This window comes from Zooshikella ganghwensis, assembly GCF_018263875.1.
In the GTDB taxonomy this organism is placed as follows: Bacteria; Pseudomonadota; Gammaproteobacteria; order Pseudomonadales; family Zooshikellaceae; genus Zooshikella; species Zooshikella ganghwensis.
The window spans coordinates 519,042-749,727 of sequence record NZ_JAEVHG010000001.1 but is presented as its reverse complement, the minus strand read 5'-3'; the positions used below and the strand labels follow the sequence as shown (position 1 = coordinate 749,727).

200 protein-coding genes, 11 tRNA genes and 1 other RNA gene (2 of these 212 only partly in view) are annotated in these 230,686 nt (G+C 40.8%); 88 read left to right on the top strand and 124 right to left on the bottom strand.

Features of this window, described 5'->3' with window-relative positions:
• Nucleotides 1-792, bottom strand: partial view of an alpha/beta fold hydrolase gene (locus KHS79_RS03340; protein WP_212716594.1) — the 5' end (the start) only. It extends 1,020 nt beyond the left edge of the window; only the first 792 of its 1,812 coding nucleotides appear in the window; the start codon lies at nucleotides 790-792; its stop codon lies off the left edge, out of view.
• A gap of 285 nt (nucleotides 793-1,077) precedes the next feature.
• Between KHS79_RS03340 and KHS79_RS03335 the strand changes: the two genes are divergently transcribed.
• Nucleotides 1,078-1,437 carry a phasin family protein gene (locus KHS79_RS03335; RefSeq protein ID WP_212716592.1) on the top strand — a complete coding sequence of 120 codons (360 nt, stop codon included), beginning with the start codon at nucleotides 1,078-1,080 and terminating at the stop codon, nucleotides 1,435-1,437.
• A gap of 100 nt (nucleotides 1,438-1,537) precedes the next feature.
• Here KHS79_RS03335 and KHS79_RS03330 read toward each other — a convergent pair whose 3' ends face one another.
• Nucleotides 1,538-2,440 (bottom strand): TIGR01777 family oxidoreductase, encoded by a 903-nt coding sequence (locus tag KHS79_RS03330; protein WP_212716590.1) that lies wholly within the window; start codon nucleotides 2,438-2,440, stop codon nucleotides 1,538-1,540.
• 311 nt (nucleotides 2,441-2,751) lie between these two features.
• On the opposite strand from KHS79_RS03330, the gene phrB reads away from it, so the two are divergent.
• From phrB to KHS79_RS03315, 3 genes are read left to right on the top strand one after another with little or no spacing between them, the layout of a single operon-like run.
• Complete coding sequence (phrB, locus tag KHS79_RS03325) at nucleotides 2,752-4,176, top strand: deoxyribodipyrimidine photo-lyase (RefSeq protein ID WP_212716588.1); 1,425 nt, start codon at nucleotides 2,752-2,754, stop codon at nucleotides 4,174-4,176.
• Nucleotides 4,173-4,607 (top strand): nuclear transport factor 2 family protein, encoded by a 435-nt coding sequence (locus KHS79_RS03320; protein WP_094786675.1) that lies wholly within the window; start codon nucleotides 4,173-4,175, stop codon nucleotides 4,605-4,607. Before phrB ends, KHS79_RS03320 begins: the two co-directional genes overlap by 4 nt.
• Entirely contained in the window at nucleotides 4,604-5,122 is a 519-nt protein-coding gene (locus KHS79_RS03315; protein ID WP_212716586.1) for a DUF2878 domain-containing protein, read from the top strand. Before KHS79_RS03320 ends, KHS79_RS03315 begins: the two co-directional genes overlap by 4 nt.
• Nucleotides 5,123-5,191: 69 nt before the next feature.
• Here the strand turns inward: KHS79_RS03315 and KHS79_RS03310 are convergent, their stop codons facing one another.
• Complete coding sequence (locus tag KHS79_RS03310) at nucleotides 5,192-5,653, bottom strand: PAS domain-containing protein (RefSeq protein WP_027707787.1); 462 nt, start codon at nucleotides 5,651-5,653, stop codon at nucleotides 5,192-5,194.
• A 220-nt stretch (nucleotides 5,654-5,873) separates the two neighbouring features.
• On the opposite strand from KHS79_RS03310, the gene KHS79_RS03305 reads away from it, so the two are divergent.
• Nucleotides 5,874-6,842, top strand: coding sequence for a YbgA family protein (locus KHS79_RS03305; protein ID WP_212716584.1), 969 nt, complete (start codon nucleotides 5,874-5,876; stop codon nucleotides 6,840-6,842).
• A gap of 121 nt (nucleotides 6,843-6,963) precedes the next feature.
• Nucleotides 6,964-7,890 (top strand): MerR family transcriptional regulator, encoded by a 927-nt coding sequence (locus KHS79_RS03300; protein ID WP_212716582.1) that lies wholly within the window; start codon nucleotides 6,964-6,966, stop codon nucleotides 7,888-7,890.
• Between the two features lie 218 nt (nucleotides 7,891-8,108).
• Here the strand turns inward: KHS79_RS03300 and KHS79_RS03295 are convergent, their stop codons facing one another.
• Nucleotides 8,109-8,864: an SDR family NAD(P)-dependent oxidoreductase gene (locus tag KHS79_RS03295; RefSeq protein ID WP_212716580.1), complete on the bottom strand. Its 756-nt coding sequence runs from the start codon at nucleotides 8,862-8,864 to the stop codon at nucleotides 8,109-8,111.
• A 172-nt stretch (nucleotides 8,865-9,036) separates the two neighbouring features.
• Between KHS79_RS03295 and KHS79_RS03290 the strand changes: the two genes are divergently transcribed.
• The 3 genes from KHS79_RS03290 to KHS79_RS03280 are packed head-to-tail and all read left to right on the top strand — an operon-like array spanning nucleotide 9,037 to nucleotide 12,327.
• On the top strand, nucleotides 9,037-10,335 hold the full coding sequence (locus tag KHS79_RS03290; protein WP_212716579.1) for an NAD(P)/FAD-dependent oxidoreductase: 1,299 nt from the start codon (nucleotides 9,037-9,039) through the stop codon (nucleotides 10,333-10,335).
• Nucleotides 10,332-11,108 carry a DUF1365 domain-containing protein gene (locus KHS79_RS03285; protein ID WP_212716577.1) on the top strand — a complete coding sequence of 259 codons (777 nt, stop codon included), beginning with the start codon at nucleotides 10,332-10,334 and terminating at the stop codon, nucleotides 11,106-11,108. The genes KHS79_RS03290 and KHS79_RS03285 overlap by 4 nt, the downstream gene beginning before the upstream one ends.
• Nucleotides 11,101-12,327, top strand: coding sequence for an SAM-dependent methyltransferase (locus KHS79_RS03280; protein WP_212716572.1), 1,227 nt, complete (start codon nucleotides 11,101-11,103; stop codon nucleotides 12,325-12,327). Before KHS79_RS03285 ends, KHS79_RS03280 begins: the two co-directional genes overlap by 8 nt.
• 194 nt (nucleotides 12,328-12,521) lie before the next feature.
• Here the strand turns inward: KHS79_RS03280 and KHS79_RS03275 are convergent.
• The 7 genes from KHS79_RS03275 to gltX form a co-directional block, all read right to left on the bottom strand.
• A tRNA-Glu gene (locus KHS79_RS03275) sits at nucleotides 12,522-12,597 on the bottom strand.
• 24 nt (nucleotides 12,598-12,621) lie between these two features.
• Nucleotides 12,622-12,697: transfer RNA gene (locus tag KHS79_RS03270), tRNA-Gly, on the bottom strand.
• Nucleotides 12,698-12,703: 6 nt separating this feature from the next.
• Nucleotides 12,704-12,779: transfer RNA gene (locus tag KHS79_RS03265), tRNA-Glu, on the bottom strand.
• 24 nt (nucleotides 12,780-12,803) lie between these two features.
• Nucleotides 12,804-12,879, bottom strand: a tRNA-Gly gene (locus tag KHS79_RS03260).
• Nucleotides 12,880-12,886: 7 nt separating this feature from the next.
• A tRNA-Glu gene (locus KHS79_RS03255) sits at nucleotides 12,887-12,962 on the bottom strand.
• A 15-nt stretch (nucleotides 12,963-12,977) separates the two neighbouring features.
• Nucleotides 12,978-13,053 (bottom strand) — tRNA-Ala (locus KHS79_RS03250).
• A 350-nt stretch (nucleotides 13,054-13,403) separates the two neighbouring features.
• Entirely contained in the window at nucleotides 13,404-14,915 is a 1,512-nt protein-coding gene (gene gltX, locus KHS79_RS03245) for a glutamate--tRNA ligase (protein WP_212716570.1), read from the bottom strand.
• Between the two features lie 782 nt (nucleotides 14,916-15,697).
• Here gltX and KHS79_RS03240 point away from each other — a divergent pair.
• The 3 genes from KHS79_RS03240 (at nucleotide 15,698) to KHS79_RS03230 (ending at nucleotide 22,280) form a co-directional block, all read left to right on the top strand.
• The gene (locus KHS79_RS03240; RefSeq protein ID WP_212716568.1) at nucleotides 15,698-19,243 is read left to right on the top strand and encodes an indolepyruvate ferredoxin oxidoreductase family protein; all 3,546 of its coding nucleotides are present in this window, start codon (nucleotides 15,698-15,700) and stop codon (nucleotides 19,241-19,243) included.
• 86 nt (nucleotides 19,244-19,329) lie between these two features.
• Nucleotides 19,330-20,412 (top strand): Glu/Leu/Phe/Val dehydrogenase dimerization domain-containing protein, encoded by a 1,083-nt coding sequence (locus KHS79_RS03235; protein ID WP_212716566.1) that lies wholly within the window; start codon nucleotides 19,330-19,332, stop codon nucleotides 20,410-20,412.
• An 83-nt stretch (nucleotides 20,413-20,495) separates the two neighbouring features.
• Nucleotides 20,496-22,280 (top strand): M20/M25/M40 family metallo-hydrolase, encoded by a 1,785-nt coding sequence (locus KHS79_RS03230; RefSeq protein ID WP_212716564.1) that lies wholly within the window; start codon nucleotides 20,496-20,498, stop codon nucleotides 22,278-22,280.
• Nucleotides 22,281-22,699: 419 nt separating this feature from the next.
• Here KHS79_RS03230 and mepA read toward each other — a convergent pair whose 3' ends face one another.
• The 3 genes from mepA to KHS79_RS03215 all read right to left on the bottom strand — a co-directional run bounded on the left by mepA (nucleotide 22,700) and on the right by KHS79_RS03215 (nucleotide 25,530).
• Nucleotides 22,700-23,623 carry a penicillin-insensitive murein endopeptidase gene (mepA, locus tag KHS79_RS03225; protein WP_165773325.1) on the bottom strand — a complete coding sequence of 308 codons (924 nt, stop codon included), beginning with the start codon at nucleotides 23,621-23,623 and terminating at the stop codon, nucleotides 22,700-22,702.
• A 108-nt stretch (nucleotides 23,624-23,731) separates the two neighbouring features.
• The gene (locus tag KHS79_RS03220; RefSeq protein WP_212716562.1) at nucleotides 23,732-24,868 is read right to left on the bottom strand and encodes an acyltransferase family protein; all 1,137 of its coding nucleotides are present in this window, start codon (nucleotides 24,866-24,868) and stop codon (nucleotides 23,732-23,734) included.
• A gap of 200 nt (nucleotides 24,869-25,068) precedes the next feature.
• A complete protein-coding gene (locus KHS79_RS03215) occupies nucleotides 25,069-25,530 on the bottom strand; it encodes a GNAT family N-acetyltransferase (RefSeq protein ID WP_157365409.1) in 462 nt (153 codons plus the stop codon).
• Nucleotides 25,531-25,863: 333 nt separating this feature from the next.
• On the opposite strand from KHS79_RS03215, the gene KHS79_RS03210 reads away from it, so the two are divergent.
• Nucleotides 25,864-26,436 carry a hypothetical protein gene (locus KHS79_RS03210; RefSeq protein ID WP_212716560.1) on the top strand — a complete coding sequence of 191 codons (573 nt, stop codon included), beginning with the start codon at nucleotides 25,864-25,866 and terminating at the stop codon, nucleotides 26,434-26,436.
• A gap of 343 nt (nucleotides 26,437-26,779) precedes the next feature.
• On the opposite strand, the gene KHS79_RS03205 is transcribed toward KHS79_RS03210, so the two are convergent.
• On the bottom strand, nucleotides 26,780-28,033 hold the full coding sequence (locus KHS79_RS03205) for a hypothetical protein (RefSeq protein WP_212716558.1): 1,254 nt from the start codon (nucleotides 28,031-28,033) through the stop codon (nucleotides 26,780-26,782).
• A 609-nt stretch (nucleotides 28,034-28,642) separates the two neighbouring features.
• Between KHS79_RS03205 and KHS79_RS03200 the strand changes: the two genes are divergently transcribed.
• Together KHS79_RS03200 and ggt are read left to right on the top strand one after the other, a co-directional pair.
• Nucleotides 28,643-28,888 (top strand): GrxA family glutaredoxin, encoded by a 246-nt coding sequence (locus KHS79_RS03200; protein WP_094786659.1) that lies wholly within the window; start codon nucleotides 28,643-28,645, stop codon nucleotides 28,886-28,888.
• Nucleotides 28,889-29,529: 641 nt separating this feature from the next.
• A complete protein-coding gene (ggt, locus tag KHS79_RS03195) occupies nucleotides 29,530-31,302 on the top strand; it encodes a gamma-glutamyltransferase (protein WP_233468170.1) in 1,773 nt (590 codons plus the stop codon).
• A gap of 121 nt (nucleotides 31,303-31,423) precedes the next feature.
• Here the strand turns inward: ggt and KHS79_RS03190 are convergent, their stop codons facing one another.
• Both KHS79_RS03190 and KHS79_RS03185 read right to left on the bottom strand, forming a co-directional pair.
• Entirely contained in the window at nucleotides 31,424-32,581 is a 1,158-nt protein-coding gene (locus KHS79_RS03190) for a hypothetical protein (protein ID WP_212716556.1), read from the bottom strand.
• 536 nt (nucleotides 32,582-33,117) lie between these two features.
• A complete protein-coding gene (locus tag KHS79_RS03185; protein ID WP_212716554.1) occupies nucleotides 33,118-33,600 on the bottom strand; it encodes a cupin domain-containing protein in 483 nt (160 codons plus the stop codon).
• Nucleotides 33,601-34,160: 560 nt separating this feature from the next.
• Between KHS79_RS03185 and KHS79_RS03180 the strand changes: the two genes are divergently transcribed.
• Nucleotides 34,161-34,964: a hypothetical protein gene (locus KHS79_RS03180; RefSeq protein ID WP_212716552.1), complete on the top strand. Its 804-nt coding sequence runs from the start codon at nucleotides 34,161-34,163 to the stop codon at nucleotides 34,962-34,964.
• A gap of 192 nt (nucleotides 34,965-35,156) precedes the next feature.
• On the opposite strand, the gene KHS79_RS03175 is transcribed toward KHS79_RS03180, so the two are convergent.
• On the bottom strand, nucleotides 35,157-36,050 hold the full coding sequence (locus tag KHS79_RS03175) for a LysR family transcriptional regulator (RefSeq protein WP_212716550.1): 894 nt from the start codon (nucleotides 36,048-36,050) through the stop codon (nucleotides 35,157-35,159).
• Nucleotides 36,051-36,611: 561 nt separating this feature from the next.
• On the opposite strand from KHS79_RS03175, the gene katG reads away from it, so the two are divergent.
• Nucleotides 36,612-38,798: a catalase/peroxidase HPI gene (katG, locus tag KHS79_RS03170; protein WP_212716548.1), complete on the top strand. Its 2,187-nt coding sequence runs from the start codon at nucleotides 36,612-36,614 to the stop codon at nucleotides 38,796-38,798.
• 142 nt (nucleotides 38,799-38,940) lie between these two features.
• Here the strand turns inward: katG and KHS79_RS03165 are convergent, their stop codons facing one another.
• Entirely contained in the window at nucleotides 38,941-39,804 is an 864-nt protein-coding gene (locus tag KHS79_RS03165) for a LysR family transcriptional regulator (RefSeq protein ID WP_212716546.1), read from the bottom strand.
• Nucleotides 39,805-39,902: 98 nt separating this feature from the next.
• Here KHS79_RS03165 and KHS79_RS03160 point away from each other — a divergent pair, with 98 nt between their 5' ends.
• The gene (locus tag KHS79_RS03160; protein WP_212716544.1) at nucleotides 39,903-40,127 is read left to right on the top strand and encodes a hypothetical protein; all 225 of its coding nucleotides are present in this window, start codon (nucleotides 39,903-39,905) and stop codon (nucleotides 40,125-40,127) included.
• Between the two features lie 404 nt (nucleotides 40,128-40,531).
• Here the strand turns inward: KHS79_RS03160 and KHS79_RS03155 are convergent, their stop codons facing one another.
• From KHS79_RS03155 to KHS79_RS03120, 8 genes are all read right to left on the bottom strand, one after another.
• Entirely contained in the window at nucleotides 40,532-41,425 is an 894-nt protein-coding gene (locus KHS79_RS03155; protein ID WP_212716542.1) for a hypothetical protein, read from the bottom strand.
• A gap of 393 nt (nucleotides 41,426-41,818) precedes the next feature.
• The gene (locus tag KHS79_RS03150) at nucleotides 41,819-42,229 is read right to left on the bottom strand and encodes a hypothetical protein (RefSeq protein ID WP_212716540.1); all 411 of its coding nucleotides are present in this window, start codon (nucleotides 42,227-42,229) and stop codon (nucleotides 41,819-41,821) included.
• A gap of 156 nt (nucleotides 42,230-42,385) precedes the next feature.
• Nucleotides 42,386-42,979: a hypothetical protein gene (locus tag KHS79_RS03145; protein ID WP_212716538.1), complete on the bottom strand. Its 594-nt coding sequence runs from the start codon at nucleotides 42,977-42,979 to the stop codon at nucleotides 42,386-42,388.
• Between the two features lie 15 nt (nucleotides 42,980-42,994).
• Nucleotides 42,995-43,546, bottom strand: a complete 552-nt coding sequence (locus tag KHS79_RS03140) for a hypothetical protein (RefSeq protein ID WP_212716535.1) — start codon at nucleotides 43,544-43,546, stop codon at nucleotides 42,995-42,997.
• 85 nt (nucleotides 43,547-43,631) lie between these two features.
• Nucleotides 43,632-44,858, bottom strand: coding sequence for a leucine-rich repeat domain-containing protein (locus KHS79_RS03135; RefSeq protein ID WP_212716534.1), 1,227 nt, complete (start codon nucleotides 44,856-44,858; stop codon nucleotides 43,632-43,634).
• A gap of 3 nt (nucleotides 44,859-44,861) precedes the next feature.
• The gene (locus KHS79_RS03130; RefSeq protein WP_212716532.1) at nucleotides 44,862-48,737 is read right to left on the bottom strand and encodes a mS35 family ribosomal protein; all 3,876 of its coding nucleotides are present in this window, start codon (nucleotides 48,735-48,737) and stop codon (nucleotides 44,862-44,864) included.
• Between the two features lie 29 nt (nucleotides 48,738-48,766).
• A complete protein-coding gene (locus KHS79_RS03125; RefSeq protein WP_212716530.1) occupies nucleotides 48,767-50,350 on the bottom strand; it encodes a hypothetical protein in 1,584 nt (527 codons plus the stop codon).
• Between the two features lie 236 nt (nucleotides 50,351-50,586).
• The gene (locus KHS79_RS03120) at nucleotides 50,587-51,651 is read right to left on the bottom strand and encodes a hypothetical protein (RefSeq protein WP_212716528.1); all 1,065 of its coding nucleotides are present in this window, start codon (nucleotides 51,649-51,651) and stop codon (nucleotides 50,587-50,589) included.
• A 588-nt stretch (nucleotides 51,652-52,239) separates the two neighbouring features.
• On the opposite strand from KHS79_RS03120, the gene KHS79_RS03115 reads away from it, so the two are divergent.
• Nucleotides 52,240-52,737, top strand: a complete 498-nt coding sequence (locus tag KHS79_RS03115) for a YbaK/EbsC family protein (RefSeq protein WP_212716526.1) — start codon at nucleotides 52,240-52,242, stop codon at nucleotides 52,735-52,737.
• A 78-nt stretch (nucleotides 52,738-52,815) separates the two neighbouring features.
• Here the strand turns inward: KHS79_RS03115 and KHS79_RS03110 are convergent, their stop codons facing one another.
• From KHS79_RS03110 to KHS79_RS03100, 3 genes are read right to left on the bottom strand one after another with little or no spacing between them, the layout of a single operon-like run.
• Nucleotides 52,816-53,319, bottom strand: coding sequence for a GDYXXLXY domain-containing protein (locus tag KHS79_RS03110; RefSeq protein WP_212716524.1), 504 nt, complete (start codon nucleotides 53,317-53,319; stop codon nucleotides 52,816-52,818).
• Nucleotides 53,316-54,374, bottom strand: a complete 1,059-nt coding sequence (locus KHS79_RS03105; protein ID WP_165773324.1) for a DUF4401 domain-containing protein — start codon at nucleotides 54,372-54,374, stop codon at nucleotides 53,316-53,318. The genes KHS79_RS03110 and KHS79_RS03105 overlap by 4 nt, the downstream gene beginning before the upstream one ends.
• Nucleotides 54,371-55,429, bottom strand: coding sequence for a DUF2157 domain-containing protein (locus tag KHS79_RS03100; protein ID WP_212716522.1), 1,059 nt, complete (start codon nucleotides 55,427-55,429; stop codon nucleotides 54,371-54,373). Before KHS79_RS03100 ends, KHS79_RS03105 begins: the two co-directional genes overlap by 4 nt.
• Nucleotides 55,430-55,896: 467 nt before the next feature.
• On the opposite strand from KHS79_RS03100, the gene KHS79_RS03095 reads away from it, so the two are divergent.
• Both KHS79_RS03095 and KHS79_RS03090 read left to right on the top strand, forming a co-directional pair.
• Entirely contained in the window at nucleotides 55,897-56,553 is a 657-nt protein-coding gene (locus KHS79_RS03095) for a substrate-binding periplasmic protein (RefSeq protein WP_212716520.1), read from the top strand.
• A gap of 344 nt (nucleotides 56,554-56,897) precedes the next feature.
• Nucleotides 56,898-58,430 (top strand): methyl-accepting chemotaxis protein, encoded by a 1,533-nt coding sequence (locus KHS79_RS03090; RefSeq protein ID WP_212716519.1) that lies wholly within the window; start codon nucleotides 56,898-56,900, stop codon nucleotides 58,428-58,430.
• A gap of 94 nt (nucleotides 58,431-58,524) precedes the next feature.
• Here KHS79_RS03090 and KHS79_RS03085 read toward each other — a convergent pair whose 3' ends face one another.
• Nucleotides 58,525-63,081: a transporter substrate-binding domain-containing protein gene (locus KHS79_RS03085; RefSeq protein WP_212716517.1), complete on the bottom strand. Its 4,557-nt coding sequence runs from the start codon at nucleotides 63,079-63,081 to the stop codon at nucleotides 58,525-58,527.
• 136 nt (nucleotides 63,082-63,217) lie between these two features.
• Entirely contained in the window at nucleotides 63,218-64,945 is a 1,728-nt protein-coding gene (gene aceK, locus KHS79_RS03080) for a bifunctional isocitrate dehydrogenase kinase/phosphatase (protein WP_212716515.1), read from the bottom strand.
• Between the two features lie 287 nt (nucleotides 64,946-65,232).
• Here aceK and KHS79_RS03075 point away from each other — a divergent pair, with 287 nt between their 5' ends.
• The gene (locus KHS79_RS03075; RefSeq protein WP_212716513.1) at nucleotides 65,233-67,356 is read left to right on the top strand and encodes a methyl-accepting chemotaxis protein; all 2,124 of its coding nucleotides are present in this window, start codon (nucleotides 65,233-65,235) and stop codon (nucleotides 67,354-67,356) included.
• 233 nt (nucleotides 67,357-67,589) lie between these two features.
• Here the strand turns inward: KHS79_RS03075 and KHS79_RS03070 are convergent, their stop codons facing one another.
• A complete protein-coding gene (locus KHS79_RS03070) occupies nucleotides 67,590-67,799 on the bottom strand; it encodes a cell division protein ZapB (protein ID WP_027706714.1) in 210 nt (69 codons plus the stop codon).
• 345 nt (nucleotides 67,800-68,144) lie between these two features.
• Here KHS79_RS03070 and KHS79_RS03065 point away from each other — a divergent pair, with 345 nt between their 5' ends.
• The 4 genes from KHS79_RS03065 to KHS79_RS03050 all read left to right on the top strand — a co-directional run bounded on the left by KHS79_RS03065 (nucleotide 68,145) and on the right by KHS79_RS03050 (nucleotide 72,246).
• Complete coding sequence (locus KHS79_RS03065; protein WP_233468169.1) at nucleotides 68,145-68,690, top strand: elongation factor P hydroxylase; 546 nt, start codon at nucleotides 68,145-68,147, stop codon at nucleotides 68,688-68,690.
• A gap of 249 nt (nucleotides 68,691-68,939) precedes the next feature.
• On the top strand, nucleotides 68,940-70,325 hold the full coding sequence (locus KHS79_RS03060) for an MATE family efflux transporter (RefSeq protein WP_212716509.1): 1,386 nt from the start codon (nucleotides 68,940-68,942) through the stop codon (nucleotides 70,323-70,325).
• Nucleotides 70,325-71,416, top strand: coding sequence for a DUF3080 family protein (locus KHS79_RS03055; RefSeq protein WP_212716507.1), 1,092 nt, complete (start codon nucleotides 70,325-70,327; stop codon nucleotides 71,414-71,416). The genes KHS79_RS03060 and KHS79_RS03055 overlap by 1 nt, the downstream gene beginning before the upstream one ends.
• 134 nt (nucleotides 71,417-71,550) lie before the next feature.
• On the top strand, nucleotides 71,551-72,246 hold the full coding sequence (locus KHS79_RS03050; protein WP_027706717.1) for a hypothetical protein: 696 nt from the start codon (nucleotides 71,551-71,553) through the stop codon (nucleotides 72,244-72,246).
• A 106-nt stretch (nucleotides 72,247-72,352) separates the two neighbouring features.
• Here the strand turns inward: KHS79_RS03050 and tusA are convergent, their stop codons facing one another.
• A complete protein-coding gene (gene tusA, locus KHS79_RS03045) occupies nucleotides 72,353-72,598 on the bottom strand; it encodes a sulfurtransferase TusA (protein ID WP_212716505.1) in 246 nt (81 codons plus the stop codon).
• Nucleotides 72,599-72,723: 125 nt separating this feature from the next.
• The gene (locus KHS79_RS03040; RefSeq protein WP_027706719.1) at nucleotides 72,724-73,620 is read right to left on the bottom strand and encodes a hypothetical protein; all 897 of its coding nucleotides are present in this window, start codon (nucleotides 73,618-73,620) and stop codon (nucleotides 72,724-72,726) included.
• 282 nt (nucleotides 73,621-73,902) lie between these two features.
• On the opposite strand from KHS79_RS03040, the gene KHS79_RS03035 reads away from it, so the two are divergent.
• Complete coding sequence (locus KHS79_RS03035; RefSeq protein WP_084611068.1) at nucleotides 73,903-74,229, top strand: antibiotic biosynthesis monooxygenase family protein; 327 nt, start codon at nucleotides 73,903-73,905, stop codon at nucleotides 74,227-74,229.
• Nucleotides 74,230-74,292: 63 nt separating this feature from the next.
• Here KHS79_RS03035 and rlmM read toward each other — a convergent pair whose 3' ends face one another.
• Nucleotides 74,293-75,384 (bottom strand): 23S rRNA (cytidine(2498)-2'-O)-methyltransferase RlmM, encoded by a 1,092-nt coding sequence (gene rlmM / locus KHS79_RS03030; protein ID WP_027706720.1) that lies wholly within the window; start codon nucleotides 75,382-75,384, stop codon nucleotides 74,293-74,295.
• A 146-nt stretch (nucleotides 75,385-75,530) separates the two neighbouring features.
• The gene (locus tag KHS79_RS03025; RefSeq protein ID WP_212716503.1) at nucleotides 75,531-76,172 is read right to left on the bottom strand and encodes an alpha/beta family hydrolase; all 642 of its coding nucleotides are present in this window, start codon (nucleotides 76,170-76,172) and stop codon (nucleotides 75,531-75,533) included.
• Between the two features lie 745 nt (nucleotides 76,173-76,917).
• On the opposite strand from KHS79_RS03025, the gene ccoN reads away from it, so the two are divergent.
• From ccoN to KHS79_RS02955, 14 genes are all read left to right on the top strand, one after another.
• Entirely contained in the window at nucleotides 76,918-78,345 is a 1,428-nt protein-coding gene (gene ccoN, locus KHS79_RS03020) for a cytochrome-c oxidase, cbb3-type subunit I (RefSeq protein ID WP_027706722.1), read from the top strand.
• 15 nt (nucleotides 78,346-78,360) lie between these two features.
• Nucleotides 78,361-79,068, top strand: coding sequence for a cytochrome-c oxidase, cbb3-type subunit II (ccoO, locus tag KHS79_RS03015; protein ID WP_094786638.1), 708 nt, complete (start codon nucleotides 78,361-78,363; stop codon nucleotides 79,066-79,068).
• On the top strand, nucleotides 79,068-79,253 hold the full coding sequence (locus KHS79_RS03010) for a cbb3-type cytochrome oxidase subunit 3 (RefSeq protein WP_233468168.1): 186 nt from the start codon (nucleotides 79,068-79,070) through the stop codon (nucleotides 79,251-79,253). The genes ccoO and KHS79_RS03010 overlap by 1 nt, the downstream gene beginning before the upstream one ends.
• The gene (ccoP, locus tag KHS79_RS03005) at nucleotides 79,246-80,232 is read left to right on the top strand and encodes a cytochrome-c oxidase, cbb3-type subunit III (protein ID WP_212716501.1); all 987 of its coding nucleotides are present in this window, start codon (nucleotides 79,246-79,248) and stop codon (nucleotides 80,230-80,232) included. Before KHS79_RS03010 ends, ccoP begins: the two co-directional genes overlap by 8 nt.
• A gap of 117 nt (nucleotides 80,233-80,349) precedes the next feature.
• Nucleotides 80,350-81,759 (top strand): cytochrome c oxidase accessory protein CcoG, encoded by a 1,410-nt coding sequence (gene ccoG / locus KHS79_RS03000; protein WP_212716499.1) that lies wholly within the window; start codon nucleotides 80,350-80,352, stop codon nucleotides 81,757-81,759.
• An 11-nt stretch (nucleotides 81,760-81,770) separates the two neighbouring features.
• Complete coding sequence (locus tag KHS79_RS02995) at nucleotides 81,771-82,331, top strand: FixH family protein (RefSeq protein WP_212716497.1); 561 nt, start codon at nucleotides 81,771-81,773, stop codon at nucleotides 82,329-82,331.
• A gap of 15 nt (nucleotides 82,332-82,346) precedes the next feature.
• The gene (locus KHS79_RS02990) at nucleotides 82,347-84,878 is read left to right on the top strand and encodes a heavy metal translocating P-type ATPase (protein ID WP_212716494.1); all 2,532 of its coding nucleotides are present in this window, start codon (nucleotides 82,347-82,349) and stop codon (nucleotides 84,876-84,878) included.
• 19 nt (nucleotides 84,879-84,897) lie between these two features.
• Nucleotides 84,898-85,095 carry a cbb3-type cytochrome oxidase assembly protein CcoS gene (gene ccoS, locus KHS79_RS02985; RefSeq protein ID WP_094786633.1) on the top strand — a complete coding sequence of 66 codons (198 nt, stop codon included), beginning with the start codon at nucleotides 84,898-84,900 and terminating at the stop codon, nucleotides 85,093-85,095.
• Nucleotides 85,088-85,816, top strand: a complete 729-nt coding sequence (locus KHS79_RS02980) for a sulfite exporter TauE/SafE family protein (RefSeq protein ID WP_094786632.1) — start codon at nucleotides 85,088-85,090, stop codon at nucleotides 85,814-85,816. The genes ccoS and KHS79_RS02980 overlap by 8 nt, the downstream gene beginning before the upstream one ends.
• Before the next feature lie 110 nt (nucleotides 85,817-85,926).
• Nucleotides 85,927-87,309, top strand: a complete 1,383-nt coding sequence (gene hemN / locus KHS79_RS02975; protein WP_212716490.1) for an oxygen-independent coproporphyrinogen III oxidase — start codon at nucleotides 85,927-85,929, stop codon at nucleotides 87,307-87,309.
• Between the two features lie 115 nt (nucleotides 87,310-87,424).
• On the top strand, nucleotides 87,425-88,186 hold the full coding sequence (gene fnr / locus KHS79_RS02970; RefSeq protein ID WP_027706728.1) for a fumarate/nitrate reduction transcriptional regulator Fnr: 762 nt from the start codon (nucleotides 87,425-87,427) through the stop codon (nucleotides 88,184-88,186).
• Nucleotides 88,187-88,206: 20 nt separating this feature from the next.
• Complete coding sequence (locus tag KHS79_RS02965) at nucleotides 88,207-88,740, top strand: adenine phosphoribosyltransferase (protein WP_094786630.1); 534 nt, start codon at nucleotides 88,207-88,209, stop codon at nucleotides 88,738-88,740.
• A gap of 455 nt (nucleotides 88,741-89,195) precedes the next feature.
• Nucleotides 89,196-89,690, top strand: a complete 495-nt coding sequence (locus KHS79_RS02960; protein WP_027706730.1) for a hypothetical protein — start codon at nucleotides 89,196-89,198, stop codon at nucleotides 89,688-89,690.
• Between the two features lie 22 nt (nucleotides 89,691-89,712).
• Entirely contained in the window at nucleotides 89,713-90,891 is a 1,179-nt protein-coding gene (locus KHS79_RS02955) for a glycerate kinase family protein (RefSeq protein ID WP_212716488.1), read from the top strand.
• 57 nt (nucleotides 90,892-90,948) lie between these two features.
• On the opposite strand, the gene KHS79_RS02950 is transcribed toward KHS79_RS02955, so the two are convergent.
• Nucleotides 90,949-91,284 carry a TraR/DksA family transcriptional regulator gene (locus KHS79_RS02950; RefSeq protein WP_038289659.1) on the bottom strand — a complete coding sequence of 112 codons (336 nt, stop codon included), beginning with the start codon at nucleotides 91,282-91,284 and terminating at the stop codon, nucleotides 90,949-90,951.
• 154 nt (nucleotides 91,285-91,438) lie between these two features.
• Between KHS79_RS02950 and ttcA the strand changes: the two genes are divergently transcribed.
• Nucleotides 91,439-92,356, top strand: a complete 918-nt coding sequence (gene ttcA, locus KHS79_RS02945; RefSeq protein ID WP_212716485.1) for a tRNA 2-thiocytidine(32) synthetase TtcA — start codon at nucleotides 91,439-91,441, stop codon at nucleotides 92,354-92,356.
• 31 nt (nucleotides 92,357-92,387) lie between these two features.
• On the opposite strand, the gene KHS79_RS02940 is transcribed toward ttcA, so the two are convergent.
• Entirely contained in the window at nucleotides 92,388-93,254 is an 867-nt protein-coding gene (locus KHS79_RS02940) for a DUF547 domain-containing protein (protein ID WP_233468167.1), read from the bottom strand.
• A gap of 360 nt (nucleotides 93,255-93,614) precedes the next feature.
• Between KHS79_RS02940 and KHS79_RS02935 the strand changes: the two genes are divergently transcribed.
• The 4 genes from KHS79_RS02935 to KHS79_RS02920 all read left to right on the top strand — a co-directional run bounded on the left by KHS79_RS02935 (nucleotide 93,615) and on the right by KHS79_RS02920 (nucleotide 97,082).
• Entirely contained in the window at nucleotides 93,615-94,223 is a 609-nt protein-coding gene (locus KHS79_RS02935; RefSeq protein WP_027706735.1) for a Yip1 family protein, read from the top strand.
• 140 nt (nucleotides 94,224-94,363) lie between these two features.
• A complete protein-coding gene (locus KHS79_RS02930) occupies nucleotides 94,364-94,867 on the top strand; it encodes a SprT family zinc-dependent metalloprotease (RefSeq protein ID WP_212716482.1) in 504 nt (167 codons plus the stop codon).
• Complete coding sequence (locus tag KHS79_RS02925; protein WP_212716480.1) at nucleotides 94,860-96,398, top strand: cryptochrome/photolyase family protein; 1,539 nt, start codon at nucleotides 94,860-94,862, stop codon at nucleotides 96,396-96,398. The genes KHS79_RS02930 and KHS79_RS02925 overlap by 8 nt, the downstream gene beginning before the upstream one ends.
• Before the next feature lie 75 nt (nucleotides 96,399-96,473).
• On the top strand, nucleotides 96,474-97,082 hold the full coding sequence (locus tag KHS79_RS02920; protein WP_212716477.1) for a YecA/YgfB family protein: 609 nt from the start codon (nucleotides 96,474-96,476) through the stop codon (nucleotides 97,080-97,082).
• Between the two features lie 106 nt (nucleotides 97,083-97,188).
• On the opposite strand, the gene KHS79_RS02915 is transcribed toward KHS79_RS02920, so the two are convergent.
• The gene (locus KHS79_RS02915) at nucleotides 97,189-98,565 is read right to left on the bottom strand and encodes a substrate-binding domain-containing protein (RefSeq protein ID WP_212716475.1); all 1,377 of its coding nucleotides are present in this window, start codon (nucleotides 98,563-98,565) and stop codon (nucleotides 97,189-97,191) included.
• Between the two features lie 257 nt (nucleotides 98,566-98,822).
• Here KHS79_RS02915 and KHS79_RS02910 point away from each other — a divergent pair, with 257 nt between their 5' ends.
• From KHS79_RS02910 to KHS79_RS02900, 3 genes are all read left to right on the top strand, one after another.
• Nucleotides 98,823-99,374, top strand: coding sequence for a hypothetical protein (locus KHS79_RS02910; protein ID WP_212716472.1), 552 nt, complete (start codon nucleotides 98,823-98,825; stop codon nucleotides 99,372-99,374).
• Between the two features lie 153 nt (nucleotides 99,375-99,527).
• Complete coding sequence (locus KHS79_RS02905; RefSeq protein WP_212716470.1) at nucleotides 99,528-100,124, top strand: peptidylprolyl isomerase; 597 nt, start codon at nucleotides 99,528-99,530, stop codon at nucleotides 100,122-100,124.
• Between the two features lie 219 nt (nucleotides 100,125-100,343).
• Nucleotides 100,344-101,081: a substrate-binding periplasmic protein gene (locus KHS79_RS02900; protein WP_212716467.1), complete on the top strand. Its 738-nt coding sequence runs from the start codon at nucleotides 100,344-100,346 to the stop codon at nucleotides 101,079-101,081.
• A 295-nt stretch (nucleotides 101,082-101,376) separates the two neighbouring features.
• Here the strand turns inward: KHS79_RS02900 and ffs are convergent.
• Nucleotides 101,377-101,473: signal recognition particle sRNA small type (gene ffs / locus KHS79_RS02895), an RNA gene on the bottom strand.
• A gap of 220 nt (nucleotides 101,474-101,693) precedes the next feature.
• On the opposite strand from ffs, the gene KHS79_RS02890 reads away from it, so the two are divergent.
• Together KHS79_RS02890 and KHS79_RS02885 are read left to right on the top strand one after the other, a co-directional pair.
• A complete protein-coding gene (locus KHS79_RS02890; protein WP_212716465.1) occupies nucleotides 101,694-102,566 on the top strand; it encodes a patatin-like phospholipase family protein in 873 nt (290 codons plus the stop codon).
• 244 nt (nucleotides 102,567-102,810) lie between these two features.
• Entirely contained in the window at nucleotides 102,811-103,416 is a 606-nt protein-coding gene (locus KHS79_RS02885) for a motility-associated ABC transporter substrate-binding family protein (protein WP_212716463.1), read from the top strand.
• Nucleotides 103,417-103,753: 337 nt separating this feature from the next.
• Here KHS79_RS02885 and KHS79_RS02880 read toward each other — a convergent pair whose 3' ends face one another.
• A complete protein-coding gene (locus KHS79_RS02880) occupies nucleotides 103,754-105,109 on the bottom strand; it encodes a DegQ family serine endoprotease (RefSeq protein WP_212716460.1) in 1,356 nt (451 codons plus the stop codon).
• 634 nt (nucleotides 105,110-105,743) lie between these two features.
• On the opposite strand from KHS79_RS02880, the gene KHS79_RS02875 reads away from it, so the two are divergent.
• The 4 genes from KHS79_RS02875 (at nucleotide 105,744) to KHS79_RS02860 (ending at nucleotide 109,250) form a co-directional block, all read left to right on the top strand.
• Nucleotides 105,744-106,193, top strand: coding sequence for a hypothetical protein (locus KHS79_RS02875; protein ID WP_038289661.1), 450 nt, complete (start codon nucleotides 105,744-105,746; stop codon nucleotides 106,191-106,193).
• The gene (locus tag KHS79_RS26225) at nucleotides 106,186-107,052 is read left to right on the top strand and encodes a lytic transglycosylase domain-containing protein (RefSeq protein ID WP_325167553.1); all 867 of its coding nucleotides are present in this window, start codon (nucleotides 106,186-106,188) and stop codon (nucleotides 107,050-107,052) included. The genes KHS79_RS02875 and KHS79_RS26225 overlap by 8 nt, the downstream gene beginning before the upstream one ends.
• Before the next feature lie 401 nt (nucleotides 107,053-107,453).
• Complete coding sequence (locus KHS79_RS02865) at nucleotides 107,454-108,269, top strand: substrate-binding periplasmic protein (protein ID WP_212716458.1); 816 nt, start codon at nucleotides 107,454-107,456, stop codon at nucleotides 108,267-108,269.
• Nucleotides 108,270-108,812: 543 nt separating this feature from the next.
• Nucleotides 108,813-109,250, top strand: coding sequence for a hypothetical protein (locus KHS79_RS02860; RefSeq protein WP_094786616.1), 438 nt, complete (start codon nucleotides 108,813-108,815; stop codon nucleotides 109,248-109,250).
• 68 nt (nucleotides 109,251-109,318) lie between these two features.
• Here the strand turns inward: KHS79_RS02860 and torS are convergent, their stop codons facing one another.
• Entirely contained in the window at nucleotides 109,319-112,258 is a 2,940-nt protein-coding gene (torS, locus tag KHS79_RS02855; protein WP_212716456.1) for a TMAO reductase system sensor histidine kinase/response regulator TorS, read from the bottom strand.
• A gap of 256 nt (nucleotides 112,259-112,514) precedes the next feature.
• Entirely contained in the window at nucleotides 112,515-113,252 is a 738-nt protein-coding gene (gene torR / locus KHS79_RS02850) for a two-component system response regulator TorR (RefSeq protein ID WP_094786614.1), read from the bottom strand.
• Nucleotides 113,253-113,999: 747 nt separating this feature from the next.
• Here torR and KHS79_RS02845 point away from each other — a divergent pair.
• The 3 genes from KHS79_RS02845 to KHS79_RS02835 all read left to right on the top strand — a co-directional run bounded on the left by KHS79_RS02845 (nucleotide 114,000) and on the right by KHS79_RS02835 (nucleotide 117,184).
• Nucleotides 114,000-114,572 (top strand): lysophospholipid acyltransferase family protein, encoded by a 573-nt coding sequence (locus KHS79_RS02845; RefSeq protein WP_027706748.1) that lies wholly within the window; start codon nucleotides 114,000-114,002, stop codon nucleotides 114,570-114,572.
• Between the two features lie 99 nt (nucleotides 114,573-114,671).
• On the top strand, nucleotides 114,672-116,159 hold the full coding sequence (locus KHS79_RS02840) for a glutamate--cysteine ligase (protein WP_212716454.1): 1,488 nt from the start codon (nucleotides 114,672-114,674) through the stop codon (nucleotides 116,157-116,159).
• Complete coding sequence (locus KHS79_RS02835) at nucleotides 116,150-117,184, top strand: M14 family metallopeptidase (protein WP_212716452.1); 1,035 nt, start codon at nucleotides 116,150-116,152, stop codon at nucleotides 117,182-117,184. The genes KHS79_RS02840 and KHS79_RS02835 overlap by 10 nt, the downstream gene beginning before the upstream one ends.
• A gap of 37 nt (nucleotides 117,185-117,221) precedes the next feature.
• Here the strand turns inward: KHS79_RS02835 and KHS79_RS02830 are convergent, their stop codons facing one another.
• From KHS79_RS02830 to KHS79_RS02760, 15 genes are all read right to left on the bottom strand, one after another.
• The gene (locus KHS79_RS02830; protein ID WP_212716449.1) at nucleotides 117,222-117,983 is read right to left on the bottom strand and encodes a class I SAM-dependent methyltransferase; all 762 of its coding nucleotides are present in this window, start codon (nucleotides 117,981-117,983) and stop codon (nucleotides 117,222-117,224) included.
• Between the two features lie 61 nt (nucleotides 117,984-118,044).
• The gene (locus KHS79_RS02825; protein WP_212716446.1) at nucleotides 118,045-119,121 is read right to left on the bottom strand and encodes a DegT/DnrJ/EryC1/StrS family aminotransferase; all 1,077 of its coding nucleotides are present in this window, start codon (nucleotides 119,119-119,121) and stop codon (nucleotides 118,045-118,047) included.
• A 126-nt stretch (nucleotides 119,122-119,247) separates the two neighbouring features.
• Nucleotides 119,248-120,486: a flagellar hook-associated protein FlgL gene (gene flgL / locus KHS79_RS02820; RefSeq protein WP_212716444.1), complete on the bottom strand. Its 1,239-nt coding sequence runs from the start codon at nucleotides 120,484-120,486 to the stop codon at nucleotides 119,248-119,250.
• Nucleotides 120,487-120,542: 56 nt separating this feature from the next.
• Nucleotides 120,543-123,305 (bottom strand): flagellar hook-associated protein FlgK, encoded by a 2,763-nt coding sequence (gene flgK / locus KHS79_RS02815; RefSeq protein WP_212716442.1) that lies wholly within the window; start codon nucleotides 123,303-123,305, stop codon nucleotides 120,543-120,545.
• Nucleotides 123,306-123,339: 34 nt separating this feature from the next.
• Nucleotides 123,340-124,371: a flagellar assembly peptidoglycan hydrolase FlgJ gene (gene flgJ / locus KHS79_RS02810; protein ID WP_212716439.1), complete on the bottom strand. Its 1,032-nt coding sequence runs from the start codon at nucleotides 124,369-124,371 to the stop codon at nucleotides 123,340-123,342.
• 14 nt (nucleotides 124,372-124,385) lie between these two features.
• A complete protein-coding gene (locus KHS79_RS02805) occupies nucleotides 124,386-125,489 on the bottom strand; it encodes a flagellar basal body P-ring protein FlgI (RefSeq protein ID WP_027706756.1) in 1,104 nt (367 codons plus the stop codon).
• A gap of 38 nt (nucleotides 125,490-125,527) precedes the next feature.
• Complete coding sequence (gene flgH / locus KHS79_RS02800) at nucleotides 125,528-126,223, bottom strand: flagellar basal body L-ring protein FlgH (protein ID WP_094786605.1); 696 nt, start codon at nucleotides 126,221-126,223, stop codon at nucleotides 125,528-125,530.
• Nucleotides 126,224-126,243: 20 nt separating this feature from the next.
• Nucleotides 126,244-127,029: a flagellar basal-body rod protein FlgG gene (gene flgG / locus KHS79_RS02795; protein WP_212716437.1), complete on the bottom strand. Its 786-nt coding sequence runs from the start codon at nucleotides 127,027-127,029 to the stop codon at nucleotides 126,244-126,246.
• A 43-nt stretch (nucleotides 127,030-127,072) separates the two neighbouring features.
• Nucleotides 127,073-127,813 (bottom strand): flagellar basal-body rod protein FlgF, encoded by a 741-nt coding sequence (gene flgF / locus KHS79_RS02790; protein ID WP_212716435.1) that lies wholly within the window; start codon nucleotides 127,811-127,813, stop codon nucleotides 127,073-127,075.
• A 220-nt stretch (nucleotides 127,814-128,033) separates the two neighbouring features.
• Nucleotides 128,034-130,031, bottom strand: coding sequence for a flagellar hook protein FlgE (locus KHS79_RS02785; RefSeq protein WP_212716433.1), 1,998 nt, complete (start codon nucleotides 130,029-130,031; stop codon nucleotides 128,034-128,036).
• A 307-nt stretch (nucleotides 130,032-130,338) separates the two neighbouring features.
• On the bottom strand, nucleotides 130,339-131,022 hold the full coding sequence (locus KHS79_RS02780) for a flagellar hook assembly protein FlgD (protein ID WP_094786602.1): 684 nt from the start codon (nucleotides 131,020-131,022) through the stop codon (nucleotides 130,339-130,341).
• Between the two features lie 48 nt (nucleotides 131,023-131,070).
• Complete coding sequence (gene flgC, locus KHS79_RS02775) at nucleotides 131,071-131,532, bottom strand: flagellar basal body rod protein FlgC (RefSeq protein ID WP_027706762.1); 462 nt, start codon at nucleotides 131,530-131,532, stop codon at nucleotides 131,071-131,073.
• Between the two features lie 2 nt (nucleotides 131,533-131,534).
• Nucleotides 131,535-131,945: a flagellar basal body rod protein FlgB gene (gene flgB, locus KHS79_RS02770; RefSeq protein WP_212716431.1), complete on the bottom strand. Its 411-nt coding sequence runs from the start codon at nucleotides 131,943-131,945 to the stop codon at nucleotides 131,535-131,537.
• 160 nt (nucleotides 131,946-132,105) lie between these two features.
• Complete coding sequence (locus tag KHS79_RS02765) at nucleotides 132,106-133,167, bottom strand: CheR family methyltransferase (protein WP_094786601.1); 1,062 nt, start codon at nucleotides 133,165-133,167, stop codon at nucleotides 132,106-132,108.
• Between the two features lie 32 nt (nucleotides 133,168-133,199).
• Nucleotides 133,200-134,129, bottom strand: coding sequence for a chemotaxis protein CheV (locus KHS79_RS02760; protein WP_094786600.1), 930 nt, complete (start codon nucleotides 134,127-134,129; stop codon nucleotides 133,200-133,202).
• A 114-nt stretch (nucleotides 134,130-134,243) separates the two neighbouring features.
• Here KHS79_RS02760 and flgA point away from each other — a divergent pair, with 114 nt between their 5' ends.
• The 4 genes from flgA to KHS79_RS02740 all read left to right on the top strand — a co-directional run bounded on the left by flgA (nucleotide 134,244) and on the right by KHS79_RS02740 (nucleotide 136,967).
• A complete protein-coding gene (gene flgA / locus KHS79_RS02755) occupies nucleotides 134,244-134,978 on the top strand; it encodes a flagellar basal body P-ring formation chaperone FlgA (protein ID WP_212716429.1) in 735 nt (244 codons plus the stop codon).
• A gap of 89 nt (nucleotides 134,979-135,067) precedes the next feature.
• Complete coding sequence (flgM, locus tag KHS79_RS02750; protein ID WP_094786598.1) at nucleotides 135,068-135,403, top strand: flagellar biosynthesis anti-sigma factor FlgM; 336 nt, start codon at nucleotides 135,068-135,070, stop codon at nucleotides 135,401-135,403.
• A gap of 34 nt (nucleotides 135,404-135,437) precedes the next feature.
• Complete coding sequence (locus tag KHS79_RS02745; RefSeq protein WP_212716427.1) at nucleotides 135,438-135,929, top strand: flagella synthesis protein FlgN; 492 nt, start codon at nucleotides 135,438-135,440, stop codon at nucleotides 135,927-135,929.
• A gap of 273 nt (nucleotides 135,930-136,202) precedes the next feature.
• Nucleotides 136,203-136,967 carry a flagellar brake protein gene (locus KHS79_RS02740; protein ID WP_212716425.1) on the top strand — a complete coding sequence of 255 codons (765 nt, stop codon included), beginning with the start codon at nucleotides 136,203-136,205 and terminating at the stop codon, nucleotides 136,965-136,967.
• On the opposite strand, the gene KHS79_RS02735 is transcribed toward KHS79_RS02740, so the two are convergent.
• The 4 genes from KHS79_RS02735 to KHS79_RS02720 form a co-directional block, all read right to left on the bottom strand.
• On the bottom strand, nucleotides 136,933-137,550 hold the full coding sequence (locus KHS79_RS02735; protein ID WP_212716422.1) for a TIGR04282 family arsenosugar biosynthesis glycosyltransferase: 618 nt from the start codon (nucleotides 137,548-137,550) through the stop codon (nucleotides 136,933-136,935). The two genes, KHS79_RS02740 and KHS79_RS02735, sit on opposite strands and share 35 nt — an antisense overlap.
• A gap of 8 nt (nucleotides 137,551-137,558) precedes the next feature.
• Entirely contained in the window at nucleotides 137,559-138,305 is a 747-nt protein-coding gene (locus KHS79_RS02730) for a TIGR04283 family arsenosugar biosynthesis glycosyltransferase (protein ID WP_325167555.1), read from the bottom strand.
• A gap of 238 nt (nucleotides 138,306-138,543) precedes the next feature.
• Nucleotides 138,544-138,617, bottom strand: a tRNA-Arg gene (locus tag KHS79_RS02725).
• A 133-nt stretch (nucleotides 138,618-138,750) separates the two neighbouring features.
• The gene (locus KHS79_RS02720) at nucleotides 138,751-139,623 is read right to left on the bottom strand and encodes a M23 family metallopeptidase (RefSeq protein WP_233468166.1); all 873 of its coding nucleotides are present in this window, start codon (nucleotides 139,621-139,623) and stop codon (nucleotides 138,751-138,753) included.
• A gap of 288 nt (nucleotides 139,624-139,911) precedes the next feature.
• On the opposite strand from KHS79_RS02720, the gene KHS79_RS02715 reads away from it, so the two are divergent.
• The gene (locus KHS79_RS02715) at nucleotides 139,912-140,406 is read left to right on the top strand and encodes a MarR family winged helix-turn-helix transcriptional regulator (protein ID WP_212716418.1); all 495 of its coding nucleotides are present in this window, start codon (nucleotides 139,912-139,914) and stop codon (nucleotides 140,404-140,406) included.
• A 67-nt stretch (nucleotides 140,407-140,473) separates the two neighbouring features.
• On the top strand, nucleotides 140,474-141,427 hold the full coding sequence (locus KHS79_RS02710) for an SEL1-like repeat protein (RefSeq protein WP_212716416.1): 954 nt from the start codon (nucleotides 140,474-140,476) through the stop codon (nucleotides 141,425-141,427).
• A 41-nt stretch (nucleotides 141,428-141,468) separates the two neighbouring features.
• On the opposite strand, the gene KHS79_RS02705 is transcribed toward KHS79_RS02710, so the two are convergent.
• From KHS79_RS02705 to KHS79_RS02685, 5 genes are all read right to left on the bottom strand, one after another.
• On the bottom strand, nucleotides 141,469-142,083 hold the full coding sequence (locus tag KHS79_RS02705; RefSeq protein ID WP_212716413.1) for a CDP-alcohol phosphatidyltransferase family protein: 615 nt from the start codon (nucleotides 142,081-142,083) through the stop codon (nucleotides 141,469-141,471).
• On the bottom strand, nucleotides 142,077-142,733 hold the full coding sequence (locus KHS79_RS02700) for an ATP-binding cassette domain-containing protein (RefSeq protein WP_212716411.1): 657 nt from the start codon (nucleotides 142,731-142,733) through the stop codon (nucleotides 142,077-142,079). Before KHS79_RS02700 ends, KHS79_RS02705 begins: the two co-directional genes overlap by 7 nt.
• 12 nt (nucleotides 142,734-142,745) lie before the next feature.
• The gene (locus tag KHS79_RS02695) at nucleotides 142,746-144,416 is read right to left on the bottom strand and encodes an ABC transporter permease (protein ID WP_212716409.1); all 1,671 of its coding nucleotides are present in this window, start codon (nucleotides 144,414-144,416) and stop codon (nucleotides 142,746-142,748) included.
• 13 nt (nucleotides 144,417-144,429) lie between these two features.
• Complete coding sequence (locus KHS79_RS02690; RefSeq protein ID WP_212716407.1) at nucleotides 144,430-145,647, bottom strand: ABC transporter substrate-binding protein; 1,218 nt, start codon at nucleotides 145,645-145,647, stop codon at nucleotides 144,430-144,432.
• A gap of 246 nt (nucleotides 145,648-145,893) precedes the next feature.
• Nucleotides 145,894-147,450: a BCCT family transporter gene (locus KHS79_RS02685; RefSeq protein ID WP_325167556.1), complete on the bottom strand. Its 1,557-nt coding sequence runs from the start codon at nucleotides 147,448-147,450 to the stop codon at nucleotides 145,894-145,896.
• A 579-nt stretch (nucleotides 147,451-148,029) separates the two neighbouring features.
• Between KHS79_RS02685 and KHS79_RS02680 the strand changes: the two genes are divergently transcribed.
• The 3 genes from KHS79_RS02680 to KHS79_RS02670 are packed head-to-tail and all read left to right on the top strand — an operon-like array spanning nucleotide 148,030 to nucleotide 152,474.
• Nucleotides 148,030-148,713, top strand: a complete 684-nt coding sequence (locus KHS79_RS02680; RefSeq protein ID WP_212716405.1) for an ABC transporter ATP-binding protein — start codon at nucleotides 148,030-148,032, stop codon at nucleotides 148,711-148,713.
• Nucleotides 148,710-151,247 carry an FtsX-like permease family protein gene (locus KHS79_RS25785; protein ID WP_212716403.1) on the top strand — a complete coding sequence of 846 codons (2,538 nt, stop codon included), beginning with the start codon at nucleotides 148,710-148,712 and terminating at the stop codon, nucleotides 151,245-151,247. Before KHS79_RS02680 ends, KHS79_RS25785 begins: the two co-directional genes overlap by 4 nt.
• A 3-nt stretch (nucleotides 151,248-151,250) precedes the next feature.
• Complete coding sequence (locus KHS79_RS02670) at nucleotides 151,251-152,474, top strand: lipocalin-like domain-containing protein (protein ID WP_212716400.1); 1,224 nt, start codon at nucleotides 151,251-151,253, stop codon at nucleotides 152,472-152,474.
• On the opposite strand, the gene KHS79_RS02665 is transcribed toward KHS79_RS02670, so the two are convergent.
• Nucleotides 152,475-152,969 carry a DUF2244 domain-containing protein gene (locus KHS79_RS02665; protein WP_212716398.1) on the bottom strand — a complete coding sequence of 165 codons (495 nt, stop codon included), beginning with the start codon at nucleotides 152,967-152,969 and terminating at the stop codon, nucleotides 152,475-152,477. It lies immediately after the preceding gene.
• Between the two features lie 196 nt (nucleotides 152,970-153,165).
• Between KHS79_RS02665 and KHS79_RS02660 the strand changes: the two genes are divergently transcribed.
• Nucleotides 153,166-153,861, top strand: a complete 696-nt coding sequence (locus tag KHS79_RS02660; protein ID WP_212716396.1) for an OmpA family protein — start codon at nucleotides 153,166-153,168, stop codon at nucleotides 153,859-153,861.
• A 66-nt stretch (nucleotides 153,862-153,927) separates the two neighbouring features.
• On the opposite strand, the gene KHS79_RS02655 is transcribed toward KHS79_RS02660, so the two are convergent.
• Nucleotides 153,928-154,248 carry a hypothetical protein gene (locus KHS79_RS02655; protein ID WP_027710465.1) on the bottom strand — a complete coding sequence of 107 codons (321 nt, stop codon included), beginning with the start codon at nucleotides 154,246-154,248 and terminating at the stop codon, nucleotides 153,928-153,930.
• A gap of 523 nt (nucleotides 154,249-154,771) precedes the next feature.
• Nucleotides 154,772-155,344, bottom strand: a complete 573-nt coding sequence (locus tag KHS79_RS02650) for a DJ-1 family glyoxalase III (protein ID WP_212716394.1) — start codon at nucleotides 155,342-155,344, stop codon at nucleotides 154,772-154,774.
• Nucleotides 155,345-155,532: 188 nt separating this feature from the next.
• Between KHS79_RS02650 and KHS79_RS02645 the strand changes: the two genes are divergently transcribed.
• Both KHS79_RS02645 and rimO read left to right on the top strand, forming a co-directional pair.
• Complete coding sequence (locus KHS79_RS02645; RefSeq protein WP_212716392.1) at nucleotides 155,533-156,453, top strand: DMT family transporter; 921 nt, start codon at nucleotides 155,533-155,535, stop codon at nucleotides 156,451-156,453.
• A 67-nt stretch (nucleotides 156,454-156,520) separates the two neighbouring features.
• Nucleotides 156,521-157,840 carry a 30S ribosomal protein S12 methylthiotransferase RimO gene (gene rimO / locus KHS79_RS02640; RefSeq protein WP_094786580.1) on the top strand — a complete coding sequence of 440 codons (1,320 nt, stop codon included), beginning with the start codon at nucleotides 156,521-156,523 and terminating at the stop codon, nucleotides 157,838-157,840.
• 108 nt (nucleotides 157,841-157,948) lie between these two features.
• Here the strand turns inward: rimO and KHS79_RS02635 are convergent, their stop codons facing one another.
• From KHS79_RS02635 to mtnA, 34 genes are all read right to left on the bottom strand, one after another.
• Nucleotides 157,949-159,763: a polysaccharide biosynthesis protein gene (locus tag KHS79_RS02635; protein ID WP_212716390.1), complete on the bottom strand. Its 1,815-nt coding sequence runs from the start codon at nucleotides 159,761-159,763 to the stop codon at nucleotides 157,949-157,951.
• A gap of 215 nt (nucleotides 159,764-159,978) precedes the next feature.
• Nucleotides 159,979-161,157, bottom strand: coding sequence for a DegT/DnrJ/EryC1/StrS family aminotransferase (locus KHS79_RS02630; protein ID WP_212716388.1), 1,179 nt, complete (start codon nucleotides 161,155-161,157; stop codon nucleotides 159,979-159,981).
• 12 nt (nucleotides 161,158-161,169) lie between these two features.
• A complete protein-coding gene (locus KHS79_RS02625; RefSeq protein WP_212716386.1) occupies nucleotides 161,170-161,796 on the bottom strand; it encodes an acetyltransferase in 627 nt (208 codons plus the stop codon).
• Nucleotides 161,796-162,422, bottom strand: a complete 627-nt coding sequence (locus tag KHS79_RS02620) for a sugar transferase (protein WP_233468165.1) — start codon at nucleotides 162,420-162,422, stop codon at nucleotides 161,796-161,798. The genes KHS79_RS02625 and KHS79_RS02620 overlap by 1 nt, the downstream gene beginning before the upstream one ends.
• Complete coding sequence (locus KHS79_RS02615; protein ID WP_212716384.1) at nucleotides 162,386-163,606, bottom strand: glycosyltransferase family 4 protein; 1,221 nt, start codon at nucleotides 163,604-163,606, stop codon at nucleotides 162,386-162,388. Before KHS79_RS02615 ends, KHS79_RS02620 begins: the two co-directional genes overlap by 37 nt.
• A gap of 1 nt (nucleotide 163,607) precedes the next feature.
• Nucleotides 163,608-165,440 (bottom strand): alginate lyase family protein, encoded by a 1,833-nt coding sequence (locus tag KHS79_RS02610; protein WP_212716382.1) that lies wholly within the window; start codon nucleotides 165,438-165,440, stop codon nucleotides 163,608-163,610.
• Between the two features lies 1 nt (nucleotide 165,441).
• Nucleotides 165,442-167,577, bottom strand: coding sequence for a bi-domain-containing oxidoreductase (locus tag KHS79_RS02605; protein WP_212716380.1), 2,136 nt, complete (start codon nucleotides 167,575-167,577; stop codon nucleotides 165,442-165,444).
• Nucleotides 167,578-167,584: 7 nt separating this feature from the next.
• On the bottom strand, nucleotides 167,585-168,706 hold the full coding sequence (locus tag KHS79_RS02600) for a hypothetical protein (protein WP_212716378.1): 1,122 nt from the start codon (nucleotides 168,704-168,706) through the stop codon (nucleotides 167,585-167,587).
• Entirely contained in the window at nucleotides 168,678-169,973 is a 1,296-nt protein-coding gene (locus KHS79_RS02595) for a lipopolysaccharide biosynthesis protein (protein ID WP_212716376.1), read from the bottom strand. The genes KHS79_RS02600 and KHS79_RS02595 overlap by 29 nt, the downstream gene beginning before the upstream one ends.
• Complete coding sequence (locus tag KHS79_RS02590; protein ID WP_212716374.1) at nucleotides 169,970-171,028, bottom strand: glycosyltransferase; 1,059 nt, start codon at nucleotides 171,026-171,028, stop codon at nucleotides 169,970-169,972. Before KHS79_RS02590 ends, KHS79_RS02595 begins: the two co-directional genes overlap by 4 nt.
• Before the next feature lie 7 nt (nucleotides 171,029-171,035).
• Entirely contained in the window at nucleotides 171,036-172,184 is a 1,149-nt protein-coding gene (locus KHS79_RS02585; RefSeq protein ID WP_212716372.1) for an N-acetyl sugar amidotransferase, read from the bottom strand.
• A 15-nt stretch (nucleotides 172,185-172,199) separates the two neighbouring features.
• Complete coding sequence (locus KHS79_RS02580; protein ID WP_212716370.1) at nucleotides 172,200-172,961, bottom strand: AglZ/HisF2 family acetamidino modification protein; 762 nt, start codon at nucleotides 172,959-172,961, stop codon at nucleotides 172,200-172,202.
• 3 nt (nucleotides 172,962-172,964) lie between these two features.
• A complete protein-coding gene (hisH, locus tag KHS79_RS02575; RefSeq protein ID WP_212716368.1) occupies nucleotides 172,965-173,573 on the bottom strand; it encodes an imidazole glycerol phosphate synthase subunit HisH in 609 nt (202 codons plus the stop codon).
• 13 nt (nucleotides 173,574-173,586) lie between these two features.
• Nucleotides 173,587-174,090: an acyltransferase gene (locus KHS79_RS02570; protein ID WP_027708819.1), complete on the bottom strand. Its 504-nt coding sequence runs from the start codon at nucleotides 174,088-174,090 to the stop codon at nucleotides 173,587-173,589.
• A gap of 1 nt (nucleotide 174,091) precedes the next feature.
• A complete protein-coding gene (locus KHS79_RS02565; protein ID WP_212716366.1) occupies nucleotides 174,092-175,177 on the bottom strand; it encodes a DegT/DnrJ/EryC1/StrS family aminotransferase in 1,086 nt (361 codons plus the stop codon).
• Complete coding sequence (locus KHS79_RS02560) at nucleotides 175,174-176,205, bottom strand: acyltransferase family protein (RefSeq protein WP_212716364.1); 1,032 nt, start codon at nucleotides 176,203-176,205, stop codon at nucleotides 175,174-175,176. The genes KHS79_RS02565 and KHS79_RS02560 overlap by 4 nt, the downstream gene beginning before the upstream one ends.
• A complete protein-coding gene (locus tag KHS79_RS02555; protein ID WP_212716362.1) occupies nucleotides 176,180-177,157 on the bottom strand; it encodes a GDP-mannose 4,6-dehydratase in 978 nt (325 codons plus the stop codon). Before KHS79_RS02555 ends, KHS79_RS02560 begins: the two co-directional genes overlap by 26 nt.
• Nucleotides 177,150-178,097: a Gfo/Idh/MocA family protein gene (locus KHS79_RS02550; protein WP_212716359.1), complete on the bottom strand. Its 948-nt coding sequence runs from the start codon at nucleotides 178,095-178,097 to the stop codon at nucleotides 177,150-177,152. The genes KHS79_RS02555 and KHS79_RS02550 overlap by 8 nt, the downstream gene beginning before the upstream one ends.
• Before the next feature lie 12 nt (nucleotides 178,098-178,109).
• Nucleotides 178,110-178,616, bottom strand: coding sequence for an acyltransferase (locus KHS79_RS02545; RefSeq protein ID WP_211233651.1), 507 nt, complete (start codon nucleotides 178,614-178,616; stop codon nucleotides 178,110-178,112).
• On the bottom strand, nucleotides 178,606-179,769 hold the full coding sequence (locus KHS79_RS02540) for a DegT/DnrJ/EryC1/StrS family aminotransferase (protein ID WP_212716357.1): 1,164 nt from the start codon (nucleotides 179,767-179,769) through the stop codon (nucleotides 178,606-178,608). The genes KHS79_RS02545 and KHS79_RS02540 overlap by 11 nt, the downstream gene beginning before the upstream one ends.
• A gap of 88 nt (nucleotides 179,770-179,857) precedes the next feature.
• Complete coding sequence (locus KHS79_RS02535) at nucleotides 179,858-180,907, bottom strand: Wzz/FepE/Etk N-terminal domain-containing protein (protein ID WP_212716356.1); 1,050 nt, start codon at nucleotides 180,905-180,907, stop codon at nucleotides 179,858-179,860.
• A gap of 101 nt (nucleotides 180,908-181,008) precedes the next feature.
• Nucleotides 181,009-181,488 carry a transcription termination/antitermination NusG family protein gene (locus KHS79_RS02530; protein ID WP_212716354.1) on the bottom strand — a complete coding sequence of 160 codons (480 nt, stop codon included), beginning with the start codon at nucleotides 181,486-181,488 and terminating at the stop codon, nucleotides 181,009-181,011.
• A gap of 17 nt (nucleotides 181,489-181,505) precedes the next feature.
• Nucleotides 181,506-182,198, bottom strand: a complete 693-nt coding sequence (gene pyrF, locus KHS79_RS02525) for an orotidine-5'-phosphate decarboxylase (protein ID WP_233468164.1) — start codon at nucleotides 182,196-182,198, stop codon at nucleotides 181,506-181,508.
• 241 nt (nucleotides 182,199-182,439) lie between these two features.
• Nucleotides 182,440-183,621: a lipopolysaccharide assembly protein LapB gene (gene lapB, locus KHS79_RS02520; RefSeq protein ID WP_094786522.1), complete on the bottom strand. Its 1,182-nt coding sequence runs from the start codon at nucleotides 183,619-183,621 to the stop codon at nucleotides 182,440-182,442.
• Between the two features lie 11 nt (nucleotides 183,622-183,632).
• On the bottom strand, nucleotides 183,633-183,941 hold the full coding sequence (locus KHS79_RS02515; RefSeq protein WP_027706474.1) for a LapA family protein: 309 nt from the start codon (nucleotides 183,939-183,941) through the stop codon (nucleotides 183,633-183,635).
• 116 nt (nucleotides 183,942-184,057) lie between these two features.
• Nucleotides 184,058-184,354 carry an integration host factor subunit beta gene (gene ihfB / locus KHS79_RS02510; RefSeq protein WP_027706475.1) on the bottom strand — a complete coding sequence of 99 codons (297 nt, stop codon included), beginning with the start codon at nucleotides 184,352-184,354 and terminating at the stop codon, nucleotides 184,058-184,060.
• 236 nt (nucleotides 184,355-184,590) lie between these two features.
• The gene (gene rpsA, locus KHS79_RS02505) at nucleotides 184,591-186,270 is read right to left on the bottom strand and encodes a 30S ribosomal protein S1 (RefSeq protein ID WP_212716350.1); all 1,680 of its coding nucleotides are present in this window, start codon (nucleotides 186,268-186,270) and stop codon (nucleotides 184,591-184,593) included.
• 171 nt (nucleotides 186,271-186,441) lie between these two features.
• On the bottom strand, nucleotides 186,442-187,125 hold the full coding sequence (gene cmk, locus KHS79_RS02500; RefSeq protein ID WP_094786521.1) for a (d)CMP kinase: 684 nt from the start codon (nucleotides 187,123-187,125) through the stop codon (nucleotides 186,442-186,444).
• Nucleotides 187,125-189,377 carry a bifunctional prephenate dehydrogenase/3-phosphoshikimate 1-carboxyvinyltransferase gene (locus KHS79_RS02495; protein ID WP_233468163.1) on the bottom strand — a complete coding sequence of 751 codons (2,253 nt, stop codon included), beginning with the start codon at nucleotides 189,375-189,377 and terminating at the stop codon, nucleotides 187,125-187,127. The genes cmk and KHS79_RS02495 overlap by 1 nt, the downstream gene beginning before the upstream one ends.
• 81 nt (nucleotides 189,378-189,458) lie before the next feature.
• Nucleotides 189,459-190,562 carry a histidinol-phosphate transaminase gene (hisC, locus tag KHS79_RS02490; protein WP_212716348.1) on the bottom strand — a complete coding sequence of 368 codons (1,104 nt, stop codon included), beginning with the start codon at nucleotides 190,560-190,562 and terminating at the stop codon, nucleotides 189,459-189,461.
• 38 nt (nucleotides 190,563-190,600) lie between these two features.
• Nucleotides 190,601-191,689 (bottom strand): prephenate dehydratase, encoded by a 1,089-nt coding sequence (pheA, locus tag KHS79_RS02485; RefSeq protein ID WP_027706480.1) that lies wholly within the window; start codon nucleotides 191,687-191,689, stop codon nucleotides 190,601-190,603.
• A gap of 8 nt (nucleotides 191,690-191,697) precedes the next feature.
• Nucleotides 191,698-192,786: a 3-phosphoserine/phosphohydroxythreonine transaminase gene (gene serC, locus KHS79_RS02480; protein ID WP_212716346.1), complete on the bottom strand. Its 1,089-nt coding sequence runs from the start codon at nucleotides 192,784-192,786 to the stop codon at nucleotides 191,698-191,700.
• A 137-nt stretch (nucleotides 192,787-192,923) separates the two neighbouring features.
• Nucleotides 192,924-195,605 carry a DNA gyrase subunit A gene (gene gyrA / locus KHS79_RS02475; RefSeq protein ID WP_027706482.1) on the bottom strand — a complete coding sequence of 894 codons (2,682 nt, stop codon included), beginning with the start codon at nucleotides 195,603-195,605 and terminating at the stop codon, nucleotides 192,924-192,926.
• A gap of 606 nt (nucleotides 195,606-196,211) precedes the next feature.
• On the bottom strand, nucleotides 196,212-197,279 hold the full coding sequence (gene mtnA, locus KHS79_RS02470; RefSeq protein ID WP_212716344.1) for an S-methyl-5-thioribose-1-phosphate isomerase: 1,068 nt from the start codon (nucleotides 197,277-197,279) through the stop codon (nucleotides 196,212-196,214).
• A 345-nt stretch (nucleotides 197,280-197,624) separates the two neighbouring features.
• Between mtnA and KHS79_RS02465 the strand changes: the two genes are divergently transcribed.
• From KHS79_RS02465 to KHS79_RS02445, 5 genes are all read left to right on the top strand, one after another.
• Nucleotides 197,625-198,953 (top strand): TRZ/ATZ family hydrolase, encoded by a 1,329-nt coding sequence (locus KHS79_RS02465; protein WP_212716343.1) that lies wholly within the window; start codon nucleotides 197,625-197,627, stop codon nucleotides 198,951-198,953.
• A gap of 41 nt (nucleotides 198,954-198,994) precedes the next feature.
• A complete protein-coding gene (gene ubiG, locus KHS79_RS02460; RefSeq protein ID WP_212716340.1) occupies nucleotides 198,995-199,750 on the top strand; it encodes a bifunctional 2-polyprenyl-6-hydroxyphenol methylase/3-demethylubiquinol 3-O-methyltransferase UbiG in 756 nt (251 codons plus the stop codon).
• A gap of 8 nt (nucleotides 199,751-199,758) precedes the next feature.
• Nucleotides 199,759-200,439, top strand: a complete 681-nt coding sequence (locus KHS79_RS02455; protein ID WP_212716338.1) for an HAD-IA family hydrolase — start codon at nucleotides 199,759-199,761, stop codon at nucleotides 200,437-200,439.
• A gap of 28 nt (nucleotides 200,440-200,467) precedes the next feature.
• The gene (locus tag KHS79_RS02450) at nucleotides 200,468-201,208 is read left to right on the top strand and encodes a YciK family oxidoreductase (protein WP_094789360.1); all 741 of its coding nucleotides are present in this window, start codon (nucleotides 200,468-200,470) and stop codon (nucleotides 201,206-201,208) included.
• 397 nt (nucleotides 201,209-201,605) lie between these two features.
• The gene (locus KHS79_RS02445; protein ID WP_094786515.1) at nucleotides 201,606-202,553 is read left to right on the top strand and encodes a GGDEF domain-containing protein; all 948 of its coding nucleotides are present in this window, start codon (nucleotides 201,606-201,608) and stop codon (nucleotides 202,551-202,553) included.
• Between the two features lie 9 nt (nucleotides 202,554-202,562).
• Here KHS79_RS02445 and rluB read toward each other — a convergent pair whose 3' ends face one another.
• The 5 genes from rluB to KHS79_RS02420 all read right to left on the bottom strand — a co-directional run bounded on the left by rluB (nucleotide 202,563) and on the right by KHS79_RS02420 (nucleotide 207,373).
• On the bottom strand, nucleotides 202,563-203,402 hold the full coding sequence (gene rluB / locus KHS79_RS02440; RefSeq protein ID WP_407704209.1) for a 23S rRNA pseudouridine(2605) synthase RluB: 840 nt from the start codon (nucleotides 203,400-203,402) through the stop codon (nucleotides 202,563-202,565).
• A gap of 113 nt (nucleotides 203,403-203,515) precedes the next feature.
• Nucleotides 203,516-204,514 (bottom strand): SMC-Scp complex subunit ScpB, encoded by a 999-nt coding sequence (scpB, locus tag KHS79_RS02435; RefSeq protein ID WP_212716333.1) that lies wholly within the window; start codon nucleotides 204,512-204,514, stop codon nucleotides 203,516-203,518.
• Nucleotides 204,511-205,410, bottom strand: a complete 900-nt coding sequence (locus KHS79_RS02430) for a segregation and condensation protein A (RefSeq protein ID WP_084611053.1) — start codon at nucleotides 205,408-205,410, stop codon at nucleotides 204,511-204,513. Before KHS79_RS02430 ends, scpB begins: the two co-directional genes overlap by 4 nt.
• Before the next feature lie 439 nt (nucleotides 205,411-205,849).
• Nucleotides 205,850-206,476: an L-threonylcarbamoyladenylate synthase gene (locus KHS79_RS02425; RefSeq protein ID WP_027706490.1), complete on the bottom strand. Its 627-nt coding sequence runs from the start codon at nucleotides 206,474-206,476 to the stop codon at nucleotides 205,850-205,852.
• Nucleotides 206,477-206,500: 24 nt separating this feature from the next.
• Nucleotides 206,501-207,373, bottom strand: a complete 873-nt coding sequence (locus KHS79_RS02420; RefSeq protein WP_094786513.1) for a PHP domain-containing protein — start codon at nucleotides 207,371-207,373, stop codon at nucleotides 206,501-206,503.
• A gap of 283 nt (nucleotides 207,374-207,656) precedes the next feature.
• On the opposite strand from KHS79_RS02420, the gene KHS79_RS02415 reads away from it, so the two are divergent.
• From KHS79_RS02415 to KHS79_RS02405, 3 genes are all read left to right on the top strand, one after another.
• Nucleotides 207,657-208,253 carry a septation protein A gene (locus tag KHS79_RS02415; protein ID WP_027706492.1) on the top strand — a complete coding sequence of 199 codons (597 nt, stop codon included), beginning with the start codon at nucleotides 207,657-207,659 and terminating at the stop codon, nucleotides 208,251-208,253.
• Between the two features lie 8 nt (nucleotides 208,254-208,261).
• The gene (locus tag KHS79_RS02410) at nucleotides 208,262-208,561 is read left to right on the top strand and encodes a YciI family protein (RefSeq protein ID WP_027706493.1); all 300 of its coding nucleotides are present in this window, start codon (nucleotides 208,262-208,264) and stop codon (nucleotides 208,559-208,561) included.
• A 282-nt stretch (nucleotides 208,562-208,843) separates the two neighbouring features.
• Nucleotides 208,844-209,518 (top strand): TIGR04211 family SH3 domain-containing protein, encoded by a 675-nt coding sequence (locus tag KHS79_RS02405; protein ID WP_212716322.1) that lies wholly within the window; start codon nucleotides 208,844-208,846, stop codon nucleotides 209,516-209,518.
• On the opposite strand, the gene KHS79_RS02400 is transcribed toward KHS79_RS02405, so the two are convergent.
• Nucleotides 209,515-209,793 carry a SelT/SelW/SelH family protein gene (locus tag KHS79_RS02400; protein ID WP_212716320.1) on the bottom strand — a complete coding sequence of 93 codons (279 nt, stop codon included), beginning with the start codon at nucleotides 209,791-209,793 and terminating at the stop codon, nucleotides 209,515-209,517. The genes KHS79_RS02405 and KHS79_RS02400 overlap by 4 nt on opposite strands.
• Before the next feature lie 185 nt (nucleotides 209,794-209,978).
• Between KHS79_RS02400 and KHS79_RS02395 the strand changes: the two genes are divergently transcribed.
• Entirely contained in the window at nucleotides 209,979-210,620 is a 642-nt protein-coding gene (locus tag KHS79_RS02395; RefSeq protein WP_027706496.1) for an O-methyltransferase, read from the top strand.
• Here the strand turns inward: KHS79_RS02395 and KHS79_RS02390 are convergent.
• The 5 genes from KHS79_RS02390 to KHS79_RS02370 form a co-directional block, all read right to left on the bottom strand.
• On the bottom strand, nucleotides 210,617-211,267 hold the full coding sequence (locus KHS79_RS02390; protein ID WP_051310615.1) for an ion channel: 651 nt from the start codon (nucleotides 211,265-211,267) through the stop codon (nucleotides 210,617-210,619). The two genes, KHS79_RS02395 and KHS79_RS02390, sit on opposite strands and share 4 nt — an antisense overlap.
• A 35-nt stretch (nucleotides 211,268-211,302) precedes the next feature.
• Entirely contained in the window at nucleotides 211,303-212,367 is a 1,065-nt protein-coding gene (locus tag KHS79_RS02385) for a DUF2804 domain-containing protein (protein WP_094786509.1), read from the bottom strand.
• Nucleotides 212,364-212,804, bottom strand: a complete 441-nt coding sequence (locus KHS79_RS02380) for an acyl-CoA thioesterase (protein WP_212716318.1) — start codon at nucleotides 212,802-212,804, stop codon at nucleotides 212,364-212,366. Before KHS79_RS02380 ends, KHS79_RS02385 begins: the two co-directional genes overlap by 4 nt.
• 187 nt (nucleotides 212,805-212,991) lie before the next feature.
• Complete coding sequence (locus KHS79_RS02375) at nucleotides 212,992-213,447, bottom strand: hypothetical protein (protein WP_212716316.1); 456 nt, start codon at nucleotides 213,445-213,447, stop codon at nucleotides 212,992-212,994.
• Nucleotides 213,448-213,759: a BolA family protein gene (locus KHS79_RS02370; protein ID WP_212716314.1), complete on the bottom strand. Its 312-nt coding sequence runs from the start codon at nucleotides 213,757-213,759 to the stop codon at nucleotides 213,448-213,450. It abuts the gene before it with no gap.
• An 861-nt stretch (nucleotides 213,760-214,620) separates the two neighbouring features.
• Here KHS79_RS02370 and KHS79_RS02365 point away from each other — a divergent pair.
• Nucleotides 214,621-214,914 carry a YebG family protein gene (locus KHS79_RS02365; RefSeq protein ID WP_027706500.1) on the top strand — a complete coding sequence of 98 codons (294 nt, stop codon included), beginning with the start codon at nucleotides 214,621-214,623 and terminating at the stop codon, nucleotides 214,912-214,914.
• 136 nt (nucleotides 214,915-215,050) lie between these two features.
• Entirely contained in the window at nucleotides 215,051-217,933 is a 2,883-nt protein-coding gene (rapA, locus tag KHS79_RS02360; RefSeq protein WP_212716312.1) for an RNA polymerase-associated protein RapA, read from the top strand.
• A 157-nt stretch (nucleotides 217,934-218,090) separates the two neighbouring features.
• Here the strand turns inward: rapA and lpxL are convergent, their stop codons facing one another.
• A complete protein-coding gene (gene lpxL / locus KHS79_RS02355) occupies nucleotides 218,091-219,005 on the bottom strand; it encodes an LpxL/LpxP family Kdo(2)-lipid IV(A) lauroyl/palmitoleoyl acyltransferase (protein ID WP_212716310.1) in 915 nt (304 codons plus the stop codon).
• Between the two features lie 224 nt (nucleotides 219,006-219,229).
• Here lpxL and minC point away from each other — a divergent pair, with 224 nt between their 5' ends.
• From minC to minE, 3 genes are read left to right on the top strand one after another with little or no spacing between them, the layout of a single operon-like run.
• Nucleotides 219,230-219,970 (top strand): septum site-determining protein MinC, encoded by a 741-nt coding sequence (gene minC / locus KHS79_RS02350; protein WP_051310622.1) that lies wholly within the window; start codon nucleotides 219,230-219,232, stop codon nucleotides 219,968-219,970.
• A gap of 54 nt (nucleotides 219,971-220,024) precedes the next feature.
• Nucleotides 220,025-220,834 (top strand): septum site-determining protein MinD, encoded by an 810-nt coding sequence (gene minD / locus KHS79_RS02345; protein ID WP_027706503.1) that lies wholly within the window; start codon nucleotides 220,025-220,027, stop codon nucleotides 220,832-220,834.
• A 6-nt stretch (nucleotides 220,835-220,840) separates the two neighbouring features.
• Nucleotides 220,841-221,110, top strand: a complete 270-nt coding sequence (gene minE / locus KHS79_RS02340; protein WP_027706504.1) for a cell division topological specificity factor MinE — start codon at nucleotides 220,841-220,843, stop codon at nucleotides 221,108-221,110.
• Nucleotides 221,111-221,274: 164 nt separating this feature from the next.
• Here minE and KHS79_RS02335 read toward each other — a convergent pair whose 3' ends face one another.
• Nucleotides 221,275-222,426, bottom strand: coding sequence for a tRNA-queuosine alpha-mannosyltransferase domain-containing protein (locus KHS79_RS02335; RefSeq protein ID WP_212716308.1), 1,152 nt, complete (start codon nucleotides 222,424-222,426; stop codon nucleotides 221,275-221,277).
• A 55-nt stretch (nucleotides 222,427-222,481) separates the two neighbouring features.
• Here KHS79_RS02335 and KHS79_RS02330 point away from each other — a divergent pair, with 55 nt between their 5' ends.
• From KHS79_RS02330 to KHS79_RS02320, 3 genes are all read left to right on the top strand, one after another.
• On the top strand, nucleotides 222,482-223,798 hold the full coding sequence (locus KHS79_RS02330) for a M18 family aminopeptidase (RefSeq protein WP_212716306.1): 1,317 nt from the start codon (nucleotides 222,482-222,484) through the stop codon (nucleotides 223,796-223,798).
• 213 nt (nucleotides 223,799-224,011) lie between these two features.
• The gene (locus KHS79_RS02325; RefSeq protein ID WP_157365338.1) at nucleotides 224,012-224,188 is read left to right on the top strand and encodes a hypothetical protein; all 177 of its coding nucleotides are present in this window, start codon (nucleotides 224,012-224,014) and stop codon (nucleotides 224,186-224,188) included.
• A 420-nt stretch (nucleotides 224,189-224,608) separates the two neighbouring features.
• Nucleotides 224,609-226,729: a carboxy terminal-processing peptidase gene (locus KHS79_RS02320; protein ID WP_212716304.1), complete on the top strand. Its 2,121-nt coding sequence runs from the start codon at nucleotides 224,609-224,611 to the stop codon at nucleotides 226,727-226,729.
• A gap of 289 nt (nucleotides 226,730-227,018) precedes the next feature.
• On the opposite strand, the gene KHS79_RS02315 is transcribed toward KHS79_RS02320, so the two are convergent.
• The 4 genes from KHS79_RS02315 to KHS79_RS02300 form a co-directional block, all read right to left on the bottom strand.
• Nucleotides 227,019-227,095 (bottom strand) — tRNA-Asp (locus KHS79_RS02315).
• A gap of 15 nt (nucleotides 227,096-227,110) precedes the next feature.
• Nucleotides 227,111-227,186: transfer RNA gene (locus tag KHS79_RS02310), tRNA-Val, on the bottom strand.
• A 614-nt stretch (nucleotides 227,187-227,800) separates the two neighbouring features.
• Nucleotides 227,801-227,877 (bottom strand) — tRNA-Asp (locus KHS79_RS02305).
• A 15-nt stretch (nucleotides 227,878-227,892) separates the two neighbouring features.
• Nucleotides 227,893-227,968: transfer RNA gene (locus tag KHS79_RS02300), tRNA-Val, on the bottom strand.
• A gap of 292 nt (nucleotides 227,969-228,260) precedes the next feature.
• On the opposite strand from KHS79_RS02300, the gene rdgC reads away from it, so the two are divergent.
• Nucleotides 228,261-229,172 carry a recombination-associated protein RdgC gene (gene rdgC, locus KHS79_RS02295; protein ID WP_027706508.1) on the top strand — a complete coding sequence of 304 codons (912 nt, stop codon included), beginning with the start codon at nucleotides 228,261-228,263 and terminating at the stop codon, nucleotides 229,170-229,172.
• Between the two features lie 24 nt (nucleotides 229,173-229,196).
• On the opposite strand, the gene KHS79_RS02290 is transcribed toward rdgC, so the two are convergent.
• Nucleotides 229,197-230,051 carry a tetratricopeptide repeat protein gene (locus KHS79_RS02290; RefSeq protein ID WP_212716301.1) on the bottom strand — a complete coding sequence of 285 codons (855 nt, stop codon included), beginning with the start codon at nucleotides 230,049-230,051 and terminating at the stop codon, nucleotides 229,197-229,199.
• A 405-nt stretch (nucleotides 230,052-230,456) separates the two neighbouring features.
• A protein-coding gene (gene purC / locus KHS79_RS02285; RefSeq protein WP_027706510.1) for a phosphoribosylaminoimidazolesuccinocarboxamide synthase crosses the window boundary here: on the bottom strand, nucleotides 230,457-230,686 show its final stretch. 487 nt of this gene lie beyond the right edge of the window; the window shows 230 of its 717 coding nt (coding positions 488-717); the start codon falls outside the window, past its right edge; the stop codon is at nucleotides 230,457-230,459.

Below are 230,686 nucleotides of genomic sequence, written 5' to 3'. Positions count from 1 at the left end.
AAATAGTGGCCGTTGCCATACCTCAGTCGTTGTAGGTTGATACTGCAACAACTCCAATAACTCATTGCGAAAAACTACAGCACCAGGTGAAACAGCAATATTTTCCCCCACACAGAATGCTTTCATATTGACCTGAGAAGGTAAGCCTCCATTGTGCAGCCAGTCATGCACAAAATGTCGTGCACCTTGCACTAAACTCACTCCAGAGGTTTCAACACAGCGCTTAAGGGCTTCAGGGTTTAGTAAGGTATTTGTTGGGGAACATGCCTCTGTAAGAATCGATAATATAAACGTCGCTCGGCGCCGATCACACTCAGTTAAATCGCTTTCCTCAATCCATTCATGAAGGCGGTGATGCCAGGCAAAATAGCCTTGCATTAAACGGCGGAAAAAAATACTGTCATACCAGGCCGCATCTTGAAATCGATGGTCACGTGCATCTGGCCGCAAACTGGAATTACCCAATAAGACCTGTAGCCAATCCCCACCTAAGCGTAATGTTTGCTGAAAAATACTCCGAGGATTGGACAAAGCTTGCTTTAGCATAACTGACAGGGTATCAAACACATCTTTGCTATGAATCCCAATGATTGGATTGGGGCCAGCCATATTTTCATAATCAATATAGCTTTCTTGGTCCGCCTCATGATGGGCCAGAGTATTTTTTAACTGTCGTCGGAAACGTTTTGCAGCCTGGGAGTCATCATGCTCCAAATGGTCAATTGCCTGTGATAAATCTGCAATTTTTTGTGAAATATTTTCAGAAATATTTTTAGCGGCTTGAGCATCCATGTCAGTTCATGTCCTATTTTACAGCCTTGCCTACGAAAAACGTCTGACTCTTCCGTCTTGCCAAGTTATCACCTACAAAGCAGGCTTATTTGTTATCCCAGCCAGACTATTGTGAGAATACGGCGATTGCAATTTAATGAAAGCGAATCCCTGAATTTAAAATTTGCTTGTCGATAGTATAAATGTTGACTATGTTTTCCACTAAGAACACTACACATCCTGTGTCGTATTCAGCGTAACATACCCCACTTATTCCCTACAACTGTGCAAGGTTAGGCATCACTTATGGCAAACCATAAAACTCCACAGTTTAAATTAACGCTTCTCCCGCAACGGTTATGGTTAGCAGGGCTTGGATCCTTAGTGTTATTTGGTAAAGCCGTTAATGAAGGGATAAGATTATTCCATTATTTAGCTGATCAAGGCGAAATTATCGAGCGCCGGGAACGAGATCGGCTGGACCGGCTCACTCATAGTTTTAAAAAGCAGACCGTCGATAAAGTAGCAACGCTTGTGGAAAACAATCTAAATAGCAGTTCTCAAACTGAGTTTGACAAACTTAAACATGAACTTAACCTGCTAAGAAATACATTAGACACACTTAGAACACCTCAGTCACCAACAGGATCTCGTAAAGCCTCCTAGTTTATATTCAAGGATGAACTTTCAATTCAAGCATAATTAAATCCTTTTAATCGTTTAAAACTGATTATTCTACGCTCAATGAATGGTGTTGTGAGATTGCTCAATGCTGCGCCAATAAGTGGGATAATGTACTCGCAATATCTGGGTACTTAAATGTAAACCCTTCTTCTAACAGCCTTTTAGGAAGAACGCGTTGACCCTGTAATAACATTGCAGATGCTTCTCGCCCCAGCAAAAGTTCAAGCGCAGTGGCGGGAACCCGACAAAATGCAGGACGGTGAAGTACTTTACCTAACTGCATCGCAAACTCGGCGTTACTCACTGACTGTGGTGCAGTAGCATTGATCACACCACAAATATTTGGATTCTGTAGCAACCAGTCAATACATGCCAACATATCATCGTAATGAATCCATGAGAAAATTTGCTTGCCTGTACCAATCGGTCCCCCTAGGCCCAATTTAAAAGGGGGTAACATTTTTTGTAATGCACCACCATGACCAAGCACCACCCCCGTTCTCACACAACAAGTCGCAATTCCCAGCTGTCGAATCTCATCTGCAGCCTGTTCCCAGGCGACGCATAGTTGAGCCGCAAAATCCTGACCAGGCTGAGAATCTTCAGTTAACTCTACTTCAGGAGGATGGAAGCCATAGTAACCAATCGCAGACCCGCTAATCAGCCGCTTGGGCATATAAGCAAGAGAAGTGACATATTGATATAAATGCTGAGTCACACCAACTCGACTGGCCAATAAGGATGCTTTGCGTTGCTCTGTCCAACGTTTATCAAGGATAGGCTCACCCGCCAGGTTAATAATTGCATCCCAATTTTCATCTTTGCCTAACTCATCCCAGTGACTGAACCACCTCACTTGAGGCAACGTTTGCTGCCATTTCGATACATTTCGAGTCAGTACCGTTAAGCTCCAGCCTCTGGTCAGCCACTGCTTAACCAAGCCTTGACCAATAAAACCTGTTCCCCCAGTAATTAAAATCTGCATAGTCCACCCACAAAATAATTGTACAAAATTAAAATAATGTACAATATTATATATATTCTTATGACTTTGGTCTCAGTGCAACAGTTTCAAGACAAAATATTGCAACCAAGCAACATACTATAGAAGACACTTTCGTTTTAATCTTTTTATTTTTATCCATTTCAAATGGTGCTTAATTAACCCGTTTAACATATCGACTCGGACTATTACGCAAGCAATGCAAGCTAAAACAGCATAACAAGTCATTATCATTATTAAGCACATTTGATTTGAAAAAAGTGTAATCCGCAATTATTTCACAAGGATTCTAAATGACATCATTGGTTTGGTTTCGAAACGATTTAAGAGTCCAAGACAATACAGCACTTTATCATGCCTCAATGCGTGGACCTGTAATTGCTGTCTATTGCCTTTATCCTGCTCAATGGCAACAACATAATGATAGTCCAAATAAAATCAAATTAGCTTTAGCTACCGTAAAAGAATTACAACAGCAATTACAGTTACTCAATATTCCACTCATTATTAAACAGCTGAATCACTTTGATGACACTGCCCAGTATCTTATGCATTTGGCGCTTCAGCTCAAATGTTCAGCAGTCACCTGTAATGAAGAGTATGGTGCCAATGAGCAAAAACGGGACCAACAAGTTGCTCAAATGTGTATTAGTCATGGCCTACACTTTGAAGCTCATACTGATGCTGTCGTCTGCAAGCCTGGTTCATTGCTGACCAAACAAGGAGAGTATTACAAAGTATATAGCCAGTTTCGACGCTCTTTTATTGCTGAGTTTTATCGCTCACCTTGTCACCTACTGCCAATGCCTCAGACGCAGCGCGCCATTACAGTCAATGTCCTGAGTGATGGTTTCGATGAAACATATACCCAATCTGCCGTAGATAACATCCTGCAATGCTGGCCACCAGGAGAGTCTGCCGCTCAGCAAAGACTTAACCACTTCCTTAGTGAAAAAGCTGTTAATTATAAAACCGATCGTGACTTTCCAGCCGTTACCGGCACAAGTCAATTATCGGCTTATCTCACACTCGGTATCATTTCACTCCGTCAATGCATTATTACCGCATTGCAGCATAATGAAGGCCAAATCGAGGGTGGGAATCCAGGTATTGAATGTTGGATTAATGAACTTATTTGGCGCGAATTTTATATTCACATTCTGTGTGGTTATCCTGCCGTTAGCAAACACAAACCCTTTAAATCAGAAACGGATAACTTAGCTTGGCAGCATGACACAGACCTTTTTGAAGCATGGTGCCAAGGCAAAACAGGCTACCCTATTGTCGATGCCGCGATGAAACAACTGGTCCAAACTGGATGGATGCATAACCGGTTACGGATGATAACCGCCATGTTTTTAACTAAAGACTTATTTATTGATTGGCGACTAGGTGAAGCTTTTTTTATGCAACACCTGGTGGATGGTGATTTGGCAGCAAATAATGGTGGTTGGCAGTGGTCTGCCTCAACTGGCACAGACGCTGCTCCTTATTTTCGTATATTTAACCCTACAACCCAAGGTCAACGATTTGACCCAGAAGGCACATTCATACGTCAGTATTTACCAGCTCTCGCTGACGTACCGAATAAACGAATTCATGAACCTTACAAAGGTTTATCCGCTGAAGAAGTGATTCCAGATTATCCTCGCCCTATTGTCGACCACAGTGTTGCCCGGGTACAGACCATCGCGGCGTTTAAGGAATTAGGCACATGAGTCTTGAACACTCTTTACAACAGTTTTTAACCACTTTTCAGCAATTAGGTGCTAATAACTTATCGCCTTTATCAACTTTATATACTGAAGATGTTGTGTTTTCAGACCCACTTGGCACCCATTTAGGATTAGACCAAGTAACACGTTATTTTGAAAACATGTATCAAGAGGTATCTTATTTGCAGTTTGAGTTCAAAGCTGCCTGGCTGGCCCCTCCTCACCATGTCACGCAACCTTGGATAATGACGTTTCAACACCAGCGCTTACCGCAAAAAAGTATTAATGTAGAAGGTGTTAGCCTTCTACATTTTAATAACACTGGCTTGGTATCGCAGCATCAGGACTTTTTTGACTTAGGTGCTATGCTCTACGAACAACTTCCTGTGCTAGGTAAACTCATTCGTTTTATCAAGAAAAAGGCAGCAGCATGAAGTTAAATGCCCCTTCGGCTTTAATAGCAAATGCCCTGCTTTTTGAGGTAGGCTGGTTTATTTGTGTGCTAACAGGTTCATTACCTGCGTTAATCTCAACATTGGTTATTTTGGTTATCCACTTCAAGTGGATTGGTAACTGGCGCACTGAGCGCGACATTATTCTGATCACATGGCTACTAGGCTCAGCACTTGACAGCTTTTTAGTGCAGATGAATATTATCCAGCTGCCGACCCCATCATTACTGATTCCATTATGGCTTAGTTGCTTGTGGATCCTATTCGCAACGTTGTTAAATCATTGTTTAAAGTGGCTTCAGTCCAGGCCCTTATTGAGTATGACACTTGCTCCCCCTTTCGCAGCACTTAGCTATTTTGCAGGAAGCCAGTTAACACTCGTCACCATTGATACCACAGGTTTAGTGACTATCGGTATTTGCTGGGCTGTTTTATTCCCATTGTTACTAAGTTTTGCCGAACTGTTTTCCAAAAAAAGTGCTCTGACAAAGTCATAACTAAAAAGGCTAGTAAGTTACCATGTTGAAAATAAAGCCGAAGCCTTTAATTTTATATAACCCTCTACCCTATAGCGGACCAAATTTTGATTGATAAGAAGCCAGTAGTTCCATCGCAATATCTAGATCATGTTTGACCTGCTTCAGTCTTTGCTTAGCCTCTATTTCCGCGGTGACATCACGCTGAATTCCAATGTAATACTGGAGTTGCTCTTCATTATCAAACACAGGTGTTAGTCGTAACTCATTCCAAAACATAGAGCCATCTTTACGATAATTTCGTAAAACCTGACAAGTTGATTGATTATTCCTGATAGCTTCTCTGACCTTTTCAATACCCTCTTGCTCACGGTCATTTCCCTGCAAAAAGCGACAGTCCTGGTATAAAATCTCATCTGCTGTATACCCTGTTAAACGTTCAAATGCAGGGTTCACATAAATCAAGATGCTCTCATCACCTTCTCGCTCAGCAACAACAACACCATCATTAGAAGCATTGACCAAACGTTCCATTAACTCCGCAGTTATCACAAGGCTTCTCCTTACACTCCTGGCAGTTTTATTTTTGATAATAACTATAACACTGGCTAACAACGAATCTCAGCCAAATTGCTGTCACTTAACCAGTTATCGCTAACCGGTTATGTTTTTATGAACAAATAGTAGCGCTAAGCCACTTTACAAACTTGTACACCAAAACTATATTTGTACAAGAAAGTTTAAATAAACAAGTTGCGCAAGGAACCGTTTAATGAACTCATCAATCACTAACTCTGTATCCCCAATCCAAGTGGGTATCAGTGCTTGTTTGCTGGGTCACAAGGTACGTTTCAATGGCGGCCACAAGCAATCATCTTTTTGCTTAAATCAACTCAGTCGCATATTTAATTATGTACCTATATGCCCCGAGGTTGGTATTGGAATGGGTGTACCCCGGGAACCTATTCGCTTAGTCGGTAACCCAGAACAACCTCGTGCCATTGGCTCTGTTAACCCTGACCTCGATGTCACAGAAGCCTTGCAGGAATATGGAACCAAGCAAGCTAAACAGCTCCAGCATTTGAGTGGCTACATCTTGATGCAAAAGTCACCCAGCTGCGGTATGGAACGAGTCAAAGTTTACCAATCTAACGGCTACCCTCATCGTAATTCTGGTACAGGCCTTTATGCTCAGCAAATTATGAAACACCTTCCACTTATGCCTGTTGAAGAAGAAGGTCGCTTACATGATCCTATACTAAGAGAAAACTTTATTAACAGAGTGATCGCTTACCATAGCTGGCAGAAGCTAATGCAAGACCTGACACCTTCGGCACTGATTCAATTTCATACACGTTATAAATACTCAGTACTAGCTCACTCACCTGAAGATTATTCACGTTTAGGTCAGCTGGTCGCTAATATTGACTCCTCTAATGTCGCTGAAACCGCCAACACTTATCAGCATATCTTTATGAAAGCGTTGCAACAACGCGCTACGCGCAAAACACATTCAAATGTACTTATGCATATTTTAGGCTTCCTAAAACATGCTTTGCTACAAGCTGAACGTGGTGAAATCCTCTATATCATTCATCAATATCGTCAAGGATTCTTACCACTTATTGTTCCAATAACGCTACTTAAACACTTTATAAAACAGCATGGTAATACATTTATACAACAGCAGATGTACTTATCACCTTACCCCGATGAGCTAGGGTTAAGAAATGCTATTTAAAACCTTTTGCTGGCGATGCACATACCATAATGAACAAGCATTACCAATTTCGGGCTATATACGCCGCATTAAGTGCACGCTAAACTAGACGTCATATATTTTATACTCTATTGAAATAAAAATGACTGAATTAGTTGTTAATGAAAATACAGAAGGCTTAATTCCCATCCGGGAGGTGTCCAGGCTGACGGGAGTCAACGCTGTAACACTGCGTGCCTGGGAAAGACGCTATGGACTGATTACCCCTTATCGAACCGCTAAAGGGCATCGGCTTTATGACCATGAGCATGTTACCCAAATAACAAGTATTTTAGAGTGGATAAACCGCGGAGTGGCTGTCAGTAAAGTCAAAGCTTTACTCGCAAATGTAAACAACACAGAACCACAAACTGCACCAGATAGTAATGTAGATAACTGGCAAATAGCTCAAACTCAATTTATTAATGCCGTAAAAACCTTTAATGACGATAAACTGGATGATATTTATAATCAGGCACTTGCCATTTATCCTATTGATATAGTCAGTGAAAACCTAATAAAGCCTGTGATTATCCAGCTTAAAAAAAACTGGCAGGGACAATTTGGTCAAATAGCAGAACAGTGCTTTTTACTCACCCAGTTACGGGCAAAATTAACGACACGCCTGTATCACAATAATAAATCAACAACGGGTCCCAAAGTACTACTGACTCAGTTAGCGACAACAATACATACCGAATTTGAAATCATTGACCTGTTACTCACAGCATTAGCGTTAAGTGCACACAACTATCATGTACAACTTCTCGCTGGCAAACTGCCTTATGATGAAGTCTCTCTTGCTGTTGAAAAACTGCAAAGCCAAGCCGTTATTATTTTCAGCCAATCGGCTTTCGAGCGCCACGTTCTTCAAAAAGAATTACAACATTTACAGCAATTACTAACAGTGCCACTGATCCTGGCAGGACAGTGCACAATGATTCACGAGCAACAATTACATACCACCTCAACCATCACTGCGACTGACAATACAGACTTAATCAAGCAAATAAACACACACCTGAAGTAATTTAACACCACCAATGCGCTGTGAGCTGGCTGGTTGCGCTCTTCCAAGGAAGGATTTATGGCGTGTTCAACAAGCGTTATAGAGACTTTGAACAAAGGTACTTCAGAAAATGACTTTTTTTAAAAATAACATTATTACGTGACAGCCCTGAGCCAGGATATGTGCCTTTAATAACGACAGTAAAAGCACAAAGACCCACTTTACCCAAAGTAATTGCACTATGTATTAAGTCTTTTTAGTAAAGGAAAATAGCAGTAATAAGGCAGTATCCTCAGCAGTTTAAGCCACCAGGTAAAACGTTTGGGAAACGTTATTTCAAACCCCGACTTTGATAGTCCAGCAATAATGGCTTTAGCTGCATCGTCTGATGATATTAATGCGGGCATTTTAAAGGTGTTTTTGGCAGTCATAGGCGTTTCAACAAAACCTGGATTTATTACCCGCAACTGAATGCCTCGCTTCAAAAAACCTGACCTAAAACCTTCAGCAAGATTAATCAGCGCAGCCTTGCTTGCCCCATAAGCACCGGCTAACGGTAACCCCCGATAACCCGCAACACTACCCGTAATTAATATTTGCTCCAACCCATCTACTTTTTGTAATAGTGCTTCCAAACAGTTAATGGTAGACATAACGTTAACCGTAAATATGTGTTCACATGTCTGCGCATTAAAGTCACTCACGGTCATAGGCTGATAGACTCCAGCATTGAGAACACTGATGTTAACAGGACCAAGCTCTTTTTGAATTTCAGCAAGTGTATGATGGCAAGCTTCACGGTCAGTGGCATCAAGTGGGAATGCATGAATACTGCCTGGTAGCGATTGAGCCTGACTTTGTAATTCAGTCAACGCCTGCCCATTGCGAGCAGATACAGCGACATTGCCACCTTGCGCCGCCAGTTGCAGCGCTAATGAACGACCAATACCACTGCTTGCTCCCACCAGCCAGAAGGACTTCCCACTGATATTCATATATCCACTCTCCTCAAACAATTAAGGCCGTGACACCAACCTATACATTTTGACTTGCTTTCTTTTACAAATCGACCTATATTTCTTATACAAAATACATATTAGCGTACAACTTATTTCATTGCTAGTTGCACAATCTCATGAACCTAAAGACAAAGATGGTTTGCACGCTATGAATCAAGCTCAACATATTATTGTCATTGGTAGTGGTATAAGTGGACTTGCAGCTGCCTGGCTCTTAAGTCAACGTTATCGTGTGACGTTAATTGAAAAAAATGGTTACTTTGGTGGTCACACTAATACCATTGAGGTTGTGGAAGAAAATAAGCTACTTGCAATAGATACTGGCTTTATTGTTTACAACCAACCAAACTACCCTCACCTTTCCCAACTATTTAACCATTTAGGCGTACACACCCAGCCCACCTCAATGAGCTTTGCCGCATCAATTAATGATGGTGAATTAGAATATGCTGGCACAAGTGTTAACACTCTGTTTGGCCAGCGAAAGAACATTATTAGTCTTTCCTACTGGCGAATGCTGAGAGAAATAGTCAGGTTTAATCAACTCGCAAAACAAGATCTGAAAAAACAAATTCCAATTGATATTACCCTTGATGATTACCTCGAATATCATCAGTTTTCCTATCAACTGCAACAACAGTATTTACTTCCCATGGCTGCAGCTATCTGGTCTTGCCCTGATGAAACAATGCTACAGTTCCCTGCCTGCAGTTTTTTACAGTTTTTTGCTAATCATGGCCTGCTCAATATTAATGATCGACCACAATGGCGCACTGTGAACCAAGGAAGTTACCAATATATCAAAGCATTATTACAAATCTTTAAAGGGGAATTACTCACCAATGAGCCGGCCACTCAAGTACACCGTCAAAAACATCAAATTGTAGTCACAACCTCAAAACAGAAAATTAGCTGTGATCAGGTTGTGTTTGCCTGCCATGCAGACGAAGTATTACCTATCCTCAATAACCCCACGCCTGAAGAGCAACAAGTTTTATCCGCTTTCAGTTATCAAGAAAATGTTGCCTATCTGCATACTGACCAACACTTAATGCCAAAGCAGCAGCGAGTTTGGTCTTCGTGGAATTATTTAAAAAGCCAACAACATAATGTTGCTCAAAGCTCCGTTTCAGTAACTTACTGGATGAATTTACTGCAACAGCTTGAATGTAGAAAAAATTATTTTGTTTCATTAAACCCATTCACTCTTCCGAAAGACTCGAACATTATTCGTGAAATTACTTATCACCATCCCGTCTTTACGGTAAATGCCTTAAAAGCACAGCTGCTCATTCCCACACTCCAGGGTAAACAAAATACCTGGTTTTGTGGTAGTTACTGTGGTTATGGTTTTCATGAAGATGGTTTACAGTCAGCTATAGCCGTTGCAAACCAATTAAACTGTTCTGCACCTTGGGAGCAGTCACAAAGTGTGAAACAGCAATGAATAGTAATCCTGCTTTATCACTCTTTAAAAGCAATGTTATGCATCAGCGTTTTTTACCTGTGAATTATAAATTTAATTATTCTGTGTTTAACATTGCTGTTGATGTATTGCAATTAGAAAAAGCCCATTCTCAATGTCGTTTCTTTTCAATAAACAGGTTTAATTTATTCAGTTTTTACCAAAAAGATGTTGGACCGCGTGATGGGTCAAATTTAGCGTCTTGGATCAAAACACATTTACACAAGCATCAGTTATTTTTTAAACCCCACCGTATTATATTATTGTGTTTTCCAAGAGTTTTAGGTTATAGCTTTAACCCGTTAGCTAATTGGTATTGTTTTGATGAACAGAATAATTTGAGAGCTATTGTACTAGAAGTGAGCAATACCTTTAACGAAAACCATTGTTATGTACTATCTCCCAAACAGGATAACTTTAAATCCACAATATCTGCTAAAAGGGCCAAAGACTTTCATGTGTCACCTTTCCTGGCAATGGACATGCACTATGAATTTCGCTTAAGCCCCTTTAATGACAAACTTTTCACAATCATTAAAACTTATCAACATCAAACTCTTATGTTGTTGGCCACCCAACACAGCCATCGCATTCCAGCAAACAATAAACAGCTTATTAAATTATTTTTATCCATCCCTCTTATGACCTGGAAAGTTATCACAATGATTCACTGGCATGCCTTGAAATTATGGTTACGAAAAGTGCCCATATTTACTCATCCCAAGCAGCAAAAAAAAGGTGTTTCGCATGGCTGAGCAGCAAACATTAGTCACATCCAGCCGCCCACATCACACAACCCGATGGTGGCTAATACCCATTATAAAAACCTTTAACCAAACCCAATTTGGTAGCCTCCATCTGAAAATGGGTGAGCATAGTTTTCATTTTAAGGGTTCAAAAGCAGGGCCTTCCGTAAATATGGAAGTACAATCACCACTAAAATTTCTTTGGCACTTATTTTGGCGGGGTGATGTAGGTTTTGCTGAAAGCTATATTAAAAATCATTGGCAAACCGCTGATTTAGGCAAAGTACTTACCTTTTTCGCACTTAATGAGCCTTATTATCAAGCGTTAGGAAAAAAATTCAACATTATTAAATGGTTACATACTATACGTCACCTATCTCATAAAAACACAGTAAAAGGAAGTAAACGTAATATTGCCGCTCACTATGATATTAGTAATTCGTTTTACATACAGTGGCTGGATAAAAGTATGACTTACTCTAGCGCTATTTATGGTGAAGGTGTTTCCCAATATGATTTGACATTATTCGAAGCTCAGCAACGAAAATATCAACGGCTATTGGACATGCTTAACCCAAACCCCGGTCAACACATTCTGGAAATTGGCTGTGGGTGGGGAGGATTTGCCGAACAAGCAGCAATGTACGGCCTACAAGTTACTGGGATAACGCTTTCTAAAGAACAACTTCAGTACACAAAGCAACGTTTAAAAAATGCAGGCTTAAGTCATCTTACCTCTTTTCACTTCTGTGATTACCGAGAATTATCTAACCAGTACGATCATATTATCTCTATTGAAATGCTTGAAGCAGTGGGTCGTGAATGGTGGCCAACCTACTTTCAGAAACTAAAGCATTGCTTAAAACCTGGTGGAAAAGCAGTTATTCAAGTGATTACCATTGATGAAGCAGTTTTTTCACACTACGAAAAAAACCCCGATTTTATTCAGCTCTATATTTTTCCAGGTGGGATGTTACCCACTCTGTCACATCTAAAACAACTTGCTGAACAGTTTGAATTTGAAATTGAAGACTGCCTGCTATTTGGCGCTGATTATGCAAAAACACTTCGCTGCTGGTCTGATAATTTTCACCAACAAAAAGATGAATTAAAAGCTTTGGGATATGATGATCATTTCCAAAGGACTTGGAAGTACTATTTACATTACTGCGAAGCAGGCTTCAACATAAATAAAATTAATGTCGTGCAGTTAACATTAAGCCACTAATGAGCCAAAACCAGTGTTTATCATTCAACAACTTTACAGTCCTTGAATAGACCGTAAACCTTTTACTAAAAAAACCAGAAACAAAAAAACCGACTACATTGAGTCGGTTTTTTGGGCGGTAAACAATTTTTCAAAAGCCAAGGTTCATCAACTCGCTGTTTATAAGCAGCTCAATCAATGAACTCTTGATAATATGGCGTCCCCTAGGGGACTCGAACCCCTGTTACTGCCGTGAAAGGGCAGTGTCCTAGGCCACTAGACGAAGGGGACGCAACAATATAAAACGTTAGAAATTGGAGCGGGAAACGAGACTCGAACTCGCGACCCCAACCTTGGCAAGGTTGTGCTCTACCAACTGAGCTATTCCCGCATAATATGGCGTCCCCTAGGGGACTCGAACCCCTGTTACTGCCGTGAAAGGGCAGTGTCCTAGGCCACTAGACGAAGGGGACGCAACAATACAAAACGTTAGAAATTGGAGCGGGAAACGAGACTCGAACTCGCGACCCCAACCTTGGCAAGGTTGTGCTCTACCAACTGAGCTATTCCCGCATAAATATGGCGTCCCCTAGGGGACTCGAACCCCTGTTACTGCCGTGAAAGGGCAGTGTCCTAGGCCACTAGACGAAGGGGACGTAAACCTTCGATTTTGGTGGAGCTAAGCGGGATCGAACCGCTGACCTCTACAATGCCATTGTAGCGCTCTCCCAGCTGAGCTATAGCCCCACATAGAAGCAAAAATACTTCTTAAATATCCAATCTAACTTTTCTAACTTCACTTTGCAGCGTCAACAACATAATGACCACAACTTAAGCTTTTTTGCTCGTTGCTGATCATCAGCTGCCAAAATACTTGGACTACCTGTTTCAGTGGCGTTACCCCCGAAACGTGGTGCGCATTCTATGGCGCTTGCTGTGTGCTGTCAAGCATTTAGCTGCGATTTAACTTAAGTAAACAACATCCGATGTATATTGCTCTACTGTTTCTGGGATACCACGCTACTATCATGATCATTAAGCCCAAGATAAGCCCTTCAGCGTTAAGGGCTTACCCTGCAAACCTTAGACTAGAATAATTATTCAGCCACCGCTCTATCTTCCAACATTTTAGTCAGCAGTTGCTGATAATCCTTTTCCAAACGTTTACCTGCTTTCTTGGAAAAACCTCCTAACACAGTGACCGCATGACGCAATCTGGCACGGGTTATATCAGCGCCTAAAATCGCCATCGCATCAAATACTGAAACGGATGAAGGTGAGCCAGTGACCGCCACAAACAAGGGGAACAAAAAGTCCTTTAACTTAATATCCATGGCTTTACTTATTGCTTTGATTTCAGCAAATAGCGTGTTTTTTTCCCAGTTACGCACTGTTTCTAACCGCCAGAGAACAAACTGTAGAATCCGTTTGATGGCTTCTTCATCTAACTGTTTATGGCTGAATTGCTCAGGCTGAACATCAAGCAATCCGGCAAAAAAGAAGCTTCCCAGTGAAGCAGCATCAGATAAGCGTTCCACCCGGGTTTGCAGCAACGGGGCAATCTGCATCATGTAGTCAGCATTGACTGCCCATGTTTGCATTCTTTTTGCAAAATCTTCAACTGAAAGTTCACGCAACCATTGGCCATTCAACCAGCTTAGTTTTTCCTGATCGAAAATGGGTCCACCCAGTGATACTCGTGAGATATCAAAGTTTTCAATCATTTCAGCAAGCGTAAACTTTTCACGCTCGTCAGGCATCGACCAGCCCATGCGCCCTAAGTAGTTCAACAGCGCTTCTGGCAAAAAGCCCATACGTTGATAATACGTAATACAGGTTGGGTTTTTTCGCTTACTCAATTTACTTTTATCAGGATTTCGCAGCAAAGGCATATGACACAAGGTAGGCATATCCCAGCCAAAATACTGATATAACAAAATATGTTTAGGCGCAGAGTTAATCCATTCTTCACCGCGAATAACATGAGTGATGCCCATTAAGTGATCATCAACCACATTGGCTAAATGGTAGGTAGGCATACCATCTGCTTTCAGCAGCACCTGCATATCCACCTGACTCCAATTAATATCAATGGGATCACGAAGCATATCAGGCACTTGGCAAACACCTTCTTCAGGTATTTTCATTCGAATAACATGGGGTTCACCTGCAGCCAGCCGCTGCTCGACTTCCTCTTTTGAAAGCTTTAACCCACGGCCATCGTATTTTGGTGTTTCTCCCCGCTCGATCTGCTGCTGACGCATTTCATCCAGCTCTTCGGCGGTAGCAAAGCAATAAAAGGCGTGACCATCAGCAACCAGTTGCTCTGCATACTTACCATAAATCTCCATCCGCTCACTTTGGCGATAAGGTCCAGCACCACCTGCCACATCTGGCCCTTCATCCCACTGCAAGCCCAGCCAGCGTAGTGATTCCAAAATCATTCGTTCTGATTCAGGAGTACTCCGCGCCTGATCAGTATCCTCAATACGAAGAATAAACTGACCACCATGTTGACGGGCAAAACAGTAGTTAAATAGAGCAATATAGGCCGTACCCACATGAGGATCACCTGTGGGTGATGGAGCTATTCGCGTACGGACAGTCATAGATTCTTTGATTACCTAATCAGTTGAGTATCTAAAGGAGAGGGATTATACGAAAACTGGCACAGTTAAAACCAGTCATTAACGAAAAACAAAACACGACTGTTACGCCAAGATTACAGCACCAATAAATAAAACTGAGTATTCAAACTTGCAAAGCACTACAAATGAAGTTTTATTGACAAACTACTCAAGCCTTGCTTTGCTAGAGCTTAGCACGCAATATTACGACAAAGTACATTGTGTGCCGTGCTCCCACAAGGAGCCATTAAGCACCGCATTACCCATGCCGTGTTCACACTGAATTAAAAATAACATGCTGCTTTTCACAATGACGTGAGCTAGCAACCACACTAGAAGTGGTCAAAGGGAAAGCACACCTGCTCTCGGCAGATGACACTTTACGCTAAGCAGACAAAGCAATTAGTACTAACAATAACAACAAAACAAACACCAAATTTGCAGTGATCCTGCAAGAGGAGAAAAGCAAAATGACTCAACTAATTAATGTCCTTAAGCCCTCTTTACTCATAAACCTAGCCAACAATCTTAGTTTAAAAGCCACTAATAGCTTTACACCTCCCCCTCAGCACCATTACCGCATCTCATAGTTTCCTCAAGACTAATACTAATGCGGCAAAATAAAGAGCATGTGCTTATAGCGCTTTAGGTGACATTTAACGCCTGAATTGACTCATATTTTAAGCCCCTAGTGCTCAACAATAATAAAACATCAAGGTCAACGGATGGCCTATACCCCCTCTGAGGGGATGAGGAGCAAGCTTATGAACTTGGCTGACGTCAATCTCGACGACAAGTATACCCGTGCTTCGGGCACCATCCATGTCAATGGTGCACAAGCCGTGACTCGGCTATTGATGCTGCAGCAACAGCATGACCGGGTGCGAGGATTACACACCGCGGGCTTTGTTTCCGGTTATCGTGGTTCCCCTCTGGGTGGACTGGATAAAACATTTTGGCAGGCAAAAAAACACCTTAAAGCACACCATATTCGCTTCCAACCAGGTATTAACGAAGATTTAGGTGCTACTGCAGTGTGGGGCAGTCAACAGGTAGGGTTATTTCCTGGCGCTCAATATCAAGGTGTGTTTGGCTTATGGTATGGCAAAGGTCCTGGTGTTGACCGCACGGGCGATGTATTTAAACATGCCAATGCAGCAGGCTCATCCCCGCAGGGTGGTGTACTGGCATTGGCTGGCGATGACCACGCGTGTAAGTCCTCAACACTTCCTCATCAAAGTGATTACGCCTTTGTCGATGCCATGATTCCGGTACTCTACCCTGGCAACTTGCAGGAGCTTATAGATTATGGGCTATTTGGCTATGGCCTTTCCCGTTTTAGTGGTTGCTGGGTGGGAGTAAAAGCATTAGCTGACATCATGGATTCAACGATGGCTGTTAGTATTGATAACCAGCCCCTTGATCTCAGCCCTCCTCCAAATTTTATGCTGCCTGAAAATGGGCTGAATATCCGCTGGCCTGACCCTCCAGCACAACAGGAAGCTCGACTTCATGATTTTAAACTTCCGGCCATCCATGCCTTTGTTTACCACCACCAACTTGACCAAGTAAAGCTCAAACCAACCCACCCCCCTACTCTGGGCATTGTCACTTCTGGCAAAAGCTACTACGACACATTGCAGGCCCTAGAGTTACTAAGTATCACCCAGCAAGAAGCCGCCGCTGCCGGGATTGGTATTTACAAAGCTGGCTTAGTTTGGCCACTGGAACCCATGCGAATAACTGCGTTTGCAAAGCAGTATCCCCGCATTTGGGTGGTTGAAGAAAAACGTCCCTTGTTGGAAGACCAGCTTCGACAGCTGCTTTATCACCTCCCAGATACTCAGCGCCCCCAAATCATGGGTAAGACCTCACCGCTCGGCGCCTCTACTGGCTTGACCGGAAAGCTAGAGTTGAGTGCTGGCATAATCGCTCAAGCATTAGGCCAGTCATTAATCACCTGTTTACCCCAGCACAGTGCACTTAAGCGAAGACTTGCGTATCTCCAGCAAGCCCCCAATCAAGAAGCAGCAACGCCCTCAGTACAAAGAGCACCACACTATTGCTCAGGCTGCCCACACAATACATCAACCAAAGTCCCTGAGGGCAGCCGTGCTACAGGAGGAATTGGCTGTCACTATATGGTGACATGGATGGACCGCAACACCGATACCTTCACCCAAATGGGAGGCGAAGGTGTTACCTGGATTGGTCAAGCTCCCTTTACTGAAACCTCACACATTTTTCAGAATCTAGGCGATGGCACTTACTATCACTCTGGTATTCTTGCCATTCGTGCGGCAGTTGCAGCCAAGGTCAACATTACCTTTAAGATTCTTTATAACGATGCTGTCGCCATGACAGGTGGACAGCCTGTTGATGGTCCTCTCAGTGTGGGTCAAATCACCCAGCAAGTAGCAGCAGAAGGCGTCACCAAAACGGTGGTGGTCACAGATACCCCCGAAGCCTACCAAAACCCTAAAGACTTTGCGCCAGGGGTTGAGGTGTTTAACCGTGATGCATTGGATCATGTGCAAAAGGTACTGCGAGAAACGGAAGGTACCACTGTGCTCATCTATGCCCAGACCTGTGCCGCTGAAAAGCGTCGTCGTAGAAAACGAAATGCTTTTCCTGATCCCGCCAAACGACTGGTTATTCACCCAGAAGTCTGTGAAGGATGTGGCGACTGTGGTCAACAAAGTAGCTGCTTGTCGATCCAACCGAAAATGACGGCCCTAGGCCGCAAACGCACTATTGATCAGTCCAGCTGCAATAAAGACTACAGCTGCAACCAGGGGTTTTGCCCAAGCTTCATCACAGTAAAAGGTGGTCAATTACGTAAAGGCCAACAAATTAATACCGACTGGTCAGCACCATTACCCGAACCTACACCATTCCCGCTCGACCAACCTTATAACATCCTCGTGACCGGGATTGGTGGTACAGGTGTTGTTACTATAGGTGCTTTACTAGGAATGGCAGCCCACCTTGAAGGCAAAGGCTTCTCTGTGCTGGATCAGACTGGGTTAGCCCAAAAATACGGCGGTGTCACTAGCCATATTCGTATCGCCCCTCATCAGCAGCAGATCAATAGTGTCCGCACCCCCAGCAAAAGTACAGACTTGCTGCTTGCCTGTGATCTGATGGTGGCAGCACAACAGGATGTGTTGGAAAAGCTCCATCTCAAAACAGCAGGTGTCATCAATAATTATTTGACGATGCCTGCAGCTTTCACCCGTGATGCAGACTTCAACCTCCCCTCTACTGAACTACTTAGCCAAGTCCAACAGGCTTTAGCACCTGACCAGCAGTGGGCTATTGATGCACACACGGTTGCCAGCAAACTGTTAGGTGATGCCATTGCCTGCAATCTATTTATAGTGGGTGTTGCTTACCAGCATGGCTTACTACCTGTTTCTGCCGATGCCATAAACAAAGCCATTGAATTAAACAATGTTGCTGTCACTCTCAATCAGCAAGCCTTTTTATGGGGAAGGCGCTATGCCCACTGCCCTGAAGAGGTTATGCAACAGCTCTCTGAGAGGAACGATGCACAGGAACAGGCAACGCCTATTCAGTTAATCAGTGATCTGAACACAATCATTGCTGAACAGCGAAAGCGACTGATCGCCTATCAAAACCAACGTTATGCAAACCGTTTTGAACAGCTTGTGCGACGTGTACAACAGCGAGAGCATGCGCTTAAGTGTGGTGATCAACTCAGTCGGCAAATCGCTTTGAGTTATGCCCACTTGCTGGCTTACAAGGATGAGTATGAAGTAGCCCGCCTGTTTAGTTTGCCAAGCTTTCAGGAATACCTGGACGCACAGTTCACTGGACACTACAGCCTGGAGTTTAACCTAGCACCACCCTTATTTAATCGACGTGATCCGTTCACGGGATTACCACGAAAGCATGCTTATGGTGGCTGGCTTAAGTCTGTCTTCAAACTTCTTCAGCATGGTAAGCACCTGCGTGGAACCCCCTTTGACCCCTTTAGCTGGACCAAAGACCGCCGTTTTGAACGCCAACTTATTCAACAGTTTGAGCATTCTGTCAGCCTAATCATCACCCACCTCACAAGCCAAAACTATGCGACTGCATTGAAGTGGGCGGCTCTTATCCCGCAAATCCGAGGCTATGGTCATATCAAAATGGCAAACTATCAACGGGTTGCTAACACGCTGACTAGCTTACTAGAAACATTCACTACGCCATCAATGATGGATATCAGCCAGCAACCAGTTTCACCGACCCAAAAGCCTGTTCAACAGGAAAAGGCCGTTAACTTCTACGAAGTTAGAACTTAAACCATTTAAAGCGTAAAGCAGTCAAATGAAAAAGTCGCACTATAAAACAATAACAAGATGCACTTGCTAACAGAGGAAGGATCAACATGAGCATTTTTTCTCACCATGAATACGATCAACACGAAAACGTGCTGTTTTGTCATGACCCAATTTCAGGTCTGAAAGCAATTATTGCCATTCATAACACAGAGTTAGGACCAGCTTTGGGTGGTTGTAGAATGTGGCCTTATGCCACTGATGATGATGCTCTCTATGATGTGCTTAGGTTGTCACGAGGCATGACCTATAAATCAGCATTGGCAGGCTTGCCACTGGGTGGTGGTAAGTCTGTCATTATTGGTGACCCACACCAGGACAAAAGTCCTGATTTATTCATGGCGATGGCAGAATTTATTAATCGACTGGGAGGCTGCTATATTAGCGCTGAAGATGCGGGTACCAGTGTTGAAGATCTAAAAATAATGGCACAAACCACCAGCCATGTAGTGGGTATTGCGCCTAAAAAGGACTTACAAGGCAATATTAAAAGTGGTGATCCATCACCGATGACAGCCTATGGTGTTTACGTTGGTCTCAGTACCAGCGCCAGATACTACCTTGACCGCTCTGACCTGGAAGGTTTACGGGTTGCGATCCAGGGGCTTGGGCATGTTGGCTATCGACTGGCAGAATATTTACATAAAGCTGGCGCCAAACTTTGGGTTACCGATATACAATCCGAACAAGTTGAGCGTGCCCAGGATGAGCTTAATGCGATAGCCGTTGAGCCTGATGCTATTTACAGTCAAACGGTTGATGTTTTTGCTCCTTGTGCACTGGGGGCTGTACTCAATGACAGAACCATCCCGCTTTTGAAAGCCTCTGTTATCGCGGGAGCAGCCAATAATCAGCTGCAGGACGAATTACACGGCGATAAACTGCGTCATCATGGCATTTTGTATGCGCCTGACTATGTAATAAATGCGGGAGGGATTATCGATGTCGCCCACGAGCGAACAGGTTATGATCACCTGCAAGTCAAGCAGCACGTGGAAGGCATTGGCGATACGCTGCTGGAAATATTTCAGCGTGCAGATAGCGAACAGGCATCAACAAATAGCGTTGCCAACCAAATGGCCGAAGAGCGGTTTAGAAGCTGCCCTATAAAACCACAAAAGCTGGCCTCATAGCGCTCTTGACGGCAAATCATATGATGACCAAATATTGCTGCTGATCTTTTTGCAACTAAACACACTTCCAAGGATGGAAATTAATGTTCAACAAACAACCATTAACCGCCGCAATACTCGCCACTGCACTTGCCATTGCCGGTTGCAGTCAAACGCCTACTCATCAGCAAACGCTTCCCGAAACTATCAAAAAGAACCCTTTGGCTGAAGCCATTATCCAGGATACCAATACCTTAGTCGCTATCCCCAGCTACCGGAGTGAAGGTCGCTCAAGTGAAGAAGTCCAACAGTCTTTTAGCAAAATCAAGGCAGTGCTTGACCAGCGCATCTCAACCTTTAATCAACAACAGCAACACTTGAAAATCAGAGATTTTGAGTGGCGGAAAAATCGCCCCGATCAGCCAAACGACCCTTATCGTTTATTTGGCTATCGGCTAGGCAATGGCACAGAAAAACTATCCTTTATCACTCACCTCGATACTGTGGCGCCTGGAGGTATGGACTGGCAACCCTTTCAACCCCGTATCGAGCAACGTGAACTTCAGCAAACCAAGCAGCCTTTTCTGGTGGGTCGTGGGGCAGTGGACAACAAAGGTCCAGCAATGGCCACACTCAATATCCTGCAACAGCTTGCAAGAGACTATGATGCAACACCAGAGGCTTTAAATAACATCACTTTGGAAGTATGGTTTGATACCTCTGAAGAAACGGATATGGCAACGCCGAAGTTCTTAGCAGAAAACCCACAAGCGGTACCTGACCTGGGAATCGTGTTTGATGCCTCATGGTGTATCCGCGCAGAAAAAGGCATCGAACGCCCTCAGTTCTTTACAGCACTGGGTGAAACACCCAAGCAAGGTATTTGGATACACAGCATCAACACACCAAAAGACAGTCCAACCAACCAGATACCAAGTGAGGCAGTCGTCCTTCTTCAAGCAGACAATCCTACCCTGCTGGATGATCTTGCTGACCAAATACAGTCAGATTACCAGCACTATACTTTTGACGACCCAGATTACCGCCGGGCTCCTATGACTATCAGTCGAGTCAGCCCCACACAGCTTAAGCTCACAACCTCAGTGATTGGCGCTCAACACGGCTCAGTGCCCCACGCTAACCGAGAGGATGGCGCCAACCCTCTGGTTGCCATCACAAATTTCCTAGCACACCTGACCGATAATGGTACGTTGCAACAAAACGGCCTCAGTCAGCTTAGCCAGTTTGTAGCCTGGACCTGGGGTACCAAAGTGTTTGGTGAACACCACCCCGCGCTACTGCAAAAACAGGATAAAGTCTTCACCACAGGAACCACTTACGCTATTACCCGATTACAGACCGACTTGACACACAACAAGGCTACATTAGCCATTGATATTCGTTATGCCGCAGACCACCAAGACAAACCCTGGGATGGTAAAACATTTGGCCTATTACCCGGCAAGAGTCGTTTTCAGTCTGTTTTTACGCAACTAACGCAAGCCTTTAATCAGCAGCATCGAGACGCAAAAATTAGCTTTAGTACAAGTACCAAGGTAACCCCTGATATTCGAGACACTGAAAGCCCCAACTTTCAGTTTGTGAATAATGCCTACCGTAAAGTAATGGGAGAAGACTGCCCTGCTCAAGCCATTGGTGGTGGGACAGACGCCAAAGGATATTTACCCCTTATCGCAGCAGGACCTATGCTAGGCCGGATTGCAGGACCACCTGTTAACTATCACGGCATTAATGAAGCAGTACCCTTGGCAATGTTATTAAAAAGCACGGAAATATTATACGAGCTGGCTAAAGAAAAAATATTGGCTAGTCAATCACAAGAAAAACCAACACAGTTAACAAAAAAGAATGCTGCGACAAAGATGTGACATTTATTACATCTAACGAATACACAGTAGATGTAATGAAGTGTTACTTAAAAAAAGGACCTATTTAAAACAAACATTGTTAACAGGCTGTTGTTATACCAATAAAATATGATCACAATCACATGAGTATCGTAACAGGCAACAACAGTTGGTTAACATTTTTAACACTAAAGTTGCAAATTAGTATCACAATAACCATTTAAAAATTTAACAAAAAACTTATAATGAAACTCGAATTAGCTCATTGCAGGGCTATTTCGGCTTGTAAATCTTCTTTTCCCTAATGCATTTTGCCCGTCTTTACGGGCATTTTTTTTGGGCATCATTCAATGGTGCACCTGACTTTTAAGTGACTTTATCGTCTTTTACATTAAAAAAGCCCATAATAAATATGAGCTTTTTATTTTTCATACAAACAACTAATTTAAATACCGCGCCTCATCCGCAAAAACTTTGTGACACATTTCCGGTAATTTTACTTTTTGCCAAAATGGTTTTCCTTTCTTTTTCGTTTTTTTCTGGGCAACCACTTTTTTAGCCTTCTGCGCTTTGGCATGTTGCTGTGCTGTCACGGTCAACCACCACTTGAGTGACTTTTTATCACAGCCATTACCAGCAGGAATTGGTTTTTGTGGTCGACAAAATGGGCTTTCCGAAGGACATTTCAAACGCACATGAAAATGATCATCATGCCCCCACCACGGACGTATTTTACGTAACCAGATGTCATCCTGCTTGTTTTTTCTAAAAGTACATAAACGTTTTTTAATCAATGGGGCAACAAATATACGCTCAACACGACCATCTTGTGCCGCTGACTGTAAGGCAGAATCATGTTTTGGTGTCCAACGAGAGGTATCCAGTGCATAGCGCTTCTTTTGAATAACAGAAAAAGCACTCAATGCTTCTCGCTGATAGAGATCCAAGTGATGTTTTTTATCCAGTGTAAACCAGATATCGACATCCAACCCATTCTGGTGGCTTCGATGCCCACCCTCCATGGGGCCTCCCCGCGCCATCGCCAGATCCCCTACCAACAGCGTACCTAGTTGCCTATCCGCTATCTTCCCACCCAAGTCATTGATATAGCGGATTAGCTCAGGATGCCCATAGAAACGCGCTCGAGATAAACGCATCACCTGAAACCCTTTACCATTGGGTGGTAGCGATTCGCCTCCCGCTAAGCAGCCTGCAGCATAAGAACCAATCGCCATTGATTTTCCAGTGTTGGGCACCGTTAGCGATAGCCAGGGAGCAGAAGGTTTACTGGCAGCAAAGGCCGATACCGTAATAAGGCTACATGACAACAGCAATGAAGGTATACCAAACAACTTAACCGACATAATACACTCACGACACAATGATAGACGCTCAATGATAGGAGTAACCCATCGCGAACGCATAAACCCTATTCACAAGTATGGCAAATACTGACTGAATGTGTTGCCTAATCAAACTTTAAACAAGATTTTTTTTTGATATAAGCAATACATAATTAGACCAATAAGCAACACATGAGTAATTGCAAAGCTTAACGAGCCTAACCACGGTCCTGCCCAGTTAGCAAAAACTTCATTAAATAACCAGTCATATGCTGTTTGCCCTTGGCTATCGGTTATACGAATGCTATAGAGTACTCTCACCCACAAATCGGCGATGATATACGCCAATAACGGATTACAACCAAAAGCCAGCACTGGCGAAAGCAGTTTGGGTGTCTTCGACATAGGGAATACACTGATTAATATTGCCAACACAATAAAAGCCCACCCACTGCTTAACATTACAAAGCTTGGTGTCCATAACGATTTATTTATTGGCAAACCCATTGCGCTAAAGCCATAAGCCGCAATAATCAAGGTGCACCCTACCCCAGCCATCCTTAACCCTATATACCGCATATTGACCTTTTGTGGCTGGGCAGCATACTGGTCCTGATAAATCACATCTTTTAACCATAAACCTGCAACATACCCTAATAGCGTGGTGGTCAAGGCTGGCCAAGTACTTAGTATCCCTTCTGGGTCAAACGCTAACCCATGACCCTGCCACATGTGATTTGCACCTAATAACCATAAATCTAACTGGCGAACCATATTATTTTGTATGCTTAATGGCTCATCACCTGTCGCGCCTAACAATAAAACAGCCCAATAAGTCACCCAGTTAATAATAATAAAAGTCATTAATTGACGTCGGCTTAACGTATTAACCAGTAATGCCACAATGCAATATACTAATGCTATTCGCTGAAGTACGCCCATAACACGCCAGTGCCCTATTGCATCCAGAGTGTAAGGAAAGCCATTAAGCATAAAACCAATTAAAAAAATCAAACCACCACGGCGAATTATTTTCTTTTTTCTATCCTCACCAGAGTATTGCTGCAATGAATAAGCCATTGCCAGGCCAACAATAAACAGAAAAAAAGGAAACACTAAATCTACCGGTGTCCAACCGTGCCACTGGGCATGCTTTAATGCCGGAAATACATAATCCCAACTGCCAGGGGTATTCCCTAAAATCATAAAGATTACAGCGGCTCCCCGAAAGATATCTATGGCTAACAGCCGATTTGTCATTATCATTATCTTCAATTCCTTGAATACCTAAACAAGTATGGTAGGTGCTACTTTTACAGGGTAAAAATACCACCTACCAACAAAGTACCATAGTACTCAATCTTTAACATAAAGATTAATAGCTAACTGTGGTGTAACGCCGCAGGATGAGTTTCAGCTAACTAAATAGGCATTAACCTAAGACTTGTAAATAAAAGCCCGACGGTTTAGCTGCTTTGTAAAAGCCGTGAAAAAGACTTAGAAAAATAAATAATATGTTGCTCCACTTGCCCCTGTGGCTCAACATGACTGATAAAATAGCCTTGCTTAAGTAGTAAGCGCAGCATTTTGGGAAAGCAGTTTCTCGATTTTACTTCCAGTACACTATAACCTTGATTTAATGCCCAGGCCTCTTGCTGGACAAGTAAGTCAGTGCCAATACCTAGCTCACGATAAGCGGGAATCACCCCCTCTAGCCAACTGTAAAAACGATCATCATCAAGGGCATAACCTAATTTAAACGCAACAGGTCGCTCACCATACCAGGCAATCAATAATGAATACGCCTTGTTTGCCACACGCTGAGCCAATACTTCAATAGAGTAGTCTCGCTCAAACTCAGGCAATTGTGAAATAACCTGCATCGCTTCGTTCCAGTTGCCCTGTGTTATACGATAATTCGACTGCACGTCACTCTCCAAACCAACAGTACATATACTCACAACGAAGGGTATAGCATCAATAACGACTTATTTTATCGATCGCTATTAATCTCAGTTATAAATGAGATAAAACAGATATAAACCCAGTATCGGGAGACTGAGTAAGCCACTAATACAACTATAACTCAAAGTTATAATGCTACGTTTAATGTACATCTCTCAGGGTATATTTTGTAATTGAGAAATAAGCCACACATAAAATCATGAGTTATACGCAATGGATCGTTAAACTGCATAGATTCTGTTCAGCATACATCTGAAAGAAAATAGACAACAATGCATCATGAGGTTAGACAGAGAATGAAAGGATTGCTAACAGTATCACGGTCTGCTGTAGTACTAAGCTGCACACTCCCCCTATTAACAGGCTGCCTGGTTGACCAGACTAAACCTTATCAGAATGCTCAAGCACCAGAAATCGCAGCAATTCAAGATAGTGCTCAACTCGCAACACTCAAAAAGCAGGCTTTATTGGTTGAAGCCCAACAAGATACCATGCATAAAATCAGTGGTACGTGGCAGGATGGTGACTCTTTCTCAACATACGACGCCTTCCTTGAACAAGGTCAGCTGCGCTTTATTCAAGAGCACCGTAAAGATGGACGACGTGCGGAAGGCAGCCACAAGTATTATTTTTCTCAGGGTCGATTATTTCACTACACTGAAAAAAGTACCCACAAAGTACTTAATAATGATGGTCCCATCAGCATTGAGCTTCACGAGACAAAACTGTTTTTTAATCCACAAGGTCAACAACTATACGGACAACAGTGGAAAAACATGAAACCTCAAGGTGTAACCCAACAGGTTATTAGTGACATTAAGCAACATGTTGAGCACTTACAAACCATCATTCGTAAAATGAGCCGTTAAAATAATTGTTTTTTTAAGAAGAAAGGTCAATAAATGATGGGTTAATAACAGAGGTTAAAAACCTCTGTTTTAAAGCCATTTTTTAGCTATTTTTATTGGCTGGCAGCATCTTCACGCATCCGTTTGGCAATATAACGACCACCAAACACCACAATGGCACATACACCTACAACCACTAGCACACTCGCTACAACTGATGCGTCAACATACATGATTTATTACCCCATCACTTTATACCCTTTGGGTATATAACCAGAAAATGTTTTTTTGAGGGGCGTAGGATACCCAATCACCTGATGCAGGGCAATCATCACCACCATAGCAGCCTAAGCGGTCCAACTGCCTACTCAGCAATCACATTTGGCTTTCTGTATAAAGGACTCGCCTCTATCTGGCTGTCTATTGATTGCAATAGCTGCTTGAAACCCGCACTTTGGGTATCCTTAAACTCAGCTTCAAACTGCTTTGTTGACATCCCTTCAGGTAACTTTTTAAACGCAGGCACCAACATGGCCTCATCAACAGAAACCGCCAACATAGCTTGTAATTGTTTAGCCAAAGTCTCTGATTTAGTTGCTTGGCGAGCAAAGCGAATACCAGCACGATCTGCAGCTAAATCATAAAAACTAAAACCAGACCCGTTTCGTGAATCGTCTAGTTCTTTTAATAAACCAACGCTATCTGTCAGCCTGTCTCCCATATAGAGAGACATAGCGGCAGATAGCACAAAGTGTCTGGCTAAGTCTTTTCTTTTATTCAGGTAAAAGCGTTTACGCTGCTTAAGCAAAGCCTTAGGCACCTTGTAGTCAGATAAGTCTAAATTGGAGTGATAAAGCGCTAACGCCGTCAGTAATGCCCGGTTTTCGTCGACGGCTGATTCACCCGTTTGTGTGCGTTGTTGCGCTAACTGGAATAGTTGCTGAAATAATTTGGGTAACGGCTCTCTTTTTACTTTACTTTGCTCAGCGTATTTATGAGCTGCAACTAAATACATTGTGATACGTTGCTGATCAGCAGGGGAAAACAAAAAATCTTTGCCTTGTTTATTGAGGGCAGAAACCATTCTTTCAGACCAGTGATAAGCTAGCACCGCTCTTTGGGGCGCAATGCGAACACGCTCAATACTCTGATACATTTGCCATACAGGCTCTAACCGAGCAATTTGCTGGGTGTTCTCAATCGCTAGATTAACAAGCCATTCAGGCAATACTTGATCTGCTAACTGCACTTCTAGTAACTCAGGCTTGTTACCTCTGATACCCACTAGCGATGTTACATTCAAGTAACGTGGGCCTACCTGTACAGAGGAGCGAATAAGTGCTTTTTGCTCCATGAGTTCAATATCTACACCTTTTACATGCCACTGAGGGTACTTTTGAACCAATGTCACAAAGAGCTGCTTGAGGTCAGCCTCCGTTGCTTCAATCTCATAAACTCCTTCCGCTGGAAGAAAGGTCGGTGTGTGCCTCTCCAGTAGATGTTGTAAGGGAGCTGGCTCTGCAGTCATCGCCACCCTCGGCTCACCGTCAGTCAACCAGAAGGCAACTCCCAGTAATAACGAAACAGTACCTGCCAACATAATTAACAATCGTTTCATTGCCACCTACTACTTCTCTAAGGATATAACAACCTTGCACTTCTATCAGGGGATACAGCTTCAGCCTGCGATAAAATTCAGCTGTGCCCCAATGATGTGATTGTTATACAACCTCTTACTAATACCAATACTACGCAGCCTATTACTTAGACTTCTCGCTACCTACTCATGGCAAGACCAGCTTTAGCTACATGCTATGTAAAGCAGCCATTACCCTCATTGCTATGAGTGTTAAATAACTCAACGGTTGGCTATTTTGTGGAAACCACTGTTTATGGTCCCTATATACCACCAAAGTAATTTGAATATTCAAATAGTCTGAACTAACTCCCGACTCAAAAACATTGATCTCTCAGGGTGTATAGTTAACTTTAGTAACAGACGACATTTTTTCCCTGTTATACCTGACAAATGAATAGCGGGCCATCACTTAATACTGTTGATGCCAACTAGCCTATAGTTTTCATTAATCATTAGCATTGCTTAATGCAATTAGCCTGATAACGGAAACTATGGTGCAATTCATCTTAAGAAACAGCAGCAATAACGGCTTCAAACTGTTTGCCATCCAGCAAAGGTATTCATAAATTCTTTATTGAGGGCTTTAACATGCAACGAATTACTATTTTTGGACGCGAGGGATGTGGTTTTTGCCGTAGAGCCAAACAACTGTGTGAAGACAAACAGTTAGACTTTAATTACATTGATATTCATGCAGAGAATATTACAAAGGCTGATTTAGAAAAAACGATTGGTAAACCGGTAGAAACCGTACCCCAAATATTCCATGGAAAAGAATATATTGGTGGCTGTCAAGAGTTCGAAGTATTTTTACAGCAGGCTGAGACTCATTAATTCACCCAAAGCTATTGCAAACGAATTAAGGTCTCATTTTTAATTAGCCTACTCGTTTCTACCTTTATAAAACAGAACACCCACTTGCCATTTATTTTAAGACAAGTGGGTCCCCCTCTTGTCTCAAATCTCTTAGCAGCATAAGATGTGTATCGGGAAGTTTACGCCTACTGACGTATCCTTTTTGGATAGCCTTTTAATGATTAATCAAACCCATTTTAATCTGGTATATATACCCAAAGCGAAGAATATACCCATAATGAATCATTTTTAGGTGTCAAAATAAAATGGTATTTACTCACAGCGAAGGGTTATTTAGGCGAGACCACCGAGCGATGAAGCCCCAGGCGTTTAGATAAACTAAATGACTGGGGTGGCAGTTAAATGCTCCTGTATAAACTGCATTCCCACCATCCTTAGTGGTCAAGAGCGATGGTAACAAAGCCTAAAAATCATTCGCGAAGAGTATATACCCTCCGATGTAGGTGTAAAATACCCCAAATGCCACTTGTTTATTTATGCGTAAAAACTAAAACAGCATTTGCAGCACGGGGGTTCAACTGAGTTAATTCTGTTGCAAATGCAATAACAACTGCCCTCAATGAAGGGCATAAAATACATAAACAACTCAGGGAATAAAAATGAATTGGCGAATGTTTACGCGCTTTCAACGCAAAAAAACAATGAATTATAAACTCATCATTAGTAGTTTGACGCTCTCAGCAGCATCTATCATTAACATTAATACCTGGGCTGCTACTGAACAGTTTATTTTTGAGGGAGATCGTAGTCTTCCTGTTGAAGCTTCCAAAGCAATGGTGGTCACTAGCCATACATTAGCTACTAAGGTCGCTGTCGAAGTGCTTAAAGAAGGCGGTAATGCCATTGATGCCGCAGTAACCGCTGCCTTTGCTCTGGCTGTTACTCAGCCCCGCTCAGGTAATATCGGTGGTGGCGGCTTTATGCTGATTTCCAAAGAACAGGATAAGCTGGTCGAAGCCATTGATTACCGTGAAAAAGCACCCGCCGCAGCAACGCCAACAATGTTTCAAGACAAAGCTGGCAATGTTGTACAAAACCGTAGCCGTTTTACCCATAGAGCCGCAGGTGTACCAGGGACTGTTGCAGGGCTGTTAAAGGCCTTAGAACGACACGGTACTATTTCTCGCGAACGTGCACTGGCACCTGCCATTGCACTGGCTGAAAAAGGCTTTAAAGTACCCCCTCGCTTTACCAAAGGTACTCAAGATGCAGAAAAAATGCTAAAAAAATGGCCTGCTTCATTGAAAACTTTTTATAAAGCCGACGGCTCTCCCTATCAGCCGGGTGAACTTTTTGTTCAAAAAGATCTGGCAGAAACCCTAAAACGCATTGCCAAACAAGGTATTGCTGGCTTTTATGAAGGCAAGACAGCAGATTTGATTGTTGAAGAAATGAAGCGTCATGATGGTTTAATAACTCATGAAGACTTAAAAAACTACCAACCTGCCATTCGTAAACCTGTACATGGAACTTACCGTGGCTATGATATTTACTCCATGCCAACGCCAAGCTCTGGCGGTATTCACATCGTCCAGATTTTAAATATTCTGGAAGGTTATCCTATTGGTTCTTATGGCTTAAACTCTGCAAAAACGATTCATTTAATGGCAGAAGCCATGAAGCGCGCTTATGCTGATCGTGCCACTTACTTAGGTGATAGCGACTTTGTAAATGTACCAAGCAAAGGATTAATCGATAAAGAATACGCAAAAACCTTGCGCCAGCAAATTTCACAGGATAAAGCAACTCCAAGCAAACAAGTTAAGCCTGGAAACCCTCCTGGTTATGAAAGCAATGAAACCACACACTTTTCAATCGTTGATAAGTGGGGTAATGCCGTTGCTAATACTTACACGATTAACTTTAGTTACGGCTCTGGTATTGTCGTGGATGGTGCAGGCTTTTTACTTAATAATGAAATGGATGACTTTAGCGCCAAAACAGGTGAACCTAATGCTTATGGCTTAATTGGCAGTGATGCCAATAAAGTAGAGCCTAACAAACGCATGCTCAGCTCTATGTCACCTACCATTGTGAAAAAGGATGGTAAAAACTTTTTAATCACAGGCAGCCCAGGTGGTTCTCGAATTATAACGACTACCCTGCAGGTAATTATGAATGTCATAGACCATAAATTAAATGTCCAAACAGCTGTCAACTCACCACGTATTCACCATCAGTGGTTACCCGATGAAATTCGTGTAGAACAAGGCATTAGCCCTGATACCGTTAAACTGCTTGAGTCAATGGGGCATACCGTCTCAGAGAAACCTGCAATGGGCGCAATACAAAGTATCTTAGTAGGACCAGACGGTACGCTTTATGGTGCAGCAGATCCACGACGCAGTACCTCTTCAGCTATGGGACTTTAATATCCTTAGTACCCTTTTAGCCTTTCAAATAACCATAATGATTCGTGAAGGGTATAGTGTTATTTTTTTACCAGGGGAGCAAAGCTCCCCTTTTTCTATTTATTAACACTAATTTTTACAGTCAATGTACAAACTGATGATAAGGAATAACATCTGTTCTTGGGTAGACATCTTTTATCTGAGTATTTTCTATCGGAATCTTTTCGACCCAACGATAAAGTACATTAAATTTTTCTGACTTGGGCTTAGGCCCCATAACCGCAGAAGAAATCCAATCCTGGTCAATATATTGATCAAAACACCAGTTAATCAGTAAATCATAGGCTATACGGGCAACTCTCATCCATAAGTGAGTCCTTTCATAAAGATTCACCGGTTCTTCAACTGATAATAACGGACTTCCTTCGAGCCGTGTTTTAAAGCATTCAAAAGAAATTCCTAGGTGATGTAATGCATAACGTTCGACAGCCAATACATTTGCGTCTAAATCACCTAGCGCTTGGCATGCAAGTATGGGATAACTTTCCTTATCTGTCCTATCAGAAAAATAGATAACCTTTCCATTAAATAAAGACTCAAATAAATGTTTATCACATGAAATATATTTTTCTAAACCTACAACACGCAAATCTAAGTCAGGATATCTTGCTTTTAGAGCCTTCACATATCGACTATCTGCCTGACCATCACCGCATCCGATAGATAAATATATTAATGTTTTATTTTGACCAATATAAAAGTCACCAACCATGCGGCACAATGTACTTATGGTCGCCTTATCAACTTTAGGGCATATTATATGTACAATATAATCACAGATATCAATAGCATGCTTACTTGTTATGCGCTTTTGCTCAATCACATGTTTAAGCGCAATCATAAGATAACGAACAATACAATCATTAACGGCTAACTCAAATGAGTCATGAGCATGTATTGGTAAAGATAATAACACAGGTCTGATCTCCTCAACCTGTGGCATTTTAATGATATTGGTATACATTAATGCGTAATACCATTTACTTAATTTATCACTTATTACGAACTGAGGTATCACTTGTTTAATTAAACTTTGCTTTAAGCTTTCAATATCAAGATAAGAAAGAAGTAATGCTAACTGATAATGTCGCTCCACATCGCCTGAAGTAATATCTTTTTCTTCATCAATTTTACCGAGAACATTATCAACTATTGATGTGACTAAAACAGAAAAAATATTTTCATACTCAAGCAAATTTTTGGTTGTATAAATCCTTTTATCACATTTTGCTATAACCATAGTTTTCTCCTACTTAAGCAAACTCATGCAGGAAAAATACAGGCTCATACATCCCTGTGAAGTTGAACTGTCCACAGAATTCTTTTACTTTAGGACACTTCTAATAATAGTAATTTTTTTTATGAGAGCAAGAAAACACTACATGGAAAAATATACCCAAAACGAAGGGTTTTTAGTGGGGCTAGTCTGGTCTGTTACGACTAGCGATAGCATCAACAGTTTTTTAATGGTGCTAGCTGGGTGGTCAAGAGCGCTGACAACAAACCCTACTAATGTGTCGGGAACACATTAGAACAGCTTCGCTGGCCCGTTAGGGTGAGCGCTATGGATAGCGTACATAAAAATGATTCGTGAAGGTTATACAATGTATAAGAAGTACATTAGGACTAGACGACAACTTTATGTCTAGTCCTAATGTAGGTATTAATGCTAGCTGGGTTATATGCACAATATTAATGCAGCTCTTATACCCTTCATGAATCATTTTTAGTTTTCGGAAAATTAAATAGCATCATTACCATAAAAAATGTGCAAAACTATGATTTCTTACCTACAACAGGTTCCTCAATACTCGCCAAGTCCACCAAATTAGCTTTCATATCCTTATTTCTATAAATTCGTTTATTTTTATTAGGGTAATCGCCTACATCGTGATCTAACCGCTGCCCTACAACTATACACTTTAAAGTGACAGTCCCTGTATTAGTTAATTTATGGGATAACCCTCCTGCCCGATAACCTATAAAGTCACCCGCTTTAACGTGGTAATGATGATCACCAATAGTGGCTTTTGCTTCACCTTCAAGGATATATACACATTCATCTTCATGGTAATGTTTATGTAATTCTGTGGACTCATAACCTGGCTGAACTTCTATAATATGAAAGCCAAAGCCTGTCAATCCAGTTAAATCGCCAAGTGATTTATTTCTTCTGCGCGCATTGGGGTTTAAAAAGTGCGTTTTATCAATACCTTCAAAGTCTTCTATTTCTTCTCTTGTGACTATATATTTATCCATACCATCAGACCTTTTAGTTATTTTTTCTGTTAGGTTAATATATCATGCACTATACACTTAAAAACAACTTTTAGTAAATATTTCCATACCAACGGGTTTATCAGATATTAAGAGTTTACAAAAAGGTTCTACCAGCAAGTTATTTTTTATAAATGATGGAGGTAACAACATTCCCTACACCTGTACCCCCTACTGTTCACTTCACCTATGTCATAAACAAACTCAAGCATGGCCAAGCCACTTTTGCTTTAGCACTACAATAATGACTACTCATATCACCTTCACGAATCATTTTTATGTGCGCTATCCATAGCGCTCACCCTAACGGGCCAGCGAAGCTGTTCTAATGTGTTCCCGACACATTAGTAGGGTTTATTGTCGGCAATCTTGGCAGCCGACCCTAAAAACCCTTCGTTTTGGGTGTAGGTATATTAATCATTGTTTACTCATGATTGATAATAAATTCACTTAGATGGTGTTTTTTTAAACACCTTATATAAATTAATATTTCAAAGAATGTGACACATTCAATTTAATAATCCAACTGAGAAAAAACATTTATGAAAAAGTATTTTTATCTAGCAATATCTTTAGTACTTTTTACGCTCACAACAGTTAGTTCTGCTAAGGAAAATAATATTGAAGGTAAGATTAAGCTTGAATACAGTAACGGTCAAACTGCAACTGAAGGTCTGGAAGAAGTCAATCTTATTCTACGCTCAGTAGGTGTTCGAGTAAGCAATTTACCCTTGCCGAAAGACGCTAAACCAATTCTGAAAGCCTCTCAAAATAGAGCCATTACAAAAGCAGAAGCTAACCAGCTGATATCCTATTTTTCATTACATAGAGGAGAGTTATTAGAGCAAATTAAGTTAGCAGGCCGAACACCTGAAGGGCATCATGGAGGGTATCTTTCAACTTCAGAAGAAAGTCAGGCGCCTTATCCAAAAGTCTATGATATGAAGACATTAACACCAAAAACCAGGGCATTTATACAATCGAAACTTGGTAAACTTCATGTAAACAGCTCTGATAATGGTATGGGCATTGATGAAGTAATGACTATTGTATCAGGTGGCCCATGGACTTGGTTTGTTGCTTTACCCAATAACATTGTTGGCAAGTTGACGCTTAGTGCTGTTGGACTAAAGGGAAAAGCATGGCGCATTAGCTATCCTGGATTGGTACCTCATGGAGGTTATTTCGATACAGAGCAAGGCTTAATTGTTGCCTATGCCCATGGACCTAAAAATTTTGTTATGCGTTATGAAGAACCAAGTGTAGCAGGTGCCGAGCTACTTAATAATAACCCTTGGATAGATTTTACAGGTAAAATGCCTAAGCTGTTAAATAAAGTAAAGTAAAATGGAAGCGTTATTTCCATTTTATTCTGCCTGATCTTAGTCTCGCTCAACATTTTTATTCTGCTTTTTGGGGCATCATGATTGAATGCCCCTTTAAGGTATATGTACATCTTATTTTCAATATTTTTAATGCTAATTTTTTCGCTTCAACGATCCAAACTATGTGCCAAATAGCACTACTCTCAAACATATTCAGTACTGTGCAAACTTCTCTACAAGAAAATCAACAAAATGGCGTACTTTTGTTGATGTCTCATTGTGATATGGGTAGATAGCGTATAATGCATGGACCTCTGCTTTCCAGCTTTCCAATAAGGAAATAAGTCTTCCAGATTGTAACTCAGCATCAACAAAGACCTTCGGTGTCAGTATTATACCTAGCCCCGCCAAAGCAGCCTGTTTTGACGCTAAACCATTATCTACAGAATAAGTACCTTTATTAAAATTAAATATCTCTGTACTACCTTTCCGGTAAAAGGTCCAGCTTGTCGGAGAAGATGACAAACTGTAAACAATACAATTATGAGAATGTAAGTCTTTTATTTGAGCTGGGGTACCCATACGGGTTAAATACTCTGGTGAAGCACAAAGTACCCTTTCAACTTCCATCAACTTTCTAGACCTCAAACTTGAACTCTTTTGTGCTCCACCACCACGAATAGCAATATCAAACCCCTTGTCAATCAAGTCAGCATATTCATCATTCATTACCAACTCAATCTGTATTTCAGGATAGCTACTCATAAACTCACAAATCGCTGGGTTCACTAGCAATAAGCCAGCAGACATAGGCGCACTGATCCTTAATAATCCCCGAGGTTGTTCGGTAGACTCAATGATATCTCGGTCTGCATTATTAAGCTCATCTAAAACTATACAAATATGATTGTAATAACGCCGCCCATTTTCTGTAACATGCAGTTTTCTAGTGGTCCGGTTAATGAGAGGACTTTGTAAAAAAGCTTCAAGCTCATTAATGTTTTTACTTACAGCAGCCTTGGATAATTTCATTTCTTCAGAAACAGCAGTAAAACTCCCAAGCTCAACAACCTTCCTAAAAATATTTATTGCCCGCAACTTGTCCATCTGACAACTCCAAAAACAGCTTTTGTTTACTATAAGTAAACTATATTACTACCAAAGCGCTCTTTATCAACAAGAGCAACCACTCTATATTTCAAACAACATTTCTAACATTTAGGAGAATCAGAAACGGCATTCAAAATAGCTGAAGTTAAGTCTTATTCTTTAGGGCTAAGCAACTGCTTTATGCTTAGCAATAGCAACCTCAGGTATTTAAAAAGTGCTAGCAGGAAAAGATTACCGCGCTGACACAGCTATTACGAAAAAAATGCATTTTTAGAGGTACCCTTTAGAAGTAGGAATTGAGTTGACGGATGTAGGGCTATTTATATCTTCAACAAAGCTTTCTGGTATTATTAACACCTACTAAAATTTGTTACAGCAACTGCTGTATTAATGTTTTTAATTTTTTTGAAAAAATGTTCGCTAATTTATTAACATAAAACAAAACATCTTGTAAATAGTTTTGTTCATTAACAGGATGAGCTTACCCAATAAGCGTCTTTATTTAATCTAAAATATTTTCGCTATATTGCCGTAACATGACTAAGTAGGAAGAGAATTATGACAAACACTGGCAAATGCCCTTTCAATCACCCTGCAGGGGGCGGTACTTCAAACCGAGAGTGGTGGCCCAATCAGTTACGTTTAGAAATTTTGCATCAGCACTCTTCTTTATCTGACCCGATGGATAAAGACTTTGATTACGCTAAAGAATTTAATAGTTTAGATCTTCAAGCAGTCAAAAAAGACCTGTATGCCTTAATGACTGATTCACAAGACTGGTGGCCTGCTGACTATGGTCATTATGGACCATTATTTGTCCGTATGGCATGGCACAGTGCAGGCACCTATCGAACTGGTGATGGGCGTGGAGGCGCGGGTACAGGCAATCAACGCTTCGCCCCCATTAATAGCTGGCCAGACAACGGTAATCTAGATAAAGCCAGAATGTTGCTATGGCCTATCAAGCAAAAATACGGCAGGAAAATTTCTTGGGCTGATTTGATGATTTTGGCAGGTAATTGCGCCCTTGAATCAATGGGTTTCAAAACCTTTGGGTTTGCTGGTGGCCGTGAAGATGTCTGGGAGCCTGAGCAAGATATCTACTGGGGTAACGAATCAGAGTGGTTGGATGACAAACGCTATTCCGGTAAACGAGACTTGGAAAACCCATTAGCTGCGGTGCAAATGGGGTTGATTTACGTTAACCCTGAAGGGCCAAATGGTAATCCAGACCCTGTGGCATCTGGTATTGATGTGCGTGAAACCTTTGGCCGGATGGCAATGAATGATGAAGAAACGGTAGCCCTGGTTGCTGGTGGGCATACCTTTGGTAAGTGTCATGGTGCAGGTGATCCTGCGCTTGTTGGTCCAGAGCCAGAAGGTGCCAGTATTGAAGAGCAGGGGCTGGGTTGGAAAAACAGCCACGGTACAGGTAAAGGTGGAGATACCACCACCAGCGGCATTGAAGGGGCTTGGACTGCCAATCCTATTAAATGGGATAACGACTACTTTGATATTTTGTTTGGCTATGACTGGGAGTTAACCAAAAGCCCAGCAGGTGCCCATCAATGGGTACCCAAAGGCGGTGCGGCGGCTGATCTAGTGCCAGATGCTCATGACCCTGCTAAACGGCATGCCCCCATCATGACTACAGCTGACCTGTCATTAAAAATGGACCCTATTTACGAGCCCATTGCCAGGCGCTTTCAAAAAGACCCAGAAGCTTTTGCTGATGCTTTTGCCAGAGCTTGGTATAAGCTGACTCATCGAGATATGGGGCCACGTGCACGCTATTTGGGTAATGAAGTACCTGACGAAGAACTGATCTGGCAAGACCCTATTCCCGCAGTGGGCCACGATTTAGTTGACGATAAAGACATAGCTGCCCTTAAAGGCAAAATACTGGATTCGGGTCTCAAGGTTTCTGAGTTGGTATTTACTGCCTGGGCATCGGCTTCTACATTCCGTGGTTCTGATATGCGTGGCGGCGCCAACGGTGCACGGGTTCGGTTAGCCCCTCAAAAAGAGTGGGAAGCAAACGAACCTGCGCAATTATCTAAAGTGCTCAATGTGCTAGAGAATATTCAATCCGAATTTAACGGTGCCCAATCAGGTAACAAAAAAATCTCGTTAGCAGATTTGATTGTATTAGGTGGTTGCGCGGCGGTAGAGAAGGCAGCTAAGGATGCTGGTCAAAACATTACTGTTCCATTCACTCCAGGCCGAATGGATGCCACTCAGCAACAAACTGATGTAGTGTCTTTTGCTGTATTGGAACCTATTGCAGATGGTTTCCGCAATTACCAAAAAGGCAGTTACAGTGTTTCCGCTGAAGAGCTGTTAGTAGATAAGGCCCAATTATTAACCCTAACTGCACCTGAAATGACAGTATTGGTAGGGGGAATGCGGGTCTTGAATACTAATACAGGACAAACTAAACATGGTGTTTTCACTGATCGGCCCGAGACTTTAACTAACGACTTTTTCGTCAACCTGCTAGATATGGGAACCACCTGGAAGTCCATATCAAAAGACGACAGTTTATTTGAAGGTCGCAACCGCAAGACAGGTGACGTAAAGTGGACTGGCACCCGTGTCGATTTAATCTTTGGCTCAAACTCACAGCTGCGTGCATTAGCAGAAGTTTATGCCACAGCAGATTCAAAAGAAAAGTTTGTCAAAGATTTCGTTGCCGCCTGGGTAAAAGTCATGAATCTGGATCGGTTTGATAAGAAAATAAAATAGAGTAAACAAATATAATGTAGCATCACCACACATACTATAGTAGAGAGCCATAGCAAGCAGAGGCCAAGGATGACCTTCTGCTGCAAATGAACAAATAATGGCTCACGGTACAGATCATATATGAGTCAGTACAATTAAAAAATTAAATATTAAAATTACCTTTTACATACTCTACAAATAAGTTAACCGATTTAGACATTCTATTTGGGTCCCAAACCATATGAATGTCCCAACGTGTTTCTTCACCAAGAGGAATAACAGCAATGTCTCTACAATCTTTATAAATTGACTTTTCAGGTAAAATTGCTACTCCTACATTCGACGTAACTAAAGCAACGATTGTCTGAATATCTTTTGAGATACTGTTAATTCGATAATCTAGACCGCTAATTATTTTTAGTATCTGATTATTCATTTCAGATTTTTCAAAGAGACTAAGCATTAACAAATCATAGTGCTGCAAATAATACTCAATACTGTCACTCTTATGTATATGCTTTGAAACTACTAAAACAAACTCATCACTCGACACTTTTATACTATTCAATACATTCGTTTTTGGTTCTCTCATAAAACCAATATCGATAACCCCTGTAAGTAATTGTTCTTCCTGTTCATACGATGGAAGGTCAATAAGTGAAATACATAAAGAGGGATAACTTGTCTTAAAGTCTCGAATTAAACCAGGGAGAAAGTCATAGCTCGATTTACCAAACCCGATATGTAAATTACTTATGTTTTTTGACGTATTTACAATATATTTTTCAACTTTCTCTGCATGCCTGTTCAAGCTTATTATTTCAGGAATAATAGCTTTTCCTGCATCAGATAGCTCTATTCCCTTAGCGCCTCTAATAAATATTTCGATATCGTAAAGTTCTTCGAAATACTTAATTTGTTTAGAAAGTGCTGGCTGAGAAATACATAAGTTCTGTGAGGCTACTCTAAAATTGCCTGTTTTCACAAGCTCTTCTATAGCCAGTAAATGTTTTATATTCAATCTCATAACAAAAAGTTATCACCATTAACTATTCTTCAATATACGTTATCACGCCTTTTGATACAATGCTATGCATAATACACCATCAAATGAGGGGTTAAACGATGGAGTTTTGTGTTTTATCAAAAGATAACATATTGATATTAGAAGACATTTCTTGCAGTGATACTCCTGAAATTATAACCAGTTTATTCAAGCAAGGATTCATATTGGCACCAGTGTTAATAAAGGCAAACAACGTAGAAGACGCACGTCGCTCATTTATAAACCGTTTTAGTTGGGAAGAGCTAGCAAATGCACTAAAAAGTAAAACACTATTAAGAGGTTAAAATACAGCTACAGTATGAATACTTTTATCCTAGAAGAACCAACACAATATTGGATAAACAACAAATCCTGTTAATGTGTCAGGAACAAACACATTAGAGCAGATTTACTGCACCGCTAGAGTAAACGTTATGAATAGTGCAGATGAAAAAATTCGCGAAGGCTATATTCTAGGGCCTGTTAACACTATTTGAACCATCTATAATAAAGGCTACATAATCACACTGAACACGCTGTGAATCCTTCCCTGGATGCTTGACTGCCGCATCCTTGCGGCAGACAGTTCAGCGTTGATTATCCAGCCTTTATTTTTGTCTGCTGTTACAGTGTAAAATACTATGCACCTTTTTTTCTTATTAATGTACAATTCACCGCGAAGGCATAGCCCATTTAAAAAAACTTAAAGTCAATCCTTTGGGGTTAATTTTGGTTGTTTACTGACAGTAATCTCAGTAACTCTTTCAGCGTACTCTCGAATGTAGTGACAAATCGTAAAGAGGTCATTTGGAGCTAGCTCTAGCTCAAAAATACCATCCTGACCATATACCCTAAAAGAGATTTTACATGTTTTCATTCGAACTATGAAAGGGCCAGAGTGACGTCCCCGTTGAATATAGTATGTTTCTACTGTTGGCGGAAAAATATTCTGTATAGAAAAAGGCTTTTGATTGAAGTGTAATTTATTGAGTGACAAAGGTTTAATGTCTAATAACAGATTATTGCTTTGTTGTTCAATTTCTACTTTAACATGATTAAAGGTACTTTTTAAAAATGATGGCAAACGTAAATACCAAGGGATACAACCAAAAGTCATAGTCAAGATAACAGCCCCAAATAGAAGACTATAGTTAGCAGTGATACTGCTCGGAGTGAATACACCAAGCAAAACTATAATTAAGATAGGCAGTAACATATAAGCAAACACTATCAACAGAGATAATGTAACTACAAACCTTTTACGAATTACCTGTAAAGTTTTTTGTTCTGTTTTTTTATCAGAATAATTATAACTCAACAAAAAACCATTAAATACAGTGTTCTTTCGGTTTTGATTCGCAGGTGGCAGGTAGTTAATCAAGCATAGTATTGATGTGTCGTATGCTTTACTATCATGCTTATAATGAAAGCTAATGCTGTAACCACATTGAAAGGTAATATGTAAAAAGCCCTTTCTATCAGTAAAGTAGCCACTAACATCAGCCCATCGATATGTACTTGTGATTTTCCAGTTAAAAACTCTAAGCTGGGTTTCACTAAATTCATATAGATACTTGTCTTTACTGTATTTTACTACTTCCATTACCACATTAAACTCCGGGCTTAAAGATTTGCGAATATACCCTTCACGAATGATTTCTAGGTTTTGTTATCTTCACTCCTCACCCCAATCATTTATTAATATAGGCTCATGGGACTTCGTCGCTCGATGTCCGCACCTAAAAATCATTCGTATTGGGTATAGCACCGGTAAAACACATTATGTTCGAGGTTACGCTTACTTTCTTGAAGACTTAATCATTTTCGATCTGTATATCGACACTGAGTCTGGCATGCGATGTTAGCTGATGTTTGTGAGACACGTGCCGGGAGCACGGTAAGCAAGCAGAGGCCAAGGATGGCCTTCTGCTGCGGATGAACAAATGACGGCTCACAGCGCAGATCACTTAAAGGTAAAGGCTAAAACAGCCATTGTTTACTCTTTAACAAAGTCCGCAAATTTAGCTGTCAACTCAACACGTGATACACCATTGTTTTCTTCCAACTTGCAAAACTGTCTAAAGGCTAAACTTTCATATCCATCACGATAGAGCTTTAGTACATTACGTTCTGTAAGCATTAATACTTGTGTTTCTTGTGATTCTTCTACGAATTCACTAAACAGTTGTTTCAGTGTGCGTTTAGGTTGTTTTGTATTTCCAGGTAGTTTACAGAAGCATTTAAAAGCAAGACCTTTATAGCCTGATAGGTAAAGCCGTTTGATATTGTCAGGTGTTGGCTCTATTCCCTCAACACGAAGCGCTTTTGATATGCAATGTACTGTACTTTCATCGTTTTCTTCTGCTGAGGTTTCTCCCCCTTTAGCTGTATCTCTATATAGATGCATCAGTAGTCTAAATATGAACGTTTGAAATAAATATCTTTGATCAACGCATGCAAAACACAACGAAATACAAAACCCAATAGTAACAAGTAAAAAAACAAACTTACGAAGATACTTCATTTTCATATTCAAACTTTGCAACCTGTTTTTATTAGTCTTTTAGAAAACAGGTTTCGAGGTCTTGCGTTTATTCATAAAGTCAATCACCGCCTGTTGATATTGTGTATCCTCTAGCCGTAACCTTGTCCCAGAAAGTACAAGCTTAGGGCCATAGAATTCACTGCACCCAAAGCCTGGATTACTGTGAGGTTCAATACACCAATGGTAGGCTACACCAATAACCCCATTGGAAGGTTTACCATATTTTTCTAAAGCCATTTTCTTCATAGCCAAGGCATTTTGCTGCGTCCATGGTTGCTCATAAATTATTATACTAACTACCATGGGTTCATTAGCATCATAGGGTACCTTTGGCTGCATATGGACAACTACTGACATATTAGCGGTCTTTACGGTGAAATACGCAGGCTCCTTTGTTTTAGTCACTGGATTTACTTGTGAAAACTCATCAAATTTTACTGCGTTCACTCCAAGACCTAGTTTTTGTGTAATTGCTGTAATCGCAGCCTTTTTACTCATACCTAGTTTTACTCCTGCAATATCAAACTGCTCTGCATCAGCAGATCGAGGCGCAGCGAAACAAATATTGGATATCAAAATAGATAGAACAACACATGCCTGAATTTTTTTCATAGTTTTTTCCTCAATTTAACCCTCTGATATGTTATAACGGCTATGTAGCTTTATTAAATCACTAAATTTTCCAGTTAATTCATCATGAGATAAACCATTGTTTTCTTCTAACTTGCAAAACTGTCTAAAGGCTAAACTTTCATAACCATCACGATAGAGCTTTACTACATTATGTTCAGTAGGCTTTAATACTTGTGTTTCTTCGATAGACTCGCGAAATAATTTTTTCCATTTGCTTTTTGGTAATCCTTTATTTTCAGGCAATATACAAAAGTTTTTAAATGCGAGACTTTTATAACCAGACTGGTAAAGCCGGCGGATATTCTCAGGTGTTGGTTCTATTCCTTCAACACGAAGCGCTTTTGGTTTATTGCTCGTTGCACCTTCATCGACTTCCTCTGCAGAAACCTCTACGCCTTCAATAGCACCTTTATATCGATGCATTAAGAGTATAAATATGAAGCTTTGAAACAAATACTTTTGATCAAAGTATGCGCCATACAATGAAGCAATAAATCCGATACTGACAAGGATAAAAGTGAACTTACGAGGATACTTCTTTTTCATACAATAACTTTCTCAAACGCCCAAAGAGAGCTATCTACTCTCTTTGAGTTGCAATGAAAGGGTACACTAATTCGATATAAGTGGTTTATTCAATCACGGTAACGCCTCGATCTCTTAAAAGGCGTATGACACGCTCTTTCTCTGAAACTTTGAGCGTAGGCTGATTTGAAGGCCTAACGGTTTCAATAACATCTTCGATCGATAGCGTCTCAAGTGTATCTGAGGCTTTTTCCAAGCCTTTCCATTGACGTATGGGGTTTTTATCTAAAGTCAAACTGGTTAACTTGGGTAAGTGCTCAAGCCCTTCAATTTTTGTGACTTTATTATTTCTTAAAATGAGTTCTTCTAAGTTTGGAAAATGCTCTACCCCCTGTAAGGATCGAATCCCTTGACCGGATGGGTTAAAGTTGTTGTTAAGCGCGAGTATTTTCAAGCTTTCTATTTTAGGTAACTGATTTAATCTATGAAGGTCACTGTTAAGAATAATGTATAACCCTTTAAGATTAACTAAAGAACCGAAAACCTTATAGTCTTTCCACTCTTTATCTAGGTGAACGAGTAAGTGTTCAAGCTTATCTAGCTTTTCTAAAAATGAAAGATTTGGGGTTATATTCCCAAGCATGCTTATGTGTCTCAATGATCTTATGTCGCTTAGCTCGCTTAAATCATGAATATTGTTATCGCTTATATCAATTACCTCTAGTTTCTTTGAGTTTTTTATCCCTTCTAGATTGACAGTACTATTATTACTTATATCTAAGTACTTTAAATTCTCTAAAGAATTTAATGTTATTTTGCTTATTTTATTGTCAACTAAAGTTATATACTCTAAGTTTGGATTTGATATATTTATGTCACTACTAATATAATTTCTTTCCGAGGTTATATATTTTAAGTTTTCTATCATATTAATTTTATTAAAATTAATAACCTTTACACCTAGAAGCAACAGGTGTTTTATTGTCGTAATACTCCTAAAATACTTAATATCAACAGATATGGCGTCTGATATTGAACCAGAAACAATATCTCCTTCACTATTGACAATAAAACAGTTACGACAGAAAAAGTCCTTTAGTTCAGGAGCCCTACTATTTCTATCAAATACTACTGTGGGGTTCATATCATTTTGAGATATTACTTTATATTTTGCATATAAACGATCATTATTGTTTTCATCAATCATTATTGCATCTTTGATCGCTTGTAAATGCTCAGAATTGACCTTATCTGCTTTGATTTCGATATCAAAAGCCTGAACGTTTAGTGAACACAAAAATAGAATTGTTATCAATACACGATAATTCATCATTCATTACCTGTTGTATTCAAAATCATGATAGAAGTACTCATAACCCCAGGATTGGCGGCCTAAACCACCATAAGCATTATGCAAGTCTTCAGGGTAATCTCTATCTGGTATAAATGCGGCATTTTCCAATAGATAGGTGATATCTGAGCATGAGCGTCCCGACTGAAAGCGCCTGTTAGGATTCCTTTCGGCCTCAGCTTTTAAGGCTTTATAGTACAAAATTATCCCTGATGCACTCATGGGGCGTTCAGCAATGGATTGCCTTGTTGCCACTTTTCGACCACTCAAGGGAATGGCAACCATGTTTTCTATTTCAGCGTGATTGAAGCCTGAACGGTAGAGTGGAATAATGGCGCGCCAGTTCAAGCGTCCCCAGTATTGATCATCTTTTAAGAGGGCATCTGCTACTTGCATGAGCTTATTCGCTTGCTCTGCTCCTTCTAAGGCTCGGTAGTTGTCTTGACCTGTCAATTCTTTAAAAGAGTCCAGTTTGTTCACATTAGTCCATAACTTTTTCAGTGTTTTATAACTCCCTGACTGTGTCCATTTCTCCCAAAGATCATCGCCATGCATAATGAGTAGTGTTGATACAAATAGAATTGTACCAATCACAATCAATGGTGTACTTAAGGTCCCTAAAGCCAAGCTACCAATTTCAAAGGTTGCCAATGTAATATATTCTTTAAAGGCAAAACCAAGTAAGTAAGCAATGCTTGATGCTAGTCCAATGCTTGCAACAAGGTTTTCTTTACCTGACCGTTCTTCCCAATGACTCGCTAAGTCCATAGCGCTAACAATAACACCAAGTAACATCGTAAAAGTGGCAAATCCATTGAGTAGAGTATTTAACGTGCCATTGAAGTCACTTATTTTAAGAAGGCCTAATGAGAACTTTATATTTTTTACTACGTTATCGATAACCGCTATATGATTTAACGCACTTTCAAGAAAAAAGTGGGTCAAATTTTCCTGCGCTTTAGCGTCACGATAATCTGTCTCCATAGTGGCATAAAAATCACAAAGATTTTCTACTGCTATACACGTATTTAATATATTAAGTGTACCTCGATACACTTTAAATGTAGTGGTTTTTTGAATATTATCTGAGAGCAAATCGGCAAATCCTTGGTCAGGCTGTTTACCTTTCGGTAATCCTTGAAAGCTTCCCTTTAATTCCTTGCCAAATAAGCTTGTGATGACACCTTGGCTAAACTGCTTACCACTTCGCATGATCATGGTAAGGTGAAGTGCCTCCAAGCTTTTTCGGTTTATTTGATGTGTGCGAGACCGCGTTAGAAACCCGCCGATATTGCTAATAGACAGCAAAAAACGAACATGAAAAGTAGAGGATTTATTGAGGTGTTTATACAAATGTTGGTTTACATAGGCGGCATAGGTATCTAATGCGACCATTAGTACAGGGGGAGGACCAGGAATATTATTGACCCAGCTATTGAGAAAGTCTTTACCTGTCTCCTTATAAAAATCATAAAACGATTCAGAGGCCTCTCCGCAGTAATCTAGCATGAGCGATAAAGGTCCAATTTTTCCTTGGTTTTCTTGAGTATCCTTTTCAAAATTTGCGTTGGAAATTTTTGCATCGTCTTGAGATAAATATGATCTCGTCACTCGTTGAAAATAGGGCGTTAACTTTGAAGTGTATGTCTTATTTTTAAATTTAAATTGATGTGGGGGCATCCTTTCGGTTTTGTCTGGCTCAGAAAAGCTACGTCTAGACAGGTATTTAGCTAAATCTTTATGCCCCGCGACACCTTCCATCACAATAGGGATTTCACGCTCACCAATGGTTTGACCCAGATGTGTTGCGGCCAGGACATCATAGGCTTTGGAAATCGTATCAAAAATATGAATCCAAAATGGCTCAGCTTGCATATAAGGACCACCCGGCTTGCCTTGCTTGGCATGATCCATATACAGCTTTAACTCTGCCTGAAAAGCGGGCGAGCATAGCAGGGTATATAACTTTTCAGCTTTAATATGCAGCTTTTGATTGGTTTCTTTTAAGCGATAAGACAGTGTCGTGGTCTGATTTAAAAAGCTGGTTTGTTCTTTTACGAAGGCCGCAAGCTTTGAAATTGCTAGATGTGTTTTGAGTAAGTGAGCTTCAGCCGCATCGCTGTCTGGATGAGAGTAATCTCGAAACAGATAATGATACTGACTTAACCCAACCATTTGCTGTAATGTACTTTGTGCAGTCAAGTATGGGGCTATTTCTTCCTGTTGGGCCTTTTGTAGCTCAACAATATCGTCTATCGCAATACATAACCGACGATCCCATTCAGGAAGCGTGCAGTGCAATTTGAGTGTCGCTGTTTTATAGCGGTAGTAATCTTGGAAAATAAGCTGCTCACCTTCTGTCCACTCAGCTTCGGGCTTCCCTTTCCAGGCAACCTGTTCAGCCTTTTGTGGACCTTCGTGAGTTGGAGGTGACATACTGGTGTATTGATCAACAGGTTGAGTGACAAAGGGGCCACGGTTGACCGGGTATAGCATGAGACCATAGGGGCGATCAGCACGAAACGTCATGGAGAAAGGCTTTTCCTCAATGTCTTGTGTTGCACTGTAACGTTCACCGCTTGTGATTTCTTCAATTTGGCTCAATTGCTCTACGAGCTGCTTTGCCTGTTTTCGGTTGTTGTTGTAACTCAGTATATCGGCAAAGACCTGATTATCTATCGAGATAAAACTTGCTGCAGCTTGCTTGTCTCTGTTATCAGGAGACTCAATCGCAACGGCTTGTGCTGCTGAAAAAGTAGCACCACGGGGTTCCCCGTTAGACACCATCGGCCAGAGTGTATTGCTTACATTAAGGGTACTTCTGCTTATTAGGGACGGCTCAACCAGCGAAAAATCCAGTTCAGGTTTAACACTCAGCTGCTGGCTCGCTAAATTGATTCCTAGCGTGCGGTTGCCTGCAATATAGTTCTCGCCCCCCATGACATAACCATTTTCATCAGTGCATGAAACTTGTAATGCCGTATAGTTCCACTCTTTATCCGTTTCTGACTGCAGGTTTAACTGCTGGTTATTATCTGCATCATAAAGCCAGTGAAAAAAGCTACCATTTTGAACAGGTTCACTCGGATCATCCGCATAGACAAGACGTAAATAAAAACCTTTATTCATGCTGACATAAGGTGTTACCGCTTCATCAGGCTGATCAAAGTCGGGCACACTGATGGAGCGGACCCAAGTGTAGTCTGCAACATCTTGTTCAGTGATAAGACAGCCACTACAATCGTCTTGTAATTCGGGAAACTGCTGATAAAAACTCTGTGCTAGCAACCAGTATTCTTTGGCATCTTGCTGATACTTATCCTGGCGTTCCGTCCAGTTTTTTATAATACGCTCATTTCTCAAAAATTTTGTATCATACCTATCTGAAACAGAAACGAGCATTTTACGTTGAAGTGTTTTGGCCTCATCAAGACTGCGCTGGATAATACTTGCAGCACTTTTCATATTTTGTGCTGCAATCCGAAAACGCTCTAAAGCTTCAAGTAGATCTTTACGTCTTATGGTTTTGTTTTTCGCTAAAAAGGCTTGAATATGCGTGTCATCATAAGCTTTTTGATTAAGCTCTTTAATCTTTGCGTTAAATGCTTCAACCGCTTTTTTATTCAACGGTCTACGCTGGCCTAAATACTTGTGAAACTGTTGCTTTGGGCCTCTTTTATGTTGTTTAAGACCAGCTTCTAACTCACGCATTCTATTGGCTAAACGCAGCGCAAGCCCGTTTTCTCCCTGCCGTTTGGCTTCGACAATTTTAAACCCAAGATCATTAATTTTTTCATAAACCTTTGCATATTCCTGATCAAGATTAGTCATATGCTGAGAATGAATTTGCTGTTTTTTCATAGCGACTTTTTACACTGCCCTGATATTGTTTAACGCTGTTTGTCCTTAAGCAACAGATACCAGTCTTCGCTTTGTACGGCATTCAGAGACTGGTAGTCGTCAATGGCTGAGCACTGTGTCTGGCGCTCTGTAGCTTGTTTTGAAAAAGGGAAACAAAGGTTGTTTAAGGCAGCTTGCTGACCTTCTTGGGTTTCCTGTGGTTCCAAGTTGCCTAAATGAATGCAGTCAATGAACACGGCTCCATTGTGGGGGTCTGTGTATTCTAGTTCCGCAAAAGGATTGAGAACGGGTATTTTGGCTTCAAGCAAACCATCACCATCGGTAGCGCCTGAGTTTGTCCATGATTTATCCGCACTTCCGCCATCAACGGTAATTGTATATGAGGCACCAGGAAGCTTTTTACCGTTATCATCCAAAAGTTGAAGGCGTAAATAAATGTAAGGCACATTATTCAAATAGACGACAGGGATTTTATGTGGACGATTACGGTCCAGATAGCGTGCTGAGTCAACCGGTTTTTTCTGGGAGGCATTGTCTTCTTGTGACATCGTGTTAGCCGATGTTTGATCCATTAAGGCAGGCGCAATAGGACCAACATCTCCCTCGTTCAACTCAAAATGCTGGCTTTGCTCATACACGGCAACGCTATCAACCGGTGTCGCTTGCTCATTCAGCAAGCTGGACTGGGCTTCAAGCTTGTCAATCTGAGACCAGGATAACTGTCGTCGGCTAAACAACATTTTTATCCCTTTATTACCTTGTTGAACCTCACCATTAAGCTTATAAGGCAACCAGATTGTATCGTAAGCGGTACCCAGCGCTTTACGTACATTGGGGTCAGTTAACCCTAAGCGGCTGTGACGGGCATTACGATAAAACGCCAAGCGTGTATCACGGTAGGTTTGATTTTTAGTAACCTCCAGCTCACGCCACAGTTTGTCTTTCCAAAACACATAAACCCAGCCACCCTCTTGCAGGATATCAGACTCTGGACGGACTTTTTTCTTAGTAATATAACCCAGTGGTTTCACAGGAATAATAATCGTCTCCCAAGGTGCTTTTTCGGTTTCCTTGGGTACTGGGTGAGTTTGGTCAATAAGCGGTAAGAAAAGTGGTGGCTCACCTTTACTATGCATGGCAATACGAATGCCGAGTTCCCGAGGAATATTCTGAAGATTATTAAATTCCACTAGACTGCGATAATGGTCGCCGTCCTTAAAGTGAGTGACTGCAGCTTTTAGATCAAGCCCTTGTTTACTGTCTTTATTCGCGCCTAAATATAGTCTTTGTGATCCACTATGCTGAATTCCTGCAACCTCAACCACAATTTTATAATTCACATCAGGTGAGGTATCTGGCTCAGGTACGGGAGGCACGACACGATCTAAGATGGGTGGTGTTTTCTCTCGTATCACATAAGGTAGCAGCGTTCTACCTTCATCTATTTGCTCTAAACTCCTGACGTCATCCCATACAGATGTACCCAATTCAGGGTCACCATAGATTGACATGGTTTCATCCGCTTCCCAGTAACGGTCCTGGGTAATGTCGTAAGAGGAGTCTTCCTCCATTCTCTTGCGAAAAGAACGAACATCAACTGGCTTAAAACGCATGTTTAAACATCCTTAAACTGCATGGTTTATCGTCCATAAAAGTTCTACTGGGCTGACTTTAAACAGATATAAGTAGTTACACTTAAGTGATCATATGAATGCGGCTATAATAACAAACCATTCGTTTAAAAATTTTTAACCAGCTCTCACCATATATACACCTTTAATCACACCTTAAAAAAAGCTAAATGCTTTGTAATTTAAATCACTCCGCACAACCTTTTGTATTATAGTCGTTAACGTAACCCATACTTATCTCTAAAATGTTCAAATACAATAACTCCACCCATAAAACACATTGTACCCAGTATCTGAAGAAGCGCTATTTTAACTTTGCTATAAGGCCGCTCGCCCTGTACTTCCCCCGTACGAGCATTAATTAAAAAGCGATAAATCTTATCTTTATACCGATAACTACTCAGCCAGATCGGTAATAAAAGATGTTTAAAGTAAATATTACTGTACTCTGTATTTATATAGGCTATACGTTGGGTATCTCCCCCTATATCCTTTTTTATCTTGGTGCGTAGCTCCTCTTTTATTTTCATTTTTGCCCATATAAAGCCTTGCTTTAAATCAAGTTGATAACTCTGCGCTTTCACTCCCAATAAGTACTTATCCTGATAAGGCACCAAATTTTCTAAATCCCAGGGTTCCAATTCATTAGCAATGTCTCGTGGTAATGAATTACTGGCCAAAACCAAGACATCATCAAAACTGTTAGCTATCTTTCCTGAGGCTGAACGCCATCGAGTGCGTTGGCATCTTTTGGTATACGTTTCTTGTTTACCTTCTGAATTTATTCTCGTATGTGTTGAAGAAGTATAATAATTGCTTCCACGTTGCCCCTTGTAGTTTGTTACCGTTTCCGCATCATATGTCCAATAAGGAATATAAACAGCCTCTATCGGCATTTCGAGTTTCGCTTTTCTTTTAAGTGAATTAGGGGCAAGCCATAATCCTTTTAACCAAGCTTTGTATCTTTTTGTTGCCGTTTCATTATTAATTTTAAACGTTAACAATGAACCTGGTTTAATGAGTCTCCTAGAATGAGCTACACTCTCAATATTATTATCGCAAAAGGGACAATTTTGCGAAGTAGCATCTACTTCTGTTGTAAATTCACTTTCACACTTATCACAGGTGACAACAAGGCGTTCCTCTAAAAAGTTTTCTTGCCAGTCTGAGGGTACATTTTTACATAAATCCAGTTTTTCAATTGCATATTCAGTTATGGAGACTTTACCCTGTTTACCCAGCTGAATCTCTTCTTGCCGGTGTGAAGATTGATTTTCTAACATAAAACCCACTCTAAAAGGTGTTACGCTGCAAATGCACCTATACCCAAAATGGAGGGTATAGATGAAATTGATTTCAGACTCTACTCGCTATACAGTTACTTATTGAACAACGGCTGTAGATTAAGAGATTATTAATAATAACACTGCCTGGTAGATTTAAACTGTGATTAATTGTCAGTCATTTTAAACACATCACTACACACAACAAAAACACTCATCACTTTCACAAAAAATAAATCAGTAATATCATTTTGTAACGATGTGTTATACCAAAACAATTGCTGACTATTTATTTCACACCATTTAGGATGAAAAAACACCCGCTTTTTTTTACAAGAAACACTGCCTTCTACATGTTTATTTATTTTCTTAACTGGTCATTTCTTCACCTTAAATAGGCTGAAATAGTAAGTCTATATCCAAAAAAACAAGGCCAACAGAAAATAACTGGAAAAGAAGTTGTGAATTTATTTTATGCAAAGGCCACGAGAGCTAATGAATCTGTTATGATTGCATTAGACGCAGCTTTGCTGTTCTCGTAGCAATAGGCTATGACGCGATAAGTCAGGAAATAAAGGAGTCAAAACCGTGTTGTCGCTAGAACAAATATATCAGTACAACATTAACCTACTCAAAAAAGCACAAGTACCATTTGAACAGTGGGAGCATGAGCCTATTTTAGACTTTGAAACGGATGCTCGTATTGCAAAAGCACTTGGCTGGACAGCAGCTCCTACCAAAAGCTTATTTCTCAAACTAAAAGGTGGCAATTATTGTGTTTTTTTAACGCACAGAGACCAGCGACTCGATGCCAAACTCATCAAAAATATCATTGGTAAGCGCCCAGCTATTGGTAACGATACAGAAATGACTGAAGTCACTGGCTGTGTTCCAGGCGCCTTATGCCCTTTTGGTCTTTCGAGTGAAATACCCTTGATAGTTGACCCTCTGCTTACCACCTTTCAAGACATAATGTATACACCCGGCAAACCCGAAATGACCATTGCATTTGCTGGCGCGGCATTACCCAATCTATTAGAACATCTTGAAAATCAAACTATGTGGTTAACGGATATATCTGTTTAATGTTTATACCCAGGACAATTGCAGTTCAAAATAATTTTTGATGCGTGCTTTCAGGTAATAACTGCAATTGACCTGTGTTCACTCCTGAAAGAGTGTATCCAAATAATGAAAGTTTTGATCAAGCAGTCCTACTAATACAGTCCTGCCATCTGCAGCTACACGAAACTCACCATATGCAGCTTCACTGAGTAAACTCGCTTTACCTTCCTCAAATAAATAGCTTTCTGCACCTAGTTTTACATGTTCTCCATAACGACGATAATGTAAGAGTAATTCACCTTTTTTCAAAGGTTTTCCTGGCTGATGGACACCCACAAAAGATGCTACCTGTTGTTTATCAAGCTGGATAATCAACAGCCCTTCTGCTGCTAACTGATGGACCGGTACTTCATTGACTATTGCATAACGTAAGCGCATGTAATCTCCCTGCATCAAAGAACGTGGGTCAACGGGTGCTAGCGCTAATCGAACCTGTTGCCCAGAGTCTAGTACATGCTCCTTTTGAATAATACTCCAGTTAATTGCTACCATGACCAGCAACCAGCCAGCCACGATGCCCCAGCGCTGAAGCGGACTGATCATACATCATGCTCCTTGAAAAAAAGACCTAATAACCAGCGTACTAACAACATAGCACTGCCACTAGCCATTAATAAGTAGGACTTATCCAATAACGAAATTTGCAGGTTGTAGTAAAAAATACTTAAAAAGACGACTAAAAAGAGATAAGCAATCACCTTTAAAAACCTGTCAGCTAAGATATAAGCCAATATCAGTATAAATAGTGAAAGCAACAATCCAGAGTTCGCAAAAAGTGCCAAAATAACACATGAAATAACGACAATATAAAACCAAGGCTGATTCCAAGGTGTGTCAGTACTGATATGCAATGCCAGTAATAATAATCCTACAGCCATTCCAACTCGAAATGCAGGCTCAACAGCCGCAATAATGGTCACTAAACGAGCATCAAAATCGGGTACCCAAATAGGCAGAAGTACACTTATGGGTAATAATATTGATACTGCATAAGCCAAGGGCAATAGCGCCGGCAGCGGCCTTAGGCCAACAAAAAATAATAATTGCAATAATAATAGTGACCATGTCCACATTATAATCCCGATATGACTTGGTTCATCATAAAGCCAGATAAAGACTAAAATCCCCAGCAATATACACTGTATAAAACGAAATGAATTGCTTGCCACAAATGGATAGCTCATCCCAGTCAGCAAAGCTTGCATTACCACAATGGGTAATAAAGTATCAGTTCCCCAAAACTCTCCCATTCCAAAAAGTACAAGCCCATTCCCTGCAATACCGAGAGCTAAAGCTAAATGCCGAAAAAAAACACGTTGTGTAGAATTAACCCAAAAAATAGCGCCCATTAACAACAAGAAGCCATACCCCATAGCGTTCATGCCTTTATCGAACAAACCTGCAGCGAGCAAACTGGCTAGAAAAAATAATGCTGCCACCCAGCCACTCACCGCAATTAAAATACGAAAAACCAGAGGATCTTGAGGCTGCTGACTTTGCTCAAACACTCTTAATACATGTTGCTGCTGTTCTACTGAAAGCTGAGTACTAATCTCTGGAGATGCTAATAGCGCCTGCACACTGTCGTAGGTTTTCACTCTTTTGCCTCCTTGCGCATCAGCTGTGCCTGACTGCGTAAAATAAACACCAGCAGTGAAATGGTAGTCACAATCAATAAGCCAAATATAAACAGCGTAGAAGTATCCGTTAATCGCATATCAGACACTTGATGTAATAACCAAACTAATAAAACAACAGTTAGTTGCAGTGAAGTTATGGTTAGTCCATAAATTTGCTGACTGATAAAGCGATAAAAAACAATCAAAATACACGACAGTACTAACCAGGTAATTGCGACGCCCCAGGTTTGGGAAGTAACATGGTAATCATCTATGGCAATTTTTAAGGCAGGAATAGCCATCACACCGAGCATAACAGTTACATATAGCCAATGAAATTTACTCGCCAGCACAGAAGTGCGCGCCTGTTTATAATTAATCAATAATATAAAGCCAGCTAATAAAGCCATACTTACCCAGCGTAAATCACTCCAGTCGGTAAACTGAATAGACAACACTTGTTCCCAAACTAACCAACAAGCAACTTCACTCACCACAAACCATATCGCCCAAGGTGCCGGTAACCGGGCTAATGCGACCCAAGGTAAGGTGACTACAGCCCACGACAAGAACAAGGTATAAGCATCAGCTCCCGTTTGGTAAATTTGACCAAAGACAGCGAAAAGTATCCCCGTAAGCACTACCGCCGAGGTTAGCAACACCTGTCGTGCAGCAAGGGAAAAACGTGAAACTAAAGACAGCAGTGCAGTTAACGTTACACCGACTTCAAGCAGTCCTAGCTTGCCAAAGCGATGAAGTTCCTGCCAATTGTAGGCAAAAAAGAACATAATACCCGCCAGTAGAAGTATGCTACCAATCAGCATTAAATGTCGCTCAGCCCAACGCAGCCAGTAATCATCAGGCCTGATCATATCCAGCGCCTGATAGTAAGCCTGGCGTGGTAAAGCGCCCTGCTGAAATAAATGATGGAGCTGTTTAGGTGTAGGAGGCGTAGGCTTTGTTGAAGTGGTCATTGATGAAGTTGAAGTCATAGTGATATTGACAATCTTAATGTCTGCCTTTGACGTTGCCATGTTAACCAGCTCAACTACACTCGTCACCTGTAAGATAAGCTAAGCTGTAACTAGAACACAGAGTATTTTGTTAAGTAGTCCTTGAACTGTTGGTGTTACACAAAAAGTATTGCAAAATAGTTCACATTTTATAGAACTATCTTGATCCACTACTTTTGCCGATAGGTTAAATTTATCAAGCTACATGCAGAGCGAAGGTGTGCAGGGAAGAAACCTTATCAACCTTCTCGCCCTATTCGCCAGCATGTAACTTCAGGAAGTAACTCAGCGCGAGTTAGGGATCAGGGTGATAGGACTCCCCACCAGCGGGATGCAACAAAGAAAGCTTGGCATACAATTTACCCTTTGGAGCATTATTGGCAATGAAGTTTTTAGCCACCTTTTTCTTAATCTTGGTCACCTGCAATGACGCGTGGGCTATTCGAAAAGTTCGAATCTGTTCTGATCGAGGCCTTTGGTACCCGTTCATGATGACTGAACGTGGTGAGGCGAAAGGCATGCATATCGATATTATCCGCATGGCCATGAAAAACATGGATGTAAAACTAGAAATAACCCCCCTGCCCTGGAGTCGCTGTTTACGTGATGCACAGAAAGGACGCTATGATGGCGTAGCGACTGCATCTTATAAAGACGAGCGAGCAGAGTTTCTGATTTATCCCCCTGATGCCAAGACAGCGGTGAAATCGCAATTTCGTGTCTCTCAGGTCGAGTATGTCGTTGTCACCATGGCAGATAACCCTTATGAGTACGATGGTGAGCTAAAAAGCATCCCACAGCCGGTCAGAACACCAAAAGGTTACTCTATAGCTGAAGACTTGGAAAAAGCAGGACTCTTTGTCAGCTCAACGGCATTGGGTGACAAACAAACCTTACAAAACCTGCTGCGGGACAATAAAGGCTCTGTTGTTACTATACCCAATGTAATTCAGCACCTTAGTAAAACACCCGCCTTTTCTGGAAAACTAAAAATCAGTAAAACTCCAATTAAATCCAAATCCTACTTTTTAGCATTCGCTAAACAAAGCCGGCTTACCGTAGATGAGATGAACCAAATATGGAGTGAAATTGCTCGAATTCGTGAAGATAATGCAATCATGACCGAGATTGCTGAAAAATATTAAAACCAGACTTCTATTTACTTGCTGAGTGCCTGATCATTACTTGCTCAGTGCCTGATCAGGCATTAAACCACCCACTCTTTTATCATTAGTTTTCATCCCTGTATTATTTTTATTTCACTTAAGCGTTTTTGTACTAGACTGGAATACAAAGTCACTTATTGGTGATGATGGGAAAAAACGAACGATTTAGCTAGATTGACGATAAGAGCAATAATAGCCATCGTGCTCATGGGGATTACGCTTAACAGGGGATTGGTAGTCAGCCACTTGATTCACCTAAGGACAGGGACATAACCCCCAATAGCCACAATTGATTTTGAGGCAATGTTCGCTAGGTGTAGGCTATGTCCATATATCCAAAAAGTATTCGCGCACGACTTATTTTAGAATTTACTGTTGTAGTAACCATTGTATTAGCCCTGTTTGGTTACTATAACTACAGCCGAACCGCTTCCCAGCTGGAAGAAAATTTAACCCAGCAAGCTAAAGCTACGATTGAGCGTCTCTCTGTCAGCTTACCTGGCCCTATCTGGAACTATGAACCCGAGTTTATTGATAAAAATGTTCTGTCGGAGATGCAGGCTGATTTTGTCAGTGGTATTAGCGTTAAATCTAAAACTGAAGTTTTAGCCCTGTTTATCAAAGATGATGCGGGAGAAATCGTCAAGTCTAAGGCCTTACCCAAAGGTTTTTCTGATAAGTTGAGTGAAACCTTACTTTTCAATGATGATGGTGAACTGCAAGAAGTAGGAACCGTTGAAATATTCATAGACGACTCAAAAGTTCAAGAGATACTGCAGGGCGTACTGATGCGCCAAGTCATTCAGGCGTTAATTCTGGATGTACTCATTGCACTACTGATTTTCTTCATCATCATGCGTATTGTCCTTAAACCACTCAATCAAATTGGTACCGCTATTAATGATATTGCCAGTGGTGAAGGTGATCTCACCCAGCGCTTAGACACTAACTCTGCGACTGAAATCAGTTCGCTGGCTCAAGGCTTCAACGGCTTTGTTGAAAACCTGCAAACCATCGTTACCGAGCTGTTTTCACTCTCTGAAAAGCTCCAGTCAACCGCACTTGAGAGTCGCCAGATTATTGATGAAACCTCTGAAGGGGTTCTCAATCAGCAAACCAAAATTGATATGGTAGCCACAGCAACGTCCGAGATGTCCCAGTCCATTGGTAATGTTGCCAATAATGCCAATGCTGCTTCAGAATCAGCTTCTGATGCTAATCACAAAGCAGAAGAAGGTAATCACATCGTTAACCAGGCTGTTACCGTTATTCAGTCTCTGGCCAATGAGATCACTTCAGTCACCCAGGCCACACAACAGCTCATTACTGAAGGTGAGAATATCGGTACAGTACTTGATGTCATCAAGAGTATTTCTGAGCAAACCAACTTACTCGCACTCAATGCCGCGATTGAAGCTGCCCGTGCTGGAGAAGCAGGAAGAGGTTTTGCTGTCGTTGCCGATGAGGTTCGCACACTCGCCCAAAAAACCAATGAGTCTACCGATGAAATTCATCAGAGTATTCTCAACCTTCGCTCTTGTAGCGAAACCGTTGAAAAAGGCATTGTCAACCTAGAACACCATGCATCAAGTGGCGTAACCAAGGTATCTGATGCAGGTGAAGCCATTAATAAAATTTTGGATGCTGTCAATACCATTGCTGAAATGAACTCGCACATAGCTGAAGCATCCCAGGAACAAAGCTCTGTCATCAGTGAGATCAATGAAAACATTGTTAACATATCAATGGTTGCTGAAGAAACCGCTGAGCGAGCCAAAGAAACCGGAGAGAAAAGCGGTGAAGTCGAAACGTTGGCCAACAATATTCGAGACATGATGAGCCGCTTTAAAATCTAACCTACAAAATATAAACCCACGTCCCAACCTCTCTTATGAACAAACCCAACCTTTGCAGCCTTCGGGCTGCATTTTTTTGGGACCTAAAATATTGTCAAGAACCCGCCTGCTGAGGAAAAGCAGGCTGTTCTAATAAGCGCTTCATTGCTTTCTGTGTCCGTAACCACACTTGTTGCAAGTCATCCCATATCCCTTCCATTTCTTTACTATCATGCTCAGCGGCTTCAACTAGTGCCTGACAAGCTTCCGCCAGTGGACCCGCCGAAATAACGTTTGCAGCCGCTTTAAACTTCCCTCCCATCTTTTTAATCTGCACCATATCACCTGCTTTGATGGCTTGTTCGAGGGCTAACATACAAAGCTCACCTAGCTCCTGAAACTCAAAAAGCTCCAGCTGTAAACGTTGGCCTGTTCCAAATAATCGCGTTAAGGCCATAGGGTTAACCAACATCGTTGTTACTTTTGCCAAGTCTAGACGGGTAGGTAAGGCTTCCTGTGTTAGCTGAGCAGGTGGTTTAACGCCTAATGCCTGCTCACAAGCTTCTAGCAGCTCACTGGATAAGAACGGTTTGGTTTTCACAAATATAAGAGGGGCATCAGCCTTATGATGAGCATCAGCCACAGGCGATGGTGGCTCCTCGTGTCCATCAAGCACAATCAAACTTACCTTTAATAGCTGGCAAACTGTGTGTAATTCATAGGGTGTCAAGCCAATCAGCAAGTCAATGGTTTCTCTTGATGCGATTAATAATGAAGCCTGCTGTAAAGACAGAAAGTCAGCCAGTTGTTCAGCTTTATTTACTACAAGTGCAGGCTGAATAGGGTGTAACCCCCAGCAATGGCAATAATCCAGCAAAATATGACTAAACCAGCGCTCATGACACAATAAAGCAGCTACCGCTTGCCCTGAAAATACAGGTAATAAGCTGGGTTGTTTAATATCAAACCGCTGACTATAAGCTGCATGACAGCCCGTGGGCTCATAGTTTTTGACACAAAGCTCACCCTGCATTTGCTGGGCAAGCTTGCCGCTTACCGCTAGTCCAAGACCAATACCCGAAGTCGACTCCTGATCATTCTGTGGCGAGTAAAAATAAGGTCGCGTCAGTGCTTGCTGAAGGGTATCCGGTATACCGGGACCGGTATCTTTTATAGAAAAACCAATTTGTTGCTGCTTTTCATTAGCCCAAAGCCGCTTAACTGAAAATGAGACATGACCCTGACTGGTATATTTAACAGCATTACCCAATAAGTTTCGTAAGATCTGTGCTAAATGCTGCTGGTCCCCCCATAGTTCAAAAGCAATACCTTGATCAATATAGGACTTAAATTGCAGACCTTTCTGCTGACAGGCCTCATAGGTTTCAACAATCAGAGTCTCCAACACCGGTATCAGTCTAACGGGCTTGCATTGAATCTCCACCTGTTCAGTTTCTAACGCAGCAAAGTCTTGCATATCGTTTACATTTTTTTGGAGTGCATGAATCGTACTTAACAGACGTTCAGTAATATAACGTTGACGAGCATTTAAATGTGTCTGCTGAAGCATTTCTGCCAAGCCACTTAGCCGGTCAGTGGGACAGGCAATTTCTCGGGTCAACATAGCCAGTACTTCTAGCTGTTGTTGAGTGGCCTCTTCTGCTGCCTGTTTTGCCGCAAACAAGGCTAGTTCTTGCTTTTTACGCTGGTCAATATCAACGATGACACCATCAAGATGCAAAGCATCTCCTGCATCAGAGAAAAAAGCCTGTCCCTGCTCATACACCCAGCAAGGTTCACCTCGTGTTGTTTTTAACCGGTATTCAATTTCATATGGTTTTCTCACCGCAACAGCACGCCATACGGTGTGATCAACCTTTTCCCGGTCTTGCTCAAAAATAATCTCCTTAAAGCTTTGCTGTGCATTGCCCAGCAACCCCTTAGCAGAATAACCCGTTAAGGCTTTGATGTTGTCGCTAATAAACTCCATGGTCCAATGTGTATCCAGCTTACAGCGATAAACCACACAGGATAGGTTATCCACTAAAGAACGATATCGTGCCTCACTTTCTTTTAACGTCTGCTCTGCCAAGTAACGTGCCGTAATATCAGACCAGTAGCCAACCCATATCAACTGTTTATTTTGATCATTTCTTGGTAATGCCTGGCCTTCAATCCAACGTACTTGACCATCAGAAAGTTGCAACCTGAAACAATGATGCCAGCGACTCATGCGTTGCCCAGCAATTTCGAACGAGTACTTCAGTGCCTCTCGATCCTCTTCAATAACATGTTGCAACAATAAAGTACTATCCTCTAGAACAGCCAAGCGGTTCACGCCATATGCTCTCGACACATTGTTGCTAATAAACGAAAACGTCCACTGGCCTTCTTGATCAATTTGACACTGAAATAATACGACTGGGCAGTGCTCTGTCACCTGGGTTAAAAGAGACTCTGCTTCACGATAACGTTGCCGTGCTTGCTCCTGCTTATCAAAGACCTCAATGGCTAATAATGCTTCTTCAAGCTCACCACTGACAAAACATCCATGCAAAGAAACTTGCCAGCGCCAGGGTAGACCTTTTTCACTTACCCCCTGCAGTTCAAAGCAGGTTTTTTCGCACTCAGCCAGATGGCCAATTAAACCTCGCACATTTGGCCAAGGCTGCAAATCAGGCAAGCTTGGTAAAAAAGCCAGCTGCGCTGGCTCCTCATGACTGGAGGAATAACCTTCTTGCGATAAAAGCGCCTCCTTATCATCACCTTCACCTTCTAACAGTTGACGCCAGGCATAGTTCATGTGCAAGCAGTGCCCTTGCTTATTAATTAACGCAACAGGCAAAGGTAAGCTTTCAAGCAGCTGCTCCCTTAATTGTTGACTGAACTCTAAACGCTGCCAGATATCATCGCGACGCCGTTGTAGTTGACGAACACGATAAAACAGATAACCACATATAGCAGCCACAATGATGATAAGCACTAACCAGATTGTCCACAGCGGTAAAATGGCTTGAGTTTGATAGCGGTCTGCCAACCACTTTTCGCGAATTTGTAAATGCTGTTGCTGACTCATACTGGACAAAGCCTTGTTAATAATGCCCTCTAACTCAGGCCAGTCCATTCTAATTGCAAAGTGAATGGACGCAGGGTCTTCCTTGAGTAACGCAGCCAGCTTGAGCCTTCCCAAATATTCTTGCTGAATATAGTCCGTCAGCATAGCTTGATTGCCAACAATGGCATGCGCTTCACCATCAAGCAAAAGTGCTAAGCTTTCTTCTAGACTCTCAGTAATGATTAAATTGACGAGTGGATACTGACGCTGCAGCTTTTCCTGGATAGCGTAATCCGCTACCACCGCCACAGTTTGTCCCGTTAAATCAGCGATATCACTAATAAAAGGGGCATCAACCCGCGTCGCAATAGCCCAGGGCATTTGCAAGTAAGCCTGACTAAACAGCATGTTGCGCTTTCTTTGTTCAGTGAGCATAACCGCTGATAGCATATCCACTTCACCGTACTGGATACCTTGCAATAGTCTTCGCCAGCTATCACTGCCTACCACTTCAAACTGCACACCTATCTGTTTTTCAAGTCTTCTTAAGTATTCTGCACTGATACCCACATGTTGATTATTCTTATTGATAAAGTCGAGAGGCTTCCAGCTACGATCCACACCGACCTTTATTACCGGACGTGCTTTTAACCAGGCTTTCTCTTGATCTGTGAGGTTTAATGGTGGGCTGTCCAATGCTAATGCGACTGTGGGTGATACCCAGGGTTTAAGAAAACGCTGATGGTGCTCCGTAGTCAGCCGTTGCAGCCACTGCGTGAGCAAGAAATGCAACATTGACAGATCCTGACGAACCGCAAACACATATTGCCCAGCAGTCACCTCTACAGGTCCCAGCACGTTGAAGTCTTCAAGCCCTAGTGTTTCGAACTGATAGGTTGTTCTAATCAATTCACCGACAAATGCATCAGCCTGACTTTGTTTTACTAACTCTAATGCCGCCTTAACATTGGGTGCCAGCTGAATTTGAACCAGGGGGAACTGTTGCTCGATACTGGTTAGCGCCGGAAAATCATGGGATAACGCAAGGGTCTTATGGTTAAGATCAGCAAGCCCTCTAAGGTCTCTGTTAAAGCGAGGGGCAACCAGCACGGGATAGCTATTAATCACCGGCATCGTCATTAATAGCTTTTTATGTTTAACCAATGGCTGATGATTCGTTGAAATCAACACCATATGCAGTTTGTTTTGTGCCACAGCTTGAAGTAAGGCTTGCACATCAGGATAAAGCCTAACGTTTAGCTGAGAGATGCCCAAACTGGTCTGTGCTGCCACTAAATAGTCGACCAATAACCCTCGCAAAGCACCTTTATCCAGCTTCATTAGCGGCTCTGGTGACCACAACATCCCAACATTTAGACGCTTATGCAGGGCAACCCATTGCTGCTCAACCAAACTCAGTGACAATTCAGGCACTAAATTACTCGCGCCAGCCGTTGCAGGCACTATTCGAAATGAGGTTCCTTCTGTTGATAGCGCTGGCTGCTCATTGCCATAGAGCGGTTGCACACTTAGCAGTGCCCAACCCATCTCATAGAGCATTGTGAGGTAGAGATAAAGGCAAGTATGCTTTAGTACTTTCCTGGTTTGCTTCAGCATAACCTCATGTCTCAATCAAGCCACCATAACCGTTAGAGTTTTTATTAAGTTTAGCCGCTTCAATGAGACAACAGAGGATCGTAATGATTAAGCCTTTTTGAACGCCATCCTACAAACCTACTGTTTACCAAGGTTATTAACTAAGACGTCGTGCCAGTCGCTGCTTACGCCGATAAGGAAAGACATCTACCACCTGGTTTTCACGAATAACCTTTTGAATACGTTGCCAGTAACTGGCAGCAAACAACTCACCGTGCAGATCAGTGAAACACTTGCGAATGCGTACATCAGCAAAAATAAAAATAGCAAACTCTTCGGGAAAAACGTCGTTAGCACCAACAGAGTACCAAGGCTCTGCCGCCATCTCATCTTCAGGAAAGCGTGGCGGTGGTATCTGGCGAAAATTACACTCCGTTAAATAACAAATTTCATCATAATCATAAAAAACCACACGCCCATGACGGGTTACACCAAAGTTTTTCAATAACATATCACCGGGAAAAATATTGGCTGCCGCAAGTTGTTTTATCGCATTACCAAAGTCATCTAAAACAGCCTCTAACTGCTGCTCTGTCGCATCCTTTATATATAAGTTTAAGGGGATCATCCGTCGTTCTGTGTAAAGATGATCAATAATGACTGAATCATCAACAACCCGAACAACTGAAGGTGCTTCCGCCAATAACTCCGCTAATAATTCTGGATGAAAACGTGCTTTAGGAAAAACAAAATGCGAAAACTCCTGAGTATCTGCCATGCGTCCAACACGGTCATGCATTTTTACTAAATAATATTTCTTTTTAACGGTTTCTTTATTCACTTCTTTTTGTGGTGCAATATTATCTTTAATGACTTTAAAGACTGTTTGGCTTGATGGCAGGGTAAAGGCAATCATCACCATGCCTCTCACCCCTGGCGCAATAACAAACTGATCATCTGTTTTTGTTAAATGCTGAACAAAATCTCTATAAAACTCCGTTTTACCGTGCTTATAAAAACCGATGGAATTATATAATTCATAGCGTTGTTTCCAAGGTAAAAGATCTTGTAAAAAAGCGATAAAAGCAGCAGGTACTGGCGCATCAACCATAAAGTAAGAGCGCGTAAAGCTAAAAATGATACTGACCTCATCTGGGTCTGTAATTAATGCATCAACATATATTCCCTCTTGTTCATTATTCATTAGTGCAATGATGAAAGGTTTGGTATTCTCACGAATGCGTATTCTTCCCACGAGATATGCTGCTTTATTACGAAAAAAAACAGAGCGAATAATATCAATTTCCATATCTTTGCTATCAGCAAAAACAAACCCTAGCTGCTGCTGAGCAGTACGAATAATATTGACCACATCTTGACGTCGATCCGCATAAGGGATATTGAAGTTACAATCAACCAAAATCCTATCAACCATTTTCACCAGGCCAAAAGCTGGTCGATAACTCAAAATAATTGAAGCTTCATCTGCTGCTTTAACTTTTGGCTGAGTAGAAAAAACAAATAAATTTTCTGGCTTTATTTCGTAATGTCTAAAAATACGACAAAAAATCGAATTAAAAAATGTCTCAGCTAACTCCCCATCAGTTCGGCTACGAATTAACTCTGCATAACAGCGCTTCGCTTCTTTCCAGACACTCAACGAGTCATACCCATGCTCAACTTCTTCTGTCAAACAATCCGTCACTGCCACAACCGCATCATCATAAAGATTAATACGGTCCATAGAAGCTTGTTGAACATCAAGCCAACACGCTTCCTCAAAGCGCTTCTTTGCACCTAATGTAATATAAGTAAATGTTGATCGATAGTTTGCAAAACCTTCCAGTACTGATGTTGCAATACGTTGTCCCCATTGAGTGGTCATTTTATTCCCTTGTATTTTTAGTAATTATTCATTTATGCCTGATTTATAATCTTTTGAAGATTTACTCAATTATACCCTTCACGAATCATTTCTTTGGATTTGCTGTCGTCACTCTTCAAAACATAGTTTTTTAGGTGATTTTAGAATTCTTCTGCCATACTGAAAGACTGTATACCCTTACTTATCTTTTTTTAATCATACAATCAACAACTTTACAAAGAACTCTCCCAACAAAATGCTGCGGAGTAGAGGGTATAAAGTGTAATTAGAGATGTGGAGCAATCAGTATGAAGTTTCGCTCAGTTCAAACGAGTATCCTCGTTTACACTAGCATTTGCTTGATTATTTCTTTATTTGCAGTGGTGGGGTTTGCACTATACACAGCACTGAATACTCAAAAGTATGTCAGTGACACTTCGCAGACTTTAATGTCAAATGAAATTAAAGAAAGCCTGTCATCACTCACTGCTGGCAAAGCTCAACGTATGCAGCGCCGCATGGAAAAAGCCATAACAGCCGCCAGGACGTTTGCACAAAGTTTAGAAGCCTATTATCAAAGTGGCGCTTCCATGCAGATTGCAAATAGCCGAGAGTTAGTAAGCCAAATAACTAAACATTTAACAGAAGCAAATAGTGACTTTCTAGGTGCTTATACCGGCTGGGAAGCAAATGCTTTTGATGGCAATGATGCGATGTATAAAGATGGTGAGTTTATTCACTCAATGCCATCATCAGGTCAATTTGCTATTTATTGGAATCGCAGCCCCTCTGGCAAGGTTGATGGTCGCCCACTCAATAATCTCTATGCGACAAAGCAAACCGCATCTGGCGTACGGGAAAGTGAATACTACTTATGTCCTAAAGAAACCCTCAATGAATGTATTATTGATCCCGCGCCCTATGATATCCAAGGGGTAATGACACTACTCTCTTCCTTTGTCACACCGATCGTTGTTAATGGTAAGTTTCTTGGAATCACAGGTATTGACTACTCACTTAATTTCTTACAGGAAATTAGCACCGAAATTAACAGCCAACTTTATGAAGGTAGTGGTAGTGTTGCACTCATTAGTTATCATGGCGTGATGGTTGCCAATACTGGAGATCCATCTTTAGTGGGTAAGCCGGTCGCTGCCTTAAGTGAGTGGAAGCCTGTTATTGATGCTATTAAACAAGGCAGCAGTGTGGTGACTGAAAATGAGGAGCTAATTACCAGTACTGCCATATTCTCGGTAGGTCAGGCTAAAACCCCTTGGGCTCTGGTTATTTCTGTTCCCAAAAGTGTTGCGTTTGCAGATGTGCATGCAATGTCTACACAGGTTACGGAGCAGTTCAACGAAAGCCTGATTGGGCAATTAATTACGGGTTCCCTTATTACAGCTCTCGCATTAATCGTGCTATGGCGTGTAGCCGCATCAATATCGAAACCACTTAAAGAAGTTGTTAGCCTGGTTGATGACCTGGCAGAACGTGATGGTGACCTAACCCGTAGAATTGAAATTAACCGACGCGATGAGGTAGGCAGCCTAGCTAATCGCGTCAATTTATTTATTGAAAAAATCCAGAACATGGTCAAAGACGTAGCACAAACCATTGATCAAGTTGATGACTCTGCTGCGCAAAGCTCGCAAATTGCTCAAGAAACCAGTAATGGTGTACAACGTCAGCGCGCTGAAATAGATCAAGTAGCCACCGCGATCAATGAAATGTCATGCGCAGCCAATGAGGTAGCGAGTAACGCCGCTGAAACGGCCCAATCAGCAGGCGCAGCAAATGAATCTGTTTTAGAAGGGCAGGAAATCGTTAATCGCAGTGCATCTACCATACAGCAACTGTCAGATGAAGTAGAGCACGCCGTCAAGGTAATTGAACAGCTTAAAGAAGATAGTGAAAACATCAGTAGTATATTAGATGTCATTATTTCGATTGCAGAACAGACCAATTTGCTGGCCTTAAATGCCGCAATTGAAGCAGCTCGTGCCGGTGAGCAAGGACGAGGTTTCGCTGTAGTTGCTGATGAAGTTAGAACCCTGGCCAGCCGGACTCAAAACTCAACCGATGAAATCCGTCAAACCATCAATGCCCTTCAAGATCGAACTGAGCAAGCCGTGCAAACCATGAGTCGGGGCAGTGAGATGACACATACCTCTGTTGAGCAGTCTCAACAGGCGGCCAAACGACTAGAAGAAGTTGTTCATGCCATCAGCCGTATTAATGATATGGCAACCCAAATTGCCAGTGCAGCAGAAGAGCAGCATGCTGTCTCTGAAGATATCACTAAAAATATCACGACAATTAGTGATGTAGCAGGAGAAGTAGCAGAAGGCGCTGATAACTCAAGCAAGCAAAGTGAGCAATTAAGTCATCTTTCAGACGAGTTAAGCGGAAAAATAAACCGCTTTAAATTTTAATTTGCTATTGTGATTTTTTTGGATCAAGGGATCCATATAATTCACATAGCGTACAACACATGTTAGGTAGCAAGCTACCTAACATGGACACACTAAAACAAGGGACAATTTGCTACATCGCAAGGGTGCAACCAATTAATCTGCTGTATATTTTGCTGGATGCTTGTATCGCATTAACGCAAAAGACAATACAATCCGTTTAGCCAGAACTTGTCTCTGATATAGTCAGTCGCTCAGACTTCTTCAGCAACACCTTCCAGACGCCCCAGCAAACTACCTAAACGGTCGCTCCAATTGGCTAATTCTTCCCTTAACGTAGCATTTTCTTCCTCTAGTTTGGCCTTCTGTTCACGCAGCTCTTCCAGCTCCATTTTCTGGATGCTCACCGTGTCAACCACATGTTGTACTTTTTCTTCTAACTTGGCTAAATGATCATTAGACATAATGCGCTCTTTCTATTTTTATCAACAACTATGACCGCAGATTATAGACACTGAAAAACATAAATTAAATCACGTTTTAACTGTGAAGCACATAAAATACCTCTCCAGAGTGGTATATCATCCAACAACAAAGTCCATCACTTGCAACCTATAACGTTAGACAACCATAAAGAGCTTAATTTCCCCCAATCAACGACGTAACCCGCAACGTGATTTATCTGTTAAAGAATACGTAGCCCCTTGCCAAACCGCCATGACATTTTGATGATAATTTTCTATTCACTTATAATCACTGGGTTAATAACTCGCATCTCTTGCATTGCCCTCTGGCCATTGGAGAAAAATTTGAGCTGTTCGCAGTACCATTACCAAGACCTTATTAACCTGTTTAATCAGTGTTTTGCCAAAACTCATAATACGTATCTTATCAAAGGTGATGATGAACCCATTTATTTACCCTCTGATGAGCGGCGCACCTATCATGGGATTTATTTTGCCTATGGTTACTTCAGCAGTGCCCTTCATGAGTGCGCCCACTGGTTTATTGCAGGAGAGCAGCGCCGCCAGCAGATTGATTATGGCTATTGGTACGAACCTGATGGCCGAACCAAAGTGCAACAGCAGCTTTTCGAAAAAGTAGAGGTTAAACCTCAAGCAATCGAATGGATTTTATCAGTAGCGGCTGGTTACCCATTTAAAGTGAGTGTGGATAACCTCAATAATGAAGACATTAATCCCCAGCCTTTTAAGCAGGCTATTTACCAACAAGTCCTGGTCTATGCTCAATGTGGACTTCCCGCCAGAGCAGAACGTTTTCGGCAAGCAATCAGTCAATTTTATAATACAGAAAAAACGATTAATTTGACGTTATTTTCAACAGAGCATTGTTAGTTATTTATCCCTTATAAAATAAACAGTGAAGCCCTCTTTACCGGCTGTTTTCCTTTTACTTTGCCAGCGCTAAATACTGGGCTTTCTGTTAAAAAATGATATAATACCGGCTCTACATTTTTACGCGCTTCTTATCGTTATCCTTAGCCGGCCACCACGTCACAACACACCATTTCTGGCAACTTCTCTGCCTCACTATGGCCGCTACCGAGATATATCGCTTCACGCAGTTTATTAAGTAGGAGTTTCATGAGCAAAGGGATACTTCAGGAAGCAAGGCATATTTTGCACTTGGCTTACCCGATTATTATTACCCAACTGGCAGCTTCTGGTATGGGGCTAACCGATACAATCATGGCAGGCCAGCTAGGTGCATTGGACCTGGCAGCTATTGCCATTGGCGCAGGCGTATGGGTACCACTGTATTTATTCGCTAAGGGCACCTATATGGCGCTGACCCCCACTGTCGCCCACTTATTTGGCGCCAAACGTAATGATGATATAGGCACCTATGGCCAACAAGGTTTATGGATTGGCCTGGTATGCGGTCTATTACTGGCTGTTTTATTAGCGAATATCAAACCATTATTGCATTGGCTTGACGTTGATCCTGACATCATTCCACTCTCTAGCCAATACTTAACAGCACTCGCTTTTGGTATGCCTGCTTTGAGTTTATTTAATGTATTTACCAGTTACTGTGAGGGTGTAGGAAAAACTAAACCCGGCATGACATTCATGCTAATTGGTTTAATGTTAAATATTCCAGCCAACTATATTTTTATGTACGGTAAATTTGGTTTTCCTGCCATGGGTGCTGTTGGCTGTGGCTGGGCTACCGCAACAGTGGCAGCGACAATGATGGTGCTAATTGCTATCTATACCCACTTAGCTCCATCTCTTAAGCATTTTGGACTGTTTCGCCACTGGTCACTACCAAGGCTTGGAATGATAAAAGAATTACTAGCATTAGGCTTGCCTATGGGGATTTCAATCTTTGCCGAAGCCAGTATCTTTTCTATCGTGAGCTTGCTATTAGGCCGACTGGGTGCAGAAATTGTTGCCAGCCACCAGATTGCCATCAATATTTCTTCGATTGCCTTTATGGTGCCATTTAGTATCGCTATGGCTGTGACAATTCGGATTGGCCACTGGCTAGGTGGACAGCAACCTGTTAATGCCAAAAAAGCTGGGCAGCTGGGTATTATGCTGGCCTTAGGTTATGCCGTTTTTTCCGCAAGCTGTATGCTGGCATTTCCTCAGTTTCTCGCTGAGGTCTATACCAGTGACTCTACGGTTATTGAGCTTACTGTTGGCTTGTTATGGTATGCCGCGGTGTTCCAGTTTTCTGATGGTTTGCAGGTTGCAGCCAATGGCATTCTGCGTGGTTACAAAGATACCAAAATCCCTATGATGGTCGTCATCATTGCTTATTGGGGTATTGGCTTACCAATAGGTTATCTGTTTGGCTTAACTGACTTTATCACCCCCGCTATGGGTCCGGCAGGCTTTTGGATCGGTTTAGTCAGCGGGCTGACGGCTGCTGCTATCTTACTGCTTGCCCGAGTCGTTTATATTAGCCAACAGCACATAACGTCTGCGGCTCCTGCCGCCGCGGCCAACCAGGTGAGTTAGTGACCGTAAAACAATGGCGTTGCCAGTCAATATTGCTTTGCCTGATATTAATAGGCAGCCTGCCATTGGCAGGTTGCCAGAGTGACTCACCTGCAGCAAAACTCGATGACTATTTAGCGCGCCTGGCGCGCAGTCTAGAACAAGCAACACCAACGACTGACATTGATTGGACATTATGGCAATACCCCAGCCGAACAGCACGCTGGGTAGAGCCTGAAGCAATTCGGCTAAATTTTCTTGCCATCCTTTCGATCAAACACTGCCACACTCTCACTCAGCGAATTGCTGAACGAAATAGTGCATTGGGCAAAGTGATGCCCATTACCCAACAAGCTATTTATGAGCGACAATTACTCCCTGAACTTTCCGCCTGTCTCCACCATCCAGAAACCACGTCTGTTGAACTGCAAGAAAATCTACAGCAATGGATTCACGCTAAACAGGCACAACTACCATTGACGTATTGGAATGCGCTTTATAGTTCTAGTGAAATGCAGCATCATTTCAGCCTGGCAACCCCTCCTCTTTCGGCCCATCCCCCCAGCCTAACCCCCACGCTGGAGGCTCTTAATTTCCTAATCACTTTTAGTCAGCAACGCAACACGCCCATAGATGACTTAAAAATACTGACATTTAAGCTCAACCAACATCTGCAAAAACTCCAACAACGCGCCACAGGTGGTGAACTGATACGCGCAAGTGTGTTAGCCAATACCATGTTAAAAGCAGCGAATCGGGTGATGGCAAAGGTCGATGCTCAGCAGATATGTCCACAACGCCGCCCCACTCCCCAATCACGCATACTCAGCCAAGTATTACAAAAATATTATTTACAACAGATTCAGCCCTATCTCGCTCAGCTCAATCAGCAACTTGTGCAATGGCAAACAACCCATCAGCGTTTACTGAGTACTTTACCTAGCGAGCAAATCCCTCCTGCCATGAAACAGTTTTTCGCCAAGACCATTGCCGAAAATTCTGGACTCCATGCCACGCTTAAACAGCAAACCACACGACATATTGCGTACTGGAAACAAATTCTCGAGCAATGTGCTATTCCTGTCAGCGCCCTTCAAACAGACCCAATATAACCTTAATGACTATCCAGATTTGCGTTGCTAAAAACCCACTAACTATACTAGTAAGTGAAGTCACTTTTTTGTGGTGCCCGTTTACCTGGCTATAACAACAATAATTAGGCACCACGAACTGAGAGGGGTTAGCTATGAGTAACGTGCACGCTCGTAAGCGCACAGATAATGTCATTGACATGTTCACACGGAAGCCCATCTCACCGGAAGAGTCTAAACGCATTATTCGCCTGTCCCCCGAGCTTGATGGCTTGGAAATGCTGTACAGCAATGATGCAAATCCCAACAAACTGTTTAGTATGAAAATCCTATGCTGGGCCTTACGTACTAACGGTGAAGTGGTAGCTTTAGTGCCTTGGCTAAATGACATTGTTGCTTGCGATGAACTTCGGGATCCGTTGAATGGCCACTGGGAAGGCTACTATGATCAGGGTATTGATGAAATCTTTTATCAAGCTCCTATTCACAAAGTCGTCGAGCTGGAAACAGCAGCAGAGTACTACAAGACTGCATTCCAAAGCCCTGATGATATCGTCCATGAAATTCCTGACAGTATTGGCACCCATGCCATTATCACGACTGACAACTTCGCCTCTTTTTCCTTAGAAGAAGTGATCAGCTGGCAATTACTCAATAACGGAATGGTTTTTGCGATGATTATTGATAAAAATAAAGTTAAATCTACGCCCGTATTAAAAGGAGACCCTTGTTTGTTTCCCGCACAGCAACATGACGGCTTTAAATATTTTTTTCATCATCGCATTGCTAATAAAATTAAAGCTAACGATCCCGATGCCATAGCCGCTTTTTCGTTATTGGTAGACCCTTAATCTTAAATTAAGGGTAATTACACGTTAAATATGCTTTCCCTTTTTTATCAACAGTAAAGGGGGGAAAGCTTATTTACTATGCTTAAAAAAACGCTCGATCTATTATTTACTCACCTTCAGAACCCTTGCGGATATAGTAAATATACTGGGTGTCACTTTCCTCCTGAGCAATCAGCTCGTGCTGTAAAAAAGTACAAAATTTAGGAATATCACGCGTTGTCGATGGGTCGGTAGCCACTACCTGTAGTACTTCTCCTGTCTGTAACTCTCTGATTTTATTGTGAAGCAACATTACAGGCTCTGGACACATCAGGCCACAGGTATCAAGAATATGGTCAGGGTGTGGATTCATAGTGAGTACGTTTTGTCGAGTCAATAAAACACAACTTTAACAAAATCAAGCCATAGACTCTAATCGTCGTTAGTTCGCTTGGTTTGTATACGACGAGTTCAGTCAAATGCGCTGGTGATATTTGACTAATGCAAAGCGACTAGCTGCCCTAAAGCTAGTCGTGGCGTCATTGCCGAGACAATCCGAAAATCATGACCTTGTGGACCTTGAGTGGCTTTGAGCTCAACCACCGAGTCAACATAAGCGGGACTAGGAAAGTAACTTTGTATTTGTATGGGGTAGCGTGGCAGGGGTAAATAGCTCAATGCTGCCGACAGTAACCACACGGCATTGACTGTAGCACGCTGATAACCTAGGCATTTTGCCATCACATTGGATAAATGCGCTGGATGAAAATCGCGGACTAACTGTGAAAACGCCTTCGCCTGAGTAGTATGTAAATACCAACGCCCCACATTATAACTGGATTCGACTGATTGTGTGGCCTGGCCCAAAAGCGCTTGCCTTTGCTCAACTACCTCTTTTGGAAAGACTTCTTTACTGCTGCTACTAAATGCCAGCTCACACTCCCAGACCAGCTGTTCCAACTGATAACCCAGTATTCTTACCCAGGGAAACTCACTATCTGAAGCGTAATAGTGAATACTAAAGTCAAAGCTATGCTGTGGGCTTAAGGCTTGGTTAACGCGCACCTGGCAAGACACAATACGTAACCAAACCGCTAACTGACTAGCATGATCACTGAGTAATAACTGCGTATGAAGCGGAAAACTCATCACTAAAGGAAAAAGTGGAGGTAGTTGGTTTTCAAAATAACCACTCCACTCTGCTGCACGAAAAGCCTCCACCACATCCAAACCACAGCAGGTTAAGTACTCCCTTAACTGAGTGGCTGATACTGGCTGGTTGTACCAGCTCATGCCAATAACCGGTCGGGTAGGCTGCTGCCGACTGTGCCAAAGCTGCAAAGCATAATTCCAGGGGTATATTGAAGTCACGGAAGTGCTTACAGATTTAGTCATCGATCTACCTCTCCCCAATACCAACAACCTACATCACCCAACGGGTATTGGCCTATCTTCAGGATTAGCAGAAGTCATAAAAAATCGCAAAAAAAATCATCATTTTGTCATTTTCATTATTCTATGGCTGTTTTAGTCACTTACATTAACGAAGGCTTGATTAATGATCTTAGAGAAATGTACTGACTATACTGTTCTAAGCAAGCCCAAGCTTCTGTATAGCGCAATGTTTGCTGCGTGCTTTTATCTAAAAAAGCAGTCTGAGTAAAGCAAAGGGGTTAAATGATGATAAAGGTGATTGTGAGCCGTCAGCTTTCTGAAGGCGTTGAGCCTAACTATGAAATTCTGTTAAAAGAAGCACTACAAACCGTTGTTATTGCATCTGGGTTTATTTCTGCTGAGTCGCTGGTTGATGTTAATGATGCAAATCATCGGCTACTCATTAGCCACTGGACAGACATCCAATCCTGGCAAAAATGGTTATACAGTGAGGCTCGTAAAAATCTGGTTGGACAAATACGGCCCATGCTTTGTTATGAAGAAGAAGTTAAGATTTATATACACAGTGAACAGCATTTAGGATTAGTGTCCGTAACACCACACCGCTAATGTTCCTTGTGTGGTGTTAAAGACATCATGATGGTCCTAAAAGACAAATTGCTTGCTTGTATATTAGTCCCGCAAAACCACGACAGTTACTTCTTCCCGGTCATGATAAAGCTGTTTTGTCACTATACGATAGTTAAAACCCGCTTCCTGGCAGGCAGCATGAAGTCGATCAAGTGCTGTGGCGACAGCCTGGTAACGCTGCTTCATTGGTAATTTTAAATTAAACACCGCATGACGTGTCCACTCGCTGGTTAGCCAGCGAATAATCATATCCGTTACCCGAGCAGGCTTATCGACAATATCACATACCAGCCAATCAACCGGTTTAGACGGCTCAAAAGTAAAGCCATCTGCCCGTAGATGCTCTACCAAACCCGACTCCATCAGTGCTGTATCCATTGGACCATTGTCTACTGCTGTAACGCGTATATGACGACTCACGAGTTGCCAAGTCCAACCACCAGGTGCAGCCCCAAGATCAACCGCTTTCATGCCAGGCTGTAGCAATCGCTCTTCGTCTTCTTTTGAGAGCAAGCTGTGCCAAGCCTCAGCTAACTTTAATGTAGAACGGCTGGGTGCTTGGCTAGGGAACTTCAGCCGTGGAATCCCATTCAACCAACGAGCACCTTTTCCTACCAAGTTGATACCCACATAACACTGCTGACCATTTAAAAAGAACAAGTGCAAACGGGGTAACGCGGGATTTTCTTGCGCTGATAACACTTTTTTAGCTTTTAGTGCTTTACGAAGCGGCACGGTTAACTTCTTACAAAAGCGATGTAACTGCTTTCCTTCGTTGGTATCAGGATATTCCAACCATAACTCTCCGACCTGAGGCCACCCATCGACCGCATCCAGAATTGGGGTTAAGCGATCCGTTGGTGGCAGGTCATCTAAGAAAGGGCCTGCTGCCAACCACTGCCGAGTAAACACTAATGCATTCAAGCTAATTTTGGACTGCAACCAGCACGCATCTTTACCGTCATCTCCCACACAATGAAATATGACGAACCCTTGCTGTGGTTTTGCCTGGACGTAGCCAGCAACGCCTAGCGAAGCGGTTACAGTTGAAATTTCTGCAGCACAATCTTTTTCAAAGCCAGCTCGGCAATACAACACCAGATGGGTAAAAGGTTCAGGTAAATTTAACTTCATAACACCTTACAATTATGGCTTTAACTTTTTATGGCTTAATGACCAGGGGAGCATCACCCTGTAGGTTTGCTTAAGCCCGCATTATGACAAAATCGCTGATAGCTGTTAACCAATGACGAATAGCTTGTCTCTGTAATAGCAGCCAATCATGCTTCATGACAAAAGTGCGCTACCCAACTGGCAGCTTGTTGCCAATACGCGTCTTTTGAAAAACCACTGCGTTTGCTAGGAACTAAGTCATGATCAGCTTCAGCTAACCAGTGAATCTTTACAGCTGGACTCAAACTGTAGTCTTGTACATGGTGCTTATTGCCCAAGGAATCACGAGTACCCTGCACAATGCACGTTGGAATTGTAAGTGTCTGTAAATGCTCAATACGAGGTTTATCGCGCTTTCCAGCTGCATAAAATGGGTACCCTAAGCAGGCTACACCACAAACATTAGCAGGCAAGCTGTCATTAGCCGCTAATAGCGTAGCCATTCTGCCTCCCATCGATTTGCCCCCCACGATTACTTTTTGCTGTGCGTGTAACCGTTGCACCATATGTTCCCAACACTCAAGAAGCTTCGGTTGTCGATCTGGAGGACGTTTCTTGCCAGAGTGTCGACGCTGGTCCATATAGGGAAATTCAAAACGCATAACATTTACACCAAGAGCGGCTATCGCCTCAGCAAAATACGCCATAAATGGGCTATCCATAGGCGCACCTGCACCATGCGCAAAAACAAAACAAGGCGCGTTTTCCTGTTGAGAGTATGTCCAATACGCTGGTATTTCAGAGAACATTATGCACGTCCGATTGTTTAGCAATAGCCTTAAGACTTTTATTGCCGTTATTTAAAGCCAAAATTTGTCACGCCATTGCAACAGCAACAAAACATTTAGTGGAAATATTTTATTCATATTTCTGCGTTTTAAACTGTCAACAGGCGGTAATTATGGCACAATAGTCACGTCTTGATTTATGTCAATATAATACAGGTCATTCTTACCAAAAAGTGTCGCAATAGCGTCACCATATTGACATATAATGTACTCAGCGCGTATCCTCGCGCCTCGCCGGGGGAAGTTTGAAATAATTAGCAACAACTAAAACAGTGAACCTAGTCTGACCTATATACTTATTTAGCGAGTCTGTTCGCATTGTGACTTATGTTACATCAATAGCCAGAATTAACGCTGTTAAGAAAAGCTTTGTTAGCTAACGTACGTGTCACCTCTAAGAAATAAAACGGTAACCGTACACAATCTGTTGCCCATTAGATTATCAGCCGACCCTCTATACACAAAAACAACGGCTAAACTATTAGCAAAGAACAAGCAACATAATATACCTGATGAGCGCTTTGGTAGAGGTACACAAGCTGAACACATGTTTGTTCAGGTGCCTGCTTTGTAAGTCAACAATTGCCAACTTCTCTTTGAAGTCACACCAACAGCTGACTTCAGCGCATCCTATTGCCTTCACTTCACCAACCTGCCACAACTTCACCGTATTCATTCCGGAAGTCGCAACTTATGGAACCGTAACATGAGCACAGCAACCAACCACACAGAGTACAACTACAAGGTCGTCCGCCAGTTTGCCATTATGACGGTCATTTGGGGGATCGTTGGTATGGCCGTGGGTGTATTCATTGCTGCCGAGCTGGTCTTTCCAGACTTATCAGCAGGGATTCCCTGGTTAAGTTTTGGTCGATTGCGCCCCTTACATACCAATGCCGTCATCTTCGCATTTGGTGGATGCGCCTTGTTCGCGACATCCTATTATGTCGTACAGCGCACTTGTCAAGCGCCTTTGATTTCTAACGCACTAGCTGCCTTTACCTTTTGGGGCTGGCAACTGGTTATTGTCGCCGCCGCCATTACCTTGCCACTGGGCATTACCACTTCTAAAGAGTACGCGGAGCTGGAATGGCCCATCGATATCCTTATTACCGTGGTCTGGGTCTGCTATGCAATTGTCTTTTTTGGCACCATCATGAAGCGCCGAACCAAACATATTTATGTTGCTAACTGGTTTTATGGTGCATTCATTGTCACGATTGCCCTGCTCCATATTGTGAATAATATGGAAATTCCTGTGACCCTGTGGAAATCATACTCTGTCTATGCTGGTGCCCAAGATGCCATGATTCAATGGTGGTATGGCCACAACGCGGTAGGCTTTTTCCTGACTGCAGGCTTCCTTGGCATGATGTATTACTTTGTGCCTAAGCAAGCAGGTCGCCCTGTTTACTCTTATCGCCTATCTATTGTTCACTTCTGGGCATTGATCGCTATTTACATCTGGGCTGGCCCTCACCACTTACACTACACTGCCCTCCCTGACTGGGCACAAACCCTGGGCATGATCATGTCACTTATCCTGCTAGCACCCTCTTGGGGCGGCATGATTAACGGCATGATGACACTCTCTGGCGCATGGCATAAGCTACAGACTGATCCTATTCTTCGCTTTTTAGTGGTCTCGCTTTCCTTCTACGGCATGTCAACGTTCGAAGGTCCGATGATGTCCATAAAGACGGTTAACGCACTATCCCACTACACCGACTGGACCATTGGGCACGTGCACTCAGGCGCGCTAGGCTGGGTTGCCATGATTTCAATTGGTGCTGTGTATCACCTTATCCCACGTCTATTTGGTAAGGAAAAAATGTACAGCACAGACCTTATTAATGTTCACTTCTGGTTAGCTACGATTGGCACCGTATTGTACATCGCCTCAATGTGGGTTAACGGTATTATGCAAGGCCTCATGTGGCGTGCTGTGCATAAAGACGGCACATTGATGTATAGCTTCGTTGAGTCTGTTGAGGCCAGTGAGTTTGGTTACATTGTCAGAACAATAGGTGGGCTCTTCTTCCTGGCTGGCATGTTCTTTATGGCTTACAACACCTGGCGCACCGTGAGTGAGTCTGATCCAGAACAAGTTCGTGCTGCAGCACAAATGGCTTAAGGGAGCAGTACACCAATGAAAAACCATGACATTGTAGAGAAAAATGTTGGCCTGATGGTGATTTTAATCATAGTTGCCATTAGCTTTGGTGGCCTGGTTGAGATCGTTCCTCTGTTCTTTGATAAGGCTTTGACAGAAAACAAAATGGCCTATGAGCAAAAGCTCACTGATGGTAAACAAGAGGTCGTTCAGCTCGCCGTCAAGCCTTATTCAGCATTGCAGCTTGAAGGTCGTGACATTTATATCCGTGAAGGCTGCGTAGGCTGTCACTCACAAATGATTCGTCCATTCCGTGCCGAAACAGAGCGTTATGGGCATTACTCACTAGGGGCTGAAAGTGTTTATGACCATCCATTCTTATGGGGTTCTAAGCGCACAGGGCCTGATTTGGCTCGAGTCGGTGGCCGCTACTCTGATGAATGGCACCGGGCTCATTTAATCAACCCTAGAGATGTTGTTCCTGAGTCTGTTATGCCAGCTTATCCCTTCCTCGCAGAGAATGTCCTAGATGGCAAACACACTGCCGCCAAAATGGAAGCGCTGCGTAAAGTGGGGGTTCCCTATGCTGATGAAGAAATCAGCTCAGCGGCTGCTAATGTTGCAGGAAAAACAGAGCTTGATGCCCTGGTAGCCTATCTTCAGGTCCTGGGCACTTATGTACCAAGGGGCATACGTGGTGTAAAACCCGCTTCAGCACTCCCTACTGAAGAGGTAGCTGAGTAATGATAGATATCAATACACTACGCGGTTTGGCAACCGTATTTGCCATGATCGCTTTTTTAGCGGTGTGCTTTTGGGCTTATAGCAGTAAGCGAAAAAAACAATTTGATGAAGCCGCCAATTTACCCTTTGCGGATGAATTAGCTAGCCCAAATTCTGCCAACCAGGAGCTAAAACATCATGAGTAATTTCTGGACTGGGTGGGTTTTTGTGCTCACCCTGACTTGCCTAGGACTAATTGTTTGGTTGTTGTTTGCTACGCGCCGCAGGCAGCGCCCCACCCTCACTGAACAAACGATGGGACACAGCTTTGATGGGATTGAAGAGTATGACAATCCTCTACCTCAGTGGTGGTTTTATTTATTTGTGGCCACTATTGTGTTTGGTGCTGCCTACCTGGTGCTTTACCCAGGCATTCTTCCTGGCAAGTTCAATGGTATCCTTGGTTTGGTCGCCAAAGAGCAATATCCTGAAGGCTGGTCGTCAACCATGCAGTATAAAAATGAAGTCAAACGTATTGATGAGCAGTATGGCCCTATATTTGACCAGTACACCAACACACCTATCCCAGAGCTCGCTCAAAATGAAGCTGCTGTCACTATTGGAAAACGTATCTTTGCAAACAACTGTGCGATTTGTCATGGCTCTGCAGCGCAAGGTCGTTTCGGCTTCCCCAACTTAAGTGATAACGACTGGTTGTTTGGCAGTGATGCAGATGCCATTAAAAAATCTTTGCTTGAAGGTCGGCGTGGGCAAATGCCTGCCTGGGGCCAGTTTATGTCTAATCAGGAAGTGACAAATGTATCACTTTACGTACGCGCCCTGAGCGGAATCGACACTAAAGCAAGTGAGGATCAGCTAGCTAAAGGTAAAGAAAGTTATATAGGTAAGTGCGCTGCATGTCATGGCGTTGAGGGTCGTGGCAGCTACCTAAATGCCAACATCAGCAATGATATTGGCGCCCCCAATTTAACAGATGACATTTGGTTGTATGGTAGTGCCCAGCATCAAGTTGAGTACACCATTCGCAATGGCCGAAATGGAGCCATGCCTGCATGGAAAGATGTATTGGGTGAAAACCGAGTGCACCTAGTAGCCACTTACGTTTACAGCTTGGGCCAAAAAGCTAAAGAAGCTGAAAGTACTACAACCACACAAGCTAAGTAAGAAAGCCTCCTCCTCAGCTGTCTGTTCAATTTCTAAGATTGTCAGGCAGCTTGGCCAAATCATAGTGTCTGGCCCAAACCATCCTATATCACGTTGTTTCTTAGCAGGCTCAAGGATATGTCGCAAGATAATGTAAAAGACCGTGAAGCACCTGAAATGATCGAGGTGGTTGATCTTTATCAGAAAAAAGACAAGATCTACCCGCGTGCGTTCAAAGGTGTTTTTCGAAATTATCGCATCATCGGTGGCACGCTATTATTCCTCCTTTACTTTGGTGCGGCCTGGCTAAGCTGGGGAGATCGACAAGCCATTCTGTTTGACTTGCCAGAACGGAAATTTCATATTCTTGGAATGACCTTTTGGCCACAGGATTTTATGCTGCTGTCGTGGCTGCTTATTATTTGTGCCTTTGGCCTGTTTTTCATCACAGTGTGGGCTGGTCGGGTTTGGTGTGGATATGCTTGTCCACAAAGTGTTTTTACCTGGGTATTTATGTGGGTTGAGCGAGTCACTGAAGGTGATCGCAATAGGCGCATAAAACTTGATAAAGCGCCCTTTACCAGCAAGAAATTTCTGAAAAAGTCAGCCAAGCATACGCTTTGGCTTCTTATTGCCTTAGCGACAGGCTTTACCTTTGTTGGCTACTTTTCACCCATTCGTGAATTGATCCCTGCTTTTTTTAGTGGCGAAGCCAGTGGCTGGGCTTATTTCTGGATTGCCTTTTTTACCCTGGCAACCTACGGCAATGCAGGATGGATGCGCGAGCAAGTCTGTATCTATATGTGCCCCTACGCTCGCTTCCAAAGCGTCATGTTCGACAGCAATACGTTGATCGTTTCCTACAACCCGCAGCGTGGAGAAAAAAGAGGTCCTCGTAAAAAAGGTGCTGACTACCAACAAAAAGGTTTAGGTGACTGTATCGACTGCCAGATGTGCGTGCAAGTCTGTCCTACAGGCATTGATATTCGTGATGGCCTACAGTACGAGTGTATTGGTTGTGCGGCCTGTATTGATGCTTGCGATAATATTATGGACCGCATGGACTACCCCAAAGGACTCATTAGCTACACCACCCAAAATACGTTAGCAGGAGAAAAATCAACCCTATTTCGTCCCAGATTAATTGGCTATTTAGTTGCCTTGCTTGTCATAATTGGCATGTTTAGTTATACCGTTACTGACCGTATACCGGTTGGACTTGAAGTCATCCGCGACCGAAGCACTTTATACAACACTACCTCAGATGGTTATATTGAAAATCTATACACTGTCAAAGTGGCCAATATGGACAATCAATCCCATCAGTTTGTGTTAAATATTGAGGGTTTAAATAGTCCAGTTATTGAACCCAAGCAAAACATGCTTGTTGAAAGTGGTTTAGTTGCAGAGCTCACTATCCGCGTCAAAGTTAAAGCTGATGCGATAGAGCGGCCCAATAGCTCATTTGTTTTTTCTGTTCAGGCAAAGGATGATGAAACAATTAGAACTACGCAAGAAAGTCGCTTTATCGCTCCCAATTCGCAGTAAAGAGTAACCCCATGGCACAAAATCAATCGCTCTCTCCTGAAGATAAAAAGCATAGCCGTTTTTGGCTAGGCTTTTTATTGGCTATTCCTCTGCTGGCCATCGTTTTGGGTAGCTCCTATATTGTTATTGCCGTTAAACATGCGGACTCGCTGGTAGTCGATGACTACTACAAAGAAGGCCTGGCCATCGAAAAAGAGCTTGAACGAGATCGCCATGCTCAAGCGCTGGGACTCACCGCAACAGTGAGCTTGGATAACAGCCGGAAACGGGTAAGCGTCACTTTATCCCCAGCCAAGACCAATGCGCCTCATGCTTTAACCTTAAGCTTCATTTCTCCAACTTTACCGGATGAAGATATTACGCTTCCCGTACAGCTCAACCCGGATAATGAGTATGAAGGCTTTTTACCGCATGAGGTAAAAGGTAAGCGCTATATTCATTTGGAAACGCCTAAAGCACTGGATATACAGGAGCAACGAGAAGGCTGGCGTTTAATTGGTAGCAGTTATATTGATACCCCCTCGGTTACTGTTGCGCTTCAGCCTGCCACTATGAAAACGGCAAGCGATTAAGTTATCAGGTGTAGTATGGCGGACCCAATCCCATCCCAATTAACATGCTTCCACTGTGGTACACCTATTTCTGGAACACCACCCTACACAGCTGAAATTGATGGCGAAAAACAACCGATGTGTTGTCCTGGCTGCCAGTTTGTTGCAGAGGCTATAGCGGGTGAAGGACTTGCTCATTATTATCAATATCGTACACAGCAAGCGCTAAAACCAGACCAAGAAAAGTCCCTAGTCAACGATTACACTGTCTATGATCGTCAAGCGCTTCAAAAACAGCTCGTTAAGCAACTGGCTGACGGTCAATACCATGTGAGTCTAAGCATAGAAGGAATCACATGTGCAGCATGCATCTGGCTATTGGAAAAACACTTAAGCCAACTGCAAGGAGTTGTGCAGGCTTCGGTTAACCTAACGACACATCGTGCCTTTATCCAATACCAGCCAGAACAGCTGAAATTAAGCGAAATCATGCAGCATATCGCTTATATTGGCTACCTACCACACCCTTTTTCTATGGATAAGCAACAACAGCTTGCCCAGCAGGAATACCGTAAATCTATTCGCCGTTTAGCTATTGCTGGAATCAGTACCATGCAGGTCATGATGTATGCCATTGCACTTTATGCTGGTGCTTTGCAAGGAATGGAAGACAGCTACCGTGATTTTATTCGTTGGGTTAGCTTTTTATTAGCAACACCTGTCGTATTTTACGCTGCACAACCCTTTTTTAAAGCTGCCTGGCGAGATGTCAAAGCACGTCACTTAAGCATGGATTTCCCTGTAGCGACAGCTATTGGAGCAGCCTATACAGCCAGTACCTGGGCTATGCTCACAGGTACTGGTGAAGTGTATTTTGACTCTGTTTGTATGTTCACTTTCTTTTTATTAGTCAGTCGTTTTCTGGAAATGCGTGCACGGCATCATACAACACAACATGGCTCAGGCCTCTTAAAACTTTTGCCAGACAAAGCGACACGTGTTGATAGTGGACAGGAACAGACCATAGCAGCAATAGAGGTTGAAAAAGGTTACACCTTGCGTATTAAGCCTGGCGAGCCGATCCCTGCAGATGGTGTTATCACCCAGGGAAGAACCACTTGTAATGAAGCCATGCTGACCGGTGAGTACTTGCCAGTTACAAAGCAAGTAAATGATACCGTGTTAGCAGGTACTCTCAATGTCGAGCACGCCATTGATATTCAAGTAACAGCAACCGGACAAACAACTCGACTGGCTCATATAGTTTCTTTACTGGAGCAAGCTCAACAGCAAAAACCACTGATTGCACAACTCGCTGACCGAGTGGCTAGCCATTTTGTAAGCGCAGTGATACTTATCGCGATAGGCGTGTACAGCTACTGGTCACAGCATACTCCTGATGATGCCTTTTGGATTACACTCGCGGTCCTGGTGGTTACCTGCCCTTGTGCACTTTCACTCGCCACCCCAACTGCACTCACTGCAGCTACCGGAAAGCTCTACCAGCAAGGGATATTAATTACTGGCAGCCGCGTCTTAGAGTCACTGACTCATGTGAACCATATTGTTTTTGATAAGACAGGTACGCTTACCGAAGGAAGGCTTACTCTGGAGCAAGTTATTCCCACAAGTAAGACATTGTCGGCAGAGGCAATCCTGGATTATGTTGCTGCGCTTGAGGCCCACTCTGAACACCCAATCGCTAAAACGTTTGCAGAACGAACAACTCCGATTCGTGCACTAGATGTCACAAATCATCCAGGGTATGGTATTGAAGGCAGTATCGCTTACCCTCTAACAAATATGCATAGTAAGCGCATCGAAACACAAGCAGAACAGCGATACCGGGTTGGTAAACCTGCATTCATTTGCTCATGGCTAAACATTCCCTTACTTGAGCCTCCAGAACCAACAGGACAATGGCTTCTCTTTGCCAGTAGAAAAGAAGTGTTAGGCTGGATAAAGCTGGCAGATACCCTCCGGCCAGATAGCGCCCGCACCATTAGTGGTTTACACCAGCAAAACATGCAACTTAGCTTGCTTAGTGGCGATCAATCACTTGTCGTTAAGCGTGTTGCAGAATCCCTGTCAATATCATCCTGGCAAGCTAATATGACGCCAGAAGATAAGCTTGTCCAACTAAAAACTCTGCAAAAACAGGGTAAAAATGTATTAATGGTCGGCGATGGAATCAACGACGTCCCCGTTCTTGCAGCTGCAAACGTATCAGCGTCATTGGGGTGTGGTAGCGATTTAGCCCAAAATACCTCTGATATTGTCCTGCTAAACAACCAGTTAAGCAGTCTCCTCACGGTATTTGATACTGCCAAACAAACCCGTAATACTATTCGAGCCAATTTAATCTGGGCACTGAGTTATAATATTGTCGCTTTACCTTTAGCCGCTTGTGGTATTATCCAGCCCTGGATGGCCGCCATTGGTATGGCAAGCAGCTCACTGCTTGTTGTCGCAAATGCTTTACGTTTGACGCGAACAACCAGCTCTCTGAACATCAGCACTGCTCAAGCTCAACCATCTCAAATACCACCTTTGGAGACTGTCCCCTGATAAGAGAACAAGTGTATTTATGGACATTATCTATTTACTTATTCCTCTCGCACTCATTTTTGTAGCTGTTGCTGTGTGGGCGTTTTTCTGGGCAGTTGATGATGGACAATATGATGACTTAGAAAGCCCAAGCCATAGCATCCTTTTTGATCAAGAACCTTCTGCTCAAAAAACCACAACATCAATATCAACATCAGAAAACAAAGCGAATGATTGACGCTAGTAGTTTCACCACAGCCTTCCTGCTAGGGGTATTTGGCGCAGGTCACTGCCTAGGCATGTGTGGTGGTTTAATGGGAGCACTTGCACTATCAACTCCCTCAGGAAGCTCTTCAAGCATTTATCTTGCACTTTTTAACTTAGGCCGAATTATCAGCTATGCCCTGGCCGGTTTATTACTTGGCTCATTGGGTTGGGCTATTCAGTCGCTAGGGCTGGGTACAGGCCTACGCACTGTAGCCGGACTGTTATTAGTTGCAATGGGGCTATACCTGGCAAACTGGTGGCGTGGATTAACCTATTTGGAAAAGGCTGGTGGACGTCTTTGGCAGAAGATTAAACCTCTCACTCAAAAATTCATGCCTCTTAAATCATTCAAACACGCGTTTGTTTTGGGTGGACTTTGGGGATGGTTGCCCTGTGGACTGGTGTATAGTTCACTAACCTGGGCTGCTGCCAGTGGCAGTGCCTGGAACGCTGCTACCTTAATGATGGCCTTTGGACTAGGTACACTTCCTGTCATGATAGCCTCAGGTTTATTTGCTCAACAGCTTCATCGTTTGCTCAATAGCCATGGTGTTCGCCAGCTATTGGGTATTTCTGTTATTCTTTTTGGTTGCTGGACTATACCCGGCCCTCACCAAGCTTGGCTTATGTCAATTACTCAATCATTATTACCAAATAATGACACCCCCATTACACATCATATGTCGCATTAGTTGTTTTAACTGGCACCTAGCTAGATTGCGCTTGATGCACATCAAGACAAACCACACCAAACGTACCTAAACTGACCTCCTGAATATGATTAGGAGAGGCAGCTTTAATTATGGTGCAAGCGCTTGAGTGGGACAGTCAATTGATTCACCGCTACGCAGTAAACGGTCCAAGGTATACTTCGTACCCTACTGCCGTTGAATTTACTGCACCATTCTCTGAGGTTGACTATTTGAATGCTGCAAAGCAAAGCAAGCAGCTAAATACACCTCTTTCACTTTATTTTCATATACCTTTTTGCGCTAATATTTGTTACTACTGCGCTTGTAATAAAGTTGTTACAAAGCAACGTTCTCAGGCTGTCAGTTACATTAAAAACCTGATTCGCGAAATGCATTTTCATGCAGAATATTTTGGTCAACGAGAAGTAACACAATTACACTGGGGAGGAGGAACACCTACCTACTTAAGCTTAGAACTTATGCAACAGTTAATGGAAAAAACAAACGATTATTTCCAACTTGTTGATGATGCGAGTGCTGATTACTCAATAGAAATAGATCCAAGAGAAGCTGACTGGGCAACGATGGGCCACTTGCGTCAGTTAGGCTTCAATCGAATTAGCCTGGGAATTCAGGATTTTAACCCTGTCGTGCAACAGGCAGTAAACAGAGTTCAAACCGAAGAAGAAACATTAGCAGTTATTGATGCTGCCCGTACATTAAGTTTCAAGTCAGTGAACGTAGACTTGATATATGGGTTACCTCATCAAAACACTCAAAGCTTTTTGACAAGCTTAGATAAGGTCCTTGAACTGGCACCTAATCGTCTCTCAATCTTCAATTATGCACACCTCCCTGAGCGATTTAAACCACAACGTCGTATCAGTGAAAAAGACCTACCCTCACCAGCTGAAAAGCTTTCTATTCTGAAGCACACCATTGAGCACCTTATCAATGCTGGTTACGTGTATATCGGGATGGATCACTTTGCACTGCCTGATGATGAGCTGACAGAAGCTAAAGTCACAGGGCAACTGCACCGTAATTTTCAAGGCTATACGACGCATAAAGCGTGTGACTTACTTGGTTTAGGCTGCTCTGCAATCAGCCAGGTTGGTGATACTTACTGGCAAAACCACAGTAAGCTAGATAACTACAGCCAACAGGTCAATCAAAACACCTTTCCATTTCAGCGTGGCTTTGTTTTATCTACAGAAGACTCACTGCGAAGAGAGGTCATCAGTCAGCTGATTTGTCACTTTGAGCTAAACACTCAGCAAATTGAGCAGCAGTTTGGGATTGATTTTAACCGGCATTTTGCTTACGAGCTAGACGCTTTACAACTGATGGCAGAGGATGGCTTGCTGACTATTAATGAGGATAATCTTACTGTTAACCCAAAAGGCCAACTATTAATTCGCAATATATGTATGGTATTCGACCAATACTTAACCAGAAATAATGAAACAACACGCTTTTCAAAAGTAATATGAACGCATCTTAGTAATTCCCGTTGGAGTTTTTAGTAGTTTCCCCTACAATAGCCTCTAATCAGATACTAGCATTAAACATATATGACGACGGAAGTTGATTAGAGGCCCTCACAGCATGACGTCGAAACCTACTGTAAAACACTTAAATCAGGTGGCCTGTAAAGACTGTGCCCTGCAGCCTCTTTGCCTGCCTATTGCTTTAAACACTGAAGATATTGATTTACTTGATAAAATTATCAAGCGGGGACGCCCTTTGCGCAAGGGAGAACACCTGTTTCTTGAAGGAGATAAGTTTGCTTCGATTTATGCCGTTCGCTCTGGCGCGCTAAAAACCTATACCTCTACTAATGACGGTGATGAGCAAATCACAGGCTTTCATTTGCCTAGTGAGTTAGTAGGAATGAGTGGTGTTGACAGTGATGCCTATCCTGTTTCTGCCCAAGCTATTGAAACTACCACTGTTTGTGAAATTCCATTTGATCGTTTAGATGAGCTTGCGGAATCTTTGCCTGAGTTACGCCGCCAATTAATGCGCATCATGAGTAAAGAGATTCGTGAAGATCAACAAATGATGCTGTTGTTAAGCAAAAAAAATGCTGATGAGCGTATTGCTACTTTTTTAGTCAATCTGGCAACACGGTTTAGACGTCGTGGGTACTCCTCTCAGTCCTTTCGACTTCCCATGTCCCGCAATGAAATGGGTAACTACCTAGGGCTTGCTGTTGAAACAGTCAGTCGCGTTTTCACCCGCTTCCAAAAAAATGGCTTAATTGTCGCTAACGGTAAAGAAGTCAAAGTTGTTGACCCTATCAACTTATGCTCTTTAGCAGGGGGAAAGCCTGTTGAAGTTAAAAAAAATGGCAGCACTGACACCTAACAATAAGTAACCCGCTCCTCATGATTTTTGACGAATATTACATTAAGTCACTGATTCGTAGTGTACATGACTGGCCTGCGCCTGGAGTTATCTTTCGTGATATAACTCCTCTTTTCCAGTCACCTAAAGCGCACCGTATGGTCATCGATAGCTTGATACAACGCTATGTTGACACAGAAATAACCCATATTGCTGCCCTTGATGCGCGTGGTTTTTTGCCCGGAGCGGTTATCGCCTACGCACTGAACAAGCCACTCGTATTGCTTCGTAAACAAGGTAAGCTTCCTGCAGAAACTGAAACTGAAACCTATGACCTAGAGTATGGACAAGCTACCATTGAGGTGCAGCGCGGAGCTCTGGATCCAGGTAATTCTGTCTTGCTTATTGATGATTTAATTGCAACAGGTGGAACTCTACTCGCTGCCGCTACATTAATCAGGCGTTTAGGTGCTCACGTATATGAAGCCGCAGCGATTATTGATTTACCTGACTTAGGTGGTAGCACAAAGCTGCAAGATGCCAATATTCCAACGTTTACACTCTGCGCATTTTAAGTTTTAGCCGCCCCCTATCTCAACCCAAAGTCGATCCTGCCAGGCGAATCGCCTGGTAGGAAGCTGTTTTCCAGCTTTTTAATAAGCAAAACGGTCATCGTATCTTTTGGCAAACTAGCTCCATACCATCCAAATCTTCACCTTTCCGTCATACTTTTGTCTTTAAAAAAACATACTTGTTTGAATAATTGACACCATCATCCAGAGAGGTCATGGCTAAAATAATGCTGTTTGATTTACAGGAGTAAATTCAATGGCTAGTTTTGCTATGCACATGAGCAAAAATCATAAACTCAATACGTTACAGTGACTTTTTTAAAAAATAGGCTAGGTTAATGGGAAAGGTAATTATAAAAACAAGTTATTACTTTCCATAAACAGCCCTATCTGTAGATTGGTCAATATTATGCATGGCTTCCCATATAGATTTTGGGCTGCGATAAGAGAGTGAGACCATGGGAATCTGTCCAGATGAACTTCGCCACTATGTTATTAAACCCACATTAGACTATATCGATATGTGGTCCCCTTTTGCCGAAAACCTGTTGCTGGGCACAGCAGCTCAAGAAAGTGGTTTAGGCTTCTACTTAAAGCGTCATAAGCAACGTTCATTAGGCATCTACTGTATTACACCAATGATGCATAAAAATATTTGGGACCGGTACTTAGTTAAGCACTCAGACTTAGCGAGTAAAATTCGTGGATTGGCCAGCCAGCACGAGTTTCTTGCTAATCCTCATGCCGAACTTGCCACAAATTTATCATATGCTACTGCAATAGCTTGGTTAATATATAAGCGAAACCAAAATTTTATTGAGTCTGAGCCTAGTAACATTTATATGCTAGCCAAATGCTGGCGACGTTTTTATCATGTTAGACCCCAAGCCCATCTAGAATCTTTTATACAGCATTATCAGACTTTAATTTTAAATAACAGCGAAGCAGCATAACTGCTATTACGGGGACTGATCCATGCATATTTTAATTGCACCGGATTCATTTAAAGGATCGCTGACAGCCTTAGAAATATGTCAAACATGCACCTCTGCAATTCACTCAATAGCGCCTAATACTCAAATTACTTCATTTCCCCTTGCAGACGGTGGTGAAGGGACTGTTGATGCCTTTGTACATAATGCTGGGGGACAAAAAATCAACCTGACAGTGACTGGTCCATTAAATAAACCTGTTGATGCCTTTTACGGTATTTTGGCTGACAATAAAACCGCTATTATTGAGATGGCAAGCTGCGCTGGACTTCCTCTTCTTACCCCAGAGCAACAAAACCCACTTTATACCACAACTAAAGGTGTTGGGGAGCTTATACTCAATGCGCTCGATAGACAGTGCAATAAAATCATTTTAGGGCTGGGGGGAAGTGCAACCCATGATGGTGGTGCAGGCGCTTTAAGTGCTTTAGGTTACGAGTTTCTTGATGAGCATCAACAGCCTATTCCTGCCGGGGCCGAAGGCTTACTTAAGCTATGCTCTATTAACACTGCCAACTTAGACCCTAGAGTTGAAAACACCGAGTTTATCATTGCGAGCGATGTAAAAAACCCTCTTTTGGGAGAGCATGGTGCAGCCAGTGTATTCGGGCCTCAAAAAGGCGCAACCCCTGAAATGATTCCGACTCTGGATCGTGCGGTCAACAACCTTATTCAACGACTCGCCCAGCAGTTTGATATGCCTGCTGCTGAGATCATTCAACAGCCAGGAGCTGGCGCAGCAGGGGGAATGGGAGCGGGATTACTGACTAGTTTGTCCAACGCATCAATTCATTCAGGCTTCGAAGTCATCGCTCAACACTTAAACTTAACCGATTTATTTAAACATGGTGACCTTGACTTAGTGATCACTGCAGAAGGACAGATCAACCAGCAGACCTCTCAAGGGAAGCTTCCTGTAGGCGTAGCCAAACTTGCCAGTCAGTACAATATCCCCGTCATTGCCCTCGTCGGTAGTATTGGTAAAGGTGCTGAGCTTACACATGAACAAGGTATCACCAGTATTTTTAGTATTATTAACCAACCTATGCCTCTTGAGCATGCTGTCACGCATGCTGATGAACTTCTTCACCAAACCATGCGTGAAATTTTCCGGTTAGTGCGAGCTTTTCATACCGAAAAAGCTTCTGGTCAAAAGGGCTGATAACTTTTTTAAAAAGTAAAAGTTAAAGATGGGTTGCAAACTCAACGTTCTTTATAACTAGCGATTCATCGCTTGCTGTTGGTCCGCACAACGAATACAGCGCGCAGTATAAGGCATGATTTCCAGCCGGGCCTCAGGAATAGCTTGGCCACAGTGCTCACAGGTGCCATATTCATCCTCATCTATGCGCTGTATTGCCTGCTTGACTTGGCGAAGCTCTTGCACCGCCTCATGCCCCAGTGCCTCCATAACTTCATCGTTCTCACGCTCTTGAGCCTGTTCAGACCAGTCTTTATTCGCACTTTGTTGCATGTTTTGTTTAATCCGCTCAATGCGCTGCGTTAGCTCATTTTCTCGCGTTTTCAACCGCTGCTTTAGTGAGTGATAATCCATTGACTTTCTCCTTAAAGTCTCCTGCTTACCTTCAAAGCTAGAAAAGAAGTGTATTAGCCAGCTATCACGTAAAGCTTGTAGGGCTACTTATCAGCTTAAAAGGGTTTCTGTATAATGTACGGCTATTTGTCAGCTTGGAAGTAATGTAAACACCATGACACACCTGCCCCCCCATCAGCAAATCAATATAAACAAACTACAAAAACGTCTGCGACGCGAAGTCGGACGCGCTATCGCTGATTTCAATATGATTGAAGATGGTGATGTAATTATGTGTTGCCTGTCTGGGGGCAAAGACAGTTATACCATGCTTGATATCTTACTCAACCTGCAAAAATATGCACCTGTTGGGTTTGATCTCATTGCCGTTAATCTTGACCAAAAACAACCAGGCTTTCCTGAGCACATTCTGCCCGATTACCTGAAAAGCTTAGGGATAAACTACCGAGTTGTAGAAGAAGACACTTACAGCATTGTCAAAGAAAAAGTGCCCGAGGGGAAAACGACCTGTGCACTTTGCTCCCGTTTACGCCGCGGCATTTTATACCGAACGGCAAAAGAGGTGGGAGCGACCAAAATAGCTTTAGGTCATCATCGTGATGATATCCTAGAGACCATGCTATTAAACATGTTTTATGGTGGAAAATTAAAAGGCATGCCTCCCAAGCTAGTCAGTGATGATGGTCAGCATATGGTCATTCGCCCCCTAGCTTACTGCCGAGAAAAAGACATTGAAAAATACTCATCTGCAATGAACTTTCCTATTATCCCTTGTAACCTCTGTGGCTCTCAGGAAAACCTACAGCGTAAAAATATAAAAGCGATGTTAAGACAGTGGGATAAGCAATTCCCTGGAAGAATTGAAAGCATGTTCAGTGCTTTACAAAGCGTCGTACCTTCTCATCTGGCAGACACAAACTTGTATCCCTTTAAGCATATCAACGCAGATGGTACACCTCGTGAAGACGGTGATCAGGCATTTGATCGCCCCCAAATTAACCCTTTTCACCAAAGCAAGTCAGACAGCAATGATACTACCGTAGAAGCCGTCAAGCTCATTCATCCCAATTAAGGCATCAGCCACTCTTAATAATCATGGCAGTTTAATGGTGTTCATTAAGCTGCCAGTCATACTGATAGCTTATATCACCTTGGTACTGCCTTAATTGAGTGCCTAAGCCTTTTTCAGCGTAACGTATCAGATGAGCAATAATTTTTGCCTCACTGCGACCGAAATCATCGTTATACCAATCATATATCTTTGATAAAACTAGCTCCTCACGTTGCCAACTGACGCCTTTAGGCTGATTGATAAAGCGCTTTGCCGCCGTGTCCAACTGCTGCTCAATAAGCTTCGCTGTTAGCGCTTTAGGTTGTAAATCCGGACAACCTATGCTGGCACAATTCACCACATAGTGAATACGTGGATCTTGCCAAATAGGCCTTAAAATTCGATGCTCAATATCGTTGAGTGTAAGAGATTGATCAGAAATGGTCACAATAGGGTCATCCCAGGGACCAAAGCTAAAAAAACCTTCTCCTAGCTTGGTTATTGAAGTAACAGGGTAATGCTTCAGCACTAGCTGGACTGTTAATGCATTATACAGATTAACCCAGTAAGCAAACTGCTCATTAAGGTTGTACTGCCGTGGATCTATCCGTTTAAGCTGATTAATATAGTTCGTAAGTAACAAGCTACCCTGCTTAGCTGCTGCTTGGTAGTTCAGCAAATAAATATTTTTTTCTTTATCAAGCACTAAATACTGATCCAGAAAGTTCTGCCATAACTGGTGATCTATCTTGCTGCTACTTTGGGTGGCTTTATCCCAGTATGCCCAATAATCTGCTTTAGGAGCAGCATACACGATAGGTATTAGCCAAAAACTCAATAGTGTGATCAGTAAACGTATAGTAAACATAGCGTCATTTATACTCATTAGCTTATTGCAAAGCTCTTTACCCTTTGCCATCTTGTTTTTGCTTTACACCTCAGTAGAAGCTAAAGCGACTCACTCCCATAATCACTTTGACCCTTATCTTTACTGAAAAGTATTCATTTTCATAATTTACATGACCATGACAGTGTAATAACTAGAAACATTCGTATTAGCTATAGAGACTAAAAACACAGTTCATACGTTATTTCATTTTGAAAATTATCATATAACCTTCAATTTTTTCTTCTTATACTTTACTTGGCAAAAGACCATAATAAAAACAAGGAAATAATAAGGGCTGTTGCTATCAGGCTAAACATGTTGTGCTGTCGATACATCAAGGATAAGTGTATTGCATAGCCTGGTTAAGCAACACGTTCAAGGAGGAACCTTATGAGAATAATGCATGTCATTGGGTTAATTATTCACCCACAAAAAGAATGGCAAAAAATACGGCTGGAGTCGACATCGATTCCCCGCATTTATCTTACTTACATCTTTTTACTCGCCGCAATACCAATACTATGTAATTACATTGGCACCACACAGATTGGCTGGTATTTCAACCCAGATAAAGTCATTAGATTAAGTTCAGATAATGCCGCAACAATAGCCATAATGGGCTATCTCGCATTACTTGGTGGTGTTTTTGTTGTCGGGCTGCTGATCCATCAGCTATCACAGACCTACAGTGCATCAACCTCGCTGGCGCAATGTGTTGTGTTTTCTGCCTACACAGCAACCCCCTTATTTGTTTTAGGAATTGCCGGTTTATACCCAGCCATTTGGGTATACCTTATTGCCGGTATTATCGCAGCAGCCTACACCACTTACTTACTCTATGCAGGGCTGCCTATTGTTATGAATATTCCTAAGGAGCAAGGGTTTTTCTTTGCAAGCTCAATCCTTTGTGTTGGCTTGGTCGCATTTGTATCGCTACTCGTTATTGCCGTTTTACTATTAGCCACCGGGATTGGACCAGGCGTCAACCTATTACTATAAAAACAGGGCTAAACTAGAATGCGTTGGCTAGGGTGTATAAAAAACGATATAGTGTTATTAGTACATAATGGTCTTTACCATAACAATAACCAAGGATATAACGCGAGCCACTTATAATAACACACTATCGCTTTAAACATATGCCCTACCAAGCCATTGCCCAAAGAATTAATTCATTACTTAAGCAGGCAGAAACACACTATCAGTGTTATTTTGCTTTTCCTGAGTTTTTTTTAGATTTGCGTGGCAGTGTTGCTGGGCAAGCGAATTGGCAAACCAACACATTACGCTTTAATCCAGCACTTCTTCAGCAGCATACTGAACATTTTCTAAAGCATACCATTGCCCATGAGGTTGCTCACTTGGTTGCCCCCAATGTTTATGGACAGAGAATTAAACCCCATGGCAGGGAATGGCGCTTTGTTATGGAAAGCGTTTTTGGCGTAACAGCCAGTCGCTGTCATCGTTATGATATATCCAAAACAGGCCATTATCCTTATGTTTACTCCTGTGCTTGTGAGCGCCCACATTTTTTAAGCGCCATACGCCATAAACGATCTCTTCGAGGTACTGATTACCTTTGTCAAAAATGTCGCGCTACACTACGTTTTACGCATAAACTCAACGCAGAAAATTATGGCTAACAAACGTAGCTTAATTTTGGTCCTAGGTGATCAACTTTCATTAGACATAAGTAGCTTAAGAGATTTTGATCCCCGATATGATCAAATTATCATGGCCGAGGTATGGGAAGAAGCCCACTATGTTTCCCATCACCAAAAAAAAATAGCATTAATTTTCTCAGCCATGCGCCACTTTGCTAACCAGTTAAAAAAGCAAAAATGGCCTGTACACTACTATCAGTACGACCCAGATAGTCCCTATCGATCATTACTTGATGTCTTAAAGAGTGCTGTAAAGCATTACTCCCCTCAACAAATACTCATAACCCACTGCGGAGAGTGGCGACTACATAATGCGATGCAAATGTGGTCAAAATCCCTGGCAACACCAGTGCATATTATTGAAGATGACCGCTTTATTTGCAGCCTTGCCGAGTTTAAAGAGTGGGCAGCAGGACGAAAACAGCTACGAATGGAGTATTTCTATCGTTATATTCGCCAAAAAACGGGACTGTTGATGGAGGGTAACAACCCCACTGGTGGCCAATGGAATTTTGATAAGAAAAACCGAAAGTCATATAACAATGCCCCTCCTGTTCCACCTGTCTATCAATGTAAGCCCGACAAAATTACGCTAGGTGTTCTTAAAGATGTCGCTAATTATTTTCCCGAACACTTTGGCCAGCTCAAGCCTTTTTGGTTTGCTGTAACAACAGAGCAAGCCAATGCGGCTTTAGTACATTTTATTGAGCACAAGTTAGCTTATTTTGGTGACTTTCAGGATGCAATGAGTAGCCAGCATGAGTTTTTATTCCATGCACTTATCTCTATCTATTTAAATATTGGCCTACTGGATCCAATAACAGCGTGCAAAATGGCTGAACATGCCTATCAGCAAGGTAAAGTACCACTCAACGCTGTAGAAGGCTTTATTCGACAAATCATTGGTTGGCGAGAATATGTTAGAGGCATTTATTGGTTGAAAATGCCTTCTTATGCAAAAGAGAATGCTTTTAATAATGACCGTAGCCTTCCTTCTTTTTACTGGAATGCTGAAACCAAAATGCAGTGTATGCACCAGTGCTTAAAAAGTACTTATGAACATGCTTATGCTCATCATATCCAACGGTTAATGGTTACAGGCAATTTCGCATTATTGGCAGGCATTACCCCTGCTGAAATCTGTGAGTGGTATTTAGCTGTCTATGCTGATGCCTTTGAGTGGGTTGAGTTGCCTAATACACTTGGTATGGTTATGCACGCTGATGGTGGTTTATTAGGTTCAAAACCTTATGCTGCCAGCGGCAAATATATTGCAAAAATGTCAGACTACTGTAAAAGCTGTCACTACAACGTGAAAACTCTGGTTGAAGATGATAGCTGTCCATTTAATGGACTGTACTGGTTCTTTCTAATTACTCACTATGACACGCTCAAAAGCAACCCAAGAATGAAACTCGTGTTAAGTTCACTTCAACGTAAATCAAAAAGTGAAATTGCTGAGATCAAACAGCGAGCACAACAGCTTCTCATGCAATTAGACTCCTTGTGAATTAAACCTTCCTCGCCATCCTTTTCAGGACAGGCTAAAATTCATTTATTTTGTAGCAATGAAATGGCAATTTACATGAATGAACCTTGGTCCACACTATCCTCCATTCTTGAAGCTGACCCAACCAATGAAGATATTCTAGATAGTATCGCCACACATGGCTTACTAACAGCGGCAACCATAAGCCCACACCAACCCACAATTGACCAAATCATATCTTGTATTTTTGATGGCAGTCCTGACTTACCCCCAGAAAATCTCCAAACACTCAAAAATGCAATACAACAGGCGCAACAGCAGCTTGAGCAGCCCTTGTTTTTAGGCGAAGGTCTGGAGCTTCCCTTTGAGTGGGATGAAGAGGAAGAACTTGAGGATTCAGATATACAAGCCTGGTGTATTGGCTTCATGAGTGCTGTATTTTTGGATGAGGATGCCTGGTTTGACACCGATGAGCAGGAATCAAGCGAGTTACTGTTACCCATAATGGTACTTTCTGGGCTGTTTAGCGATGCACCAGAGTTTACAGAAATGTCTGAGGATGAAGCACTCATTACCGATATGAGTGAACAGCTCCCTGAGCTACTGACTGAACTCTATTTGTTTTATAAATGCCCAGACGATAAAAAAGACCAAATCAAAAAACCTTCAAACAAGTCAGGCTCTGCAAAACCGAAAAAACACTAGAGAAAATTAGCAAGGGTTATAGTTCCTACAAAGCGCCAACAATTATTAAGTTGGCGCAGTGGTTATATTGGTGCAGCAATCAACTGTAGAGCTAACTGCTTTAGAGCTACTTTTCTATCCACACCTCTACTCGACGATTTTTGGTTTTACCTGCCAAACTCTCTCCTGATGCAAGCTCAAGCACACCATACCCTTTGGCCTCAACAGCTCCATGGGATACCCCACCCTTAGTCAACTCCCGCGAAACGACTTTTGCACGCAATTTAGCCAGTAAAGCGCGTTTAGCTCCTTTTACATCAGCATCAGCAAAGCCAATCAATAATAGCTTTTTATTTCCTCCCTGCTGAGCATAAAAATCGACTAAGCGATTAAGGTCACGAATCGCTTTATTATCCAAATCAGCTTTGCCTGCCACAAAACGAAAGTTGACAGATAACCGCTGGTAGCCCTTAACCATATCTCGGTAATCTTTGGGCATTGTGGAAAGGTTAGTCTGCGGAAGGCGATCTACCTTTTGGGAGATAAAGCCTGTTTTTTCTACTACCGCCTGCCCCTCTGGACTTTGAGTAAATGCTAAAAACTCTTTCACGAAGTCATCATCGCTCAAGCTATACATATAGAGTCTGCGACTTAATGGATAATCTTCAGTAGCCACTGAAGCAGCACTAGGCTTAATGTAATGATTACCTCCATCAGCAATGGCCAACGCTTTTGCACGACCTATCGCATTTAAACTCACAAAGCCAATAAAATTAGGGTCATTGGCAACTTTTCTTGATAACTCTTCATTACTTTCCAAACGCTCAGCTGATACAGCTAATGCTCCCCGGCCATTTAGTACTAAACTATTAAACGTATCCCATGTACCCGACTGAGCATCACGCGCTAACAATTTAACAGGATCAACCCCCCAGCCCAATTGAGTCCACTCAGAAATACGACCACTGAATACATCTGCCACTTGCTTTACTTGTAGTTGTTTCAGGGGGTTATTTTTATTGACAATGACTGCAATACCATCCAAAGCAAGAATAAACTCATGATCAACATTACGAATAGTGTCTCCCCCCAGTTTACTCACTTCAGAACCTTTAACAGGCCTTGATGCTGCACCAATCTGCACATTCCCTGCCGCAAGCTGGCGAAAACCATCAGAACTACCATGAGCAGAAATATTAACACTGACCGTTTTTTTCAGTGCGGGTACACTCCCTGTTACCTTAAGTTCATTAATACCTGTTTCTTCAATTTTAATTTGCTGCGCTTGCTTAGCTTGTAGGTAAGCTTTCACCAACTCAGGGCCAAGCTCGGCACCAATGGTATTTGAACCAGCCATATTAAACAGGTTAGTGTCTGCCCCAGATCCATTTAAACGAGTAAAAGGTTCAAGTCCCTTAGCTGTTATTGCAAAACAGCAAATCCCAGCCATGATGCCACGTATCATCAATGGCATAAAACCAGTGCGCTGAAGATAGCTAAACAAAGAAACCCCCTTAATGATAATCGATCATTTTTATTGTAAACCTATCATACTCTTTTCAGTCTCCCTTAACCCATTTATCAGGAGATAATCATCAGTATAGCTATGTGTAGCTTTTTCGACATACTCTTGCAACAACTTCACTTACGTCTATGAGTAAGGAAAATCAACCTTTTGGCCTATTGAGTCTGGACAATAACGCCCTGAGTTCATAGCCTTTAAAAAGATCAACTATCTTTATCTTTGTTATGACAATGACTATGTATGAAATTATATTCACTGGGCGTCTTACCCCAGAAACCTCCAAGGATACGGCGAAGGAAAACATAGCGAAGTTATTCAAAGCTTCAGCAGCCCAGATTGAAGCATTTTTCTCCGGCCGCCCTGTCATTATCAAAAATCAGCTAGACATAACCACTGCACAAAAGTATGAGCGTACTCTGTTAAAAGCTGGACTCATCTGTCAAATCGTGGACTCCAACACTAAGGAGCCTTGGCAAGCTGAACCTGCTCCCTCCCCAGTCGCAGCTTCTTCCGAGACATCCACTCCAACGCCAGCCTCGTCAATCACAGAACAAACTGATGACCCAAGTAGCTCACAACCAGCAGCAGATGATCATGACTGGACCCTGGCTCCCGTTGGCGCAGACTTGGTTCAAGCTGACAACACGCCTCCCCCTCCTGCGCCTGATGTAAGTGACATTACGCTGAAACCGATGGAAGGCTATTTAGTCAACCCTGAAGAAATCCCTAAACCCAAACCTGTCACCCCTGATACCAGTAACTTGTCACTCAGCTCTGATGAAACATAAGACTTAATTAGGTAGGAAATATAGTCGGCACAGGTTAGCCTTTGACTGGGGACAAAAACGTAAACCACTTCAATCTTACAACTGTTGTATACACAACAGTAAAATAGTTATTCTGTGGCATTAAACAAAATGGAATACTCAAGGTTCATGATTATGATAAAAATGAAGTTGCCAGCCCTATACCTTCTTATTGCAGCGTCGTTAGTTTTTAGCTCAGCAAGCTGGGCTGCTACCCCTCATGTTCGAATGGAAACCTCAATAGGCAATATTGAGCTAGAGCTTTACCCCGAAAAAGCTCCCATTACTGTTAAAAACTTTCTCAGCTATATTGATCAAAAATTCTACAACGGCACTATTTTTCACCGTGTCATTCCTGGATTTATGGCCCAAGGCGGTGGGTTTAACACCGATATGAAACGCAAACCAACTCATACCCCAATAAAAAATGAAGCGCAAAATGGTTTAAAAAATGAGCGTGGCACTATAGCAATGGCAAGATTACCTGCACCCGATACCGCTACCTCTCAATTTTTTATCAATGTCAGCAATAATGCATTTCTAAATCATGGTGCTCGAGGTGCAGGTTATGCGGTTTTTGGTCGAGTCACTCAAGGTATGGAAGTCATTGACAAAATTGTGAATGTGCCTACTCACAACATCAATGGCATGCAAAACGTCCCAGTAAAGCCTATTGTCATCAAACAAGTTACGTTAGTTAATACCGAAAATAAGGGCACCAAAGAGCAGTAATAGGTATTGGGTGACAAGTGTATGCTTTGCAAAACATTTGTCGGGTACATACAGACTACTACACTATATAGTTAAGACAGACTCTATTTATTATTAGAAAACAACAAACGCTGTAGCTACAAATTAATAGAATAATAAGGCTTAAAGGAGTTCCTTGCTGTGTTGTGGTAGTTTTTTGTTACAACCAGTTTACTATTTTTAATATGTTGAGGATTTACCATGCTGCGCAAGGTTATGATTGCTTTAACCATGCTGTTTTGGCTAAATGCTGAAGCACAAACCTTCCATTTGGTGACTGAACCATTCCCACCACTTAATATGACAGTGCTTTACAGTAGCTTCGGTCGAAATGAAAAGGTCACTGGATTTGCCACAGATATTGTCAGAGAAACATTTCAACGTGCCGGATTAAGCCTTGAGCTAACCCTCTATGCCTCCTGGGATAGGGCGTTAAATATGGCACTTAACGAACCAGGTAAAGGTATTTACTCTGCATTTAGAACCGCCGAACGGGAAAATAAGTTTAAGTGGGTTGGTCCATTATTCGAGGAAGAGTGGATCATTCTCGCAAGGAAAAGCCGCAATATCACCATTAACCAGCTTGCAGATTTAAATAAATATGCTGTAGGCAGCTTTGAAGCAGACGCAATAACCGACTACCTGCTAGAGAAAAAAATAAACGTCATCAAAGCCAAAAATGATGTCGTGAACGCAATGAAATTGAAAATTGACAAAATTGACTTATGGGCCACAAGCTCTTTATCTGGACCATTTATTGCACAACGCCAAAAGATGGACGACATTGAACGTATTTTCACATTCAGTAAAAGTGGTCTCTGGCTGGCAATGAATAAATCTACAAGTGATGAAACTATTGAACTCCTCAACAGCGCTTTAAGCACGCTCAGAAACGAAGGGCGTATTGAAGCTATCATCGATAAGTACCGAGAAAAATAACAACTAAGCCAACAAAACTGTATAGTTTTTAAACGGAATAGCGTTCTCTGTTTTGCCGCACGGATGCGGTTCTGCTCAGTTCTGCCTACCATAAAATCCGCTGTTTCCAAACTCATAGTCATTAATCAACCAAATAACATGGTCGGGTATTGAAATGGTGTGGAATAAGTTCAGAAACGATTTACGTGGAAATAGCTGTAACCCATTAAACAAATCACTTTGAAATGCTTGTCATATAAAGGGATGCTGCGTTTTTTAGACGTGTAAAAAGAAGTGAACTCGGAATGGCGGCGGCCCTCATCAGCCACACCTCGGCACATGAAGTCACTACTACCGTTGCTCCCTTCCGGGCCTGGCGGGGTTCGCAGATATTCATTGCGAGGGGACCAACAAGGGCCTCCATTACAGGTTACGGGTATGCCCCGTATCAAGCGTGGTGCGCATTCTCTCTGATTTAGTAACAATTTGCAAGGGCGTTTTTAAGGATATCGATTACGACAATAACTATAGATAATCAACAAATACAAACTAATAGTTTTTGAAAATAACAAAGTCCTATTATTCTTTTACACTAATCTATTATGACTAAAATATTTAACTATCATGACGCTAATGGCTGAGCCAGCCCTTTTGCCACCTTCAACCCAGGAGGGAAAGATCGTACCCATTCTAGCCGGTGGTGGTACCCGTCTGCCTGCTCATGTAGGAATTCTTACTGGGCTTAACGAGTTAGGGCTTAGTTTCACTAGTATTGTTGGTGTTTCTGGTGGAAGTATTGTTGCAGCTTTATATGCCTTGGGTAAGTCAGTCAGTGAATTAAAAAAGCTGGTACTGGCTGTTGACTTTCAACAGTTCAAAGGGCAATCACTAATGAACCTAATTCGCTCAGGAGGGCTGTCAAATGGTTCAATCTTTGAAAAGTGGCTCGATAATGAGTTAGGTGGTGTTTACTTTAAAGACCTAACCGTTGATTTACATATCGTTGCTACGGATGTAGTGACATCTCAGCCTGTCATATTTAATGCTCAAACAACTCCTGACTTAAAAGTATCCAAGGCTGTATTATTTTCAATATCCATCCCCCTTATCTTTAGCTTTCAACACTTTGATCAACATATTTTGGTTGATGGCAGTATTCTCTCAGAAGATGCTCTCTATCGCGATTGGGCTGGTGACGGTACACCTGTCGTATGTTTTCGCTTAAGAAGCCAAACCTACCATAAGAAGATTTCCAGCAACCCCTCTTTTCTACCGATAAAAGACTACTTATCAATGCTTATTAGAACGTTCATGACAACATTGTCAAGAGAGTATATAAACGACTCATTCTGGCAATCGACAGTCATTGTCAATACTGGTAGTTATTCCCCCGTTGAATTTAACTTAACGAATGATGACAAAATATGCCTCTTTCAAATGGGCTATAAAACTGTCATGGATATCGTTCCTCTTAAACTCCATCAAACAGCAAACTCTCATCCTTAACTTTAAACACAGCCAAATTTTCTCCATTGACAGAAGTGCATCGCCTGCCTATAACAACTTAAAGTCCATAATAATCATTCATTATAAGTTTAAGTTTTGCGACACTTTTTATTCAATTATTTTTTCGATTTTACTGACATATTTTATAACTGAGCCTAAGCACATTCACGAATGGCAACATGTTAGGACCTGTTAATACTATTGGAATGAAATAACCAACAACAAAATTTTGAAAGGTTATTGCGTGAAAACACCAATAAAACTTGCTGACTACCCAGATAACCCAGACCTGTTTTGGGATTTATCATCAATTATCAACAAAAATAAAGCAGCCGAGTTTTTCAAGCGCGTTGCTAAAGCTTTTTGCGTCTATAGTCCAACTGTAAAAAAAATATATTCCAATTTTGAAGTACTATTAGCCGGTTCAGGACGAGAAGGGATCATTGTACTACCTGATCCTTATGCATTTCACGACACATTTAGTCATATAAATGAAGCAGCAATAAAAAAAACAGGTGTAATACTTTACCCCGGAGCAGCCATTAATCAAAAAGGTCTTTTTATTGGTATTCCTCTTGGTCACGAGCAACGCATGCGTCATCTTAGCTTTACAACTGCAATAAACTTTTTAAACCGTATTTATCAAAAAAAAATTGGTATTGAGTTTCTGCCAGTACTGGTAAATGGTGATTTACGGGAGTTTGCAGCAAAAACGCCCTATTTACACCTACATAGACTTGATACACGAAGTTTATCTGATCAAAGTAGTTTTGAAAAAAACGACATTGGCGGAGCCATTAAGGATAAGTTTTCCAAAATAACACCTTTAATTACCAGGCCTAGCCAATAAGCAGGAAAAGGCTTGCTGTTAGGGCCTGTTAACACTATTTGAATCACCACTGCCGTAGACTATTTTTTCGCCTAGCAAGGCACAAGGAATGCTGTGTAGTCATTCTACATAAATGACTTGTAACACTGCTAGGTGGAAAAATAATCACGGCCCGAAGGGTTATGACGGTAAAAGCACTACTCGTTGTTGCTCATTGTTCATTTAGAATAACTAAACTTCACTCTTCGCGCCTAGATTAGTGCTTTTACCGTCATAACAGTGATATTCAAATAGTGTTAACAGGCCCTAGTTAACTCACCTAATCAGCAAACCTCAAAAGAACTAGATTATTATAGAATTACTGGATAACAAGGAATAACGCAGCATTGCCACGTATTATTCTCAATAATACTTTATTACTACGTTTGCTTAATGCTTGTTGTAAATCTCGCAAGTTTTTCACTGAATGACGATTAGCCGCTATAATACGATCTCCAGGTCTCAGCCCAGTATACGCTGCAGCACTTCCAGCCTGAATATCTCGAACAAGCACACCATCTTCACTTTGTGAGTTTTGCAAAATTGCGCCTTCAAAAATTTTATGTACTTTGCTGGCTCCGGTGAGTTTTTCTCCACCTATTTTAATATTAAGATCTTTTACTTTCTTATCTCGTAAAATAGTCACCTTGACTTCATCACCAATGCGTCTAAGTCCAATTTCATTACGAAGCTGTGCAGCATTTCCAACCGACTTTCCTTCAACAGCAATAATTATATCACCATCACGCAGTCCAGCTTTTTCAGCTGTTGAATCTGGCTGTACATCATTAATCAGTACACCACGTTGTTGCTCATCCAAATTAAATGCTTCAGCCAGATCCGCGGTTAGATCCTGAATATAAACGCCAATTTGTCCTCTTTTCACTTCACCATGGTCAAGTATTTGCTGAACACTTGCTTTAGCCATATTGGTAGGGATGGCAAAACCAATACCAACATTACCTCCTGAAGGTGCCAAAATAGCAGTGTTCACACCCACTAACTCGCCACGCAAATTAACCAATGCACCACCAGAGTTACCCGGGTTAATAGAGGCATCCGTCTGGATAAAGTTTTCATACCCCTCAATTCCTAATCCTGAACGCCCTAAAGCACTGACGACACCTGTCGTTACTGTTTGACCTAAACCGAAAGGATTACCTACAGCAATCACAAAGTCACCCACGGCTAATTTATCAGAATCAGCTAATGGCAGCGCCTTAAGGTTGTCCGCATTGATATCAAGTACAGCAATATCTACATCAGGGTCACTACCCACAACTTCAGCTTTAATGGTACGCCCATCCTCTAGGGTCACTCTGACTTCATCTGCGCCTTTAATAACGTGGTAATTGGTAATTACAGTACCTTCTTCAGCATTTATGATGACGCCAGATCCAGCACTTTGCGTTTGCCGTTGCTGTCTCGGCTGAGAGGGTGGCATATTAAAAAAATGTCGAAAGAAAGGATCACTCAACAATGGGTTTTGTACTGTTGTTTTAGCATAAGTTGAAATATTGACGACAGCAGGTGTTACTGTTTTAACCAGTGGTGCTAACGTAGGCAACTGCTGTCCCTGGCTATCCTTGGCAGGTAAAGCTGCTGCCGATACAGTAGGCAACATAAGTACGGCTGCCATGATTACCATGAGCGACTGCCAACACTTTACTTTCATTCAATGACCTCCTACAAACCCTGTGTTACGAATCAATACTATTTTTAGTAAAAGGTTAAACGCTACTACGTCCACTCATATAGATCCAAAACGAGTGACATGTTAAGTAAAACACACTCAATGCCAATTATTTCACATGATGGCAATGCATTAATAGACATCAAGCCCTTCAAATAGTGCCCATAGTCATGTGAATTAAACTACAGTTAGCCTGTTACACACTCAAAAAAAATAAATAATTACAACCTACTAAAAGAGACATTGATTGCATTTGCAATATGTAAACCCTTTTAAAACACCCTCTTTACAGGTAAAAACACACCACACCATAAGTTTCATTACCCATTAATATACACAAAGCGAAGGGTATATACCCAATACGAATGGTTTTTAGGTGCGGCCATCGAGTGACGAAACCCCATGAGCCTATATTAATAGGTGATTGGGGTGAGGAGTGAAGATAACAAAACCTAGAAATCATTCGTGAAGGGTATACATTACGTTGTGTATATCGATAACACTAGGGTATAGCAAAGTTAGTGAGTGGTGGTGAAAAGTAACCCTCATCTTCAGCCTGATAACATAATTTACCACCTCAAGAATGTAATCAAACGCTTTTAAGGAGGCTGCCTCTGTGTCTACATGTTGGCGATATTGTACCTTAGTATTAATGATGATTCTTACCACAGGCTGTAATGATGGCTACTATCAGTCAAACAGCTTCTGGGGAGCCGTTGCCGGTGCAGGAGTTGGCGCAGGACTAGGGTATGCAGCCTGTAAAGATAAAAAATCCAGCAAACGTAATGCTTGCATGATTGGTGGAGGCATCATTGGTGGTATTATTGGCGGTTACATTGGCTCCTATATGGACTCTTCAGACCAAGATAGAGCCGTAAAAGGTCTTCGCTCAACGCCTAATAAGAAAAACTATAACTGGACAAACAGTAGAACAGGTAACCGCTTTACCATCAAGCCTCTCAATAAGAGTAAGCAAGGCAATCAAGTTTGTCGTGATTACATCATTTATGGTCGTAAAAAAGGCAGCTCAAAACTTAATAAGCAGCGAGGACATACTTGTGTTTAAGCACACTTTAGTCATGAGCCTTTACCTGCTAGTAGTAGGCTGTATCCCACTTACTAAAGAGCAACGCCTCACATCAGATGTAAATAGCTTGTTAGAAGAACAACTGTTAGATGGGGAAATTGCCAACTGGCACGATAAGGATGAACCTAATATTGAACGCTACTTAGCAGTCTTTATTACATATTCGCAAGCTAACCAGGTTTGTCGTGACTACTTCACTCGACTAGAGATTAATGGTAAACCACAACCCAAACAGTTTGGCACAAGTTGTCGTTTAGCACCTCACGAATGGGAACCTGTTCAATGGTCAACCCATGCTCCTCCTAAACAGTCATCACAAAAGAAGGCTTACCGTCATTACCAGCAATTGGTTAAGCTTGCTGGCAATGGACCCAACCCATTTGCGACTGGCAATTACACCTTACCCCAAAAGCTGCTCAAATCCACAACCTATGCCGAAAAAAAATATAAGGTGCCATTCCGTAAAATCATTGGTAAAGCAGCTGCAGAACGTAAACTGAACCCAGTGCTTATTCATGCCGTTGTTAAAACCGAGTCAAACTACAACCCCAGAGCTGTCTCTCATGTGGGCGCAAAAGGATTAATGCAGTTAATGCCTGCCACTGCAAAAGAAATGGGTGTAGGCAATGTATTTAATCCTAGAGAGAATATTAAAGGTGGTTCAGGTTATTTGAAAAAAATGCTGACGCGACGTGGAATTAACGGCAATGTACCATTAGCACTTGCAGCCTATAATGCAGGCTATGGTAATGTTCAAAAATATGGTTATAAAGTCCCCCCGTTTAAAGAAACACTTAATTATGTAAAAAAAATCATGGCACTGTATAAAGCAAGTTAATTGAAACAGAGAATATTTAACAACACCCGTAGCAAAATATACCCTGCCCTGAAAGCTACATAAAGGCTTCGACTCTATTATAATCGGATAATCTCACAGTGTAGTCTAATATCAGGCTACACTTACTACAGAACATCTTTCACTATACCCTCCACGAATCAATTTTAGGGTTAGTTATCGGCATTCTTTACAACCACCAAGGATGGTGTCAATGCAGTTTATACATAGTGACACGGATGCCATATAGTAGAGCAATGCAGAAGCAATTACTGAGGAGTATTTAATTGCCCCCCTAAAAGTCCTTCGTTTTAGGTATAGACAGACAGTATAGCGTTTCCTTATATAAATAGACTGTCGCGAAAGATAAGAATAAGCAAATAATTTATTGGAAAACACGGGTAATGAATAAGCATATAATTTTGACCTATTTGGCTTATTCCTGTATATCCTCAACCATTGCTTTGGCTGAAGAGCCACGAGAGCTTCCCTCCTCTTTACATATCTGCAATGATGATGCAGAGTGGCCGCCCTTCACCTACTTTTCAAGAGTCGCTGGTGAAAAATCAAAACTTAAAGGGTATTCAGTTGACGTATTGTCTGCCATCTTAACCCCTATCAACCAACCCTACAAAATCGATATGATAAACTGGAATCGTTGTAAATATGATGTCATGCACAGTAAAAGGTATCATATGTTGGTTGATGCCTCATTAAATGAACAGCGTAAAAAAAATTTTTTCTACACCGATAAGTACTATGACACACATACCTACTATTTTTATGCTAAAGCGCACCATCCTAAAGGAATCAGCATTTCTTCACTAAAAGAATTAAAACAATATCGATTAGCAGGTATGAAAGGCTATAACTATGCTATCTATGGTCTGAAAGAATCGGATATCAGCATCTATAAAAATAGTCAACAAAAAATTTTCTACATGCTACTCCATAACCGAGCAGACCTTCATCTAGAAAGAATAGAAATCATTGCCGGTTTCGCAGCTATTGGAGAAAATCTATTAGGGAATAACGAAATACTGTATGCACCACTGCCTAATGTAAAACCGATGTCATTTCATATGCTTTTCCCCAAGACAAGTCAAGGTAAAAAACTAAGAGACTTTTTTAATAGAGCACTTAAAAACCTAAAATCTAAAGGTATTTTAGAGAGTTTACTCAAAAAACATCTTGATCCAGTATTAAATAATAGACAGTAATATACCCAAAACGAAGGGTTTTTAGTGGGGCTAGTCTGGTCTGTTAAGACTACCGATAGCATCAACAGTTTTTTAATGGTGCTAGCTGGGCCATCAAGCGATGAAGCCCCTGGGCAAGTTTACTGCTGTGAAAATTGCGGTAGCCACTTTAATTGATATAACAGCGCTGCTGGACGGTTATATTAATAAGTGACTGGGGTGGCCGTTAAATGCTCCTGCATAAACTGCATTCTCACCATCCTTGGTGGCCAAGAGCACTGACAACAAACCCTACTAATGTGTCGGGAACACATTAGAACAGCTTCGCTGGCCCGTTAGGGTGAGCGCTATGGATAGCGCACATAAAAATGATTCGTGAAGGGTATACTAGCCCCAAGGTATAACATACACCAATAACAATCACTATCTATAATAAGCCTCGTCATTAACTACCAATATCAATAAAAAAACTAATATTTAATTAAAAATGAACGGTTTATTTATTTGATATTCATTCACCTAATTCTACACTAAGAATATTTGGCAGTGTAGGAGTAGGCGACGATGGTTAACATACGATTTCTTATCTTAGTTTTTGCACTTTCAGGTAATTATGTTTTCGCAGAAGAAGAGAATAATTGTCTTGATTTCGCGGAAGGTGGTGTTATTTTTCACGCCTGCTATGATTACAAAAATGGTTTACTGGTATATACATTCAATAAACCCCATCATGGGACACATGTTAATGCCAACTTTCCCTATCATGAAGTGCTTATCGACAATGAACAACTTCTAGACCCTTCGATGAGCGATACAACGAAAATCTATAAAGCACATTTTCGTATTAATACAAATGGTCAGCATGTCGATCAGCTTGTAGCAGACTTCTGTACTTGGGATCCAGCCTATGCCAGACATAAAAACTGGCAAGCTGATAAGTGCTCAGGATGGATGGTGATTGGAGGTATGCCCTATCGAGAACCTATTTTTTACTACCCATGATAGCAATACCATACCCATTAATAGGCTGCTTTTGCAGCCTTTTTCGTGGCATCCTAATCACTGTTTCGTTATTGCGAAGAACCTGGCTCAACCATTTCCTGCCAATCTATCTTTTCAAGTGCACTAATGCTCTCATCCCAAACTTTTTGTAAACAGGTTAAGGAGTAATCTGTCTTTTTTTGTTTCCGGCTCTGTATTTCTAAATGCTCACAGGTAGTTGCAAGGCGAAGTAAACCTAAACTTTGTGCACTACCTTTTAACCGATGAGATAGTTGGGTGACTTGAGATATTTTATGCTGCTGAACGGCCTCAATGAGTTGCTCCCACGTTTCAACTGAAGCAGTCAAAAATATACTCACCATACGTTCCAATGTGCCAACCCCCAGTACCTCAATATCTTCTTGAATACTGACTAAAGAAAATACCGGATACTCTTTTAGCGCATCAGAAACAGGCTCCTCTTTCACAATTGAAGCCATCTTAACTTCGGTTTTATTTTCGTCATACTCAACGAAACGAGCAATGGCAAGCTGTAAATCAGTCAATTTTAATGGTTTAGCGACAAAGTCATTCATGCCTGCAGACAAGTAATGAGACACCTCTTCTCTAAAAACATGAGCAGAAACGGCAATAGTATATAAAGATTTCTGATGAAATAGCTGGGTAATACTTTTCAAACGTTTTGCTAAAGCCGTGCCCTCAGTATCAGGAAGATTAATATCTACCAAAGCAATGGAAAACTTTTTTTGTCTTACAACCTGTTCAGCCTGTTTACCATCACGTGCAGTGGTTACATGATGCCCCAGTTTCTGTAGCAACTCTTCCGCCACCATACGATTAATTTCATTATCTTCTACCAATAAAATGGGTTGCGGCGCTACCGGTGTTTGCTGTGCTTTAACCAAAGCCCTCACTTCTTTACCTGTTGCAAGATCCATTTCAAACCAGAAACAACTACCTTGCCCTGGCTCACTAGCGACTCCGATCGTACCTGACATAGCTTCAACAAGCCGCTTGCTTATTGCTAGACCTAAACCCGTTCCCCCAGAGGAGTCATGTACTTGTTTGAAGGGAGAAAATAGCTCAGCTTGCTTAAATAGAGGCACCCCAACCCCAGAATCAATAATATTAAAACGTAATTTATTCGTTTTATGCCGGGTATCTTCTTCTAAATAAACTATTTGAATAGTGACTGAACCATGTGTTGTAAATTTTACAGCATTTGCTAATAGGTTAATTAAAACTTGTCGTATTTTTCCTAAATCTGCAAAATACCAGCAACAACTTTTTTTTGCTATATCAATACTTACATTTAATTTTTTTTCTGAAATTTTTACTTGTAACAAATCGACAACTGATGAGATTAAATCAGGCAAATAAAAATGCTGTGGATTAAGCTCAATATGTCCTGCTTCAATTTTAGAGTAGTCCAGAATATCATTTAAAATCGCCAGTAATGTTTCACTGCTTCGACTTAAAACCGCTATATAGTGTTGCTGATGATCATTTAAAGGTGTATCAGATAAAAGCTGCAAGGTACCCAAAATACCATTCATGGGTGTACGAATTTCATGGCTCATTGTTGCTAAAAATACCGTTTTAGCGCGGTTAGCCGCTTCAGCATCCTGACGAGCACGTGCATGGTTTTGTACTGCCTGATTCAACTGCTGATTAGCTTTGGTTAGCTGTTCAGTTCGATCAGCCACCAATAACTCAAGATTATTTTTATGCTTTTCCAACTCTTCTTTCGCTACCTGCTCAGCCGAAGCCAAGCGATTTCTTTCAATCGCCTGATCCTTAAAAATATTGATCGCATGAGCCATCACTGCAAGCTCGTCATTTCCCTGTGGTGTTAACTGGATATTTAAATCACCAGCCGCCAGAGCCTTCAACGCCCCTATATGCTGGTTGATACGCCATACAATACGACCATAAACAATCCGCCACATCACCCAGCTTAAGATAATACTTCCCAATAAAGTCACAATGAGCAGCATAAGCCGGCTAATTTGAAGTGAATCTTTTACTTGTTGAATTGAGTTTTCTTGTGCCTCAGATGCTTCATCAACCAAGTCCGCGACTAGCATCGCCAAGACACCTGACAACACCATATTATTAAGCGTTAGCTCATCAATATGGTTTCTTACTTTTAATAATTGTCGATACCGCGCAAATAAATTATTAGAAGCTTCAAGCTTTTCTATATGCTTAGCAAGCATATTATGGTATTTAGGGTCTTGTAAGCTCAATAATATTTGTTTAATGGAAGATAAAATTTCCTTAAATTGATTCTCAAGTGATGATACTTCATCTTGCTCAGTACTGAGTTCTAATTTAATTAATAATCGGCTTAATTGAACCTCTTGTAGACGCAACTCGCTCATCAGATTCAATTGCTTAAGGTCCTCTTTAAGGAGCTTATCCAGAGATAAGTAGACCTGTTGCTTCGATTTATTTTGCGCGACCTGATCATATAGTGACAAAATATCATTAGATGCTTTAAGCGAGGTATCACTTACTTTTTCAGAAGCTATATCACCAATCTCCCTGGCAATACTCATCAACTGTCCCTGATTTTTATTGACTAAATTCGTTAAATTTAATCTTGCAGCAACCCACTGACTTTGCTGCTCCATATTAATGACAATCTCTGCAACTTTTTCTTGTACCTGTCTTAGCTCATCTGACTCAGACATTACATCTAGTAATTTTAAAAGCAAGGTGTTGAGTTCTTCAGCCTGCTGAAATAAGTTATCTGTTTGCTCTTGCCAGTCTTGTTGATCTGTCACATCTGATAAGGTGCTTGCGGCAAAGACTAAGCGTGAAGTTGACTGGGCGAGCTGATGCATCGCGGTCATGGTGGGCAATGAATGCTCTATAACAATATGTTCGTGCTTACTAACTCTATAAAATCCATAAAAACTTATGGTGGCTGCTAACACCAATAAGGTTATCATACAGCCAAAAGCCCACCATAATTGAACGCCTATACTGCTTTGTTGCTTCATAAGTTTTCGTGAATAAACAGGCCAAACCTGTAGGGTAGCTAATTTAGGGTATTCGCGTCATGCGACCGGATATATAGATGTCAGTATAATTAAGAAAATTCCAGACTTAAGTAGGTAGGGTTCAAAATACAAAAGCTTATTATTACTTGTACTTAGATTCTTATCAAGCGTAAAGGTATTTTTCAGAAAAGGCCTTCATTAATGAGTGTAATTTAGTACCATTATCTACTAACAATACTAAACTACAATCATTCAACTATTGCTCAATATCACCGGCAAACAAATAACCTTCACCATGAATTGTAACAAAATAACGGGGGTTGCGAGGATTATCTTCGATTTTACTCCGTAACCGGCGTACTAATACATCTATGGTTCTGTCATTGGGTTGCTCAACGCGGTGGCTTATTAAACTCAACAACTGATCCCGCCCCAATACACTGTTTGGATTAGTTACAAATGCCAGTAATACTTCATACTCCGCTTTTGTCAATTTAACCGGAGAATCACCTTTAGAAAGCATGCGTCGTGGAATATCAAAAGTCCAAGGACCAAACAACACTACGCGATCAGCTTGTTTTTCTTCAGAAAACTCTTGTCGTAACTGCTGCTTAACTTGATCAACTTTACTAATACGCCATAGTAAGTTCTTTACCCGAACCCTCAACTCACGCAGTTCAAAAGGTTTTGTCACATAGTCATCAGCCCCCATCTCCAAGCCGACAATTCGGTCAACGCGGTCTGTTCGTCCCGTAACAAGGATAATGCCGACATCAGAGGTGCTACGAATATCACGGGTTAATAAAAGCCCATCTTCTCCTGGTAAGTTAATATCCAGCATGATGAGATCAATTTTTTCGTTCTGAAGAATAGACCGCATTTCATTTCCATCAGCAGCTTCGCTAATGCGATAACCTTCTTGAAGGAAATAATCAACGAGTTTAGCCCTTGTAACAGGCTCATCTTCGACTACAAGTACATGATACTGCTGCATAGGTGGGCTGCCTTCAAATCGTACATTTGTTCATATTTTTTCACATTTCTACCCTTAACGGCTAGCACACAAATGTTAATTGAATCACACTTTTAAATAAATTAATGTAACATGTTTTATATTTAATATAACTAATTAGAATATAAAACACTGTTTTTACTTTAGTACTACCTTTCCAAAGTAAATCATAAGAATTGAAAGTTATAGATAGCTAGCACACTAAATGATTTATTCAGGTCATAAATCAGACCCTCAATGTATGCAAAAAGTTTAAATGGGAGAAGTATTGCAAATACATTTATCCAAACACATAAGCTAGACCCACCTTTAATCAACTAATTAAAATAAACGTATGTTAGAATTTAGGTCACCTATTAAATAATAGTGATTTCTTATGCATAACTAACCGCAACCTGGAAAACCATAGTGTATTTGTATAAAAGAGTTTATGGGGAACCGAAGACAGTACTGATAAAGATTTCAAAAAAGGCATTTTTAGATGTGCCCTTTTTATAAGCTTAATGGGGTTGTTAGATACAAAATAAATAGCCGTCTTAACAATAATCACTTATAAATAAAATACGAACACACAATTTCGAGAAGTATATTTGAACATGCTTAATCGTTTTTATCTGTTTGCAGGTTAAATACTGATCGCTACCATTATTAATATGCATTGTTACTTAAGATGCACGGTGGTAGCATTTTAATAACTCGTAGCAACCTTTATTAAAGTAGTAACAAGCATTGAACCATTTTACAATATTTGACACGCCTGTTTTAAGCTGGTTTTTTCACTGGCTCTTCAAACTTATATTACGACTAACTGGCTGGCGGTTCGAAGGCCAGCCTCCACAGCTAGCTAAATATGTACTCATAGGCGCCCCCCATACCAGTAACTGGGACTTTTTCTACTTCATTGCAATGGCTTTCCTGTATCGTGCCAAAGTGCACTGGCTTGGCAAGCACTCTTTATTTAAAGGACCTCTTGGTCCAATTATGCGCTGGCTTGGTGGTATCCCTATCGACCGTACCCAACGCAATAATCGCGTTCAACAGCTTGTGACTCTTTTCCATCATTCAGAAAACTTCATTCTTACTATCGCGCCTGAAGGCACTCGCTCTCAAGTGTCCCACTGGAAGTCAGGCTTCTACTATATCGCCGTAGGTGCTAAAGTCCCTTTACAACTAGCTTATTTAGACTTCCCCAATAAACGAGGAGGGTTTGGTCCATTAATCTGGCCAACAGGAGATTTTGAAAGAGATCTTTTGGAAATACAGCAATTTTTCCTGCCATTTAAAGGAAAAAAGGCGCCATAACACACAACCTAGTTAAAAATCCATAACAAATCAGTATATACTTAGGTTAGCAGCAGTAGAGCCATTAAAATCACAATAATATTATATGGAAATCATCTCATGGGACTATCTATCAGCCATGATCATTTTACTGCAAATGACTACCTTCTTTTCACAGAAAGGTTGCACGCTAACCTATCCACGCTGCAAAAACTGCTTCAAAATCCAGACTTTGGACAAGGGCCAGGCTCCATTGGCGCAGAGCTGGAGATGTATATTGTCGATGATGAATGTCGTCCAATCCACCTTAATCAACGCATTGCTAACCTGATTAACGATCCTCAACTTACCTTAGAGCTTAATCAGTTTAATCTTGAATATAACCTTTCTCCGGTTCAGATAACGCACCAACCCTTCAGACATATAGCCAAAGAAATAAACTGTGTAGTAAAGCGTCTTAATCTTTGCAGCCAAACGCTAAATGCCCGAATTTTACCTATTGGAATCTTACCAACGCTCGAAAAAAAGGATATCAGTGCTGAAGCAATGACAGATATCCCTCGTTATCATGCGTTATCCAAAGCTTTGCGCTCAATCGGTGATATGCCATTTCAAATCAACATTGATGGTTCTCACCCCCTGCAAATGCTAAGTCCAGATATTACAATGGAAGGTGCTAATACCTCCTTCCAGATTCACTACCGAGTATCATCTGAACATTTTGCAAGGCGTTTTAACGCTATACAACTGGTGACACCTATTGTTTTAGCGCTTGGGGCAAATTCTCCTACACTCTTTGGACATGCTCTATGGCAAGAAACCCGTATTGCGTTATTTAAACACTCCGTTGAAAACAGAAATCATCATAAGTGGCATCATCCATCACGTGTCAATTTTGGTACTGGCTGGGTTAGGGAAGGCGCATTTGAATTATTTGCAGAAGCCGTCTATCTATATGCTCCCATATTACCTATTACCAGTCATCATAACAGCCAAGAACAGTTAAACCAGGGTATAACACCTGCCCTTGATGAACTACGATTGCATCAAAGCTCGGTATGGCCTTGGAACCGTCCCGTTTATGATCCAGCGGCAAACGGCCATTTACGCATTGAAATGCGCGCCCTTCCTGCAGGACCGACAATTGATGATATGGTAGCCAATGCCGCATTTTTAATCGGTATAGCCGAGGGATTGAATGATACGATAGAACAACTTATCATCGGTTTACCCTTCAATTATGCTAAATACAATTTTTACGAAGCTGCTAAACAAGGACTTGATGCAGCATTGATTTGGCCCGATACCAAAAATCATCAATTAAAGGAAATATCCGTCGTCAATTTAGCAACAGAGTTACTGCCCATTGCCGAAAAAGGCCTTTACCAAATAGGCATTGCGGAAGATGAAGTACGCTGGTTACTGGGTAATATTGAGCAAAGATTAGAGCAAAAGATTAATGGCGCCTCATGGCAATTAAAAATGCTCAACCAGCTCAAACGCAAATATCACACGACTGATGCCTTAAAGTACTTAACTGAACACTATATCCAAAACTTTAATAATTATGCTTCTATCGTAGAGTGGCCTGAACAACCATGCCAGTAAACCGTCGTCTTTTACATGTTATTGAAAATCCACAGTTACAACAGTGGCCAACAACACCTGTATTATTTTTGGAGCAGTTGTCTTATCCCACCCTTTTTTGGATTCAGGGTAAAGATACTTCACGTCATCGAGCAATTGTGACATTGCTTCATGGGAATGAACCCTCTGGACTGATTGCCATTCACAAATGGTTGACCCACTCGTTCTTTACACCGGCAGTGAATACCATCATTATTATTGCCGCTGTACAAACAGCACTTACATCACCGCGATTTAGCTACCGCCACTTACCTCATATAAGGGATCTGAATCGCTGTTTCAATGGTCCCTACGATGACTTAGCAGGCTTTTTAGCTGAAAGCATTTTAACCCACTTAGATCATTATCAACCTGAAGCTATTATTGATATACATAATACCTCTGGTAAAGGACCTGATTTTTCTGTTTCTATTTCTGCAGATCAGCAGCATCAACAACTTGTTTCCCTCTTCACTAACCAAATGATTATTACTGAAATAAAACTAGGGGCACTAATGGAATTAAGCGAGCGAAGTGTCCCTTCTGTTACCATAGAGTGTGGTGGCGCAAATTGTAATACATCTCATGCCGTTGCCTATCAAGGGTTAGTTCGCTATCTACAGGAAGAAAGCCTTTATAGTACAGTTATTCCCAAAGCACTGGAAATCATGTACCACCCTGTCCGTTTACAGGTGAAGGAAAACACGATCATCAACTATGCAAGTCAATATTGCTCTTATACTGACTTAACATTACGCGAGGATATTGAGCAGTTTAACTTTGGTGTTATTACCCCAGAAATGCCACTGGGTTGGACGAAGCATAACAGTCGTGGTATTTTTCAATTGCTAAATGCGGCAGGCAAGAATGCTTTTGAAGAATACTTCTGTATTAAAGATCATACCCTTTATCCAACACAAGCCTTAAAACTATTTATGATAACTCGAAATCCCACTATTGCAGTGGAAGACTGTTTACTCTACGCAGTTAAAGTTCCCCCTTTATAAGGATAACGGCAATGGTTGCCCTGATAGCTGAATATATTTAATTCGGTAATGTGGCAACCACAAAAATCGAAGCACACAGTGCTGGATACTCATCCCCTAATTTGAAACACCCTTCCAGAAAAGCATCATCAATTATTTTTTGCTCATAGGCTTTGTCTAATTGAAAGTTAGCTAACGGTTTAAAGCAAATACCACCGCTTTCGATAATGGTTAGTCCCACCCTGTCAACTTCATCAGAGAGCGTATGCAAAGCATACGTCCGATAATGCCCATGTAAACGCTCACCGTCAGTAACAGCCTCTGGTTCCGAGATTAAGCCCATTTTTACAGCAATTTGTCGAGATGCAGCCATGGCATTAGGACAAGCAATAAATAGTCTTCCCTGTGGTGCTAACCATTGTTTTATACGTTGGAAGAGTTCACTGGGTACTTCAATATGCTCTAAAACATGAAGCAAAAAGACCGCATCAAACTGCTGATTCAGCTGTAAATTCTCAAACCGCTCGCAAATAACCTCAATAGACTCAGTCGCCGCTAATGAATATGAAGAAAATAAGTGACGGGTTTTTTCTGCAGCTTTTTCTGCACCTTCAACTAATGTTAACTGACTAAAGTATGGCTGTATTAACGTGGAAAAAGCACCTTCAAAACAACCCAACTCTAATGCTGTATTTGGCTTATCAGAAAAGTATGGCAAAAACTTACGCACCATGAACTGATGCATTTGGCGGTCAAACTTGTAACAATAATCTCGCTCTTGATTATTCTCTGTCAATTTATCTAAATCTAGGTTATCCATATTATTTATTATAATGTTCCGCGAGTAGTCAATAACAAAGACACTTTAAATAGTAGAGTTGTTAAATTGATGACAAAACAGTTTCACAAATTAAATCTAGCTGGTTTTGCGTTAACTCCGCATATAAAGGTAAGCACAATGTGGTAGCAGCAACCTGTTGTGCATTAGGCGTGTTATTAGGAGCGCCATGACAGGGCAAAACATCCAGGCTCGGATAAAAATAACGGCGAGGAAAAATATTTTTTGTTTCAAGTTGTTGCTTGACATTAAGTAAGCTGTGCTCACTTGATAGATTCACTGGCGCATAAGCACCATTTGTGGAAGCATTCATACGCCACTGCTGCCACTCAATACCAGAATGATCCAATCGTTGCTGGTAGTATTGCAAGTGACTTTTCCGCAGCCGGATGCAATCATCAATTTCCTGCAAATTAGCAAGCCCTACCGCTGCATGTAATTCAGACATTTTTGCATTAATGCCAACGTCTGCTACCTGTTCTGGCCCTGCAATACCGAAGTTGATTAAACGTTTCAAGCGCGCAGCTAAATCAGGGTCATCAACAATAACCCCTCCTCCTTCTACCGTGTGAAAAAGTTTTGTCGCATGAAAACTTACAGCAGTACCTATGCCCATACCTAACAGGCTTTGCTCCCCATACTGAATACCAAAGCCATGAGCACCATCATACAAAACAGCTAGTTTATATTGTTCACCCAGGGTTGCTAACGCTTCAATATTACAAGGATTACCATAAACATGTGTCGCCAGAATCGCTGAAGTTTGAGGGGTAATTAAGTCTTCAACTTTATTAGGATCAATTGTCCAATCTGCTAAATTAATATCTGCAAATTTTGATTCTAAACCACTCCACCGAATGGCCGCAGCAGTCGCTGGAAAGGTATAACTGGTCGTGATTATTTCACCTTTTAACCCTAATCCTCGCATTAATAACATTAAAGCAAGTGTACCATTGGCCATGAGTACAAGGTGATTAATATTGAGATATTGTTCTAACGCAGAGGTTAACTGTTGCTCTAAGGGACCAAAGTTTGTTAAATACGCTGTATCATATAATTGGTTTATATAAGCTTCGAGTTTTTCTCTGGAAGGAAGGTGTGATCGTGTTACATTGATCATATTATTGAATCCCTCTCAGCCAACTCACAACAAATATATATACCCTTCATCAGAATAGACGGTATTTAGGTTTTTCGCCTCTTAAACTGCACTTTTATGATATAACCTTCTGCCAAGAAAATACTTTTATAACTGATTAAATAGCGACAAATTAGTAATGGCGACATAGCTCTGTTGTGCTGCTTGTAATAAGTAGTTTTCAAATGAGAGTCTACTAATAGCTTCAGCCTCATCGACATAGAGTAACTCTGCAAGCAGCTCTTCACTGACAATTTCAACATCTTCTTGTAAGTTGCGTGTCGACTCAATTGTATTTAAACGTCCTCCAATTTTAGCCTGCGTATCAGTAATACTCTCAATGGTATTATCAATATTGATCAGCGTATCTGAAACAAGCTGAGCAAGTAACTGTCGTCCTTGTTCATCATTCGCTGAGTTATTCAGAGCATCTTGCAGTCGTTTTGTGGTCGTTAAAACATCTTGCTTATCACTGGTTTTCAGAAAAAAACTATCTCCTTGATTAGGAACGCCATCAATGTCTACCGTCATTCCCTTGATTGTAATACTATCACCTGATGCAAATGGCTGATTGGAGACCAATGTTATCCCGCCATTGGCCGTTTTAACGGTATAATTTGGTCCATTCGGTACAACTGCCGTTTCTGGGTTGAAAGTAATGATGATATCTTCAGGGTAAAATGCATCTAACTCAGTTTGATCAACGATCTGACCGACACTGATTCTTGCAGGGGGGTTTGCAGTATTTGAGTCACTCGCAGAAGTTAAAAAGGTTTTTTGCGCACTCGGTATATCCACAAAAATCCCTTTGCCCGAATCATTAATGGCTACTGTTGTGCTCGCGGCTATTTGTAAGAAACGCTGTCCTTCATCACCCGTAAATTCAAATCCTCCTCCCGCTTTTTCAATAAAAGGAGGCTGATCTGCCTGAAAACCTGCGAATATATAAACACCTGCTGCATCTTTTCGGTTTAAACTGTCTTGCAACTCCTTCAAGCGCACTTCAACCTCATCCGCTATTGCCTGCTTATCCTGTTCCGTTAAAATGCCATCCCCTGCTTGTATGGTTAACTCTCTTAATCGCTGCATAATATTAACGACACCCGTTAATACAGCTTCTTCCAGTTTTAAATTATTTTCAGCACCACCCAAATTACGTTTATATTGATCGAGTATTGCTAACTCCTGATTAACCGCTAAAACCTTTGTCGTGGCAACAGGATCATCTCCAGGACTTACAATGCGACGTCCCGAAGCAACTTGTTGTTGGGTATTAACAACCCGCTCATTGTTTTTTAGAATTTGATCCAAGCCTGCTTTAAAAATATCAATATTTGAAATTCGCATTATTTTACTCTCATGCTTAGACCATTTACGTTAACTAAAACGAAAGGTTTTAATGTCTAAAATGCATTTAACAAAGTGTCAAATATTTCTCGTGCGACATTAATCACTTGCGCAGAAGCATTATACGCCTGCTGAAATCGAATTAAGTTCGCTGCTTCTTCATCCATATTCACACCAGATTCCGAGTTACGCAGGCTAACTGTCTGGTTTAATAAAGCTTCACTGGCATCCAAATCAATACGAGACTGGCTGGCATTAACACCAATAAATTCAACGAGTTGACCATAACCTTCTGAGTAGCTGGCAGTACCTCCTAAAATAGTTTTTTGGGTTGCCAGGTTTGCCATTTTAAAGCCGTTACGATTATCTGATGTACCATTCTCATTAAAATCAATAGTAAATGTATCATTCGCTTCTGGCCGTCCTTGTAACGTTACCTGAAACCCTTTGAACGAAGACTTCGCAAAACTAAAGCTTGAGGTGTCGCCAAAAATGCTACTCACAAAAGGTGTTGTCCTGAAAGATACACCCTCTGCCATAGTCACATCTAAACTGCCACCAATGGTGACAGCTGTTGCATTAGCGGGGCCTGACCCCGTTAAAGTTTGTGTAGATAATGCTGCGCCTGTTTGACCATTACTCACCACAAAGCTGTCCGCAGCATCAGCCGTCATTTGCACATCTAAGTCGACACCTGTAGTAGCATAGATTTTTAAGGTAGGTACAGGAGGTGCTCCTGGTGTTTCAGAAACAACCGCGTAAATCCCCTGATTGGTTAAATTACCATTATTATTAATGCGGTCTGCCAAGACTTGGATATAATCCTCATTCTTTAAAGGGTCTACATCCGGTACAGGCACTGTGCCTAATGCTGAATTAGTGAGACTTTCTCCATTAATGCTTAACTCAATCGCCGTGCCAGAACCACCAATAATATTGGTGATCTCAACTTGGTTAAACGCATTAGCGGAAACTCCATCAACCTGGCTCAACTGGTTTGCAATTTCCTGAGCCGTAGCATTAGCCAACGTATTGACTGTAGAGGTGGTTACTATTCCTGTATCAGGGTCACGATTAGACACTGTAATTGTTTGCGCCGAATAACCATTCACTGGATTCGGTACAGCAGGCAGTGCCACTGTTACAGGTGCACTCACTAATCCCACATCACCTGTTCCCCGAGCTTGACTGGTCGCAATAGTCTGCCCTTGATCCAGGGTAAAAACATCTTTAGGCGAGCCAGGAATAAATACCTGATTACGAATCGGTGGATCCAGTTGTTTTGGGTTACTGGGGTCTGAGTTATCTAATACATCATAAGTCGTAGGTGTGGTAAACCGAATAATCAAGGGTGGCGTTAGTTGACCACTTGTTGCAAATGCAGGTAAAAAATTACCAGTCTCAGCATCATACACCTGGAATACATCACCTTGAGAAATAGAACCTGTGCCTTGATTCGTGGTCGATGTCTGAGTTCTGATCGCAGCAGCAAAGGCCAATTCACGAGGATCGTTCATTTCAACCTCAAACTCACTGGCTGCATTCCGCGTAGGTTCTAAAAAAAACTCATCACCCCGCTGAAAGCTTCCTGCCTCGAAAGTAATGCGCATACCATCCACTTCAACAGTTTCAGGAAATAAACCACTTAAAGAAGCTTGCAGTGCAATTGAGTTATCGCTATCACGCCGTATCGTAAATGTCGAGTTATCAATAAATTCTACCGTATAATTAGTCGCTTTTAAGCTCTGAACATCATCAATGCTAATACTAATCACTCGATCAACAGGTGGCGTATTATTAGGACTTGCCGTCACTCGATCCAATGTCGCCTGTCGATCATTAACATCATTAAATATTCTTCCACCAAAACTACTGGATAAATCCAGCCCCATGCGTTGCTGGTCATTTACCGTTTTACCAACGGCTAGCGCAACCAGCCCTAAATTATTAAAGGCTGGCTGCAAAATATTATCCCGATAATCCAACAAGCCACCTAACATGCCACCTGTTATCTGATTATCCAGTACTTGCTCTGTCCCTTGTAAAACAATATTCACTCCAGCACTTTCTGTTTTTGCAGGTAATGTCGATAGGTTATTTGCACTTACCCCAACAACCAACGACTGACCTTTACCAATAAAGACATTCAGAGTATTGTCATCCTGTTCAATGACCTGAACAGAAACAATTTCTGATAACTGTCTTATTAATTCATCCCGTTTATCCAGCAAGTCGTTAGGATCTCCACCACTGCCTTGCTGGGTTACAATTTGCCGGTTTAATTCAGCAACGCCTGCCGCCAACGAATTAACTTGCTCAACCAGTGCTTCAATTTCCTGGTTTATTGCTCTATTTTGCGATTCCATGGTGCTTTGCACTGTTGTAAAGCGACTGGCTAATCCACTGGCTTCTGTAAGCACTAACTGTCGAGCAGGAATAGATGTTGGATTTTCAGAAGCAGCTTGAAGCGCGTTAAAGAATTTATCTAGCCCAACATTTAATCCTGTCGTTTCATCGGCTAATAGTGAGTCAAGCTGTCGTATATTAAGGTCAAAGGAACTTAACTGGGAATGAGTAGACGTGTCTTGACGTAGTTGATTAATGACAAATTGACTGGCAAACCGACGAATATCTTCGACAAAAACACCACTCCCTTGATAATAGTTAGCTATTCGCTGTTCCTGTGCTGTCGTAAAAACAGCCTCTTGCCGCGAGTATCCAGGAGTATTTACATTGGCAATATTATGTCCAGTGGTATTCAACGCGCGTTGATATGCCTGTAAGCCACTGGTACCAATTTGTAGTAAATTGCCTGCCATTGTGGTTGACCTTCATTCCTCGTGCCAACAGCCATCATCCTTGAAGTGAAGCCTGACTCATCACCTGGCTATTCGCAATATTGATAATTTTCTTTGCATAACGCGGGTCAGTCGCATAACCAGCTTTCTGTAACTCCAGCAAAAACTGTTCCGGATTTTGTTTTACCGACAGGGCTTGTTTATAACGTGGATTTTGTTGTAGAAAATCAACATAATCCTGCATACTCGCTTCATAGGAGTCATAAGCACGAAAGTCGGCACGTTCGCGAACGGCAACTCCTTGCCGGAATTCAGTCGTTGCAATATTCGCTTTATCACCTTGCCAGCGTTTATGCGCTTTAATTCCAAATAAATTATGGCTATTACTACCATCCGCCTGACGAATCATGTGTTTGCCCCATCCGGTTTCCAGCGCTGCTTGCGCTAACATAAATCGAGGGTCAATACCTACCGCTGAGGCGACTTTTTCTGCAATAGGATATAACGACTTAATAAAAGTCGCGGGAGAATCAAAAATTTCTGGAATTGAAATTGGCTTGGCGGATATAGCTGCTTTTTCTACACTTTCTTCTTTCCCTAAAATGCTATTCAGCGCCTGTGAGCCACTCACAACGTCTTCGCTTTTTTGGCTTTTTACAGCAGGATTATCTTCGCGTGAAGTATTAGATGAATTAATAATTTCAGCGTTATTTATAGTGTCTAATCGTTTTTCTTCAGGTAGCTCTGATACTGCATCTGAATCTGTTTGGGCTTGAAGCAAAGGTTTCATTTGTTTAATGATCTGGTCAGCCAAACCAATACCTTTACTTTGAGCCATTTCGATGGCCAGCTGACTATCCAGCATATCCCTAAAAAATTTTTCCTCTCGACTGTTTAAATAATTACCTTCAGCAATCATATCATTCGCTTTTCGCATATTTTTGAGCATCATGTTTAAAAACAAAGACTCAAACTGCTTTGCGGCTTCAGTTAATGTCTGGTGAGGGTTTTTATTCGCCTGCGCTTTTATTTTACCAAGGCCATCTAACTGGGTATAAAACTGTGCCGACGATAGATCTGCTTTCATCACTTAACTCCTTACTAAATGACAACCAGTTCAGCATTTAACGCCCCAGCTTGTTTTAAAGCTTCTAAAATAGCCATCAGATCACCCGGAGCAGCACCCACTTGATTGACCGCTTGCACAATTTCATCCAGCGTTACCCCTGGAGAAAACAAAAACATTTTATTTTTTTCTTGAGTAACATCGATATCACTTTGCGGTACTTGTACTGTGTCTCCAGCACCAAATTCATTAGGTTGACTGACTTCAGTATTTTCAGAAATTGAGACAACTAAATTGCCATGAGTTACTGCAGCTGGAGAAACACGTACATTTTTACCAATCACAATCGTGCCAGTACGAGAGTTAATCACGACACGTGCTGGCGCTTCACCAGGTGCAATCTCTAAATTTTCTAGAACAGACATATAAGTAACACGCTGGCTACTACGGAGAGGTGCTTGAATTTCAATGGTGCCGCCATCTACAGCTTGCGCAATATCTGGTCCCAGTACTTGATTAATAGTATCCGTTACCCGCTTCGCGGTAGTAAAATCAAAACGGTTTAAATTCAAGACAATTTTATTACTGTGATTAAAACCACTAGGAGCAGCCCGCTCGACCATGGCCCCATTTGGTATACGCCCAACGCTGGGTACATTAATCGTAATTTTCGAGCCATCCAAACCTTCCACCCCCAAACCACCCACGACTAAATTACCTTGGGCTATCGCATAAACACGTCCATCCAAACCTTTTAACGGCGTAATTAATAAACTCCCTCCCCTTAAACTTTTCGCATTTCCAATGGATGACACGGTAATATCAATAGTTTGACCCGGTTTAGCAAACGGCGGTAATTCACCATGAATCGCTACAGCGGCAATATTTTTTAATTTAGGATCAGCGCCTGGCGGTAAATTAATACCAAACTGCTTTAACATACTGTTAAACGACTGAATCGTAAAATTGGTTTGACTGGTTTTATCTCCGGTACCATCAAGCCCAACCACTAATCCATATCCAACTAACTGGTTGCTACGAACACCAGAAATTGTCGCAAGATCTTTTAAGCGTTCCGCATGACTTAAAATACCTAACGATATTAAGCAGCCCAACAGCAGGAATCGAAGCGTTAACATAACATACTCCTTATACTGATGCTTTGGTCATTCCTGATTTAAAGAGGGAAAAAGGTACTCAGTAAAAACCGGACAATCCATCCTGCTTTACTTGCATCAGCCACCTCTCCTCGCCCACTGTATGTAATACGTGCATCAGCTAATTTTTGAGATGAAACCATATTATCTGGAGTGATATCTTCCGGCCGAACTAACCCTGTTATCCGAATATATTCATCACCAGTATTCAATGTTAACCATTTTTCCCCACGGACTTTCATAACACCATTAGGTAGCACTTCTGCCACAGTTACGGTGATATTACCGGAGAGACTATTACTCTGATTAGTTTCTGCTTCACCATCAAAACTTCGGGTTGACGAAATTTGTGTATTTAAACTTAAATCATTACCAAATAACCCCTTAACGGTTTTCCCCAAAATTGTTGGGTCCGCAATGGTGGAATTACTGTTTTTATCAATTTCAGTGTCAGCTTCTTTTTTGGCTTTAGTCTGTTCATCAAGCCTAACCGTTAAGATGTCACCTACTCTATGTGCTCGACGGTCTTCGTATAAACTTATGGCAAAGTTTTCTTGATAAATAGCACCATTGGTAAACTCTGTTGGTACTGGTGTGGGTGGATACACCGGCGCATAAGCAGGGTCATTAGGCTCTGCCGGTAATGATACACAGCCCGATAAAAAACTATAAACAAAAAAAACCAGGGTTATCAGGCCTAATCGTAATACATTCATGACCTTACACCTCTTGTTGTCTATAAATTCTGCGTCACAAATTGCAGCATTTGGTCTGCAGTTGAAATCACCTTAGAATTCATTTCATAAGCACGTTGGGTGGTTATCATATTTACCATTTCTTCCACAATGCTCACATTAGAGCTTTCCAACGTGTGCTGTTTTATAAATCCCAGGCCATCTTCACCAGCATTACCTTCAACAGGATCACCACTGGCGCCTGTGGCTAAAAATAAATTTCCTCCAATAGCTTGAAGTCCTGGAGGATTAATAAAATCCACTAACGTAATTTGTCCTTGTTGTTGAGGGTCTGCTTGTCCTGCAATCGTTACACTGACAGTGCCATCCTCGCCAATTGTAATAGACGTTGCATCCTGAGGAACATTTATTGCGGGCTCCAAGGGTAAACCATTACCATTGACCACATCACCGTCGGCATTTAAATGAAACTCTCCATTACGGGTGTAGGAAATACTGCCATCCGGCAATAATATTTGAAAAAAACCCCGACCATTAATAGCAACATCTAATGGCTGTTCTGTTGTTTGGAAACCCGTTGTAGTAAAGACTTTTTGTGTACTGTGCACACGCACCCCTGTGCCCAACTGTAAACCAGAAGGTAATACATTATCTTGTGTTGCTTGCCCGCCGGGCTGACGTTTTATTTGATAAAATAAATCTTCAAATTCGGCACGATCACGTTTAAAACCAACGGTAGCAACATTTGCTAAATTATTGGCGATAACGGTTAGCTGGTGATCTTGGGCGCTCATCCCCGTTTTTCCAACCCATAACCCTGGATGCATAACAACCTCCACACTCGATAAATTACAACAGCGCTAATTTTTTTTAATTAATGCGTAATACACTTTCCATCGATTCACTGTTTTCCTCTAACGAACGCATCATTTTAACGTTGACTTCATACTGACGAGTTAATGCGAGCAAGCTGATCATTTCTGCTACTCCATTAACATTACTACCTTCAAGAAAGCCCGGCACTAACCGTACATTAGCATCTGCAGGCGCAACCTCATTTTCCTTAAACTTAAAAAGACCATCAGTGCCTTTGATCAGTTGGCTAACATCAGGATTGACCAGCTTAATTCGGTTGACTTCAGCAAGCTCATTAGGGGGCTGCCCTACTGGACGGATACTAATCGTACCATCCAATCCCAACTCGATTTTTTCAAATTCTGGTATGACAATGGGTCCGTTTTCCCCTAGTACAGGCAACCCTGACCCTGTAAATAATTCACCGTTAGTACCTATGGTCAAATTCCCGGCACGGGTATAACGCTCTTCGCCATCAGCCCCCTGCACAGCAATCCAGCCATCGCCACGAATAGCCACATCCAGATCATTACCTGTTTCCATCAATGGTCCCTGGTCAAATGATTGACCAGGGCTTTCAGTCATGGCATAAGCTCGACTTGGGTAAAACTCACCAAACACAGGCATAGAGCGCGCCTGCTCAAAATCTCTGCGAAAACCTGTTGTCGTAATATTGGCGAGGTTATTAGCATGTATCCGTTGACCGAGCATATTTTGTACTGCTCCAGTCATGGATACATAAAGGGCTTTATCCATTGGCTCCTCCCGCGGCAACTTGCTTCACTTTAATTCATATTTATCGATTACTTGCAAGGGACATGCCTAGCTTCTAACGACTAATGATAGAAAGGCGAAAGGGTTAAGCGGACAAATTAAATCCTGTAAAGCAGGACAGATGAGGCAAAACCATGCCTCACCCTTACTTGCAAAAGAGCCTTAAAAAGCAGCGTTAGATATACTCTGCTTAAGGGCTGAATTAGCGGAGGTTGATAATGGTTTGTGTAATAGCATCCTCTGTTTCAATGGTTTTCGCATTGGCTTGATAATTACGTTGAGCAATAATTAAGTTCACCAGCTGTTCAGCAATATCAACATTTGCTTCTTCCAAAGTACCAGAACGAATCCCTCCAAACACACCAGCTTGTGGCGAGCCTATGACCGGCTCCCCTGAAGCAAAAGACTGAGCCCATGAGGTATTACCAATTGGCGTAAGACCTTGATTATTGGCAAAGTTAGCTAACGCAACCTGCCCCAACAATGATGTTTGTCCATTACTGTATCGGGCAAATACTATCCCCTCATCATCGACATCCAGCTCAGTAATATTGCCTACCGCAAAACCATTTTGAGTTAAGCTGTCTACCGCAAAAGCATTACCAAACTGAGTGGAGTTTTCAATATCAATCACAAAGTTGGAACTGGTCGGAGGATCAGGTAACGGCAAAACATCACCACCTGCTGAGGTATTTATCGGCCCCAAAGCTGTAATCGGAATACCATCGGCATCAAGGGGAGTCCAGTTTGTTATCACGATACTGGGTGGCGGATCAATTAAGTTACCTTCACGGTCAAACTGGACAGAATACCTAGCACGGGTTGCTGCCCCCCCTGGCACCACAGGGTCACCCACATCCTGACCATCCACTTGCACAAACAAACTCCACTCTGTCACATTAGGGTTGACTGTACTGGCACGCTCTTTAACAAAGTAAAGTGTCGCGTTATGTGCATTACCCAAGCTATCAAACACCTCTACTTGTGTTGCATGGTTGTATGTGTCTGGATCAATGGGATCAAAAGAGTTTTCTATAAATGGCACATAAGCCAATGGAAAATTAAAAACATTAGACGCTGTTGCAGGTAGTGTTGGGGTCACTAGCTGAAAATTTTCTTCAACCTGAAAATTAACTTCGCCTCCTACTGTAGCTGCTCCACCATCTGCGACCACAACTGGTGCACCAGCATTGGTAAACGTTGTTCCAGTAGCACCCTGCACTGAGACATTGGTTCCCGTGCTACTGATAGCAACAGAAATATCATCACCTAAATTATTAAATACTCTGATCTCACTGGGCGCGACAAATGAAGCACTAATGTCTGTCAAATTAGCAATAGCGGTCGCGAGTTCACTGGCATCATTCACACTCGCCAAACTAACCGCCTGGCCATTAATCGTAATGGAAGCCCCCGCAGGTGCTGCACCTCCATAAGGTAAAGTACTCACATCGACTTTTACCCGGGTACTGGCACTGGCAGTAATTACTTGAGATAAGTTGCTTAACTCTGCCGCGATTGCTCGAGCTGACCGGTTAGCGGCCGAAGGAATGGCGACTGTCGAAATGGTGGTCGCCGGTGTTGTCGAAATATCCTGAATATCTAAAGAACCTGCCGTATAACCATTGCTCGTACCTGCTTGAGCATTGCCTATAATCGCACCATTAGCGGCACTGGTACTCCCTCTTCGCTCCAAAACAGGCTCGCGGGAATCAACATTAAAGCTAATATCAATATTACTCGTTTGCCTGGGGTCCTGAAATTGATCACCTACTTGTAAATCCGACAAAATACCAGGAATAATATTTCCTTGCCCATCTGCTGCAAATCCTTGCAAAAAAGAGCCTCGATTATTAATCAGGTTACCGTTTTTATCGATGCCAATAATGCCCTGACGTGTATAGGTTTGCCCGGTATTATCCCGCATAATAAAAAAGCCTGTACCATCAATAGCTAAATCCAGGTTTCTTTCCGTCGGCTTAATATTACCCTGATTAAACTGTTGAGCAATAGTTTGCACTAATACACCATTACCCGGAGAGCGACTACTTCCGCCTAATATTTCACGTGCATAAACATCGTGAAATTCAGCTCGGGAAGCTTTAAAGCCTATTGTTGCAGAATTCGCAATGTTATTACCAATTACATCCAGATCAGTGGAAGCGGCTTTAAGCCCACTTAAGCCAGTATTAAACGCCATATTGCGCTCCTTTATTCATTAATTCCGTCAAGGATGCATAATGAATCTTGCAAGAAACATAAATTTTTTATGCGTCATGTTATGCGCACTCTCCCTAGCGCTAATCCTAACGGGTTAGCAAAGCTGCTCCAATTTTCTTCCCAGCAATTGGCAACCTTTAAAAAAAACACCGACTAAAAACGATAACAACTCATTTAGCTTCTATTTAATTAGATATTTTTCGTACGCTGTTTTTTTGCCATAAAAAAATCATCCCCCCAAATAAATAACTAATCATATACATATAACCAATAAGCTTTCGTCATATTTAAAGTATCCGCTTAACATCACTTAACTTAACCGAACCAACACCCGCTAAATTCAATGTTAAATCATTAAATGTACCCAGGGTTACGCTATCCACATTCGTACTCATCATTGTTGATAAAGCGATTCCTTGATTATCTAACACGCCTGATGCTCTAAAGCTGTACACTCCAGATGGCATAGCCTGACCATTACTATCTTTGCCATCCCATGTAAAATCCACTGCACCTGCCGGCTGTAAGCCTAAATCGATCTGTCTGACTAACACACCCGAGCTATTAAAAACATCGACTCTCACAGGACTTGAGGCAGGCAAATCGACAACACCTTGTACATCACTCCCAGCATTTAGTTGTGTACGTGAGGTTTGAACCAAAACTGAACGTCCTACCAACGCAGATGCCTGCAGTGCCTGACTGGAAGTGAACGCTGAAGACATACTGGTCACAGTTTGATTTAAATTAGTAATCCCTTCCACTGTACTAAACTGCGCAAGCTGAGCGATAAAGTCTTCATTTTTTTGCGGGTTTAATGGATCCTGATTTTTTAACTGTTCAATCATTAATGTTAAAAATTGATCCTGACCCAGCTCCTTATTGCCTTTAGCCGATGAAGGATTCTCTAATGTATATTTATCAACAACAGCGTTAGCTGTCGTATTTTGGGTCTGATTAATTGTACTCATGAGAGCACCTCGCTCACCTTAGTGCTAACCACAAAACGATCAGCCATATTACTGACCTAACGTCAGAACCTTTTGCAACATCGTTTTAGCTGTATTCATAATTTCAACATTGACTTGAAATGAACGGGACGCTGAAATCATATCTGTCATTTCTTCAACCACATTAATGTTTGGATAGTACACATAGCCCTTTTCATCGGCCTTAGGATGATCAGGTTCGTAACGTGCCTGAGGCGTTGCCTTACTCTCAACAATCGCTTGCACCATCACACCTCTTCCCTGCTGCTGGTACAACGTATTTTCATCATCAAAGACAGAGCCTTGCCAAAATGGATCTTCATTAACGCGTGTTTGCATGATTTTAAAAAATGGTTTGCGTCCTTGATACACTTCATTAATGCTACTACTGGCTGTTTCTGCATTGGCAACATTACTGGCAATGGTATTTAAACGTACAGACTGAGCCGACATACCACTTCCGGAAATATTGAATATATTGGTTAAAGACATAACTAGTTACCCTTAATTGCTGTTTTTAATGATTTAAAGCTACTATTTAAAAACTCAAAACCGGCCTGAAAATCCATTGCATTACGGGCAAATAGCGAGTGTTCTTGTTGAGTATCCACTGTATTGCCATCGATCGCAGGTTGAATTGGCGTTCGAAAAAGTACTTCAGGTCCACTATATTCTGTAGGTACTGTTTGTAAGTGATGCTCGTTTGTCGTATTGAGTGGCAATTGATTGCCGCTGGGTAAACCATCAACAGCTTGTTTAAGAGCTTGCTTAAAGTCTATATCTCTGGCTTTAAAACCTGGGGTATCTGCATTGGCAAAATTATTAGCGATGATTTCTGCTCTTGCTGCACGAATTTGTAGCGCATAAGGGTGCACACCTAATGCATTATCAAAACTGATAGCCATAAATACTCCCTTGCCAAACAAACCGAGTAATTTTCTACTTGGTCTAAACGCAAAGCCCATGCCACTAATTTTTTTCTTTGATTATCAGACAGTTAATCTCTATCTGTCACACTGTAACCAGGCAAACGGCAACTCATTTCCTTCGATTCAAGACGAAGCGTTACCGCTTAAAAGGCTCTGGTTTATTCGAGGAAGGTTTTATTGAGGAAGTTGGTTTTGTGGTAGAGGTAGTCGTTGTTCGAGTTCGTGTTGTTGTCGGATCTTTAACCGAAGTTGTTGCTCTTGTGGTAGACCGTTTGGCCTCAGAAGAGGAGGACTGTATGCGGCTTGTGGTTTTTTCAGCACGCGCAAATACATCTGTTTTATCAGATTTTGCCATGTACATTATACCTGGCCGGCACTGTACCATTTCATATAAATCAGACAAGCCATTTAAAGCTTCAGACGCCCCCAAAAATAGAAAGCCTCCAGGCTTTAATGTCTTATAAATTCGGCTTAAAATATCCAGCTTTAGTTCAGCAGAAAAGTAAATCAATACGTTCCGGCAAAAGACAATGTCAAAGCGGCCTAAACTTGTATAACTTTCTTGCAGATTAATAATACGAAACTCAACACGCTCTTTTATATGGGGTTTAACTACCCAACGCTTTCCTTGTAATGCGGTAAAGTAACGATTCAGACGCTCATCAGACAACCCTCGACCCAATGCAAGAGAGTCATATTCTCCAGCCATCGCTTCAGCCATGACTTTACTTGATAAGTCAGTTGCGACAATTTTTACATCGCCTTTTAACATACCTAAATTATTACGCTCAAACTCATCAATGGCCATTGCTATTGAATAAGGTTCTTGTCCTGTAGAACAAGCGGCTGACCAAATACGAATATTCTGTTGACGTCGCTCCTTGACAAGCTCAGGTAATATTCTGTTTTTTAACACATCATAAGGGTAATTATCCCGAAACCATAATGTCTCATTGGTGGTCATGGCATCAATAACTTTGCCACGCAAATCGCCTCGAGGATTTTTTTCAATCTGCGAAACCAACTCTGTGAGAGAGTTGATATTATTTTCCGCTAAAATTTTTCTTAAACGACTTTTTACTAAATATTCTTTATTTTTACCTAAAACAATGCCACTACTTTTTTCCAAAAAAAGACTAAACACTTCGAAATCATTCGTAGGGACCGTTCGCTTCGGTTGAGAACCAAATTCAGCCACAGAAATTACCCCATTTCGATGCTAACCTGTAATTAACCCGTTAATATTTGGATTCGTTCCATGACCGCCCCCGCTAATAAGTCGGGATTAAACTTGGCAATAAAATCATTCGCCCCCACTTTTTCCACCATGGCTTTATTAAATACACCACTCAATGATGTATGCAGCACGATATGCATATCATTAATACGCGGATCATTCCTAATAGCAGAGGTTAACGTGTAACCATCCATTTCAGGCATTTCTATATCAGAAACAATCATAAGGAGTTCATCTGTAGGACTAGTACCACTGTCAATCAACTCCATAAGGTATTCTAAAGCCTCACGACCATCATTTTTGGCCACAACCTCAATGCCCAACGACTCTATACAACGTTGTACTTGTTTGCGCGCTATTGCTGAGTCATCAACAATTAATATTTTCTTATTCGCTAAGTCATCGGTTGGCTCATGACGAACAACATCCTCTGAAAGTTCTTCATTCATTGGAGAAACTTCCGCAAGAATCTTTTCAACATCAATGATCTCAACCAGCTTATCATCCACCTTAGTTACTGCGGTTAAGTAATGATCTCGCCCTGTTCCCTTGGGTGGGGGATGTATTTCTTCCCAATTCATATTGACAATGCGATCGACCATTCGCACCAAAAAGCCCTGAACTTTCATGTTGTACTCAGTAATGATCACAAAACAGTTTTCAACATCTTCCAGAGCACTTCGACCAGTTGCCATATTCATATCCAATATAGGAATTGTGCCTCCTCTGATATTGGCAACACCTCTTACAATAGGACTGCTTTTCGGCATAATCGTCATCTTAGGGCACTGCAATACTTCCTTAACTTTAAATACATTGATGCCGTATAACTGACCACCATTCAGTCTAAACAACAGTAATTCAAGTCGGTTCTGCCCTACCAGTTGAGTTCGCTGGTTAACACTGTCTAATACACCAGCCATGAAACCACTCCTACATGATTAACAAACACTTTAAGCCTGAAACCGGCATAGCAGTTGCTTTAAATTAATAAACCGCTGCATATCTACGATTTTCACTAAGGCCTATTGCTGCTTATGAACTATACAAATAGCATAGGACAATTTAGTCTCATACGTCAGTATTTTGCATTGGGCTTGTTGCTCTACCTATATTCATATACCTGCTTAGCCAGTCCACTCAATGACCAAGTGCAACAGGCAGCCTATCGATACCTGCTAAACAAGCTGCAGCCACTACTAGCGCAATCGCCTTCAATAACCTATAAAATTCGTATTAATCCGCTGGATCAGCGATTAAGGTTAGCCTTATGCCAGGCACCTCTTTTGGTCAGCCAAAATAGACACAGTAAGTCCTATGGACGAATTACACTGGCCATTGACTGCCCAAATATCTGGCAAGTTTATGTCACTTCAGAGGTGAGCATTTTCCGGCAAGTACTTGCCAGCAGACGTACCATTCCAAAAAAGCGACAAATCACTGACGCAGACTTAATGTGGCAGACCGTTGATATAAGCAGATTACGCCATGGCTATTTCGTCGAGCAAGCACCCGTTATCGGTAAAATCGCAACCAAAACAATTACATTAGGACAAGTGATTAATCGTCGACATATTGACACAGCGACTATAATCACTAAAGGCACAAAAGTTGCGATAATTGCTTCAGCAGCACATTTTGCCGTTAGATCATTTGGAATAGCACTTTCCGATGGTAAACCTGGTGAGCGAATAAAGGTGCGAAATAACAGAAGCAAACGCGTGGTCGAAGGCATCGTCAAGGATAGCAACACAGTGCAGGTTTTGTTCTGAATTTTTTTGCAAAATGGCTATTAAAGTAATTTCAATGATGGCCGCTATTATTCATAGTGAGTGGTCATTCTAAGGGTAAGGTAGTCATCATGGTTAATGATATCAATGGTCCCAATACGTCTTCATCAGACCTAATAGGCGCCCAAAAGCGAGCCCAGCAACGGGTCAGTGGGTCTGAAAATACGTCTTTAGAGCAATCCTCCAACCAGCCCGTTGGGGAACAGGCTAGTGCCGATAAAAAGCCTGTTTCTGTGGAGCTTAGTCAACAAGCTCAGGACTTAAAGAAATTGCAGGACCAAGTTGCTCAGCAGGACGGCGTTGACTCAGAGCGTGTCCAGCAGCTTAAAGCTGATATTGCTGCAGGACGCTATCAGGTTAATGCAGAGCAAGTGGCTAATAAGCTCATAGACTTTGAAGGGTTTTAACCTCACTTTAAGCTAGACAACTGGAATGACCATTATGCCCACTACCCACTCACTCAAACAGTTTGAAACATTACTACTTGCAGACTTACAACTTTTTGACCATTTAATTGTAACCCTCAAGGCTGAACGTCAAGCACTAAAAGAGCGTGATTATTCCAACCTTGAGGCTCACATTAGTCGAAAACAGTCATATCTAACATCCATTAGCCAAAATGCAAATCAACGATCCAAGTTATTTGCTTCGCTCGGCTTAATCCCAGATGCCACGGGTTTTCAGCAACTCCTCACCTTCTGTGATAAAACCCAAAAAGAGCACCTGGAGTCACTTTGGAATGCTTTACAAAGTAAGTTGAAAGAAAGCAAACACTGCAATGAAACCAATCACCGAATCATTAGCCGAACACAGTTGGTAGTGGAACGTTTTCTCCGTATTTATCGAGGCCAGCCTTTAACTCAAAAAGCGCTATATGCCAAGCAAGGGCAAACGATTAATGATGCAACTGGGCGGTTAATTGGTACAGCTTAGGGCCTGTTAACATTTTAGAGATAGATACTTGGGAGCTGGCTTATTCACCAGCTCTAGTTTATACCTACCACTGATCAATTCCTGCCAGTCGTTCATAAATTATGACAGAGATATATTTATGAGCATCTCTAAAAATGCACTTTTTTTAGGGATACCTTTATAATTAAACCATGAGAAATAAGTAACCTGTTAATCAGCGATATAAAAAAGAAATACTTTTAGTTTACTTTAAAACTTATTTTAATAATTAAAATATTCAGGGATGTGGGTGGTATGATCAGTTTTTCAGATTGGGATTCAAGTGAGAAGTATCAAATCCTACAAACACCTCAAGAAATATATCGTCAACTACTTGCAATCTGTGAAAGTAAGAAACGAGTTCGCCTTGATTTCCCGTCAGAAAACAGCACATTTTCTGCAACAATCACTGCAGTTAATGATGATGCGTGTCACTTTACGTTGTCAGATATTACACCTGCTCATGGTGAAGGTCTGATAAAAAAGAATATGTCATTTAATTTACAATGTATTTATCAGGGTATTGAGGTCATCTGTCAAAAATTATCTTCCCCAATTATGGCAGACACTACAACAGCCGCCCCCCATGATGTAATTATTCCATTTCCTGAAAGGGTCCGCTATTTACAACGACGTAGTGCTTACCGTGCTGTCATTCCCGCTCACACATTTATACGCGTAACCCTTATCGCTCAACAACCGAAACCCACTTTTTTAAGTGGTCAGCTACTGGACTTATCAATAACGGGCTGCCAACTACAACTGATAACAACACCTGCTGAACATCCGGCACTTGCCGTCGGTGATATATTCGATCATGTGCAATTTATTACCCCAACAGATCACCCCATTGATTGTCAGGGAGAAATTCGGCAAGTAAGCATTAAAGATCAACAGCATATTAATATCGGCATAATGTTTTTACAGCTATCCGGTCTTAATCAGCGTTATCTACAACTTTATGTCAATCAATTACAACGCTGGGCTAATCGCGAAGATGAAACCGTTCCAGACGCTTAACATCAGCAGGCACATCAACATCCCATAACTCAGGCAATAACTGGTAAGACAGTTGTAAACGGTTTAACTTAACCAGTGTATTACTAAGTAGCTGAGGAGTACTCCAAGGCATATTAAAGAAGAGTTCGGGAATAAATCGGCTTAAACCAAGTAATACGTACCCCCCATCTGCCGCAGGGCCAATTACCGCGTCACTCTTATGCTCTAACGCACTAAACGCTCGTAAAATATAGTCTGTAGTAAGGACAGGGCAATCACTGCCTATAATTAAAACGTGATTCGCCTGGGTTAGGTTTAACTTGAATGCATTTGCCAAACGTTCGCCTAAGTCATTCCCCTGTTGTAAACATAGTGGCCATTGCCCAGAATAATAACGACTGAGCTTATCAGATGCTATTAATGGTTCTGTCAGGCAAAGTTGAACTTTAATGGATACTGGTAGCTGTTGCATCATCATCAATGTTCGATCTAGCAACCATTGATGAACCGATAATGCTCTCTGTTCTCCTAGTACAGGAATCAAACGAGTTTTCACTGCACCTGCCCGAGGTGGTTTGGTAAATAATATAACCAGTTGTTGCATATTAATCGTTAATGCTCATTATTATGGGAAATATTATTTTTGGTTGAGTAATCACTGATTTTTATGTCATGACTGTCTCTAATATAATATTTTCGCCACAGCTTTTCTGGCGCCACACCAAAATAAAAACAACACCGAATCCACCACATTAATAACACCGTGCGAAAAATACCATTCTGCTCCCAGCGTCGGCTGGAGGTAGTCACTGGGCTATGAATACAGACAGGTTTACTTTGTTGTCGTAGACGACTGCATAAATCAATATCTTCCATAAGCGGAATAGCCAAGAAACCACCGATGGTTTCAAAAAAATCCCGCCTGACAAAGATAGCCTGATCACCTGTTGCAATACCTGTGAGTTGCGAACGCTTATTCATCATGAAAGCAATACAATGAAGAAGCCAATGCTGTCCAGAAAGACGAACATCAAAACGCCCCCAATCATTTTTACTGCAACTGAAGGCCTGCTTAATCAGCTCATCAGCAAGATCAGGCAAGACTGTATCTGCATGTAAAAACAATAATACATCACCTGTTGCCAACTCAGCGCCATACTGCATCTGTATTGCTCGCCCAGGTGCACAAGAAGTTAAACAGTCCACTATCGATCTCGCATAATCTACTGTTTTATCCTGGCTCCCACCATCAATCAAAATAACTTCATGCCCTCGATGACGTAAAGGCTGTAAGGCTCTTAGGAATGGTTGAATTCCTTTTGCTTCGTTTAATGTAGGTACAATAATCGATAATTTCACTTGTACACACCCTACCACTTTCCTTGGAGATGTCTTATTTCAATATATCACTCACATTGCTTCACCCTAAACGGTATGCCCTTTATTAAAGACATGACTCTAACCAGGGCGCAAAACATATCAACTATAGAGACCGAGTAGAGCAACGAATAATTGCACAGTGATGTGACTGCAAAGGCACCTTTAAGCATTTTTAGATTAAAGCAGTGGTATATTGCAGATCATTAAATGAGAAGAGCGTCCCTGAGAGGAATCGAACCTCCGACCTAGCGCTTAGGAGGCGCTTGCTCTATCCTACTGAGCTACAGGGACTTAAAGCCTTTGAAGAGGCCCCAATGATACAAACTCACCAGCTAAATGCAACTTTTCTTGCGGTGTAAAAATCAAGCCCTCATTTTGCATTTAATATGGCAAGCTGCTCTACCCAGAACGGGGATAATATATCTTATTTCTTTGGCATTGGCCCAACCCAAAGTGCTGGGTCAACGCGGATTGTAAACCAGTTCATACGCCAATCTAAATGAGGTCCAGTTACTCGACCAGTTGCGCCTACCTTAGCAATAACATCCCCTTGCTTAACTTTAGTTCCAACGTTAACCAACACTTTACTAAGGTGTAAAAAGCTTGAGAAAACCCCATGCCCATGGTCAATAATCAGTGTTCCCCCAGAGAAGTATAAGTCAGGTTCAGCCAATACAACGGTACCACCAGCAGGCGCAACCACCTTAGCACCAACAGGTGCAGCAACATCAACACCAAAGTGTGGACGGCGTGGCTCGCCATTAAAAAACCGCTGGCTGCCATAAACACCACTAATACGTCCCGTGAGAGGCCAAATAAAGGGCTGCGCAAAATAAGGATAATCAGTTTCCACTGCTCTTGAATTTGCGACCAGTTTACTTTCTCTTCTTATTCGTTTGAGAAAAGACTCAGGAGGCGTTACCATTTTTTGTGGCACCCCCTTAATACGCTGGATATTATACTTGCGTTTTTTTAACTTAAGTTTATGAGATTGCGGCTTACCATCAGGGCTTATAACAATAAACTGCTGATCCAATACAGCATCACGCCCAAAACCAATGACAAAATACCCCCCATCATTCACAGAGATCAGCTTTTCCTGGTATTTAACCTGACTGCCTTGCGTCACTTTTCCCAATAATAAGCTACCTTGTGTCCTATCCCCCTGTAGTGAAAGCAATTTGGCATGTGTTGCAGAAAGTGGCAAGAATAGCGACAATAGTAGGATAGTTTTGAAAAAGCCTGTAGAACCCATAGACTTTTTTTGGGGACGCTGAAGTGACACAGGAAAACTCATAATTTGACCGTCAAATAAGACACTAGTAGTTAAGCCAGAGTGGTTAATAACTCACTGTGGCATGGCACTTTTTATATTGCAACCATCATTTTGATGAAACTGCTCACAGTACAATTAGCTACACTAATAACTCAGTAATCCGTCACTTCAAACATCACACTTTGTTTGCTGTGGCTGTATCATTCACAACATGATATAAACAGCCATTTCACTCAACGCTTGCCAACTTTTTTGCCACAGCGTTGTATAAACTAGCTATCACTTTTAATGAGGTTTGCAGAATCTGACATGGAAAAGTATGAAGAAGTGTTAATTGCGCTGAGGCGCATTATCCGTGCCATAGATTTGCATTCACGTAAACTGAGCAAGGAGTCAGGCTTAACTGGCCCTCAGCTCCTGATTATGCGTTCCATTCACAATTTAGGTGAAGTTACCATTGGCGAAGTTGCTCGTCATGTCAACCTTAGCCAAGCAACCGTAACGACCATTATGGACCGCCTGGAAAAGCGAGACTTAGCATCTCGTAAACGCAGTGTTAATGATAAGCGCAAGGTTTACACTTACTTGACCGAAAAGGGCCAAGCTCTAATTTCAAAAGCGCCTAAGCCACTTCAACAGGAATTCATACAGCAGTTTCAGCAGCTGCAAGATTGGGAACAGTCACTGTTAGTTTCTTCTGTTCAACGTATCGCTACTATGATGGATGCAGAAAAGATTGATGCAGCTCCAGTGTTAGAAGTCGGTGCAATTGAAGACACGATCTCCCCCAATACTAACCAGTAACACGACTGACACACGCTTAACGGCCTATAGCAAACTTTAGGTTTTGACCTAATGGTAATCCAGCATAATGATTAGTCATACTATTACAGTCTTACGCCGCGTTACGTCCTTAACTGCAAATAGACATTATGTAAAGTCAGTGTCTTGGCAGGCCAGCATTACCTGTCTGTTCACAGGCCTTTTGCTCTCGGGATGTACACTCTGGCAAATCCAACAGGCTGGACCTGACCTACAAGCACTCCATGCCCAAGCACAACAAGGAGATGGAGACAGCCAATTTAGGCTAGGTTTACGCTTTTATCATGGACTGGAAGTGCCACAAAACTACCCTACCGCTTATGGCTATTTTCGCCAGGCCGCTGAGCAAGGGCACCAGCAAGCCCAATATTTACTTGGCGCCGCTTTTTACGAGGGCAAAGGTGTCCCAAAACAATTGGAAGAAGCCTGCCACTGGCTTGAACCTCTTGCCAAACAAGGAAATCTGCAAGCTCAGTATATTGTAGGTATGATTTTTTTAGAGGCAAAAACACCTAGTCAGCTAGCTGATCCAGCCTGGGGGGCTTACTGGCTGTCGAAAGCTGCACTAGCAGGCCACTCTGCCGCGCAATACCAGCTGGGCATATTGCATTTAGAAGGTAAAGGTGTACCTAAACACCTGGGTGATGCTTATCACTGGTTAATGATGGCACATCAGCAAAATCATCCAGAAGCCAAGCAAGCACTTACTACTTTACAAAAGCAACTGAAAACAACGCCTCAAGAACATCGTTATCAACATGCACTTAAAAACAAGGCCCATAAAGATTTTGCTGCTATACAATTTGTTCAGTATCGACTTCAGCAACTTGGCTATCCACTAAAACATATAGATGGAATTTGGGGGAAACAAACACAGCATGCTATTGCAAAGTACAACAAGCAAAATCAACTGTCTTTACCTCAAGAAATATCACCTCGCTTATTACAAGCACTGAGAGATGATCAGCAAAGCATACTCCAGCCAACACCCCAAGAAAAATAACTTTTACAACATTAATCCTCGAACAATTAACTTTAACCAGTTTATTGTTCACAACGCTTTAATGTAAAGTAACCAACAATAATTCGATTTATTACGGTCAATAAACATAACACAGCAAACGTGCTTGCCAGCATTGGGAAATTATTGGGGAACACACAAAAAAGAACAAAAAACAGAATTGTTTCAGTCCCTTCAGTCAGGCCATTTAAGTAAAAAAGTGACTTATGGGGAAAATGTGGATTAGTGAGCTGGTACTTTTTTGCAAGTACTGCAAATGCTAAAAAACTGGCTCCTGTCCCCATAAAACTAAATAATAATAGTGCGGCATATAACGCATTTTCTTCTGGCCGTGCCAATGCAAACCCAAAAACAACTGCCGCATAAAAAATAAAATCCAATGTAATATCTAAAAAGCTGCCACTATCTGTTGGTTGACTGATTCTAGCCAAAGCGCCATCCAGCCCATCCAAGCAGCGGTTCAGTAAAATAAAGAATAAAGCACTCCAATACAGTTCATAGGCTAATAAGGGTAGCACTAACATACCCAATAAAAATCCTGCAACTGTCACCTGATTTGCAGTGCAATATGGTGCAATTATTTGAGCCATGTTTGTTAACGGAGGCTGTATCCAGCGAGAAGTCCAACGATCTAGCATAAAGTTGATCCCAAATACGGAAGTTGTATTACCTGTGAACAGTGGCCTGGAATATCTGCATTATCATGAGTCACTAACAATGTGGGTAATTGATAACGGGTTATATATGACCATACAAGCTGCCTAAATTGACTACGGGTTACTTGATCAAGCTTACTAAAAGGTTCATCTAAGAGTAATAATTGTGGTTTAGCTAATAAAGTGCGTAACAAACTAATTCTGGCTTTTTGGCCACCTGAAAGTGTTGCAGGATCACGATCCGCCAAAGCAGTCATTCCCACTTCATCAAGTAATGCCATCACTTGATGATGACGCTCATGGCGACTTAATCCTTGGGGTAAAGCAAAGGCAAGATTGCCCTTTACAGACATATGCGGAAACAGCAAGTCTTCTTGAAATAACATGCCAACCTGACGCTTTGCTAAGGGTAATTGTGTGAGATTTTGCTGGCCTAATAAAACCTCTCCAGAAAATTGAAACTGTTCAGGTATTAGACCGCACAACGCACTCAGAAATGTCGACTTTCCACAACCACTAGGTCCCATTAGTGCCACTATTTCACCAGGTTGAACAGTTAAGTTTAACCCTTGAATAATTGGCTCACTACCAAAGGACAGTGATATAGACCTTAACTGCAGTATGCCTTGCATTTTCATAGCACCCTAAATTCGCATCATAGAAAATCGTCGGTAAATACAGTAAGGCATGAGAAACGCACAGCCGTAAGTAATCAGCGGAACAACAAGTTGTGCCAAGGCAAAGATTCCCGTCACCCGGTAATCAGCACCTTGGGCTAAACTAACTGCTTCAGTGGTTAATGTACTTACTCGCCCTGCCCCTGCAAATAATGTTGGTAAATACTGGGCGACGCTAACTGCAACACCAACAGCTAATGCAAATGAAATTGGCCATAGCAACATAGCCATTTTAATACGCCAGTAGCTGTACCGAGGCCTTCCAGAAAGCATCGTGGCGACAGTCAAATAGCGTTGATCAAAGTGCTTAAGATACCCTGCCAGCGCTAAACAGATGTAGGGAATGACATAAATAAGATGGCTCCAAATGATGCCAGTCCAAGTCCCATCTAGATTGAAGCTAACCAGCAACCACTGAAAGCCAAATAGAAAGCTGACCTGAGGTATTAATAAAGGCAAGTACAACCAGCTCAGCGCATAACGCTGCTGTGCTTTTTTTGCTTCTAATAGCCCCAGCACTAATAAAAGCCCAATGACCGATGTCATTAACGCTAAAAACCAGGTTGTTTCCAATAAACTAAGTAATTTATCACTATAACGAAGCCCTACTTTTAACGAAAACTCACTAGGAATAAAATCTGGGTAGCGCCAACGCCAACTAAAAGCCCACAACACAATACTGAGTACTGCAGTTACCCATACACCCCACACCAGCCACTGAGTAATATGACCCAACCACTGCCAACTTAAACTTAAACGACTACGAATACCATTGATTAACCATCGACCATCTTTACCCACTAACCACTGTTCCAGTGCCAACCACCCCACCATCAATACCCCAGTCAACACGAGCAGACAAACAGCCCCTGCACTACCAAACAAGCGCTGCTCAAGTTGCTCACTACTGAACCACTGCATAATAGCAACCGCTAACGTGGGGGGCGTCGTTGGTCCCAGGATTTGCGCAATATCTACTACAGAAAATGAATACGCAATCACAGCAATAATAGGTAACCGCATTTGTGGTAGGAGCTGAGGCCAAATTATCTTTAACCAGACATAAATAGGGTGATACCCCAAGCTTTGCCCAACTCGAAGCAATTGAGAAACATTCACCTGGTTACAGGCAGACAAGGCCATGAGCATTAAAAAAGGCAGCTCTTTTAAGCCTAAAACAATACCTAATGTCATACCATAAACATCATGTACCGTATGCCAGGCAGGAGGAGAATTTAATTCTGGAAAAAATAACGCTAAAAAACGAACATACCAACCACTGGGCGTTACTAAAAACATTACCCCTAAGGCAAATGCAGCATGTGGAAACGCTAACATTGGCGATAAAAAATTACGCCATATTTTCCAGCTAGACGAATTATAAAATACAGAAAAAATTGTAATTGTCAGTAATAATGAAATACTAATGGCTAAACTACCACTTACCAGGGTTGCCATTACCATGGAAGACAAACCCGGTGCTTGCCAAAACATTTCGTAGTAGTTACCGGTCAGCTGATGAAAACCTGCAACAGGAAAATAGCCGAAGCTGGGTAACAGTGTGCCCACAACCCCAAGCGTCACCGGCAGTAAGCATACTAACTGCGTTATTCTATAGCTGAGAAGTGCTAACGACACAACGAATACATCATTATTGCTGATAACGCTTTAACCAAGCTTTTTCTAATGCCTCTGTCCAGCTAAAGTGCGGCTCGGGTAATGGTTTTCCTCGTTGAATAGAGGTTAACATCGCCGGCATTTCCTCAAAGCGGGCAAACATGGTTTGCTGGCCTTCTGGTAGTCGATCAATGGCTAATACCGTCGGATCCCCCCAAATTACTGGGTCCATTTTTTGGCTCTGCGCTTCAGCAGACAACAAAAAGTTAACAACAACCTGGGCAGCTGCTTTCGCTTTAGCGTTATAGGGTATCGCTAAAAAGTGCGTATTCCCTAAGGTTCCCCCATTATGCACATAGGATTTAACGGTATCGGGTAACAAACCTGCCTGTATTGAGTTTGAAGCTTCACTTGGACTAAAGCTAAAGCTGACGTGTAATTCACCACTATCCAGCATTTGCCGCATTTGCGAAGAGTTTGCCGGAAATGCTTTACCTTGACGCCAACTAACAGGGTGTAATTGATCAAGAAATTTCCAGAGTGGTGCTGTGACTTCTGCAAAGTCCACTTGACTCACTGGCTTTTGCAATAACTCTGGTGAAGACGCTAGCTCCAAAAGTACTTGTTTAAGAAACGTTGTGCCTAAAAAATGGGGAGGGTTAGGATACGTAATGCGTCCAGGGTGCTGTTTTGCATAATCCAGCAACGCTTCCATGGACATAGGAGGCTGACGTAATACACTACTATCATAGTAGAAAACCAAATGAGCCATCCCCCAAGGTGCTTCCATATATTCCACAGGGGTTGAAAAGTCTCTTTTCACTGAGGGTTTTGATTCATCCACCCACTGATAGTTGGGCAATGACTGGCTAAAGGGACCATAGAGTAAATTATTATTTTTTAACGTAGCGAAGTTTTCCCCGTTCACCCACAACAAATCAATTTTTCCTTCTGTGTCTCTTCCGGCTGTTTTTTCAACTAATAAACGGCTCACAACCTGGCTAATATCATCCACTTTAACATGCTTCAGGGTTATTCCGTAGCGTCGCTTTACCTGTTGTCCTACCCAAAAAATATAGCGATTAACCTCATGACTTCCCCCCCAGGCATTAAAATACACCACCTGCTTTGTTGCTTGTTTAACGGTATTATCCCAGAGCGTGTTTTGCTGTTGCTGGGCAATGGCCTGATGAGCAGTTAAAACCAATAAAAACCCCAAAAAGTAATGAACACCCCACTTCAAATACATCATTTATTATTTTCTCCCCCTAAATTGATTTGCGAAGGGTATAACAGGTCATTTAAAAGCAACTGCAATAGGTTTAAGCTCAGTTAATACTATTGACCCTATGCACAAGCATAATATTTCAAAAAAGCACTATAAGTAAAAAGGCCCAGAGAGGGCCTTTTTTTCATATTAAACATATCAGAAAATACATTTATTAGTAACGCAACAAGTTCCAATAATATCGGCTATGATCTAATTCAGACACTACCTTTATTTTCGCACTATTGGGTTTTTAACATCGAACTCTTCATGAAGCGACTTCAATAAGCCAAAACACATGATAAACAGCACGATGGCAAACGGTAACCCCGTAGTGATAGATGCTGTTTGTAAAGCAGTTAACCCACCCCCAAGTAACAGCACTGCCGCAACAACCCCTTCAGTCGTAGACCAGAAAACCCGTTGAGCAACGGGAGGATTCAAGTTTCCTCCTGAAGTTATGATATCAATAACCAGCGAGCCTGAGTCTGAGGAGGTTACAAAGAAAATAACTATCAGAAAAACCGCTAGCATTGAGGTAATACTGGCCAAAGGAAAGCCTTCAAGCAGTACAAACAATGATGTAGAAAGATCGGCTTTTACTGCAGTCTCAATATTGGCTACCCCGAATAGCTCATTATGCAGTGCTGCTCCACCAAAAACAGTAATCCACAGGAAAGTTAACACGCTAGGCACTAATAGCACCCCTAAGACGAACTGTCGTATTGTACGTCCATAGGAAATTCGAGCAATAAACATCCCCACAAAAGGTGACCAGGCAATCCACCATGCCCAATAGAAAACGGTCCAGCTACTTTGCCATTGCGAGTTTTGCTGATATGTCTCAGTCCAGGAACTAAGCATCAATAAGTTCTGCATATAGTGACCGATGTTTTGTACAAAGCCACTCAGAACAAAGAGTGTTGGGCCGACAATGATGACAAACAGCAACATGCCAGCAGCAGCCCATAGATTGATTTCACTTAAGCGCTTAATGCCTTTATCAAGTCCTTTAACTACAGAAATCGTTGCTAATATGGTAATACCTGCAATCAATGCCAACTTAACGCCTGTAGTTGCTTTAATATCAAACAAAAATTCTAAACCAGCAGCAACTTGATTTACGCCTAACCCCAGTGAGGTTGCCACGCCAAACAGTGTTGCAATTACTGCCAACACATCAATAGCATGGCCAATAGGACCATATATTTTTTCACCTATGAGTGGATAAAAAGCTGAGCGAATAGTTAAAGGTAGCTTTTTATTAAATGTAAAATACGCCAGAGATAAGCCGACTACTGCATAAATGCCCCAAGCATGGAATCCCCAATGGAGAAAGGTAATATCCATAGCTGTTTTCGCAGCATTGATGGTATGCCCTTCACCCACGGGTGGCGAAGCAAAGTGGTAAATAGGTTCAGCGACACTCCAAAATACAAGCCCAATACCCATACCCGCACTAAACAGCATGGCAAACCAACCGGGAAAAGAATACTTGGGTTTTGCCTGTGCACCACCAAGACGGACATAACCAAATCGACTAAAGGCTAAATACAGAGCAAAAACCAAAAATACTTGAACCAGCAGTATAAATAACCAACCAAAATTATCAGTAATAAATGCTTTAGTTTGACTGAACAGCTCACTGGCTTGTTCAAGGTTCGTCAGTGATAAAAAAACAAAAGCAAAGATAGCAAGGGCAGAAAATCCAAACACTTGAGGGTGTACATCAATTTCCAGCCAATCTCTCAAAGACGTAGATTTATGACCTACATGTTGATCAGTCACATGAAACTCCTCTTTTACCCAACAGAAAGAACTCATTGAGCAATTATCAAACACTGCTCAAAAAGCAGGCATACATTAACACACCTAATATTTAGAATTCAAAATTAGTTAACAATGGTGATCAACACAAATTATTATTAAACACTAACTACAGCATATCTAACCTATTAATACTTTCTGACAGTTACTGATGACAGCACGGAAATATCAGTCTCACTATGACTTTAGCGTTCTACTTTTCAAGTAATGACCTCACTATTTGGAATTTAATCTTCCTTAGCCAGCCCTAACAATTCAGTTAGTGTTCTAATGGCTGCTCAGTTTTTATTGATAAAAAACTCTGATAATACTCAGAGGTCAAAGTTAAAAAATCCTACCCTCTACTCATCACAACAAGCCCATACAACAGTAAGCTCATTACTTAAATGATATAAGCCCTCACTTTTTAAGCTACGCTTTAACGTTATGAGCACACTATGGGTGCTACATCATTTTGCGTAATACTCTATGGGATAAGCTATTTTTTAGGATAAGAAGTAGGCTTTAACATCTTGAGCTTAACGGAATAACTCAACTGCCATGTCTGCACATTTACTAGCGCTATCACACATCAGCAAATCTTTTGCAGAACAGCACCAACATCATCCATTACTTAGAGACTTATCACTGTGTGTGAACCAGGGGGAAGTTATTGCGCTTATAGGCGCAAGTGGTTCAGGTAAAAGCACCTTACTTAATATCATTGCAGGTATTGAGTTACCCGATACTGGCAGGGTTTCTATTGAGCAAACTGTACTAAACCAGCTTTCTGAAACCGATAGAACAGCCTTTCGCCGGCAGCACGTTGGCTTTATCTTTCAGTTTTTTAACCTATTGCCCACTCTCTCAGTCAAAGAAAATATCCTACTGCCGCTTCAGTTGAACCAGCTAGCCTATGATCAGGCATTTTTTGAACTATTAATAAACAGCACCCAGATAGAACAACTTCTCTATCGCTATCCCGATGACTTATCAGGGGGCGAACAACAACGTGTAGCGCTTTGTCGCGCTTTAATTCACCGACCACGTTTAGTATTAGCTGATGAGCCTACAGGCAGCTTAGATAATGAAACAGCCGATCAAGTCTTTGCTTTGCTACTGAACATTGCACACCAGGAGCAACAAACACTCATCTTAGCAACCCATAATTTACAGCTAGCCAGTCAAACTGACCGTGTATGTCGCCTGGTGTCTGGTAAAGTAACTGAGCAAAGTTTGTCGTGAACCGTCACTATTTTCTTTTAAAGGCTATTAGTCTAGGACACTTTCGCCAGCACCCTTGGCAGTTCATCTTGATGTGGGCTGGGCTAACCGCCAGTGTGACTGTCGTTATTGCGATCTACCTTGCAAGCTACAGTGCACACCAAAACTTCCTGAGTGCCAGTAACCTGTTTACGGGCAAAGCAACCCACCAAATACGTGGACAAACAACGATTGATGAACAGCTCTATGTTGAGCTGAAGCAGCGCTTTAATGTGTCAGCAACACCGCTACTGCAAGCAAACGTTTGGGATAATTTCAAACGTCAACACTATCAGCTCCTCGCAGCAGACTTACTCCTTGAAGATACCCTATCATCAATACTAAGCCTGCCTTTAACAACACTTACTATTCCGTTGTCACAGTTTATTTTTTCCAATGACCCACCTAACGCCTTACTCCTATCATCAATGTCAGAGTTACCCACGGACCTGCAACCATCATCACAACAATTTTCTCATCAAAATAAATCATTTCAGTTAAATGTATTGTACTTACCTCCCAATCAACGTCATAACAATCATGGTGGTTGGGGGGCTGATCTTCTTCTAATGGATATAGGCAGCGGACAACAGATACTAAATATGGCGGGCCAACTTACAGCCATCAATTTAGTCCTGACTAATGACAAACAAATAGAGCTGATAAAAGACTGGTTGCCAACATCCTACGCTTTAGTTTCTGTCAATGCCGAACGGCAAGCCCTAGACAACTTGGCTAATGCTTTCCACTTAAACCTTCACGCACTTAGCCTGCTGGCATTCATTATTGGACTTTTTCTTATGTTTAATGCGCTTCGTTTTAGCTTACAGCAACGGGAGCGGCTTATATCACAATTAAGAAGCCTAGGCATTGCCAGTAAAACAATTCAAAAACTCATAATGTGTGAGGTGTTCTTTATTGCCAGTATCGCCAGTGCTACTGGCCTTTTATTAGGCTGGTTACTGGCTAACCCCTTGCTAACCATGGTCACTCAGTCCATTAACCAGTTTTACTACGATCTATCTCAGACTAAACTCCAATATTCATTTCCCCAGTTCTTTGTATGCTGGGCTTTTGCGGTATTAATAGCGGTTGTTTGCAGCTCATGGCCCATCAGCCAGATTGCTAAACGACCACCGCTACAGTTGGTCCGTACCAGCCACCAGCTCGCACATATTCATCAGCGTTTACTCCCTTACTGGCAGCAAATTGCAGTGACTTGCCTACTGATTACGCTATGTATGACAGTGTTACCAACAGGACTTATAGGTGGATTCATTGCCACAGCCACAGGCTTGCTTGGATTTGCATTATGTCTTCCGCAAATAGTCACAACCGTCAGCCGGCTTAGCCTTTCTACCAAACTTTCCAGGCAACCACTTTTTATCAAAATGCTACTTCGAGATAGCCAGCGTCAATTACACCATACAGCTTATGCATTAATGGCCCTGTTAATTGCAATTTCTGCCAGTGGAGGAATCAGCTTAATGGTTTCAAGCTTTCATAATGCATTTCAGCACTGGTTACAACAACGTGTTAACGCAGATTTGTATATACGGGAAGCAGAAAACTCACCGACATCAACCTTGTTGCAAACACTCTATGAGCAATTTGCACAGAATAAACAAGTTGCAAGCATGAGCACTTATATGAGCCAACACATTCTTTGGCAGGATGAGCAGATAAAAATTCAAAGTGGTCAATGGAGTCAGCAAACCCAAGATGGCATGCTATTTCTAAAAAGGCCCGCTAGGTTGGTGTGGCATGATGTCTTGACAAAAAATCATATTCTAGTCAATGAACCTCTTGCCAGACGCCACCAATTAACATGGGGAGATAGCATTAAGCTGAATTGGGCCGGGCACGAAGAAACCTTTACTATCGCGGGTGTTTTTTATGACTATGGCAGCCCACAAGGCCAGATGTGGATGCCACCTTTTGACTATCAGCGCTTGATTGGAGACACCAAAATTACAGGGGTTGCCATATACATAGCCGCCAATAACCAAGCCGATGAGTTAATACATGTGATAAATAAACAATGGCCACAACATCACTTAGTCATTACTCAGCAGCAACAAATCATCGCGCGAGCAACTCAAATATTTAAGCAAACATTTTTAATTACCGATGTGCTGAATGCTATTGCTTTAGGGATTGCCCTTTGCGCCATAAGTGCTGCATTAATGGCAACCCAGCTAGCCCGTTTACCTGAAATGCGTTTATTACATGCACTGGGCTGTAATAGCTTGCTTAGAGCTGGCTTATTATTTGCCCAGCCCATTTTTCTTGGCCTCATTACCGGCTTATTTGCCATTCCTGCCACATTACTTCAAGGTTGGCTATTGTCAGAAGTAATTAATGTAAGATCATTTGGCTGGAGCATTCCTCTTACCCCCAGCTTTATCCTTATTGGCCAAGTATTTGGCCTATCAATTACAGCGGCTGTTCTTGGTAGTCTTTATCCGATCTGGAAGACACTCCACGCTTCTGCAAGACAAGCGGGTTGGGAGTAAAATATGGCTCCGCAAGGGAAAAGAGGTTGGTTACTTTTTGGTCCTCACTCGGTAGCAACAATATTATTAATAACTTCAGCCTGCTCACTACTGACTGGTTGTAAACAAGACTCTCCTGAAAACCAGGCTAATCCAGCATTCAGTGTTACAGGGCTACTGCAAACAAATTTAAACGACTTGAGCATTTTTTATCCCAGGGTAAAAACCCCCATTCCATTGGAGTGGCCAGCTGACCACTATGCTCACCCAAAATACCGCTCAGAGTGGTGGTATTTCACAGGACATATGTCACCTGAATCAAGCCGCGCTTCCACATCGCTGTCCAAACAACAAAATCTATCCAAACCACCAATCCTTGGCTTTCAATTCACTCTCTTTCGGCAACGGGCTTTACCACCGGTCACTCAAAAGACAATACATAATGCCTGGCAAACTCCACAAATCTATATGGGACACCTTGCCATTACTCACCATCAAGCGCAGCGTCATCGTGCAGCACAGCGTTTTAGCCGAGAGGGTCCAGGTCTCGCAGGAGTGAGTGATAATCAACAGTACTTACATGTTTTAGACTGGCAGATTCAACCCACCCCCGATGGCTGGTGGCCTGTCCGCATTAGCGCGCAAGACCAAAAGCAACAGATTGGTATAAACCTTCAATTATTCCCTCTCAAACCAGTAGTGCTGCAAGGCAACTTAGGCTTCAGCCAAAAGAGTAATCACCCTGAAAATGCCTCCATGTATTATTCCTATACCAGGTTAAAAGCTTGGGGATCAATGTATTGGCAAAACCAAAGTACCACCGTAAAAGGGCTGGCATGGTTTGATCATGAGTGGAGTAGTAGTTCACTGGGAGCTAATCAGGTTGGCTGGAGCTGGTTCGCCTTACAACTGGATAATTACCATGAGCTTATGCTTTATCAGATCCGAAATAAGCAAGGAGAGATCAGCTGGTCAGATGCAGCAATGATTGATGAAAGCGGTTCACGTCTCCCTTTAAAAATATCTGATATAACAATTGATACACTGCAACACTGGACGAGCTCCAAAACGGGTAGACGTTATCCAAGCCAGTGGCGAATATCGATCCCTCGATATGCAATAGACCTTGACATAATGCCGACGATTAAGGATCAAGAAATGAGACTGGCACTGCATTACTGGGAGGGCGCTGTTACCTTATCAGGCTCTCATCAAGGCCAAGGTTATGTGGAACTTACAGGATATTAGTTACACTTCCCGCAAATGAATCATTAACCCTTTAGCTTCTAAGTGATGCATGAGCTTTTGCAAGTCATCATGGTTCAAAAAAGCGCCTAACCTAACTTGTTGTCCATGGCAGCTTAGCCAAACCTGCCCAGTGCTGCCAGGTTGTGAGGGTTGCACAGCAGTGATGACAACCCAGGCTCGCGAAACCTGTACTGAGTGTTCAAGTCGATATCGCCCAGTTTCGATTGCGATAGTATCTCGATTGAAATGAATATGTTGCCAGCGACTCGCCTGTAATGAGGTAATGTAAAGGCCTACTGCTAAAGCGGCCAGCTCAAGTCCCACAAAAGGAACAACCAGCCATGCCCCAAGCAAAACCATCACCACCGTCATCATTAAACTAAAGGCTGCAACACAGCCAAAGAGCATAATATTTTGCTGCCAACTCATCGACTGGTTTGCGGTTAATGTCAAGGATGCCTCTTGGCCTCCTGGTCTCGGGTGAATTGCAACCATAGCGACTCTTCTGAAAAAACTGCTTAACTTTTCCCTGCCCTCTTTCAAGCTTAGGCAATTCACCGCAATTTTTACAAATGCCATATTTCGCCAGAATTAATCTCAACAATTCCTTTTTCTTTACCTGGGTATGTCGTTTTGTAAGTTTTTAATACTACACATAACTCGATTTCAAGCTTATTCAAGGATCACTGTGATGAAACAACAACTGCTTGCTTCAGTATTTTGTTTATTAATTAATTTTCCATTTTCGACACTTCATGCTGATGAACCCGTTGCCGAGGTTGAAGATAAACTATTAATGAGTGGCTCAGGAATGGTGATAGGAGGATTGGCTGCCGGACCTTTTGGGGTGGTTTTAGGCGCTGCTGCCGGTGATTTTATCAGTGAACGCTTAGCATTAGCCGATCAAGCAGAACAAAATGCTTTAGCACTTTCTAGCGCAGAACAAGAAATTCAGTCTTTACGCACTCAACTCAACCAAAATGAAATAGTCTCAGTACCTGAAGATGCTGAATATTTGCAACTATCAGCCACCGATAAGTTAGCCGTTGATATTCATTTCTTTACGGGAAAAAGTGATATACCTCAGCAAGAAATTGATAAAATTAGCTACCTGATTAGTACACTAAATACCAACCCTCAACTTGATATTCAACTGGAAGGCTTTGCAGATATAAGAGGAAAAAACGATAGTAATTATCAGCTATCACTCGCGCGGGTAAATGCTATTCATCAAATGCTGCTTGAGTCAGGCATTGATGACCAGCGCATTAATAGTATCGCCCATGGTGATAAAAAAGCCCAAAACAGCAAGGTCAGCGACCAGCAAGCACTGGATAGAAAGGTAAGAGTGACTTTTTTTGTTAGTGATAACTGGTTAAATGAGTAAGAGGGAAAAATGCTTTCCCTCCTCTTTAATTCACCCATAGCCTAAAGTGGCCGTTTTAACAGACAATTACGGGAGTAAAGCTTTCGCTAAAATAATATTGACAATCACCACTACAAAGTAAAAGGTACCTTTTCGATCATAAGGCAGAGCCGCCAAAATAACAGATAAACCCGCTGCAAAACCCAGCATTAAACTCATTGACAGCGTATAGGATGAGGATAAACTCCGTAAAATAGCAACATACCCTTGTTCTGTTGTCACTAAAACATTAATAAGTAATAACATCAATTGTGTTACCACCGAACAAACCAGCGTATGCACAAGCTTTTTTTGATAGGTCCAGTCAAAATGATTAATAGCGTGATGAGAAGAAGTAAATGTATTCATAGCTAACACCTCTTATTTTTCCTCTCTTAACGTATAAAATAGCTCAGTTTAGAGATTTTTATGCCCCCAAATCTAAGAAAATTTTGTAACAACGAGTGCGCTTATCGTGAAAATATTAAAAAACTGGCTTAAAGTGCTAATTTTTTAAGTATAAAACACGCTTATGCTTTGTTTATATATTTAGAATTAATTGCAATACCCTATTATGGGAGGGTATATATCATTAACCAAAAGACACCTCTTAAAACATACTTTGTTCGTGATAACTGTGTCAGCACTGTACTCATGACCCAGCTAGCATTTACATTTAGAGGTGACCTAAACTTAAATCGGACACGTTAAGAACGGAATTAACTAATAATAAACAGGTAATACTGTTAGCCTGTAGTTTACCCTATTATGGTATTTCACTCCATCAGGCATTACTTCCCACAAACACTATAACCATATGATATTATTACATATTTCAGGTAAAACATATCTTATATGAGGAAAAATCATATTATTGTTTTCACTGAATAAATTAACTCAAAAGTACCATAGGCTGTCCTACTTCTTGAGCTTTCTTTTCCCCCATCAAAATTTCTACCAGTTTTAATGCAAATATCATTGCTGTTCCAGGTCCTTGACTGGTAATTAACGCATGCTTCTCATCGACTACAACGGTCTGATCACTAACGACTTGCTTTGCTTGCAACTGTTGTAAAAAAGCTGGATGACAAGTTGCCTTAGCATTAGCAATTAAGTTATGGGCAGATAGTACCACAGCAGGTGCAGCACAAATTGCCGCAATCCAGCGCTCAGCCTTTTGTTGGCATGTCAGCATCGTGGTAAGTGTTGGACAATCTCTTAGATGTTCAGCACCAGGCATGCCTCCCGGCAACACTATTAAGTCAAACGAGTAATCAACGCACTCGTCAATATGACTATCAGCAACCAGCTTCACACCACGTGAAGCCTTTATCTGAAGTTCTTGAGTCAATTGACAGCTGGCCACACATACATCAACTGTAGCACGACGTAGTACATCAATAACTGTCACGGCTTCGATCTCTTCCGTACCATCAGCGATAACAACTAGCGCCCGCTTGCTCATTCAGCTTTCTCCTTAACCTTGTCTACCTGTAAGTTAAGCTAGTCCTTAGTGTTACATCTACCTAATTATAAACAACACATGACTATTTGCTCACATGAAAGACTATTCACAACACCTGTAATTTGACCTTAAAATCAGCGACATGGATCCGTAAGCCATACTCTACTTTAAAAGGCATTTTTTGTTGTATGACTAAAAATCAACGCTTAGCAACAGGCTTAGGCCTATTGGCCGTTACATTATGGGCAACAGTAGCCACTGCATTTAAGTTATCACTGACTTACTTATCGCCATTACAGCTTGTCTTTTTTTCATGCCTTAGCTGTATTATTTGTCTCTCCAGTATCCTGCTGGTTCAACGCAGATTATTACTTGTTATTCAATTACTTAAAAAGCGCCCGCTGTATTATTTTTTGCTTGGCTCTTTAAACCCATTTGCCTATTACTTACTGCTTTTTGCTGGCTATAATTTACTCCCAGCACAACAGGCTCAGCCTATAAACTATACGTGGGCTATTACATTAACTTTATTAGCCGTTCCTTTTTTAAAGCAACGTCTATACCTTGCAGATATAGTGGCTATGGCTGTGTGTTATTCAGGGGTTATTGTTATATGCACGCAAGGCAGCTTTATCGACTTTGATAACACCGATCCTCTTGGGCTAGGTTATATTTTAATCAGCACGATTATTTGGTCGCTTTACTGGATTATTAATACAAAACAGACCGCTGACCCTATTGCTAACCTCCTTGCTTGCTTTATGGGGAGTCTACCTCTAACAGCCATCACCACGTTCTACTTTGATCCGATATTTCATCTAACATGGCAAGGAGTAGCAGGTACTTTATATATTGGCTTTTTTGAAATGGGTATTACCTATGTCTTGTGGTTATTTGCGCTTCGTTATGCCGAACAAACGGCAAAAGTCAGTAACTTAATTTTTCTTGCTCCATTTATGTCGCTCTACTTTATCGCCACGATACTCAATGAGCCTATCCATCACTCTGTTTACAATGGACTTGCACTTATAATTGGTGGAATTCTTATCCAACAGCGTTTTTCCAACCCAAACAAGCTATCTAAAACCAAGACAACCGCCACCTCATAGCATAATACTTTATCTTCGAGTAAAATTAGCCCTTTTGAATAGCCGATATAGCATGTGTGGTAACTGAATGACGAATCCTAAAGTTGGTTTTGTCAGCTTGGGCTGCCCCAAAGCCCTTGTTGACTCAGAGCGCATCCTGACGCAGTTACGGACTGACGGATATGATATTGTCCCAACCTATGAAGATGCTGACATTGTGGTGGTCAACACGTGTGGCTTTATTGACGAGGCCAAACAGGAATCACTTGATACCATAGGTGAAGCCATCAGTGAAAATGGCAAAGTCATTGTCACTGGCTGTATGGGGGTCGAAGCTGAGACAATTCAACAAACACACCCTCAAGTACTCAGTGTGTCTGGTCCTCAACAGTATGAAGCTGTTGTTAATGCTGTCCACAACCACTTACCACCCGCAAAAGAACACAATCCTTATATCGACTTAGTTCCCCCACAAGGTATTAAACTTACCCCTCGCCATTATGCTTACCTAAAGATTTCAGAAGGTTGTAATCACAGCTGTACTTTTTGCATTATTCCGTCAATGCGGGGCAAGCTGGATAGTCGCCCTATTGGCAATGTGCTTGATGAAGCAGAGCGCTTGGTCAAAGCAGGTGTCAAAGAGCTTTTAGTCATTTCCCAAGATACCAGTGCCTATGGTGTTGATATCAAATACCGGACTGGTTTCTGGCAAGGACGTCCAGTTAAAACAAAAATGTACGACCTTTGCAACGCACTGAGCGATATGGGTATTTGGACAAGGCTCCACTATGTATATCCTTATCCCCATGTGAATGAGATCATTCCACTCATGAGTGAAGGTAAGATACTGCCTTATTTGGATATACCCTTCCAGCATGCCCATCCTGATGTGCTTAAACGCATGAAGCGTCCTGCTCACACTGAAAACACATTGAAACGCATTCAGCAATGGCGTTCAGAGTGTCCAGATATCACGCTTCGCAGTACATTTATTGTTGGCTTTCCAGGTGAAACTGAAACTGAATTTCAGTATCTTCTGGACTTTTTGGAAGAAGCTCAGTTAGATCGAGTGGGCTGTTTTAAATACTCACCCGTTGACGGAGCAACAGCCAATAACCTACCAAATCCCATTGATGCAGAACTACAGCAAGAACGTTGGGAACAGTTTATGGCTACCCAACAAAAAATCAGCACCCAAAAACTGCAGAAAAAAATCGGAAAAACACTTGATATTATTATTGATGATGTCGGTGATGATGGAGCTGTGGGGCGAAGTAAAGCTGATGCGCCTGAAATTGATGGCTGTGTGTACCTTGAGGGGGCAACAGACCTACAGCCGGGGAGTATTATCCAGGCAGAAGTTATTGATGCCGATGAATACGACTTATGGGCTAAGCCTCTGCTTTAACATAGAAACTTAGCAGAGCATTGCTCAATAATTTCCTAAAATAAAAAAAGGCAGCGTAAGCTGCCTTTTTTAATAGAGTGTATCATTATGTTTTCTAAGTACTACAAACTATCCAACATTTTCCAACGCAGCAGGAACTGATTCTTCCTGTCCTATTTGGTACAAATAATCAACAATTGGTCCAGGCTGATAACCTAGCACTAACTTTTCCAACTGGTCCCGGAAGGCGGGTATATCGCCCTCAACTAATTGTTTATTCAACGTTTTAAGATAGCGTGTTAACTCAAGCCAGTTGCACTTGTGCTCATTCGCTTTCATAATCATTGAATGATCAGTAGGTGAGTTTTCATCCCCAATCAACAGCTCTTCATAAAGCTTTTCACCAGGACGTAAGCCTGTATAAACCACTTCAATATCCCCTTCAGGATTACTATCAGACTTTACAGATAACCCAGATAAGTTAATCATTTTAACGGCTAAATCGTTAATTTTAACAGGCTCCCCCATATCCAGTACAAACACCTCTCCTCCAGTTCCCATAGCCCCTGCCTGGATAACTAACTGAGACGCTTCAGGAATCGTCATAAAATAACGAGTGATTTCTGGGTGAGTAACAGTAATGGGTCCACCACTTGTTAATTGTTCTCTAAAACGGGGAATAACTGAGCCAGAGGAGCCAAGCACATTGCCAAAACGAACCATTGTAAAACATGTCTGATTCTTGTAAGGCGTTCTATACTGACTGTTATCGATTATATCACTTATCACCACCTGCTGTTCATCAGCAAGTGCTTGTAGGACCAGTTCTGCAGCTCTTTTAGTGGCTCCCATAATATTGGTTGGGCGTACGGCCTTATCAGTCGAAATCAGCACAAAATGCTTAACTTGTCCTGCAATAGCTGCTAGTGCCGTATATGTTGTTCCCAATACATTATTACGAAAGCCTTCAATTGGATTATGCTCAACAATGGGTACATGTTTATAAGCCGCCGCATGATAAACCGTATCAACGTGATACCTAGACAAAACACTCATCAAACGATCTATATCAAGCACAGAACCAAGCAAAGGCACAATAGATACTTGATTACTCACAGCCATTTCATGACGTTTTAGTTCATCATGGATCGCATATAAGTTAAACTCAGAGTGTTCATAAAGAATAAGTAGCTCAGGCTTTTGACTGATAATTTGCCGACATAACTCAGCACCAATTGATCCCCCCGCTCCTGTCACCAAAACAACTTTGCCACGAATACATCGTGCTAATAGTGTTTTATCTGGCTTAACGACATCACGCCCCAACACATCAGCGACTTCAACCTCACGAATATCCTGAACCTTGACTTTACCTTGTGCTAACTCCGTAACGCTTGGAACAGTACGAACATGCAAAGGATAATCTTGTAAATTCTCCAAAATTCGCTTTTTTTCAGCACGTTTTAAAGTAGGCATAGCCAGCAAAATTTCCTGAGCACCCGTCTCATTAATCATCTGAATAATATGTTTAGGTGTATAAACTTTAAGTCCACCAATCATTCTATTCGCTATAGATCGATCATCGTCCACAAAAGCCACAGGTTGCAACTGGCGTCCACGTTCTAAAGCACCTAATAACTCAAAACCTGCCTGACCAGCTCCATAAATCGCCACAGGGATTTTCTGCAACTTATATTTTGCATCTTCAACCACAGTACTGTGCAAATATGACCCTAACCATGAACGAATAACCCAGCGGAACCCACCAATAAACAGCAAGCTCAATGCCCAATAGTTTAAGATCACCGAACGAGGAACAAACACTTCATCTTTTGCCCAAAATACAGCTAGTGCAAGAATCAAAGAAGAAAGTGTTACCGCTTTAAAAATCGACAGGAATGCATCACGCCCCATATAGCGCAAAACAGCACGGTACAACCCCATTCTAATGAAAACTGGTAAAGATATTATTGGGGCAGTAATAAACAGTATAACGTACCTTTCACTTAAAGGATTTATGATAGGGTCAAAACCAAGTCTGATAAAAAAAGCTAACCACAACGATATCCAAATGAATGATATATCTAGGATTAAACCTAAAACTCGCTTTCTGCGTCGACTCAAGGATAGAAGCTTTTCTTGTATACTCATTTTAGCTTTCACATGTTTGATGCTTGAGAAACTACGTCTCTGATTACATTACATGTTTTTTTAATCTCATCTGCAGTCAACGTCGGATGAACTAAAAACATTAAGCTTGTTTCCCCAAGCTCTTTTGCTACAGGTAAAGGTTTAGAGGGTCTAAAGTTTGTGTTATCAAATGCTTTTTCTAAATATACTTCTGAACAAGAGCCTTGAAAACAAGGAATACCTTTTTTTATTATTTCATCAATTATTCTATCCCTAGACCAGTCATCTTTCAACTTTTCAGGTTTTACAAAAACATAATGCTTATAACACGCATGATGTATTCCTTTACCTGGTTTAGCTACCCTTAAGCAATCAAATTTTTCACAAGTATTATTAATTGCTTCCGCGTTTAATTGCCTTTTTAAAGTCCAATCATTCATCATTCGCAATTGAATTCGGCCTATAACAGCTTGCACCTCTGTCATACGCCAATTAGTGCCAAAAGATTCATGTAACCACCGAAAACCAGGTGGGTGCTGTCTATTGTATACAGCATCCCACGACTTTCCATGATCCTTATAAGACCACATTTTATTCCATAGCGAATGAGTGTTTGTTGTTACCATTCCACCCTCACCGCCAGTTGTCATAATCTTATCTTGGCAAAAAGACCATGCTCCAATGTGTCCAATTGACCCTACTGACTTTCCTTTATACTTAGCTCCATGAGCCTGAGCACAGTCTTCAATTACATATAGAGATCTTTTATCAGCTAAGTTCATTATGGAGTCCATATCACATGGCCAGCCAGCCAAATGAACACATAAAATTGCTTTTGTTCTTGGAGAAAGAACTTCTTCAATAGATTCCGCTGTAATATTTTGAGAAGAACTATCAACATCAGCAAATATGGGTATAGCTCCCGAATTAACTATACTACTTACTGAAGCAAGAAAAGTTCTTGAGGTAACAACCACTTCATCCCCATTCCCTATTCCTAATGCAATAAGAGCAAGATCAAGTGCAACAGTTCCGTTTGATAACGCAATAGCGTATTTACTATTGGTCCATTTAGCGAATTCATCCTCAAATTGGCGACACTCACTTCCTGTCCAATAATTTACTTTGTTAGATAGCAAAACAGCAGAAACAGCTTCTGCCTCTTCATTAGTATAAGATGGCCATGGAGAAAATGATGTATTTAACATTTATTTATCACTTTATTTCTTTAACTTAGTTACAGGAGTTCCCATATAGATCCCAGACTCATCAATATTATTTACTACAACTGAACCAGCTCCAATCACAACATCATCAGTAATTGTAATACATTGTCTAACCACACTTCCTGCCCCAATCCAAGACCTGTTTCCTATAGTTACCCCACCAGCTAAGCATGCTCCAGGACTAAGATGTGCACTTCTATTTAATGTACAATCATGCTCAACTACAGAATTTGAATTAATAATACATGCATCACTTATTTTTGCACCTATATTTATAACTGCTCCCGGCATAACAACAACACCAGTACCTAAACAAGTAAAAGAACTTATATTTGCACTTGGATCTATTATGTTTACTAATTTAGCACCAATAGATGAAAACAAATTATGCTTTTGATTACGTACAGAATTATCACCAATTCCAATAATCACTCCACTATAAAAACCTAAATATTCTTTTAAAGAATCAGAGTTCCCTATTATAGACCAAGGGCCAATTTTTGTGATTTTTGGATATCTATCATCAAAAAAATCAATTTCAAGCCATTTTCCTAGCTTAGTAGCAATATCGGCTATTACTTTACCATGGCCACTAGCTCCAAATATAGCAAGCCTAGACATTATTTATTTCCAGTAAACTTAGACATTGTTGCTTTCCCTTTCTCACTAATTCCTTCTTTATGCAAAACTTTTTTAAAAGTTAATAGTAATATTTTAAAATCAAACCATAAACTTTGATTGGTTACATAGTAATAGTCAAACTCAAACCTTTCTTCCCATGAGAGCTCATTTCTACCACTAATTTGAGCTAAGCCAGTTATGCCTGGCTTTACTTTGTGGCGATATGCTTGACGTTTATTATATAAACCCAGATACTCCATTAATAAAGGTCTTGGTCCCACTAAAGACATTTCACCCTTTAAAACATTATATAACTCTGGTAACTCATCTAAGCTTGTAGAACGAAGCCACCTACCAAGTTTAGTTAGTCTTTGGTCGTCAGGTAATAACTCACCAGAGCAAATATCATATTTATCAAGCATAGTTCTAAATTTAAACATTTTAAATGGTTTCTCATTTAAACCTGGCCTTTCCTGTATAAAAAAAACTGGCTTTCCCAAATTACACCTTACCATTAAATAAATAGCAACAAACAAAGGAATAAAAAAAGGAAATACTAATAAAGTAATTACTATATCAAAAATTCGCTTCATATGTTTTGAGAAAAAATTACATTTTTTTTCCATTTTTCTGCCAACTTATTTCTATCAAATGACTTCTCAGCAAGCATCCTTGCATTATTTCCCATATTTTTAAGGTTTTGTTTATCCGCCGCTGCAGACTCTAATACATCTGCAAAAGCTACTGCATCATCAGGAGGAACATTAAACCCACATTTATTTTTAATTATCATATCAGCAATCCATCCTGGGTAATTAGTTAATACAGGTAGACCTGCTGCTATGTAGTCAAAAAACTTATTCGGCGACGTACCATAGTAAAAGGCTGGTACATTGGCAAGAATTTGCATACCAACATCTGCACCAGCCATTAAACCAGATAAAGTAAATTTATCTAATGAATCATAAAATAAAATATTATTCAAATTTAAATCAGAAGCTTTTTCTTGAAGTATTCTTTTTAACTTCCCTTGCCCAACTAAAATTATCTTTATATCATCTCTTTTTCGTTTTTTTAGTTCATTTGCAACATTTATCAATGCATCAAGCCCATTTGCAATTCCATGTGTTCCAGTATAAATAGCAACCAAATCATCTACAGAAACTTCTTTTGGCCTCCATGGTTTTATATTATTATTAAATATATCTAAATCACATCCATTAGGAACTAACTCAACATCAGAACTTAGTTTTCCACGTTTAATAATTCCCTCGATAATTCCAGGAGAAAGCCCTATACATTTATGTGCTGATTTATAAGAAAGCCACTCTAAAAATGACATTAATGATAAAACTATTGGATTCGAAATTACGCCCATAGCACGAGGGAGTTCAGGCCATAGATCACGAACTTCGAAAACGAATTTTTTACCTCGAAACCAACGTGCAAAAATACCAGGAATTGCAGCTGTTAGAGGGGTAGAAGTTGCAAACACAATATCATAGTTTTCTTTAAAAACTATAGAAATACTTTTATATGAGTATTTAATAAACAAAAAAGTTCTTTTCATAAAACCATCTTCATTCGAATATGATAAATCAAATTCGACAATTTTTATCCCATCAACTATGCCTTCTCTACGTCCCTTAGAAAAATCACCAGTTAATCCAGTACTAGCAGCGCCATAGCTTCCACACACAACTGTTACTTCATGCCCATCCATCAGTAAGCTTTTAGACATTTCATAAGATCTTATTCCAGTAGCCCCCTTTGGGGTGGAAAAGTGTTGATGAAAATAAATTACTTTCATTCTAAAAAAATAGCTCCGTTTTTAATTTACAAGGTTGGTTAACCTCAATCTCAACTATAGGGGTATTAGTTTTTTTTAAGTAATAGACAGACTCTAACCCTTCAACAATCTCTATACGATTAATTATTACATTAGAAGAAAATACTAATTTAAATTTATCACTAAAAACCTCAAAACCATTTAAAGTCCAAACTTCAGTAGGATCTAGCCTCCAACGTAGAACAGCTTTATTTTTAAAACCATTTACCTTATCCTTTATAACGAAAACATTATCCCTTAAAATAATTTCACGACTATGACTTGCCCCTTTTATATCAGTGTAACTTGCCGCACATTTTTGACTCTTTGAATTTAATGTTTCATAAGTTACATTTTTTGATTTAAGCCAGCTTCCAAATAAAAATCGACCTAAACGAGGCATTTGATTTCTTTCATCAAACTGAATTGTATTGTGTCCTTTTGTGCCACTAAAATAGTTAATCATACTTTCAGTGGTGTTATAACTATAGCTCCCTGCATCTCGTAATAAGTTTCTTTTACCAATCCAAAAGTCTACATGTAATGCATCTGACTGACTAGGACGAAAGATAAATCTGGGATATCGAAGTACTGCTAATATATTTTTTTTCCTAAGTAAACTAAAGCCTCCGTAATCAAATTGAACGCTACAAGGTAACTGTGCAACACACTGAGGTACTTCAATTTCAAACCATTTTAAAAAGTCATCCCAAGGACCCTGTTCAGCCCATGCACGTTGACCTGTAAATAAAACCATTGAAAGGTGCATTGAAGGCCTAAAGTCTCTATAATCAGTTCCAACCAAAGGTAATAGCAAAGCACCATCATTTGCACCAATATTTGGTACATTCCCTGAATCAAACTGAATAAACTGATACAACCACTTTGTTGCTAAAGATATTCGTTCATAAAATATTGGACTGAACCTTTGTAAGCATAAATAATTTCTCCAAATTTCAACTACACTAACTGTATCAAGCATAAGTCTATGATAATTCATAGAGTATTGACTAAATGTACCATCTTTTAGAACTAATTTTTTAACTCTATTTTCTAACCATTTTCTACCTACATTTTGCCACTTTTTTCCCTCTGAATACCCTTTGTGTAACAACCAGCTTCCTCCAATAAAAAGAGCTGCTGCTTCTGAGGTTCCATGATTATTATCTTGAGCTAAAGCATAACATAAAGTTGAATTTATTCTTTTAAGATGAATTTTAATTAAATAAATTAATGATAGTGTTGGATTTTCAACCTGCTTTAAAATAAAAGAAGAAATTGCAATATGAATAACTCTAATAGAGGCCTCTTGACCACACTTCCAGTTAAATCCGATATATGGTGGATTTTTTAACATCCAATCATTTATCCAAAAATTTAATTTATTTAGATTTTCTTGCTTGCCTTTTCTTACACTTTGAGCAAAGCTTAACATCCAGTCAAAACGTGATGCCTCCCAAACAGTTTTTATATCACCTATACTATGACTAAAGTCAGATATTAGATACCATGGAACGTTATTATTTTGAGTTTTCTTATTATCAAACGGGTTAAGATACCAATCTGGAACTTCTGAACTTTCAATCTTATACCAACTAAAATAAACAATACTAGTCAACCAATCTGTATTACTATTTAATACTTGCTTTTGATTTATCTCACTACAAGGTGAAAAATAAACATCATCTACCTTACTACAACATATATTTTTTTTAGTTTTTTTATAGTATATTACTTTTATTTTATACCATACAAACCAAATAACATTTAAAACCCCAACTGAAAAAAATGTAGAAATTTTTATACGCAAATTCATTTCAGTCCCGAATATTATGCGCAGCTTTAATTGTTACTTCTGCGACTTCAAATAGCTCATCTACTGGTACTGGAGAACAGTTACCTAACTCTATTGCCTCTAAAAACTTTTTAACACATTCAGTTTGACCTTTATTCTGTTTCCACAATGACATTTTAGAAAAGTTTGGCCATCCAAATCCTTTTAATTTTATAAAGTTATCTAATTGTAATACTTTACCGTCACAGAAAACTTCAATCCTTTCTTTTGGAAAGTTACTAGCCCCATTTGCAAGGTAATTTATAGTTCCAAAAGATCCATCTTCAAATGATAAAGTAATAGAAGATATATCTTCACAGAGTTTATTTGAAATAACGTCTTTCAAAGCCGTTGTTTGATATGATAATATTTTCTTTCCTACAAGAAATCTCATTAAGTCGATGAAGTGGCATGCTTCTCCAATAATTCGCCCTCCACCGATTTCTATATTTTTAGTCCAATGATCACAAGGTAAACTTCCAGCATTTATTGTCATAACAAATGCTTTTGGGCTATGCACATTCTTTAAAAGATTTTTCATTTTTGTTACTAATGGAGAAAATCTTCTATTAAAACCTACCATTAATCGTATTTCACTATTCTTAATTAATGCTAAATTATATGTTTCTTTTATAGAATTTAGCTCTTCTATAGTGATAGCTAATGGCTTTTCAACAAAAACATTCTTACCTCTAGATAGCGCCTCATTTACAAGTTTTGCATGTGTATTATGCCTTGTTGCAATAACTACTGTATTAATATCAGGATTATCGAATACTTTGTTTGTATCTGATGTTGCTCTTTCAAAATTAAATTTTTTCCCATGAATTACACCAGATATTCCAGTAGTAGAAGAAATCATTTTGAAATTTGGCTTAAATTTATCAAATGCTGGAATTAACATTCTTGAAGCATAGTTTCCAGCACCAATAAACCCAATAGATGGCTTCTTAGGATTATAAGTTATATCATTGTTTAGAATTATTTCTTGAGAAAATTTAGTTATATCTTCTTGATTATACTGTAAAAGTATTCCAAGGGCAGGTTTACCAGAGCTCAACATTTCATAAGCATTTTCAGCATTTTCAAATTTAAATCGATGAGTTATTAATGGCATAACATTTAATTGGCCTCTTGATATTAAATCTAAAATTGCTTCAAAATTACGTTGTTCAGTCCAACGTACAAAACCAAATGGATAGTCATAACCATTTTCTTCATATTTTGGATCATATCTACCTGGTCCATAAGAACATGATACCTGGAATGATATTTCTTTCTCGTAAAAGTCAGTTCTATTCAAACTAAGCCCTGTTACACCAACTAAAACTATACGTCCTTTTTTCCTACACATTTTTGCTGCTTGAGAAATAAGGTCATTTGAACTAGTCGAAGCTGTTATAATTACACCATCAACTCCATTATTTTTACTTAATAAATTTGCATACAAAATAGGGTCATTACCAGATCCAGAATTGAAAGCAGTTGCTCCAAACTTTTTAGCTAACTCTAACCTTTCTTCATCAATATCAATAGCTAATACTTTACATCCATTTGCTCGAAGTATCTGTATTGTTAAAAGACCAATCAACCCAACTCCAATAACTACAAATAGTTCACCTAAAGTTGGCTTTGCAAGTCTCACCCCTTGTAATCCAATACTAGCTAGAACAGTAAAAGAAGCTTCTTCATTAGAAACATTATCAGGAATTTTTGCACATAGATTTTTGGGGACACAAACTACATCTGCGTGAGGACCATTTGATATAACTCTATCTCCAACTTTGAAACCTTCTACATCACTTCCAATTGACTCGATAATACCAACATTGCAATACCCAAGAGGCAAAGGTTGTTCTAATTTTGATTTAACAGCATTGATTGAGCTTATTAAACCGTCAGTTTGAATTTTATTTATTACTTGCTTTACTTTTTCAGGTTGTTTGCGTGCCTTGTCAAGTATATTTGATTTTCCAAAGTCAACTAACATTTTTTCAGTGCCGGAAGAAATCAATGATACTGATGATCTAATTATCAAACATCCTTTTTTTAATTGTGGACTTGGTGAGTAAACCACTGATGTTTTTCCATTTGCCATATTTTGAAGTATCTGTTTCATATATTTCTTAAAAATTTTCTTTTTTAGACTGATATAATAGGAAAGCTAGTGAAAATGAAAGAAGTATGCCAGAATAAATATGTAACATATTTAACTGGACCATTCCGCCAATAGAAATAATTAGCAAAATCATAAAAAATAAGAGGTTAGTATTTGCCTTTGATAAAAAATAAAATACAAGTGAGTATATAAACAAACCAAATACGCCTAAAAGGCTATATATTTCCAAAAACTCATTATGCATTGATCCATATAGTTCACGTCTATAAGTATTATTTATTGGCCATAAAGTATCCGTAAACTGAAATTTTTCAAAAAACTTTGTCCAGTGTCCAAATCTAACTTCAGCAGACTTATTAAGCAAAGATAAAACTTCATAATTTGTTACTGTCACAAGCATAATCAACATCATTGTTATAAACATTATTATTATATATATAGATGCAGAAAATTTTATGACTCTTGAAAATAAATATAGCAAGCAAGACATTATTAGAATTATTTTTGCTATATCACTATATGATTTTAACACGCAAAACACACATACAAAAATCACGAGAGCTGATATGAACGAATATTTTCTTTTAAAAAAATTATCAACCGCTATAGAAAATGTGATTAAATATAAAACAACAAAATACTCATAATAATTTCTTATCGAAAACAACTCAGTCAAAAAATATTTACTAAACCAGTTATTCCAAACAAAAAAATCAAATACAAGTTTAATCAATACCGTAAAATACAGTGATTTAGTTATGCATATATTTAACTCATTAAAACTTTGAAAATGTCTAGAAAAATAATTTTTAAACCCAAAAAAACACATAAAAAAAAACATTAATTCAAAAAAGCATATATAAAATCTAGAAGGAGCATTAATATAATATGCTAAGACCAGATATAAAATCAAGGCAAAGTATATAATAAATTGTTTTAATAAACTATTTATAAGGTACCTAATTCCAATTAATGCTACGACAAAAGCTGATACTGGAATGACAATTAAGCCATCGCTATTTATATATGTATCAAGCGAGTAAATTGAAAAATATGGCCATACTATGAGAAAAATTGGAGAAAAAATAATTACAAATATATTAATTATTCCATACTTTTCTATTCTCATCAATATACTCTTTTTTATGATTAATTTTAATGTACGCCAAAACCCAAACAAATATAGAATTAAGCAAAAATATTAAACCTTGTGAATAACCAATAGCTGATATACCATAATTATGGTATATATACCATGTTATTATATATGCAGGTATAATCAATAATGCGGCAATATAAAATCCCTGCTTAACTATGCCCATTCCAAGAAGAGCAACACCAACTATTGAAAAAGAAGCCCAAGCGATAAAACGTGTAACAATTGTAGAATAATAATAATTTAATGACTCATATTCAACACCGTAATAGAATTTAATTAAAAGAAAAACCCCAAAATATCCAATTATTGATATTATAACTGCACCAAGAAATACTATTAATTGATAGCTAAGCATTTTTTTCCAAACCCAAGAAGGTTTTTTTCGATTTTCGGAAAAATAAGGCGTTAGAATTGACTGAGCAGTCCCCACTATAATTGTAAGAGCCATAACAAATATTGAAGAAAGACTATAATAACCAAGTAACTGTTGGTCTACACCAAAAATATCCATAATATAAAAATCAGCATTTTGCAATAATGAGGTACATGAAGCTCCTGCTACAGAAAAAAATGCAATTGAAAAAACCTTAGTTTTTACTTCTTTGCTCACTAATTGTTTATCTTTAATAAAAGAAATTTCTTTTGGCATCAAAAGAATATACATTAAAAAACCAATCACATAGCTTGAAACAGTAAAAAAAACTACCCCTTCTAGCCCAAAAAAATACGCACCTAGAACAGAAAAAATAAAAAATATAGTTCTCACAAAAAATTGATTTAAAGCAAGTTTTTTTATTTTTTTTTGTGATTGATAATAACCAATACATACCATAGATAATGACGAAAAAAATATAATCATAGAGTAAAAGATTGTTTGCCCAGTTACTTTATAACTTGATAAAATAATATCAAAATATACTAATATATTAAATATTAAAAATGAAATTCCACTTGTAATTAGCGTTATTTTAATGCAATATTTTGCTATCTGGAATCTAAAATTATACAATATTGTATCACTGCAGTATTTTAATACTGCAGTGTGAAATCCAAATGTACCTAAAAAAATGAATAATGATGTATATGAATGCAGTAATTTTAAATAAGCAATTTCATTAGCACTTAATATTTTTGAGACACATAATATCGCCAAAGCACCATATAACTGAGTAGCAATATTTGTAGATAATAAATGAAAAAAACCTTTTTCATTCGTTTTTTTTATTATTTCTTTCAATTATTTGTACTCCATATATCTTCATATATATCTACTAATTGTTTCGCAACAATATTTGAGCAGTGATATTTTTTCGCATAATCTTTGCCTTTAATACCTAGTTCTTTATAGAAGTTATAATTATTAAGTAATTTTTTTAGTTTAATGTATATAGTTTCAATATTTGCACTTATAATAGGCAGTTCTTTGGGATACTTGTTTATTAAATCATCACGAATATAAGTTATAACTGCACATCCAGCAGCCATTGCCTCAACACTTGTTACACCATGTGACCCACATCGTAATTCATCGACATAAATATCAGCTTTTTTTAGCTCATCATAAACCTGAATTTGTGTTAATTGTCTTTTAAGTATGAACTTAAATTTATATCCTTCTTTTTTTAATTGATCAATTGCTTTAATCACATATTCAGTTCCCTTAAGTTTGGGGCTTGTTGGAATATGTAATATTACTGGAATATCATTCTTTCTTTCTATTAATGGAAATACTTCAATATCGACAGGCTGTCTAAATGGGTAAAGCCTTTTAAAGCTGCCAGAAATATAATCTAGCATTTCTGGATCAACTACTGCATTATCTATAAATTTAGACATTGACCAACATCTAAGTCTAAGTTGTTTTTCCCATAATTTACTATCTTCTTTATAAAAATATTTAAAATATTTGTTTTTATTCTTTGCAATTCTTGGAATCCTGATATCACTACCTCCAAACGTGATCAGCATTGGAATATTATTTTTCCGCATTAAAGGTCCTTCATATAAAAAGTGTGCTTCACGAAAAAAAATATTTGCGCCAAAATAGTGGATAAGAGAGGCCTCATTTGAAATTTTTTTTAATGCCTTGTATATTGATAATGCTTTATTTAGTGCTTTATCATTATTATTAAAAATACTTTCATGATATGGTAACTTTCTTGATAAGTCATCTACATCTCTATCACATAATATTAAGTTCTTTGCATCATAGCCTATTTTTTTACATGCTTCAGAAATCTTAAATGACATCCCTGCAAGACTTCCATAGTGTAATATATATTTTTGACTCATATATCTATCACTCAGAATATTTATGTGGTTTAGTATATTTAATGTAAAAGCTCCAAGGAATCAAATCAAATTTTGCCATTAAGTAAAAAAAAGGTCTTAATTTTTCAAATGTTTTTTTATAAGTTTTGAAATCTGTATAGTTTTTTTTGGGAAGATGCATTAAATTTGTAAAGTCATCATCACTCAAATTTAATCTTTTTTTATAATAATCAAGTAATCCTTGCTCCATATGAGGTTCCTGCTCCATTAATGATAATGCTTCTTCTCTTGTCATTCTTCCATCTCTACAGTAAGCAGAATAGCCAGCAATACGAAAATCTATATTCCACCGTTTAGGGAAAAAATAGCTATGAAAAAAAGCTGCTGTTCTATTTTCTAAATGGTGTCCTCCATACCATTTCCAACCATATTCTTCTGAAAGAATTTTTTTTGCATTTTCTTTATCATAATTTAAATAATAAAGAGGTCTAATGCTTTTTATTCTACTAAAGATCATCCATTTGATTTGTTTATATAACCACAAATTAGGGAATGTTTTAATTTTTAATTTCCCATGAACCTTATGCACACTTTTTATATATTTTGCATCCATATATATCCAGTCCATAGGGGCTATTCCCTCAGTCCTAAATGAATGGCCATCAATTTTATATTTAATACCATATTTTTCTGCAGCCATATTCATTGTTGTAGCAAGACCTATATCAGTTGGTGTTTCTATATCTTTCACACCAGCTTTTAAAAATGAAACAATGATATCATCAAATTCATTTGCATCTACAACATATGTATATAGATCAATACCTAAACAATCTGTTAAATTATGAATATTTTCTGTCGCAATTGTTGAATTCCATGTATTGTCAAAATGTACTGCTAACAAACGTAAACCATATTTTTTCGTCATAAGATGCATTAGATATGATGAGTCGCACCCTCCACTCACTCCAATTAATGCGTCATACTTTTTATTTTTTCCATCTTTTTTTATTTGTGAAATTAGACCATTTAGTTTTTCTTTGCCTCTTTCGTCATTTGGAAATTTCTCATTAAGCTCTTCAATTTGAGCACAATAGCTACAAACACCTTTACTATCAAATAAAATATTTGGGATATTTGTATCGTAGATACATCTTGAGCAAATCTGATATTTCATAAATAAACCTAAATTTTAATCAAAAAGTGTGCTTAATTCTTTCTGAGTAGGAAATTTTATCAAAACGCCCATCCCTTTCGATTGAAAAACTGTCATACTCCCAATACCTACAGCAGTTGCTCCGCCTGTTATTACTATTTCTTTTATATCTTCTAAACTTCCTGCTCCTCCAACAGCAACAATTGGTACATCAACTTCTTCCTTTATCGATTTAAAAAGATTAAGATCGAAACCATTCCATGTTCCATCTCGATCAATAGAGTTAAGTATAATCTCTCCAACTCCTATTTTTTTTGCAAGCTTTAGGCATTCATCTATTTTAATTTTTGTATTTTTTTTGCCTGAATATATGTATGCATAATATTTATTACAGAAAAACCCTTTTTTAATGTCAAATGTTGCAATTATACTTTGTGCACCAAATATCTCTATAGCTGTTCTTACTACACTTGGATTTTCAAAAATAAGTGAGCTAATAGAAACTTTTTCAACACCTATGTAAAACAATTTTCTAAAATCTTCAATATTTTTTACTCCACCTCCATAGCAAAGCGGCATAAAACATTCAGATGTAATCTGTTCTATTAAATCATACTGAATTATTTTATTTTTTGATGCATCAATATCAAAAATGATTAATTCATCAACTTCCTTTTGATTAAATATTCTTACTGCATTAATAGGATCGCCCACATATCGATATTTTTTAAAATTACATGTTTTGATCAACCCTCCCCCTTTAATAAGCAAACATGGCATTACACGAGTTCTTAGCATTATTTACAACTCCGAGAATTTTTTAAATAACTTCATTCCAAATTTATGGCTTTTTTCAGGATGAAATTGTACCCCCCACATATTCATTTTATTTATTCCACATATAAATTCATATCCATAATTACAAGTAAAAATTATATTTTCTTCACAAGTATCTGTAGCATGATATGAATGAACAAAATAAAACCTTGTATCAATTGAAAACTCTTCTGCCAAGATATTTTTTCTTGTTGCTTTAACAATGTTCCAGCCCATATGTGGTACTTTTAAATTTTTTTCTTCTACTTTGAATTTTTTAACATGGCCAGAAATCCATCCTAGTCCAGGTAAGTCTCCCTCTTCACTCGACTCTAATAAAAGTTGCATTCCTAAACAAATTCCTAGTATTGGTGTCTGCTCTTTTACAACTTTTTTTTCTAAAGTATGCAATATATTTTTTTTATGAAGTATTTCCACTCCATTATCCCAGCTTCCTACACCAGGAAAAATTATTTTACTTGAGTTTTCTATCTCATTTTTTGAGTTAATCACTTTACACTCAACATTAATATATTTCAGTATATTAACTATTGAACCTACATTACCGAATCCAAGATCAAGAACAGAAATCACATTACTCTCACATTTAAATAATTTTTGCTGGTATACCAAACACTTTTGCTTCTTGAGGAACACTTTTATTTACAAATGACATTGCACCAATTATAGCTCTATCTCCAATTTCAACGCCTTTTTGAATAACTACATTTGGTCCAATATATACCCCATCGCCAATGATAGTTTCCATTTTTACTATTGGTGAGTTACCTAAATTTATCGACCAATTTACTGTATCATGCGTATAAATTTGAACTCCAGCACTTATCGAACAATAATCACCAATTTTTAAACCACCACTACCATCTAATATAACATTTGGACCAATCCATGTATTTTTTCCCACATTAACATTACCAATTACTAATACATTGTCATAACAAGATGTTCCTTTACCAAAACCTAAATACCTTGCCCTTTCCCATCTATCAGTAAACAAATCACCAAATGACACATGCCTTCGATATTTTTCCATCATTTGATTTCGATGTTTTTGATATATTTTTTTTAAAATAGATGAAATAACTTTCATTTTACTTGAAAAAACTATTTATTTCTGAAGAAACAAGATCAATATCTATCGCTTTATAACATGGCAGTGTAATTGTATGTGCTTGTAAATATGTCGAATTCTCACATTTAGCATTATATTTTTCTTTATAATATTTGGTACCACTTAAACAATATGTACCAATAGTAGATTCTATTTGTTTTTCTTTTAAGAACTTAATCAAATTATCTCTTATAACTTTTGATTCTACAGTATAAACTAGTGACTGCTTATTGTGTAATACATTATCAAGTATTTTCTGGCTTTTAAGAGGGATTTTTTCAGTTAAATTTTTATGTATATAGTTTCTTTCTTTTATTATCTCATCAAGCTTCAATAACTGTTTCCATCCTAATAAAGCTTGTATCTCACTCATCCTAAAATTGAATCCAAAATCAACAAATTCTGGTATATCTTCAATCATACTTACAGCACCATGATTTAATTTTATTTCAAACCATTTATCAAGCTCTTCACAGTTTGTTTGGATTGCTCCTCCTTCTCCAGTTGTTAATAACTTACGAGGATGAAAACTAAAGCATGTAATATCTGCTATATTACCAATTTTCTGATTATTTAGACTACTCCCAATTCCACATGCAGCATCTTCTATCAACTTCACAGAATATTCTTTACATATCGAAACAATTTTATCAAGTCCACTAGGATTTCCAAATGTATCAACAAAAATCACTGCTTTTATATCATATTCATTTAGTGATTTTCTTAAATGTGAAACTGACATATTATACGTTTCAATGCATACATCAATAAACACAGGGATAGCACCTATGTCTTCAATAACATTAACTGTTGCAGGAAAAGAAAAATCAGCAACAGCAATATGATCACCTTCTTTTATATTTAATGCTTTTAAACTTATTGATAGTGCAGTTGTCGCAGATGTAGTTAAATGAGTGAATTTTGCCCCAGTATAATCTGATAAGCTTTTTTTGAAAAAATTTACATTTTCACCTTTAGTAAGTTGACCACTCAGAAAAATTTTTTTTAAATCAGCTGAAATTTCTTCATAATTTATATATGGTTTTATTAATTTAATAGTGCTCATTTACATCCCGTTATCTTTTTACCGAATTTAATTGTAGGCTTTTCAATATAAAAATGGATAAGTGAAGATATAAAGATTACACTTATAACTGCAGCAATTACTGCAACCTGCCCAAACTCTAACGAGTAGCCTAGCCAACTAATCATTGGATACCCAATAACATGAACTGCGTAAAGTGGGTATGATATGTCTGCTATATATTTTGTTAACTTATTTACCTTAATGGATTTATAATTATTCAGCAACAAAACAAAAACAAATACAAAAAATGAAATCAAATATATATTAAATATATCTGCTTTCCCGTATTCCAAAATAAAATATTTTTTTGAGGCAACCAATAATATTATAACAATGCAAATCCAAAAAAAATTATTTGTTTTTTTCTCAAAACAAATTAGGTGTATAGATACTCCTATAAACATGTAACTAAAAATGGCCATATACTTATTTGGAATTGAATTAACACCCAATAATAGTGGTATTAGTAGAAATATCAAACTAATTAAGACACAATAAACTAATCTTCCTTTCGTTATAAAATATACAAGTGCTAAGTAAAAATAAAACTTAGCTTCCATTTCAAGGGTCCAGATAACTGAGTCTATAATTGTTCCGCCAATTATGTCTCTAAACAGAGTAATATTTGCTAAATAATTAATAATTATAGCATGGGAATATTCTAGTGTTCCAAATATCAAGCTTACAAGTATCACACATATCAGGCATAGTGAGTATGTCGGAACCAATCTAAAAAATCTAGCAACAAGAAATTTAAAGGTTCCATATTTTTTTAGAGAGATAGGGATTAAAAATCCTGATATCAAGAAAAAAATTGCTACGCCATATGCTCCATCAACCCAATCAACCAACCATAAAAAAGAATAAAAATCATTAACATTGTTTGGATTATATAAAAAATTTGATAGAGTAGAAAAGCCAACAATGTAATGTGCGAAAACAACAATAGTTACAGAAACTGCTCTCAAAAAGTCACAAAATTCAATCCTTTGATTTTGCAATCTCATTTTCATACCAGTACAATGTTTCTTTAAGTCCATCATCGAATGAAGTTAAGTTATACTCTATTAATTGCTTTATTTTTTTATTACATGCATTATGTGCTTCGACATCAGATTCACGAGCATTTTTAATATCAATATTACCTTGATAGTTAAAGTAATTTACAATCTTTTCGATAACATCTTTAATTCTAATACAATTATTACTTGAAATATTTACACTATCGCCTGGTTTAATTATCGGAAATAATTTTAATACAGCATCAACGGTATCTTTAACGTAAATAAAATCTCTACTTTGATTACCTGATCCATGTATTTCAGGAGAAATATTATTCAAAATACGCCATGCTGTTATAGGTATGATTCCAGCAAGTAAACCTTTATAGTTTTGCCTTGGGCCATAATTATTGAAAGGTCTTACAATAAAACTATCGAGGTTAAACATACGCACATAGCTTTCAACAGCTAAATCAGCTGCCGCTTTACCTGCTGCGTAAGTTGTTGTAGGATGTTTTGGGTGTTTTTCATCCATTGGCTCATATACAGCTGTACCGTAAACTTCTGATGTAGAAAAATGACACAGAGTTTTAAACTTATTTTTACGCTGCAATTCCAGAAGATTTAGAACCCCTGTAACATTAGTTGAAAATGCATTTTCAGGGTTTAGAAACGAATAATTTAATGCTTTGGTCGCTAGATTAAAAACTATATCTATTTGATGTTTTTCAAAAATGTACTCTAAACTTGATTTTAATTCTATATCTTCTTTATAAAAAGATACTTTACTATTTTTAACTGGATCTTGAATATTTTTCTCATCACCAGTAAATAAATTATCTATTATGATTATCTCTTTTACTCCATGTTCCAATAAATAATCAACTAAATGACTACCTATAAAACCAGCGCCTCCTGTTACTAAAGCTGTTTTATCAATATAATTTTCTCTATGCATTTTTAATTTCCTTAACAATATCTTCACAAACTTTTAGAGAATTTAGTGCTGCATCTTCACCAGGTATGTTATTTCCTATAATTCCTTTGGAAGCATTAATAAATGCTTGCAACTCACTTAAAAGAGCTTCTTGCTGCTTTACTTCTATTTGCTGTTCTATTGATGAAATAACATATGAACTTCCATTTTCTTGACTTATAGAAGTTTGCTTGTGAATTAATATTTCTTTTCTAAGCAGCTCGGCATCAATAAAAAGATTATCGGTTGTAACATGAATATATCTCATTTTTTTTTCAGTCATTCTGCTCGCTACAATTCTAGATAAAGCACCATTAGTATGGTGAAGTATCGCAGATGCAAAAGCTATTTGATTGTTCTCTATTTTACCAAATGCAGCTATTTTATTTATTTCTCCATTAAAATATAATGCAAGATCAATATCATGTATCATTAGGTCTAAAACAACATCAACATCAGTAATTCTATTACTTAACTTATTTGTTCTTGTAAAGTCTGCATTTATTGTATTTTCCGAACTAATAATATTTTTAAGTTCTAAAACAACTGGATTGAATCTTTCAATAAACCCGCACTGTACAAAAATATTATTATTATTTGCAATGTTCTTTATTTCCAATGCTTCTTCATAAGATTCAGCAATTGGTTTTTCAATAAATATATTTTTTACATATTTCGAACATAATTTAAATAAATGATAATGAGTATTAGTTGGAGTTGCTATTACTACAGCATCGGCTTCCTCCAAGGATCTCTCAATGTTTGTTATTGAAGGAACATTATAATCAGATGACAGTTTTTTTAGCAATGAATCATCTGTGTCATAAATTCCAACTAAGTTAACTCCCTTTAACATTGTTAACACACGCAGGTGATTTCTTCCCATTACACCTAAGCCAAGTAAAACGACTTTTATATCCACATTTATATCCATTTACTTTAATTTATTACCATTTATATCTATTTTACATACTTTTTTCGCTGGGTTTCCCATCACTAAAGTATACGGTTCAACATCTTTTGTTACAACAGCACCTGCAGCTATCATTGCATACTCACCAATATTTACCCCACATACTATAGTACAATTTGCACCTAAACTTGCTCCTTTTTTTATTTGTGTTTTAGTTACTTCCCAATTATTATTGAAAGCTCTTGGAGTTTTATCATTTGTAAAGGAAGTATGAGGACCTATAAAAACGTCATCTTCTATGGTTACCCCAAAATATACTGAAACCGAATTCTGAATTTTACAACCATTACCAATTTCAACTCTAGTGTCTATGTATACATCTTTTGAAATTATACAGTTGTTTCCAATTATAGCTTCATCTCTTACTTGTGCATTATTCCATATTTTTGTATTTACACCAATGCTTGCTGTTGGTGATATTTCTGCTGTTTGGTGTATATATATATCACCATCACTTCTATTCATCATTAATCACCTTACATATTCTTTCAATTTCTCTCTCTTTTAAGTATGGGTGCATTGGTATACTAAACACCTTTTTAGAAAGATCTAATGTTATTTCAAAATCAGCTGAATGATATCCTAAGCTTTGATATGCTTTTTGCATATGAAGAGGAATTGGATAATAAATAGATGTGGATATTTCATTCTCATTCAATTTTTTTACTATATCATCTCTCTCTTGCTCTGTATTTGCTACCAAAGTAAATTGAGCCCAAACACTCTCATTTTCACTTTTTATTTTTTGTACTTTAAATTTATTTTTATTTATCAATTCTTTGTAATATTTAGCAACTCTTTGCCTTTCATTTATTTCATTATCAAAAATTTCAAGTTTTACACTCAAAACTGCAGCCTGTATAGTATCTAACCTTCCAGTTAGTCCTAGCCTTATATTTTCGTATTTATTTACACCTTGGCCATGAACTCTAATCGATCTTAATGTATCAGCTATGTTATCATCATTGCAAAATATAGCACCACCATCACCATAACAACCGAGGGGTTTTGCAGGAAAAAAAGATGTACATGCTATATCAGCCAAAGAGCATGTTTTATTACCATTCTGTGTTGCACCAAACGATTGTGCTGCATCTTCAATTACAACTAAATTATTTTTTTTTGCAATTTTATTTATTTCATAATAATTTGCAGGACACCCAAATAGATCAACAGCTATAATTCCTTTAAGTTTTAAATCTTCGTGTAAAGCAATCTCTGGTAAAGGATGTCTGCTTACACTTTTATCATTAAAAGCGTCAATTAATATTTGTATCTTATCTGAGGATATATTAAAGTCATCTTTATCTATATCAATAAATAACGGAACAGCCCCTGTTAGTGAAACTGCTTCAGCGCTAGCTATAAAAGTAAAAGAAGGAACTATTACTGCATCTCCAGGGCCTACTCCATTTGCTAATAAACTCATAACTAGTGCATCAGTGCCCGATGAACAACTTATACAATGCTTTACTCCAACATAATTTGCTAGATAATTTTCTAGCTGTGAAACAGTATCACCCATTATAAATTGTCCACTATCTAGGACCTTCATTATTTCTTCTTTTACTTTTTCTTCAATATTTAAATATTGAGTTTTCAAATCGATTAAAGGTTGCATCTCTTACTCACTAAAATATTTTAAAGTACAATTTTTTCAAGAAGCTTATGCCAAGACATGCAATTCCATGCACACTTTGAGTAAATATTTAACTTTCTTTAACGAGATTTTTAAAGAAAAAATTCAAGGAAAATATTATTATACAAAATATAAAGCCAAATATTACAGTGTTAACTATAACGCTTAAAGGATTTATGCTTACCAATTTAATTTTTCCGTATGGTTTCTTAATCCAACCTATAATGTTAAATTTATTTTTTTCTATATTTAGGTTGTTTAAGTAATTGATTTCCTTGCTATATTCTACAACACCATCAATAAAATATATTTCATTATTTCTTCCTGTTATAGCTTCTTTTTCTGCTTTTAATGCTTGAAAACCTCTGTAGTAAAGAGGCTTCTCCTGATTTATTATTTCAGTTTTCAAAATTGTGTTATTTGTTTTTGTTTCTTGGTAATTTATTTTTTCATGTATTTTTTCTAGATTGATTTTTTCTGCGATTTTAATTGCTTCATTAATTTTACCTAACGAGCTTTCTTTATATGCTACATACGCTGCTTTATTCGACCCGAACCTCCTCTCCAGATCTTGCCTCAAATATTCTTTTTTATTTCTAAATCCATTTATATACTTTTCTTTTAGTTTATTTATTGAATATTCGATATAACTATCTAAAAAATATTTGCCTTTGATATTGCTTTTATATTTAAAAAAAACCTCTAAAGCTTCTATGTTTTGGTTTTCTTCAATGATATAACTGACTCTTATTGACTCACTTATTTTTCCAATATTTTCTTTTGTTAAATTGTCATTTTGAAAAACATTACCACATACAGAGTTTTCTTTTTCGCAAAAATCAAATAAATATATATTGTTTTTTAATATATTTTTTAGATCACTCATTATGTTTCTTGGCGTCTTCTGATATACCCCTCCTTTATTAAGTTCTAAAATATCGTTCTCTGTCGGTTTCCCAATTATAAAATTTATCTCATATACAGGAACTCTTACTTTTAAGTATACTAATGAAGTCATAAGACATAAAATTGTGAATGATGCTATCTTTTTCCATTCTGACTTTAGAGAGATTAGTATCTCATATAGTCCTACTTCATTAATTATAATTTTATCACTCATTTTTTTAATTTAATCACCCGTCAAAAATCAAATAAACACGCTACCGCTCAAAGATTTACAGTTATATCCTCAAAAACTCTACGCAAACTATAAAAGCTACTTTATATAGCTTTAACTAAGTTTTCATGTACACTTATTAACTGGTTTCTACTTAAAAAGCTAAGCAGAATAATACAGCGCTCATCACCAGACTTATTCAAATATATACCTTGTAGATATTTAAATGGACCTTCTTTAAACTCTACTAATTGGTTTATTTTAAATTTTGCTTTTGGCTCAGCGCATAATAAAGCTTCTTGACGTTTTATTCTCTCAATTAAATCATCACTCGCTTGTGCGTGATTAATGCCAAAACGAACAAAGTTTGCCACACCTCTTGTTGAACGTACTTTGGTATAATTTATACCTTCAACTCTTTCATTATTTAAAAAAACATAGCCAGGAAATAAAGGCTCTTTTTTTATTTTTCCCATTTTATCAAGCTTATCAATCCAAGGGCAGTACACAGTAAAATTTTGATTTTCTAAATGGGTTACAGCCCGCCCCTCTTCACGTGGTTTTGTTTTCAATAAATACCACATATTTAACTATCCTTGTCTTAGAAAGAGAAGAGTTCTTTCACAATATTCTGAACAGCAACAGATGGTGATTTTGCCTGAGTTACAGGTCTGCCTATCACTAAATAATCTGCATTATTTTTTACAGCCTCAACAGGTGTCATGATCCGACGTTGATCATCTAAACTATTCTCTTTCAATCGTATGCCTGGGGTTACTGTTAGAAAATCTTTATGCGTATGATTCTTAATACTAGATGCTTCAAAAGCTGAACAAACGATACCATCAACACCACAGTTGTAGGATAATTTGGCGAGTGCTAGTGCATATTCTTCAGGGGTAGTAGTATAGCCAAGCGTTTGAAAATCAGAACTATCCATGCTAGTTAAAACAGTAACCGCTATTAGTAGTGGTTTATGCGGAGATTTGTCTATAGCTTCTCTACAAGCAGCTAGCATTCGCTGCCCACCTGAAGCATGAACATTCACCATCCATACCCCTAAATTGGCAGCAGCTATTACAGCTTTGGCTGTCGTTGTTGGAATATCATGGAATTTTAGATCTAAAAAAACTTCAAAGTTCTGTTTCTGAAGCTCTTCTACAATAGCAGGGCCACAGGTAGTAAAAAGTTCTTTACCTACTTTAACACGGCATACCTCGGGATCAAGCTGCTGAGCCATATCTAATGCAGCTTGCTTAGTTGGGTAGTCCAGTGCAACAATGATTGGAGACATGCTTAAACCCATTTACCTGCAGTTTCAAATCAACGCCAGAAATTAAGCTGCGAGATAATATCAGAATCCATTTTGCAAGTCTTCTCTTACTAAAGTGCAAAATAGATAAAATACATACTGCTTAATATACCAAACAATGCACAATTCTAAATGGATTAACAGTCAAGGTTAAATTAAAAACAATAAACTGAAGTTAACACCTAATAAGTAAACACTATACTAATTACAATTTAATACAGTTTTATTGCCCTTCAATACCTCTAATAGGCTTGACTTTTCCCCACTGATGGCAACTGGGACATAACCAATGCAACTCCTTTCCTGCAAAGCCACAGTGGTGACAGCGATAGATTGGTTTATTTTCGACTAAACGTTCCGTCAGCTCACGCAATAAACCCAAGTTCTTTTTTGCTTTTCCTTCTGTATTAGCAATATGCAAGTCAATAAGAGCGTTTAATCCCCGCAATGATGGACGCTGAACAAGTTGTTCAGCAATAAATTTCCCTGCTGCTTTATCACCCTCTTTTTCCCGAATAGTTTGAGCTAGTGCTAATACAACTGAAATAGAAGGATACTCTTTGAGACATTTTGACAAATACCCATTAATCCCAAAGAGTGTTTTTGCCTTTTGATCACATTCTATTAACAAGGGGACAGACTCAGAAATAAAGTCAGGATCTTGATGAAAAATTTGTTGCAATACCTTAATCGCTTCCTTGTAATTTTCCTGCTCAAATTCTAAACGTCCTAAGATCAAGTAGGCACGAGCACAACATTTATCGTATTTCATTGCACGCTTTATAGCTTGTTTTGCGGCACTATAGTCTTGTCTTCTTATACATAGCTCAGCTTGCTCACAACAGAAGTGGGCTAAAAGGGTGATATAACGTTGTCCATCATAAGAAACTAACTGATCAGCTATATTGATTGCTTCTTCCCACTCTTTTTCTTGCTGATAGATCTCAACCAAAGCCTGTAAAGCTGTGTACTTTAAATCATGCCCAGACTTGACTACTTCTAAAAATAAGGACTCTGCTCTATCAAGCACACCTGCTGATAGATAATCTCTTGCTAGTTCAAGCTGTACCTGCAAAGACTGCTTACGATTTAAGCTAGGACGTGCCAATAAGCTTTGATGAATTTGAATTGCTCGCTGCACTTCACCACGCCGGCAAAATAGTCGACCTAAAGCAATGCAAGTTTCAAACGCCTCATGACTATCAGGATTAATCTCTAGCGCTTTAATAAAAATATCAATTGCTTCATCAGTTTGCTCATTTAGCAAGTAATTCAAACCAATAAAGTATTCCTTTGATAGTCGGTCCTTAACTCGTTGTTGTCTTTTCTTACGGTCCCAACGCCCCAACACATATCCAACAGCAATAGCTGTGAGTACCATTCCAAATAGCAATGACTCAGACATTCACTTGCACCTTACAGTGTGCTTGTCCTGATTTTTTGTAATTCTTCATCTCGACTTTTGAGTTTCTTTTCTAGCCGACGAATTTTATGCTTAGCTAACATGATAATCATCAAAGCCGATAAGAGTCCCAAGATACCACCGACAACAAACGATACAATAATAAGCCATGGTAAAGAGAGTCCAGGAAATGAAAAACCTACAAGGCTTAAGTCGACAAGTAGTGTATTACTGCTAATAAAATCAGCCATCACTAAAGCGAGCGCTAATGCGACAAGAACAGCTCCAATCCACTTAAACCAAGATACAAACCGTTTTAACATGAATAAAACTCACTGGTTGATTACACTATGCAAGGCATTATAGGGTTAAATAACAGATAAAAAAAACGGTACCATCAAAAGATCATACCGTTTCATAATGAATTTTTAATGGATGCTTAATAGCCAGCCACTAAGCCTTTATTTACTCGCTCTCTCAGCTCTTTACCAGGCTTAAAATGAGGTACATATTTTCCTTCCAGCATAACAGCCTCCCCTGTTTTGGGGTTTCGGCCTACCCGAGGTTCACGAAAATGGAGAGAGAAGCTACCAAAGCCACGTATTTCAATGCGGTCACCACTCGCTAACGCATATGACATTTGTTCCAGCATTGTTTTAACCGCTAATTCAACGTCCTTGAGAGACAATTGCGGTTGCTGTTCAGCAATACGTTCGATTAATTCTGACTTGGTCATGCAGGCATCCTCACCTTGGTCATATGGCACCCTAACTAACATAGCCAAGAAATCAATTTTATTCAAGTAACTATCTGATTATAAAGGATATATCGTAGTCAAAGCACAGTACAAAACAGGTACAGCACAGAAGAAGTACAACATTTGCATTAAATATTATCTCCTTCACAACAAAAAAAGGGGTGACCTAATGGCCACCCCTTTTTATAGTCTCTTAGAAAGATTACGAAGAGAACTTAGTCCTTGCTATCCATTTGTGCTTTGATCAAGTCACCAATAGTAGTAGGTCCTGCAGCTTCCATTTCTTGCTTACGCAACTCTTTCAATGCAGCTTTCTCATCAGCTTCATCTTTTGCTTTTATTGAAAGACTGATTACACGGTTTTTGCGATCGATACTGATAATTTTCGCATCAATACCATCGCCTTCTTTCAGTGCATTGGAAGCATCTTCAACACGGTCACGGCTGATTTCTGAAGCCTTCAATGTACCTTCAACTTCTTCTGCAAGCTGAATAGTAGCGGCTTTAGCAGTCACTTCTTTAATGACACCATTAACAATCGCACCTTTCTCATGCTTAGAAGCGTACGCTGCAAATGGATCTTCTTGAAGCTGCTTGATCCCTAGAGAGATACGCTCACGCTCAGGATCGATCGATAGAATAACGGTTTCAAGCTCTTCGCCTTTCTTGTACTTACGAACAGCCTGCTCGCCAGCTTCGCTCCAGGAAATGTCAGACAAGTGAACCAAACCGTCAATCGCACCATCTAGACCGATAAAGATTCCAAAGTCAGTAATAGATTTGATTGTGCCGGAAACTTTGTCACCTTTGTTGTACTTAGTAGAGAACTCTTCCCAAGGATTTACTTTACACTGTTTGATACCTAGGGAGATACGACGACGCTCTTCATCAATATCCAGCACTTGAACTTCAACTTCATCACCCAAAGAAACCACTTTAGAAGGATGAATGTTCTTATTAGTCCAATCCATTTCTGAAACGTGAACCAGACCTTCAACACCTTCTTCCAGCTCAACAAAGCAGCCGTAGTCAGTGAGGTTAGTTACACGACCGGAGGTACGTGTACCTTCAGGGAAACGCGCTTTAACTGCAACCCATGGATCTTCACCCAACTGTTTCAGGCCAAGAGATACACGGTTACGATCGCGATCGAACTTCAATACTTTAACGTTGATTTCATCACCAACATTCACAATTTCACTTGGATGCTTGATGCGCTTCCAAGCCATATCGGTGATGTGCAACAGACCGTCAACACCGCCTAGATCAACGAATGCACCGTAATCAGTCAAGTTCTTAACGATACCTTTAACTTCTTGACCTTCTTGCAGCGTAGCTAACAATGCTTCACGCTCAGCACTGTTTTCAGCTTCAAGCACACTACGGCGAGAAACAACAACGTTATTACGCTTTTGATCCAGCTTGATCACTTTGAAGTCAAGCTCTTTACCTTCAAGGTGAGTAGTATCACGAACAGGTCTAACGTCAACTAGTGAACCAGGTAGGAATGCACGAATAGAGTTAATATCAACTGTAAAGCCACCTTTAACTTTACCATTGATGATACCTTTAACCACTTCATCCGCTTCAAACGCCGCTTCAAGTTCTTTCCAAGCTTCAGCACGTTTTGCTTTTTCACGAGACAAGCGGGTTTCACCGAAACCATCTTCTACAGTATCCAGAGCAACCTGAACTTCATCACCTACTTGAATAGTCAGCTCACCGCTTTCACTCAAGAACTGCTCACGAGGAATCACACCTTCAGACTTCAAGCCAGCATGAACAGTGACCCAGTCCTGATCGATGTCAACCACTACTCCACTGATAATAGAGCCTGGTTGCATGTCTAATTCTTTTAAACTTTCTTCAAATAATTCTGCAAAGCTTTCGCTCATTACACATACCTACTAGTTGACTGAGTAGCATAGAGCACCCTTAACTTAATAAATGGATGATACACTACGGTGGCCGCAGGACCAGCATCTGCGGGTTGCCCAATAATTAAACAGCACACCGCGCCGCTGGCTCCACAGTGTGCTGCTTACCTTTTCATTTAAATAAACTTGTTATAGCAGACCTTTGCCCTTCAGGTGCGCTTTTATTTCAACCAAAACCTCATCAACAGTGAGAGGTGTTGTATCAATAATGATTGCATCTGTTGCAGGCAGCAAAGGTGCGATAGCGCGCTCACTGTCTCGCCTGTCTCGAGCAACGATATCCTCAAAAATGCGCTGGATGTTAGCATCAATACCTTGTGCTTGCAATTGTTTAAGCCTTCGTTGGGCGCGCTCTTCAGCTGAGGCGGTTATAAAAAATTTAATATCTGCATCAGGAAAGACAACCGTACCCATATCTCGGCCATCAGCCACTAACCCCGGTGATTGTGCAAATCCCTGTTGCCTAGTGAATAAATTATCTCGAACTTCAGAAATTGCAGCCACTTTTGATGCAGATAAACTCACCTCTTCAGTTCTAATTTGTAGGCTAACATCTTCTTCAGCAAGAAAAATCTGCATTTGTGATGATTCGTTACAAGTACGAAAAGACACATCTAAATTTTTCGCCAGTTTAGATAGTGCAGCAATATCATCCAGTGCGATCTGTGCTTTTAGTGCAGCTAACGCGGTTAACCGATAAAGCGCACCACTATCCAGCAAGTGCCAGCCGAGCTGCTGAGCCAACAGGCTACTAACAGTACCTTTCCCTGAACCACTGGGACCATCAATAGTAATAACAGGTACTTCACTCATTACTCAGCTGACTCCACGGCAAGATCAAAGCCTGTTACTTTTGCAAGCTCAATGAAATTTGGAAATGAGGTCGCTACATTGGCACAGTTTGCTATTTCAATGGCACCTCTTGCCCGCAGTCCTGCAACCGCAAATGCCATAGCAATACGGTGATCTCCTAAGCTATCAACCTGACCACTTTGCAGTGTCTGGCCACCCTTGATGATAATACCATCGGGCGTAGTTTCGACATGAGCCCCCAACACTTCAAGCCCATCAGCCATCGCTTGAATACGGTCACTTTCCTTGACTCGTAACTCACTGGCACCGTGAACAGTCGTAGTGCCTTGCGCATTAGCAGCAGCAATACAGAGTACAGGGAACTCATCAATAGCTAGTGGGACTTGGTCTTCAGGGACATCGATACCTTTAAGTTGAGCTGCACGCACACGAATATCCGCAACAGGCTCCCCGCCTACTTCACGTTCATTTTCGAGAGTAATATCCCCCCCCATTAGGCGCAAAATATTAATCACACCAATACGTGTGGGGTTAATTCCAACATGCTTAATCAATAACTCTGAGCCTGGCACAATGGATGCCGCTACCATGAAGAATGCTGCTGAAGAAATATCAGCTGGCACTTCAATTTTACATGCAGACAGCTGACCACCACCTTGGATAGTGGCGGTATTACCATTAACCTCAACGGGATAACCAAACCCCGTCAACATGCGTTCAGTGTGATCACGTGTTGGAGCAGGCTCAGCGACTGTTGTCTTACCCTCAGCATACATACCCGCTAACAACAAGCAGGATTTAACCTGAGCACTCGCCATAGGTAATGTATAGTTTATACCCGCTAATTGATTCCCACCCTCTATTCTTAAAGGGGGACGACCTTCATCCTCAGTGTTAATAACCGCGCCCATTTGCTGCAAAGGCACGGCAACTCGGTTCATAGGTCTTCCAGAAAGAGAGGCATCACCCGTCAAGGTAACATCAAACTTCTGCGCCGCCAGCAGTCCCGCAAATAAACGCATTGCGGTACCTGAGTTACCTAAATAAAGCGGACCAGGTGGTTGCTTAAGTCCATGCAAACCTACCCCATAAATAGTGACTTTACCCTGGTGAGGGCCTTCAATCACGACCCCCATATCTCGGAACGCTTGCAGCGTAGCCAGACTATCTTCACCTTCTAAAAAGCCCTCTATTTCAGTCACGCCCTCTGCTAGCGACCCCAGCATAATAGAGCGGTGAGAAATAGACTTGTCTCCAGGAACACGAATTTCTCCTGACAATGGACCAGCTGGATGACTGATATACCGAATTTCTTGCTGTTTCATAGGCTCCACATAGGCACGACGGGCCAACATTTTACTAAAGTGTTCACGAGCAACTTTAGCTCGGGTAAAAACGCCCAGCATATACTGGCTATCTTCTGTTTCAACAGCCTTCTGCAGTTTGCATAAATCAGCTGTAAAATCATTAAGCGCACGCAATACAGCACCTTTATTGGCAACAAAAATATCGTGCCACATGGTCGGATCACTGGCAGCAATCCGCGTAAAATCACGGAAACCACCCGCTGCATAGCGAAAAATATCCTGATTATCCCGCTCAGTTGCCAACGTATCAACCAGCGAAAAGGCAAGGAGGTGAGGTAAATGACTGGTCACTGCAAGCACTTCATCATGCCGCTGAATATCCATTTGCAATACATCAGCACCCATTCCCTGCCACAACTGACGTACACATGACAACGCCTGGTGATTCACCATCGCATGAGGTGTCAAAATCACTTTATGATTGACAAACAGGTCTGGATTTGCGGCTGTCACACCACTTTTTTCTGAACCCGCGATAGGGTGTCCTGGAATAAAGTTTTCAGGCCATTCACCAAAAACAGCTTCTGTGGCATCAATTAAACACCCTTTGGCGCTGCCCACATCAGTGATAATTTTATCTTGCCTGCCTTCCACTTCAGCAAGTGATTGCAACACCTGCTGCATGCGCAACATGGGGACTGCTAACACAATGATATCCGCCGCTTTTACCGCATCAGCAAACGGCAAATAATCATCAATAACCTGTATTGCTTTGGCTATTTTTAGGGCCTGTTCATCGAGATCGACACCTAACACACGGTGACAAAGCGACCGCTGTTTTACAGCCGTCGCTACTGAACCACCAATCAAACCTAGCCCAATCACTGCCAGTGTTTGCTTTGACAATGGTTTCATCACAAAGCCATTTGGCACTGTACTACTCATAATGCTTTACTGCTCATCGTCCACAAACTCACTCAATACGTTTCATCTAGCAATATAGGTAATTTCGAGGTTGCTTGAAAGTTAGAGTGTCTGCTTAAGTGCTTCAATAAACTGCTCATTTTCTTCGGGCAGTCCAATAGATATGCGTAAATGGTGAGCCATACCATAGTTCGCAACTGGTCGAACAATCACTCCTCGCTGAAGCAGCTGCTGATTAATACTCCCAGCACTCTCACCAAAGTCAGCCGTTATAAAATTTCCTTTTGAAGGAATATAGCTAATACCAAGAGCATTAAACGCTGATGTAATTTGCATCATACCTTCATGGTTAATCTGACAGGCCTTTGCTAAATACGCCTGATCCTCAAGTGCTGCTTCAGCAGCCGCTAGCGCAATACTATTTACATTAAAAGGTTGGCGAACTCTGTTTAACAGGTCTGTTATTACAGGTGACGCAACTGAATAACCAACACGTAAGCCTGCAAGCCCGTAAGCTTTAGAAAACGTACGACATACCACAAGGTTAGGAAAATCCTGCTGAAGTAATAAGCCGTTAGGATAGTCTTCACCCCCAACGTATTCAAAATAGGCTTCATCAAGCACAACAATAACGCGTTTAGGTACTTGTTCAAGGAACTTAACTAACTCACTTCGAGAAAAACAGGTGCCCGTAGGATTATTTGGGTTAGCTAAAAAAACCATCGCAGTTTTTTCATTAACCACCTTCGCCATAGCGTCAAGGTCATGCCCCCACTCCCGTGCAGGCACTACAACAGCTTTCCCACCAACGGCCTGGGTAACAATGGGATAGACAATAAATGCATACTGGGAAAATACGACTTCTGCGCCAGGAGCCACAAATGCACGCGCCAAAAGATCAAGTACATCATTAGAGCCATTCCCTAATGTAATCTGGTCGAATGCCACATTAAGGTGAGCACACAATGCACTTTTCAGGTTAAAGCCATTACTATCTGGATAACGAGTCAAATCACTTTGAGCATTAGCAATCGCTTTCAGGACCTTAGGGGAAGGCCCTAAAGGATTCTCATTACTTGCCAGCTTAACAATACTCTCTGGCGCCAAGCCCAGTTCACGGGCAACCTCTTCAATGGGTTTACCTGGCACATAAGGTTGTAACTGCCTAACCCCCGGTACTGCCAGCTGTGCATAGTCCACTGACATAGCCACTCCCTAATCATTATTATTGATGTGTTTTACGGTTAAAGAACCCCTTGAGGATAAGAACCTAAAATCTTTAGATCAGAAGCTTTAGCAGCTACATTTTTCATAACTTCTGCAATTTCAGGTTCTTGAACATGGCCTAAAAAGTCAATAAAAAACACATAATTCCACGTACCTGTGTTTGAAGGACGTGTTTCCACACGAGTTAAGTCAATGTTTCCTTTGTGAAAAGGTTCTAGCAGCTCATGCAAAGCACCTGGTTGGTTACGCATTGACACCATGATTGACGTTTTATCTTGTCCACTAGGTAGCGCTTCTTGGGTTCCAATAATTAAAAATCGTGTTGAATTATCCGGACGATCTTCAATTTTTTCAGAGACCTTTTCTAACTCATAAAGCTCAGCCGCCATATCACCCGCAATTGCAGCAGAGTGCCATTCACTTTTAATACGCTTTGCAGCCTCCGCATTACTATTCACAGCAACACGTTCAGCACCTGGATAATAAGAGTCCAGCCATTTACGACATTGCGCTAAAGACTGAGCATGTGAGTAAATACGAGAAATTTTTTCACGGCGAGTGTGTTCTGAAACCAGTAAGTGATGATGAATGCGTAGCTCAACTTCTCCACATATTTTTAGTGGTGACTCCATAAACGAGTCAAGAGTATGATTAATAACTCCTTCCGTTGAGTTTTCGACAGGAACAACACCATAGTTAACCGCTCCTGCGAGCACCTCCCTAAACACTTCATCAATCGTTGCCATGGGCACACTTACAGCTGAATGCCCAAAATGCTTAATGGCTGCTGCTTGGGTAAATGTCCCTTCTGGCCCCAGGTAGGCCACATGAATAGGCTGTTCCAGCGCTAAACATGCAGACATAATTTCCCGAAACAAACGAGCCACTTCTTCATCATCAAGAGGCCCCTGATTATTCTGCATGATGCTACGCAGCACTTGTGCTTCACGCTCTGGCCGATAAAAAAAACTATCACCTTCCAGCTGCTTGACTTGGGCTACACCCTTCGCGCAATCAGCACGCTCACTAATCAGCGTCAGTAATTTGCTATCAATTGCATCAATTCGATTGCGTAATTCTTTTAATTTTTGCTCAGTTTCAGACATACTTTTTTTCAACCGCAGCGTTTCTCGAAATCTTTCATAAAAGTAATCAGTGCATCTACCGCTTGCTCAGGTACTGCATTATAGATAGAAGCACGCATTCCTCCCACCGAGCGATGACCTTTTAGGTTCATCAGCTTATTTGCTTCCGCTTCTTGTAGAAACCGAGCATCTAGGGTGTCATCTTTTAAAGTAAAGGGTACGTTCATCCAGGAACGACAGTCAGGATCAATAGGATTATGGTAAAAGTCACTCTCATCAATAAAGCGATATAATTTTGTGGCTTTTCGCTCATTGATTTCAGCCATTGCTGTAAGCCCACCCTGGCGCTTCAACCACTTAAATACCAGCCCTGACAAATACCAGGCAAATGTTGGCGGTGTATTTAACATTGAGCCATTGTCTGCAATGCGCTGATAATTAAACACTGAGGGGGTTGAAGGCATCACACGATCAAGCAAGTCTTTACGCACAATGACCAGGGTAATCCCTGCCGGTCCAATATTTTTTTGAGCACCAGCATAAATTAAAGCGAACTTACTGACATCAATCGGTCTGGATAGTAGCGTAGAGGACATATCTGCAACCAGCGGAATTGACTCCACCTCAGGTACAAAGTGAAACTCAAGCCCACCAATGGTTTCATTCGGGGTGTAGTGTAAATAGGAAGCCTGCGCTGGAATATCCCACTCCGTCATTGGTGGGATTGTTGTATTCTGGAAGCCTTGAGCATCGGCAACGATATGGGTTTTAGCATACCGAGCAGCTTCAGCTGTGGCTTTATTTGACCAAATTCCGGTATTAACACATGCTACTAGAGGGCTAGCTTCTTTTCCTAGCAAATTCATTGGGATAAGTGAAAACTGAGCCGTTGCTCCACCTTGCATAAACAGCACAGCATAATCATCAGGTACTTGCAACAGATCTCGTAAATCCTGCTCAGCCTCAGCAGCCATAGTTTCAAACGCGGCATGACGGTGACTGATTTCCATAACGGAAATGCCCCTCTGCTGCCAATCAAGCAGCTCAGCCTGAGCCTGTAGCAGCACTTCATCAGGTAAAGCCGCAGGTCCTGCACAAAAATTAAAGGCTCGTGTCATAAACAATACCGTACCAACTAACTCCATAGACAATAAAACGGCCAATCTCCCAGTCAGGACATTGGCCGTTCTGTTAACACTTTAGCGGCTTCAGGTCAGCTTGATCCGCTGACAGGTCATCCTTTTGCAGCCGTTTGTCAGTCTTCACCAGGCTCTTCTCCCTGCTGAGGATCAGGATCATCATTATCGGCATCTGGTTCTGACTCACCCTCTGTCACTTGTGAAGCTCCAACTTCACTATCAACAACATCGTTAAGCTCTTCAGATTCTTCGCTCAAATCACCAGAATCCTCTGGCTCAGCAACCCGCTCGATACTGACTAGACGCTCATCATTGCTCAGCTTAATCAAGCGCACACCCTGAGTATTTCGGCTAAGCACTGAGATTTCGTCAATGCGTGTTCTGACCAATGTGCCTTGGTCAGAGATCAACATCATTTCATCATTATCCCAGACTTGAATAGCACCAATAATCGCACCATTACGCTCACTGCTTTGCATACCAATCACACCCTGACCGCCTCGCCCATAAACGGGGAACTCAGCCACTTGAGTGCGCTTACCATAACCATTTTCACTTGCAGTAAGAATAAAGCCATCATTATCAGGAATAATCAGTGAAATAACTTTATGCTGCTCTTGCAGACGAATACCTCTTACCCCTTTTGCCGTCCGCCCCATCGCACGAACATCTGATTCTTTAAAGCGAATAGCTTTACCAGAACTACTCACCAGCATGACGTCCTGTTCACCATCGGTAATAGCAACACCCACAAGATGATCTTCTTCATCCAACTCCAACGCACGAAGACCAGCATTACGAGGACGTGAAAACTGCTCTAATGGTGTTTTCTTAACAGTACCATTCGCCGTCGCCATAAAGACAAAATGGCCTTCCGTAAACTCAGCGACTGGCAAGATAGCCGTAATATACTCATCAGCCTGTAGCGATAATAAATTATTAATTGGTCGGCCACGGGATGTCCGCCCTGCAGCAGGAATCTCATACACTTTTAACCAGTAAACCTTACCAACCGACGAGAAACATAAGATCTGAGTATGAGTATTCGCCACTAACAAGTGCTCAATATAATCTTCATCTTTCAATGAGCTTGCTGACTTACCACGACCACCTCGGCGTTGAGCCTGATAGGTATCCAGCGGTGTTGTTTTAGCGTAACCGCTCCGTGAAATGGTAACCACCATATCTTCTTCAGTGATGAGGTCTTCAACGGTTAGGTCAACCCGTGAACTGACAATCTCAGAGCGTCGCTCGTCACCATACTCTTCGCGAACCTGTTCTAACTCCTCACGAATCACCGCTTTTAGCTGGTTTGCATCTGACAAAATAAGCATCAACTCAGCAATTCGCTTCAGCAACTCCTGATACTCATTCAATAACTTGTCATGCTCTAAGCCTGTCAGCCTATGCAGACGTAGCTCAAGAATAGCCTGGGCCTGCTCTGGTGATAAATAATACTTACCATCACGTAAACCATATTCCTCTGGTAAACCATCAGGGCGACAAGAAACTGCACCAGCACGATCAATCATGTTTAACACATGACCAGGCTGCCAAGGTGTATTAATCAACTTCTCTTTCGCCTCAGCAGGTGTCGGAGACTCTTTAATCAGCTGAATAACCGGATCGATGTTGGACAACGCAACCGCTTGTCCTTCCAAAATATGCCCGCGCTCTCTGGCTTTACGAAGTTCATACACGGTACGGCGTGTAACGACTTCGCGGCGATGGCGTATAAAGGCTTCAATTAATTCTTTCAGATTTAGCAGCTTAGGTTGACCATCAACCAGTGCCACCATATTAATACCAAAGACACTTTCCAGCTGCGTCTGTGAGTAAAGGTTATTGAGTACAACGTCTCCTGACTCACCACGACGTAGCTCAATCACTACACGCATTCCATCTTTATCAGACTCATCCCGCAGCTCTGTAATCCCTTCTATTTTGCGATCTTTTACCAGCTCAGCAATTTTCTCAATCAGCTTAGCCTTATTGAGCTGATAAGGGATTTCAGAAATGATAATAGTTTGCTTGCCTGTCTTTGGATCTTCTTCTATATCCGCTTTTGCTCTGATGTAGATTCGGCCACGACCAGTTCGGTAAGCCTGCAAAATACCCGCCCGGCCATTAATAATTGCCCCTGTGGGGAAATCCGGCCCAGGAATATATTCCATTAGCTGATCAATCGTTAAAGAATCATCTTCAAGCAGGGCTAAACAGCCATTAATCACTTCTCTAAGATTATGCGGAGGAATATTGGTCGCCATCCCTACCGCAATACCTGAAGAACCATTGACCAACAAATTAGGGATACGGGTTGGTAATACAACTGGGATTTGTTCTGTACCATCATAGTTAGGCGTAAAATCAACGGTTTCTTTTTCTAAATCCGCCAGTATGGAGTGAGCAATTTTTGCCATGCGTACTTCGGTATAACGCATCGCAGCAGCTGAGTCTCCATCAACAGAACCAAAGTTACCTTGCCCATCAACCAGCACATAACGCATTGCAAAAGGCTGCGCCATACGGACAATCGTGTCGTACACCGCAGAATCACCATGAGGGTGATACTTACCGATTACATCACCAACAACACGTGCCGACTTTTTGTAAGCTTTATTCCAGTCATTACCAAGCTCACTCATCGCAAACAGTACACGACGATGTACTGGCTTCAAACCATCACGGACATCAGGCAATGCACGCCCAACTATCACGCTCATAGCATAATCTAAATACGACTGTTTCAGCTCATCTTCGATATTAATCGGAAGTATTTCTTTAGCTAAATCACCCATTACGGATATGTTTCCTTATGCTGTGGGTTCTGACTGATGCCCGCATCAATGAGTCAAAAACCGATAACACCTATGCATTAAGCAACTGCACCAAGTGAAGCTATTCAACATGAAAAAGCGTATTGAGCATCTGTCTTCTAAGCAAGTTAACCTAAATTACCCAACAACCCACTTAAGCTGTATTTATCTGCACGTATTTAGGATGCTTATGCCATCTACAGGCTGCCACAACACTTTTTCAACAACAGCCTTCAAGTTTGTACAACAGCCTCAATAACACCTTTTCTCTTGCATTCAAAACTCACAACAGTAGCAAGCACGCAACCTTGATACAGATTGCGCAAATGATTAAGGCAAAGGGGTATGGGTCTTACCATGCTCAATGCATATTTAATCTATTCACCACTGGTAATATCTCACCAGCTATACTCAACCAGTTTCTTTGCTAGTTGGACTGGGAATTATTCCGTGAAGTTTCGGTCACCCAGCAAAAAGATGAGCAATTATAACCAATTACCGCAAAGGTGTATATTTAATCAATGCATCTGACTCACGCTATTCCAACAATACATTTAAATCGTCACGTTACGACTATCAAACCCACTTTCAGCAAAACAGTTGTTGCATTTTTGCCAAAGTTGGATTTTCTATCACTCCCCGCTCTGTAACAATTGTATCGATCAAGCTAGCAGGCGTCACATCAAAGACTGGGTTACTTACGACAGTATTTTCAGGTGCTACATTTTTTTCACCCAACATAACGAGCTCATGGCTTCCCCGGCACTCAATTTCAATTTCATTGCCTGTTGCCAATTCCATATCCACCGTAGAAGATGGTGCAACAACCATAAATTTACAACCATGATGCCGAGCCAGTATTGCTAAGCTATAGGTGCCAATTTTATTGGCCGTATCACCATTGGCTGTAATACGGTCTGCACCGACTATCACCCAATCTATTTTATTAGTAGCCATATGGTAGGCTGCTGCGCTGTCTACTCCCAAAACAAAGGGTATTTTTTCCTGACTCAGCTCCCAGGCGGTTAAACGCGCACCTTGAAGCCACGGGCGTGTTTCGTTCACCCAAACTTGCTGCAGCTCATCAGCTTCAGCCAAAGCCCGAATAACACCCAGAGCAGTTCCATAACCACCTGTGGCTAATGCTCCTGTATTACAGTGAGTCATTACTCTTATCTTATGGCTACTCGACAATGTAGCTAAGATAACCTGTTTACCGTACTGCCCCATTGTTTTGTTAGCTGTAATATCTTCCTGATGAATCGCAATAGCTTCAGCAATAAGCTTATCTTTTAACGAAGCCGTTACTTGTTGTTCTTTAGAAGATATAACATGCACATCAATCAAAGCCTTCATTCGTGCGATGGCCCACCGGAGATTAACCGCTGTTGGTCGTGCAGCACTGAGCATATCAAGGCTAGCCATGAGAGTATTTAATGGTTGCCCAATAGTTGCGGCAAGAACAACACCATAAGCTGCACTAATACCAATAGCTGGTGCCCCACGAACAACCATTTGCTGTATAGCCAACGCAACATCCTCTGCGGTTGAGCACAACACATAACGTATTTGATTAGGTAACACTTGCTGATCCAGCAATTTTAGCTGCTCCCCTGTCCAGCTAATGGCTTCTACTCCGGAAAAAGAAGACTGCATTTTTTAGGTCCTTTTACATTGGATTAATAAGCTGAATAAGCTCTATATTGCTTTTGCTTTCCTGCTTTAAAAATCAATCTAAAAATACTGACGTTTTTTAATAAGCTATAAAATAATTTAATTGTCGTATATTGACTCATTAAGTTATTGATATAAGCCAGACAAACTACACAACATACGCTGAATATCAAACTCGAAATAGACAACACAAAACTATATACTGCCGACTAGTCTCTGGATACAGGTGATTTGTGCAGGATGCATAAACTCGTACTGATCACTTATTACTCTAATAAGTCTACTAACTAATGCTGTTGTATTTTAAATCAGTCTGTGGAAGCCGCTATGAGTGAAAAAAAAACTGTCGATACCGTCATTGAGGCGGGCTGGGTTATCCCTGTCACCGCTGATAAAGAGGTACTCAAAAATCACGCTCTTGTTATTAATGACGGAACCATCGTTGCGATTACACCCAACGAACAAGTGCTAGATCAGTTCCAGCCAGCAAACCATCAGCAACTCCCCAACCACGCACTGATTCCTGGTTTTATTAACACACACTGTCATGCTGCCATGTCCTTTTTCCGGGGGAAAGCTGATGACCTGCCTTTAATGACTTGGCTTAATGAGCATATTTGGCCTGCTGAGTCACAATGGGTGAGCGCTGAATTCGTTCACGATGGTACTCAACTTGCCATTGCTGAAATGCTGCGCTGTGGTACTACTACATTCAGTGACATGTACTTTTTCCCAGAAGTAGCAGCCAAAGTCGCTTTGGATGCCAAAATTCGCAGTCAAATCAGTTTTCCCATCATGGACTTCCCTACGCCATGGGCAAAAGATCCTGATGAGTATCTCCATAAAGGGCTAGAAGTTTTTGATCAGTTCCGTCACCAGTCTATGACCCGCATCATGTTTGGCCCTCATGCACCTTATACCGTATCAGATGAGCCATTAAAGCGAATCGCAACCCTTTCTGAGCAGCTTGATGCCGCTATCCAAATGCATATTCATGAAACACCAACAGAAGTTAATGATGGGCTAGCCAAAACAGGCAAGCGCCCTCTCCAACGTCTTCACGATTTAGGGTTACTTAGCCCAAGGCTACAGTGTGTTCATATGACCCAAATTACTGAAGCTGATATACAGCTGCTCCAACAAACAGGTGCAAATGTTGTTCACTGCCCTGAATCGAACCTAAAACTGGCCAGTGGCTTTAGTCCTGTTGATCAGCTTCTAAAAGCAGGTATTAATGTATCTTTAGGTACTGATGGAGCTGCTAGTAACAACGACCTGGATATACTCAGTGAAATGCGCACAGCCGCTTTGCTTGCTAAAGCCGTTGCTGAAGATGCTGAAGCTTTGTCAGCGCATGAAGCACTCGCCATGGCTACTATTAACGGTGCAAAAACACTAGGCATTGATGACATTACAGGTAGTTTAGAAGCCAACAAAGCCGCAGATATCACTGCCATTAACCTTGATGAGCTGGAAAATTTACCTATGTATCATCCAGTTTCACAAATTGTGTATACCGCAAGTTCACGACAAGTAACGCATGTTTGGGTGAACGGTCATTTAGTGTTAAATAACCGGGAACTCACTACATTAGATATTGATTATCTCAAAGCCAACGCCCTGCGCTGGAAAGAAAAGATCATTACTGGCAAATAAATAACTACCAACAAGGTACTTTAAAACGGGAAATGCTCGCGATGGAACAATCCCCTGACCGCAAGGTTGATACCCCAAACAACCGCGTTAATGCAAATAGTAATGTTGATGCAGATGAAATAGCTAAGTTTGAGGCATTGGCTAGCCGTTGGTGGGATCGTAACAGTGAGTTTAAGCCTCTCCATGATATAAACCCCCTAAGGCTTAATTTCATTGATGAGCGAGCATTCCTGGCAGGTAAAAAAGTACTCGATGTTGGTTGTGGTGGCGGCATTCTTGCCGAATCCATGGCCTTACGCGGAGCTGATGTGCAAGGCATTGATATGGGAGAAGCCCCACTGACCGTTGCCAAGCTACACAGCCTTGAGTCAGGGGTCAATGTTGAGTACGCTCAAACCACAGCCGAAAATTTGGCTCAAGAAAAGCCTGAGCAGTTTGATGTTGTCACCTGCCTTGAAATGCTTGAGCATGTGCCAGATCCCTCGTCAGTCATCAACGCCTGCTGCCAACTGGTTAAACCAGGTGGGCACGTCTTTTTCTCAACCATTAACCGCAATCCAAAATCTTATCTATTTGCCATTATCGGTGCAGAATACATATTAAAGTTACTCCCTAAAGGCACCCATGACTGGAATAAATTTTTGCGCCCAGCCGAACTAGCCCAATGGGTTCGTGCTGCAGGTCTGCAACCACAAAGCATGACAGGTATGACCTATAACCCCATCACCAAACACTACAAATTGGATGAGCGCGATGTTAGTGTCAACTATTTGCTACACACCATAAAACCCAGATGAATAAAGTCATGCCATCATCACCTATTCATGCCATTTTATTCGACTTAGATGGCACACTACTCGACACTGCGCCAGACTTAGTGGCTGCAGTAAATCGTCTACGCCAAGCTCACGGTGAAAATTCACTTGATTACAACCTAGTACGAAACTGCGTATCTAATGGTGCTAAAGCATTAGTTAAGCTTGCATTTTCAACAACTGAAGACGACCAGCGCTTTACTCATCTTCACCAGCAACTGTTAGCGCTTTATGAAGAACAGCTTGTTAATGAAACAGCCTTATTCCCTGGCATGGATCGTTTACTTCATGCGGTTGAGGCTCGCCGCCTTCCCTGGGGAGTGGTCACCAATAAACCCAGTCAATACACAGCGCCAATAATGGATTCACTTGCCCTGAGCCAGCGCAGTGCAGTGACGATATGTCCCGACCATGTTCAGCAACGTAAACCACACCCAGAACCATTGCTAGCCGCTTGCAGCCGGATTAGCTGTAAACCAGAGCACTGTATTTACATTGGCGACCATGAGCGGGATATTGAAGCGGGTCAACGTGCAGGTATGGTGACGATTGCAGCATGCTATGGCTATATTGACAGTGATACTGACCCTGCTTCCTGGCCTGCAGATTTTCATGCCAATTCCGTAATGGAAATTCTTGACTGGCTTAACGATAACCATTGGACTTTATGAGCTTAACTTTACTGACTGGGCGAACATCATGTTTGAATATCAAGCACAAGACAATCTGTTAGCTGATCGCGTTGTTTTAGTAACAGGTGCAGGTGATGGCATTGGCAAGGCGGCAGCCCTGAGTTTTGCTCGTTATGGTGCTACTGTCATTTTGTTAGGCCGTACCACCAAAAAGCTAGAGGCCGTTTATGATGAAATTGAGCAGAATGGCTATCCACAACCCGCTATTTACCCAATGAATCTAGAAGGGGCAAGCCCCAAAGACTATGATGACCTAGCACAGCGCATTGATGAGGAGTTTGGCCAGCTAGATGGCCTGCTTCATAATGCAGGCAGCCTGGGAACCCTAACCCCCATTAGCCAGTACAATATTGACACCTGGCATCAGGTCATGCAGGTAAACGTTAATGCGGCATTTATGATGACTCAGGCCCTATTACCCCTGCTTCGCAAATCAGACGATGCCTCTGTCATTTTTACGTCATCCTCTGTTGGCCGCAAAGGTAGAGCCCATTGGGGAGCATACGCTGTCTCCAAGTTTGCTACAGAGGGGCTAATGCAAGTACTTGCCGATGAAGAGGAAGATATTAGCCACATTCGCTTTAACTCAGTGAACCCTGGCGCAACCCGCACAGCAATGAGGGCAAAAGCTTACCCTGCAGAAGATCAGTCTAAACTGGCCAGCCCTGAGGATATCCTTAATGTTTACCTTTACTTAATGGGGCCAGATAGTAAAACTGTAAATGGTCAAGCTTTTAACGCTCAATAACCCCAAATCATAGCTACCTCTATCAGGTTATTACGCATACTAACTCCCCTTACATTGAACGCTCAAAAAAGGATGACTCATTCCTCTTTGAGCGTTGCAATTCAAAATACTGAAATAGCACACCGTCTTTCATATCCACGATTCACCACTAAAATCATCATGTAACCACTATATTATTTTTTTCGTCACTTATTTGACGCTACCCCTACTCTATCCGTTATGATTGGTTGTTAAATCAAACAATAGCCATGATGGTGGAACCTATTTGCCGCCTAGAACCCTCACGGGACTGTAAAGCCGCAGAAGTATTTAAATAATAAAAACTTAATCAAGTGGCATAAAATTCGCAAAGATTTAGCGAACAAGACGGAACTATTTACAGAAGGCTTTGGTCGTTATGAATCAACCTGTGCAGCAAACACATTTGAGCAAGTCAAGAAAGCTCACCGCAGTCAATGGACAAGCCTCGCCCAACGCTAAGGTTAATATAAAACCGCTTCATCCAACCTATACTGATAACCTCTCAGTAACTCAGCGATTGCAGTTTATTCAAAAGCTACAGTCATCACTGGAAATTGATACCCTGATTCAGCAGCTGTTTAACACCATTAATGGGCTGATTGAGTTAGATGGTCTTACCTATCTTCACAAGGAGTATGACTTAACGATCCATTGTGGCAAAACCAAACACCACAGCTGTAGCTATCGAATAATCACTGAAACTGACCAACTTGGAGAAATCATTGGCTATCGTCAGCAGCGCTTTACTGAAGAGGAATTAACCTGCTTAGAAGACTTACTACAGTATGTCGTATGCCCACTGCGTAATGCTTTACAGTACCGGTCTGCCATCCAGGCGGCTCTTTATGACCCACTCACTGGGGCAGGCAACCGTATAGCCCTAGATAATGCACTTCACCGCGAGTTACAAGTCTGCAAGCGGGAAAAACAGCCTTTATCCTTACTGGTATTAGACCTGGATTATTTTAAGCAAATCAATGACAGTTATGGTCATAGCGCTGGAGACTATGTGCTAAAACAAACCGTCGCCTGCCTGCATAACAGTTTAAGAAATGTCGATATGGTTTTTAGATATGGTGGCGAAGAGTTTATTGTTCTTCTCTCAAAAACCAGTAAGAAAGCAGCTGCAGTGGTTGCAGAGCGCTTACGTAAAAGTATTGAGGATATGCAGTGCCAGTATAACAACATTGCCATTCCACTAACGGCAAGCCTAGGCACTTCAACACTTGAAGCAAAAGATACGATACAAGACTTATTTAATAGAGCCGATCAAGCCTTGTACCGTGCTAAAGCATCTGGTCGAAATGTTGTTATTAGCAGCTAACTGTAAAGATTAGCGCGACGGACGCGAAGGCTTCTTTTTCTTTGGCTTACTCGCAGTGTGTTTGCGCTGCTGTCGCTGTAAGTCAGTTTTTCCTTGTTTACTATGGGTTGGCACAGGCTTAGCACTTAGTCCTACCAGTTTTGCTAACTCATCAACTTCCCGCTGAGAAAGTTCATCCCAAGCACCCACCTTAACTCTGCTCGCTAAAATGACGTTACCATAACGCACACGTTTCAAGCGGCTTACTTTAACTCCTTGAGACTCCCAAAGGCGGCGCACTTCTCTGTTTCGACCTTCCATTATCACAACGTGAAACCAGTGATTAATACCATCGCCACCTGAGTCAACAATGTCTGTAAAACGGGCAGGACCATCATCCAGCGTCACGCCTTCAAATAAGCGCTGTGTCATCTCAGGCGTTACTTCTCCCATAACCCTAACAGCGTACTCTCGCTCTATTTGATATGAAGGATGCATCAGGCGGTTTGCCAGCTCACCATCAGTGGTAAACAATAATAAACCTGAAGTATTTATGTCCAAGCGCCCAATATTTATCCAGCGCTCTCCTTTAAGCTTTGGTAAACGGTCAAAAACAGTAGGACGTCCTTCGTTATCTTTTCTTGAACACACCTCACCTTCAGGCTTGTTATACACCAGCACACGACGATGTTCAGAACCACAGCTAGTTGTCACTAACCGGCCATCCACTTTAACCTGGTCAGTGTTAGAAACTCGCACACCTAAAGTCGCTGTTTGCCCATTCACCTGGACACGACCTTCAGCAATCCATCGCTCAATTTCCCGTCTGGAAGCCAGGCCAGTTTGTGCCAAGGCTTTTTGTAACTTCACCGTTTCCACTTCGTTTTTACTCGCAACTGTTTTCAATAATTAAAGCTTTCTACCCAATTAGACAGTAAGCTTTCAGTTTCTGAATTAAGGATATCTGTATTAATTAGCGGCTCTTACGAGGCTGTACCATCTTGTTGGTCAGTAGATGCATCTATTACATCATCGGTACTGGCTTCAAGCGTAGTTGACTCAGGAGCAGTTGACTCAGCCTCGCCAACCCTATTTCGTACCTGCTCTTCTTGCAGCTGCTTCTCTAAAAACGCAGCTGCACGCGCCTGGGCTTGCTCGGTTTCCTCTGCCAGTGTCATTTCTCCTGCATTTTCAGGCGGTATGATAGCTGAAGCGTCTTCAGAAAGAGGATCAGAGCCGCCATCTTCCTCTTTATTAACGGCTTCTTCCTCACAGGCTTCAGGCTCAAATTGACCAGATAACAACTGATCAAAATGCTCAGGTAGTTGCTGTTCCATTTCATCAAGCTCAGCAAACAGCGCTTCTGCAGCCATCGGCTTATCCTGCATATCCTCTGCAGAGCCAGCTTGCTGTTCTATAGGCTCATCTAACGCCAGCTCTTCATTCGCGGCCATTTCTTTAATCTCTGCAAGTGGAGGCAATTGGTCTAAGCTTTGCAGATTAAAATAGTCTAAAAACTGACGTGTTGTTGCATACATCGCAGGTCTGCCAGGGACATCACGGTGCCCGACTACACGTACCCACTCACGCTCTTGCAACGTTTTGATAATGGAAGAACTTACACTCACCCCACGAATATCTTCTATTTCACCACGGGTAATGGGTTGTCGATAAGCAATCAGTGCCAACGTTTCCAGTAAAGCACGCGTATAGCGAGGGGGACGCTCTTCCCACAGCTTGCCAACCCACTCACTCAGTTGACTTCGCACCTGAAAACGATAGCCAGAAGCAACTTCCTTGAGTTCAAATCCACGCCCCTCACACTGTTCACTAATGGAAGCTAGAGCTTGTTTGATTGCATCAGGCTCAGGACGACTACCTTCGGAAAACAACAGTCGCATCTGTTCTATGGTTAGTGGCTTTGGTGATGCAAGTAATGCACCTTCCAAAATCATGCTTAGAGTAACGTCAAAATCTGTCATGAGGCACGCGCTTTTACATGAATAGCCCCAAATGGCTCAGTCTGCACCAGCTCAATAAGGGACTCTTTAATTAATTCCAGAACAGCTAAAAAGGTCACCACTACACCCAACCGTCCTTCTTCCAGGGAAAAAAGGGCAACAAAAGGGGTAAAATGATCAGCCGATAAAGCACCCAAAACTTGAGACATGCGCTCCCGTGTTGAAAGTGCTTCCTGCTCTACTTGGTGGCTTTCAAACATCTCAGCACGTTTCAATACTCCAGCAAAGGCAACTAATATCTCTTTTAAGTCCACATCAGGCTGAGGTTTATCATGCACAATATGGGGCGGCAAAGCTCTTGCTAAATGAATATCACGTCCTTGCCGTGGTATTTCATCGATGGACTCCGCCGCCTTTTTAAACCGCTCATATTCCAACAAGCGCTTTATCAATTCAGCACGAGGATCTTCCTCTTCCTCTTCAGTCTCTTCACTTGTTCTAGGTAATAGCATGCGTGATTTAATTTCTGCCAACATAGCGGCCATGACTAAATACTCTGCTGCCAGCTCAAAGTGGACAGCTTTCATAAGCTCGACATACTCCATATACTGCAGCGTAATATCAGCAACACATATTTCCAAAACATCGACATTCTGTCGTCGAATTAAGTACAAGAGCAAGTCCAAGGGGCCTTCAAATGCCTCCAGAAAAACCTCAAGTGCTTCTGGAGGAATGTACAAGTCTTGCGGTATTTCTGTGACAGGCTCACCTTGCACAATTGCAAATGGTAGCTCAGCCTGCTCAGGCGTTTGTCGAAAGCGACGCTGATAAGCCTGGCTTTCTGAAAGCAAGTCAGTTTGGTGGTCCAGCGCACTGTCGGCTGTAGTATTTTCCGGTTGAGACACTGGTTCTGACATATCATGCATTCCTAACGAAAGCGCCACAGAGTTAAACATGCTTATTATGTGTTTATGCTGGGCTTACTCAAATCCTGCAAAAGGTTGGTTTGAATTGTGTAAACCTCAATCAACACTAGAAGTATATTAGTTGTATTTATGACAACTACTTTAAACACTGTTGCAACCGCTACTTTATTACTCAGTATTCAGTTATTCAGCTTTAGCTGTCTAAACAGTCTATTTTCGCAAAACAGACTCTATCCTGCACCTGTTTTTGAGTACACTCCTCTTAATAAATTATGATGAAAGTTCCAGGCTGTGCATTTATTTGCCTTCCTGAAAAACATGAAAACATGCCGCACTGTTAAGATGATTAACCGACAGGCGTTAACCACTCTATAATCAGCTTAGAAGAAAATAGTTGGTCCAGAAGTCAGCAGACTAAACAAACATGCACTCACGCTTGTAAGAAAGGTGTAGCATCACCTTTACCTTCACGAATAACACTAGGCACTTCATCTACCATATTGACCACAGTGGTAGGCTCCATTCCACAAAAACCACCATCAATAATCAGGTCGACATGATGTTCCAGCAAGTCACGCATTTCATATGGGTCAATAAGCGGATACTCATCCCCAGGCATAATAAGAGTGGTACTCATAAGCGGTTCACCTAAATCGGCTAACAATGCTTGAGTAATTGCAAAGTCTGGCACACGTAAACCTATTGTTCGCCGCTTTGGGTGCATTAAACGTCGAGGAACCTCTCGTGTTGCTTGCAAAATAAAGGTATAAGGCCCTGGCGTGTAGGCTTTCAATAAACGATAAGCCGTATTCTCCACACGCGCATAAATAGCAAGCTCCGATAAGTCACGACACATCAGTGTAAAATTATGACGATCATCTAAGTTTCGAATACGACGAATACGGTCAACAGCTTTTTTATCACCAATATGACAACCAATAGCATAGGCAGAATCTGTTGGGTAAACGACCACTCCCCCCTGGTGAATAATATCTGCAGCTTGTCGTATTAAACGCTGCTGGGGATTTTCATAATGTATCTGAAAAAATTGGCTCACAGTATTTACCTACTGTTTTTTTATTCAAAGCGACCAAGCAGACCAAATTGGTCGGCACTGTTTTGGTAATAGCGGTACTTTACCCACATCAGCCCAGTGGGTCGCAGGTCCATGAAAGTCACTACCACAGGATGCCAGAAGCTCATAATCACAACTTAATTGAGCTAAATAAGCCAAACGATCAGGTGTAACCCCTGCAGTGGCTACTTCCATCCCATGACCACCAAAGGCTTTAAACTGCTGTAATAAGTTACGTAGCTTGGTATTGGTCATTTTATAACGAGCGGGGTGTGCCAGTACGGCTTGGCCTTCAGCTTCTCTAATCCAGGTGACAACTTGCTGTAAATCTGGCCACTGACTTTTGACATCACCAATTTTGCCAGCCCCTAACCACCGTTTAAAAGCCTGATCACGTGTTTCCACAAAGCCTGAACGAACCATATGTTCAGCAAAATGTGGACGACCTAGCTGTAATTCTTGGTCAGAAAAAAGACCTTTTGTTTGTTGTCGAACAACCTCTAGCGCCCCTTCCAATGGGTCAGTAACACCCACTTTCACTAGCCGCTCAGCAATTTTAGTTGCACGCATTTGCCGCGCTTGACGCTGACAAGTGAGAGCTTGCTGAAAGCTGGATGATTGCAGCTTAATATTTAAACCTAAAACATGTAATGTGATTCCTCGCCAAACACAGGAAAACTCAATACCTGGAATAATGGTTAACGATAATGCTTGCAGCTCTGAGCTATATGCCTGGCTCAGCCAATTAATGCCAGCTACGCTGTCATGATCAGTGATTGCCAGAACATCAACTTGTTGGGTTATTGCCCGTTCAACCAGTTCTAAAGGGGACAAAAGACCATCTGAGGCTGTTGTGTGGGTGTGCAAATCGTACAGCACATTAACTCTCTTTTTACTTACTTTTGCTCATAGTAACAGCTTTCATTTCATGTGCGTTAATGTCATTACACCGACATGGACAATTCGTTTGAACTAAACTGATGTTTAAGGGTTCTAACCGCTGTAGTATCAATTCCTAAGTACCTAAAAAAGCACCCCAAAAACAACACTAATAAAGCAACCATCAGCAATCCAAAAGATGATAGATAGACTTTTATTTAGATTGCTAAGAAAATAAAGTACTATATACACCTACTTATCTAGCCAGGGTGACAGAAACGCAATGAAATTCTTTGTTGATCTACTCCCAATCATCGTTTTCTTCGCGGTATATAAGCTAACAGGCGACTTTTTATTGGCAACCATCAGTATTTTAGCGGCTACTGGTGTGCAAATGGCCTACAGCTGGGTTCGTCACCGTAAGATTGAACGTATTCACCTTATTTCTGCGGGATTACTTGCTGTCCTTGGCGGTATGACCCTCCTTTTTGACAACTCTGCCTTTTTACAATGGAAGCCCACTATTTTGTATTGGGTTATGGGGGCAGCAGTACTGATCTCTCACTTCTGGGGAAAAAAAAACCTTACCCAACGCAGTCTTGAAGGCCTGCTCAAAAGCTCAAATGTTCAACTCCAAGCAGTACCCACAACAACCTGGAGCAAACTCAATTTAGGTGTTTTTGGGTTCCTGACTGCAATAGGTGTTGCCAACCTATATGTTGCTTACCAGTTTAGTGAGTCAGCCTGGGTTAACTTCAAATTATTTGGTTTAACCGGCATCACACTTGTTTTTATGGTTGCATTGATTATGCCACTGTCTCGCTACATGGAGACTGAGCAAAAAGCCGAACCCGCAATGATCAACGAAGAACAAGACTAACAAGCCTTATGCTATATATCATCATCGCTGAAGACGTCCCAAATAGTCTTCCACTACGCCAGCAAGCTCGTCCACAGCACTTAGCCCGACTGGAGCTACTTAGAGAGGAAGGTCGTTTGATCATAGCGGGTCCTACACCAGCTATTGATAGCAACGACCCTGGAGAAGCGGGTTTTACCGGCAGTATTATCATTGCTGAGTTTAATTCACTAGAAGATGCTAAGCGCTGGGCAAATGATGACCCTTATATCAAAGCAGGTGTATACGCCAAAACAACCGTAAAACCTTTTAAGAAAGTTTTGCCTTAATTTCTGCAAGCTATCCTTGTTTCCGCAGACTACCCTGCCCCACTAAAATTTGAGTACTAACACTATGGTATTCTTCTAGAATGGGGCAGGCTTCCCCCCCACAGTCCTTAACGCGTTTTAAACTCAAGTTCATAAAAAAACTGTGATATCCTCTTAGTCTTTCCTTTCATTACATTTAAAGAATGGATTCACCGTATTCAACAACAGTGTCCACAACTGAATGGATTATTCTGGACGATGCCAAAAAATACGTTTTTTTTCACATACAGGGAGCTGGGCCGAATGCGAAGCATTGCAACTTTATTTATTGCAGTCATAGTTATATTTCCCTTACCAGCTCAAGCAGCCCGAATTGGATATGTTGGTGATGAAATCTATGTTCCCCTTAGAGCAGGGCCAGCCAGTAGTTACCGAATTGTACATTCAGGCCTAAAAACAGGTACTCAACTTGAGATCCTGGCCTACGAGATTGAAAAAGGCTATAGCTTAGTAAAAACACCTTCAGGGTTAGAGGGTTATATTGAAAATCAATATTTGGTTGAAGAGCCTGTTGCCAGACTTCAGCTTACAGAGCTACAAAATGATGTATCGTCTTTAACCGCTGAAAAAAATAGATTAGAGCAGATTATTACTGACTTTAAAACTGAAAACCAAGGTGTCATCACCCTAAATGATCAGCTAAAAGAAGAAAAACAAGCCATTCAAGTACGCCTTCAATCACTGGAGAACATGACTAAAAACACCCAACAAATTGTGGCCCGAAATAAAACCCTCAGTGACACACATGTTAAGCTCACAGAACAGATTAGCGCCTTACAAAAAGAAAATAATAAACTATCTCAAATGGCCTACTTAAAGTGGTTCTTGTATGGCGCAGGCACCATGATTCTAGGCATCACCTTAGGGCTAATACTGCCTAGAGTTAGACTGCGCCAAAAACAAAGTGAGTGGCTTTAACGGTCGATATGCCCCAGGTCTCTTTCTGGCTGAAAATAATTGCGTAAGCGTTGTTTGAGCGTTTTTGCATCGGGGAAACCACCATCGCGCTTACGCTCCCAAAGCAGAACATCGTCTGCATAGATATAAAAACGACCACCATGTGATGGTTTAAGGGTCACTCCTGCTAGATCCTCAGCAAATGTACTTAAAAGCTCTTGAGCTAACCAAGTAGCCCTAAGTAACCATTGACACTGACAACAATACTCAATCGTTATCAAGGGTTTATTCTTCATAAAAACCTCAGTACAACCTGATAGCAGCTACTTTAACTGCATCTTGACTAACCTTTAATGTGGTTGAAAAACCAGCTACAAACCCGCTCAATTAAAACGATTTTTGTAACTAAAGCAAATAGCTATTCCACAAAGGACAGGCTAAACTAGCTGGCCGTTATTACTCTATTTACGCGATCATTATTATGTTGGACTATCTTGTTAACCCTGATATTGAAGATTACTGCCATCAAAACACAACCAAAGAGTCTGACTTGCTTCTCTCTCTCATTGAAGCAACCAATAAAAATATGGGGTATCCCGTCAAATTATCAGGTAGGCAGGTAGGACGCCTATTAAAACTGATCGTTAGCATCAGCCAAACCAAGACTATTCTTGAAATTGGTATGTTCACTGGTTACTCAGCACTATCTATGGCTGAAGCATTACCTGACGATGGCAAAATTATTTGCTGCGAAACTAACCCTCGAGCCGTTGAGTTTGCTAAAGCATTTTTTGAGCAGTCACCTCATGGCGACAAAATTGATATTCGTTTTGGTAAAGCACTGGATACCATCGGCTCCTTTTCAGACATTACTTTTGACCTAGTATTTATTGATGCTGACAAAAAAAATTACACCAATTACTTACATGCCACACTTCCTCTTGTTAGAAAGGGTGGACTCGTTATTGTGGACAACGCCCTTTGGCAAGGTAACGTTCTAGCACCTAGTGATGAGAGAGATCAGGCTGTTGCTGACTTAAACCACTATGTTGCCGAAAGTGATGCTCTTGAAAATGTCTTGCTAAGCATTCGTGATGGAGTGAATATCATACGTAAGTGTTAGGCCACTTTTTGGGAAATATGCATACCCACTAACCTCCCAACAAAAACAGCTAAGTAAAACTGTCCAACAACCGCTTCCAGTGCAGTCAAAGACTGCGCTGCTCGACTGATAGGGACAACATCGCCAAAGCCAAGTGTAGTTAAAGAAACGTAACTAAAATAGATAAACCCCCATACATCGTAACCATCCACCGCATTAATGCCATGAAAGGAATCAGGATGGAGCAACTCAATAAAGCTGTAGCAAAGCGCCCACCAAATACCAAACAATAGATAAATGCACATAGAGCCATAGAGGGTATCTCGCGTAATCACCGTATTCGCAAACACGAGTTTAATCATACGAATAATGACGTACACAAAAAATACAATATATAAAAAGGTATCCAGCATCGCAAAGGTTGGTGTCCCTCGGCTCACTGATACCCAACCCGTAATTGCAGTGGGAATAGCTAGTATCAGGGATGAAATAAAGGCTCGCCGATCATGGCTAAAAACATAAATAGAACATACCAACAACAATGTTAAACTGGCTTTCAGCATAACACTGCGGGTAATAAGCTCAGGAATTAAAGGAAATATAATAGCGACTAAAATAAGGGCTACTAAAAGTGACGCAAAACTATAACGAGGGACTTTGACTTTCATTTAAAGCACCCTTATGCCATAGGCTTATCACTTTTCTACCACTTTGCATAATGCTCTTCAACAAACCCTAAAATATTATCGACTTGAATAGTACGTTGCCCGGTCTCTATCGTTCCTGAAAAATAGCCATAAAGCTGATGAAAATTAGTTGCCATTAACCATAAATTTAAACATTCTCGATGCGCTCCAAGAGGCGTAAAGGTCAAATCAAGCGACTTATCATAGGATGTGATATGCCATGGCAAATAAATATCATCAACATGATAATCAAAATGTATATGATCAATTTTTCCCAGCTGCCCATCCAGCCAATAGCAGTTTTCAGTAAAGCTTGTTTCATTGACACCCGCAGATAAATTCAACCCTAGCCATTCACCTGAGCTTAACCTTCCCCCAAGACACGCCCAATTCCAAAATGTTTCCCGGCGCATATAGCCAGCCGAAAAATCATGATGTGCTGATGCCTGTATTTGGGATAAATCAAAGTGCCCCCACTTACAATCGATTTCACCCTGAACTGCCAGACCAGCCACTTTTTGCGCATAGACCCAACCAGAGGGACCACAGCGAGTGCAAATTCGTAGTGGCTGCATGGGCTGGATAGCCTCATCAAATACACAATTTACATTGAGGTTTGGTAGCTCGATACGCAGTGACTTAGTACGCGTTAACCGATCATATTTCATAACAATAACGCGATTTCCACGTTTAAAATAACTACCGCCTTCATCAGGACTTAAACTTAAATGGCAGTTTTGACTCAGTACATCATGAAATGTCAGTGCCCACCGACGCTTAGAAGGTGGATGGTACAAATAACAAAAAGCCAGCCCCACAAGTTTAGTATCAACCAGGGCACAGCCTAAAACGATCTCAGGCGAGATAATGCCGTAATATTGAAATGCATTAAAACCAAACCAACGCTGCCAGCGTGATGCTGCTTTTCCCATTGGTGTTAATAGGCGACAATCACGATAATTAATTTCAGAGACCGGGTAATCTATAATCCCAAACCTTGGCTGGCCATTTTGCTGGATAAGCTTTGTATCAGGGAACTGCACTACAGATTGATGTTGATCGATCAGCATGCTTTCGCTCAAACCTGGCTCCCTTCTAGTTTACGAATAGCTTCAACCACATGATCAGGCAACGCAGTTTTTGCTTCTTTTGATATATCAAAGCAAACTACAGTTCCAAATCCCTCTGCTGCAACACGTTGTGCTTTTTGACTAAAAACAACATATTGCATCTTTAACCTGTCAGTCAGTATTTCCGTTACTTTCGCTCCAATAACCAGCTTGTCTGGATATACCAGTGGCATTTTAAAGCGACAGGAGGTTTCAGCCAGAACAGGCACAAGGTGTTGTGCATCCAATAAATTGCCCAACAGTAGACGCTCAAAATAGGCTATGCGAACATTTTCAAAATAACGGAAATAAACGGTATTATTTATGTGCCCTAACGCATCCATCTGCCCCCATTCTACTGCTGTTTCAAGAACCACAGGCATTGAAGCAATATTGAAAGATGATGCCATAAACCAACTCCCTGGACTTCACCATTATGTCTACACAAGCCTAATTAATAAAATACTCAGCTAGCGAATTGTATCCAAGCTGCAACAGGAAACCTGCTATGAAATGTGACTTTTTGGTTTTAATTCAGCCGTCTTTCCGCAAACTTAGAGGTTGTTTAATCCTTTAAACACTACCTACTTAATATCCTCATTCAAAATAGTGAGTCGAAGATGACTCAGTTAGGGTCTTTTCCTGATGTTTTAAGATACGAGGCCAGCGTGCACTTTTATGTTGCGACTTTGGGTCTGTGACTGTAACAACATAGACTCGTGTAATACCAGCATCCTCGACCAATAAACCCTGAATAAACTCATCTTTACCTAAGCTATACCACTGACTATTCCCCAACTGGTCCTTTTCCATAAACCCATCGATGATAATCTTGACTGGCCTAGGGTTATAGCTACTCCACTTTCCAGAATAAATTGACTCCAATCGAGCCCAACCACCCAAAGGTGTAAAACCAGGTTGTTTTTCCCTTCGTCCCCAGGGAATAAGTAATACCTGACCACGTTTGTTACGAACAGGTAAACAGCTTTTCGGATTTGGGAAAAAAGTACGAATTGTTTCTTCCGCTTGTTGGTACGTAACCCCGCCACACATTTAATGTTGCCCACCCTGGCAGTTGGGTGATTGTGGAGCACTGGCCGATCTTGCTTGCCACTCATCTGGCGTATAGGTATGAAGCGCTAACGCATGCACCGGACCCGCTAGTTCATTAGCAAGTAATTGATAAACCTGTTGATGGCGAGCCACACTGCGCTTATCTGCAAAGGCATTAGAGACAACAGTAACCTTAAAGTGTGTACTTGAATTTGGTGGGACATTGTGCATATAACTTTCATTTTGCACATCTAAATATGTTGGCTGCAAGCCCTCATTTAGCTTGCTCATAATGGTATCTTGCACACTCATGCACGAACCCTCAGCACTAAGAAACAATTAAGGAAAGCCTAACAGAATTAACGTACACCATACACGCATAAAGACTAGGGTTAAGTGGCAAGGTACAGGGAATAAGTGGACTCTTGTTTTTGGATGGAAGGGACTCATAAGAAAAAGACAGGCAGAACAGCTAAAAGGACCTGACCTCTTTTACCTGTCAAACCTGTCTTCTAAGGACATATCAAGTTGATATGTATTAGCGGGTAAAACCCACCCATTGCTTTTTGTTGTATGCAGCCAAAAGCCGAGCAATAATTAATGATTATTATCTACCAATTCTTGCGTTCATTCTTGTACCGCAGGCTCTCCTTAAGTTTTTCAGTAATATTATTCAGCTCGTTAACACGTATTGTTTTAAAACAACCACCACAGTGCATTTCTCAAGTATTTGATCACCTATCCTTTGAATAAAATAGACTTGAATTGTTTTTTACATTACATATCACAGCGTTTAATGCTTATTACTACTGTTATCGTGCTTTACAAACCAAGCACATTTACCTAAAAACACCATCTGTCTTGAATTACTTAAGCGGTTTATACTAATACTTTATCTATGTTGTAAGCCTAGCACTGATTCCTACAAAGGATATTTGACCCGAGTCAATACGAACAAATAACTAAACAACACTATATTTTCTATTGATTTACCGCAGTTTTTCCAAAACCAGTAAGTTATCCTCTTTAGCAGAAATAAATAATTCACATTTAAAAGTTTCAACAAGCCTCAGTTAATAATAGACATCAATACTGACATTTTATACAGTATGCGCTTTACTCTAGGGATACCAACACAACCCTTATCCTGTGTAAATTCAAACGAGGTGACCCATGCCGGTAATACCCATGTGGAAATGTGATAGGGATGGCAGTATGTTTGATGATAAAAAAGCTGCAGAAGAGCACGATAAAATGCTAGAACTGGCGGCAAACATCACACACATGTTAGAACGCCATTATGCGACATTAGATGAAGAGCTTGCTGAAGACATTGGTTTGCTTTTCGCTCAAAACAAAGAAACGATTGCTAAAGCAATAAAAGGTAAGCCTGAGCTTATTCTGGAAATAGAGCCACAGGCGGAACAGAAAGCCTCCACCAAAAAAGCTGAGAAAAAGGAGGCATAATGCTGCATTACTGGCTTACACTTTATTCTGCCTTGTAAGCCAGTCTGACAGTTATTATTTGTCTCACCTCCCTATTGTCATTCTGTCAGGATCAGCTACCATAGCGGCTTTTTTTCAGAGGTAGTAGGCGTAAAGCATGACGACATTTGTTCCAGGACAACGTTGGATTAGTGATACCGAAACAGAGCTAGGCCTGGGTACCATTCTGACGCTTGAGAACCGCCTGGTCACGCTATTGTTTCCTTCCACTGGCGACACACGGATTTACTCTATTCATAATGCTCCCTTGACCCGGGTGGTTTTTAATGTGGGAGATACCATCGAAAATCATGAAGGGGAGCAAATTGAGGTCACTGATGTCGCGATTAACAATGAGTTAATCACATATACTGGTAATGACACACAAGGCAAAGCTGTCGAAGTGCCTGAATCATGCTTGGGTAACTTCATCACATTTAATAAACCCCAAGAACGACTGTTGGCTGGACAAATTGACCAAAACCAACATTTCTCACTTAGATATAAAACATTACAACATAATCACCAGCTACTTAGCTCTAAGCTTCTGGGTTTAGTAGGCTCACGTACAGCATTAATTCCTCACCAGCTGCATATTGCTTACGAAGTTGGACAGCGAACAGCACCCCGTGTATTACTTGCCGATGAAGTTGGACTAGGTAAAACCATTGAAGCCGGGTTAATCATATATCAACAGCTTTTAGCAATGCGTGCCCAGCGCGTGCTAGTCATAGTACCTGAAACTCTTCAGCATCAGTGGCTTGTAGAACTTCTTCGTCGTTTTAACCTGCACTTTAGCCTGTTTGATTTAGAGCGCTGTCAGCAATACCCTGACGACAATCCTTTTGACAGTGCTCAGCTTGTACTTACAAGTTTGGAGTTTCTCACCCAGCACTCAGCTTATCATGACCAATGTTGCAAGGCGGGCTGGGACTTAATGATTGTTGACGAAGCTCACCACTTAACCTGGTCTGCAGAACAACCTAGCGTACCTTACTTATGCATTGAGCAGCTTGCACAAGCAACACCTGGTGTACTACTGCTGACAGCAACGCCCGAACAACTTGGAAAGGAAAGCCATTTTGCTCGATTAAGGCTGTTAGATCCTGAACGCTTTCATAGCTTAGAAGCATTTATAGAAGAAGAAATCGCCTATGCACCTGTAGCAAAAGCCGTTCAAAGCTTAATTGAGTTTGACTCAATGAGTGAAGATACTGCCAAATTACTACTGACATTTACCTCCACCGAACAGCACAAAGCACAAGATTTAATAAGCATTATCCAAACATCTAAAGATAATGACGAGAGAGAACAAGCAAAGTCAGTACTCATCAATATACTGCTTGATAGACACGGTACCAGTCGTGTTCTATTTCGTAATACACGTGCAGGTGTTCATGGTTTTCCAGGCAGGCTCGTACAACCCTATCCTCAGCCAACCCCCGAACTTTACACGCTGGCATGGGAAGATAGCGACAAGCTAGAGGAATTTCTCTTTCCTGAAATCGCATACCAACAAAGAATTACTATTGATGATAAAGACCCTTGGTGGCGATTTGACCCAAGAATTGACTGGCTGCTTACACTACTCAAGGCATTGAAAGGCGAAAAAATATTACTTATTTGCGCTAATGCAACAACAGCCCTTGACCTTGATGAAGCTATTCGTGTTCGTTCTGGCGTACCAAGTGCCGTATTTGAAGAAGGTATGTCAATCATTGAGCGGGATCGTGCAGCGGCTTATTTCGCAGACCAGGAATATGGCGCACAAATTTTAATTTGCTCAGAAATTGGTAGTGAGGGTCGCAACTTCCAGTTTGCTCATCACTTAGTTTTATTCGATTTGCCACTCAACCCTGATCTGCTTGAACAGCGTATTGGTCGACTTGATCGAATTGGCCAAACTGAAGCTATTAGAATTCATGTGCCTTACTTTGAAGGCTCAACTCAAGCCATGATTTATAGCTGGTACCATGATGGCTTAAATGCTTTTCTGGATACGTGCCCTGCTGGCACTCAGTTATACTCGATTTTTCAGGACGAAATTACCACGCTATGCCAGCAAACAAACCCATTGGAAGATGATAAATGGCCAGCATTACTTAAAAATACCCAACAGCAGCTAAAGCAAATTGCCCATAACCTTCATGAAGGTAGAGATAGACTTCTTGAGCTCAACTCTCAAGGTAATATAAAAAGTTTTGACCTAATCAATGCGCTACAAAATGAAGGTAGCGCAAAAAAACTGCGTAAATACACAGAAAAATTATTTAGCTGCTTTGGTATTGATCATGAAGATCACTCAAAAGATTGCATTGTCGTAAGACCCAGCGAGCAAATGCTAGTACCTTCATTCCCAGGCTTACAAGAAGAAGGTATGACGATGACCTTTAATCGGGATATTGCACTGAGCCGTGAAGATATGCACTTTCTGACCTGGGAGCACCCTCTCGTGCGCAATGGAATGGAGATGCTACTGGATAGTGAGTTTGGTAATACCACCGTTGCCTTACTCAAAAATAAAGCTCTGAAGCCTGGAACTATGCTAGTCGAAGCAATTTATGTAGTCGCTCCACCAGCAGATCACCAGCAATTACAACGCTTTTTACCACCCACTAGCATTCGCACGTTGATTGATCCTAAAGGTAATGATCTCAATACTAGTGTTAATTTTGAGACGCTCGATGCCCAACTCCACCCGATAAAGAAAAAGACCTCACGAAAACTAATCAAAGCGCAGCATGAACCCATAATGCAAGCATTAAAGCAAGCAGAAAACACTGCTGCACAACAGATGCCGGCTATTGTCCAGTCAGCTACTCAGGCTTTTAGGACAACACTTGAATCTGACCTTGAGCGCTTACAAGCGCTAAAAGAGGTAAACCCTAATATTCGAGAAGAAGAAATAACACATCTTCAGCAAACTATCGCATCAGGTCTCATTGGATTATCTCAGGCTCAACTTCGACTTGATGCAGTTCGTGTAATGTTTGCCGGGTAAAGTGTCTGGAAAACATAAAGCAAGTAGGTGCCGCTAACGCCCTACTTACTGCCTTGCTATTAAACTAATCACGTCGTAAAGATACCTCTCGCATAGTTTTATCGAGGTATCTTTTAACACTCCTAACCAAAAATCTCCTAACCGAAAAACGCTGAAATTAATATAACTTAGCCTCTCCCTCTGGCCGTGTTTTAAATCGACGATGCAGCCACATATACTGATCAGGTTTTTTACGGATTTCTTGCTCTATACACTGGTTTACTCTAAGCGCATCTGCTGCTTCGTCTTTTGAGGGAAAATTTGATAATGGCGGATGTATAGTAACCAAATAACCTTTATTCCCAGGTAAACGTTGCTGAGAAAATACCACAACTTTAGCTTTTCCCATTCGAGCAAACTTTGATGTTGCAGTAACAGTAGCGGCTTGAACCCCAAAAAAAGGAACAAAAACACTTTGCTTGGGACCATAATCCTGATCAGGGGCATACCACACAATGCGCCCGTCTCGAAGTGCTTTAAGCATTGTGCGAATATCTTTTCGAGGAATTGTTCGTGAAGAAGGGTGATAGTTCTCTCTACCTCGCCTTTGTATATAATCAAATACTGGATTTTTATGCTTACGGTACATGCCATCAATTGGAAAGTGCATTCCAAGCAGGGCTGCTCCAATCTCCAAAGTTGTGAAATGCATTGCAACTAATAACACACCTTGGTCTTTTAATGCTTCAAGATGCTCCTTACCCTCAAATACCACATATTTTGCCAACCGTGACTTTGGCCACCACCATGCCATTCCCGTTTCCAGCATACTAATGCCTAAAGAGTGAAAGCTCCGCTTCACCAGTGCAGCTTGCTCATCTGATGATAGCTCAGGAAAACACAGCTTAATGTTGGTTTCTGCAATATGGCGACGCTGTTTTCCCAGATAGTACGCAACTTTTCCTAAACCTTTTCCTATAAACTGAATCCATGTATAGGGTAGCTGACAAAGCAACCACATAACCCCTAACCCCAACCAGGTTAACCAAAATCGCGGATGGAAAAATTGCTTAGAAAATTTCAAAGGCTCCATAAAAACACTCAAATACTTATGACAAACAGTGCTCAATGAATAGCCTCATTGACACATGCACGTTTAATAAAATAGCAATTGATGCTAAAAACAACTACAGTTACTCATGCTGACATTATAAATAATGACCGCTGAACCAATACAATGCTTAATAAACTCGTGTCGTGTAATTTAATCACTAATGAAACAGGTAAATTCAGCAAACCCTAACTGATGCGCAAACAATGACTGCGAATGCCTCTCAACCCAATAATACAACTGGTTTCCAGTTAAAAAGAAGCCGACTGACACTAACCACGCTAGAGCTACTAAGCCTTGAGCTGGAAATAATTCGGCTTCAACTGACAGAACAAGCTCAGCTTGCCCCTAATTTACTCCATGACATGCCAGTGATATTAAGCCTTGAGAAAGTGGCTCTGCCGGAGAAAACGTGCAATGTTAACGCGATCGTTCATGAATGTGAACGAATGGGCCTAAGAATAATAGCAATTCGAGCACAAGCGCACTGGCGTCCTTATCTTAAATCAATAGAAATTGCCTATTTACCCACACTTTCAGCACAGTCAGACGAACCAATCAGCAAACCACAACGTCAAATCACAGAGCAAACACCTAACCCAGAACCAAAGCCTGCAAGCCCAACACATATTGTTGTTAATAGACCTGTGCGCTCTGGTCAGCAGGTTATCGCACCTGAAGGGGACTTAATTGTCCTTGCCCCAGTCAGTGCAGGAGCTGAATTACTGGCAAAAGGTAATATTCATATTTACGGACCGCTTCGAGGGCGAGCACTTGCAGGAATAGAAGGCAACACAAAAGCTGGTATTTTTTGCTTACAGTTTGCTGCAGAACTCGTAGCAATTGCAGGACACTATATGACTGAAATGGCACCATTCCAATCTTTTTGGCAAAAAGGTGCTCATATTTTTCGTGAAGGAGAAAACTTGCAGATCCTTCCACTTTAAACAATAATTTTTTGAGAAATTCCGCTAGAAACTAATTTTTTATAGGGTGCTACGTTGGCCAAAATAATTGTTGTCACTTCAGGCAAAGGTGGCGTTGGCAAAACCACGACCAGTGCAGCTATTGCCACAGGTTTAGCAATGCGTGGTTATAAGACTGTTGTCATCGACTTTGATGTGGGGTTACGTAATCTTGATTTAGTAATGGGCTGTGAACGTCGAGTGGTGTACGACTTCGTTAATGTTATTAACGAAGAGTCAAACTTAAAGCAGGCTCTCATCAAAGATAAACGTATTGCCAATTTATTTGTTTTACCTGCATCTCAAACACGAGATAAAGAAGCCTTAACAAAAGAAGGCGTAGGACGTGTTTTAGAAGAGCTTCGCGAGTCCTTTGATTATATCGTTTGCGACTCACCTGCGGGCATTGAAAAAGGTGCGCTTATGGCACTTTATTATGCTGATGAAGCCATTATTGTCACCAACCCTGAAATTTCTTCAGTTCGTGACTCTGATAGAATCCTAGGTATTTTGCAAAGCAAATCTATACGAGCTGAGCAAGACTTAGAACCTGTTAAAGAGTATTTACTACTGAGCCGCTATGATCCAGAACGCGTAAACCGCGGTGAAATGCTGAGTGTTGGTGACGTAGAAGAGATTCTAGCTATTCCATTATTAGGTGTAATTCCTGAGTCAAAAGCCGTCCTTAAAGCATCCAACCAAGGTATTCCGGTTATTCATGACGCTGAAAGCGATGCAGGACAAGCCTATGCTGACTCAGTAGATCGATTTCTTGGTAAAGATCTGCCCCACCGCTTTCTTGAAGTGCAAAAGAAAGGCCTGCTCAAGCGGATGTTTGGAGGCTAACCCATCATGAGTTTTTTTGAGATTTTTAAAAACACCAAAAAAGATGCCAGTGCATCAATGGCCAAAGAGCGCCTACAAATCATTGTGGCACATGAACGTGCCACCCGTGACGGGCCAGACTACTTACCTGCTTTACAGCGTGATATTTTAGAGGTCGTGCGTCGTTATATTTCAATCAATCCAGAAGATGTCGCTGTTAACTTTGACAGCCTTGATGACTATGCAATTTTGGAGCTGAATGTAACACTACCAGAGACAGCACCTGCTCAAGAGTAGCTTAGTTGTTTTTATAAAACAAAAGTAGTCCCCTGTCGTATCCACCCTCATACCTCGGCCAGTACCATGAGATAGTGTCTTTCACAATAACTGTTTTATAGTTATTGAAACCAGACCATTAGCTTGCTGGCCCCTTTGGCTACCCACCTAAATATCAACAAGATTTATTTTTCAGCCAGTCGTGCCACACATACTTCAGAAAATAAAGAAGCATAAGTTTCTTTTAGTGAAGACCAGTACCACTTTTGCATCATAGGAGCCTGGGGCAATTTATTTTGTTGCTTTGCAATCACTAGTTGATATAAGCGCGTTACTAAGTGCTCTGCCTCCTGCTCATGGGCTTCAGTATTTGATGGATAGCAGTAATCTTCAGCAAATAAATGAGGATAGGCCAGCCGATTTGGCACAACAGGAATACACCCTAAAGCCACCGCTTCTTGAATAGCTATACCCTGAAAGTCATGCAATGCAGTAGAAACTACAACATCACTGCTGGCCAGTAATTGATAGTACTCTTCACGATTCTCAACAAATCCCCATTTCCCCACTATATCTGCGTATTTCTGATAAAACTCAGCAAAACACGTTGGCTTATTTCTAAATTGTTGTCCAACGACATGAACGCATATATTCCTTGTTTTAGTCACTAGCTGAGCAATAGCTGAAAAAAAGCGTTCCGGCGCTTTATCATACTCCCAACGATGGTTCCAAATGATCTGTAACTTCTGCTCAGGTACTGTAGGTTTAAGTTGAAAAAAGTGATCCTCTTGGAGAGGGACAGGTACTACCCTGCACTTTTGGACTATTTCTGGTATCACATTTACTGGCACGCCATCTGGCAACTGGCCTAATAATTTTTTTGCTCCATATAAAAAAGTCTCCTGATTGTAGATTGTATTAAACACCACACAATCAGCCACTAATGCTGAGTAAAGTGTAATCACTTGAGCGCCCACAGAGTCAACCACATTTTCTTGAATAGGGTAGACAAACTGGTTTTCATGGAAATAAAGAATTGTAGGTATTTTAGATAGTGTGGGTACCATTCCCCGCAGGGCTGACAGATCTGTCATTGATGTAGCGATGATTAAGTCATACGGCTGAAGTAGTATATCTCGATAGCCTAGCCCTAGCGTCAAGCTATTCCCTCGAATCCGCCACGAAAAAAAACGTGCAGGCAAAGTCAATACTGTCCATTCAATTGCAGGAAAGGCTTTCACGAGTCCTTTATGCCAATAACAATGACTCACTGCATCATATGGAGAGAGAAGCAAAATGCGTTTAGGAAAAATAGTTGGTGTATTGTTTTCTGGCATAGCTTTGGCACTATATGAATAAAACAAAGCTTGTATTATGGATCTAGAGTAACTTATGAGTACATTATCAGACTTCAATCACCAGCTTCTGCAGTTTTTAAACTCTTCCCCAACACCCTTTCATGCTGTCTCAAGTATGACAGAGCTGCTTATAAATGCTGGATTTATACCTTTAAAAGAAAGTGAAAGCTGGTCACTTAAAGACTTTCAAGGATATTTTATCACACGAAATGATTCTTCCATTATTGCCTTTACAACTGGTAGTCAAGAATACTCCAAACACGGCTGGCGTTTAGTGGGCGCTCATACCGATAGTCCTTGCCTTAAGGTAAAGCCAAATGCCGATCTATACCAACAAAATTATTGGCAACTAGGAGTAGAGGTTTATGGTGGTGCTTTATTAAACCCTTGGTATGACCGTGATTTATCCTTGGCGGGCCGTGTTACTTTTTTAAATAGCCAAAAGCAAGTATGCAGTGCACTTATTAATTTTGAAGAGCCTATAGCGGTCATTCCAAGTTTAGCCATTCACCTAGATAGAAATGCCAACAAAGAGCGCTCTATTAATCCGCAAACAGATATTCCACCTATTTTAAGCCTGATACCTGAAGACAACACAAATAAGCCGACTCTTAGTAAATTATTAATTAGTCATCTTAATGGTGCAGGTTATCAAGATATTAAAGAGATTTTAGATTATGAACTTAGTTTCTATGATAGTCAGACCCCAGCACTTGTTGGTTTAAACAAAGAGTTTATTGCTAGTGCTCGGCTTGATAACTTATTAAGCTGTTTTATTGGGTTACATGCCTTACTTAATAGTGAATATCAAAAAAACGAAGTACCTTGCCTGTTGGTATGTAATGATCATGAAGAAGTTGGCAGCCAGTCCCACTGTGGAGCACAGGGACCTTTCCTACAACAAACACTTACTCGAGTTATGGGGTGCCCAATTACCGCAGCCCAGGTAATGGCAAATTCACTTATGATTTCCGTTGATAACGCTCATGGAATTCATCCAAATTATGCTGACCGGCATGACGCAAACCATGGTCCAATAATTAATAAAGGTCCTGTCATTAAGCAAAACTGCAACCAGCGCTATGCAACAAACAGTGAAACAGCAGCTATTTATAAGTGGCTCAGTCAACAGCAACAAGTTCCTTTCCAATCATTTGTTGTTCGAACAGATATGGCCTGTGGCTCAACCATTGGCCCTATAACTGCTGGAGAATTGGGTGTAAGAACACTCGATATTGGGGTTCCTACTTTTGCAATGCATTCACCTAGGGAGCTTGCAGGCAATCAAGATGGCTATATATTAAATAATGTATTACAAGCCTTTTTTAAAACTACGGAGCTACCTTCCTAAATCTCTCCACATGTAGCACCAAAGATCTAACCTTTCCGCAATAAAAAAGCTGCGATTTTATGAAAATAAAGTCGCAGTACTATCAACATTTACGTATTCATACGGAGTTAGTTCACACCAAATTGGTGCTAAAATAACCATCACTGATTGAGATAAGCCAGTAACTCAATCTGAAGCAGCCAGAACTTGCACGACCAACGCTTGGAGCTCAAAATGCCTACCAGAACCAAAAGAGCAAGCTTTGCTGACCACATCGCCTGCCATCGCTTCGGAAAACGTTCAGCAAAAAATAATCAAAATTCAACAGCTACTCTTCTTAAGTCTAAGTTCACAACTAAAATTGATATTGAACACGACTCTAATGCAAACTTTGTTCGAGGCTACAACTAATTATAATAAATAGCTCAAAAGCTCTACATAGCTAAATGACAAGATTTCCTTAAGCCACTTAATGTTAAAAGTTAAGTGGCTTTATATTATCTAGCAATTTTAACTACTGCTTTTATAACAATTTCCTCAAATTACACGTCATTATTGTTTACACCTTCACTCCCACATAAAGCGCTTACTCTCACCTCATAAGCTTTCCAGCTCACATATTGACAGTTCTGAGATTCAACTCTTAGCTTTTATGCAGTTGTTCAAGGCTGATGCAATCATAAATGGGCTAAACTTAACACTTAAAACAGGTTATGATTGCAAACATCCCCCCTCCTGGAAGTAGGAAACTGGGAACTATTAATGCATACAGGCTCTCAAAATAGGGCATAAAAAGACTATAAGTATCGGAAAGGTATCGAGCATTAACCAATGGCATTAAATCTCTGTAAAAGCAAGCTACTAAATGCACTACTATTTACAACCATGACAAGTCTGTCACTGGCCACGATCGCAAAGGTTATTCCTGCAGAGCAGCTGAATTTGCAAGAGTTAACGCCTACTGAAGATCAACGGCTGGCCACTGTAAATATGGTGCAATTACTACGCCGTCATTATGAAAAGATTCCACTTAACGATCAGAGCTCAGTTAAAATTTTTGACCGATACTTAGAAACCCTGGATCCTGACCGACGCTATTTCCTTCTTCAAGACATTAATGAATTTGAAAAATACCGTCATAAACTAGACAACGATTTGAAAACAGGCAATCTGCGTCATGCATTTGAAATGTTTAATCGTTACCAAGCTCGTGTTAAACAACATCTACTTTTCAACCTCAAGCTATTAAAACGTGGTGTTAGCCGCTTTAATTTTGCAATAAACGAAACCCTAGAGACTGACCGAAAAAATGCACATTGGACAGCAACACATGCAGACCAGCAAAGTTTATGGCGGAAAATCTTAAAGGATCGTATTCTGCGCTTACGGTTAGCCGGTAAAGAAGATAAAGAAATCGTTAAACTGCTAACTAAACGCTTCAATAATCAGCTTAATCGACTCCATCAAAACAATAATGAAGATGCCTACCAAATTTTTGTGAACGCTTTTACACAAATCTATGACCCTCACACTCAATACTTCTCACCTCGCAGAGCAGAAAACTTTGATATCAACATGAGCCTAAAGCTGGAGGGTATTGGAGCTGTTTTGCAGTCTGAAGATGAGTATACAAAAGTAGTTCGACTTGTAAATAAAGGGCCTGCAGACAAGGCTGGGCAACTCAAGCCTGCAGATAAAATAGTAGGTGTTGGCCAGGGAACTGACGGTGAAATGGTTGATGTAATTGGTTGGCGGCTTGATGAAGTTGTTGAGCTGATTCGAGGCAAAAAAGACACCATTGTAAGGTTAGAGGTCATTCCATCTGGCAGTGACACTACTGGCCCCGGAAAGGTTTATTCTATAAAGCGGGACACCGTTAAACTTGAAGAACAGTCAGCTCAGAAAAAACTGTTCACTATAAAGGAAAAAGGCAAATCATTTAAAGTTGGTATTATTCAGATTCCAACCTTTTATATTGACTTTAAATCAGCTCAAGCAGGTGAACCTGAGTATAAAAGCACTACACGTGATGTAAAACGACTCCTAAAAGAGCTAGAAAAAGAAAAAGTTGATGGTCTGGTTATTGACCTGCGTAACAACGGTGGTGGTTCGCTGCAAGAAGCAAACGAACTGACCGGATTGTTTATCAAACAAGGTCCTACTGTTGTTGTTAAAGACAGCCTTGGCCGGGTTGATACCCAAGAAGACCCAGATGGCTCAATTTATTATGATGGCCCAATGGTTGTTCTCGTTAACCGCTTAAGTGCGTCTGCTTCTGAAATTTTTGCTGGTGCTATGCAAGACTATCGTCGAGCGCTGGTTGTAGGTAGTCAAACCTTTGGAAAAGGCACAGTGCAGAGTATTCAACCATTAAATCACGGTCAGCTTAAATATACTCTGGCAAAATTCTATCGTGTATCAGGACAAAGTACTCAACACCAAGGCATCATGCCAGATATTCACTTTCCTGCTGTTTACAATACGGAAGAAATTGGTGAAAGCTCATTACCAGATGCCTTACCATGGGATACCATCAAGCCTGTTCGCCATACTCCATATCAAGCTAATATTCCTGAAATAATGTTGCTACAAAAGAAGCATAATCAGCGGATACAAATCAGTCCTGATTTTATCTACATTCAAGACCAACTGAATTATCAAAGAGAACTTGAAAAACAAACTAAAATCTCTCTAAACCAAAAACAGCGGCAAGAAGAGTTACAGCAGCGCCAGGAACAGCGGTTAGCAATGGAAAACACTTTCCGCAAAGCAAAAGGAAAAGATACCTACAAAAGCTACTCTGACTTTGAAGAAGCAGCTGAAAAAGAAAGCCTAAAAGAGCAAGAAGATCTACCTGTTGAAGATGATGCCTACTTGTTCGAAGCTGGCAACGTGCTGGTTGACTATGTCCAACTAAAACAACGTATTGCCGCCAATGATAGCGTATTTTGATTGTTACATTTAGTTCTTAACCAAGCTATTAGTCACCCCTTGGCTAATAGCTTCACCTGCCCCCAGCCCTTCCCTCTAAGGCTTATCTGATAGTAAATCTAGCTAGCAGCATGACAAGGAACAACAGACTATATGCATAAAGCTGACTAGGTATTCTTAATGGAAAAGTAAAGTAATTCACCATCAATGCTTGTAGATCAGCAAATAGTGGTTACAGGATAAACTTACCGAAGAAATAGATAGATATGTAAACGAGATTGAAATGTACTTTAACATTGCCTAAGGAAGGTGGCGGAGCGGACGGGACTCGAACCCGCGACCCCCGGCGTGACAGGCCGGTATTCTAACCAACTGAACTACCGCTCCGAATCCTAAAAGAAATGGTGGGCAGAGAGGGGATCGAACCCCCGACCCTCGCCTTGTAAGGGCGATGCTCTCCCAGCTGAGCTATCTGCCCATCTCTTAAGGACGGGGCGCATTATACGCACTATAGACCACAGATTGCAACTTTCTTTTAATATTTTTCATTGGATATACCCTTCACGAATCATTTTTATGTGCGCTATCCATAGCGCTCACCCTAACGGGCCAGCGAAGCTGTTCTAATGTGTTCCCGACACATTAGTAGGGTTTGTTGCCAGCACTTTTGACCACCAAGGATAGGTAGGAATGCAGTTTATGCATAATGACATGGATGTCATATAGTAGAGCAATGCAGGAGCTACTGCCGAGGAGCATCTAACTGTCACACCAGTCACTTATTAATATAACCGCCCAGCAGCGCTGTTATATCAATTAAAGTGGCTACCGCAAGTTTCACAGAAGTAAACTTGCCCAGGGGCTTCATCGCTTGACGGCCGTGCCCTTGGGGTATAAAAACCCTTCGTTTTGGGTATAGATAGCTACTTTTCAATAAACCAGTACAAGAAAAGCATTTCCACTCAGCAACTGGATCGCAACGTAAAAAGGGGATCAGAAAGCTGTATATCTAAAAATAAAGAGGACTGTATTAGCGGGGATAACTACGCTTAGAGGGGTCATCTAAATCAGATTATGGAGAAGATGGAATGATGGCGGAGCGGACGGGACTCGAACCCGCGACCCCCGGCGTGACAGGCCGGTATTCTAACCAACTGAACTACCGCTCCGAATCCTAAAAGAAATGGTGGGCAGAGAGGGGATCGAACCCCCGACCCTCGCCTTGTAAGGGCGATGCTCTCCCAGCTGAGCTATCTGCCCATCTCTTAAGGACGGGGCGCATTATATAAGTGCTTTTACTCGCAATGCAACCCTTGCGCATAGTTTTTCTTATTTAGCATTCTATTTCAGCTAGTTAGCTCATAAAAAAGCTTTTACCAACAACCAAGAAACTAGCAAGCATTTTCATGTAAGCTGCTTTTACTACTTGGTTATTAACCTAATAGTTACATTTGTCAGCAATATGCCAATTAAGAAGCATCCAGAGCAAAAAGCTTTGAGGTGCCAAGTAAGCTTTTGCTAACATGCGGCCTCCTAACAAAGTGAGGCAAGTATGTGGTTTAAAAACTTAATTGCTTACCGTTTAACGAAACCTGTTGATTTTGATAATGAACAACTTAATCAGCAGCTGCAAGATCATTTATTTACCCCATGCTCTAAACAACAAGCTTCCACCTATGGCTGGGTCCCTCCCCTGGGATCACATAGCGACTTATTTTTACATCAGGCTAATGACTTGATACTCATATGTGCCAAACGTGAAGATAAAATACTTCCTGCATCTGTCATCAAAGATTTTGTTCAAGATAAAGTCACCGAAATAGAAGAAAGTCAGTTTCGCAAAGTTACTCGTAAAGAACGCGAGCAAATAAAAGAAGATACTATTCAGACACTGCTCCCCAAAGCCTTCAGCCGCTCCCAAAAAACCTTTGCTTGCCTAGCACCACAGCAAGGATGGTTATTAGTAGATGCGGCAAGTCATAAAAAAGCAGAAGAACTCACGAGCTTTCTTCGGCAGTCCATTGGCTCACTCCCTGTTGTTCCCCTAATGCCTAATGACGCCCCTAACACCATTATGACTAGCTGGCTTAATGGAAATGCACTACCAACACCTTTTATTATTAGTGATGAGTGTGAGCTTAGAGAGCCAACAGAAGACGGAAGTATTATTCGCTGCAAACGTCAAGACTTACTTAATGATGAAATCTGTACACTCATTAACAATGGCAAGCAAGTCAGTAAGCTCGCTTTGCAGCTTGAGGCAGAGCTAGCTTTTGTTCTCGCAGATGACTTTACACTTAAACGTTTAAAGTTTGCTGATGAGTTGATTGAACAAGCCTCAATTGATGACCCTGATGATAAGGCTGCACAATTTGATGCAGACTTTATTCTTATGACCAACACACTGTTAGCACTAATTGAAAAGTTAGGAGAGCAGTTTGGGGGATTTTCCAAAGGTGAGTAAAGCCCTCTTTTGAGGGCTTTGAAACTAGTGCATTAAACTAAACAGCTTGCGGCGGAATGATTTAACGAGGTCGTTAGCAGAACCCAACAAATCAAAAATCTGCAGCATGAGTAACCTGGCACCATCTTCTCTAAAGGTGCGATCTTTTTGGACAATCGTAAACAGTAAAGAGAGTGCAGACTCATATTCATCTTCAACCACACGCCTAATGGCCAGCTGAAAAGAAACCTCTAAATCCTCTGGCTGTTTACTTGCCTGCGCTTCAAGCTCGCTTGAAGGTGGTAATTCTGCAGCCATTTCGTAAAAAGCAATTTTTGCCTTGGGCTGTTCTATGCCTGGGGCGTCATCCGGAATACTAGCCATCACTTGCTTGGCATCCTCAATTTTGCCCGTTTGCAACAGCAGTTTAGCTAACTGAACCTTTAAGGCCTGGTTATCAGGTTCACTTTGTAACATTTGCTGAACAAATAATAACGCCTGATTAAACTGTCCTTCCTCAATAAGTGCATCAACTTGCTTCTGAATACGATCAGCAGGACTCAAAGTCAATTCATCCAATACAACTTTTAAGTCCGCTTCACTGGTTAAGCCTGAAAATTCTTGAGCTATTTGCCCCTGAAAAATTATTTTTAATGTTGGTAAAGAGCGCACCGCCAAGTGTTGTGCCAACATAGGCTGCTCATCTGCATTAACCTTAGCAACAATAAATTTACCACCATAAGCGGTTGCCAGTTTCTCCAATATAGGAAGTTGGCTTTTACAAGGCTGGCACCAGTCTGCCCAAAAATCTAACAGTACAGGTACCGTCTGTGACTTTTCAACAACCTCCTGCTGAAAGTTATCAACAGTGACATCAACAATATAAGGGTTGTTTGACATGCTCTCTTCCACAAAGTTTTAGGACACAATTTCCAGTACTTTACGCGTTTTAGTCCAGCCTAAGCACTGAATGCCACTTTCAAAGTTCAATAATTTAATTTTTAAATGACTTAACTATCAACATGGTGCTCTAAGTGATGTATTTCAAGCATGAAGATTAAAAGCAAGAAAGTAGGTTACTCACAGTTTCTGTGGATAAGTTTGTGGATCACCCATATAAAAGAGGACTAAATCCTTTAAATATAGACTTATTCTTTAAATTGCACAGCAAATGTACACTTTATTTTGGTGACTTATTAGTAGCTGGTTTAAGGAAGTGCCAACCGCCAACTAGAGATAGGACAACGTTAAAAGCAGTCACTGCTCATGAGCGAACAAGCAGTGACTCCCAACAGATAAAGTGACTTAGTAATTAAAATTGATACCCAACCGCTGTCCTACCTCTTCATAAGCTTCAACAACATTCCCTAAGCCTTGGCGAAAACGATCTTTATCTAACTTAGCCCGCGTTTCAGCATCCCATAAGCGGCAACCATCAGGGGTAAACTCATCACCAAGCACCAGCTCACCGTCATAAAGGCCAAACTCAAGCTTGTAATCTACCAGCAGGAGTCCTGCAGACAAAAATAGAGGCT

Excerpts from the sequence above, each read along its gene's own strand:
- KHS79_RS02365 (WP_027706500.1), top strand. The coding sequence starts at position 214,621 with ATGCCGGTAATACCCATGTGGAAATGTGATAGGGATGGCAGTATGTTT.
- KHS79_RS03070 (WP_027706714.1), bottom strand. The coding sequence starts at position 67,799 with ATGTCTAATGATCATTTAGCCAAGTTAGAAGAAAAAGTACAACATGTG.
- phrB (WP_212716588.1), top strand. The coding sequence starts at position 2,752 with ATGACATCATTGGTTTGGTTTCGAAACGATTTAAGAGTCCAAGACAAT.
- KHS79_RS02585 (WP_212716372.1), bottom strand. The coding sequence starts at position 172,184 with ATGAAATATCAGATTTGCTCAAGATGTATCTACGATACAAATATCCCA.
- cmk (WP_094786521.1), bottom strand. The coding sequence starts at position 187,125 with ATGAGTGAAGTACCTGTTATTACTATTGATGGTCCCAGTGGTTCAGGG.
- ubiG (WP_212716340.1), top strand. The coding sequence starts at position 198,995 with ATGGAACAATCCCCTGACCGCAAGGTTGATACCCCAAACAACCGCGTT.
- KHS79_RS02835 (WP_212716452.1), top strand. The coding sequence starts at position 116,150 with ATGCCAGTAAACCGTCGTCTTTTACATGTTATTGAAAATCCACAGTTA.
- KHS79_RS03040 (WP_027706719.1), bottom strand. The coding sequence starts at position 73,620 with ATGACTAAATCTGTAAGCACTTCCGTGACTTCAATATACCCCTGGAAT.
- gltX (WP_212716570.1), bottom strand. The coding sequence starts at position 14,915 with ATGACTGTCCGTACGCGAATAGCTCCATCACCCACAGGTGATCCTCAT.
- flgK (WP_212716442.1), bottom strand. The coding sequence starts at position 123,305 with ATGGCAGGCAATTTACTACAAATTGGTACCAGTGGCTTACAGGCATAT.
- KHS79_RS02290 (WP_212716301.1), bottom strand. The coding sequence starts at position 230,051 with ATGTCAAACAACCCTTATATTGTTGATGTCACTGTTGATAACTTTCAG.
- KHS79_RS02935 (WP_027706735.1), top strand. The coding sequence starts at position 93,615 with ATGAGAATAATGCATGTCATTGGGTTAATTATTCACCCACAAAAAGAA.
- KHS79_RS02565 (WP_212716366.1), bottom strand. The coding sequence starts at position 175,177 with ATGAGCACTATTAAATTAATAAAACCATATATAAATTATGAAGAAATT.
- flgB (WP_212716431.1), bottom strand. The coding sequence starts at position 131,945 with ATGGCTATCAGTTTTGATAATGCATTAGGTGTGCACCCTTATGCGCTA.
- ccoN (WP_027706722.1), top strand. The coding sequence starts at position 76,918 with ATGAGCACAGCAACCAACCACACAGAGTACAACTACAAGGTCGTCCGC.
- KHS79_RS02400 (WP_212716320.1), bottom strand. The coding sequence starts at position 209,793 with ATGAAGAATAAACCCTTGATAACGATTGAGTATTGTTGTCAGTGTCAA.
- KHS79_RS02540 (WP_212716357.1), bottom strand. The coding sequence starts at position 179,769 with ATGCAACCTTTAATCGATTTGAAAACTCAATATTTAAATATTGAAGAA.
- KHS79_RS03330 (WP_212716590.1), bottom strand. The coding sequence starts at position 2,440 with ATGCAGATTTTAATTACTGGGGGAACAGGTTTTATTGGTCAAGGCTTG.
- flgF (WP_212716435.1), bottom strand. The coding sequence starts at position 127,813 with ATGGATAAAGCCCTTTATGTATCCATGACTGGAGCAGTACAAAATATG.
- hemN (WP_212716490.1), top strand. The coding sequence starts at position 85,927 with ATGGTGCAAGCGCTTGAGTGGGACAGTCAATTGATTCACCGCTACGCA.
- KHS79_RS02320 (WP_212716304.1), top strand. The coding sequence starts at position 224,609 with ATGGCATTAAATCTCTGTAAAAGCAAGCTACTAAATGCACTACTATTT.
- KHS79_RS02625 (WP_212716386.1), bottom strand. The coding sequence starts at position 161,796 with ATGTCTAGGCTTGCTATATTTGGAGCTAGTGGCCATGGTAAAGTAATA.
- KHS79_RS02375 (WP_212716316.1), bottom strand. The coding sequence starts at position 213,447 with ATGTGTGGCGGGGTTACGTACCAACAAGCGGAAGAAACAATTCGTACT.
- KHS79_RS02950 (WP_038289659.1), bottom strand. The coding sequence starts at position 91,284 with ATGGATTATCACTCACTAAAGCAGCGGTTGAAAACGCGAGAAAATGAG.
- hisC (WP_212716348.1), bottom strand. The coding sequence starts at position 190,562 with ATGTCAGTGGACTATGCACAGCTGGCAGTACCGGGGGTTAGGCAGTTA.
- KHS79_RS02665 (WP_212716398.1), bottom strand. The coding sequence starts at position 152,969 with ATGGTTGCAATTCACCCGAGACCAGGAGGCCAAGAGGCATCCTTGACA.
- scpB (WP_212716333.1), bottom strand. The coding sequence starts at position 204,514 with ATGACAGATTTTGACGTTACTCTAAGCATGATTTTGGAAGGTGCATTA.
- KHS79_RS02390 (WP_051310615.1), bottom strand. The coding sequence starts at position 211,267 with ATGAAAGTCAAAGTCCCTCGTTATAGTTTTGCGTCACTTTTAGTAGCC.
- KHS79_RS03290 (WP_212716579.1), top strand. The coding sequence starts at position 9,037 with ATGAATCAAGCTCAACATATTATTGTCATTGGTAGTGGTATAAGTGGA.
- KHS79_RS02960 (WP_027706730.1), top strand. The coding sequence starts at position 89,196 with ATGGGAATCTGTCCAGATGAACTTCGCCACTATGTTATTAAACCCACA.
- KHS79_RS02415 (WP_027706492.1), top strand. The coding sequence starts at position 207,657 with ATGAAATTCTTTGTTGATCTACTCCCAATCATCGTTTTCTTCGCGGTA.
- KHS79_RS02900 (WP_212716467.1), top strand. The coding sequence starts at position 100,344 with ATGCTGCGCAAGGTTATGATTGCTTTAACCATGCTGTTTTGGCTAAAT.
- KHS79_RS03090 (WP_212716519.1), top strand. The coding sequence starts at position 56,898 with ATGTCCATATATCCAAAAAGTATTCGCGCACGACTTATTTTAGAATTT.
- KHS79_RS02920 (WP_212716477.1), top strand. The coding sequence starts at position 96,474 with ATGAATGAACCTTGGTCCACACTATCCTCCATTCTTGAAGCTGACCCA.
- KHS79_RS02590 (WP_212716374.1), bottom strand. The coding sequence starts at position 171,028 with ATGAGTCAAAAATATATATTACACTATGGAAGTCTTGCAGGGATGTCA.
- ttcA (WP_212716485.1), top strand. The coding sequence starts at position 91,439 with ATGACACACCTGCCCCCCCATCAGCAAATCAATATAAACAAACTACAA.
- rlmM (WP_027706720.1), bottom strand. The coding sequence starts at position 75,384 with ATGAAGTTAAATTTACCTGAACCTTTTACCCATCTGGTGTTGTATTGC.
- KHS79_RS03200 (WP_094786659.1), top strand. The coding sequence starts at position 28,643 with ATGCAACGAATTACTATTTTTGGACGCGAGGGATGTGGTTTTTGCCGT.
- KHS79_RS02690 (WP_212716407.1), bottom strand. The coding sequence starts at position 145,647 with ATGATGTATTTGAAGTGGGGTGTTCATTACTTTTTGGGGTTTTTATTG.
- KHS79_RS03210 (WP_212716560.1), top strand. The coding sequence starts at position 25,864 with ATGAAAGGATTGCTAACAGTATCACGGTCTGCTGTAGTACTAAGCTGC.
- KHS79_RS02325 (WP_157365338.1), top strand. The coding sequence starts at position 224,012 with ATGCCTACCAGAACCAAAAGAGCAAGCTTTGCTGACCACATCGCCTGC.
- KHS79_RS02555 (WP_212716362.1), bottom strand. The coding sequence starts at position 177,157 with ATGCATAGAGAAAATTATATTGATAAAACAGCTTTAGTAACAGGAGGC.
- KHS79_RS02535 (WP_212716356.1), bottom strand. The coding sequence starts at position 180,907 with ATGAGTGATAAAATTATAATTAATGAAGTAGGACTATATGAGATACTA.
- KHS79_RS02735 (WP_212716422.1), bottom strand. The coding sequence starts at position 137,550 with ATGCAACAACTGGTTATATTATTTACCAAACCACCTCGGGCAGGTGCA.
- pheA (WP_027706480.1), bottom strand. The coding sequence starts at position 191,689 with ATGTCTGAAACTGAGCAAAAATTAAAAGAATTACGCAATCGAATTGAT.
- KHS79_RS02380 (WP_212716318.1), bottom strand. The coding sequence starts at position 212,804 with ATGGCATCATCTTTCAATATTGCTTCAATGCCTGTGGTTCTTGAAACA.
- KHS79_RS02445 (WP_094786515.1), top strand. The coding sequence starts at position 201,606 with ATGAATCAACCTGTGCAGCAAACACATTTGAGCAAGTCAAGAAAGCTC.
- KHS79_RS02715 (WP_212716418.1), top strand. The coding sequence starts at position 139,912 with ATGGAAAAGTATGAAGAAGTGTTAATTGCGCTGAGGCGCATTATCCGT.
- flgH (WP_094786605.1), bottom strand. The coding sequence starts at position 126,223 with ATGAATGTATTACGATTAGGCCTGATAACCCTGGTTTTTTTTGTTTAT.
- KHS79_RS02615 (WP_212716384.1), bottom strand. The coding sequence starts at position 163,606 with ATGAAAGTAATTTATTTTCATCAACACTTTTCCACCCCAAAGGGGGCT.
- KHS79_RS02805 (WP_027706756.1), bottom strand. The coding sequence starts at position 125,489 with ATGTTAACGCTTCGATTCCTGCTGTTGGGCTGCTTAATATCGTTAGGT.
- KHS79_RS02610 (WP_212716382.1), bottom strand. The coding sequence starts at position 165,440 with ATGAATTTGCGTATAAAAATTTCTACATTTTTTTCAGTTGGGGTTTTA.
- flgL (WP_212716444.1), bottom strand. The coding sequence starts at position 120,486 with ATGCGAATTTCAAATATTGATATTTTTAAAGCAGGCTTGGATCAAATT.
- KHS79_RS02570 (WP_027708819.1), bottom strand. The coding sequence starts at position 174,090 with ATGAAAGTTATTTCATCTATTTTAAAAAAAATATATCAAAAACATCGA.
- KHS79_RS03025 (WP_212716503.1), bottom strand. The coding sequence starts at position 76,172 with ATGTTCTCTGAAATACCAGCGTATTGGACATACTCTCAACAGGAAAAC.
- KHS79_RS02530 (WP_212716354.1), bottom strand. The coding sequence starts at position 181,488 with ATGTGGTATTTATTGAAAACAAAACCACGTGAAGAGGGGCGGGCTGTA.
- KHS79_RS03305 (WP_212716584.1), top strand. The coding sequence starts at position 5,874 with ATGAACTCATCAATCACTAACTCTGTATCCCCAATCCAAGTGGGTATC.
- KHS79_RS02955 (WP_212716488.1), top strand. The coding sequence starts at position 89,713 with ATGCATATTTTAATTGCACCGGATTCATTTAAAGGATCGCTGACAGCC.
- KHS79_RS02720 (WP_233468166.1), bottom strand. The coding sequence starts at position 139,623 with ATGAGTTTTCCTGTGTCACTTCAGCGTCCCCAAAAAAAGTCTATGGGT.
- KHS79_RS03035 (WP_084611068.1), top strand. The coding sequence starts at position 73,903 with ATGATGATAAAGGTGATTGTGAGCCGTCAGCTTTCTGAAGGCGTTGAG.
- KHS79_RS02330 (WP_212716306.1), top strand. The coding sequence starts at position 222,482 with ATGAGTACATTATCAGACTTCAATCACCAGCTTCTGCAGTTTTTAAAC.
- KHS79_RS03320 (WP_094786675.1), top strand. The coding sequence starts at position 4,173 with ATGAGTCTTGAACACTCTTTACAACAGTTTTTAACCACTTTTCAGCAA.
- KHS79_RS03185 (WP_212716554.1), bottom strand. The coding sequence starts at position 33,600 with ATGGATAAATATATAGTCACAAGAGAAGAAATAGAAGACTTTGAAGGT.
- KHS79_RS02680 (WP_212716405.1), top strand. The coding sequence starts at position 148,030 with ATGTCTGCACATTTACTAGCGCTATCACACATCAGCAAATCTTTTGCA.
- ccoO (WP_094786638.1), top strand. The coding sequence starts at position 78,361 with ATGAAAAACCATGACATTGTAGAGAAAAATGTTGGCCTGATGGTGATT.
- KHS79_RS02620 (WP_233468165.1), bottom strand. The coding sequence starts at position 162,422 with ATGGAAAAAAAATGTAATTTTTTCTCAAAACATATGAAGCGAATTTTT.
- KHS79_RS03150 (WP_212716540.1), bottom strand. The coding sequence starts at position 42,229 with ATGCATCTATATAGAGATACAGCTAAAGGGGGAGAAACCTCAGCAGAA.
- lapB (WP_094786522.1), bottom strand. The coding sequence starts at position 183,621 with ATGTCTGAGTCATTGCTATTTGGAATGGTACTCACAGCTATTGCTGTT.
- KHS79_RS03295 (WP_212716580.1), bottom strand. The coding sequence starts at position 8,864 with ATGAATATCAGTGGGAAGTCCTTCTGGCTGGTGGGAGCAAGCAGTGGT.
- gyrA (WP_027706482.1), bottom strand. The coding sequence starts at position 195,605 with ATGGGTGATTTAGCTAAAGAAATACTTCCGATTAATATCGAAGATGAG.
- KHS79_RS02450 (WP_094789360.1), top strand. The coding sequence starts at position 200,468 with ATGTTTGAATATCAAGCACAAGACAATCTGTTAGCTGATCGCGTTGTT.
- KHS79_RS02980 (WP_094786632.1), top strand. The coding sequence starts at position 85,088 with ATGATTGACGCTAGTAGTTTCACCACAGCCTTCCTGCTAGGGGTATTT.
- minE (WP_027706504.1), top strand. The coding sequence starts at position 220,841 with ATGAGTTTTTTTGAGATTTTTAAAAACACCAAAAAAGATGCCAGTGCA.
- ccoS (WP_094786633.1), top strand. The coding sequence starts at position 84,898 with ATGGACATTATCTATTTACTTATTCCTCTCGCACTCATTTTTGTAGCT.
- KHS79_RS02645 (WP_212716392.1), top strand. The coding sequence starts at position 155,533 with ATGACTAAAAATCAACGCTTAGCAACAGGCTTAGGCCTATTGGCCGTT.
- rimO (WP_094786580.1), top strand. The coding sequence starts at position 156,521 with ATGACGAATCCTAAAGTTGGTTTTGTCAGCTTGGGCTGCCCCAAAGCC.
- KHS79_RS03135 (WP_212716534.1), bottom strand. The coding sequence starts at position 44,858 with ATGATGAATTATCGTGTATTGATAACAATTCTATTTTTGTGTTCACTA.
- torS (WP_212716456.1), bottom strand. The coding sequence starts at position 112,258 with ATGAAGCAACAAAGCAGTATAGGCGTTCAATTATGGTGGGCTTTTGGC.
- KHS79_RS02995 (WP_212716497.1), top strand. The coding sequence starts at position 81,771 with ATGGCACAAAATCAATCGCTCTCTCCTGAAGATAAAAAGCATAGCCGT.
- fnr (WP_027706728.1), top strand. The coding sequence starts at position 87,425 with ATGACGTCGAAACCTACTGTAAAACACTTAAATCAGGTGGCCTGTAAA.
- KHS79_RS02930 (WP_212716482.1), top strand. The coding sequence starts at position 94,364 with ATGCCCTACCAAGCCATTGCCCAAAGAATTAATTCATTACTTAAGCAG.
- KHS79_RS02840 (WP_212716454.1), top strand. The coding sequence starts at position 114,672 with ATGGGACTATCTATCAGCCATGATCATTTTACTGCAAATGACTACCTT.
- KHS79_RS02580 (WP_212716370.1), bottom strand. The coding sequence starts at position 172,961 with ATGCTAAGAACTCGTGTAATGCCATGTTTGCTTATTAAAGGGGGAGGG.
- ihfB (WP_027706475.1), bottom strand. The coding sequence starts at position 184,354 with ATGACCAAGTCAGAATTAATCGAACGTATTGCTGAACAGCAACCGCAA.
- KHS79_RS03145 (WP_212716538.1), bottom strand. The coding sequence starts at position 42,979 with ATGAAAAAAATTCAGGCATGTGTTGTTCTATCTATTTTGATATCCAAT.
- KHS79_RS02865 (WP_212716458.1), top strand. The coding sequence starts at position 107,454 with ATGAATAAGCATATAATTTTGACCTATTTGGCTTATTCCTGTATATCC.
- aceK (WP_212716515.1), bottom strand. The coding sequence starts at position 64,945 with ATGACCACTCAATGGGGACAACGTATTGCAACATCAGTACTGGAAGGT.
- KHS79_RS02760 (WP_094786600.1), bottom strand. The coding sequence starts at position 134,129 with ATGGCTGGTGTATTAGACAGTGTTAACCAGCGAACTCAACTGGTAGGG.
- KHS79_RS03140 (WP_212716535.1), bottom strand. The coding sequence starts at position 43,546 with ATGAAAAAGAAGTATCCTCGTAAGTTCACTTTTATCCTTGTCAGTATC.
- KHS79_RS02830 (WP_212716449.1), bottom strand. The coding sequence starts at position 117,983 with ATGGATAACCTAGATTTAGATAAATTGACAGAGAATAATCAAGAGCGA.
- flgJ (WP_212716439.1), bottom strand. The coding sequence starts at position 124,371 with ATGAAAGCAGATCTATCGTCGGCACAGTTTTATACCCAGTTAGATGGC.
- KHS79_RS03315 (WP_212716586.1), top strand. The coding sequence starts at position 4,604 with ATGAAGTTAAATGCCCCTTCGGCTTTAATAGCAAATGCCCTGCTTTTT.
- KHS79_RS02780 (WP_094786602.1), bottom strand. The coding sequence starts at position 131,022 with ATGAGTACAATTAATCAGACCCAAAATACGACAGCTAACGCTGTTGTT.
- KHS79_RS03165 (WP_212716546.1), bottom strand. The coding sequence starts at position 39,804 with ATGAGATTGAATATAAAACATTTACTGGCTATAGAAGAGCTTGTGAAA.
- KHS79_RS03235 (WP_212716566.1), top strand. The coding sequence starts at position 19,330 with ATGAGCATTTTTTCTCACCATGAATACGATCAACACGAAAACGTGCTG.
- KHS79_RS03180 (WP_212716552.1), top strand. The coding sequence starts at position 34,161 with ATGAAAAAGTATTTTTATCTAGCAATATCTTTAGTACTTTTTACGCTC.
- flgA (WP_212716429.1), top strand. The coding sequence starts at position 134,244 with ATGAACTATACAAATAGCATAGGACAATTTAGTCTCATACGTCAGTAT.
- KHS79_RS02700 (WP_212716411.1), bottom strand. The coding sequence starts at position 142,733 with ATGCAAGGCATACTGCAGTTAAGGTCTATATCACTGTCCTTTGGTAGT.
- KHS79_RS02705 (WP_212716413.1), bottom strand. The coding sequence starts at position 142,083 with ATGCTAGATCGTTGGACTTCTCGCTGGATACAGCCTCCGTTAACAAAC.
- KHS79_RS02515 (WP_027706474.1), bottom strand. The coding sequence starts at position 183,941 with ATGTTAAAACGGTTTGTATCTTGGTTTAAGTGGATTGGAGCTGTTCTT.
- KHS79_RS03160 (WP_212716544.1), top strand. The coding sequence starts at position 39,903 with ATGGAGTTTTGTGTTTTATCAAAAGATAACATATTGATATTAGAAGAC.
- KHS79_RS02890 (WP_212716465.1), top strand. The coding sequence starts at position 101,694 with ATGGCTGAGCCAGCCCTTTTGCCACCTTCAACCCAGGAGGGAAAGATC.
- KHS79_RS03125 (WP_212716530.1), bottom strand. The coding sequence starts at position 50,350 with ATGCGTTTTAAGCCAGTTGATGTTCGTTCTTTTCGCAAGAGAATGGAG.
- KHS79_RS02410 (WP_027706493.1), top strand. The coding sequence starts at position 208,262 with ATGCTATATATCATCATCGCTGAAGACGTCCCAAATAGTCTTCCACTA.
- KHS79_RS02860 (WP_094786616.1), top strand. The coding sequence starts at position 108,813 with ATGGTTAACATACGATTTCTTATCTTAGTTTTTGCACTTTCAGGTAAT.
- KHS79_RS03205 (WP_212716558.1), bottom strand. The coding sequence starts at position 28,033 with ATGAAACGATTGTTAATTATGTTGGCAGGTACTGTTTCGTTATTACTG.
- KHS79_RS03230 (WP_212716564.1), top strand. The coding sequence starts at position 20,496 with ATGTTCAACAAACAACCATTAACCGCCGCAATACTCGCCACTGCACTT.
- katG (WP_212716548.1), top strand. The coding sequence starts at position 36,612 with ATGACAAACACTGGCAAATGCCCTTTCAATCACCCTGCAGGGGGCGGT.
- KHS79_RS02395 (WP_027706496.1), top strand. The coding sequence starts at position 209,979 with ATGTTGGACTATCTTGTTAACCCTGATATTGAAGATTACTGCCATCAA.
- KHS79_RS02560 (WP_212716364.1), bottom strand. The coding sequence starts at position 176,205 with ATGAGATTGCAAAATCAAAGGATTGAATTTTGTGACTTTTTGAGAGCA.
- KHS79_RS02990 (WP_212716494.1), top strand. The coding sequence starts at position 82,347 with ATGGCGGACCCAATCCCATCCCAATTAACATGCTTCCACTGTGGTACA.
- rapA (WP_212716312.1), top strand. The coding sequence starts at position 215,051 with ATGACGACATTTGTTCCAGGACAACGTTGGATTAGTGATACCGAAACA.
- minC (WP_051310622.1), top strand. The coding sequence starts at position 219,230 with ATGACTGCGAATGCCTCTCAACCCAATAATACAACTGGTTTCCAGTTA.
- KHS79_RS02495 (WP_233468163.1), bottom strand. The coding sequence starts at position 189,377 with ATGAGTAGTACAGTGCCAAATGGCTTTGTGATGAAACCATTGTCAAAG.
- ccoP (WP_212716501.1), top strand. The coding sequence starts at position 79,246 with ATGAGTAATTTCTGGACTGGGTGGGTTTTTGTGCTCACCCTGACTTGC.
- KHS79_RS02370 (WP_212716314.1), bottom strand. The coding sequence starts at position 213,759 with ATGAGTGTGCAAGATACCATTATGAGCAAGCTAAATGAGGGCTTGCAG.
- KHS79_RS03335 (WP_212716592.1), top strand. The coding sequence starts at position 1,078 with ATGGCAAACCATAAAACTCCACAGTTTAAATTAACGCTTCTCCCGCAA.
- KHS79_RS02600 (WP_212716378.1), bottom strand. The coding sequence starts at position 168,706 with ATGAGAATAGAAAAGTATGGAATAATTAATATATTTGTAATTATTTTT.
- KHS79_RS03175 (WP_212716550.1), bottom strand. The coding sequence starts at position 36,050 with ATGGACAAGTTGCGGGCAATAAATATTTTTAGGAAGGTTGTTGAGCTT.
- flgG (WP_212716437.1), bottom strand. The coding sequence starts at position 127,029 with ATGCATCCAGGGTTATGGGTTGGAAAAACGGGGATGAGCGCCCAAGAT.
- KHS79_RS03060 (WP_212716509.1), top strand. The coding sequence starts at position 68,940 with ATGAGCAAAGGGATACTTCAGGAAGCAAGGCATATTTTGCACTTGGCT.
- rdgC (WP_027706508.1), top strand. The coding sequence starts at position 228,261 with ATGTGGTTTAAAAACTTAATTGCTTACCGTTTAACGAAACCTGTTGAT.
- KHS79_RS02745 (WP_212716427.1), top strand. The coding sequence starts at position 135,438 with ATGCCCACTACCCACTCACTCAAACAGTTTGAAACATTACTACTTGCA.
- KHS79_RS03280 (WP_212716572.1), top strand. The coding sequence starts at position 11,101 with ATGGCTGAGCAGCAAACATTAGTCACATCCAGCCGCCCACATCACACA.
- ccoG (WP_212716499.1), top strand. The coding sequence starts at position 80,350 with ATGTCGCAAGATAATGTAAAAGACCGTGAAGCACCTGAAATGATCGAG.
- KHS79_RS02825 (WP_212716446.1), bottom strand. The coding sequence starts at position 119,121 with ATGATCAATGTAACACGATCACACCTTCCTTCCAGAGAAAAACTCGAA.
- KHS79_RS03130 (WP_212716532.1), bottom strand. The coding sequence starts at position 48,737 with ATGAAAAAACAGCAAATTCATTCTCAGCATATGACTAATCTTGATCAG.
- KHS79_RS02335 (WP_212716308.1), bottom strand. The coding sequence starts at position 222,426 with ATGCCAGAAAACAATACACCAACTATTTTTCCTAAACGCATTTTGCTT.
- KHS79_RS02670 (WP_212716400.1), top strand. The coding sequence starts at position 151,251 with ATGGCTCCGCAAGGGAAAAGAGGTTGGTTACTTTTTGGTCCTCACTCG.
- KHS79_RS02965 (WP_094786630.1), top strand. The coding sequence starts at position 88,207 with ATGATTTTTGACGAATATTACATTAAGTCACTGATTCGTAGTGTACAT.
- torR (WP_094786614.1), bottom strand. The coding sequence starts at position 113,252 with ATGCAGCAGTATCATGTACTTGTAGTCGAAGATGAGCCTGTTACAAGG.
- KHS79_RS02605 (WP_212716380.1), bottom strand. The coding sequence starts at position 167,577 with ATGAAACAGATACTTCAAAATATGGCAAATGGAAAAACATCAGTGGTT.
- KHS79_RS03095 (WP_212716520.1), top strand. The coding sequence starts at position 55,897 with ATGATGACTGAACGTGGTGAGGCGAAAGGCATGCATATCGATATTATC.
- KHS79_RS03300 (WP_212716582.1), top strand. The coding sequence starts at position 6,964 with ATGACTGAATTAGTTGTTAATGAAAATACAGAAGGCTTAATTCCCATC.
- KHS79_RS02710 (WP_212716416.1), top strand. The coding sequence starts at position 140,474 with ATGATTAGTCATACTATTACAGTCTTACGCCGCGTTACGTCCTTAACT.
- tusA (WP_212716505.1), bottom strand. The coding sequence starts at position 72,598 with ATGAATCCACACCCTGACCATATTCTTGATACCTGTGGCCTGATGTGT.
- KHS79_RS02635 (WP_212716390.1), bottom strand. The coding sequence starts at position 159,763 with ATGGGGTTGTACCGTGCTGTTTTGCGCTATATGGGGCGTGATGCATTC.
- KHS79_RS02455 (WP_212716338.1), top strand. The coding sequence starts at position 199,759 with ATGCCATCATCACCTATTCATGCCATTTTATTCGACTTAGATGGCACA.
- KHS79_RS02660 (WP_212716396.1), top strand. The coding sequence starts at position 153,166 with ATGAAACAACAACTGCTTGCTTCAGTATTTTGTTTATTAATTAATTTT.
- KHS79_RS02785 (WP_212716433.1), bottom strand. The coding sequence starts at position 130,031 with ATGGCGTTTAATACTGGCTTAAGTGGGCTTAAAGCCGCTTCCACTGAT.
- KHS79_RS03085 (WP_212716517.1), bottom strand. The coding sequence starts at position 63,081 with ATGCTGAAGCAAACCAGGAAAGTACTAAAGCATACTTGCCTTTATCTC.
- KHS79_RS03100 (WP_212716522.1), bottom strand. The coding sequence starts at position 55,429 with ATGGCAACGTCAAAGGCAGACATTAAGATTGTCAATATCACTATGACT.
- KHS79_RS02940 (WP_233468167.1), bottom strand. The coding sequence starts at position 93,254 with ATGGCAAAGGGTAAAGAGCTTTGCAATAAGCTAATGAGTATAAATGAC.
- mtnA (WP_212716344.1), bottom strand. The coding sequence starts at position 197,279 with ATGCAGTCTTCTTTTTCCGGAGTAGAAGCCATTAGCTGGACAGGGGAG.
- flgC (WP_027706762.1), bottom strand. The coding sequence starts at position 131,532 with ATGTCTTTAACCAATATATTCAATATTTCCGGAAGTGGTATGTCGGCT.
- KHS79_RS03110 (WP_212716524.1), bottom strand. The coding sequence starts at position 53,319 with ATGATCAGTCCGCTTCAGCGCTGGGGCATCGTGGCTGGCTGGTTGCTG.
- KHS79_RS02650 (WP_212716394.1), bottom strand. The coding sequence starts at position 155,344 with ATGAGCAAGCGGGCGCTAGTTGTTATCGCTGATGGTACGGAAGAGATC.
- KHS79_RS03155 (WP_212716542.1), bottom strand. The coding sequence starts at position 41,425 with ATGGAAGTAGTAAAATACAGTAAAGACAAGTATCTATATGAATTTAGT.
- pyrF (WP_233468164.1), bottom strand. The coding sequence starts at position 182,198 with ATGTCTCCAATCATTGTTGCACTGGACTACCCAACTAAGCAAGCTGCA.
- KHS79_RS03240 (WP_212716568.1), top strand. The coding sequence starts at position 15,698 with ATGAACTTGGCTGACGTCAATCTCGACGACAAGTATACCCGTGCTTCG.
- KHS79_RS02905 (WP_212716470.1), top strand. The coding sequence starts at position 99,528 with ATGATAAAAATGAAGTTGCCAGCCCTATACCTTCTTATTGCAGCGTCG.
- rpsA (WP_212716350.1), bottom strand. The coding sequence starts at position 186,270 with ATGAGCGAAAGCTTTGCAGAATTATTTGAAGAAAGTTTAAAAGAATTA.
- KHS79_RS02910 (WP_212716472.1), top strand. The coding sequence starts at position 98,823 with ATGTATGAAATTATATTCACTGGGCGTCTTACCCCAGAAACCTCCAAG.
- mepA (WP_165773325.1), bottom strand. The coding sequence starts at position 23,623 with ATGTCGGTTAAGTTGTTTGGTATACCTTCATTGCTGTTGTCATGTAGC.
- KHS79_RS03075 (WP_212716513.1), top strand. The coding sequence starts at position 65,233 with ATGAAGTTTCGCTCAGTTCAAACGAGTATCCTCGTTTACACTAGCATT.
- KHS79_RS02740 (WP_212716425.1), top strand. The coding sequence starts at position 136,203 with ATGATCAGTTTTTCAGATTGGGATTCAAGTGAGAAGTATCAAATCCTA.
- KHS79_RS02925 (WP_212716480.1), top strand. The coding sequence starts at position 94,860 with ATGGCTAACAAACGTAGCTTAATTTTGGTCCTAGGTGATCAACTTTCA.
- KHS79_RS03010 (WP_233468168.1), top strand. The coding sequence starts at position 79,068 with ATGATAGATATCAATACACTACGCGGTTTGGCAACCGTATTTGCCATG.
- KHS79_RS02630 (WP_212716388.1), bottom strand. The coding sequence starts at position 161,157 with ATGTTAAATACATCATTTTCTCCATGGCCATCTTATACTAATGAAGAG.
- flgM (WP_094786598.1), top strand. The coding sequence starts at position 135,068 with ATGGTTAATGATATCAATGGTCCCAATACGTCTTCATCAGACCTAATA.
- KHS79_RS02655 (WP_027710465.1), bottom strand. The coding sequence starts at position 154,248 with ATGAATACATTTACTTCTTCTCATCACGCTATTAATCATTTTGACTGG.
- KHS79_RS02880 (WP_212716460.1), bottom strand. The coding sequence starts at position 105,109 with ATGAAAGTAAAGTGTTGGCAGTCGCTCATGGTAATCATGGCAGCCGTA.
- lpxL (WP_212716310.1), bottom strand. The coding sequence starts at position 219,005 with ATGGAGCCTTTGAAATTTTCTAAGCAATTTTTCCATCCGCGATTTTGG.
- ggt (WP_233468170.1), top strand. The coding sequence starts at position 29,530 with ATGAATTGGCGAATGTTTACGCGCTTTCAACGCAAAAAAACAATGAAT.
- KHS79_RS03050 (WP_027706717.1), top strand. The coding sequence starts at position 71,551 with ATGAGTAACGTGCACGCTCGTAAGCGCACAGATAATGTCATTGACATG.
- KHS79_RS02545 (WP_211233651.1), bottom strand. The coding sequence starts at position 178,616 with ATGATGAATAGAAGTGATGGTGATATATATATACACCAAACAGCAGAA.
- serC (WP_212716346.1), bottom strand. The coding sequence starts at position 192,786 with ATGACACGAGCCTTTAATTTTTGTGCAGGACCTGCGGCTTTACCTGAT.
- KHS79_RS03120 (WP_212716528.1), bottom strand. The coding sequence starts at position 51,651 with ATGTTAGAAAATCAATCTTCACACCGGCAAGAAGAGATTCAGCTGGGT.
- KHS79_RS03220 (WP_212716562.1), bottom strand. The coding sequence starts at position 24,868 with ATGATAATGACAAATCGGCTGTTAGCCATAGATATCTTTCGGGGAGCC.
- KHS79_RS02430 (WP_084611053.1), bottom strand. The coding sequence starts at position 205,410 with ATGTCAGAACCAGTGTCTCAACCGGAAAATACTACAGCCGACAGTGCG.
- KHS79_RS03190 (WP_212716556.1), bottom strand. The coding sequence starts at position 32,581 with ATGGTTATAGCAAAATGTGATAAAAGGATTTATACAACCAAAAATTTG.
- KHS79_RS03285 (WP_212716577.1), top strand. The coding sequence starts at position 10,332 with ATGAATAGTAATCCTGCTTTATCACTCTTTAAAAGCAATGTTATGCAT.
- KHS79_RS02465 (WP_212716343.1), top strand. The coding sequence starts at position 197,625 with ATGAGTGAAAAAAAAACTGTCGATACCGTCATTGAGGCGGGCTGGGTT.
- KHS79_RS02405 (WP_212716322.1), top strand. The coding sequence starts at position 208,844 with ATGCGAAGCATTGCAACTTTATTTATTGCAGTCATAGTTATATTTCCC.